The sequence below is a fragment of the Zavarzinia marina genome (assembly GCF_021568905.1).
GTDB lineage: Bacteria > Pseudomonadota > Alphaproteobacteria > Zavarziniales > Zavarziniaceae > Zavarzinia > Zavarzinia marina.
Genome location: NZ_JAKGSB010000004.1, coordinates 219274 through 441033, shown reverse-complemented (window position 1 = coordinate 441033; position 221760 = coordinate 219274). Strand labels below are relative to the sequence as shown.

Sequence of the window (221760 nt, the reverse complement as noted above, 5' to 3'; positions counted from 1 at the left end):
GCTAACAGTGGTAGAGTTACTATGCAAGAATGATGTTAGGAACGCTCGCCGGCGGCTCACGAAAGCGCGGAGCGGTAGGGTGCAGAACGAGCTGGCGCCTGCCTGCTAAGTGCTGCCGCGACCGTCTCCGTACGGAAACTACGGAAAATCGTGGAGCACTCTAGCGTACCCTTGACGGCTTAAGAATCGCTCACTACATTCACTTCACACTAGTGAGGATAATGAGTTGCGGCATCAACTGCTCAACATGATGGATGGGCGCAGCGTTTTCTCCGGCGGCATACCCGGGCGGAAATTGCAAACGGCGTTGATCGCCGCAACTCCGTCCGTCGACGTGCCGACAGCTACTTTCCTCGACTTCAAAGGTGTGGCAGTGGCGACGAGCTCCTTCCTGCGCGAGGCGGTCATCGGCTTCCGCGACTATGCGCGCTTGTCCCTCGTCAACGTCTACCCAGTCGCTGCCAACTTGGAGCCCGCGGTCCTCGAAGAGCTCGAGTTCTTCTTGCGCAGCCGCAACGACGTGATCTGGGCCTGCGACCTCGACGAAACTGAACGAGTGAACGGCGCGCGGTTGCTGGGGGGCCTTGATCCGGCTCAGCGGATGACGTTCGACGCAGTCCGCGAACTCGGGGCTGTCACCGCGCCTGAACTCGCCGCGCGCTTCCCGGATCAGAGCATTGGCCCGACCGCCTGGAACAACCGCCTCTCCGGCCTCACCGCGAAGGGGCTCCTGGTTGAGCGAAGGATCGGGAAAACCAAGTCGTTCAGCCTCCTTCTGGAGAATGCGTAATGGGTCTCGACTACGTCCGCGCCCAAACGGGCAAGCCGTGGAAGAAGCGTTGGAACGGCGGATTGAACCGCCTTAAGCAACCGACCCTGCTCGATCTCACAATGTCAGAGGCCGCGCGCATCGTAACGGTCGAGCTTCAACCTGGTGTATCGCCGAAGGCGGGCGAACCCCTCATCGTCGAAAGCGGCCCCGCCGGTATCACAGTTAGTGACGGGCTGCGCTCCATCGGCCGCGTCCCCAATCCCTCCACCGACCTCGCGGCCGCCCTCGCCAGCGGCGGCGGCTACGCGGAGGGGACACTTCAGCGTATCGGCCTGTTCGGCGACACAGCAGAGGTCAGCATCCGATGAACGAGCGTCCGCCGAACGAGCCCTCTCGTCGCTTCCCACAGCCGCAGCGGCTGTGGGACTATCCCACACGCCACGCGCCTTCGCTCGGCTGCCCCACGTGTCTCGAGTTCAGCCGCTGTGGTGGTGTCCACACCGACGCCGGCGTTCTCGACTGTCGCGACCTATGCTCGTGCCGCGACAAGAGCCGTTGCGACATGGTCTGCCGCTTCAATCCTCGTGTCTTTGTGGCACGTATGCGCGAAGTCGGCGGGCTCTCGTTCGAGACCGCGCCGCGCGTCCCCGTCTGCGGCGTGCCCGACCTGCCGCGCGTCGTTCCCTTCGTGGACCATCGCTACGGGCGCGCCTCAACGTTGAACGAGCCAGTTGTCGCCTTGTCGCTCTACGAGGTCGTCAACATGGCAACCGGAGCCCTGCACGTTACGTCGCGCCAGGCGCTCGGAGACCGTTTCCTTATCCCACCCAATGCCACGGTCGTCCTGAGCGGCGTTGACAAAGATGGCCCGATCGAACGCTGGTGGGAGCTTCCGAACCGTCAAGAGATCCTCGCCGGGCTTGCGCGCCTAGGCGTCGCGGTTGTTACCACGCCCAACTATAGCGTGCTCACCGACGTCCCGAGGACGGACAACCTCCATGCCATGAAGCGCATCTTGCTCGCTTGGACGGAGATGGCAGCAGCCGGCTTCCCGGCCGCGCTTCACATCAATGCCCGCACCGACCACGACTATCGCCGCTGGGGCGAGCTGGTCGCCAAGCGGCCGGAGATCGAGATTCTCGCATTCGAGTTCGCGACGGGCGGCGGGCGCGGCGAACGCATTGACTGGCACGTCGAGCAGCTCTGCAATCTCGCGGACCGAGTCGGCAGACCGCTTACGCTCATGATCCGCGGCGGAGGCCGAAAGGCCGCGCTGCTGCGCCGTCACTTCGCCCACGTCACCCTGATCGAGACTGAGGCCTTCGCGCGGGCAATCCGCCGCCGACGCGCGGTGCTCACCGAATCTGGCCGCCTCAGATGGGCGTCCTCGCCGACCCTGAAGGGTGCCCCCATCGACGATCTCGTCGCTCATAACGTCAAAGTCGTCCGCTTGGCGCACGAGCGCGGCGTCGAGCCGGCGCCGCGGTCACGTCTCGCCGCGACGCCGCGACGTGCATCTAACCGTAATGATCAGCCCGTCCAGCTGAGCCTTCTGGGCGACCTCGTACTGGCCGCTGAGGCTGGGAGCGTCGCCCCAGAGCCGCAGCACGTGATCGCCGCTGCGAAAGCGTAGCTCAGCCGAGTCATGCGCCAGAGCCCGGAACAATTGCCCGATCCCGTAGCCCCGCCCGCTGGCACTGCCGTGGCGCGAGGCGCCGTCCGAGACAGCGACCCGCAGCGCATCGCCGGAGTCGGCGATCTGCGCGAATTCGAGATTCTCGCGCAGGCTTGCAAGAACCCCCACACCGGCGTCGGCGACGACGAACTCGAACGTTCCGTTCACCGCGGCGTAGGCCACCAGGCCGGTCTCCGGATGGCCGCTGTGCTGGCAAACATTTTCCTGCAGTTCGCCCAGCGCACCCATCAGTCCGCTGACAAGACCGCGCGCCAACCCGGACGCCACCGCTGCGTTCTCGGCGTGGCTCATCCATTGATGCCACTGACTATCGTCACCCGCCGGGTCGAGCTGAGCCAAGGGAAAGACGCCTGCAATATCACGGGCGCCGTTTCCACTAATACGGCCGGCGACCAAACCATCCAGAACCAGATCAAAGAATGGCGGCGTGACTGTGATCGCGGTGTAGGCCGTCGCGGCCGCCCGAGCGGCGAACGCCAGTTCGACCAACGGGCCGATCTGTCCCGACCGTCCGACAGTGATCGCGCCGCGACTGGCCAACCGGCCAGCCTCAGCCTGCCAAAGAAGATCGTCGGCAACATCAAAGGTCGCCGCGAGTGCGCCAGACCTTTCGTTGCCCAACTTCGCCCCCGCCGCTGGTCGCACATTTCTTCCGCCAGCGCGACTACACAACGTAGAGTAGAGATCGCCTGCGGTCGATATCAAACCTTTGATTTCTACAACAAATCAGGCCGGCCGGCCGCGACAATTCGCATCGCGCTGATCTCCGGCTCATCCCAACATCTGAATTGCCGAGATAGATCGCGCATCAGTTTTATCTATACGATCACTACGGGGGGAAGATGCACAAGCACGATCTGATTCGTCATCTGAGCTTTGTCCAGCAGGCTCTTTCACAGAGTCGGAAGCCGATCGGCTTTTTCATCGGGGCTGGGTGCCCGCTCTCCGTCCGCGTCAATGAACGCATTGAGGGCGGCAACAGGATGACGGATCCATTGATTTGGGACGTTACCGGCCTGACTATAGTTATTGCCTCACAATTGGACGCCCAACAAAAGGCAACGTGGGACAAGGTGGTCACCGTCGTAACCGCTGATGGCGGGGACGGCGCCAATATCGAATTGCTGCTGAGCCGGATTCGCACGTTTGCGAGCGTCGCCGGCTCGGGCGAAGTCCGCGGACTGACATCCGCAGAACTCTCCGCCCTCGACACGGCGATCTGCGCCATCATTTCCAAGGAGGTGACGCGCGAACTGCCGAACAAGGACACACCTTACCACAATCTCGCGGTCTGGAGCCGTTCGATCCGACGGGAAAGGCCGGTCCATATCTTCACTACCAATTACGATTTGTTGCTCGAACAAGCGCTAGAGGAAAGTTCGGCTCCTTATTTCGATGGGTTTGTCGGCACTCGTAAGGCCTTCTTCGACCTTGGTGCGGTGGAAGATGAAGGATTGCTGCCGCCGCGCTGGACTCGACTCTGGAAAATCCATGGTTCACTCAACTGGCGCCTTGAAAGGAATCAGTCGGTTGTACGCAGCGACCAGAAAAGCGCTGAACAGGGCTACCTGATCTATCCTTCGCATCTCAAATACGATCAGAGCCGTAAGATGCCTTATCTCGCCATGCTCGATCGACTCAAGGCCTTTCTGCTTGCGCCATCGGCGCTCCTGTTCGTGTGTGGCTATTCGTTCGCCGACGAGCACATCAATGACGTAATCTGTCGCAGCCTAGAGTCCAATCCTAGCGCCCAGATGTTCGGTGCGCTCTTCGGCAAGATCGATGATCCGCGCTACGCGTTGGCGCGCCAATGCGCGCTCGAGACCCCTAATCTCAGTCTGTTCGGTTTTGATGGTGCTATCATCGGTCGAAATAAAGGCGTCTGGGCGTCAGATGACCCGGACGCGATTCCCTTTCCGGCAGGCCTCATCGAGAAAGACGGCGATAACATATCCTTCCGATTGGGCGACTTCGCCGCCCTCGGCGCACTCCTTCGCAACTTGGCGGTCGGGGAAACGAGCCACGATGGTGTCTGAATTGCGCGGTGGGGCGACCGTCATCGGGACGGTCCAAGATGTCAGCGGCACAACGGTCAGCGTGACGCTTAACGCAGACCGCTTTTCTGCGCTGAGTTTCATCAACGGCCAAGGGTACAAAATTGGCCAAATCGGCAGCTTTGTCAAAATACCGGTGGGCTATGTTGATCTGTACGGCGTCGTCTCGCAGGTCGGGGCGAGCGCGGTGCCTGAAAATGCGCAGACGGTAATGCCCAATGGTCTTCGCTGGATGACCATCCAACTGATTGGCGAAGGTTATCGTTCGGGGCGTTTCCAGCGTGGTATTTCGCAATATCCAACCTTCGACGACGAGGTGCACATCGTCTCTGAAGGCGACCTCCAGGCGATCTACGGACGGCTCGACAAGCAGAATCATCTCGTCCGGGTCGGTCATGTCGCTGGAAGCGAATCAATCGATGCTCTGATTGACATCAACAAGCTCGTCACCCGTCACTCAGCCGTCGTGGGTACGACCGGGTCGGGGAAATCGACGACCGTCGCAGGCCTGCTCAACGTGCTTTCCGACGAAACCCGCTTCCCCTCCGCCAGGATCCTCGTTCTTGATCTCCACGGCGAATATGCGCGCGCGCTTGGCGATCGAGCGCATATTTTTAAGATCAGTCCGGACGAACGCAAACCCAACGAGCACAGGCTTTGCATTCCCTTCTGGGCTTTGAGCTTTGACGAGCTCGTTCGTGTCACATTTGGCTCGCTCCCCAGCGACGGCAAGGCCCGAAACATCATCCTCGAACGCGTCCAGGCGGCGAAGATCGCAAGCCTCGCGGCGCAGCCGATCGTTGGGGTCGACCCTATTGATGTGACCGCCGACAGCCCAATCCCGTTTTCGCTAAACAAGCTATGGCATGATCTCTATTGCACTGAGTTTGGCACCTATTTCAGCGCCGGAGGCGCCAATTCGGGCGACCCAGCGACCTGGGCGTATGAGAAGGACGCTACCAACGCGAAGCTCGTGGGAGATGCTCAGGCGGGCGTCCCACCGCGCTTCCGCAAGGTGAAGAACGTTCAGGCTGATCCGGAGAAAATCAACTATCTTCCCGATCCGCTCAACATCAGGCCGCAATTGGAGGCACTCGGCGCGAGGTTGCGCGTATCGCGCTATGATTTTCTCCTCAAGGCCGGCGACTGGCACCCGGACCTCAGTGGCGCTGTTACGAAAACGCTTTCGGACCTGATCAGCCAATGGATTGGAAACGATCGCCCGATCACTATCCTCGACTTGTCCGGTATTCCGTCAACAGTGACCAACGACATTATCGGCAACGTGCTGCGCGTGTTGTATGATGCATTGTTTTGGGCACGCAATCTGTCGGAGGGCGGGCGCGAGCGGCCGTTGCTGATCGTGATGGAGGAGGCGCATACCTATCTCAACGACGATTGCGAGAGTGCCGCGTCGATCGCGACGCAGCGGATCGTGAAAGAAGGACGCAAATACGGCATCGGCGCAATGATCGTCAGTCAACGCCCCTCGGAGATCAACTCCACAATTCTTTCGCAATGCGGCACATTCTTCGCGATGCGGCTCAGTAATGCGACCGATCGCTCTCATGTAACTGGCGCGCTTTCGGACAACCTGGAGGGGCTGACGAGCATGCTTCCGGTTCTGCGAACCGGCGAGGCGATTATTCTTGGCGAGGCTGTTGGCCTTCCCATGCGAACGATGATTCAGGCCCCGCCCAAAGATCGGCGTCCTGACAGCCAGGATCCCCTGGTGTGCGACGAGTCGCCACCCGACGAGTCGATGACGCCGGGCGGATGGAACCTGAAGAACCATCTCGCACCGGATTACGGATATTTCGTCCGAACCTGGTTGCAACAAAATCCGACACCCCCCTCACCCGAGAAAGGATAAGCTGTGGCCTGGCAAGAATTTGCACCATTTACGTCGTCGAACATTGCAGCCATAAGATACGATGCCGAACAGCTCCTGCTCGAGGTCGAATTCCATAATGGTGGTCGCTATCATTATTACGATGTGCCGGACCAAGTGGCGCGGTCATTCGAGCAGGCAGAATCGAAAGGGCAATACTTGGCCGCCTATATCAAGGGCCATTATCGTTACAGCCGAGCCTGACGAATGCCGATCATTAGCTTAGATCAGCAGACCGGTCGCGTTAAAGTAAACGCTTTCGAGATCGATAACAGAATCCTATTCGATTACTTCAACAAATTAGGCGCGACTGAACGCGACGATCAATTTCATCGGGCATTGTACATCGGCGTACTCGCCCTAATGGAAGATCGGCTATCGAGTTTCCTATCGAAAACGAGCAACGATCTTGGAACGGAACTCGAGAGTCTGAAACTCATCTTCGATATGAAGAAGGAGCTTTTCTATCGATCGGCCGTCAAGGGGGGCCTAGCCGAGGAGGACATTGCCGAGTTCCTCATCGAATTTTTTGAAAAGCAAAAGCTGACTGATCGCGTTGAGCTCACGGGCGAGCGCGCCGGAAACATCCGCCGAAACAAGACCGGGGATATCGTTTGTCACTTAGGCGCGGATGGGAGCAAGCGGATCGCGATCGAATGTAAGTTCGACAAGAGCATTCGACTCGGTGATATCCGCTCCAAGGATATCTTCACTAAGAAGAGCGACACAGCTTGGAGCCAATTGCTTGAGGCGCAGGCCAATAGGGACGGTATCGTCGGCATTATCGTGTTCGACGTGTCGCTCGTCGACAACGGTGTGCTTAATACGGTTCAGGATGTGCGCTTCATTCCGGGCATCGGTCTCATTGCGATCATCGATTCGCAAAAAGGCGATTATCATAATCTCGGGATCGCGTACATGCTGGCACGCGACATCGCGATGAATACGCAGGCCGTGGATCTCGATCAAAACGTGTTGAAAGTCATTGTCAATCGCCTGATTAAGGATGCGCGAGACATGGCAGCGGTCAAACACCTCGTCCTCAACAGTGTCGACAATTTCCGGCAAATCCTCGCCCAGATTGAAAAGAGCATTTTGCTGGCAGAATTTAATCAAAGATATCTGCTCAAATTCCTGGCCGACGGTACGCTGTCCAAACAAGACCTCCTCGATTTCTACTCTGGCGAAGAGGTCAAGGACCGATTCCGGATTGTTGAGCGTGAGATATTAGAACTCTGTACATAGATCTCCAGCAGTTCGGCTGGCCACTCGAAATTGCCACCAGAACGAGAAAATTCCTCCGCTTCTAGACGGAAAAGGGATGCAGCCGCCTATCAGGTGCTGTTAGGTCGATCGTCTGCTTCCTCAGGGGATTGGCAAAAGCGACTTGGCAGCTGATGCGCCCCAAGCCCTTAGAGTGGATGGAAAGCGTAGCGACGACATTCTCACACCAATCTCGCAACGCCTGGCGACGACAGCTCCTGAATCCGTTCGCGTTCGAAGGCGCACCCAACGAACTGACCCGCCTCGTGGCTGAGCAAAGCTAGAGCGTGACGTCTCCTTCGATCTCGGCGTCGAGGTCGACCTCCATGCCTTGCGTCAGCATCGCCGCCCGATCCAATAAAGCAGCGGGCATGGCGACGATGGACTGCTCGGGACGTTAGCCAAAGTCCTCATCATAACGTGTGAGAATCCGTTCCTCGAACGAGAGGGGCTCGGCGGGCGTCCGGTCCCGGGTCTGCTCAAGCGCCTCGACGTCCTCGTTGGTCAGGCCGATGCGGCGGCTCTGTTCGACCAGCATGCTGCCAAGGCGCCGGCGTGTTTCAGAACGAGAGTGTCGATTCTGAGTCATGCCGCCAAATCCTCCTCAGCTATCAGACCATCGTCTAGTGAGCTGCTCATCTTCTTTAAGAACCGAGCTAAAGTGGCCTTCCTGGCGCCGCGGTCAAGTGCATAGGACGTCTGCTTAAATTCCACACCGTCTAGAAGTCCTTCAATGTAGCCGGAGATCGTATCGGCCGCCATGATCAACGCGGCGTCCAAGGTATGAATATATTTGCTTGTGACGGTGCCCCGGGAGTGCCCGATTAACGCTGCGATCGTGGTCTCCGTAAAGCCCAGGTCATTAGCCACGCTCGCAAAACTATGACGAAGGACATGCGGCGTGACATCTGCTAAGGCCGTACTCCGGAAAATCTTCTCCCAATGATTGGGGAAGCTGCCGAAGAGGTTGTCCTCCCCGCCGCCGGGGAACACGTAGGTCTTCGAAACTTTCGATCTACGCTCCTCAAGGTATTCCATCACGGACAAACCAATCGGCCGGACGGATGCTCCCTCCTTGCTGTCGGCGAGGCGCAAACAGCTTGATTCAACGTCAACGTCTTCCCAGCGAAGCACCACCATCTCAGATCGACGGCAGCCAGTGAGTACGAGTTGCCTAATGATATCTACGGTCATCCGGTACTTGTCGTTCTTGCTAGCTGCCTGGAGGATAGAGCCGAGCGTTCGGTACTCGACATCGCTGAGGCGTCGGGTTCGCACGTTATCTTTTGGTCGTCGAACTCCATGCGCGGGATTGACTTCTATGATTCCTGCCTCGACGGCGTAAGTCAGTATTCCGCTGAGGAGTCCCACCGTGCGCGACGCTGCTCCCATGCCGCCTCGTACGATGGTTTTGCCGCGCAGCTTTCCCGTCTTGAAGTTGCAGTTGGTTTTGCCAGCGATCACATCTTTCAGGACCTTATTGATATCTGCCTTAGTGAGATCCTTCACCCGCCGCGTCCCGACCAACGGGATGATGTGGCGACGGATTCGACCGATGTCGCTGAGGATGGTTGTCGGCCTCTTCGGCCGTCCGCCTTTGCCCATGATCAAGCCGGCGTTCAGATCTTCAAGATAGAGTTCGCAAAGCTCCTTGACCGTGATGGCCTGATGATTGAGCTGCCGCTGTTCAGACGGATCTTCACCACTCGCTATCTTGCCGAAGGGGACCCTTGCCTCCTGTCGCGCAAGCTCGGGCGTCCAGAACCCATGTAGTCCGATCGTGAATCGGCGAGAGCGACCGGCGAACCTGTAGTGAATGACATAGCTACGCTTGCCTGAGGTATAGACCCGGAGCCCCAAGCCAGGCAGATCGTTGTCCCAAATGAAGTAGTCGTTCTCCCGCGCTTTGGCGGAATCCGCGGTACGTTTTGTAAGTTTTGGCATGTGTTGTGACCGGCTTTTCCTTGGCGAACGCGCCGAGGAAGCGCCGGAACGAGGAGCGGCAATGAGCGACTCGCTGGTCTGATCTACTTGGCGGGATTCGTATTTAGTTTCAGCATTTTAGACGAGGTGGCGCGACTGCGCCAACCCATGTCGCTGACTACATCCCTCCGAAGGCAGAGGTCACAGGTTCGAATCCTGTCGGGTGCGCCAATGATTTCAAGTGGTTAGCTGTTAGGCGCTTACCTCGAAAATGCTCCGGGCAGCACTGGGGTAGCGCGCTGTATCGGTCGACTCCTGCTGAGGTTTTCCACAGCTTCGGCCTATGGCGATGCCTCTGACGATATCCCATAGAGAGTTAGAGATAGAGCGTGAGGGTAGTTCGCTTTCCACGGCCCGCTCTCGCGCTCTTCAAATAGCGCTGTAGAGAGCGGGCGGTGAGAAGGGAACGGGCGACAGATCATCAATGTACGGCTTGCGCTTAGGCAAGGGCATTAAACGAAATGTGCCACGCTCACCGGCCTCCGGGAATCTTTAGCGATATGGCCCCATCGTAGGAGAGGCGCAGTTGGACGGAAGCCCCCTCCATGATTGCAGGCGTACCGCGCTCCTTGGTGATCCACGTAAAACGCTCGTCGCGCGTCACCAGCCACGTTCCGGGCGATCCGCCCGCATCAGCAATCTGAACTGGTCCATCGGGAAGAGCGACCTGTACTGGAAAGCGAAGCGAACGGTCCACAGCTGAATATGAGCCGAAGCCTAGGTTCTTTTCTAGGACGGTTAGTGTCCCATCCCATTCAATGGCTTCCGTTCCTTCGTTCGTTCGGAACAGGGAAACCACACCGAACTGGATGCTGTGCGCCGCTAGTGAGGTTTCCCACACAGGATCGCGCCGGTTGGCGATCACCACGACGCTGCGGGGTACATGCTCGACCAGCGTACGTGCTTGGGAGTGACCAATTCCCAGCTCGCGCTCTAGGATTCTGGCGCAATCTGGCTGGGGTGCGCCATAGCGGAAGGCCACAACCTGTGGCAGCACATGACCAGACAATGAGTGGGAAACCAGCTCTACCTCGATTATGAACCAATGAGAATAGTCTCGTGCGACCAGCGCTAGATCGGGCCTCGAGACACGGCCCTCGTATTCAAACCCACCACCAAAAACGATGCAATGATAGGCTGGATAAAGGCATGACAGCACCTTGATAACCGCAGCCTCGATCTCGTTCTCATAAGGAGCGTCAGGGTCTTTTAGTCGATAGACCCGATCCGGCGCGCAAGCCCCGATCACCAGCGTCTTCACACATGCACCCACGACGCTTCCGCGACGCCTTCAAGTTCGACTTCCTCCGCTCGGAGTCGGTCGATCTCGGGCTTGGTGGCTAGCAGCGTATAGATTGTCGCGCCGTCCTTGCCGGCGGCCGGACGGAGTACACGGCCGAGCCGCTGGATGCGTTGACGCCGTGTCGCTGTGCTTGCGGCGATGATTCCGATTTCAGTTTCGGGCACGTTAAAGCCTTCATCGAGTGCCCGGCAGGTGACCAGAACTTCGATGTTGCCGGTGCGGTAGTCGGTCAGCATCTGGGCTCGCTCCCGCATACTCATTTTCGAATGGTAGATGCCCGCCTTCACGCCGTTCTCGATAAGGACTTCGTGGATCAGAATGCAGGCTTCGACGCTCTCGTGAAAGATCAGGATGCGCTGGCCCCGGTGACGCGCAACTAACCGCAAAGCTAGGCGAACGCGCGCCATGCTCAAGTTTAGCACCCGTGCCCGCCGCAGCATAAGCGCGACCGATTCCGGGGCCTCGGGACCGAGCCGGTCGATGGACCGTGCAATCGCCCGCGTCAGCTTGTCGTATTCACGTTGGCCGTCCGGTTCGAGTTCAAAGATTATGTTCTTTAGGTAGAACGGGACGATCACCCCATCCGCCAGAGCTTCGCGGTAGGTGTAGCGATACAGGATCGGGCCTAGCGCGGGGACCAATACCTCTTCAAGGCCTTCGTCATAAGGGCGTTCTGGCGTCGCAGATAGGCCAAGCGCTGCATGCTTGGGTAGCTCCAGCACAGCGCGCAGCTTGGGACTCGCGGCCTTGTGGCACTCATCCACGATCAGGAAGAGGTTGCTTGAAACGGGCGGAATCTTGGTCGCGGTGTTCATCACTGCAAGATTGATTGTCCCAGCGCGCATGCGAGGCCGTCCACGGATGACGTTGATGTCGTCAAGACGCACGTTAAAGAACGCTGCAGCCTCATCCCACCACTGCTCTAGCAGCGCCATCGTCGGTACGACAATCAACGTGGTTTCGATCTTGACGCGCTCAATAGCGCTCAGCGCGAAGAAAGTCTTGCCGCCTCCGGTGACGGCCCCGACGATTCCCTTGCGGCCATTCTGCTCCCACACCTCGAGGGCCTGGCTTTGCCAGCGACGTAACGGGACGCCGGCCACAGATCTAGCTCGCAGCGGCCGGCTTGGCCCCTACGGGAGGGTCGCCGGCCTGAAGTTCGGCGGCAACATTCTCGACGCGAACGGCCTTCACCCGCAGGAGGTCGTTCTTGATGCGCCGTACGCTGTTCGGATTAATGCGGCCGGTCAGCTTTCCCACTCGATACTCGGCAATTGCATCGTATATGTATTGTCGAATGCACTCATCAATGGCCTCAGTCGCTTCGAGGTCCATATAATACGGATGCAGACCGTTTATTACGATGTGCACAGTGCCTGGCGTGGCGCTGGCTGCAATCGACAGATACGGCTCGTACTCACTGATCTCCTTCAGGGAAACGATCACCGTCAAATCGCTGCCGACTTGGAAAGTGGCAAGCCGATCCTCCTCAGTGACTGAAGCGGCTTGGCTCTCCTCGTTCTGCAACAGCGTCTCAATAGGCGGCAGTAGCGAGGTTTCGAGCACGTCCCCCATCTCGGGGTTCGCGAACTCTTTGCGCATCTCTTCGACGAGATCGCGGATTTTCTCGCGGTTCCACGGCTGCGTCCGTGTACCCCGGCGCTTGGTCGCGTACTTGCGGTAATCATCCGAGATGGCGGCGAGAAACTCTTCCAACTCCTCTTCCTCATCGCCCTGAAACAGGATCGCATCTTTGGTGTGCGAGACATGGAAGCCGTCGAGATTGATGACACCAGTCAGACGTTGCGAAACGAGGTTGTTCGCGCCTTCGTCATCGACGCCGCCGAAGATGCGGCGGGGCTTCCATGCATTCGGGAAGCCTTGAATCTGCCGCTCATTCTGGAATAGCGAGGAGCCGCCGAACTTTCGCCCACCCTTGCGGAGCACTCCAATCCAGCCCGTGACCTTCTTGCCACCGATGATTCTCTGCGGAAGTTCCATCCGCATGGTACGGCCTTCAGGATCGGTGTCGAAATCGTACTCGTCAGGAGCCGGGATTTCTTCGCCGTTGTAAAGAAGCTTCAGCGTCCCGCGGCGGATGTCGAACTGGTACATGGAGCCCAGATAGCCCCGGATTGTCTCCTCAGTGCGTTGCTGAATGTTACGATGAAGGTCGCTGATGATGATATGTGTATAGTGGTTGTCCGTGTCGACCTTGCGCGACGTAAGTGGCACTCGTGCACCTCGGAAGGCAATGGCTTGGACATCCACTTCGGCCGTCCATTCCTCGCCGCTGCCCCACTCGCAGGTAACAACCTTCCAGTTGCTGCCAATCCAGCAGGCGGCTGTTTTCATCCCCATCCCGAACTTGGATCGGCCGATACTATCCGCAGTCGGCATCGCGATGCGCAGCGCTGCTTCCAACTTGTTGCGCGTCATGCCGATAGAATTATCCTTGATCGTGATCTTTCGCTGAATACGGTCATGCACGATCTCGACAATGAGCGGCGCACCCTCTTCCTCAAGCACTTGGTCGATGATCCCGCCATGGTTCAGACGGGATTGAGTAGAATTGTCGATAAACTCTCCCAGCGCATGCCACATTGTGTAGCTCATGCGGCTGTAGTTCACGATGGCCTGGGGACCGATTTCAAAGTCCGTCGCTAGAGGTTCGGTTTCGGACATTACCGCTCCTGTCGCTGATAGCGTTCGACCTTCTCGAAGCGGCCGACCGACCCTTCGACGTATTTCGGGTCAGCCTCGACAGCGATCCACTTGCGGCGCATCGCTTCCGCGACGGCTCCCGTTGTGTTTGACCCGCCGAATGGGTCGAGCACGAGGTTGCCCTTGTCAGTTAGGAACTCTAGGAAGAACGCAACAAGGTCGGTCTGCATCCGCGCCGGATGCAGATCAAGCTTGTTTTCCTCGCAATAGGCCCGGTATTTCGCATCCCACGCCGTGTTCGCGTACTTTAGCAGGGCGCTTGGCACATGCTGCGCACTTTCAAGGTCAATAACGTTGGACGAAATGGCCCCTCCATGATTGCTGAGGAAGCCAGTTTCGGAAATCACATGTCCTGAAGGTCGCTTACCCGCATTGTAGCGCTTGGATTTCAGCAGCGACTTCATGTCCTTGCCATAGGGCAGCAGTACCTTACGATTATCTGCCTTAGGGTTTGGTGTCTTCGAGAGCCACCATACGTGAGTGTAGGAATCCTTCAGCCGCAATCGTTTCACCGTCACCCAAGCTGCCGGTCCTGGTAGGCGTGCGGGATTGTGGCAGATCACGTGCTGGCAGAGGTGGAGATTCGCTGCCTTTTTAAAGGCCAATAGCGCTTCAAGAGGTAGCGTAGACATTTCCGGGCGTCCGGCCTCCCACGCATTACCTATCTCGATGACGATTGACCCATCGTCGGCCAGCAGCGTGGCCAGTTTCGGAGCAAGGCCTTCCAGCCACCGTAGGTACTCTTCGCCCGTCGAGTTTCCGTATTGCTTTTTGCGGACAAGCGGGAACGGCGGCGACGTGATGATGAGGTTCACCTTGCCCTCAACACCGCGCAGCGTGGAGGTGTCCAAAGCATTCTCAATATTCCCGACAAGCATCTTGCCGAGTTTTGTGCGGTAAGTTTTTACCACCTTCTCAGGTAGCGGCTGTGTCCTCTGCTGAGGTTGCATGCCCTTGTACCCAGCCCCCTACCTCTGCCTCATCATGACGATGTGAACAGATGATTCGAAATCCATGTCAACAATTCTGACGTTGAACAGCGTTTATCCGACCCATATTGCAGCTTGGCCATATATTCTACCAAATAGTTGTTCGCTCCGCCTAACTGCGCGAGAGACTAGGCGCTGTTGACAAAGGATGGAAGCCATAGCTTCGCGGCGGCGAGATGGAGGAAGCCGAGGAAGGATTGGCGGTCTTGTCGTATCGCGTGGCAATCCGGCGGAACTGCTTCCGCCGGTTGAACATGCGTTCGATGTGGTTTCGATCCCTGTAGCGGCGAAAGTCGCAGTCGATCGTTTCCGACCGGTTCGAGCGGGGCGGGATGACCGGCAGGATACCCTGAAGAAGCAGAGCCTGACGGACGGCGTCGCCGTCGTAACCCTTGTCCGCCAGCAGCGCGCAAGGCTTGCTCACGGGCAGGGTCATCAGGGGCTCGACACCGAGGTAACCCGAGACCTCTCCACCCGTCAGGGCAAAGCCGAGAGGGCGCCCCTGACCGCCAGCACGGGCGTGGATCTTGCTCGTAAAGCCGCCGCGGCTTCGACCAAAGCCCTCCTTATGAGTCCCCCTTTTGCGCCGGCGGCCTGACTGTGGCCCCGGACCGTGGTGCTGTCGATCATGTGTTGCCAGTCGTCGGTCAGGCCCAGATCAACCAGCGTCTCCAGCAAGGCATCCCATACGCCTTGCTCGGCCCAGCGGCGGAAACGGACGTGGACCGAGTTCCATTTGCCATAACGTTCATGCATGTCACGCCATGGGCAGCCGACCCGCAGCACGTAGAGCATGCCGTTGAGGAAGCGCCGATTGTCTTGCGCAGGCCGCGACCAACGCCCTCGCTCGGGCGGCAGCAAGCCCCCGATGATCGCCCATTCCTCGTCCGTCAGGTCGCCACGCATGACACTGGTCTCCGCAAAGACCTGTGTTGGATCACGCCTCAGCTCGCCTGGGAATCCCTTTTGTCAGCAGCGCCTAGGATGACGATGAAGGATTTGCTGCCGGTCGCGCGCACGCTGCATCCGAAACCGGGCAGCTTTCCGCACCAGGCGACATAGTCTTTCGCCTGAGGGAGAAGCGCGTCTACGACTTTTTTGTCAGTTTCTCATTCGCCATCTCTTGATCGCTCCGGGTAGCACCGGGGCGGTAATCTCGGGGGATCGCCACACCGCCATTCAATCAAGAGAAACAGAAATATGACAAATAAACCAACTATTTAGGTATAGTTGAACGAGCACTGGAAATCTCGCGAAAACACAAGAAGTCACGCTCCGAAGGCAGAGGTCACAGGTTCGAATCCTGTCGGGTGCGCCAATCTAGCGAAAAATTCAATCTTTCCGGGTGTCAGGGCGCCGGGGTAGAATGATCGCAGGCAAGGGCCGCTTTTCGTCCGATGCCGGTGCGACACTATTCGTGGCGAGGTTCGTATGGCGAACTGGCGGAAAGTCGTCTTCCTGCATGTGGGCTGGGCGGGTAGCTATGACGGCTCGGAGGCCCCGGAAGGTGGCCACGCCTATCTGAAAAATGAAATCGGTGTGGAGAACCAGAATTTCCGAGCGTTCGATGGTTGGTGCTTCGGTTACGCCCCTGTCGCCCGTACCGCGAAGGCGCGCGGATTGGCGAAAATCCCCGTGGCAATGAGAACCCTCAATATTACAAAACTGGGCGCGCTTCCACATGAGAACGAAGTCTCAGACATCACGGTCGTTTGGACGGCGAAGCGGCCTTATTCGGGTCCCGTTGTCGTCGGCCTTTACGATAGGGCGACAGTTCTTCGTTATATGCCGCCCTTTGATGGCACTAAGCGGGTCTATATAGCAAAGGCGCGTGCTGAAGACTGCCGTCTCGTCCCGAAGCATGATCGGATATTTTCCGTCATACACAAGCAGAAGGGATTTCCGGGTATGGCCGCGGCTTGGTTTCCCGGTGAGCACGACAATGGTCCGGCGCATGATTTCCTGGAAAATCTTGCTGAATACCTTCCGGTCATCCGAAAACTTGCCCCCGTTTCGGCCTCTTGACCGGAAGCAATCGTTTCGTCGTCACTATACGAAGAGCTTCGCTCGATTGCTCACTGGGGCTGACGACCATTGGTGATGTCCCATTCGTCAGATGCTCCTCTCTTCGCCCCCAACACCGTGACAAGACAATCCGATCATGGCACCCTTTGGCCCGCATGGCTGAGCCGTGTGCATCTGTATCTGCCAGGAGGAGAACCGGCATGGTTTCGCTTGGACTTCGGTCGTCGCACCAGGCTTTGGCGCGGGCTGTTTTCGGTGGCGTGTTGGCGCTGGGGCTCGTCGGCGTGACGGTCGGGGCGCAGGCCGATGCGGTTTCCGAGAAGCGCGAGGCGGCGATGAAGCAGGCGGGCGGCGCGCTGAAGGCGCTGGGCGGGGCGGCGCAGGCCGGCACCGTCGGGACGGCCGAGGTGGCGAAGGCCGAGGAACTGGCGGCTTTCGCGGCCATGCTGCCGGAACTGTTCCCCGAGGGCTCCCTCTCGGACGAGAGCCGGGCGCTGCCCGAGATCTGGACCGACGCGGAAGGCTGGCAGGCCAAGGTGGCCGATTTCACCGCCGCCGCCGATGCCGTCGTCGCTGCCGCCAAGGCGGGCGACGCCGCGGCGCTGGGTGAAGCCGTCGGAGCCACCGGGCCCACCTGCGGCGGCTGCCACAAGGTCTTCCGCGGCCCGCCGAAGAGCTGAGGCCGCGCCCCTTGATCCGGATTCTGGCGGCCACCCTGGCGGTGGCCGCATTCATGACGGGAAACGCCATCGCCGAGGACGCCGATGCCGTCGCGCCCGATATGATTGCAAGGGGCGCCTATCTGGTGCGCGCGGGCGGCTGCATCGCCTGCCATACCGCGCCCGGGGGCGAGACCCTGGCGGGCGGGCGTGCCATGGAGACACCCTTCGGCACATTCCACACGCCCAACATCACACCCGATGCGGCAACCGGTATCGGCGCCTGGAGCGACGCGGATTTCCTGCGCGCCCTGCAGGAGGGCGTCTCGCCGACGGGCGAGCATTATTATCCGGTGTTCCCCTATACGTCCTATACCAAGGCGAGGGCCGAAGACCTGCTGGCGATCAAGGCCTATCTGTTTTCCCTGCCGCCGGTCGCGGCCCCGGCGAAGCCCCATGAAATCGGCTTTCCCTTCTCGATCCGCGCCCTGCAGGCGGGTTGGAAGCTGCTGTTCTTCCGGCCCGGCGAATTCCGTCCCCGCGCCTCCATGCCCGACGCGATCAATCGCGGCGCCTATCTGGTGCAGGCGCTCGGCCATTGCGGGGAATGCCATACGCCGCGCAATCCGGCCGGCGGCGCGCTGATCGGCCTGTCGCTCGCCGGAACGCGCGACGGGCCCGACGGCGAAATGGTGCCCAACATCACGCCCGACACCGAGACCGGCATCGGCAATTGGTCCGTGGACGAGATCGCGGAACTGCTGTCGAGCGGCATGAAACCCGATTTCGACAACATCCAGGGTTCCATGGCCGAAGTGGTCGACGACGGCACCGGCCATCTGACCGACGAGGACCGGACCGCCATCGCCGCCTATCTGCTGTCCCAGGCCCCGGTGCGCCACGGTCCCGCCCTCACGGATTGACGCCCCGCGCCCATTGAATTGGGCCGGGGGCCTGATAAGGTCGGGCGGGGCTTGGCCATCGTCATAGGGGCGTCATGCAGGAAGATCGGGCTGAGGAGGGGCTGGGCCGCCGCGCCGCCGTCGGGGGCGCCGTTGCGCTCGGTGTTCTGCTGCTGATCGGTGCCCTGCTGATTCTGGGTGGCGAACCGCAGGCGCCGGCGCCTGCGGGCGGGACGCCGGCCGCCGAAGCGTCGCCGGGCGCCGACCCGGCGACGGGACATGCGCCCGATACGGCCGCCGCCACCCCCGCCACGCCGACACCGGCGATGCCGCCGCCCGCCGCCGATGCCGCGACGGCGTCGCGGGCGGAAGAGAACGTCGCGCCGCCGACCTTCGACGTCGCCCGCATCGCGGCGGAAGGTACCGCCGTGCTTGCCGGCCGGGCGCCCGCCGGCAGCACGGTCGAGGTCGTCGGCAATGGCGATCTCATCGGCACCACCGACGCTCAGCGCGGCGACGGCGCCTGGGTGCTGGTGATTCAGGATCCGCTGCCGGAAGGCACGCTCGAACTGTCCCTGGTCGCGGTGCTGGCGGACGGCAATCGGGTACCGTCGCAAGAAGTGGTGCTGGTCGACGTGCCGCTGCGCCGCAAGCCCGGCGTGCCGGTCGCCGAAGGCGATATCGCGGACAAGCCCGCCGAGGCGCCGGTCGCCGTCGTCACCGGGCGGTCGCCGGGCGCGGATGCCGGGCCGACCCGCATCCTCCAGGGGCCGGACGGCGCACCGCCCGCCGGCAAGGACAAGGCCGGCGTCGGCCTCGATCTCGTGGAATATGGTCCCGACGGCGCACCCGTGCTGTCGGGCCGGGGGCCGGCGGGGGCCGTGGTCCGGCTCTATCTGGACGACGTGGCGCTAGCCGAGACCGGAGTCGGCGACGACGGCACATGGCGCGTAACGCCGGAAATCCCTGTCGCGCCTGGCCGCTACCGCCTGCGTCTCGATGCCGTCGATGCCGGCGGCAAGGTGATCGCCCGGCGCGAAGTGCCCTTCGAGCGCGCCCGACCCGAAGCGGTGGCCGGCGGCGCCGGCGGCGGCGAGGGCCAGACGGCATCGGCATCCAATTTCACCGTCCAGCCGGGCAACAGCCTGTGGCGTATCGCCCGCGACCGCTTCGGCGACGGTTTTCGCTACATCGACATCTATCGCGCGAACGAAGGCCAGATCCGCGACCCGGACCTGATCTATCCCGGACAGGTGCTGGAACTGCCGCCGCCCCGATGACCTAACGCGGCGGGGCGGCCAGGGGACCGTCCGGCCCGATGCCGGTGAGGGCCGGCAGGGGGGCGTCGGGCGTCTCCTCCGGAACCGTGTCGAAGGCGGCATAGGGTTCGTAGGAGAAGGTGAGCGTGCCGTCGTCGCGGCGCGCCAGCACGGCCCGGGCCCAGGGATCCTCCAGATCACCCCAGCCGAGCGTCCAGGTCAGGGACAGGCGCCCGCCCAGCGGCACCCCCAGGGTTCCATCGAAAAAACGGGCATAGGCTGCGAACTGGCCGGGCGTTCCCTCTGCCGGGCTTCCGTCCGGGGTGCGCGGGCGCAGGCCGGGTTCCAGTCGATAGACGGTCTCCTGATCGAGACGGACGGCGAAGGCGAGGGCATCGCCTTCAGGCGTCGCCGCCAGGGTGGCGACGGGCCAGTCGTGATCGTCGCGCGCCGCCTCGATCCGCTCGCCGAGCCAGGGGGCCAGGGGCACGGCGGGCCAGCGCGCCTTGCCGCTGGCGGCATCGACGGCGCGAAGCTCGGTGCCGCCCGCGACCAATGCCACGGTGTCTTCGCCGAGGAAGGTCAGGGCGTGGATGGGCACGCCCATGTCGTGGTCGGCGCTGCGCACGAAACCGGACCCGGTCCGGGTGAAGACGAAGAGGCGGCGCGCGCCGTCGGTGGTGGCGAAGAGCCGGCCGGAGGGCGAGAAGGCGCCGAGGCGCATTTCGGCGGTCTCCGGCAGGCCGTCGATCGGCGCTTCGGCCAGATCGGCGGTGAAGAGCGAGAGGCCGTGGCGCCCGGTCAGGCCGTAACCCCAGGCGGCGACGGCGGAACAATAGGGCGCCACGGTCCAGCCCTTCACGACGCCGATGAAATCATGTTCGGCGCAGGTGGGCGTGTCGCCGTCCAGGGCGCAGAGGGCGATGCTGCCGCCCGAATTACCGACGGAACTGTAACCGGCGGCATGGCGCTGGCCGTCGCAGGCGAAGATACGCTCGATCCAGGTCGGATAGGGCAGGGGCGGCAGATCCTCGTCCACCGCGCGGGCCAGCAGCGCGTGCTCGATCCCGGCCTGTTCGGTGGACGGCAGCAGGGGCGGGGGCTGGATGAAATCCGACGGGGCCCACATCCGGCCCTCCGGGCGAAGGCGCGGCCAGTCGAAGGGGCGGACCACGCGGTCGAGGCGGGTGAAGCGCCCGGTGACGGCGCCGGGCGTCTCGTCGCCGGTGCAGACCGTTTGGCCGATCCGGGCCATGCCGCCGCGTTCCATCGCCCCGGTCGCGGGATCGAGCCAGGCCTTGAAGCCATAGCTGGCGCCCACGGTCATGCCGATATATTCGCCTTCGAGATAGAGGCGCCGGCCGTCGTCGTCGGACCAGAGGCCGCACAGGCGTTCGCCCTCTTCGAGATCGACATGCCAGGCGGGTTTCAGGGTGACTTTGTCCACGGCCTCCAGCCGGCCGGGCCGGGCCAGCAGGATGCGGTCGCCGAGATCGGCGAAATTCAGGGCTTCCGCGAGCGCGGTCAAACCGTCGCCGCGCTTCAGCCAGGCCTGGCCGCGCCAGGAGACGACGGTGTCGTCGTCCAGTTCCGCCACCGCCGCGGAATAGGGGGTGAGGCGGGCGGTCAGGGCGCGGGCCAGGCGGCGCTGGGCCGGCGTCGCATCGTCGCCCAGGTCCCGGGCTGCGGTCACGAAGCGATCCGTGCCCGCGAAAGTGTCGCCACCGCGCAATTCGGCGAGGCCGCGCGCCGCCTGCGCCTCGAGCGCGCGGTGATGATCCGCCTTGATCCAGAAATGAGCGCCGAGGGCGGCCGCGATGGCGACGCCCGCCGCGCCCGCGCCCAGGGCCAGGCGGCGCTGGCGTTGGCGCCGCGCCTCGCGCCGGACGAGATCATCGAGATCGACGCCCAGCAACCCGGCCAGGATCTTCAGGGTGCCGAGGCGCCAGCCGTCCTTGCCGGGGCGGAAGTCGGCGGCGATCGGCTCCGTCGGTTCGTCGCTCAGGCTGCCGTCTGGGCCGAGGCGAAAGCGCAGCGCCCGCGGGAAGCAGACGTCCGGCTCGTCGCTCAGGATGGCGGCGATGATGCGGCCTTCGCCATGGCGGCGCTTGAATTCCAGGATTTCCTGATCGACCCAGATGGAGCCCGCCGCGCGGGGCGAGCACAATACGATCAGATAGCGCGAGCCCTCGAGCGCCTGGCGGATGGCGCCGCCGAGATCGGCGGAGGTCGGCAATTCCTCGCGGTCGCGGAACACGGGGAAGAGCCGGGCCGGCACTTCGCCGTCGCGGCCTCGCGCGCCGACGAGGCGCCGTGGCGTGCGCCAGGTCTCGATACGGCGGTGGAGCCTTGCGGCAAAGGTCTCGTCGGCGTGGCTGTAGCTGATGAAGGCGGCGTAACGGCGGGGGCTCATGGTGCTGGAATGGGCCGAAAGCGCCGGCCCGTCAATGCACTGGTTCACATCAGCGGCCGAGTTCGCCGAGCCGGGCGGGATCGATCAGGATCACCGCGCCATAGCGCCGCTCGATCAGGCCCGCGCCCTCCAGGCGCTTCAGGGCCTTGTTCACGCTCTGGCGCGACAGGCCGGCGGTGGCGGCCAGATGGTCCTGGTTGACGGTGACGACGGCGCCGGCCACCGGGTCACGGTCGCTTTCGCCGGCGGCCATCATCAGAAGCAGGCGGGCGATCCTGATGTGGCTCGCCTCCGGCGCCACTTCCTCGAGGAAGCGCATGGCGGTGCGCAGGTGGTTCGACAGGATCAGCGCGAAATTGCGCCAGAAGCGCGGTTCCGCCTCGACGATCGCGAAGAAGGCGGGGCTGGGCAGATGCAGCACGCGGGAGCGTTCGACCGCGATGACGCTCTGCAGCCGGGGCTTGCCGTCGAACATGGACACTTCGCCGAACCAGTCGATCGGTTCCGTCAGCCAGGTGCCGACCTCGCGGCCGCTGGTCAGAAAGTTGACGAACTTGAGCCGGCCGGCCACCAGGGCGTAGAGTCCATCGGGTGGATCGCCCATGGCGTAGACATATTCCCCCGGCTGACGCTCGATGAGGCGGGCGCCGGCCAGGACCAGGCGGCGGAAGTCTTCGGGCTGTTCCGCCAGCCAGCCGCGACCGGCCGCCAGGCGGGCGGCGCGTTCCGGGTCCGGCCTGTCGATCTCAGGCCGATCGTGTTTCGGCCGATCGAATTCGGGCCGATCGAATTCGGGCCGGTCGGGTTTGACCATGGGGCCTCGTCCCGCCACTGGATTGTCAACTTGATGACATTCCGCCGCGTGCTTCTCGCGTACAAGGGAAAACGATCACCAACGAAGGTGGGAGGAGAGAAAACATGTCGACCGTGGCTTTGAAGACGTCCGGCCGTTCGATCCGCGAACAGGTCAGCCCCGAGGAATGGCAGACGCGCGTCGATCTCGCCGCCGCCTATCGCCTGGTGGCGCTGCACGGCTGGGACGACCTGATCTTCACCCATATCTCGGCCCGGGTGCCGAATTCGGACCACCACTTCCTGATCAATCCCTACGGCTATCTGTTCGAGGAGATCACGGCGTCGAGCCTGGTGAAGGTGGATCTCGACGGCAACATCTTGATGGAGACGGAAAGCTTCATCAATCCGGCCGGCTATACCATCCATTCCGCCGTCCATGCGGCGCGCGAGGATGCGGGCTGCGTGCTCCATCTCCACACCGATGCCGGCGTCGGCGTGTCCTGCCATGCCCAGGGCCTGATGCCGATCACCCAGAACGCCCTGACGGTGATCGAGGACGTCGCCTATCACGCCTATGAGGGGATCGCCCTCAATCTCGACGAGCGGGAACGGCTCCAGCACGATCTCGGCACCAGGAACATGATGATCCTGCGCAACCACGGCACCATGGCCGTTGGCATGTCGGTCGCCGAGGCCTGGCTGCGCATCTTCACCCTGGAGCGTGCCTGCGCCCAGCAGGTCGCCGCACTCGCGGCGGACAATGTGGTGGAGCCGCCCGAAAGCGTGAAGCAGACGACGATGGAGCAGGGCCGCAACCTCGGCATGCTGGCCCATCTCGCCTGGGGCGCCCTGCTGCGCAAGCTGGATCGCATCGATCCCAGCTTCCGCGACTGACCGGGAAGGACCTGCACCATGCCACATGACGGCGGCACCGAGATCCCCACCGCCCGCTTCCACAGCATGGAAGACGGCACGATGGAGGATTGGGCCAAGATCATCACCTGCGAACTGCCGTTCCAGGCCCAGCAGGCCGACCGCCTGCTCGATCATCTGAAGTTGCTGGACAATGAGGTCGGCGGCTTCGCCGTCGACCGGCTGACCCACAGCCTGCAGTCGGCGACCCGCGCCCATCAGGCGGGCCGGGACGAGGAATATGTCGTCTGCGCCCTGTTCCACGACATGGGCGACATCCTGGGCAGCTACAATCACGCCGACATCGCGGCGGCGGTCCTCAAGCCCTTCGTCTCGGAGCGGAACCACTGGATGGTGGAGAAGCACGGGATCTTCCAGGGGTACTATTTCTTCCACTTCCTCGGTCTCGACCGGGACATGCGGGAGAAGTACCGGGGCCATCCCAACTTCGAATATACGGCGGAATTCTGCGAGAAATTCGACCAGAACTGTTTCGATCCGAATTTCGAATCCATGCCGCTGGAAGCCTTTCGGCCCATGGTGCGGCGGGTAATCTCGCGCCCGCGCAACAGCATCTACATGAAAGGCGAATGAGATCCCGCCCCGGCCGAGGCCGGGGCGGCGGATTTCACGCCGGGATCGCGTCGCCGGCCACCATGGACAGCGGCACGACCCCGGCGAAGACCGGCCAGTCCAGGTCTTCGGCATCGTCGACCGGCGGGCCGGAGCGGGTCTTGGCCACCGCTTCAAGAAGCGGCAGTTCCAGCACCGTGGTCGCCGCCACTTCCTTGGCGGTGACGGGACGCAGCGCATCCCAGCGGCCGGGCGTCAGGCGCTCGGTCAGGGCGCGCAGGGCGGCTTCCTTCTCGTTTGCGCCGGTCACCAGCCGGGCGTGCCCGAAGACCGTGACCGAGCGATAATTCATCGAATGATGGAAGGCGGATTTCGCCAGCACCAGACCGTCCAGCAGGGTGACGGTCAGGCACAGCGGCACGCCCTCGGCCAGGGTCTTCATCAGACGCCCGACCACGGAACCGTGGAGGATCACCACATCGCCGCGCCGGGCGAAGGCGGTCGGCAGCACCACGGGCTGGCCGGCGCTGCCGATGAAGCCGACATGGGCGACCAGGGCTTCGTCCAGGATCGCATGGACCGCGGCATGGTCGTAGGACCCGCGCCTGGGCAGGCGCCGCAGGCGCGTGTTCTCGGTGACGGGAAAAGTCTCGCTATGGGTCATGGCTTGCCTCCTGCCGTCAATCTGTGCCCAACTTGGCCCTGCCGGAAGAGCCATGTTGCCGAATGGGATGGGGCCAAGATGCTGGATGCAATCGCGCGCGGGTTGGACCGGGACGGGGGCCGCCCGCTGGCCGCCCAACTTTATGAAGGCCTGCGGGCGGCGATCCTGGAGGGACGATTGCGCCCCGGCCAGCGCCTGCCGGCCAGCCGCGCGCTCGCCGCCGATCTCGGCCTCGGCCGCAATACGGTGACGGCGGCCCTGGAACGGCTGGCGGCGGACGGCTTCGTCGTGGCGCGGGGCGCGGCCGGAACGCGGGTGGCGGCGCTGGATGCCGCCCTGCTGCGGCCCGCGCCGGTGGCGCCGGCCGGCCGCCTGTCGGACCGGGGGGCCGCGCTTGCCGGTATCGAACGGGGCGCCGGGCGGGCGGATGGCGCCTTCGTGCCCGGCCTGCCCGCGCTCGACGTCTTTCCCGGCGCCCTCTGGTCGCGGCTGATGGCGCGGCGCCTGCGCCAGTCGAGCCGGGCCCTGCTCGGCTTCGAGCATGCGGCGGGCTGGCCGCCGCTGCGCGAGGCGATCGCGCGCCATGTCGCCGCCAGCCGGGGCATCGCCATCGAGCCGGAACGGGTGCTGGTGACGACCGGATCGCAGGGCGCGCTCGACTTCCTCGCCCGGCTGCTGGCGGATGCGGGAGAGCAGGTCTGGATCGAGGATCCGGGCTATCTCGGCGCGCGCGGCGCCTTCACCGCCGCCGGTCTCGACCTCGTGCCGGTGCCCGTGGACGGCGAAGGGATCGTGGTCGCCGCCGGCCTTGCGCGGGCGCCGTCGCCCCGCCTCGTCTATGTCACGCCGTCGCATCAATATCCGACCGGCGTCGCCATGAGCCTGCCGCGCCGGCTGGAACTGCTGCGCGCGGCGGAGGCGGCGGACGCCTGGGTGATCGAGGATGATTACGACGGCGAATTCCGCTTCGAGGGGCCGCCGCTGGCGCCCCTGCACGGTCTCGCGCCGCGCGGGCGTGTGATCCATGTCGGCACCTTCGGCAAGTCCTTCGCGCCGGCGCTGCGGATCGGCTATGCCCTGCTGCCGCCCATGCTGGTCGAACCGGCGGCGATCGCCATCCGCCATACCGGTCAGGTGCCGCCCCTGCTGTTGCAGGCGACCCTGGCGGATTTCATGATGGAAGGGCATTTCGCCGCCCATCTCGGGCGCCTCTCCAGTCTCTATCGCGAACGCCGCGCCGCCCTGATCGCGGCTTGCGAACGGGATCTGTCGGATTACGGCAGCCTGCTGCCGGCGGAGGTCGGCATCCAGCTCGCGTTCCGGCTGGCGGGGATGGACGACGCGGCGGCGGCGCGTGCGGCGCTTCGTGCCGGCATCGTCGCGCCCGCCCTGTCCCGGACGGCACTGGAGACGCGGGACGTTTCGGGGCTGCAACTCGGCTTCGCGGCGGTCGAGGCGGCGGCGATCGGGCCGGCGGTCGCCCGTCTCGCCAGGGCGCTGGCCGATCCCGCGCTCAGGTCACGGGGTTGAGGGCGATGCCGTCCCGGTTCAGGACGGCGTCCAGATTGTCGATGGCGCACATGCCCATGGCGGTCCTCGTCTCGAGGGTGGCGCTGCCGATATGGGGCAGGGCATAGACATTGGGCAGCTCGCGGTAACGCGCGTCGATCCGGGGCTCGCCCCTGAACACGTCGAGCCCGGCGGCGAACAGGCGGCCGCCTTGCAGGGCCTCGATCAGGGCATCGTCGTCGACCAGGTCGCCGCGCGCGCTGTTGACCAGGATCGCGCCTTTTGGCAGCAGGGCCAGGGTCCGGGCGTTGATGATGCCGCGCGTCGCATCGGTCGAGGCGGCGTTCAGGCTCAGGACGTCGGAAACCGCCAGCAGATCCTCGAGCCGCGGGTGATAGCGGGCATCGGCCTCGATCTCGGGCGGGGCCCTTCGGCGGCCGTGGTAGTGGATCTCCATGCCGAAGGCGCGCGCCCGCCGCGCCACCGCCGCCCCGATCCGCCCGAGACCGAGAATGCCGAGCCGGCGCCCGCCGAGATCGAGGCCGAGCAGCCCGGTGGGCGACCAGGGGCCCCAGCGGTCCTCGGCGATCAGGGCCGCCGCCTCCTTCGCCCGGCGGGCGGCGCCCAGCATCAGGAGAAGGGTGAGATCCGCCGTCGCCTCGGTCAGGACGCCGGGGGTATTGGTCACGGCGATGCCGCGCGTCCGCGCGGCTTCCACGTCGATGTGATCGAAGCCGACGGACATGGTGGCGATGACGCGGACACCCGCCGGCAGGGCGGCGAGGGCGGCGCGGTCCAGCTTTTCGGTCAGGGTGACCAGAAGGCCGTCGCAGCCTTCCGCCCGGGCCAGCAGTTCGGGCAGGGGATGGGGTCCGTCACCGGGCGGGCGCCGCGTCGAGAACAGTGCATCCAGCCGCGCCTCGCAGGCGGCGGGCAGGGGGCGGGCGATCAGAACGGTGGCGGAACGGGACATGGTGGTGGCAGTCTGGCAACAGTGCGGATGCGAGAGCAAGTCCAACTGTGGCCGCATTCTTGTCGTGGCATGAAGCATGTCATATTTGCAGGACACCCGATTCGGGTGGGAGGTAACGAGCCGATGTTACGGCGGGCACTGGTCCTGACGACCGCTCTGGTCGCGATTTTCTTCCTGGCACGATGGGCATTCTTCGGGGGCGGCGAGGATGCCGCCGCCGTCGACGCCGCCGCGGGCGGGGAGGTGCCGGCTCTCGTCGAAACCGTGCCCGAGTCCGGCACGCCCCCGTCGGACGGAACGGCGGCCGCAGGAGCCGTCGACGAGCCGGCGGAATCCGATGTCGCGGTGAACGAGGTGCCGGCCGCCGCCGTGGCGCCGAAGCCGGCGCCCGAATCGCCGCCGGCCGCGGAGGCCGCGCCCGAACCCGCGACCGACATCCGCCTTGCCGGCCATCGCGCCGTCTATGATCTCGTCCTCGGGCGCAATCGGCCGGGTTCCGGCGTCGCCGTGGCCGAGGGGCGCATGGTGATCGAATTCGCCGACGTCTGCGACGGCTACACCCTGACCCAGCAGTTGCGCATGCGTCTCGGCGATGGCGAAGGTTCCTATTCGACCACCGATTTCCGGGTCGTGAACTGGGAATCCATGGACGGCAAGCGCTTTCGCTTCTCGACCCGCCACAGTGTCAACGGCGAGGAGGATGAAGCCTATGAAGGCACCGCCGAACTGAAGGACGGCGGTGGCGTGGTGCGTTACACCAGGCCGGAGGAGACGACGGCGAACCTGATCCCCGGCACCGTCTTCCCGACCATGCATACGGTCGACCTGCTGCGCGCGGCGCGGAACGACGAGCGTTTCGTGACCCGCACCCTGTTCGACGGATCGGACGACACCATCGCCAGTCACGTGGTCGGCGTCATCGGCGGTTCCGCCGTCGCCGATCCGCCGCGCCTCGCGGAGGGCAAGGCGGGCGAGATGCTGCGCGGCAGACCGTCCTGGCCCGTGCGCCTCGCCTTCTTCGGCATCGACGACAACGAGGAACTGCCGGAGTATGAGGTCGGTTTCCGCCTCTACGACAACGGCGTCTCGGGCGACATGGAGATGGCCTACGGCGACTTCTCGATCGACGCCCTGCTGACCCGGATCGAGGCCATGCCCCGCCCCGATTGCTGAGGCTTCGGCTCAGGTCGAGGGCCACAGCCAGGCGGCACCGCGGACACCAGACGAATCGCCGAAACGCGCGCGCCGGATCGGCGTGTCGCATCGGTCGGAGAAGACGTGGCGGCCGATCCGCGCCGGCACGGCGTCATGGATCGCATCGATGTTGGACATGCCGCCGCCCAGCACGATCACGTCCGGGTCCAGTACGTTGACCACCGTCGCCAGCGACCGGGCGAGACGCGCGGCGTATCGCGACAGACTTTCCCGCGCCGCCGGTTCCCCGCCCTCGGCCGCCGTCACGATCTCCCGCGTGGTCATGTCGGCGCCGGTCCGCCCGCGATGATCGAGACGGAAGCCGGGCCCCGAAAGGAAAGTCTCGATGCAGCCGTGCTTGCCGCAATAGCAGGCGGGGCCGGGGCGTTCGTCGTCGGCCGGCCAGGGCAGGGGATTGTGGCCCCATTCCCCGGCGATCGCGTTGGGCCCGGACAGCAGGCGCCCATCGACGGCGATGCCGCCGCCGACGCCGGTGCCGAGAATGACGCCGAAGACCGTGCGAAAGCCGGCGCCGGCGCCGTCCGTCGCCTCCGACAGGGTGAAACAATCGGCGTCATTGGCGAGACGGACGGGCCGGCCCAGGACCGTCGCCAGGTCGCCGCGCAGGTCTTCCCCGATCAGTTCCGTGGTATTGGCATTCTTCACCAGGCCGGTCGCGGGCGAGATCGCGCCCGGAATGCCGACGCCGACATGGCCGGCGGCCCCGACGGCTTCGTCCGCCGCCGCGACCAGACCGGCGATGGCGTGAACGAGGGCACGATAGTCGCCGCGCGCCGTCGGCACGCGGCGCCGGAACACTTCGCGGCCGCCGTCGTCCAGGGTGACGATCTCGGTCTTGGTGCCGCCGAGGTCGACACCGTGACGAAAGCCGCTCATCTCACCACCCGATGTCGGCCAGTTCCCGTTCGATCAGGCGCCGCACTTCCGCCCAGTCGTCGACCCGGTGGTGGCAATGCTCGGCCGGGCCGATCAGCCGCGCCAGGCGCGGATCGGCGATGAAATGGACGCGCTGCACGTCGGGCGCCGCCTGGGCGACAGAGGTGTGATTGTGGGGAATGTCGTCCAGGAAGAACACGGGCGCGCGCACGCGGTCCGCCATGTGGCGCACGGCCGGACCCTTCAGGCCGGTATTGGCGACGATCGGATAGGGCATGCCGGCCAGCGCCAGCGCCTTCTCCCGCGCCCCGCGCGACGAATCCGGCAGGTTCGAGAGGACCACCACCTGGGCCCGCTCGGCCAGGGCGGCCAGGGCTTCGGCGGCGCCGGGCACCGGGGTCATGGTCTCGGTGCGTTCGCGGAAGAAGCCGTCGAGAAGGGCCTTCGCCTCTTCGACCGGGGCCATGTCCTCGGTGTCGGCGCGGCGGATGTTGCCGACCAGGGCGAAGGACGACAGATCGAGATAGAAGCCGTTGTCCTCGAGATAGGCCTCGAAACCCTGGACGAAGAGGAACAGCACCTCGTCCGCGTCGGTGATGACCAGGGGCCGGCCCTCCAGAAGCTCGAGCGCGTCGAGCTGGGGCATGACGGCGTCGTGGATGCGCGGCGTCTCGCTGCTCATTGGATCGTCCCGCGCCCTTCGACATAGGCGCCCGACAGGGTCAGGCGGGCCCGCATCGGCTCTTCCGGGTCGAGACCGGCGGCGGCGGCGAAATCCAGCACGCGCGCCTCGTCGCCCAGGATGAAGTCCAGAATCCCGCCCAATTGCGCGGGATCGGCGGCTGAAATTCGCAGCTCGGTTGAATCCATGCCCGAGTCCGCCATGAAGCGATGCAGCAGGTCCTCGTCACCCGCGATATGGGCAAGAGCAAGCAGGGCGATGGTTTCCGCCCGGTCTGTTTTCATGGCCATTTACCTCTTTTACACCCCTGATCGGACTTCGCTTCACGGCGGATTCATTGTAGTGCTATGGAGCCCTGCGGAGGGGTGACGGATGGTCCCGAAAGCGGGATGTCGGTGTCAACATGATGGGCGGCCGGCCCCCGGGTCAACGCCGAGTTTTAGGAGCGCGTGTTCGGTGTCGCGTTTCTTCGAATGGCCCGGCTCGGCTGGGCAGCCTACGGGGCGGGGATGACAGCCAAAGTACTCGTGGTCGACGACGTCCATGTCATCCGGAAAGTGCTCGAGGCCAAGCTCGTCGCGGAATTCTTCGAAGTCGCCCTGGCCGGCAGCGGACAGGAAGCCCTGGAAAAGGCCCGGACCGAAAATCCCGACATCATCCTGCTCGACGTCATGATGCCGGACATCGACGGCTTCGAGGTCTGCCGCCGTCTCAAGGCCGACCCTCTGACCAGTCACATTCCGGTGGTGATGATCACCGGCCTCGACCACCCGTCGGACCGGATCGCCGGGCTCAAGGCCGGCGCCGACGATTTCCTGACCAAGCCGACGAACGACGTCGCGCTCTTCGCCCGCGTGCGCAATCTCGTGCGGCTGAAGACCATGTTCGACGAATTGCGCCTGCGCGAGGTGACGGGTCTGTCCCTCGGCCTCGTCTCGCTGTCCGATCAGGCGCGGGACGCGGCGGCGATCGCCGGTGCCCCGATCCTGGTGGTCGAGGATGACCCGGCCTCCGTCGACGCGCTCAAGCCGATCCTGTCGAACCATTCGGGGCTGCGCGTCGTCGGCGACGAGGCGGCGGCCCGTCAGGCGGTCACCGAGGCGGATTGGGATCTGGTCGTCGTCAGCCTGGCCCTGCCGGGTCAGCAGGGGCTGCGCCTCTGCGCCTTTCTGCGCGCCTCCGAACGGCTGCGACAGGTGCCGGTGCTGGTTCTGTCGAAGGGCGGCGACGACCGCTCGCTGTTGCGCGCCCTCGATCTCGGTGTGAACGACTATGTCACGAAGCCGATCGACAAGGCGGAACTGCAGGCGCGGGTGAATTCCCAGCTGCGCCGCAAGATCTATCAGGACCGCTTGCGCGCGACCATGCAGAAGACCGCCGAAATGGCGCTGATCGACCCGCTGACCGGGCTCTACAACCGGCGTTATCTCGAGAACCATCTGTCGGCGCGCATGGATCAGGACCGGGGCGGCGAGCGTCGCAGCACCGTCCTCATGCTGCTCGACCTCGATCACTTCAAGTCGATCAACGACACCTATGGCCATGCCGCCGGCGATGCCGTGCTGAAGCAGTTCGCCCATCGCATCCGGATGAACGTGCGCGGCGTCGATCTGGCGGCGCGCTACGGCGGCGAGGAATTCATCGTCGTCATGCCCGAGACCATGGCCGACGAGGCACGCATGATCGCGGATCGCCTGGTGCGCGTGACGGCGCAGGAGCCCTTCCACATCGGCGACGGGCGGGAAATTTCGGTCACGGTCTCCGCGGGCGTCGCCCAGATCGCCGAGGGCGAGCGCCCCGGGGAGGTCATCCGGCGGGCCGACGAGGCGCTCTACCGCTCGAAGGCGGAGGGGCGCAACCGGGTCACCATGACATGACGGGCGTCGCCCCATGACCAGCTCGCGGAAGACCGGCGATGCGGTTTTCCCGGTCGAGGTTCCGGGCCTCGACGCCCAGGGCATCGAGGACGTGCGGCGTCTGCTCGACCTTCTCGACGTCATCGCCGTAGAGCGTCAGCGCCTGCATGGCGGCGACGAACAGGGCGCCGTGATGCGCCTTCTCGTCCGGCAACTGCTGGACGGTGATGCGTCGGGCATGCCCTTGCTGCGCCTCTCGCGCCTGACCGGCATCCCGCGCGAGACCCTGCGGCGCAAGATCGGCACCTTGCTGAACCGGGGCTATCTGGTCCAGGACGAGGCCGGGCGCTATCACGCCGGCGCCGCCTATTTCAGGGACAGTGTCGCCGCGCGCCAGCGCACCGCCTTCGCCATCCGCTCCCTGCTGTCCGACGATCCGACCTGAGACCCCCTCCCGGATCTGGCCTCCCGGATCTGGCCTCCCGGATCTGGCCTCCCGGATCTGGCCTCCCGGCCTCGGCCCCTGCCCGGATCGGGCATTGCCGCCGCGTCCGGCGCCGTGAAATCCTGCCGCGACCAAGGATCCCCGGCATGAACCGGGGCGGCGGGAGGAAAAGGATGAAGGGCATGCTGAGAAGGATCGGCTGCGGTCTGGCCGCGACCGTGCTGTGGTCGGCGGGGGCGATGGGCGAGGGCGGGGGCCCGGCGGGCGGCGCCACGGCACCGAAACCCGCGACGGAAAGCACCGTCGCCGCCAATGCGGCCGTGGCCGCCACCCTGCCCGTCGACGACAGGCGCGACGAGGATTTCGCCGGCCGGGGCTTCATCGCCACCATGTCCGACCCCGTGATCAAGAGCGCGGACGGCCGCGTGGTCTGGGATTTCAGCGCCTACGACTTCCTGAAGCAGCCGGCGCCGCCGACGGTGAATCCCAGCCTGTGGCGCACCGCCGCGATCCTGGCGCGCCACGGCCTGTTCAAGGTCGCCGACCACATCTACCAGGTGCGCGGCTTCGACATTTCCAACATCACCTTCATCGAGGGCGAGACCGGCTGGATCGTCATCGACCCCCTGCTGTCGACCGAAATGGCCTCGGCCGCCTATGACCTGGTCTCGTCGAAGCTGGGCCTGAAGCCGATCCACGCCGTCATCTATACCCACAGCCATGCCGATCACTACGGCGGCGTGCGCGGCGTCGTCGAACAGGCGGACGTCGATTCCGGCAAGGTGAAGATCATCGCACCCGAGGGCTTCACCGAGCATGCGGTCAGCGAGAACGTCATCGCGGGCAACGCCATGGGCCGGCGCGCCACCTTCATGTTCGGCACCCTGCTGCCCAAGGGGCCTGAAGGGCAGCTTTCGACCGGCATCGGCCCGGCGCTCTCGGCCGGCACGGTCACCCTGATTCCGCCGACCGACAGTATCACCGAGACCGGCCAGACCATGGTGATCGACGGCGTCACCCTGGAATTCCAGATGACGCCGGGCACCGAGGCCCCGGCGGAGATGAACATCTTCCTGCCACAGTGGAACGCGCTCTGCCTCGCCGAGAACGCCAACGGCTCCATGCACAACGTGCTGACGCTCCGCGGCGCCCTGGTGCGCGATGCCAAGGCCTGGGCCGACTATCTGGGCGAATCCGCGCGTCTCTTCGCCGACCGCACGGACGTGATGTTCACCAGCCATTTCTGGCCGCGCTGGGGCCGCGACGAGATCAAGGACTACATCACCAAGCACCGCGACGCCTATCGTTATCTCCACAACGAGACGGTGCGCCTGATGAACGAAGGCTATACCGGCGAGGAGATCGCGGAGCGCATCGCCCTGCCGCCGGTGCTGGCTCGCGAATGGTACAACAAGGGTTACTACGGGACCATGAGCCACAATTCGAAGGCGGTCTATCAGCGCTACATGGGCTGGTACGACGGCAATCCGTCGTCGCTCAATCCCCTGCCGCCCGAGGAGGCGGCGAAACACTACGTCGAAGCCTTCGGCGGCGCCGATGCCGTCGTGGAGAAGGCGCGCGTCGCCTTCGCCGCCGGCGACTACCGCTGGGTGGCGGAAATCCTGAAGCATGTCGTCTTCGCCGAGCCGGAACACGCGGCCGCGCGCGAACTGCTGGCCGATGCCTACGAGCAGATGGGCTATCAGGCGGAAAGCGCGCCCTGGCGCAACATCTATCTCTCGGGGGCGGCGGAACTCCGCTCGGGCCAGCGCATACCGCTGCCGCGTTCGGTCGCCATCGACACGGTGCGCGCCATGGACACGGCCCTGCTGTTCGACCTGATGGCGGTGATGGTCGATCCCGCGAAGGCCGCGGACAAGGCGCTGACCGTCAATCTCGTCTTCCCGGACCGGGACGAGGCTTTCGCCCTGACGCTGGCCAACAGCGTGCTCGGCCATGAGACGGGCACGAAGGACGGGGCGGCCGCGACCCTGACGGCGAACCGCGCGGCTTTCCTCATGGTGATGTCGGGCATGGCGAAGATGCCGGACATGATCGCCGCGGAAGCGATCAAGATCGAGGGCGATCCCCAGGCGGTCGCGGCGATCTTCGGCGCCCTGAAGCGCCCGTCGGCCGATTTCGCGATCGTGACGCCGTAAATCAGACGATGGCCTGGATCAGCGGATGCTGATCCAGGTCGACTTCAGTTGCGTGTATTTCTCCATGGCGTGGAGCGAGCGGTCGCGCCCGAAGCCCGACTGCTTGAAGCCGCCGAACGGCATGGTGATATCGTCCTCGTCCCAGCCGTTGACCCAGACGAGGCCGGAGCGCAGCGCCCTGGCGGCACCCATGGCCTTGTCGATGTCCTTGGTCCAGATCGCGGCGGCCAGGCCGTAGATCGTGTCGTTGCCGATCCGGATCGCCTCGTCGAGGCCGTTGAAGGTGAGGGTCGAGAGCACCGGGCCGAAGATCTCCTCCTGGGCGATCCTCGCGTGGGGCCGGACCTTGTCGAAGATCGTCGGCTCGACATAGAAGCCGCCGCTGTTGAGGCGCGCGCGCTGGCCGCCCAGGATCACTTCGCCGCCGTCGTCCTTGCCGGTCTCGATATAGGACAGCACCCGTTCCATCTGCTGCTCGTCGACCATGGCGCCCATCTTGGTCGCGGGATCGAGCGGGTTGCCCGGCTGGATGCCGGCCGCGACCTTGGCCAGCTTCTCGAGGAATTCCTCCTTGATCGGTTCCTCGACCAGGAGGCGGGAGCCGGCGGTGCAGACTTCGCCCTGATTGTAGAAGATGCCCCAGGCCGCCTTGGTCGCGGCGAGGTCGAGGTCGGCGCAGTCGGCCATGACGATGTGGGGCGACTTGCCGCCGCACTCCAGGCTGACCGCCTTCATGTTCGAGCGCCCGGAATATTCCAGGAAATATTTCCCGACCTGGGTCGAGCCGGTGAAGGTGAGGGCGTCGACGTCCATGTGAAGGCCGATCGCGGCCCCCGCCGTCTCGCCGAAGCCCGGCACCACATTGAGGACGCCGGCGGGCAGGCCGGCCTCGATGGCGAGTTCCGCGAGGCGGAGCGCGGTCAGCGGGCTCTGTTCCGCCGGCTTCAGGACGACGGAATTGCCGGTGGCGAGCGCGGGGCCCAGCTTCCAGCAGGTCATCAGCAGGGGAAAGTTCCAGGGCACCACGGCGCCGACGACGCCGACCGGCTCGCGGGTAATCAGGCCGATCGCATTGTGGGCGGTCGGCGCGATCTCGTCATAGACCTTGTCGATCGCCTCGGCGTACCACTGGATCGTATTGGCGGAACCGGGCACGTCCACGCCCAGGGAATCGCCGATGGGCTTGCCCATGTCGAGGGTCTCGAGCAGCGCCAGTTCCTCGGCGTGGCGGCGCATCAGCTCGGCGAATTTCAGCAGGATTTTCTTCCGCCCGCGCGGCGCCATGCGCGACCAGGCGCCGGAGTCGAACACGCGGCGCGCCGAGGCCACGGCGACATCGACGTCGTCCGCCTCGCAGGCGGCGACATGGGTCAGCACACGGCCGTCGGTCGGCGAGATGCAGGGGAAGGTCTTGCCCGAGACGGCGGGCACGAAGCGGCCGTCGATGAAGGCGAGATGGCGGAAGTCGAGCGCGCCGGCGCGGGCTTCCCATTGATCGAGGGTCTGGGGACCGCGAGATTGGGAGGCAGCCATCCGCATTTCTCCGTTCGAAACAGCAATGGCGGCACCTTAAGGGCCGCCATTGGCGCGAACAAGCAGGCTGGCTGCGGATCAGATGCGCGAAATGCGCCTTACTTGATCTTGGCTTCCTTGAACTCGACGTGCTTGCGCACGACCGGGTCGTACTTCTTGAACGACAGCTTCTCGGTCTTGGTGCGCGGGTTCTTCTTGGTGACGTAGAAGTACCCGGTCTCCGCGGTGCTGACGAGCTTGATCTTCAGCGTGGTCGGCTTTGCCATGACAGACTCCAACAGGCGCGGCAGGCGCGCCTCGAAAAAATGAACCGCGAACATACTCGGGCGCGGCCGCTTGTCAAGTTCGGCTTAGGCGGGCAGGCGGCGCAAAAACGTATGAGGACCGCGATAGGACAGGGTCAGCACGCCGTCCGGCCCGCCGGCCCGCCGCGTCAGCGCCTCGTCCAGCATGATTTCGGTGACGTCCATCAGGGGCAGGGCGCGGGCGCGGGCCAGCGGCAGCCAGTGCAATTCGGTGAATTCGCCATTGGTGACCAGCGGCGCCCCGCGCAATGCATCGCCGGCATGGGCGATGAAGAAACGGGCGTCGAAGCGGATCGGGCTGTTGCTCGGCGTGATCGCCCGGCCGAGCGGGCTGAGCCGGTCGGCCGGCACCGTCAGCCCCGTCTCCTCGAAGGTTTCGCGCACGGCGGCGGCGCGGAAACAGCAGGCGTGGCGGCCGTCGCCGGCATCGACCCTGCCGCCGGGAAAGACCCAGGCGTCGGGGGCGAAGCGGCTGCGCGGCGGGCGCCGGCCCATCAGTACGCTGTCGTCCGGCCCGATCAGGATCAGGCTGGCGGCCGGGCGGGCGCGGACGCGCGGCGCCTTGGGCTCAACCGTCATAATCGACGATCCGGCGGCCGTGGCGGTACGAAAAGGCGGGGATGCGCCGGTCGGCGCCGGACAGGCGCTGTTCGATCACGCCGAGCACGACGCCGGTGATGCGCGGCAGGTCCAGGCGCCGGGCGTCGGCCAGGGGCACCCAGGCGACTTCGGTCAGCTCGGGAGAGGGGCGGGCCTCGCCCAGGGCCGCCTCGGCCGGCGCCAGGAAGAAGCGCGCATTGAAGCGCATCGGGCGATAGGGCGGGGTGACGGCGCGGGCGACGAATTCCAATACGTCCAGTGCCGGTACCAGTCCCGCCGCGCCGAAGGCGTCGAGCGGCCCGCCGGCGAGACGCGGCGCCCTCGGATCGGCCGCGCCGATCATCAGCCCCGTCTCCTCGAAGGTTTCGCGCACGGCGGCGACGCCGAGACCATGGGCCCGGCGCGGCGGCGCGGCCCGGCCGAGCGCGGCGGCGACCGCCGGCGAAAGTGGCGTCGCCGGTGCATGGAGATCGCCCCGGTCCAGGCGACCGCCCGGGAAGACCCATTGGCCGGGCATGAAGCGATGACCTTCATGGCGCCGTCCCATCAACAGCTCGACGCCGCCCGGGCCGGCGCGGTGCAGGATCAGGGTGGCGGCATCGCGGGGGCGGACGGCGCGGGACAGGCCCTTCCGTTCGCCCGGGGTCGGGTCATTGAAGGTCGCGGACTCGGACGGGGGGACGGCATCGGACATGGCGCCATCCTGCCCCGCGGCGCGGGCGCCGCAAAGCCCCGAGAGCGGTGCCCGCGTCGCAAAGGCCCGAGACGACACGCTGCCACCGGGTCTCCTTTCTCAACCCCTGCGATGCCAGGGGGTGAAGAAAACATCAAACAGGACTAGGGTTAACTTCCCGGGAAGAAAATTCCCGCAAAAAAATTGGGCCGAAGAGGGAGGAAACAATGACGAGGAATACACGCACTTCCGATCTCGTCGCGCCCAATTTCAATTTGTCGACTTTGAACAATTCACTGTTCGACTATCAATGGCATTTCGGAGCGCCGGACCAATATGGCGTCGTCAATCCGTGGTCGGTGCCACTGGTCGATGTCTGGCAGGAATACACGGGGGCCGGGGTGGTCGTCGGGATCATCGACGAGGGCTTCGATACCGGCCACGTCGATCTGGCGGGTCGTTTCGACCTCGACCTTTCCTATGATCCGCGCGACGGCGCGGGGAGCCGGGACATCAATCCGGACGATGCCGGCGACCTGCACGGGACCTGGGTTTCCGGGGTGATCGGCGCCGGCCAGTCGGGCGATACGGGGCTGGTCGGCGGCGCGCCCGAATCGACCATGGCCGGCTTCTACATCCGCTTCGGCGGCGACGGCTCGACGCTCGGCGAAATCGCCGACCTGCTGGCGCGCCAGGCTTCGGTCGACGTCAGCAACAGCAGCTGGGGCCTGGTCACGCCCTTCGGCGACAATTTCCGTGCCTCCTGGTTCGACGGTGTCGAGAGCGCGTTCGAGACCGCCCTGACCGAAGGGCGCGGCGGTCTCGGCACGGTCTTCGTCTTCTCGGCGGGCAACGACCGTCAATATGTCGAAGGCGACGCCAGCCTGGATGGCGACAACACCAATTACCACAGCTTCAGCAACCAGCGCGGCACCATCACGGTGGCGGCCAGCGACAAGCAGGGCCATGTCGCCAGTTTCTCGACACCCGGCGCCAGCATCCTGGTCGCCGCCCCGGGCACCTCGATCGCGACGACCCATGCCGACACCACGCAGCCGAACGCGCCGTCGGCCGATTATGTCTATGTCTCGGGCACGTCGTTCGCCGCGCCCATCGTCTCCAGCGTCGTCGCCCTGATGCTGGAGGCCAATCCGGACCTCGGCTATCGCGACGTCCAGGCCATCCTGGCGGCCAGCGCCAAGGGCATCGACCTGGACGGCGGCAGCTGGGAACGGAACGGCGCCACCACCTGGAACGGCGGCGGCTATCACGTCAGCCACGATTTCGGCTTCGGCCTGGTCGATGCCGTCGCCGCCGTCCGCCTGGCCGAGACCTGGACGCCCGACGGCGACCGGGCGTCGGAAGACATGCTGACCGTGCCCGTCGACGTCGGCGCCGCCGCCATTCCCGACCTGGGCGATCTGACCCTGACCGCGACGGTGGGGGCGGAGGCCGCGGGGGCCTTCACCATCGAATGGGTGGAGGTCGACCTGATCACGGATCATGATTTCGTCGGCGATCTCGTGGTCCATCTGATCTCGCCCGACGGCACGGACAGCGTGCTGGTCGATCGGCCGGGCGACGGCACGCTGGCGCAGTCGGGCCTGAACTTCACCTTTTCCACCAATCACCATTGGGGCGAAGCCCCGGCCGGCACCTGGAGCCTGGTGGTCGAGGACCAGGGCACCGGGGGCACGGGCTCGGTCCAGGCCTGGGCGCTGCATTTCTACGGCACCACGACGGGCGACGACGGTCTCTATGTCTTCACCGACGAATTCGCCGATTATGGCGCCAGCGCGCCGCCGCTCGCCGACGACGGCGGCACCGATACGCTGAACGTCGCCGCGCTCAGCGATGCGGTCACCGTCGACCTTCGGGACGGCCGCAGCAGCACCCTGGCAGGCCAGTCGCTCGCGCTGGCCGCGGGCACGGTGATCGAGAATGTCGTCGGCACCCATGGCGACGATCGCGTCATCGGCAATGGCGCCGACAACGGCTTCGAGGGCGGCCGGGGGCGCGACGTGCTCTATGGCTTCGGCGGCGACGACCATATCGCCGGCGGTCCCGGCGACGACCGGATTTCCGGCGGCGGCGGGGCCGACGCGATGGAGGGCGGCGAGGGCGCCGACCGCTTCTATGGCGGTGCCGGGAACGATTCGGCGACGGGCGGCGCGGGCCGGGACATCATCTACGGCGACGAGGACGACGATACGCTGTTCGGCGACGGCGAGCTCGACCGGCTCTACGGCGGCGACGGCAACGACATGCTCGACGGCGGCGACGACGTCGACCACCTCTATGGCGAAACGGGCGACGACCTGATCGTCGGCGGTCTCGGCGACGATCTGATCTATGGCGGCGACGGCGCCGATCGTCTGGAGGGCGGCGAAGGCCGCGACCGCCTCTATGGCGAGGCGGGGGGCGACGTCTTCGTCTATGAGGTGGGCGGGGGTATCGACCGGATCTTCGACTTCTCCGCCGCCGAGGGCGATACCATCGAATTCGCGGGCTTCGATTTCGCCGACGGGGAAACGATCCTCGATTTCGTCCGGGTGCGCGACGACGGTATCGTCATCGACCTGGGCGACGGCGACCGCCTGCTGGTGCAGGGCGAGATCGCGGCGGACCTCGGCCTCGTGTCGGACGTGACCGACCTGCTGGGGGTGGACGACTGGCTGCTGCTCGCCTGACCGCCGTCTGGTGGGCAGGCGCCGCGTCAGTCCGACGTGCCGGCGACGGCGGTCGCGGCCAGGGTCGGCGGCATCTTCAGGGCAATGCAGGAAACCGACTTCTGGCGCAGTTCGAGGCAGGTGCTGCGGGCGCCGTTCTCGGTCAGGCCGACGAAGCGCGCGCGGTAGATCGTGCCCTTGTCGTCGGTGCCCTGATGGATCGCCATGCGGACCTCGTCGAGCACGCCGGGCGCCAGACGGCTGGCGGTGCGCAGATGGTCCATGGCCGCGTCCTGGCGCCGGAAGGCACCGATCTGCACGCCCCATGTCTCGCCGGCGGCGGCGCGGGCGCGCGCTTCCATCAGTTGCGCGTCGAGCGTATTGGCCGCCACGGCCGCGGGCGCCGAGGTGCCTTGCGGGTCGGGGCGCGGCGTCGGCAGGACCGGCGCATCGGCAAGGGCCACGGTGGCGATCGCCGGTGGGGCCGGCGCGGGCGTTTCGGCGTAATCGGCCTCGGCCTCGTCTTCCTCGCCGCGGCTGATCTCGGCGATCTTGGCGTCGAGGGCGCCGACGGCGAGCGCGATGTCGGCCGGGGCCGGCTTCTGGGTGGGCAGGACCTCGGGCTCGACCGGCGCCAGGGCGACGGTGACGCGCGGCGTGCCGACGGAATCGGGCAGGATCACGCGGGCCTTGGCCACCAGTTCAGGCTTGGTCTCCAGCCGGACGAAGGCGGCGTCGAGAAGCTGGATCATGCGGTCGTCCCGCGACCGTGCCGAAGTGCCGCCGAAGATGGCGCCGACCAGATGGCGCCCGTTGCGCTCCACCGAGACCACGAGATTGAAGCCGGAGGCGCGGATATAGCCGGTCTTGATGCCGTTGGTGCCCTTGTAGCGGCCCAGCATGCGGTTGTGGTTGGTGATCACCTTGCCGCCGAAGCGCCACTTCTGGGTCGAGAACAGGTCGTAATAATCCGGATGGTCGCGCATCAGCGCGAGGCCGAGGCGGGCCATGTCGTAGGCCGTGGTCACCTGGGCCGGGTCCGGCAGGCCGTTGGCGTTGCGGAACAGCGTGTCGGTCATGCCGAGCTGATGGGCGCGGGCGGTCATGCGGGCGGCGAAGGCGTCCTCGCTGCCGGCGATCGCCTCGGCCAGGACGACGGACATGTCGTTGGCGGAAAGCGTGATCAGCGACATGATCGCGTTCTTCACGGTGATCGTCTGGCCCGGGCGCAGGCCCAGCTTCGTCGGCTCCCGCGAGGCGGCATTGGCGGAGACGGTCAGGCGCTGGTCCATGGTGAGGGCGCCCGCCTTGACCGCGTCGAGCGCCATGTAGATGGTCATCATCTTGGTCAGGGACGCCGGGTGGCGCTTGGCCGACGGGCTGTCTGACAGGATGACGTGGCCCGTCGTGGCGTCGATGACGACGGCGGAATAGGGAGCGCGGGCGAGGGCGGGACCGGCGGTGGCGGCGAGAGCGGCGGCCATGGCGGCCGCGAGCACGAGCAGCGGCGGCCGCGCGGAGCGGCGCCGGCCGCGATCACGCTGATTGTCACCATTCGACGTCATACGGGCCAAAGCCGACCAGACCCGTGAAAGCGCACCCCGCATCGGTTCGCCCCCGTTTCGTAATTGCCCGCCCCGACGATAAGGGCCGAGGCCGGGAATGTCCATGGAATCCGAAGGTTGTGGGATATTTTTGAGGATTGGACTCAAAGGGTGACGCCAAGTCGCCCTAATTTCGCCCGCTTGGCGTCGGAAAGCAGTCGGCGCATGCTCGCCACCGGTCGCGGGTATGACGGGGTCGAAGCGACGTCTTCGGGAATCTGGGAGTGCATCGAATGGCGAAATTTCGTGCCCGCGCCTGGCGCGCGGCCGTCCTCAGCACCGGTTTCGCGCTCGCCGGCTGCATGCCGAACGGGCCCGTTTCCGGGACCATGGCGCGGCTGCCGACCTGGTACCGCTATCTGTCGGGCGACGACGTCAGGCAGGCCTGCGCGGCGGGGGCGTCCGACCGCGTCCGTTTCGTCTACAATGCGGTCTGGCGCGAACAGGTGCGCGCCTATGAAGTCGCCTTCACGGACTATGGCGCCCGCATCGATCAATATGCCTGGGGGCCGGCCAGCATCCTGGCGTTCAGCCCGGAGGGGCCGCTGGTCGCGGCGGAGACGGCGAGCGTCGGCATCGATGCCGCCCGCACGGCCCGGCTGGAACGCGCCATGGACGCGTCGGACGTTGCGGGGCCGGCGCCGACCGGCACTTTCCTGCGTTCCGACAATTTCTACTGGATCGTCGCCGCCTGCCGGAACGGGCAGTTTCACTACAATGCCTTCCAGCAGGGCGACGGCCGGTTCGAGGCGTTGAGCTTTCCGCGCGAATTGTTCGACGCCGACCGGACCGGGGTCGCGGTGAACATGCCGCGCGGTCTCGACCTCCGGCCGGTCGCCCTCATAAAGCCCGGCGACGACAAGCCTTTCGTCGTGCAGGTGGGCGCGAACGGCCTGAACGTGGCGCGTTGGAACTGACGGTCGGCGGGAACGGGAAACGGCTGGGCGTCACGGCAATTTAGTCTTTCGTCTAATTTTTGCTGCGTTGCAACAATTCCCCTTGACTTTGTGTGGGTTCGGATCGACGCTGCCCTCATACCGCGTTGCAGCAACTTCGGTTGGCTCTGGACGGTGCCGGAGGTACCCGGCTCGGCGCCCCGCCGCATCCTTGGGGGCCGGGCCTGTCGGGGGGCCGGCCGGGGGATCCGGGACACGACGATGCCGCGATGCTGTTGCAAAACGCGATGCACTTTCGCATCGCCACGGCGGGCCGGCAGTCCGTTTGGCCGACCTGACCCATGAAGCACCCGCGAACGAGGGATCGACATGGCCACCAAAGCAAAGACCGCCAAACCGGAGACCACCGAAGTGACCGATACCGCTACCGAAACCATCAAGGCGACCACCGAACAGGTGAAGGGCAAGATCGACCAGGCCCTGAAGGCCTTCGAGGACGCCGGTTCCGTGTCGAAGGACACCTACGAGGCTTTCGTCTCGTCCTTCAACATCACCGCCAAGGGCATCGAAGGCGTGACCGCCGAATCGACCGCCTACGCCAAGAAGTCCTTCGAGGACCTGGTGGGCGTTTCCAAGGCCGTCGTCGGCGCCAAGAGCCTGCGCGAAGTCGTCGACCTGCAGAACGACTACACCAAGGCCGCCTTCGACGCCTTCCTCGCCTACACCAACAAGGTCGGCGAGATGACCGTTCAGTTCACCCAGGAGGCGATCGAGCCGGTTTCCGCCCAGCTCGGCACCGTCTTCAAGAAGTTTGCCCAGCCGGTCGCCTGATCGGCTGCTCGGCGAAGCGCCGGCTTGCGTATCATGGCCGGCGCAGTACCGTTGCGTATTTCGCGTTGACGTATTTCGAGTACCGATGCCGGCGCGGCCCTTCCGCGCCGGCATTCGTTTTTGCTTCGATCCCTTTTGGCATTCGCATTGCGGGACCCTGGGTTCCGGCGGGCGGCCGCAGGGAATACTTGTCAAGCGCCCGATTTGGCGCAGAATCATGACAGCGGATCCGCGGGACCGAACCGCCCTCTGATGAGCGGTTGGAAATCGTGGCGCGGCATCCCATCTCTTCGGCAACAAGATCGACCCGTAGCCTCGCGAATATGTGCAGCATGTCCGATTTCCGAATGACTCCGCCGATGGCCATGGCCGACGAAGACGACCACAACACGGGGCTTCTGACCGCGACGCGGCCGAAGACGGCGCGTCCCTCGATGTATCGCGTGCTGTTGCTGAACGACGACTACACCCCCATGGAATTCGTCATCCACGTGCTCGAGCGCTTTTTCCACAAGAATCGGGAAGAGGCGACACAGATCATGCTCCACGTCCATCAGAAGGGTATCGGCGTATGCGGTGTCTTCACCTATGAGGTGGCGGAGACGAAAGTGACCCAGGTGGTTGATTTCGCCCGTCGACACCAGCATCCCCTTCAATGCACCATGGAGAAGGAATAGGCGCGTCGGGCCTTCCGCCAGCTTGCGCGCCTTCCGGCCCCTCCGACGAGGGTCCGGGCCTCGTGACCGCCCGTTTGGCGGTCGGCGCAAAGTGGGAGGTGTGCCTTGCCGTCTTTTTCGCGCAGCCTCGAAAAGTCCCTGCACCGGGCCTTGGCGATCGCCAACGAGCGAAGCCACGAATTTGCGACCCTCGAACATCTTCTGCTGGCGCTCATCGACGATAGCGATGCCGCCAGCGTGATGCGGGCGTGCAATGTCGATCTCGACCTCTTGCGCCGCCAGCTCACCGGCTACATCGAGACCGAACTGGAAGGTCTCGTGGTCGAGGACGACGAGGACGCGAAACCCACCACCGGCTTCCAGCGCGTCATCCAGCGCGCGGTGATCCATGTCCAATCCTCCGGGCGCGATCAGGTGACCGGGGCCAATGTGCTCGTCGCCATCTTCGGCGAGCGCGAATCCCACGCCGCCTATTTCCTGCAGGAGCAGGACATGACCCGTCTGGACGCGGTCAGTTACATCAGCCACGGCGTCGCCAAGCGCCCGGGCATGGGCGAGACCCGCGCCGTGCGCGGCGCCGACGAGGAGGGCGGCGACAGCGGCGCCCAGCGCCGCCAGGGCGATGCCTCGGCCCCGCGGAAGGGCGAGGCGCTGGCGACCTATGCCGTCAACCTGAACCGCAAGGCGGCGGAAGGGCGGATCGATCCGGTCATCGGCCGCGAAGCCGAGATCGAGCGCACGGTGCAGATCCTGTGCCGGCGCCAGAAGAACAATCCCCTGCTGGTCGGCGATCCCGGCGTCGGCAAGACCGCGATTGCCGAGGGCCTCGCTCTCAAGATCGTCGAGGGCGACGTGCCCGAGGTCCTGCTGAATTCGGTGATCTATTCCCTCGACATGGGCACGCTGCTGGCGGGGACCCGCTATCGCGGCGATTTCGAGGAACGGCTGAAGGCGGTGATCGGCGAGATCGAGCAGACGCCGGGCGCCATCCTCTTCATCGACGAGATCCACACGGTGATCGGCGCCGGCGCCACCTCCGGCGGTTCGATGGATGCCTCCAACCTGCTGAAGCCGGCACTGGCGCAGGGCTCGCTGCGCTGCATCGGCTCGACCACCTACAAGGAGTTCCGCGCCTATTTCGAGAAGGATCGCGCCCTGCTGCGCCGGTTCCAGAAGATCGACGTGAACGAGCCGTCGCTGTCGGACGCGGTGAAGATCCTCAAGGGTCTCAAGCCCTATTTCGAGGAGCACCACCAGGTGCGTTACACCAATGACGCGATCAAGGCGGCGGTGGAGCTGGCGGCGAAATACATCAACGACCGCAAGCTGCCCGACAAGGCGATCGACGTGATCGACGAATCGGGGGCGGCCCAGATGCTGGTGCCGCCGGCGCGCCGGCGCAAGACCATCGGCGTGAAGGAGATCGAGGCGGTGGTGGCCAAGATCGCCCGCATCCCGCCGAAGTCGGTCTCCAAGGACGACAAGGCCCTGCTCGCCAACATGGAGCCGGAACTGCGCCGCGTGGTCTATGGCCAGGACGCGGCGATCACCGCGCTCTCGGCCTCGATCAAGCTGGCCCGCGCCGGCCTTCGCGAAGGGGAGAAGCCGATCGGCGCCTATCTCTTCTCGGGCCCGACCGGCGTCGGCAAGACCGAGGTGGCGCGCCAGCTCGCCAAGATCATGGGCGTCGAGCTGATCCGCTTCGACATGTCGGAATATATGGAACGCCACACGGTGTCGCGCCTGATCGGTGCCCCGCCGGGTTACGTAGGCTTCGACCAGGGCGGGCTGCTGACCGACGCCATCGACCAGCATCCCCATTGCGTGCTGCTGCTCGACGAGATCGAGAAGGCCCATCCGGACCTGTTCAACATCCTGTTGCAGGTGATGGACCACGGCAAGCTGACGGACCACAACGGCAAGAAGATCGACTTCCGCAACGTCGTCCTGATCATGACCACCAACGCCGGCGCGGCCGAGGCGGCGAAACCCGCCATCGGTTTCGGCAGGAGCCTGAACGAGGGCGCGGACGAGGATGCGATCAAGCGCATGTTCACGCCCGAGTTCCGCAACCGGCTGGACGCGGTGGTGCCCTTCTCGGGCCTGACGCCGGAGATCATCGGCAAGGTCGTCGACAAGTTCATCGCCGAGCTGGAATTCCAGCTCGCCGATCGCGGGGTGGAGATCACGGTCTCCCAGGCCGCGCGCAGCCATCTGGCCGAAACCGGCTTCGACGCCGCCTTTGGTGCCCGCCCGCTCGCCCGGGTGATCGCCGAGCGGATCAAGAAGCCGCTGGCGGACGATCTGCTGTTCGGCAAGCTGACCCGGGGCGGTTCGGTCCATGTCGACTTCAAGGACGGCCAGCTGGTCTTCGAAATCGAAGCCAACAAGCCGTCGCCGGCGGTCTCCGAGGACGACGGCGACGAGGAGCGCACGCCCGAACTGACCCATTGACCGGGGTAACCCACTGATCGGCCGTAAAAAGAGGGGCCGCCGCCGCCGGATTTGATCCAGATCAATTCCGGCGGCGGCGGCCCTTCGCATGATCGAAACCTGTCTTTCGGGAAGAACCTGTCATGCCTCACCTGCCGCTCTACTGGATCATGCTGGCCGACGCGCATGGCGCCCGCCTGCTTCAGGGGACCCGGCCCTTCACCGAACTCGAGGCCGTCGACGGCGGCTTCGTGCCGCCGCCTCGGAACCATCATTTCAGCCGCGAGATCGGCACAGACCAGCCCGGCCGCGCCTATTCGACCGCCGACGGCCGCCGCGCGGCGATCGAGCCGGCGGAGGATCCGCTGCGCGCCGAGGAACGCGCCTTCGCCGAGGATCTTGCGAAACAGCTCAACGATGCCGCCCGAGCCGGGCGCTACGACCGGCTGATCATCGCCGCCCCGCCCACCATGCTGGGCGACATCCGCAATGTCCTCGGCGCCAGCGCAAGGGCCCGGCTCAACGCCACCCTGAACAAGGATCTGGTGCAGGTGCCGACGGAAGAACTTTCGCCCCGCCTGCTCGCCGCCATCGGCTTCTGACCCCTCACGCCGTTTCCTCGGCGATCGTCGCCCCGGCCTCGATCCTGAGGTCGAAACTCGTGGCGCCCGCCCGCGTCAGGCGGCGCGCCAGATCGGCGCTGTGGGTGATGACCCAGACCTGCGAGAAGCGCGAGGCGGCCAGCACCAGGCCGGCCAGCGGCGCCATGAGATCGGGGTGCAGGCTCTGGTCCGGCTCGTTCAGGATCAGCAAGGGGCTCGGACGCGGGGACAGCAGGGCCGCGACCAGGCACAGATAGCGCAACGTCCCGTCCGACAGTTCCCGGGCCGAGAAGGCACGCTTGAACCCGGCCTGATGCAGGAAGAGGGCGAATTGCCCGTCCTGGATGTCGAGCGCCAGGCGCGCCCCGGGAAAAGCCTGGTCGATCGCCTGGGCCAGGGCGGCGGGATCGCCGATCTCGCGGATCGTCTGCAGGGCGGCGGCGAGGTCGCGGCCGTCCGCCGCCAGGACCGGCGTCCGTGTGCCGACCTGCGGAAGGCGCAGGGGCGAACCGCCATCGGTCCGGAAATGATGATAGAAGCGCCACCGCGCCAACACCGCCTGGGCCACGGCGACATCGGGATAGAGATGCGGTTCGCGCAATTGCGACAGGGCGGCTTCCTGCGGCTCCAGTTCGGCGGGATAGGTGGTGCGGCTTCGGGCGCCCCGTGCCGTCATCCAGGCCGTGGGCCCCTTCCGTTCGAGGAGCAGGTGGCCGCCGGCATCGCATAGGCGCTCCATCTTCACGTGCGGGTCGAGTTCGAAGGCGCCCTGGGGCGGCGGCGGCAGGCCGCAGGCGAGCGAAAAGGACCAATCGTCCGTCTCCACCTCGACCTCGAGGCGGCGGCGCTCGTCGCGCTTCCATGCGCCGGCCCAGAGCACGGAGGGCATGCCGCCCTCCTCGACGATGGTGGCGGCCATGGTGCCGCGCGCCGCCGCCGCGGCCAGGGTGAGGGCGCGGTAGAGGTTGGACTTGCCGGCGCCGTTCGCCCCCGTCACCACCGTCAACGCGCCGGGCGCGATCTCGACGTCGCGCAGCGAGCGGTAGTTCCGGATGCGAAAGCGCCGGATCAAGGCACTCACATGTCGGCGAGCGCGCCGCGCAACGCCTCGGCCTCGCGGGCCAGCATGGCGTGGTCGCCGGCCCGCTTGCCGTGTTCGGTGGAAAGCACACCATCGCCGGTCCGGCGCGGCAGGATATGCATGTGGAAATGAAACACGGTCTGGCCGGCGGCGACGCCGTTGGCCTGGAACAGATTCATGCCGTCCGGTCCCTGGCTCTTGGCGACCGCCAGCGCGACCCGGCGGGTGGCTGCCATCACCGGCCCCAGCAGGTCGTCCGGCATGGCCAGCAGGTCGGGATGATGATCCTTGGGGATCACCAGGACATGGCCGGGGCTGGCCGGGAAGATGTCCATGAAGGCGATGGTGTGTTCGTCCTCGTGGACCTTGTGGCAGGGCAATTCGCCCGCGACGATCTTGCAGAAGATGCATTCCGCATCGCGCGGCGGCAGCGGGCTCTTGGCCATGGATCAGCGACTCCCTTCGACGGCGGGGCCAGCCTAGCCAGCGCGCCGCGCCGGATCAATCGCGCGCCTCAACGGCCTTCTTCGTGGCGGTAGGGGGCGTGTTCGGAAAGCCAGTCCGACTCGTCCTCCACCGCCGCGCGTTCGCGTTCCAGATAGTCGGCGACGGCGCGGCGAAAGCCGGGATCGGCGATCCAATGCAGGGAATGGGTGGCGCGGGGGACATAGCCGCGCGCCAGCTTGTGCTCGCCCTGGGCGCCGGCCTCGACCCGCTTCAGGCCGCGCGCGATGGCGAATTCGATCGCCTGGTAATAGCAGACCTCGAAATGCAGGCAGGGGTGATCCTCGATGCAGCCCCAGTTGCGGCCGTAGAGCGTGTCCCGCCCGATCAGGTTCAGGGCGCCGGCGATCCAGCGCCCGTTCCGCCGCGCCATGACCAGAAGCACGCGGTCGCGCATGGTCTCGTGCAGACGCAGGAAGAAGTCGCGGTTCAGATAGGGCCTGCCCCATTTCATCGCGCCGGTCGAAAGATAGCAGCGCTCGAAGGCATGCCAGTGCTCGGGCGCCAGCGCGTCGCCGGTCAGGGCGTGGATCTCGATCGCGCCGTCGGCCAGCGCCTGGCGCCGTTCCTTGCGGATCTGCTTTCGCTTCCGCGACGAGAGCGCGGTGAGGAACGCCTCGAAGTCCGCGTAATCCGCATTGTCCCAATGGAACTGGCGGTCGGTGCGCTGCAGGAAGTCCTCGTCGGCCAGACGCCGCCATTCGCCCTCGGTCGCGAAGGTGACATGCAGGGACGAGAGCCCGTTGGAGCGTGCGAGATCGATGGCGGTCCTGGCCAGCAGCCGTTCCACCACGTCGCGCCCGGCGCCGGGCGCCACCAGGAAGCGGGGCCCGGTGACGGGGGTGAAGGGGACGCTGGCCTGGAGCTTCGGGTAATAGCGCCCGCCCGCGCGCTCATAGGCCTGGGCCCAGCCCTGGTCGAAGACATATTCGCCCTGGGAATGGCTCTTCAGATAGAGCGGCATGATGCCCATCACGTCGCCCGCGCCATCCCGAAGCACGAGGTGATGGGGCGCCCAGCCGGTCTCCCGCGAGGCGCAGCCCGAGTCCTCGAGGCAGGAGAAGAAGGCGTGGCAGACGAAGGGATTGTCGCCGCCGGCGCAGGCATCCCAGGCGGATGCCGGCACCAGATGGGCGCCCTGGGCGATCTCGATCCGAAGACCGTCGCCGTCCTCTTGCTTGCCGTTACGCTCGACCATGGGCAGAGGGTGACGTCACGGGGCCCGCTTGCCAAGGGCGATGGTGGGCATTTCCACGGCCGCGCGCGGCCCATGACGCAGCACCACCAGCGCAACGAGCACGATCGTGCCCAGTGCCAGCCACAATGCCGCTCGGAAGGCTTCGCCGAAGGCCGCGCGCCCCGCCTCGGCCAGGGCCTCGCCGGCGGTGCCGCCCAGGGCTTCGGCGGCGGCGAGCGTGGCGCCGATCGAGGCGCCCAGTTCCGTCGGCCCCTGGAAGGCGACGAGATAGGCGACGCCGAGCACGGACCCGAAGATCGCGACCCCGAGGCCGGTGCCGACCTCATAGGAGACCGATTCGATCGCCGCCGCCGCCCCCGCCCGGTCGGCCGGGGCCGCACTCATCATCGACGTGGTGGCCATGGACATGATGGCGCCATGGCCAAGGCCCAGCAGCACCATGGCGGCGCCGACACCGGCCATGCCGAAGCCGAGCAGCAGGGCATAGCCGAGACCGGCCAGGGCCAGCGCGCCGACTCCGAGCGCCCGAATGCCGAGACGCGTCAGCAGATAGCCGGAGGCCGGGCCGGCGACGGCGGCGGCGACATCGAGCGGCACGATGACCAGGCCGGCCGCCAGCGGCGACAGCCCGTCGACGAACTGCATCTGCTGCACGATCGCCAGCGCGAAGCCGATCAGGACCATGACCGGCCCGATCGCCATCAAGACGCCGATCGAGAAGCGGCGCAGGCGGAACAGGCGCAGGTCCAGCATAGGGGCGGGCGACCTCAACTGCCGGCGCACGAAGACGCCGAGCAGCACGACGCCGAGAGCGCCGGCCGCGCCGGTGAGGGCGGGGTCGCCGCCGCCCCGCGCGATCTCCTTGATCGCATAGACGACGCCGATCAGGCCCAATATGCCGGCAAGGGCGGTGAGGGGCTGCAGCGGCACGCTTTCGGGCTGCGGTTCGTTGCGCACCATGGGCGCGATGACGGCGATCGCGAAGAGGGTGATCGGCACATTCACCAGAAAGGCCGCGCCCCACCAGAAATGTTCCAGCAACAGGCCGCCGACGACCGGCCCCAGGGCGGAGCCGGCGGAGGCGACCGCACTCCAGACTCCGATGGCGATGCCGCGCTCGCGCGGGTCGGTGAAGATGCGGCGCACCAGGGCGAGGGTCGAGGGGATGATCATGCAGCCCCCGAGCGCCAGCCCGATGCGCGCGGCGATCAGCAGCGCGGGCGTCGGCGCGAAGGCGGCGAAGCCGGAGGCCGCTCCGAACAGGGCGAGCCCGGTCAGCAGCAGGTTGCGCTGACCGAAGCGATCGCCCATGGGCCCCGAAACCAGCACCAGCCCCGCCATGGTCAGGGGATAGATGTCCATGATCCACAGGATCTCCGTCGCGGTCGCGCCGAGATCGAGGGTCAGGGCGGGAATGGCGAGATAGAGCACCGTCGAATCGAGGGTCACAGGCAGGAAGGACAGGGTGACGGTGGCGAGGATCAGCCAGCGGCGGGGATCGGCGGTCATGGCCGGGTCTCCAGGGGGGCGAGGGCGCGCAGCGACAAGGCGATGAAGGCATCGGTGGCGCGGGCGAGATCGAATTCGGGCTCGATCGCCATGCGCCCGACGGCGCCGTCGAGAAGCGCGATGAGCCAGACCACGGTGGCATCGAGATCGAGATCGGCGCGCATGCCGCCCTCGGCGATGCCGCGCCGAAGGACGGCGAGGAAGCCGGCCTTGACCGCCGCGTCGTCCGCCTCGACCGCTCGGCGGACCTCCGGGTTGCGCGCGGTCTCCACCAGGATCTCGAGCCAGAGGCGGCCCTGATCCGGATCGCCCGCCTCGGCCCTGATGAAATGGGTGAGGAGACGGGCGAGGGCGCTTCGCGCGTCCGGTGCCGCCTGGGCGTCGGTGACGGCGCGCGCCACCTGCTCGCGCTGGGCGTCGGCGATGGCGCAGACGATGGCCGATTTCGACGGGAAATAGCGATAGAGATTGGCCGGCGTCACACCCGACCGCGCCGCGATCTCCGCCATGCCGGCGGCATGAAAGCCCCGTTCGGCGAAAAGGCTTCTGGCCGCCGCCAGGATGGCCTGGCGCCGCTCTTCCCGATTGTCTTCACGCTTGCCCATGATTGCACAAAAGAAAGTGAACGATCACCTTCGTTTTTAGCATGAAAAAAGGCGCCGGGGAAGAACCCCCCGGCGCCGGCCTCCGTCCCGAATTCAGGCCGCTTTGGCGCTGGGCAGGGAATGGCGGGCGATGGCCCAGGTGGTGGTGCCGAACTGGCGCGCCAGGGAGCCGCTGTTGTAGGGCAGGCCGTAGCGGTCGCACAGCGCGCGCACGCGGGGCGCCACTTGCGGGTAGCGGTTGCTGGGCATGTCGGGGAACAGGTGGTGTTCGATCTGGTGGCTCAGGTTGCCGGACAGAACGTGGAACAGCGGCCCGCCCTCGATGTTGCAGGAGCCGAGGAGCTGGCGCAGATACCAGCGCGCGCGCGTCTCGCCCTCGACGTCCGTTTCCGTGAAGACCTGGGAGCCTTCGGGGAAATGGCCGCAGAAGATGATGGCATAGGACCAGAGATTGCGGATCAGGTTGGCGACGGCATTGGCACCCGCGACATAGAGGAAGAAGGGCCCGGCCAGCAGCGGCCACAGGATGTAATCCTTGGCGCCCTGACGCGCGATCTTGCGCAGAATGCCGCGCATCAGGGGCATCGCTTCAGAGAGTTTCTTGTCGCCGGTGACGATGCGGTCGAATTCGACGTCGTGCAGCGCCACACCCCATTCGAAGAACACGGCCAGCAGCATGTTGTAGAGCATCTGCGGCACATATTTCGGGTGCCAGGGCTGGGCCGCGTTGACCCGCAGGATGCCGTAGCCGACGTCGCGGTCGCGCCCGATCACATTGGTCCAGGTGTGATGCATCACGTTGTGGGAATGCTTCCACTGGTCCGAAGGGCAGACCGAATCCCATTCCCACGAGCCGGAGTTGATCTCGGGATCGCGCAGCCAGTCCCACTGGGCGTGCATGACGTTGTGGCCGATCTCCATATTCTCCAGGATCTTGGCGAGGCCGAGCGAGAGGACGCCGAAGGCCATGGCCGCGCCGAAGGCCCACCAGGAGGCGAGCGCATGGCCCCATTCGGGCAGCAGGGCGAGGCTGGCGAAGATGCCGACGCGGCCGACCGCGGCCAGCCAGCGCTGGGTCTTGATGACGCGGCGGATGTAGCGGGCGTCGGCCTCGCCACGGTCGTTCATGACCTCTTCGTAGATGTCGTCGAGCTCGCGGCCGAAATCCTCGATCTCGCGGTCGGTCAGATGGACGGGCAGGGACATGTCGTGTTCCTCGGCGAAGATGGGGTCAGAGGGCGAGGGTGCAGTCGCCGGCGGCGGCGCAGACGCAGACCTGGATCTTCTCGCCCGGCTCGTCGAGCAGGGCGCCGGTGCGCAGGTCGCGCACGCAGCCGGAAACCAGTGTGGCGTCGCAGCCGTGGCAGATGCCCATGCGACAGCCGTGGGCGGGGTTGAGGCCCGCGTCCTCGGCGACGCGAAGCAGGGGGGTGGCGCCGTCCGCCGTGGCCGAACCGCCGCTGGTCGAGAAGGCGACGGTGCCGCCCCGCGCATCCGGGTCGGCCGGTGCCAGGGCGGCGCGGAAGCGTTCGACATGCAGGCGCCGCGCAAGGCCGGCGGCCTGCCAATGGGCCTCGACCGCGTCGAGCAGGCCGGCGGGGCCGCAACACCAGACGTCGCGCTCCCGCCAGTCGGGGCACAGCGCGTCGAGCTGGGCCGCGCCGAAATGGCGTTCGGCGCTGTCGGCGACGTCGCGGGTGTGGACTTCGTTCAGGCGATAGTGGGGGTACGTCGACGCCAGCTTCCGCATTTCATGGCCGAAGATCACGTCGTGGGCATGGGGAGCGTAATGGATGTGGACCACATCGGGCATGCGCTCACGCAGGGCCGCCGAGCGCAGCATGGCCATCACCGGCGTGATGCCGCTGCCCGCCGTGATGAACAGGGGGCGCGTGGGCATGGCGTCGGGCATGATGAAGTCGCCCTGGGGCAGGCCGACGGGCAGGAAGTCGCCGGGCCGTGCGTCGCGCACCAGATGGCGCGAGACGCGGCCGCCGGGGATCGCCTTCACCGTCACCGTGATGCAGCCGTCCGCCCGCTCCGGCGCCGAGCTGATGGAATAGGTGCGGGTGTGGCGCAGGCCGCCGCTCTCCACCCCCAGGCGGATGTATTGGCCGGCGCGATGGCTGCGCCAGCCGGCGCCGGGACGCAGCGTCAGGGTGCGGCTGTCCGCCGTCTCGTCCCAGACCGCCTCGATCCGCGCCTGCAGGCGGTGGGTGGTCCACAGCGGGTTCACCAGTTCGAGGTAATGGGACGCCTTCAGCGGCGTGAAGAACAGGCCGAGGACATCGTTCACGCGGGTCATCATTGGGGTGGCGGTCCGGGGCATGGCGCGTTTCCGTGAATGTGTTCGTCATTAAGTGAACATGTGTACACTTTACTTGGAATGATCCGCATGTCAACATGTGTTCACAAAAATTGGAGTGTGAGCATGGCTCGGCTTAGACGGCGCGACCGCGATGACGGCGCCGACACCCCCTCGGAAGCGCCCACGGAAAAGGGTCAGCGCACGCGGCGTGCCCTGGCGGATGCGGCCCTGTCCCTGTTGTCGGACGGGCGCGGCTTCGAAGCCCTCAGTCTTCGCGAGGTGACGCGCCGCGCCGGCGTGGTGCCGGCGGCCTTCTATCGCCATTTCAAGGATATGGAGGATCTGGGCCTGACGATCGTCGACGATTGCGGCCGGCTCCTGCGCGAGATGCTGCGCGAGGTGCGCCAGGCACGCCTGCCGACGGACGACACGGTGCGCCAGTCGGTGATGGTGTTCTGGATGTATGTCCGCGCCAACCCGCAGTATTTCCGCATCGCCGCCAATCGCTACGGCCGCAATTCGGCCATGGGGCGCGCCATCCGAGGGGAGGTGGACCTTTTCGTCGACGAGATGGCCAAGGACGTCCGGGCGCAGGGAACCGTCGACCATCTCTCGGAAGCGACGCTGCGCAACGTCTGTTCCCTCGTGGTCCACACCATGCTGAACGCCGCCGTCGACATCCTTGAAGCGACCGAGGCCGATCCCGCCGCCGCCCGCCGCCTGGTCGAGGATTTCGTGCAGCAGGTTCAGATCATCTTCATCGGCGCCAATGCCTGGCGCGATGCGATGCCGGAAGAGACGCCGGCCCCTTGATAACCCAGGGTGCGCCTTATCTCAGGGTGCGCCCTACCTCAGGGCGCGACCGGCCTTGGCCAGCAGCCGCATCGACAGGATCAGGTTGCGGCGGTCGACGGTGGCGCCGCCGGGCAGGAACGCCAGTTCTTCCTGGGGGCGGCCGTCGAAGGCGGCGACGATGGCCCGGGCGAGCGCGATTTCGTCCTCGGTCGGGGTGAATATGTCGCGCACGGCGGCGGCATCCTCGAGGGAGGTGACGATCTTGGCGTCGAAGCCCATGGCGCGGGCGCGGCGAAAGGCGTCCTGACGGGCATCGCCGATCAGGTCGCGGGCGACCGGGCCGTCGACCGCGAAGAGCCCATGACTTCGTGCCGCCATCAGTGCCATGGCGCGCGCATGGACGACCGGCGGGGCATCGTCGTCGCGCCGGCAGCCGAGCGCGCGGGAAAGATCGAACGGCCCCATGGTGAAACCGGCGAGCGGCACGGCGGCGCCGGTGATGCCGGCGAGATCGGTGAAGGCGGGCGGCGATTCCAGCACCGCGACCAGCGGCAGGGAGCGGTTCGCCGCCCGCGCCGCCGCATGGGCGGTTTCCAGTTCGGCCCCGGATTCGACCTTGGGCACCACCACCGCATCGACCCGGGGCAGGCCGGTGATCACCCGCATATCGTCGGCGAACCAGGGCGCGCGCACCGAATTGGTGCGGATGAAGACGGTGATCCGCGACGGCAGGGCGGCGATCCGGGGCGCGAGCAGGGCCCGGGCCGCATCCTTGTTCGCGGGCACGACCTCGTCCTCCAGATCCAGGATGACGGCATCGACCACATCCGCTCCGACCCTGGCCAGCAGGCTCTCGTTCTCGACGCTGGCGAAGAGGACGTTGCGCGGCGCGATCCGCGCCGAAGGCGCATGCTGTTCCATGGTCGTTTCCCCGTGCTTCTTCATGTCGGTGGCGGCGGGGCCGCGAGGTTCAGGGGCGAAAACCCTCGAAGATGATGTTGTCGGCATTGGCCGCGGCGCGCTTCCGGTCGGCGGGCGTGCGCACGGTCCAGGTCAGGGCGGGCAGGCCGGCGGCGCGGGCCCGGGCGACGGCGCGCTGGGGCAGGGCACGGACGTCATAGGCGATGAAATGGGGCCGGGTCAGGCGGTTGAACAGCATATGGGTCAGGAACCAGGCCTGCCAGGGTTTCACGCCGCCCTCGTCGTCCATCCGGTAGTCCATGGAGATCTGGCCCCGGGCGACCCGGGGGGCGTGGCGCCTGAACCAGCCGATCGACTGCGGATTGAAGGACTGCACGGCGAAGCGCCCGCGATAATTCTCGAGGACGGCGGCGGTCGCGGCTTCGAGGGGGCCGACCTTGCCGCGCGCCGCCTTCACCTCGATCAGAAGGGGTACCTTGCCATTGATGAGGCGCAGCACCTCGGCCAGGGTCGGGATGGTCTCAGCCGTGCCGGCCAGTTGCAGGTCGCGCAGATCGCCGCAGCGCCAGGTGTCGACCCGGCCGCTTTCGGGCGTCATGCGGTCCAGGGTGTCGTCGTGGAACACCATGGGCACGCCGTCGGCCGAGACCTGGATGTCGAATTCGATGGCATAGCCGGCGGCGGCCGCCGCCGCGAAGGCGGCACGGGAATTTTCGGGCACGCCGGCCGCCGCGTCGTGCAGCCCGCGATGAGCGACCGGCAGGTCGCGCAGCCACGCCATGGAATTCAAGATGTTCCCCCGCTTCGCGGCTCAGGCGATTTCGTAGATGGCTTCGACTTCGACCGCGGCGCCCAGCGGCAGGGCATTGGTGCCCACCGCCGAACGGGCGTGACGGCCCGCGTCCCCGAAGACCTTGACGAAGAGGTCGGAGGCGCCGTTGGCGACCTTCGGCTGATCGGCGAAATCATCGGCGCAGGCGATGAAGGCGACCAGTTTGACGACCCGCTTCACCCGGGAAAGATCGCCGCCCAGCGCGATCCTGGCCTGGGCGATCAGGTTGATGGCGCAGAGACGGGCCGCAGCCGCACCCTCGGCCGCATCCATGGTCACGCCCAGCTTGCCCTTGACCAGACCGTCGGCCCCAATGGGCAATTGGCCGGAAATGAACAGCATGTTGCCGGTGACGACGAAGGGCACGTAATTGGCGACCGGCGCGGCGGGCACCGGCAGGGTGATGCCCAGGCTTTCCAATCTGGCGTCGATGGCGTTGCTCATGTCGTCTTCCTCGTTACGGATCAGCCGGGACGGCCGATCGGCTGCTGCTGGGTGATGCAATGGACGTTGCCGCCGCCGAGCAGGATTTCGCGGCCCGGCACCGGGATCACCCGGCGGGTGGGGAACAGGCGCGCCACGATCTCCACCGCCGCCGCGTCGGTCTTCGGGTCGAGCAGGGGCAGCACGACGACGCCGTTTCCGATGTAGAAATTGGCGTAGGAGCCGGCGAGACGGTGTCCGCCGCCGCGTTCCATGCCGCCCTCGTCGTCGAGACCGCCGAAGTCGACGCTGGCGGCTTCCTCGGCGGTCGCGAACAGGGGGCCGGGGGCGGGCAGTTTCACCACTTCGATGCCGCGACCCTTGGCATCGCGGGCGTGCGACAGGCGGTCCAGGGCATCGCGGGAGATTTCATATTGCGGGTCGTCCCGGTCCTCGGTCCAGGTCAGGGCGACGACGCCGGGCTTAACATAGCACGCCAGATTGTCGATATGGCCGTCGGTCTCGTCCTCGAAGACGCCGGGGCCGAGCCAGATCACTGTCTCGACATTCAGATAGTCGCGCAGATGGCCCTCGATCTCGGCGCGGGAGAGATGGGGGTTGCGATTGGGGTTCAGCAGGCATTCCTCGGTGGTCAGCACCGTGCCCTCGCCGTCGACATGGATGGAGCCGCCTTCGAGGATCAGGGGGGCGCGATAGCGCGGCACCCGCTCCACCTCCAGGATCTTGGCGGCGACAAGATCGTCGAGGTCCGAGGGCGAATAGAGCCCGCCCCAGGCGTTGAAGCCCCAGTCGACACCGCGCAGCCGGCCCTTGTCGTCGGTAACGAATGTCGGGCCGGTGTCGCGGCACCATGAGTCATTGCTGCTCGCCTCGATTACGCGGATGTGGCGGGGCAATTGGCGCCTGGCGTTGACGAATTGCCGGCCCGACGCCAGCACGGTCACCGGCTCCCCTTCGGCGATGGCGCTCGCGACCGCGGCGAAGGCGTCCTGCGCCGGCTTCGCGCCGTCGCGCCAATTGTCCGGACGTTCGGGCCAGACCATCCAGCAGCCTTGATGGGGCTCGAATTCCCCCGGCATGCGGAAACCGTCGGCGCGGGGAGTCGAAGTCAGGGTCTCGGACATGAGGCACTCCAGGGCGGGCCCACATCCTGCCGTGCGATCAGCCGACCTTCAAGGTTCGCCCGTCTTCAACTTGCAAGGTGGATTTGGCAGACTGCGGCTTCGACCAAGGGAGTGCGAAGATGCGCAACGTGACGGTGGCCGCGACTCAGATGGCCTGCGACTGGGACCTGAAGGGCAATATCGCCCGGGCCGAGGCGCTGGTGCGCGAGGCGGCGGGCAGGGGCGCCCGGATCATCCTGATCCAGGAATTGTTCGAGACGCCCTATTTCTGCCAGGACCAGATCCACGATTATTTCGATCTGGCGCAGCCCTTCGCCGACAATCCGCTGATCGCCCATTTCGCCCGGCTGGCGGCGGAACTCGAGGTCGTGCTGCCCGTCTCCTATTTCGAGAAGGCGGGTCAGGCCTTCTTCAATTCCCTCGCCGTCGTGGATGCCGATGGCTCGGTGCTCGGCAATTACCGCAAGAGCCATATTCCGGACGGGCCGGGCTATACCGAGAAATTCTATTTCTCCCCCGGCGATACCGGGTTCCGGGTCTGGGATACGCGCTTTGCCCGGATCGGCGTCGGCATCTGCTGGGATCAATGGTTCCCGGAGACGGCGCGCGCCATGGCCCTGATGGGGGCGGAAGTGCTGTTCTACCCGACCGCCATCGGCACCGAACCCCACGACAAGTCCCTCGATTCGTCGGGCCATTGGCAGCGGGTGATGCAGGGCCATGCGGGCGCCAATGTCACGCCGCTGGTCGCCTCCAACCGGATCGGCACGGAGCCCGGCAAGCACGGGACGGAGATCACCTTCTACGGCTCCTCCTTCATCGCCGATCCGACCGGCGCCAAGATTGCCGAGGCGGACCGCAAGACCGAGACGGTGCTGACCGCCACCTTCGATCTCGATGCGGTGGCGCATCAAAGACGGTCCTGGGGCGTGTTCCGCGACCGCCGGCCGGAACTCTACGATCCGTTGCTGTCATTGGACGGCGAGAACCCGCATATCGCCAGCGGTTACTGAGCCCTCTCTTAAGCGTCATCCCGGCGCAGGCCGGGACCTCGTGACGAGAAGGCGCTGTTCCGGTGGAAGGCCCCGGCCTTCGCCGGGGCGACGAGATTTATGTCTTGGGCAGATGCTCGGCCATCCAGGCGCTGGACGGCAGGTTGACGAGGCGGGCGACGATTTCCGTCGCAACCGGGAAATTGCCGGTACGCGGCGTGTCGCGGAAGGCGGGCAGGTCGTGCATGGGGATCCAGGCCGGGCGGGTGTCGATGCCCGCTTCGTTGGTTTCCTCCAGCACCCGGTCGCGCATGCGCTCGTCCGTCACCAGGGCGGCGTTCAGCCAGAAGATGCTGCGGTCGCCCGCGGGCTCGTCGACGAAGCGGACACCCCTGAGGCCCGACAGGCGTTCGCGGTAGAAGTCGGCGAGGCGGCGCTTGCCCTCGATCATTTCGTCCAGGCGTTCGAGCTGGGCGAGGCCGAGCGCCGCGTTCAGGTTGGGCAGGCGATAGTTGAAGCCCACTTCGTCATGCATGAACTGCCAGGCATGGCGCAACCGCGCCGTGGTGGTCAGATGCTTCAGGCGCTGCGCCAGGGGTTCGTCGTCGGTCACGATCATGCCGCCGCCGCCGCAGGTGACGATCTTGTTGCCGTTGAAGGAGAAGGTGCCGATCAGCCCGACACCGCCGCAGGGCCGGCCCCGGTGCAACGTGCCTAGCGCCTCGCTCGCATCCTCCACCATGGGCAGGCCGTGGTCGGCGGCGACCTCCCCGAGGGCGGTCAGGTCGGCGGCATGGCCGAACAGATGAACCGGCAGGATCGCCGCCACCCGGCGGTCGTCGAGATAGACCCCGCCCGCGCGGCGCACGGTGCGCTTCGCCAGGAAATTGGCGAGGCCGGCGGCATCGAGGCCGAGGGTCTCCGCCTCGCTGTCGGCGAGCAGCGGGCTCGCGCCGCAATAGGCGATCGCGTTGGCGGAAGCGACGAAGGTCAGCGTCGGGCAGACCACGAGATCGCCCGGGCCGACGCCGAGGGCATGGAGACTGGCGTGCAGGGCCGCCGTGCCGTTCACCGTGGCGACGGCGAAGCGGGTGCCGGCGCGGGCCGCCATGGCCGCCTCGAAGGCATCGACATAGGAGCCGACGGAAGAGACCCAGCCGGTATCCAGGCAATCCTTCACGTAATCCCATTCGCGGCCCTGGAACACGGGGCTATGCAGCGGGACATGGCCTTCGAGCTTCAGATCCTCGCGGATGATCTCGCCGAGCCGCCGGCTCAAGGGATGCATGGGGTGCCTCAGATGTTGTATTGGCCGGTCTTGTAGCGGCCGAGGTTGGCGGGATCGCGGAACCATTCGACCGTGCGCGCCAGACCTTCGCGTAAAGTCACCTGCGGCCCCCAGCCGAGCAGGCGGCGCGCCTTGTCGTTGGACGCCCACAGCCGTTCGACCTCCGAGAGGGCGGGGCGGAAGCGCTGGTCGTCGGACTGGATTTCGATCTCGGTGCCGATCACCTCGGCGATCAGGCGCGCGGTATCGCCGATGGAGATTTCGGCGTCGCTGCCGAAATTCACCACCTCGCCCGAAATCCCGCTGTCGGCGAGCGCGATGAAGCCCGCGACCGTGTCGCCGACATAGTTGAAATCCCGGGTCGGATGGGTGGCGCCCAGCTTGATCCGGCGCTGGCCGGCCAGGACCTGGGTGATGATGGTCGGGATCACGGCACGGGCCGACTGGCGAGGGCCATAAGTATTGAAGGGGCGTGCCACCGCGACCGGCAGGCCGAAACTGGCATGGAACGAAAGGGCGAGTTGGTCGGCGCCGATCTTGGTCGCCGAATAGGGCGACTGGCCCTGAAGCGGATGGTCCTCGGTGATCGGCACGAAGCGCGCGGTGCCATAGACTTCGCTGGTCGAGGTATGGACGATGCGCCGGACGCCGAGGTCGCGGGCGGCCTGAAGCACGTTCAGGGTGCCGGTGATATTGGTGTCCACATAGGCGCCGGGGGAATGATAGCTGAAGGGAATGGCGATCAGGGCCGCGAGGTGCAGGACCGTGTCGACTCCCTTCATCGCCTCGCGCACGCCGTGGCCGTCGCGGATGTCACCGGCGAAGACGTCGAATTTTCCGGCGACGTCGGGTGCCGCCTGATCCAGCCAGCCCCAGGAATTGAAGGAATTGTAGAAGACGAAGGCGCGGACATCGCGGCCTTGACGGACCAGGGTCTCAACCAGATGGGAGCCGATGAAGCCGTCGGCGCCGGTGACCAGTATCTTGCCCGTCATGGTGGTTCGTCTCCTTGTCGGCGCCATGATTCCACGGGATCGTTAAGGAAACATTCAGCCTGTTCGCAGAACGTCGGAACCATGATCGAGAACAAGCGCGTGCTGGCGCTCATCCCCGCCCGGGGGGGCTCGCGCCGTCTGCCGGGTAAGAACGTGATGCCCTTCAAGGGCCGGCCGCTGATCGCCTGGAGCGTGGCGGCCGCCCTCGGCGCGCCCGGCGTCGACCGTGTCGTGGTCTCGACCGACGACGAGGACATCGCGAATGCGGCCCGTACCGCCGGCGCCGAAGTCCCCTTCATGCGCCCCGCCGCCCTGTCCGACGATGCCGCGACTTCGGTCGACGTCGCGCTCCATGCCCTCGATACCTTGGGCGAGGGGGCGGATGTCCTCCTTCTCCTGCAGCCGACCTCGCCGCTCAGGACGGCGGCCGACATCGAGGCGGGCTTGCGCCTGATGGTCGGGCGCGGCGCCCCGGCCGTGGTCGGGGTGACGGCACCGTTCAAGCCGCTGCGCTTCCATGTCCGGCTGGCGGCGGATGGCACGGCCGTCCCGTTCGATCCGGGCGACGAAGCTGGCGTCCGTCTGCTCAACGGTGCCTTCTATGCCGTCGCGACCGACGTACTGCGACAGGCGCGGACTTTCGATCCGCCCGGCACACTTGCCTTCGAGATGCCGCAGGACCGTTCTATCGACATCGACACCGCCTTCGACTGGCGCCTGGCGGAAGCCTTGGCGCCATGAACAAGAGACGCATCGCCATCGTCACCACGACACGGGCCGAATACGGCCTGCTGGTGCCCCTGATCCGGGCGCTCGGCGATAGCGACAGCCTCGAACCCCTGCTGGTGATCAGCGGCACCCATCTCGATGCCGGCGGCACGGCGGCGGAGATCGAGGCGGATGGTGTCGCCATCGCCGCCCGGGTCGCCATGCCGATCGGCGAGGCAACGGACGATGAAGGGCGCGTGGCGGCGCTGGCACAGGGCCTGGCCGGTTTCGGCACCGCCTTTACCCGGCTGCGGCCCGATGCGGTGGTCGTGCTGGGCGATCGCTATGAAATGCTGGCGGTGGCGACGGCGACCGTCGCCATGCGCCTGCCGTTGATCCACCTCGAAGGCGGCCATGTCACCGAGGGGGCGCTGGACGATGCCGTGCGCCATGCCCTGACCAAGCTTGCCGTGCTGCATTTCACCGCCCATCCCGCCTATGCCGCCCGCATCCGCCGCATGGGGGAGGAGGCGTGGCGGGTTCACTGCGTCGGCTCGCTCGCCGTCGACAACATCCGGGCGGAGCCGCGGCTCTCCCTCGCGGACCTGTCGGCGCGGGCGGGGCTGGCGCTGGACGGCGGCTTCGTGCTGCTGACCTATCACCCGGCGACCCTGGCGGGGGACGCGGCCAGCCTCGGCGAACTCGACGCCCTGCTCCAGGCCCTCGACGGCCGGCCGGATCTGAAGGTTCTGGCGACGGCGCCCAATGCCGATCCCGGCGGCCTGGCGGTGCGGGCCCGGCTCGACGCCTTCGTCGCGGCGCGGCCCGGGCGGGCGGTGCTGGTGCCGTCCCTCGGGCGGCGCGCCTATCTCTCGGCGGTGGCGCTGGCGGCGGCGGTGGTCGGCAATTCGTCGTCCGGCCTCATCGAGGCGCCCAGCCTCGGCACGCCCTGCCTCAACATCGGGGAACGGCAGGCGGGGCGCCTGCGGCCCGCCGGCGTCCTCGACTGCCCGGGCGAGCCGGCGGCGGTGGCAGCGGCCCTGGCGCGCGTGACCGCGCCCGAATTTCGCGGCCTCGTGGATCGCGACGCCTTCGGCGACGGCACGGCGGCCGCGCGCATCCGCAAGGTGCTGGAGCAGGTCCCGTTCACCGATATTTTACGCAAACGGTTCCAGGATGAGGCCCTCGGAGAGGAGGACCCGCGCCCATGACCGAAAGCGAGAAACTCAACCAGGTGGAAGAATCCGCCTTCCCCTTCCTGCAGAGCGCCGTGCTCCTGGACCAGGCGCGCATGGCGCTGGCCACCCTGGACAAGGCCCTGGGCGTCAATGCCGAAATGTGGCTGCGCCTCAGCGACGAGGCGGCGGCAAGGGGCCTGCCGGTGGAAACCGTGGATTTCGTCAACCGCACCACCACTTTCGTCGCCAAGGTGGCGGCGGCACTGCGCGCGGACGTCGACGACCAGCTCATCCAGAAGCTGATCGACCTGAACCTCAATATGTCCGAACGGATCCTCGAGTCCGGCAAGGCGGCATGATCGGGGGCATCAGCCCCCGTAGGCGCTGCCCATGATCTCGAATACGCTCTGATTGGTCACCGGGTCTTCGGCGATCATCACGCCGATCACCTCGCGCTGGGCCTGGGCGGCGAAGGCGAGATTGCCGAGCGCCATGTCGTAGCGGACCTGGATCGCCTTCTTCTCGGCCGCCAGCGCGTCGGATTCCGTATCGTTCAGGGCCAGCGCCTCGTCCCCCAGGGATTCGAGACGGTTCTTGAGGACGGTGACGCCGACGTCGCCCTGCAGGGAGGCGTCCTGCAGGTTGGCCAGGGCCTTGGTCACGATCTTGATCGAATCGCCGACGTCCGAAATCGCCAGGGTCTGGCCGTCGCCGGTCAGCCCGCCATAAGTCCAGGCGGACGAGACGGACAGGCCGCCGCGCTGGAGATCCGCGGTCCAGGTATCGGTGCCGTCGGTGAAGGTCAGCGTGTCGTCTTCGCGCGAGACCAGGGAAAGATCCGAGGTCGCGATCTGCCGCCCGTCGATGACGAGGGTCTGATCGTAGAAATTGGTGTCGATCCGCTGGCCGGTGCCTTGTTCCGTCAGCAGGAAACGGCTGCCCAGGGACCGGAGCTGGACCATGACCTGGGTCGCGCCGGCGTCGACGAAACGGGTGCCGGCACCGGTCTGACCCGGCAGCACGTTGCCGATCAGATTCTCGAATTCACTGTCCCGGCTGCCCACCATGATGTTGATCTGGGTCAGCGCCGCGTCGAAGGCGCCGGCATTGCCTTCGGCCGCCGCCGCATGCATGGCGTTCAGTTTTTCGAGCACGTTCTGCGCCGTATCCGCCGCCGACTTGATGGTCGAGACCGCGTCGTCCGCCGCCGACTTCGTGGCGGAGAGCGAGTCCATCCGCGCCTGGAGTTCCGGCAGCCTGGATTCGGATGAATATTTGGCGGTGACGCGGGCCAGTTCCTTGGCCTTCTGCACTTCCATCCCCTGCTTGATCAGGAGATAGGTGCGATCCATCGCATCGCTGACCGCCTGGCGCTGGGCGGCGGCGGACATGCCGAGATAGAAGCTCATGCCTCCCTCCCGCCGGCGCGGGCGCGCGACTCTTCCAGCCCCTCTTCGAGGCGGGACAGGAGATCGAGCGTGCCGTCGCGCATGAAGACCACCGTTTCACGATAGGCCGAGAAAAAGAACGTCACCATTTTGGCACGTTTTTCCTCGTCGGTCACGCGGTGTGCGAAATACATGCCGATCTTCGGCATCGACCGGATGGAACCGATGGCGATGCTGTAGGTCGCGGCATAGCGCCCCTCGGACTCGCGCATGAAGGGCGACAGGCGGCGCCAGAAGCCGACCAGATCGTCGCCCGCCGCGACCGACCGGTCGACCAGGGCGAGGAGATCGTCGAAATAGATCCGGGCTTCGGCCAGCAGCAGGCCGCGCGGCCAGGCGGCCAGGAATTCTCCGGGCTCGTAGGGGGCGGTGATGCGGTCGATGTCGGCGGCGAGGCGGGTGCGGTCCGGCACGGGCGTCAGGGCGCGAATGGCGGCCGAAAGGCGGGGCTTGGCGCCCTGGATGCGGGCACCGTCCGACGTGTTCAGCATGTTCAGTTTGAACACGGTGGCGGCGTCGCCGATCATGCGGTTGCAGAGCGCCAGGATCCAGTCGCAGGCGACGGCGCCGCCGAAATTGCCCGGCAGGGTCTGGTTGTAGCTGATGCGCCTGTCGACCGCCTTGAACTTGTCGTCGGTGCCGTAGATCGAATCCCGGGCGTGCTTGGTCTCGCCCAGTTTCGAGCCGCAGTCGGTGCCGAACATCACGAAATTGGTGAAGCCGAGGGCGGTCGCGATTCGCGTCGCCGTATTGACGCAGGTCGGTGCCACGCCGCGCAACTCATGGCGTTCCGGGGCCAGGATGCGGGTCGAGCTGACGCTGTCGCGAAAGAAGAACAGCACCTTGTCGAACAGGGTGGCGACGCGCGGATCGACGGTCAGCGAGGCGATCAGGGTGATGCCCGAAAGATCGAATTCCTTCGACAGTTTCTCCAGCACCTCGAAGGTCAGGGGGCCGTTCTCGAGTTCGCTGTGGAAATCGGGACGGATGCCGTTCCGCAGGCAGACGCGCAGGCTGGTGCCGGCGCTGAAGACGACGCCCTGGGGCGCGAGACGCTTCAGGTCTGCCATCGACTTGTCGATCGAGGGGCCGGAGCCGACGACGATCGCGGTCTCGCGCCGGGCCAGCTTCGGCTTGGCGTCCACCAGGCGGAAGGCATGGCGCTGCATGTTGGCGACCGCATTGGTCATCATCAGGCGTTCGTCTTCGTAGAACCCCTTGGAGATGAAGATCTGGTCGACCACCTGCTGCAGGCGGTCGCGCGCCTCGGTCAGGACCCAGGACGGATAGTGCAGATAGACATAGGCGCCGTCGATCATGGGCTCGCCCACCTGGCCGATCAGAACCTTCACCGCCTCGATGATGCCGGCGGGCGTGTCGGCGGCGCAGAAGCGGACGTCGATGCCGCGCGCCTCGGCGATGGCGAAGAGGCCGGCCCAGTCGACTTCGTCCCGCGCATGGGCGATGAATTCGGCGATCGGCTCGCACAGAAGGACGGTGCGGGCCGCCGTGGTCTCGAACAGCGGCCTCAGATGATGGCCGAGGCCGATTCCGAGAACGACCAGGAATGTGCCCTCGTATTCGGGCTTGTTGGTCAGGGTTTCGATGCCGAGTTCCGCCATCTGCGCCATCATGCGCTCGTAGAGCCGAGCGGAGACGGCGCTGCCGATGTTGGTGCCCGCCAGATTGGCGGTGAAGAAGCGCAACGGTTTTTCGTTGTAGCGCGCGACCTGATCGGCCGCGAGCGCGCGGGCGTCGCCGTTGTAGAGACGGCCTTCGCCGAGGTCGATGTCGATCGCGGCACCATCCCCGTCACGCACCACCCGGGTCTGCCGGGCGACGGCGGCGGCAAGCGTCGGGAAGCGCTCGACGAGTGTCTCGGCGCGCGCCGTCATGGCCTGAGCGCGTCCAGCAGGCCGGCGGCGAAGGCGGCGGGCTTGAAGGCCGGCGCGCGCTCGATCGCGGCGGCGGTCGCGGCGCGCGCCGCCGCCCGGTCCGCCAGCAGGCGGGCGGCGATGGCGGCAAGATCGGCCGGCGCTTCGCCGACGCGGTCGCCGAGGCCGAGGGCGGCGAGGGCATCTGCACCCTGGCGGTTCCAGGGCGTCCGGCCCCTCAGCGCGACGCCGGGGGTGGCGAAGCCGGCGGCCGTGATCACGTCCTGGCCGCTGATCGCGGCGAAGGGCGCGACCATCAGATCGAGACCGGCGGCGAAGGTCGGGGCGTCGGCGTCGACCACCTCGATCCGGTCGGCGATGCCGAGGGCGGTGAAGCGCTCGATCAGGCTGCCGACCATGTCCGGGTGGCTGAGTTCGCGGTCGCGCAGCAGCAGGCGGGCGTCGGGCACGGCGCGCAGCATGGCGGCGAAAGTCGCCAGCAGGTCGTTGTGCAACTGGCCGGCCTGGACGTCGGCGCCGATCAGCGGCACGTCGTCGAAAGGCGCGAGACGGGGGGCCGCGTCGAAGCGCGCGAGAATGCCGCTGGCGGGCGGTGCCGCGCCCAGGGCCCGGTCGATGCCGGCGAGTCCCGCGGAAAAGGGCAGGTTCAGCCAGCCGGCGACGCGTGGCGCCGGATGATGCGCGAGAGCCGCGAGATGCAGCGGCGCGGCGACGCCGCCGGCATCGAGCAGGAGATCCAGATCCTCCCCCGCGATCGTATGGGCCAGCGTCAGGGGATCGAATTCCGCGGCGTCGATGTGGCGGCCGATACGGCCCTGGAAGGCGCGGTTGTGGCCTGCGCCGAGGGCGCCGGCGCCGAACAGCACGGTTTCCCCGCCCAATTCGCGCAGTCCCTGGGCGAGAACGGCGACGGTCTCGAGATCGGCCTCGTCGGCGAGGGCGGTCGCGAGAATGCCGACGCGGGGGCGGTCCGGCAGGGGGGCCGACGCGGTGCCGACCAGGGCGTCGCGGGTCGCGACATGGGGTGGGGTGAAGCCCTTCAGCTCGGGCGCCAGCGCCGTCAGATAGAGGGCGGCGGCGGCGATCTCGGCCTCCGCGTCCTCGTCGCGATAGGTCGCGGCCTCGCCGATCACGCCGCGCGCGGCATCGCTCTCGCCGCAGTCGGCGAGGCAGCGGGCGAGACGCGCCATGTCGCAGCCGTCGGCGGCGCCGTTGGCGGCGAAGCGGGCCAGAATGTCGCCGGCCTGGCGCGGCCTGCCGGCGGCGACCAGGGCATCGGCCAGCGCGCGCTGGGTCTCGCCGTGATTGGGACTGAAAGCAGCCTGGGCTTCGAGCAGCACGAGGGCGCTCTGAAGATCGCCCGCCGCGAGGGCGGCGAGGCCGCGGGTCAGATAGGGATGCTCGCGGATCGCGGCGAACAGCGTGGTGAGGGCGGGCCAATGCGCCGGGCGGAGGCCGGGTGTCGTCTCGTCGAGACCGTTGGCGACCGCGAGCTTGGCATAGAAGGTCGCCTCCGGCACCTCGCCGGCGAGGGCGAAGAGAATGGCGAGGGAATCCGCGACCACGGCGCTGCGCGGTGCCGCGTCGAGCGCCTGGCGAAGCGCGTCCAGCGCCAGCACCACCCGGTCGGTGGCGAAGGCGGTATAGGCGAGCGCGGTCAGGGCCGCGCCATCGCCCGGGCTTTCGGACAATCGGGCTTCCGCCCTGGCGATCAGGCTGTCGCTATCGCCCGCGTCGAGGAGGGCGACCGCCTCGCACAGGAAGGGGGCCATTTCGGCGTCGCCGATGGTGATGTCGGGGCCATGCGCGGTCGAGGCGGACGAAGACGCGGTCACGGATCACACCGAATGATTGATCCCGCCCGAGGACGAGGGCGCGGGAGCCGTCGGCGCCGTTTCGGCGCCGGGGGCATTGGCCAGGAGACCGGCGGCGATTTCGCGGTTGATGCGGATCAGGATGTCCAGCTTCTCGGGCTGCGGGTCGGCCAGGACGCCGACGGTGTGGCGGTCGATGAAGTTCGACAGCGACAGCACATTGGCGCGCAATTCGGTCGGCAGCTCGGAGTCCGGCGAGGTGATGCCGGCCTGGAAGATGGTCCAGAGCCGCCAGTTGCGGCGGACGGCATCGAGAAAGGCGGTCTTGTCGTCGGGCGCGCGCTGGGCTTCCGCCATGCGGCGCGCGGCCTCGGTCAGCGCCCAGCCCTCGGTGCGCCGGGGATCGCCCTGGGGCGGGGCCTTGCTATAGGCCGGACGACGCTGTGTCGGATACATGGGAGAGGACCTCCTTTTCATGCGCGAGCAGTTTGCGGGCGCCGCGCAGGGCCTGATAGGTGTTGTCGCCGGCGAGGTGCCGGCTGATGGTGGCGACGATGGCGGCGCCGCTGGGGGCGGCGGCGGCATAGTCGGCCAGGAAGCTTTCGGCGGCACGGCGGTAGTCGGCGGCGCGGTCGGGGAACAGATACAGGCACTGCAGGACGTAATAGACGCGGGTCGCCGGGGTATTGGCCTCGGCTTCGGTCATGATGTCCTTGCCCCGCAGGATATGGGCCTGATTGAGCACGGTCAGGGTCGCGGGGCCGCCGGCATTGGCCAGGACGGCGCCGTTGACGATGATCTTCTCTTCCGGCGCAAGCGTGATCTTCAGGGGCACGCGGATCTCTCCGAGTCTGGTTGACGCCCCGAGATTGTGCCCGGTTTCCTTAATTCGAGGTAAAGCCAAAACGAAAAGGGGCGGCCCCGGCGGGGCCGCCCCTCGTTCAGATGCTGTCGGTCAGCTGGTGTCGATCGCGTCTTACGAGAAGAGCGACAGGACGCTCTGCTCGCTCTGGCCGGCGAAGGACAGGGCGCGAAGCGCGAGCTGCTGACGGGTCTGCAGGGCCACCAGGTTGGCGCCTTCCTCGTTCAGGTCGGCCAGGGTCAGCTTGTCCGAGCCTTCGGTCAGGGCGTTGACGTAGTCGGTGGTGAAATCCGAACGGGTCTGCAGCAGGGTCACGTTCGAACCGAGGTTCGAGGCCGTGGCACGGACCGACGAGATGGCACCGTCGATCGCGTCGGTGATGTCGTTGATCGTGGTGACCAGTTCCGAGGTCGCGATGGCGGTGAACGACGAGCCGCCGATCAGCGCGGCCGCGACGACCGAGCCGGCATCGGAAGCGTTCAGCGCGGTGCTCAGGATGGCGCCGGCGCGCAGGTCGCGGCTGGCGACGGTGAGCTCGGCGGTGGTCACTTCCGAGAAGCGAACGGTCAGGCTCTGCGTGGTGCTGTTGATCAGGTTGGTGCCCTGATAGGAAGCATCGCCCAGCAGGCTGTTCAGCTGGTCGACCAGATCGGCGAACTGGGCGCCCAGGTCGGCCTTGGTGGCATCGTCGGCGGTCTTGGCCGAGATGGCGACACCCTTGAGCTGCTTCAGGATCTTGTCGGCCGACTCGGTGGCGCCGAGCGCGGTCTTCAGCGAGGAGATGCCCTGGTCGATCTCGTCCTTGCGGGCGGTGAAGTCCGACGCGCGGTCGGACAGGCTCTTCGCGGCGAAATAGGCGGTCGCGTCGTCGATCGCGCTGCCGACCTTGAGGCCGGTCGCCAGACGGCTCTGGGTCCGGTTGGCGAGGTCGGTGGTCTGATTCAGGGTGAGCAGATTGGCGCGCGAGGTCGAGGTGAGCTTGATGTCAGCCATGGTCTTGGTCCTTCTGGTCCGATGTCGCGAAGCCCTTCTGGGCCTCGCCCTTTTCTATGCAGTCCCCGTGCCAATTTCACGGATGTGCCCATTTTGGCGGTTTTCCGCCCAATTCTGACTTGGGTCCGACGGCAATTAGGCAATTTTTGCCGAATGAAATAGGCAATTTTTGCCGCCTAGGCAGGTTTGACCCGGCAAATCCTGCCTAGACGGAGGCGTGGAAGGCCATGGCGGCCGGGGCCGCGCTGGCGGTGCGCAATGCGGCGCCCGGGCCGTAGCCGAGCACGGGCCGGGCCTTGGCGGCGACCGTGTCGGCGACGCTGCGCACCAGGCGGTCGGCCACGGTGCGGGCGGCGGCGACCTGGACGGTGTGGAGCGCCATCGCCTCGCGCAGGCGGCGCGTCGGCGCCTGAAGGCGCGGGCGGGCCGCCGGGTCGGCGGCGACCACGGCCGGGCCGCCCATCCGCGCCAGATGCGACTCATAGGCCTTCACCACCTGGATCTTGGCCTCGATCAGGGGCTGCAGGCGGTTGAGGCGGCGTTCGGCCATGACCGCGCATTCCGCCTCGATCGCGGCGGCCAGGCGGTCGGACAGCACGGCGAGGGTTTCGATGTCGGCGGCCGAAAGGGCCTTCGGGTGGTCATTGGCCATGGGGGGCTTCCTCCGTGACGAGCAGGGAACGGATCATCATGTCGGACAGGCCGATGCCGCCGCGGGCGGCGATGGCCTTGCCGTATTCGTCGATCAGGAAGGTGCGGAAGGCGGCCTCGCCGGCACCGCCGCCGAAGGGGCCGTCGGTCTTGATGCCTTCGAACATGGGCACGAGCATCTGACTGACCACCATGGCCTCGAAATCCTCGGCCGAGTCCTTAAGGCGCTGCGGGACCTGGGGCAGGGGGCGGTCCGTGGGCCAGGCATAGCGGGTGACCTGGGTGACTTGGGTGGCGTCGGTCATCACATCACCTCGATGTCGGCCTGGAGCGCGCCGGCGGCCTTGATCGCCTCGAGGATCGGGATCATGTCGCGCGGGCCGAGGCCCAGCCCGTTCAGGCCGTTGACCAGATCCTGCAGGCTGACCCCCGCCTCCATGACGACGACGCGCTTCTCGCCGCCCTCGTCGACCTGGACGTCGGAGCGCGGCACCACGGTGGTCTGCCCGCCCGAGAAGGGTGCCGGCTGGGACACCTGGGGCGTTTCGGTGATGCGCACCGTCAGGTTGCCCTGGGCGATGGCCACGGTCGAGACGCGGACGTCGGCGCCGATGACGATGGTGCCCGAGGCTTCGTCGATGACGATCCGGGCGCGCTGGTCCGGCGTCACCATCAACTGCTCGATGCGGGTGATATAGGCGACGATGTCGCCGCGATATTGCGCCGGGATCAGGATCTCGACCGTCGAGGGATCGAGGGCGCGGGCGGCGCCCTTGAACTGGCCGTTCACCGCCTGGGCGACGCGGCGCGCGGTGGTGAAGTCGGGATTGCGCAGCGCGAGGCGCAGCGTCGGCTCGGAACCGAAGGCATAGGCGACCTCCTTTTCGACGACGGCGCCATTGGCGATCCGGCCGGAGGTGGGCACGCCCTTGGTGACCGTGGTGCCGGCGCCCTGGGCCTTGAAGCCGCTGATCGAGACCTGGCCCTGCGCGACGGCATAGACTTCGCCGTCGGCGCCCAGCAGCGGCGTCACCAGAAGCGTGCCGCCGGCGAGGCTCTTGGCATCGCCGAGCGTGGAAATGGTGACGTCGAGGCGCGAGCCGGCGCGACCGAAGGGCGGCAGTTCGGCGGTGACCATGACGGCGGCGACATTCTTGGTCTTCATGTCGCTGTCGCGGGTATTGACGCCGAGCCGCTCCAGCATCGCTTCCAGGCTCTGCTTGGTGAAGGGCGCGTTGCGCAGCGAATCGCCCGATCCGTCGAGACCGACGACCAGGCCGTAACCCACCAGCATGTTGTCGCGCACGCCCTGGACGGCGGCGATGTCCTTGATGCGCGACTGCGCCGCCATCACGCCCGAGAACGGGGTGACGAGGACGGCGCAGAGGGCGAGCGCGGCGCAAAGGGGCTTCAGCATGATTTCTACCTCGGTCATCGGCGGGTTCTCCGCCCGCAAGACCAGTTGCGAAACCCGTGCCAAAGAAAAACTATTGTTTTTCAGATAGTTGGCGCGGCGCTGGACGGCGCGGCAAGCCGTCCCGGGCAGAATTTGCCGGTCAGATCGGCCATTTCGACCGGGCGGAGCGCGGATGCCGAATTGCCGTCGCGGCCCCGCCAGCACCCGGAAACTGCGGCCGCCCGATCATCCGAAGCGAGGTTTTCGGTGATCGGTGGCGGCGAAATTTATGACGGCGCATATACCGCTGCGTTCAATTATGCTGTGGAGGCAGGGGCGTTGCGACGCCGGTCCCATTCCGATCGCAAAAGGATCAACTATTGGGCCAAGAGGCTGACTTCGGATCAGATCTATTGCTTTGGAAATTTAGTCATCTTTTGCGGATAGGGGAGAAAGATGGGCGCTACAATTTTTCCCCGTAGCAAAAGCAAGCTTGAAAAGCGGTTCCGGGGCCGCGCAGCTTGTCTCACCCTATCGAGCTTATTCATTGGGCTTGTATTGTGTAGGGCGCCGAGCTTGGCGGCGAACGGCGAAGCGGAGATCCGCGAAGTTGTCGTTACGGCTGCACCCTTTTTTTCGGTTTATCATAATGAGAATTTCGTTCGGAAGCGGAATTTCAAGATTCCAATGGTAATGGATGAAGCGTCTGAAACAGGTTTCAAAATCCCCAAAAATATAGATGAATTTGACGAATTTCTAAGAATTTCATTGGGGAGTGCGTATTTTATTTATGTGCAGCGATTTTCAGAATTTTATTGTAATAAAATAGATTATAAGGATGTTAGTAAATTTGTTCGTTTTTTTGACTATGTAAATTTATTGAATATCGCCTGGAAAATAAATGATGACAATTTCTTCGCGTCGACAATGCAATTGCCGCCATATCATTTTTTTGAAAATCCGTATGAATTTGACAGAGTTGTGACTCTCATAGCAATGATATACGACGAAAAATACAGTAAAAATAAATCAATGATACGAGAGCCGTATTATTGCACTGGGTACTATGAAGAATATAGATAGAGGCGGCGGCGATTTTCATATCGTCCTTGAGGGCCCGGTAAGGTAGGCCCGGCCGGGTTCTTCTTTCCATCAGGCGCGATCCCAGGCTGCAACCAGTCTCTCAGGCCGGCGATTTGGTCCGGGCGATCAGGGGGCCGACCGCCAGGGTCGCGAGGATGGAGAGGCCGGTCGCCAGCATGAACAGGCCGTCATAGCCGAAGCCGTCCGCGATCATGCCCGACAGGAAGGAGCCGGCCAGATAGACCACCAGTTGGGCGCAGGCCAGGATGGTGAAGTCGGTGCCCGGCTGATCGCTGGAGGTGACGGCCATGAACAGGCTGTAGAGGGCGACGATCTCCATGTAGCGGATCAGGGTCTGGAAGGCGGCGGCGCCGAACAGCAGGGGCAGGCCCTCGATGATGCCGAGGGCATGGATGGTGAAGGTCAGGAAGCACAGGCTGCGCATCAGGCCGAGCAGGATCAGCACCCGCCCGACCCCGAGGCGGAGCGAGAGCACGGCCGCGACGGCGGAGCCGAGCAGCCCGGCGGTCGCCGCCGCCCCGCCCGAGAGATAGCCGATGGTGTCGAGCGCGACGCCGCTGTCGACCAGATAGGGCCCCTCCATCGCCTTCACGAGCCCCTCGCTGGCCCGATAGATCAGGGCGATGGCCAGGATCAGCCGGGTGTCCGGCCGCGCCAGGAAGCGCCGGATCGAGGGGCGCGAACCGGTGCCGGCGCTCGACGCGGGATCGTCCTCGCGCATGAAGAAGGCGGCGGCCAGCGGGATCAGGGAGAGGGCGGCGACGGTCGCGATCATCGTCGTCCAGCCCGCGTGATGATAGACGACGAGGCCGAGGGTGCCGCCCAGCACGACGCCGATCGCCGTCGCCCCGCCCTGGATGGCATTGCCGATCGGCCGGTCGCGCGGATCGAGATATTTGGCGGCATAGCCGTCCGTCGCGATGTCCTGGGTCGAGAGCAGCACCGCCAGCGCGAAGCCGATGATCAGGAAGGCGGTGACGTCGGTCGGGGCGATCAGGCTGAGCGTCGCGAGGCAGAGGATGATCGCGCCCTGGGTCAGCAGCACCCAGCCGGAACGATGGCGCCGCGCGAGCGGGCGGAAGCGGTCGACCTGGGGCGCCCACAGGAATTTGAGGACGAGGGGCAGCATCAGGGCGCTGATCATGCCGATGTCGCTGCGGCTGACACCCTGTTCGCGCATGATCGGCGGGATCGCCGCGACGATCAGATAGGACGGGATCGACTGCGCGAGATAGAGCCCGCACAGGATGGCGAAGAGACGCAGGCGTCCCCGCCGGTCGCTGCCCGCCGCCGCCACGGTCATGACGTCGCCAGGAAGGGGGCTAGGAAGCGGCGTGCCGCGCCCTCGTCGTCGGTGGTGGTCAGGGGGATGCGCCACAGTTTGCCGAAGACTTCCGACATGCGCGGCGTCACCTGCGGCCGGACCATGGCCAGTGCCCGGCAGCAGGCCTCGATGTGATTTCGGCTGCGCTTGAACCACAGCGCCTGGGCCCGCTCGCCGTCGCGCGACAGGCCGGGCCCGCCGCCGAGCACGACCATAAGGGCGAAGGGATCGGCCAGGGCCGAGATCCGCTCCAGCGCCGCCAGATAGCCGCCCTCGTCATCTGGCCCGTAAGGCGGGCCGAAGCGCAGCACCAGGAGCCCGCCGGGCTCCGCCTCCAGGCTGATCACGGTCGGTGTCTCAGAACGACCGCGCATAGCCGAGCGTGACGGTGCGGCCCCAGGCCGGCACCGCCAGATTGCGCGTCGCGGTCGCCGTCGGATTGTCATAGGCCGTGTCGAAGACATTGTTCACCGAGAGCGAAAGATCGCCACCGAGCAGCGGCTGGTCCACGGCGACGTTCAGCAGCATGGTCGATTCCGTCTCGTGATCCACGGTGCCGTCGAAGGCGTGGCGTCCGGTCATGAATTCGGTTTCGAGGCGCAGCCCCGTGCCGGCCTCGAAGCGGTATTCGCCCCAGAGCGTGCCGTGGAAGGGCGTGGCGATCCGGTTGTTCGGCAGTTCGCGGTCGAGCTTGCCGTCGCCGTCCGAATCGAAGCGGCCCTCGCGCCAGGCGGCGACCGCGCCGAGGGTCAGGCTTTCGGTCACGTCGACTTCAGCCGTCGCCTCGATGCCGATGATCTCTTCCTTCTGCTGGCTGATGGTGTTGGTGGCGGGATCGAAGTTCACGCCCTCGTCGGACCGGCTGAGGAAGCCCGCGAGGGAGAGGCGATAATCGGCGCCGGCGCTGCGGATGCCGATTTCGTAATTGTCGACGATCTGCGCCTCGGGCCCGATCGCGGCATAGGAGACGCTGGTCCCCGGCGGCAGGGCGCAATTGGTATTGGGGGCGGGGCAGGCGAAGGCGAAGCCGACACCGGCGCGGCGCGTGAAGGCGCCGACATCCGGCAGGCCGAAGCCCTGGTTGAAGCCGGCATAGACCTCGGTGCCGGCGTCGAAGGCATAGACGGCCCCCAGGTTGAAGGTCAGGGCGTCATAGTCGAAGTCGCCGCCGGTGACCGGCAGGGCCGGCAGGACATAGCCGAACAGCGGCGCGGTCGAGAAACCGTAATAGGCGGCCGGGCGGATGTAGTCGTCGACCGAAAGCTCGAGATATTCGTAGCGCAGCCCGCCCCGAAGGGTCAGGCCGTCCAGCACCTGGAACTGGAGATCGGCGAAACCGGCATAGGACATCTGGTCGAGGGGGGTGAACAGATCCTCGCCGCTGACCAGTTCCTGCCAGGTCTCGTCATGGGTGACGTCGGTGCCCCAGGTCAGGGACAGGCCGGGCAGGAGACTGTCGAGATCGCTGTCGATGGTGACATTCACGCCGAGGCGCTCGGAAAACAGCACGGACTGGTTGCTGGGCGAGGTGGGATCGGTGACGTCGCCCGAGAAATAGACGATCGAATTGGCGGGAATCGAGAGCGTGGAGAAGCTGAAACGCTTCTCCACGTCGTTGTAGAAACCGGTGACGTTCAAGCCGCCGAGTACGAAATCATCGTCCGTGAAGCGGGCGGAGAAGGACTTGGTGTCCTCGCGCAGGCTCTCGCCCGGATAGGGCGTGGCGAAATCGGGGGCGGCGAAGGCGCCCGAATAGTCGGTCAGGGCGTCCGGATCCTGGTCGAGATAGAAATAGCTGCCCGACAGTTCCAGCCGCCGCGCGGCGTCGAAATCATGGCCGAGACGGGCGGAGAGATTGCCTTCGGCATAGCGGTCGCCGCCGCCCTGGCCCAGCATGGCGTCGGATGCCAGCTCTCGCCCCCAGCCGTCATAGGTGCGGTCGGCGAAACGCCCGGTCGCCGTTGCCGAATAGTCGATGCTGTCGCTTCGGCCGTGCACCGTGGCCGAGACCTCGGGCGCCAGCGAATTGCCGAAATCGCGGGTGAAGGCGCGCAGCCGGGTCGAGACGTCGACGCCGATGCTATCCTCGCCCGCCGCGCGGGTGATGAAATTGACCGTGCCGCCGGTCGCCCCGCTGCCCCATGTGCTGCTGGCGCCCGCCACCAGTTCCACCCGCTCGACCGTGTTCAGGTCGATGAGCGAGAGAATGCGCGAGACGTCACGCAGCGGCGTGTTCAGGGGCACACCGTCGATCATCACGAGGAGGTTCCGCCCGCGGAAGGTTTCGGAGGCGCTGGAGACCGTCTGATTGCCGACGGAATAGCCGGGCACGAATTTGGACAGAAGCGCGCCGGCGCTGTTCGCCTGGCGCAACTGGCGCTCGATCGTCGCGCGGTCGATCACCTGCAGGGTTTGCGGCACTTCGGCCAGGCTGCGGTCGGCGCGGGTCGCGGTGACCGTCACCATGTCCAGGATCACCGTCTCACCCGACCCCTGCTGGGCCAGGGCGATGGCGCAGGGCGCGACGCTGGCCGCCACGAGTGATAGGAAAAACCTAGAATACATGAAGAGACCTCCGCGCCGACAATAATTCAGTGCCGGAGGAATAGTGGCTTTCTTCTTCCTGTGTCTTGGACTGGACGGAACAGGAATACGGACTGAAGCGAACTGTTCCTCGGGCGTTTGCGGCGTGTCGGAACAGGCGGGGACAATGGGCAGTTTGGCGGAATTCCGGAGCTCGGCCGGGCCGGCGGGAGGCGCGGTCGTGCCCATGCGCTTCCTGACCGACGACCTGCCGGAGGCGGAACGCCTGGAACGCTGCGCCGAAGTCGTGCGCGACACCCTCGGCCACTTCGATTTCGAGCCGGTCGCGGGCGAACCCTTCCGGGCGGAGGTGCTGGCCTTCGACCTGCCCGGCATCGGCCTTGCCACCTGTTTCCTGTCGCGCTCGCGCTCCTGCCTCAGGGCGGCCCATTGCAGGGGCGATGCCTGCGACCGGATCCTGTTGTTGCGCCCGGTGAACGGCGCCATGACCGTGGCGCAGGACGGGCGCGAGTTGCGGGTGGCGGCGGGGGACGGCGTGCTCGTCTCCCTGTCCCGGCCGCTGGTCTGCGATTTCGCCGATGCCGGCCGGGTCGACTGTCTGCGCCTGTCGCGCCGCGCCCTCGGCTATCTGCTGCCCGATGTCGATGCCGCGCTGATGCGCCCGGTGTCGAGCGACCTCGCGGCGCTGCAACTCCTCGTCTATTACGGCGGTGCCCTGCTGCGCGGCATGCTGCCCCTGCCGTCGCCGGAACATGCGCGCCTCGCGGTCGGCCACATGCAGGATCTCGTCGGCCTGATGTTCCGGGCCGAGGCCCGGGCGGCGCACGGCGGGCGGGCGGCGCGGCTCGCCGCGATCAAGGCCGACGTCGAGGACCGCATCGGCCGCCAGGGCGTTTCGGCCGGTGAAATCGCGGCGCGCCACGGCGTCTCGCCGCGCTATGTCCAGAAATTGTTCGAGGCCGAGGGCACGACCTTTTCCGCCTATGTCCTCGATCGCCGGCTGGAGCGCGCGCGCCGCCTGCTGGACCGGGCCGACGGCCGGCCGATCAGCGCCATCGCCTATGACGTCGGCTTCGGCGACCTGTCCTATTTCAATCGCACCTTCCGGCGCCGTTTCGGCGTCGCGCCGTCGCGGCTGCGCGCGAGACCCTGACCGCGTTCAGGACTTGTTAAGCCTGCAGCCTGCACCATGCAGGCTGTTACAGGGTGACGACGAACGCATGAAGATCGACGGCAGCGGCAGGATCAACGGCCCCGGCGCCCCCGGTTCGCGTCGGCAGGCGCGGGGCGGCGAGGGCGGCTTTTCGCTCGACGGCCCGGCTGAGAACGGGCCCGCGCGCGGTCCCGCCGGCGCCGGCGCCGTCGGCGGTGTCGCCGCGCTCTTCGCGCTTCAGGAGGTCGATGTCGACGGCGAGCGCAAGCGTGCCGCCAAGCGCGGCAACGACATTCTCGACCGGCTCGAGGAATTGCGCATGGGCCTGCTGTTCGGCCATGTGCCGCGCGAGCGGCTCCAGGATCTGCTCGCCATGGTGCGCGGCCGCCAGGAGACCGTCAGCGATCCGCGACTCGCGGCTGTCCTTCAGGACATCGAATTGCGCGCCGAAGTCGAACTGGCCAAGCTCGGCTTTTGACCATTCTGACAAACTCGGCGCTAAATCCCTGTAATGTCTGATCTTTCCGACCAAAGGCGAGGCTTGATCAAGGATCGCTCGCTGTTATACTCCGCGCGCCTCGCGGCAGAAGCATCGTGCATGAGGGATGGCATGGGAGCAGAGTTGCCGCCGGATTATCATCCGAGCGAAGACGAAGAGTTCATGAACCCGCGCCAGCGTGAGTATTTCCGGCGCAAACTCGTGGCTTGGCGTGAAGATATCCTGCGAGAAAGTCAGGAAACCCTGATGCATCTCCAGGAGGATACGGTGGCCGAACCCGATCTGGCGGATCGTGCCTCGGCCGAGTCGGAGCGGGCGCTCGAATTGCGCACGCGCGATCGCCAGCGCAAGCTGATCGGCAAGATCGACGCGGCGCTGCGCCGGATCGAGAACGGCGAATACGGCTATTGCGAAGAGACGGGCGACCCGATCAGCCTGCGCCGCCTGGACGCAAGGCCGATCGCCACCCTGTCGATCGAGGCGCAGGAACGTCACGAACGGCGCGAGCGCACCTATCGCGACGACTGAACCGCGTCGCATCCTGACGACCGACGGGCCGGGAAGCGATTCCCGGCCCGTCGTCGTCGTGGGACATCTGGAGGTTGGAATTGATGCCGGTCAGAAAATCTTCACCAATCGGTGGCCATAAGGGGGGAATCGCCCAACAGCAAGGGAGGGCGGCATAGCGGCCGACAGAGCCGCAAGGGCATGCCGTCATTTCGCCATGCGTAGATTCGTTCTTTTGATCGCCGCCGCCGGCCTCGGGGCCTGCGCCGAACTTTCCGAACTGCAGTTCGAAACGGCCGGCGTCCGCGACGTCGCCGCGCCGAAAACCCTGAAGCCGCTGGCACCGCCGGCCGTTCTCCATGCCGAGACGGCTCCCAATACCGTGGTCGAAACCGGTCCGCGCCGCCGCCTCGGCCAGGCGCCGGGCCTCTTCGGCGATCGGGTCGAAACCCCGGTCACGCCCGAGGCACCGCGCATGGCCGCCCTCGACGCGCTGAAATCGACGGGCGAGCAGGCGGGTATCCATGTCTTCGCCAGCACCGTGGCGGCCGCATCGGCTTCCGCCCGTCTGGTCGTCGATCTTCCCGCCGGTCCGCGGCCGGCCGACGAACTGGTGGCGGACATCTGTGTCGATGCCGGCTTCTTCTGCTTCTACGCGGGCGAGCTGGCCGCGCTCTCGGTCTACGATCTCTCGGAATTCCGGGCCGGCGCCAAACCGCTGCGGACCGCCCAGACCCTCGCCGAATAGAGCCGCCGGCGACACGAAGGACCGGGACGGCGGTCGCCGTCCCGGTCCGGGCTTCGCGGCGTGTGCGATCAGAAGGGCATGATCGCTTCGAGCACCTGCTGGCCGTAGCGCGGCTGCTGGACGTCGGTGAGCTGGCCCCGGCCGCCGTAGGAGATGCGCGCCTCGGCGATCTGGGTGTGCTTGATCGTATTGCTGGCGGTGATGTCCGAGGGGCGCACGATGCCGGCGATCAGCAACTCGCGCACTTCATAGTTCACGCGCACTTCCTGCCGGCCCTGGATCACCAGATTGCCGTTGGGCAGGACCTGGGTGACGACGGCGGCGACGGTCATCTTCACGGCTTCCGACCGCGCGACCGAACCGGAACCGCTGGTCACCGTGTCGGACGACAGGTCGACGGCGCCCGAGGGCGAATAGCCGGCGGGCAGGGCCTGGCCGACGACGCTGGTCTCGAGGCCGAACAGGGCGCCGAGGCCGAGATTCTCGCTCGAGCCGCGAGAACGATCGGTCTTGTTCTGCAGGTCGGCTTCCTCGTCGATGTCGATGGCGACGGTCAGGATGTCGCCGACGCGGGCCGCGCGATTGTCCTTGAAGAAGGCCCGCGAGCCCTGCTGCCACAGGCTAGCCGAGGTGAGGGGCGCGCTCGGTGCGTCGTTCGGCATGGGCAGGCTGACCGGGGTATAGCCCGGCGTCGCCGTCGGATTCTGGATCGGCGTCAGATCCGGGGCGCGGCCGATACGGTCGAGCCGCTCGGCCATGCCGGAGCAGGCGCCGAGGCTGGCCGCGGCCAGAAGCACGAAGGCGAGGCGCCGAAGGGGGGGGTGCTTGCGGTTCTCGGTGGACATGGCGTTGGCCTTTCTGGCGACGTCTGGGGGTTCGGGATCAATGGATGGACGGTTGCGCCGCGACCGGGACCTCGGCGGTGCCATAGCCGGTGACGACGGCCTGGACCGAGCGCATGGAGGACATGTTCATGACGCGGATGACTTCGCCGAGCGCGCCCTGTTCCATGGACTTGGCCATGGTGGTGAGCTCGATCCCGGGCAGGGAGACGCGAAGGGTGACGAGACTGCCCTTGGGCACCAGCACCGGCTCGCGCACCTCGGAATAGGCGATGGTGCTGCCGGCGCGCAGGGGCTTGCGCGCCTCCATGCCGACGATCGCATCGGCGTCGGTCATGACGTTGCCCCCGACATGGCCGCTGACCGGCTTGTCGATCAGGTCGCCGTATTCGATCACGTCGCCGCGCTCGATGTCGCGGATCGGCACGGGGATCGTGGCGGTGTTCTCGGCCCGGACCGGCGTGGCGAGACCGAAGGCGAGGGCGATGAGCGACAGGCCGGCGAAGAGGCGGATGGCGAAGGTGGGGATCATGACGGCCTCCATCAGCGCAGTTGGGTGATCGTCTGCAGCATGTCGTCCGATGCCGTGATCACCTTCGAATTGAGTTCATAGGCCCGCTGGGCGGAGATCAGATTGGTGATCTCCTGCACCGGGTTGACGTTGGAGACCTCGACATAGCCCTGCAGCAGGGTGCCGAAGCCGGCGTCGCCCGGGATGCCGATGGTCGGCGCGCCCGAGGCGGGGGTTTCGAGGAAGAGATTGTCGCCCGTCGCCTCCAGGCCCGCCGGATTGACGAAGGTGGCGAGGTCGAGCTGTCCGACGACCTGGGGCGCGACCTGGCCGGTCAGGGTGACCGCGACCTCGCCCGTCGCCGAGATCGAGACCGACACCGCATTCTCCGGGATCACGATGCCGGGCTGGATCGTATAGCCGTCCTGGGTGACGAGCTGGCCGTCGCCGTTGAGCTGGAAGGCGCCGGCACGGGTGAAGGCTTCGTCGCCCGACGGCAGCTCGACCCGGAAATAACCCCGGCCCTGGATGCCGAGATCATAGGTGTTCTCGGTCATGGTCATGTTGCCCTGGCCCATGATCCGATAGACCGAGCCGGTCTTGACGCCGGTGCCGAGCTGGATGCCCGAGGGGATCACCGTGCCCGCGTCGGAAGACGAGGTGCCCATGCGCTTGATGTTCTCGTAGAGGAGATCCTGGAATTCGGCGCGCTGGCGCTTGAAGCCGGTCGTCGACATGTTGGCCAGATTGTTCGAGATCACCTCGACATTGAGCTGCTGGGCCAGCATGCCGGTGGCGCCGATGGAAAGGCTGCGCATCTTCGTCTCTCCCTTTAGCCCTGCGAGACCTTGCCCAGGCGCTGGATCGCCGTGCGCTGCAGCTCGTCTTCGCTGGTGATGAGGTTCTGCGTCGTCTGGTAACGGCGCTGGAGTTCGATCATCCGGGTCATCTCGACCACCGGCTGAACGTTGGAGGATTCGAGCATGCCCTGGACGAGGCGGGTGTCGGCCTCGGCCGGCTGGGCGGTCGCGCCGTCGCCGGCCTCGAACAGGCTGTCGCCCACGGCGCGCAGCGCCTGCTCGTTCTCGAAGGTGAACATGCCGACGCGGCCGATGATGGTCTCGCCCTGGGCGACGGTGCCGTCGGCACTGATCACCGGGGTGCCCAGGGTCGGATCGTCGACGATGATCTCGCCGCCGCCGTCGTCCATCAGGGCATAGCCTTCGCGGGTGACGACGCGGCCGTCCGGATCCAGGGTGAAATGGCCGTTGCGGGTATAGCGGACACCGTCCGGCGTCTCGACCGACAGGAAGCCCTCGCCGTTCAGGGCCAGGTCGAAGGGATTGTCGGTCGGGGTCATGACGCCGCCGCGGCTGTCCCGCGCGATGCCGTAGTCGAGCACGAAGGAGACCGGATTGGCGGGGCCGGCATCCATCATGAATTCCTGGAACACGGGCCGCTGGGCGCGATAGGCCGTGGTGTTCATGTTCGCGATGTTGTTGGCGACCATGTCCATCTGGCGTTCCAGCACCATCTGCTGCGACAGACCGACGTAAAGCGCGTTTTCCATCTTTTCCGTATCTCCATCTTCGGCTTTCCGCGATTCCGCATCGGCCGACGGCTTTGCCCGAAATGGAGTGCATGGCCCGTGCCAAATGGCATGGCATTGATTTTATTGGGGATTTTGTGGAAGGAGGGGCCGCCGGAGCTTGCCGGGAGGCGCGGATGACCCGGCAGAAGCTGCCCAGCGGACCGCCGGATCACAACCGCTTGTTAACGAAGATCGCCGTAAATAGGCCCTGTCGAACACAGAAACCGGGCAGTGCAGATGGCGGCATCAGAACAGGATCTGGACTCTCTGGTCTCCGGACTCGCCGAGGGCGGGGAAGGCGGCGAGGGGGCCGGCGGCAAGAAGGGCGGCAAGAAGAAGCTGATCCTGATCATCCTGCCGCTCGTCCTGCTGCTGGCGGCGGGCGGGGCCTGGTTCGCCGGTCTGCTCGATCCCCTGCTGGGCGGGACCGAGGAAGTCGCCGAAGGGGCCGACGGCCATGGCGCGGCGGCCGGCCACGGCGACGCCGATGAGGAGGCGGCGGAACACGCCGATCCGATCTTCTTCGATCTGCCGGACATGCTGGTCAATCTGCACACCACGGGCAATCGCGCCGCCTATCTGAAGATCAAGCTGGCGCTGCAATTCACCGATCACGAGGTGACGGCGGTCCTGACCAAGGTGCAGCCGCGCCTGATCGACACGTTCCAGATCTATCTGCGCGAACTGCGGCTGGAGGATCTGGAGGGTTCGGCCGGGCTGATGCGGCTGAAGGAGGAATTGCTGGCGAGGGCCAATCAACTGATGGCGCCGGCCAGGATCGACGACGTCCTGTTCAAGGAAATGCTGGTGCAGTGATGGCGAACGACGAGGAACAGGCCGGCACGCCGGTCGACGAAGACGCGCTCGCCGCCGAATGGGCCGCCATGGCCGGCGGTGACGACGAGTCCGAATCCGGGGCCGAGGCCGCGACCGACGGTGTCGACGGCGAAGGGGCTGCGGGGGAAGGGGCCGAGGGCGAGGACGGCGATGCGCTGGCGGGCCAGGCGGGCCGCGCCCTCAGCCAGGACGAGATCGACAGCCTGCTGGGCTTCGATGCCGTCGACAGTCAGACCGGCAGCCAGACCGGCATCCGCTCGATCATCAATTCCTCGCTGGTCTCCTACGGCCGGCTGCCGATGCTGGAGATCGTCTTCGACCGGCTGGTGCGCCTGCTCTCGACCTCGATGCGCAATTTCACCTCGGACAATGTCGAGGTGACCCTGGACAACATCACTTCGATCCGGTTCGGCGAATATCTGAACTCGATCCCGCTGCCGGCGATCCTGGCGGTGTTCCGGGCCGAGCAATGGGACAATTACGGCCTGCTGACCGTCGAATCCAACCTGATCTATTCGATCGTCGACGTGCTCTTGGGCGGGCGCAAGGGCACCACGCCCATGCGCATCGAGGGCCGGCCCTATACGACGATCGAGCGCAATCTGGTCGAACGCATGGTCCACGTCGTCCTGAAGGACATGAAGACCGCCTTCGATCCGCTGACCCCGGTCGACTTCAACTTCGACCGGCTGGAGGTCAATCCGCGCTTCGCCACCATCGCCCGCGACGCCAATGCGGCGATTCTGGTGCGGCTTCGCGTCGACATGGAGGATCGGGGCGGGCGCATCGAACTGGTGCTGCCCTATGCGACGATCGAGCCGGTGCGCGAACTGCTGCTGCAGATGTTCATGGGCGAGAAATTCGGCCGCGACACCATCTGGGAAAGCCATCTGGCGACCGAACTCTGGGCGACCGAGGTGCAGATCGACGCCGTCCTCGACGAACAGATGATGGACCTGGGTGACGTCATGAACTTCAAGGTCGGGCAGACCATCATGCTGAACTGCACACCGGACTCGCCGATCGATCTGAAATGCGGCGGCATGCCCATGCTGCGCGGCCGCATGGGGCGCATGGGCAATACGGTTGCCGTGAAGGTCGAGAAGTCGCTGATGAAGGCGAAGCAGGAGGGGGGCAAGGAATGACGGATACAATCGGCCTCGTCATGGATCTGGTGCTCGGCGGCCTGCTGATCGCGACCATCGTCCTCGCCGTCCGGCTGCACCGCAAGCTCCAGGGCCTGAGGGGCGGTCACGACGAATTGCGCCTGCTGGTCGAAGGCCTGAACGAGGCGACGCGCCGCGCCCAGGCCGGCATCATCGAATTGCGCATGGCGGCCGAAGCCTCGACCGCCCGTCTCGGCAATCAGGTGGAGACGGCGCGCAAGGCGACGGACGAACTCTCGCTCCTGGTCGCCTCGGCCGACAATCTGGCGGACCGCCTGTCCAAGGCCGGTTCCGCCAAACGCGAGGCGGAAGCCGCGCCGCGCGCCGCCGCCCCGGCCGGCGATCCCGGCTTCCTCCGGGCCCTGAAGGACATAAGATGAGCGCGAAGAAACCATCCGCGCGCCGCATGGCGCTGCTGCCGGTGGTGGCGGGGGTCGCCGCCGCCGCCTTCGTCCTGCGCCTGCCCCAGGCGATCGACGCCGTCGACCGGGCGCTGCCGCGCGCCAATATCGCCATGGCCGCGGAAACCCCGGCCCCGGCCGAGGTTCCGGCCGAAATGCCCGCCGAAAGCCATGACGCGGCAACCGGAACCGCGCCCGAACCCGCCACCGAGACGGCGGCGGCACCGGCGACGCGCACGCCCGCCTTCGATCCCGATTCGCTGACGCCGGGCGAAATCGACGTGCTGCAGAACCTGTCGCGGCGCCGCGCCGAGATCGAGGCGCGGGCGCGCGAACTCGACAGCCGCGAAGCCCTGATCGCCGCCGCCGAGGCCCGTGTCGACGAGAAACTGGCTGAAATCAAGGCGATCGAGGAACAGATCGGCGAGGCCCGCGAGGCCCGCAGCGCGGAGGAGGACGCGCGCCTGACCCGCCTCGTCAACGTCTACGAGACGATGAAGCCGGTCGACGCGGCGACGATTTTCAATACCCTCGACTTTCCCGTGCTGATCGAGGTGATGAGCCGGATGAAGGAACGGAAGGTCGCGCCGGTGCTGGCCGCCATGGATCCCGAAGTCGCAAAGGCGCTCACGGTGGCGCTGGCGACGCGCAAGGACGATCCGCAGGCGGCGGCGCCGATGATGGGCAGCGGGGGCTAGGACGGATGATGAACGGGATTTCCGCGACGGCTTTCGAGGAACGGCTGGCCGCGCTCGCCGCCGAGACCGGCGGCACGGTCTCCGTCCGCGAGATCGGCCGCATCGTCGCCAGCCTGCTCGACAGCTTCGAGGGCAGCCCCCTCGTCGGGACCGGATCGGCCGGGCCCGACGCCGACACCACGCGCGAACTGGAAGGCATGCTGGCCTATATCCACCAGACCCAGACCGAGATCGAGGCGCTCGGCCCGGCGGAACTGACGACCGAGCGCATTCCCCACGCCAACGATCAACTCCGCTCCGTCGTCGACGCGACCGAGGCGGCGACCGGCGTCTTCCTCGACATCGCCGAGGAACTCCAGGCCCTGGCGGAGACTTTCGGCGGCGCCGGGGCGCAGGAGATCAGCGATATCGTCACCCGCATCTACGAGGCCTCGAACTTCCAGGACATCACCGGCCAGCGCATCTCGAAGGTGACCGACACCCTGCGCGTGATCGAGCAGCGTCTCGCCCGGCTGGTTTCCGTCGGCGGGCGCGGGGCGGGCCAGGCGCTCCGGGAACGCGCCACCGCTCCCGACCGGCCGCCGCCCGAGGCCCCGCCCGCCGCCGGCGACAGCCACCTGCTGAACGGGCCGCAATTGCCCGACGCGGCGGTGACCCAGGACGACATCGACCGCCTCTTCGCTTCCCTCTGAGAACGGGCCGGGGTCTTGCGCGCCATCCTGCCGACGCTACTTTTCATCATCGGCTGTTTCTCCGCCGGGCCGGCCGTGGCGCAGGACGCGCCCGCCGCCGCTCCCGCCGCCGCCATGTCGTCGTCAGCGCCTCAGGTCGGGGTGCGCGGCTGGGACCATGGCGCCTATGGCCGTCTCGTCTTCGACCTCGCCCCCGGCGTCGACGCCTCGGCGGCTCTCGACGGCACCACTCTGACCGCGCGTTTCTCCGCGCCGGTCCGTCTCGACACGGCGTCGGCCATGCGCCGCCTGAGCCGGTACGCCACGGGCGCCGCGCTTTCACCCGACGGCCGCCGTCTCGTCGTCACCCTGGGCGGGCCGGCGGCGCTGAAGGTGGAACGCTATGCCGACAAGCTCGTCCTCGATCTGACGCCCGCCCCGCCGGCGGCCCCCGCAACCGAAACGCCCACGCCGGGGACGACAGCGCCAGGTACGACCGCGCCAGGGACGCTCGCACCGGAAACCGCAACTCCCGCGGGGCCGCCCAAAGCCGAAGCGCCGGCGCCATCGCCGCCCAGGATCGCCGAACCGGCACCGGACGAACCTCAACCCGCCGAACCGAAGCCGGCACCTGCGCCGGCACCCGCGCCGGAGGCAGCCGCGGCGGTTCCGCCGGCGCCGGCCCAGAAGCCGCGCGCGCCCGAGGTCGAGACGCCATCCGTTCCGCCGGTGGAGGCCCCGGATGCCCATGACGCGGCCCGGTCCCCGGCCCCCGCGCCGGTGCCGCCACCCGCCCCGGCGCCCGTCGAAACCGTTGCCGAGGCATTGCCCGCGCCCGTGGCGGGGGCCGCCAAGGTGACCCGGCGGCGCGGGCCGTCGGGGGTCGAGGTCGAAATGGACTTCGGGGCGCCGGTGGCGGCGGCCGTCTTCGGGCGCGGCGAATCCCTCTGGTTCGTCTTCGATGCGCCGGGCGGTGCCGCTTCCGGCGCGCTTGCCGAGGCACTCGACGGCCTCGGCGCGGTAGCCCCGCTCGAGGTGCCGGGCGGTTCCGGCTTCCGGCTTATGGGCCGGCGCCTGCCGCCCCGGGCGACGGCGGTCGAGAACGGCTGGAAATTCCTCTTCGGCGCCGAGGCGCGTCCGCCTCTCCGGCCCCTGGTGGCCAGCCCGCGCGCGGACGCGACGGGTCACATGCGTCTCTCCGTCGCCGCGCCGGGCGCCCATGCGGCGCTCGAGGTGCCGGATCCCGACATCGGCGGCCGCGTCCTGGTGGTGCCTCTGACCGAGGGCGGGGCGGGCGTCGTCGTCGGCGGCCGCCTGCCCGATCTCGAAATCCTGCCGACGGTCCAGGGCCTCGCCTTCGTGCCGCTGGCGGACGGGCTGCGCGCCCGGGTCGAGGGCGAGGACGTGGTGATCGGCCGTGATGGCGCGGGTCTCACCCTGTCCGACGCCACCCTGGCGCCGGCGGTCGCGGCGCCGGGCCTCGGCCAGCGCGCCGAAAGCGAATTGGACGTCGGGCGCTGGCGCCTGCCGGGTCCTGTGCCGGAAACCCGGGCGGGCCTGGAACGCGCGGCGGCCCTCGCCAAGGACGATGCCGCCAGGGCGGAGAGCCGGCTGCGCCTCGCGCGCTATCTGGTCGCGACCGGTTTCGGCGCGGAGGCGATCGGCGCCGCCAGCCTGATCGAGGAGGCGGACCCGGAAATCGTCTCGACCCCCGAATTTCGCCTGCTGCGCGGCATCGCGCGGGCCATGCAGGAACGCCCGGCGGATGCGCTGGCGGATCTCGGCATGCCGGCGCTGGAATTCAACCCCGATGCCGCCCTCTGGCGCGGCTATGCGCTGGCCGCCGCCGGAAAGCCGGTCGAGGCGCATCGCGCCTTCTCCGGCGTGCTCGGCGCGATCGAGCATTTTCCGCCGCGCTATCAGGAACGGCTGCTGGCGGCGGCGGGCGAGGCGGCACTGGCGGCGGACGACATCCGCGCGGCCGGCGACGTCGCCGCCAATCTGGCGTCGCGCGCGAAGACGGCGGCCGGCAAGGCGCGGGCCCTGGTGCTGGAAGGAAGGGTCGCGGTGCGCCGTTCCGATGCCGTCGCGGCCCGGACGGCCTTCGAAAAGGCCCTGGCGAGCGGCGAGCGGGTGGCCCGAGTCGATGCCGAACTCGGCCTGATCGAACTCGGCCTCGCCGACGGCAGCGTCGACCGGGAGGAGGCGATCGCCCGCCTCGACCGGCTGCGCTATGCCTGGCGCGGCGACGCCCGGGAACTGGCGGTGCTGCGCCGTCTCGCCGACCTGCAACTGGCCGAGGGCCATTGGCGCGAGGGCTTCGAGACGCTCCGCCTCGCGATCAAGCTGTTCCCGAAGGACCCCGGCGCGCCGGCGCTGAAGGAGACCCTGTCCACCGCCTTCCGCCGCCTGTTCCTCGGCGGCGCGGCGGATGCCATGCCGCCGGTTCAGGCGGTCGCGCTCTATTTCGACTATCGCGACCTGACCCCGCTCGGCAACGACGGCGACGAGATGATCCGCCGCCTCGCCGACCGGCTGGTGCAGGTCGACCTGCTGGATCAGGCGAAGGCCCTGCTGAGCCATCAGGTGAACTATCGCCTGCAGGGCATCCCCAAGGCGCGGGTGGCGGCAAGGCTCGCCCTGCTGCACCTGATGGATCACGAACCGGCGGAGGCGCTGTCGGTCCTGAACACTTCGGAACAGCCGGTGCTGGCCGAGGCGACGGCCCGCCTGCGCCGCCTGCTGCGCGCCCGCGCGCTTGCCGATCTCGGCCGTCCGGGCGAGGCCAGCGCCCTGCTGGCGGGCGATGCCAGCGCCGATGCGGCGACGCTGGCCGCGGAGATCACCTGGCAGGCCCGCGACTGGCCGGCCGCCGCCGCCGCCCTCGGCCGGCTGCTGGCCGATCACGCGCCGCCCGACCACGGCGCCCCGCCCGAGGTGGTGCAATCCCTCGTGTTGCGTCAGGCGGTGGCGCTGACGCTGTCGGGCGACATCGCCGGCCAGAAGCGCCTGGCCGCCGCCTGGGGCCCAGCAATGGCCGAGACCAAGAGCGCCGACGCCTTCACCATGATGACCGGCGGCGGCGATCCCGAAGCCCTCTCGACCCGCAATCTGGCCCAGACCATGGCCAATGTCGGCGGCGCCGGCAGCTTCCTCGAGGAATTGCGCCGGCGCCTGATCGCGGGCGAATTGGGGCGGGACGAGTAACGCCCTGCGCTCGTGGACCAAAGGTTCGCGGTTCGACCACTAGGGCGCGTAGCTCTGCACCAGGCTGGCGACGGTCAGGTGCCAGCCGTCGACCAGCACGAAGAAGATCAGCTTGAAGGGCAGGGAGATGATGACCGGCGGCAGCATCATCATGCCCATGCCCATCAGGATCGAGGCGACGACCATGTCGATCACCAGGAAGGGCACGAACAGCAGGAAGCCGATCTCGAAGGCGCGCCGCAGTTCCGAGATCATGAAGGCGGGCACCAGGCTGGTCAGGGGCACGGCCTCGGGCGTATCGGGGCGCGGGCCGTCGGCCATGTCGAGGAAGAGGCCGAGGTCGGCTTCCCGCGTGTGGGCCAGCATGAAGGTGCGGAAGGGGGCGGCGGTCGCGTCGAAGGCGGCGCGTTCGTCCAATTGGCCTTCGATATAGGGATTGATGCCGTCCTCCCAGGCGCGGTCGAAGGTCGGCGCCATGATGAAGGCGGTCAGGAACAGGGCGAGACCGATCAGGATCGTGTTGGGCGGCGTCTGCTGCGCGCCGATCGCGGTCCGGAGCAGGGACAGCACGACGACGAGACGCCCGAAGCAGGTGACGACGACGAGCAGCGACGGCGCCAGCGTCAGCACCGTGATCAGCACGATCATCTGCACGATGACCGTGGTGGTGCCGCCCTGATCGCCGAAGTCGAGATTGATGGACTGGGCCTGGGCGGCGCCCGCGACGAGCAGGGCGAGGGCGCCGAGGCCGAGCGGGGCGAGGCGTTTTGTCATCATGTCTTCCCCGGCTCCCGTTCCGCCGTCGTGTCTTCGTCCGCGGCCGTCGTCTCCTCGGCCGGCGCCGCGCGCGCGGCACCGACGACGATGTCCCCCGCCGGCCCGAGCAGGAGGAGATGTTCCTCGCCGTCGCGGCGCACCAGGACGAGGCGGCGGCGCGGGTCGAGCGCCAGGCTCTCGATCACGGCGAGGCGCTTTCCCATCCGCCGCACGCCCGTGTTGCCGAAGCGCCGCAAGGCCCAGCCGAGCGCCAGGATCAGCAGGATGACGATACCGAGAGCGAAACCGGCCCGCAGCAGATCGGGCATCATCGGGTCGTTTCCGCCGGCGTGTCGCGGGCCGGCGCCGTCTGGTCGAAACTCACCTCGCCCGCCTCGCGCATCCGGTTGTTGGCCATATAGACATGAGCGAGAATTTCCGCGACCGCGACGAAGGCTTCAAGGGGAATGGTCTCGTCGAGGTCGATCCGCTCCAGGATTTCGACCAGATCGCCATCCTCGCGCAGCTTGACGTCATGGGCGAGCGCCATGGCGATGATGCGTTCCGCCACCTCGCCCCTGCCGCTGGCGACGACGCGCGGCGCCGGATCCTCGCCCCGCTTGTAATTGAGGGCGACGGCCTTCGACGTTGGCTTGCGGTCGATGTCCTTCATCGGGTCATGGTGGTCGACGATGGTTAAGGAAGCCTTTGCAATGCCGGGGGCGAAGCAGGGCGGCGTTTACGGGATGTTAATCGCACCGGGACCAGCATGCGATACCACGCAAAGGCTGGCAGAGGCATGGCCCGATGGACCTGAACAATATTCCGCTGATCGGCATGCTGGTGCGCCGCATGGATTTCCTCGGCACCCGGCAGCGCGTCATCGCCCAGAACGTGGCGAATGCGGATACCCCCGGCTATGTGCCGCACGACCTGTCGGAGGAGAGCTTCGCCCGGCAGATGCAGCGCGAGTTCGGCTCCGGCGGCCCCGGCCATGCCGAGCGCAACCAATTGGCGGCGACGGCGGCGGGCCATATGGCCGGCACCACCTCGGGCCGCGCCGGCGAGAAGCGCTCGCCCATCTCCAAGCACTACGAGGAGAGCCCGTCGGGCAATGCCGTGGTGCTGGAGGAAGAGATGGCGCGCCTGTCGGAGAACCAGATGGATTATGACACGATCACCAGCATCTACCGGAAACAGGTGCAGATGCTGAAATCGGCGCTTCGCGGGCCGAGCAGCTGAGGGCGGAGGACGGAATGGACGACCTGAACCGGACACTCCTGATCTCGGCCAGCGGCATGCGGGCGCAGAGCGTGCGCATGCGCGTGATTGCCGAGAATCTCGCCAATGCCGACACGGTGGGCCTGAAGCCGGGCGACGAACCCTATCGCCGCAAGGTGGTGACCTTCGCCAACGAGCTCGACCGCGCCACCGGCGCCGAGACCGTCGACGTGAAGGAGATCGGCAAGGACCCGACCGCCTTCGGCCGGCGCTACGATCCCGGCCATCCGGCGGCCGACGCGGGCGGCTACGTCCAGACCCCGAACGTGAACATGCTGGTCGAGGTGAGCGACATGCGCCAAGCCCAGCGCACCTATGAAGCCAATCTGAACGTCATCGATTCGGCGCGCACCATGCTGATGCGCACCATCGACCTGCTGCGTTCGTGACCGAAGGACGAGGATAGACCATGGACCCGATCGCGAGCCGGGCGCTTGGCGCCTATAACGAAGCCCTTCGTCGCGGCGCGGGGGCCGGCGGTGCCGGCGATACCCCGGCGCCGCTCTCGAACGAGACGGCGGGGCGCCCGGACGACAGTTTCGGCGCCGTGCTCGGCCGCGCCATGGACGATGCGGTGCAGACCGCCGCCGCGGCGGACCAGGCTTCCATGGCCGCCGCCGTCGGCAAGGCCGACGTCACCCAGGTGGTGACCGCCCTGACCAATGCCGAGGTCACGCTTCAGGCCGTGGTTGCGGTACGCGACAAGGTCGTGTCAGCCTATCAGGAAATCATGCGCATGCCGATCTGACGCACCCCGGGCCTGGCACAGGCCGGCGCGTCGGTCCCGATCGGTCACGCAATACCCGGGCGCCGGCCCTTCCGGCGTCGTCGGGATGGGGAAAGCATTGACCGCCGGTGAAGCCCTGGATATCGCCCGCGAGGCCCTGTTCACCATCCTGGTCGTTTCGGCGCCGGTGATGCTGATCGCGCTCGGCGTCGGGCTGGTGATCTCGCTGCTCCAGGCCCTGACCCAGATTCAGGAGGCGACCCTCAGTTTCGTGCCGAAGATCCTGGCGATCTTCGCCGTCCTGCTGATCGCCCTGCCGTTCATGGGCGAACAGCTCGGCGCCTTCACCCTGCAGATCATGGCCCGGGTCGGCGACCGGGGCCAGGCACCGGTACAGTCCGGTCCGCTGCCGGCCGGGCCCGGGCCCCTGGATGGCGAGGCGCCCCAGGGCGGCGGCGCGCCACCCGGGGGCTGATCATGCTGGACCAGATCCTGCCGGGGGCGGTGTTCTCCTTCGCGCTGGTCTTCGCCCGCATCGGCGCCATGGTCATGGTGCTGCCCGTCTTCGGCGAGCAATATGTCCAGGTCCGGCTTCGCCTCGCGCTCGCGATCCTGCTGTCGATCGTGGTGGCGCCCCGGGCGGGCGACCTGCCGGCACTGCCGACGGCGCCCATGATGCTGCTGCCGCTGATCGGCGGGCAGGTGCTGATCGGTCTCGCCATCGCCGGCATCGCCCGTCTCACGGTGACCGCGCTCCATGTCGCCGGCACCATCATCGCCGTGCAGTCGGGCCTCGCCGTCGCCCAGAACGTCGATCCGACCCAGGGCACGCAATCGGCGATCTCGTCGAATTTCCTGGTCCTGCTGGGGACGACGATCATCGTCATCACCGACATGCACCACCTGCTGATCGCCGCCCTGGTGGAGAGTTACAGCCTGTTTCCGGTGCAGGGCGCCGTGCCGGTCGGCGATCTGGCGCGGCTGGCGACCGGGGTGGTTGCCGACACTTTCGCCCTCGGCCTGCAGATGGCGGCGCCGTTCCTCGCCTTCGGGGTGGTGTTCAACGTGCTGCTCGGCCTGATGAACCGGCTGATGCCGGTAATGCAGGTGTTCTTCATCGCCATGCCGCTGCAATTGCCCCTGGCCTTCCTGCTGTTCGGCCTGACCATCGGTTTCGCCATCACCATCTTCCTCGATGGTTTCGTCGCCGCCCTCGGCCCCCTGATCCCCTAGGAGACAGACATGTCGGAAGATCAGGACGAATCCTCCAAAACGGAAGAGCCGACCGCGAAACGGCTCCAGGATGCGGAGAAGCGCGGCGACGTCCTCAAGAGCAACGAGGTCGGTCACTGGTTCGGCCTCGCCGCCGGGCTGGGCGCCATCGTGATCATCGCCACGGTGACCGGCCCCGCCATGGGCGAGCGACTGGCCGGGCTGATCGACCATGGCTGGCGCATCTCCATGGACGGGCGCGCCGGCGTCGACCTGCTGTTCGAGGTCGGGACCGACATGATGGTCGGCCTCGGCCTGCCCCTGCTGCTGCTCGTCTTCGCCGCGATCGCCAGCCACGCGCTCCAGCACAAGATCGTCTTCACCGCCGAGAAGATGAAGCCCGACCTCTCCAAGCTTTCACCCATCAAGGGCCTGGGGCGCATCTTCTCGCGCCAGGGCCTGATGGAATTCGTGAAGGGCATTCTGAAGATCGTCGCGGTCGGCGCCGGTGCCACCATCGCCGCCTGGCCCTCCTTCGATCTGCTCGTCACCGCGCCGCTGCATGATTTCTCGGACCTCGCGGGTCTCATCCTGTTCGCCGTGATCCGTCTCTTCGGCGGGGCGCTGGCCGTGCTGGCGGTGATCGCCGGGGCCGACTATCTGTTCCAGCGCTTCGAGCGTATCCGCCGCCTGCGCATGACCAAGCAGGAGGTCAAGGACGAGCACAAGCAGCAGGAGGGCGATCCCCAGATCAAGGGCCGCCAGCGCCAGCTGGCGCGCGCGCGCATCCGCCGGCGCATGATGGCGGCGGTGCCGACGGCGGATGTGGTGGTGACCAACCCGACCCATTTCGCCGTCGCCCTGAAATACGAGGCGGCGACCATGGGCGCGCCCATGGTGGTGGCGAAGGGTGCCGATTCGCTCGCCGCGCGCATCCGCGCCGTCGCCGAGGAGGCGTCGGTGCCGCTGGTCGAGAACCCGCCGCTCGCCCGCGCGCTCTATGCCGCGGTCGAGGTGGACGAGGAAGTGCCGCCCGAACACTACAGGGCGGTCGCCGAGGTGATCGGCTTCGTCCTGCGCCGGCGCGGCGGGCAGGCACGGCGCAGTTGAGGGGCGACGGCGCAATCCCTTTGCCTTGCGCCCGGCTTCGGTGGCAAACAGGACCGATGCGGTGCGATCCGGGGGGATGCTTGCGTAAATGACCACGACGCCCGAGTCGGAAATCCAGAAGACGAAGCGGCGGCCGCGCAAGGGGCGTTCCATCCTGCCCTTCCTGCGCGGCACCCTGGCCGGGGCCGGCGGGGCGCTGATCGGCGTCGGCATCGCGACCGGCGATGTCCTGATGGGGATCGTCGGGATCATCGCCGTCGCCATTCCGATGGCGGCGATCACCATTCGCACCCGTCTGGCCGACCGCCGCCGGCGCCAGTCGGTCGAGGCCATGATCGACGAGATCGGCCCCGCCATGGCGCTCTCCGCCGTGGCGCGCGCGATCGTCGGGCCCGAGGGCCTGGTGATCCAGCACAATATGCCCTGGCAGAGCCTGGGCCTGCCCCTCGACGGCGTGCCCGACCCCTGGGTGGACACCGCGGAGCAGGGGCGCGAGCGCGTTTTCGCCCTGGGCGACGGCGGCCGCCAGGTGGAGGTTTCGGGACGCGGCCTCGGCACGCTGGCCAGCTATTACGTGATCACGGCGCGCGAGGTTTCCGAGCCGGCGCGGGTCGATCCCGGAATCTTCGAGCACGCCGATCTCGGCTGGTTCGAGATCGGCGCCGGGGGCGCGATCGCGGCGGTCAACGCGACCCTCGCCAGCTGGCTGAACCGCCAGGTGGAGGATTTCACCGATGGCGCCATCGCCATTTTCGACGTGTTCCGCCCGGTCGACTATCCGGACGTCGGCGACGACCGCTATCGCGCCGATCTCCTGCCGGTGGGGGAAGAACCCTTTCCGGTCGAGGTCGTGCTGCAGTCGGGCGGCGATGGCGGGCCCAAGGGCGGCCTCGTCATCGACCTGCGCGAGATCGTGCGCTCGGTCGAGGCGCTGGCGGAATCCGCCGAGCGTTTCGGGCGCTTCATCGACGACGCGCCGGTCGGCATCGCCGCGCTCTCGTCGGACGGGCTGGTCGAGGAGGCCAATCCGGTCTTCGCCGAACTGGTGACGGGGGCCGCGGAACCCGGCCGCGTGCTCGGCCAGGATCTGCACAAGCTGGTCGACTGGCCGTCAGACGACACCAAGGCGGCGGTCGATTTCGCCCAGGTGCTGGCCGGGACCGAGGGGGCGAGCGCGGAACTCCGCTTCAAGGCGACGCCGGGGCTGACGCTGCGGCTGTTCGCGACGCGCGAGAGCCGCTTTCAGGCGGGCGGCGACCAGCCCACCCGCATCGTCTACATGCTCGACGTCTCGGCCCAGAAGGCGCTCGAGGAACAATTCGTGCAGTCCCAGAAGATGCAGGCGGTGGGCCAGCTCGCCGGCGGCATCGCCCACGACTTCAACAATCTGCTGACCGCGATCATCGGTTTCTGCGACCTGCTGCTGACCCGCCACGGGCCCGAGGACGAGTCCTTTCCCGACGTCATGCAGATCAAGCAGAACGCCAATCGCGCGGCCAATCTGACGCGCCAGCTCCTCGCCTTCTCGCGCCGCCAGACGCTGCGGCCGAAGGTGATCGACATCCGCGACACGCTGAACGATCTCTCGACCCTGCTGCGGCGCCTGATCGGCGCCAACATCCGCCTCGAACTGGAACACGACCAGAAGCTCGGCCTGGTGCGGGTCGATCCGTCCCAGTTCGATCAGGTGATCATCAATCTGGTGGTCAACGCGCGCGACGCCATGGCCGAGGGCGGCCGCATCCTGATCCGCACCCGCAACCTGCCCCGGCGCGAGGCGCGGACCATCGCCGCGATGCAGCTTCCGCCCGGCGATTACGTGCTGATCGAGGTGCGGGACAGCGGCCACGGCATACCGCGCGACGTGCTGCCCAAGATCTTCGAGCCCTTCTTCACGACGAAGGAAGTGGGCGCGGGCACCGGCCTCGGCCTGTCCACGGTCTACGGCATCGTGCAGCAGACCGGCGGCTCCATCGTGGTCGAGAGCGAGATCGGCCACGGCACCACCTTCCGCATCGCCCTGCCGCGCTATCTGGCGGAGGCGGAGGTGGCGACCGCCGACACCCATGAACCCGCCGACAAGGGCAAGGACGAGGCGCCGGGCCACGAGACCATCCTGATGGTCGAGGACGAGGACGCGGTACGCAATTTCGCCGTCCGCGCGCTGCGCCGGCAGGGCTATCAGGTGCTCGACGCCCCGACGGGGGAGGAGGCGATCGAGATCATGGACGGCCACGACGGGCGAATCGACCTTCTCGTCTCGGACGTGGTCATGCCCTCCATGGACGGGCCGACGCTTGCCAGGCAGGCGATCGAGAAGCGTCCGGACCTGAAGGTGATCATGATTTCCGGCTATGCCGAGGAACAGTTCCGCAAGAGTCTGGACCCCGGCCTCGATTTCACCTTCCTGGCCAAGCCCTTCACCCTGAAGCAGCTGGCCGCCCTGGTGCGCGAGGTGCTGGACCACCATCCTTGAGCGGGCCGCGGCGGGCCGTGCGGGGAAGAGAACAAAAGGTGATTGTAAAAGAGAACGAATGAAGTACATTCGTTGCGGGTTGCAACCCGCCCGGGGCTTTGAAATAAGGAGGTCCAGCTCATGTCGTCGCCAGCTCTACGCCTCGTCGGATCGGAAAACATGGACAAGCAGAAGGCCCTGGAGGCCGCCCTCGGGCAGATTGAACGGGCCTTCGGCAAGGGCTCGGTGATGAAACTCGGTGCCCGGGAAAGCGTCGTCGAGGCGGAGGCGATTTCGACCGGCTCCCTCGGGCTCGACATCGCGCTCGGCATCGGCGGCCTGCCGCGCGGCCGCATCGTCGAGATCTATGGGCCGGAATCCTCGGGCAAGACGACGCTGGCGCTCCAGGTGGTGGCCAATGCCCAGCGCAAGGGCGGCATCTGCGCCTTCGTCGACGCGGAGCACGCGCTCGATCCGATCTATGCCCGGAAGCTCGGCGTCGACGTCGACGAACTGCTGATCTCCCAGCCCGACACCGGCGAACAGGCGCTCGAGATCGCCGATACGCTGGTGCGCTCCGGCGCGGTCGAGGTCCTGGTGATCGACTCGGTGGCGGCGCTGACGCCCCGCGCCGAACTCGAGGGCGAGATGGGCGATTCCCATGTCGGCCTGCAGGCGCGCCTGATGTCCCAGGCGCTGCGCAAGCTCACGGGCTCGATCTCCAAGACCAACTGCATGGTGATCTTCATCAACCAGATCCGCCAGAAGATCGGTGTGATGTTCGGCAGCCCCGAAACCACCACCGGCGGCAACGCCCTGAAGTTCTATTCCTCCGTCCGCCTCGACATCCGCCGCATCGGCGCGATCAAGGACAAGGACGAGGTGGTGGGCAACCAGACCAAGGTGAAGGTGGTCAAGAACAAGATGGCGCCGCCGTTCAAGGAATCGCTGTTCGACATCATGTACGGCTGCGGCACCTCGAAGGCGGGCGAACTCATCGATCTCGGCATCAAGGCGGGCATCGTCGACAAGTCGGGCTCCTGGTTCTCCTACGACAGCCAGCGCATCGGCCAGGGCCGGGAGAACGCCAAGACCTTCCTCGACGAACATCCCGAAATGGCCGACGAGATCGAGCGCAAGATCCGCGCGAACGCCGGCATCGTCTCCGCCGCCATGACCGGCGCGCCAGAGGCGGACGCCGAAGGCAGTGAATCCGACGCCTGACGTCGGACCGAGGATCGGCCTGCGGGCCCGCGACCTTTCCTTCGGGACGGCGCGGGCCTTCGGCACGAAGGAGGGAACGGCATGAGCGACGGCGTGATTCTCTACACCAACCCCATGTCGCGCGGCCGCATCGCGCGCTGGATGCTCGAAGAGACGGGCATTCCGTACGAAACCCGCGTGCTCGGTTATGCCGGCGCGATGAAGACGCCGGACTATCTGGCGATCAATCCCATGGGCAAGGTGCCGGCGCTGGTCCATGGGGCCGTGGTCGTGACCGAATGCGCCGCCATCTGCGCCTATCTGGCCGACGCCTTTCCGGCCGCCGGCCTCGCGCCCGATCCACGGGATCCCCTGCGCGGCGCCTACTACCGATGGCTCTTCTTCGGCGCCGGCCCCGTCGAACAGGCGGTGACGGATCGCGCGCTGGGGCTACAGGTGCCGGCGGACAAGCGTGTCATGGTCGGTTACGGCAGTTACGACGCCATGCTCGACGGCCTCGAAGGCGCGGTATCGGCCGGGGCCTATCTGCTGGGCGATCGCTTCAGCGCCGCCGACGTCTACCTCGGGTCCCAGATCGGCTGGGGCCTGCAATTCGGCACGCTCGAGAAGCGCCCGGCCTTCGAGACCTATTGGGCGCGCCTCGCCGCGCGGCCGGCCCATGTCCGCGCCACCGAATTGGACGATGCGGACATGGCGGCGGCTTCGTGAGCCTGCCGCCGCTCTCCGTCCTCGACCAGTCGCCGATCCGGTTCGGCGGCACGGCGGCCGACGCCGTGGCCGAGACCGTCGAACTCGCACGCCGGGCGGAGCAATGGGGCTATCGGCGCTTCTGGTGCGCGGAGCATCATTCCTCCGCCGCCTTCGCGGGCTCGGTGCCCGAGGTGCTGATCGGCCATCTGGCGGACCGCACCGATCATATCCGCCTCGGCACCGGCGGCGTCATGCTGTCCCATTATTCGCCGCTCAAGGTGGCGGAGAGTTTCCGCATGCTGGAGACCCTGCACCCCGGGCGCATCGACCTCGGCCTCGGGCGCGCGCCGGGCGGCGATCAATTGTCGACGGCGGCGCTGCGCACCGGGCCGACCGCCTACGGCCCGGAGGTCTTTCCCGAACAATTGGTCGATCTTCTCGCCTATCTGCGGGGCGACATGGCGGCGGAACACCCGTTCTCCAAGGTCAAGGCCCAGCCCCAGGGGACGGGCGTGCCGGATCTCTGGCTGCTCGGCTCCGGCGGCGACTCGGCGGCCTACGCAGGTGCCCTGGGGGCCGGTTTCGCCTATGCCCATTTCATCAATCCGGACAATCTGGTGCAGGCGGTCGACGTCTATCGCCGCAGCTTCCGCCCCGGCCTGACGCCCGAACCGCGCGTCATGCCGGCCGTCTTCGCGCTCGCCGCCGATACGGACGAGGAGGCCCGCTATCTGGCGCGCACGCGGGACGTCTGGGTGCTCAACCTGCTCTCCGGCCGGGACATTCCCTTCCCGGCGCCCGACGCCGTCGATTTCGACGCCCTGCCCGAGCCGGCGCGCCGGCGCCTGGACATGGTCGCGGCGCGCGGCGTCGCCGGCGACGTGGCGACGGTAAGGGCGCGGCTCCAGGATCTTTCCGACAGCGTCCGGGCCGACGAACTGATGATCGTCACCATCACCCATGATTTCGCGGCGCGGCTCCGCTCCTACGAATTGCTCGCGCCGGGCTGATGTTCCCGCCCGGCCCGTCGCCCCGGCGAAGGGCGGGATCCTTGCCGGGACAGCGCGCTTTCCCGTCGCCGGACCCCGGCCTCAGGGCCGGGGCGGCGGTGGCGGGCCTTCGAGGGGCGGGCCCTCCCGGTCTCTATCCCGATCCCGATCCCGATCCCGATCGCGGTCGGGGCGGGGCGGGCGGCCGGGCTTGAAGTGCTGGCGGTCTTCGAGCGACATCCGCGAGACCGCTTCGGTGAAGGCCTGCTGCATGCGGTGTTCGACCGTGTCGCCGAGGGCGGTCATCTTCGCCGTCGCCGCCTCGAAGGCCGCGCGGTCGAAGGGATCGGCCACCATCAGGCGGCGCAACTCGCGGCGCGCCCCGTGCAGGTCGCGGAACGTCTCCTTCAGGTCGCGCCGCGCGGCGCGCAGGCTGTCGCGGAGCGCATCGCGCCCTTCGGGCGAGAGATCCTCGAACAGGCCTTCGACCATATAGGGATTGGCCAGGCTGACGGGCGGCGGCGGGCGATCGCCGAACCAGTGGGAGGCGACGACGCCGGCGACGAGCAGATTGCCCGCCAGCGAGACGGTGAGGGCGACCACCAGGCCGATGATCCAGCGCCGTTCAGCTGTCATAATTGTCTCCCGCCATCAGGGCCTGGAATTCATAGGTGGGGTCGTCGTCCACCGCCTGAGTACCGAAGGGATCGGTGCCGAAGGGATCGGTGATCAGGCCGCTCCAGCCGGCGAAGACGCCGAACAGCAGCGAGGCGGCGAGGGCGAAGGCGGCCGGCGCCACCACGCGCCGGGTCGGGAAGGGCACCACAACATTGTCCCTGATCGCCTGGCCGGAGGCCCGCGCCGCCGCCATGATCCGCGCCTTCAGGTCGGAAACATCGGGTGCCGGGCGGGCCAGCAGGGCGGCCATGCGCCGGGCCGCCCCATGCATCGCCCGAGCCTCGGCGGAAGTGTCGAGCAGCAGGCGCGCCGCCGCCGCGCGGTCCGGATCCCATGCCGCGAGATCGGGGCCGCGGCGGTCGAGTTCGGCCTGGAACTGGTCTGGTGTCATCGTCCTGGTCATGTCAGTGCACCTTTCCGGCAAGGGATCGGGCAGGGTCGTGGTCGGAAAGCGCGGCCCGAAGGCTGCGCCGCGCCCGCACGAGAAGGGATTCGAGCGCGCCCTCGCTCACGTCGAGAAGGGCGCTCGCCTCGGCCTGGCTGAAACCGTCGGCGAGGCAGAGCCGCACCGCCTGGGCCTGACGTTCCGGCAGGCCCGCCAGCGCCGCTTCGAGGGCGCGGCCGAGTTCGAGCCTGGTCGCCGCTTCCTCCGGATCCTCGCCGGGGTCGACCGGTTCGGGCACGTCGTCGAGGGCGGCGGGGCGGTGCTTGCGCATATGATCGAGAGACAGATTCATCACGATTCGCCAGAGCCAGGTTGAAACCCGCGCCGTGGGCTGCCAGCGGCCGGCGCCGGTCCAGACCCGCAGGAAGGCTTCCTGCGCGATCTCGTCCGCCACCGCCCGATTGCGCGTCACGCGCTGCGCCAGCGCCACGGCCCGCGACAGATGGCGGTCCATCAGTTCGCCGAAAGCCGCCTCGCCGCCGCGCGCGATGGCCGCCATCAGGTCTTCGTCGTCCGCGTCCATCAGGTCGGCGCCTGTGGAAACGTCCTTCGCTTGCGCCATTCGGGCCTTGCCGTCCACGTCGTCAGTTCCGTTGCGTCACCTCGATGTAACGCCCGTCCCGCAAATTTCCTGCGTGCCGCCTAGACGCTTTACCCAAGGGGGCAAGCTTCGCTAGCTTCGGCCCGGCTGGCTGGGGTTTGCGAGGGTATCATGGTCGAAGCGCTTTCGCGCGAGCCGGTCGAGGACAAATCCGTCGGCCTGGACGCGCAAATTCGCGCCGAAGTGCTCGCCGCCCTGGAGGACGGCGATCGCGACCGGCTGCGCGCGCTGCTCGGCGATATCCATGTCGCCGATTTCGCCGACCTGTTCGAACAGCTTTCCCACGACCAGCGCCGCGACGTGATCGAGGCGCTGGGCAGCGATCTCGACCCCGAGCTTCTGTCGGAACTCCACGGCCCCGTGCTGGCCGAGGTGCTGGACCTGATCGGCCCGCGCGAGGCGGCGGCGGCGCTGACCCAACTCGACACCGACGACGCCGTCTATGTCCTCAACGAATTCGACGAGGACCAGCAGCGCGAGGTGCTGGCGGAAATGGAGGCGGACGACCGCCTCCTCCTCCAGAGCGGGCTTGCCTATCCCGAGGATTCGGCCGGCCGCCTGATGGATCGCGACGTGGTCGCGGTGCCGGACTTCTGGAGCATCGGCCGCATTCTTCAGTATCTGCGCAGCGAGGCGGAACTGCCGGACCGCTTCTTCGAGATCGTGGTGATCGACGGCGAGCGAAGGCCGGTCGGCACCGTGCCCCTGGACCGCATGCTGCGCACCAATGCCGATCTGCCCGTCGGCATGATCATGGAGGCGGCCGGCCACCTGGTGCCTGTCGACATGGACCAGGAGGAAGTCGCCTTCCTGTTCCAGCAGTATCACCTGGTCAACGCCGTGGTGGTGGACCGCGACGGGCGCCTGGCCGGCGTCATCACCGGCGACGACATCGCCGACGTCATCGAGCAGGAGGTCGAGGAAGACGCCATGCTGCTGGGCGGTGTCGCCGAGACCGACATTCAGGAATCGGTCTGGACCACCACGCGCTCGCGCTTCGCCTGGCTCTTCGTCAACCTGGGCACGGCCTTTCTGGCGTCGGCCGTCATCGGCCTGTTCGATGGCGCGATCGAGAAGATCGTGGCGCTGGCCGTGCTCATGCCCATCGTCGCCTCCATGGGCGGCAATGCCGCGACCCAGACCCTGACCGTCGCCGTCCGCACCATCGCGACCCGCGAGCTGACCACGGCCAACGCCCGGCGCGTCGTCACCAAGGAGGCGCTGGTCGGCGCCATCAACGGCGCGGTCTTCGCCCTGATCGTCGGCGCCATCGGCTTTGCCTGGTTCGGCGATTGGGAATTGGGCGCGGTCTTTGCCGTCGCCATGGTCATCAACATGGTGGCGGCGGCCCTGGCCGGGGTTCTCGTTCCCATCACCCTCGATCGCTTCGGGGTCGATCCCGCCATCGCCTCGGGCGTCTTCGTCACCACGGTGACCGACATCGTCGGCTTCCTCGCCTTCCTCGGGCTCGCGGCGCTGCTCTTGCTGTGACGGGTGACAAACGGCGGTCAAAGGGCTAGACCCATGGCCGAGATTTTCGGAAAGCCGGGTCATGGATCTGAGTATTGTCATCCCCGTCCTGAACGAGGCCGAGAATGTGGGGCCGCTCCTGGACGAGGTTCTCGCCGCGCTTCGCCCCGTCGGCATCGCCTTCGAGGTGATCTTCGTCAATGACGGTTCGAACGACGAGACCGCATCGCGCCTTGCCGCCCGCGCGGCGGATGCGCCCGAACTCCGCGTCGTCCATCATGCCCGGCGCTATGGCCAGAGCATGGGGGTGCGCAGCGGCGTCCTGGCGGCGCGCGGCACCTGGGTCGGCACCATGGACGGCGACCGCCAGAACGATCCCGCCGATCTGCCGCGCATGTGGGCCGCCGCCAACGGCCCGGAACAGCCCGGCCTGATCGCCGGCGAGCGCGTCAAGCGCAACGACAATTGGCAGAAGCGCTATGCCTCGCGCTTCGCCAACTGGCTGCGCCAGAAGATGCTGAAGGACGGGGTGAAGGATACCGGCTGCGGCCTGAAGATGTTCCGCCGCGACCTTTTTCTGGAATTTCCGCATTTCGATCACATGCACCGCTATCTGCCGGCGCTGGCCCGGCGCCACGGCGCCAAGGTGCTGCCGGTTCCCGTGGGGCACCGCGCGCGCGAGGCGGGCACTTCCAAATACGGCACCCTCGACCGGGCGCTGGTCGGCATCACCGACCTGTTCGGCGTCTGGTGGCTGATCCGCCGGTCCAACTTCCCGATCCGGCTGCGCGATGACGGCGGCGCGAGCTGACGGCCCCCACACGGCCCCCCACCGTGGGGGGCTGGCGCGGCTGGCGGTCCTGGCGCTTCTCTGTCTCGCCATGTTCCTGCCCGGCCTCGCCGCCCTGCCACCGACCGACCGTGACGAATCCCGCTTCGCCCAGGCTTCGCGCCAGATGGTGGAGAGCGGCGATTATGTCGACATCCGCTTTCAGGACGTGCCCCGCCACAAGAAGCCGATCGGCATCTACTGGCTCCAGGCGGCCGCCGTCGAGCTGACGGGCGAGGGGGCTTCGGCGCCCATCTGGGTCTATCGCCTGCCCTCCATGCTCGGCATCCTGGGGGCGGTCCTCCTCCTCCATGGCATCGGGCGGCGCTTCGCGGGCGAGGATGTCGCCTTCGGCGCGGCCGCCCTGCTCGCCGCCGCCCTGGTGTGCAACATCGAGGCGCGGCTGGCCAAGACCGACGCCATGCTGCTGTTCGCCACCCTGGGCGCCCTGATCGCCTTTGGCCGGATCTATCTGGCGGCGGTGGCCGGGCGCCTGTCGGGCTGGGGCATGTCCCTGCTGGCCTGGGCCTTCGTCGGTCTCGGCGTCTTGATCAAGGGGCCGATCACGCCGCTGGTCGGCGCCCTTGCCGTCGTCACCCTGCTGATCGCCGACCGGGGGCAGGGCCACAACCGCCTGTTCCTCCGCGCGCTGCGCATCCTGCCCGGCCTCGGTCTCGTCGTCCTGATGGCGGCGCCCTGGCTGATCGCCATCACGCTGCGCACCCAGGGGGCCTTCTTCTCCGACTCGGTCGGGGGCGATCTGGTGCCGAAACTCCTCGGCGGGGAGGAGAGCCACGGCGCGCCGCCCGGCTATTACTTCCTGACCATGACGGGGATGCTGTGGCCCGGCGCGGTGCTGGTCGGGCTGGGCCTGCCGTGGGCCTTCGCGATGCGGCGCCGACCCTGGGTGCGCTTCTGCCTCGCCTGGGCGGTGCCCGGTTTCCTGCTCTTCGAACTGGTGCCGACCAAGCTGCCCCATTACACGATGCCCTATTTCCCGGCCCTGCTGCTGATCGGCGTCGGCGCCGCGCTCGACGGTTTCCGGCCGGAAAGCCGGCTGGGGCGGATCTGGCGCCTGTTGGTCCTCGTCGCTTTCGGGGCGGTCGGGGCCGTGCTGTCCCTCGGCCTGGCCGGGCTCGAATGGCATTTCGCGGGCGGGCCCGGCGTCGCCGGGATCGCGGTCGCGATCGCCGGGCTGGCGGCGACGGCGGCGGCCCTGGTGCTGCTGACCCGGGGCGCCACGGCGCGGGCGATCATGGTCATGGTGGTCGGCGCGCTGGCGCTTTATGGCACCGCCTTCTCGGCCATCCTGCCGGGGGCGAGCGCGCTCTGGCCCGGGCGGGCCCTTGCCGCCGAGATGGAGCGAGCGGGCGTGATGGATGCCCCCGCGCTCGCCGTCGTCGGCTATGCCGAACCCAGCCTCGTCTTCCTGACGCGGACCGACATGAACAGCGTCGGCGCCGCCGAGGCCGCGTCCCTGATCCGTGACGTGCGGGGCGCCGTGGTTCTGGTCGAGGAGCGGGAGCGCGAAGGCTTCGATGCCGCAATCGGCGCCGTCGCGGTCGAGGAACTGGGGCGGGTGACCGGCTTCAATGTCTCGCGCGGCAAGCCGGTCGATATCGCGATCCTGCGCAGGGCCCCATGAGTGGGGGGGCCACGGTACGGTTGGTCTGGGCGCTGGCGCAGGAGAGCCTGACCGGCAGCGCCGATCTGATCCGGCGCCATTGGCCCTATTACCTCCTGCTGGCGCTGGTTGTCGTCGCCCTGATGCTCACGGTCGACCGGCCGCTCGCGCTCTGGCTCTACGGTCTGCCGGCGGCGGACAAGGCGTTCTTCGCCGCGATCAACGAGGTCGGGCGCTCTGGCTGGATGTTCGCGGCGGCGGCCGTCGTCCTCATCGCCGGGCTGGTCCTGCATCGCCGGGGCCTCGTGTTGCGCGGCGCCTATGTCATCGGCGCCATCGCCATGGGCGGCTGGGCGATCAATGTCGTCAAGGTGGTGGCGGCGCGGGCAAGGCCGCGCCTCCTGGTCGGCGACGGCACCTATGGCTTTCAGGGCTTCGCCATTGATGCCGACTGGAATTCCTTCCCCTCCGGCCACAGTCAGGCGATCGCCGGGCTGGCCGGGGCGCTGTCCTGCATCTGGCCGCGCTTCGCGCCGCTGTTCCTGGCGCTCGCCGTGCTGCCGGCCGTGGCCCGCGCGGTCATGCTGAACCATTTCGCATCCGACGTTCTGGCCGGCTATGCCGCCGGCCTCACCGTCGCCATCGCCCTTGCCCGCGCCATGACGGCGCGCGGACTTGTGGTTCGACATTTTGAAACGGATGGGAACTATCCGTCTCAAAAGGTCGGTCCACCGGGGCCCAGAATGAAGAGGGAGATACGATGAACATTGGCCCCATGCCCGATTTCGACGACGATCTCGGCGAGGACATCCGCATGCTGCGCCAGTCGGTGGCCAGCTTCACGGCCAACGAAATCACGCCGCGCGCCGGCGACATCGATCGCGACAACGAATTCCCGCCCGACCTCTGGCCGAAGCTCGGCGATCTCGGCGTGCTGGGCATCACGGTCGAGGAGGAGTATGGCGGCACCGGTCTCGGCTATCTCGCCCATGTCGTCGCGATGGAAGAGATCAGCCGGGGGTCGGCCTCGGTCGGGCTGTCCTATGGCGCCCATTCCAACCTCTGCGTCAATCAGATCCGCCTCAATGGCAATGACGAGCAGAAGAGCCGCTTCCTGCCCGGCCTCGTCGCCGGCACCAGCATCGGCGCGCTCGCCATGTCCGAGGCGGGCTCGGGCTCCGACGTCGTCTCCATGCGCCTGAAGGCCGAGAAGAAGGGCGACCGCTACATCCTGAACGGCACCAAGTTCTGGATCACCAATGGTCCCAACGCGGACGTCCTGGTGGTCTATGCCAAGACCGATCCCGAGGCGGGGCCCAGGGGCATCACCGCCTTCCTGATCGAGAAGGGCATGAAGGGCTTCTCGGTCGGGCCGAAGCTCGACAAGCTCGGCATGCGCGGCTCCAACACCGGCGAGCTGATCTTCGAGGATTGCGAGGTGCCGGAAGAAAACGTGCTGGGCCGGATCGGCGGCGGCGTGCGCGTTCTCATGTCGGGCCTCGATTACGAGCGTGCCGTGCTCTCGGCCGGGCCGCTCGGCATCATGCAGGCCTGTCTCGACGTGGTCATTCCCTATGTCCACGAGCGCAAGCAATTCGGCCAGGCGATCGGCGAATTCCAGCTCATGCAGGGCAAGCTGGCGGACATGTATGTGACGCTGGGCGCGGCACGGGCCTATGTCTATGCCGTCGCGCGCGCCTGCGACCGGGGCAAGGTGACCCGCAAGGACGCGGCCGGCGCCATCCTCTACGCGGCGGAGGCCGCGACCAAGCTCTCGCTCGAGGCGATCCAGACCCTGGGCGGCAATGGTTACATCAACGACTATCCGACGGGCCGCCTGCTGCGCGATGCCAAGCTCTATGAGATCGGCGCCGGTACCAGCGAGATCCGCCGCATGCTGATCGGCCGCGAACTCTTCGCCGAGACGGCCTGATCCGCTTGACTCTCGTCGCCCCGGCGAAGGCCGGGGCCTCGTGACCAGAAGGCGCCCCTTCCCGGGCAGGCTTCCGGCCTGCACCGGGACGACGCTTTCGATCAGGATCAGATCTGCTGCATCGGATCGTCCAGATCGTCGGCATCGAAACCCTTGGTGCCGGCGCGCCGCGTGTTGGGGTCGATGAAGGAAATGGTCATCGCCAGCGCCAGTAGCCCGGCGCCGATGAAATAGGGAAGGGCCGGGTCGATCTGGTAGGCCGGCATGGCGATGAAGGGCATGACCAGGAAGCCGGCGGCATTGGTCGCGTTGGAGAGCCCGGCGACGGCGCCCTGTTCGTCGCGACGCACCACCAGGGAGGCGACGGCGGCATTGCCCGGCCGGGCCATGCCCTGGCCGAGGCCGATCATGGTCAGGGCGAAGACCAGCGGCCCGATCTGATCGGCGAAAGCGAGCAGCAGGAAGGCCGCCGCCGAGATCCCGAGGCCGCCGCGCTCCAGCGCCGGCGCGGTCATGCGGAACCGGTGCACGATCACCAACTGGCTGAACAGGGTGGCCATGGAGGCGGCCATCAGTCCGATCCCGGCATATTGCGCGGCATCGTCCAGCGGCAGCACCAGGCGATCCATCATGTAGAAGGCGACGGTCTGGATCATCACCGCCTGGGCGGCGGAGATGAGCCCGCCGTTGGCGAGGTTGAGCACGATGCGCCGGTCGAAGATGCGCATGCGCTTCTTCTCGCGGCTGGGGACCGGGCGTTCCGTCTCGGGCAGGAAGAACCAGATCAGGGCCGCGCTGAGAAGCCCCAGCAGGACGCAGAAGTAGAACGGCGCAAGAATGTCGACGATGACCAGGCTGGCGGAAAGGCCGGGCCCCACGGTGGCGCCGAGACCATAGGCGGCAGCGATGGTGGCGACGGCCCTCGTCCGCTCATCGCGCGTGCTCCGGTCGGCGACATAGGCCTGGGCGGCGGGATTGGCGGCCGAGACGATCAGGCCGTAGAGCGAGCGGGTGACGATCAGGATCGGAAAGCCGACGGCGATGGAGATCCAGGCCGCCTTCGCCGCCTCCAGCGTGAAGGTGAAGAGCAGCATGGAAAGGGAGAAGCCGAGCAGGCCGATGAGCACCGTCGTCTTCCGCCCCAGCCGGTCGGAGCGCCGGCCCCACCACGGCGTGGTGATCAGCCAGAACAGCGACGACAGCACGAAGATGGAGCCGACCTGAAGCTCGGACAGGCCCAATTCGCGGGCGATCGGCGGCAGGATGGCATAGACAACGGCCTGGCTGAAGCCGGTGCACATGAGCCCGAGCGTGAGCACCAGGAAGGCCCGGCGCCTTGCCCCCGGATCCATGGGAAAGGTCGCCCTGTCGCCTGTCGCCGCCTTCTGCCGGGCGGTCTCCGTATCGATCTGATTCATGTTTCCGCCGGTCGGGCTTAGTCGGATCAAAGTCTCTCGCGATTCTGACATCAACGATCAGATCTGCCGAAACTTGTTTCCCTTCATCTGGATTTCGAACATGGCACCTCCGCTCACGAGCGGCACCTGCTTTTCCATCGTTTCCCACATTGCCATCAACCGTTCCATTTTCTTCATGACGGACGATTTCTGCAGTCCCGGCGCAAAAATGAAGGCGATGAGTTTCGAGGAACGGAAGACTTGCTGTTCGGCCTTGTTCTTCGCAATCCGACGGTCGGCCGACAGGACGACCCAGCCGCCCTCGCGGTTGAGTTCCGAGATCCATCGGACATCGCTGACCGCGGCCTCGAAGCGATCGCGCAGATGGACGACCTGGTGCTTGTCGACGAAGAGGGCCGCCAAGGCTCTCGCCAGCGCCGGCGGCAAATTCTCGTCGACCATCACCTTCAAGTGGATGCCAACTCCTCGTGGAAACGGACGGCGTCCTGTACGACGGCGCGATCCACTTCATAAAGGGCGGCCACGCGGGCAAGAGACTCTTCGACCTTCACGGCGTCCGAAAGAACAATGGTCGGGACACCGGAGGCCGCAGCGATGGGCTGGCCGAACGCGCGTGCGGGATCGACAACGATACTTCCCTTGCCGTGATATGGCCGCCACCGGGTCACGGTGTCGTCTTCGACGTCGAGATCCTTGAAGGTCTGCGCGACGACATCACCGAACACGAATTGCTTGCGGCGAAGATCGAGCAGCTTCGGGTCGTCGCTGTCGTTGAGGCTCTGGAGAAATATGGTTCTTCCGTCGGTCCTGAACCGGCCCGTGGAGAATGGCCGGTCGGAATCGATGCATTCGCGCGCCTGTGCCAGACAGGCGCGGACCGCCTTCAGGCCGATGCCCGCATTCACGAAGGCCCTTACGAAGCGCAGTTCCATCAGATCGCGGAAGCTGAGTTCGGTCGTTCCGTTGATCGAGTGCAGATCGGGTTGCCACAACGGCTCTACATGGTGGCATTCGCCGTCTTCGACGTAGTCGTAGCCCATCATCCACCGACGGATGGTTCGTGGCGGTGCTTTTATCAGCCGGGCGACCTCGCCGACATCGTACAGCCCGACGCCGACGAACTCGTGAAGGGGCGAAAACATGTTCATAGGTGTTTTTTTGAGCCCTCTACCGTGCCAAAGCAACAGAAAGCATGGCTATGGGCTGGCGGCGCCGGGCCTTAAACCCCGGCGCCCAGGCTTGGCGACAGACGGCTCAGCGCCAGCCGGCGCGGTCGAGCAGGCGGACGGCGGCGGCGTTGTTCTGGCCGAGTTCCGCGATGGGCAGCGTGTCGCGCTTGAACGGGCCGAAACCCTGCACCACCGAGGAAGGCGCGATGCCGTCCAGGATGGGGAATTCATTGTTGGCGCCGGCGAAGATTTCCTGGGCTTCGGGGCTCGCCAGATATTCGAGGAACTTGATCGCGGCGTCCTTGTTCGGCGCGTGCGCCGCGACACCGGCGCCGGAAACGTTGATATGGGTGCCGAAGCTGTCCTGATCCGGGAAGAACAGGCCGACCTTCGCCACGACGTCCTGATCCTCCGGCTTGTCGGAGGCGACGAGGCGGGCGAAGTAATAGTGGTTCACGATCGCCACATCGGCTTCGCCCACGGCGACGGCGCGGATCTGGTCGGTATCGCCGCCCTTGGGCGCGCGGGCGAAATTGGCGACCACGCCCTTGGCCCAGGCCTCGGTCCTTTCCTCGCCCAGATGGGCGATCAGGCCGGCGACCATGGACTGGACATATTCGTTGTTGGAGGAGCGGGACAGTACGCGACCCTTCCATTTCGGGTCCGCCAGATCCTCATAGGTCGAGAGCTCTTCCGGCTTCACGGCGTCCTTGTTGTAGACGAGGACGCGGGCGCGGGTGGCGAAGGCGTACCAGAGGCCGCTCGGCTCGTGGAACTGATCGGGGACCGCTTCCTCGAGCTCGGGCGAGGTGACGGGCTGGAACAGATCCGCCGCCTGGGCGCGCCACAGGTTGGCGGCGTCGGTGGTGATGAAGACGTCGGCCGGGCTGTTGGCGCCTTCGAGCTTCATGCGCTGCACCAGTTCGGCCGCCTTGCCCTGGATCAGATTCACGGTGATCCCGGTTTCTTCCTTGAACTTGCCGAAGAGGATTTCGTCGGACGGATAATGCCGCGAGGAATAGACATTCAGCTCCTCGGCCTGTGCCGTGGCCGCGGTGAGGCCGAGCCCCAGGGCGAGGGTGACGAAAAGGCGACGCATGTCCTGTCCTCCGGTGTTAATGCGAATGTTTCGCAATTGCGGGGCAATATGGGAGGCGGGCGCCGACAATTCAAGGCCCGCCATTGCGACCCTTTGGACGCTGGGCTACAAGGGCGGTCAATCCACGTCAGCATGTAAAGCGAACAGAGGGCAGGGCCGATGGCTTCCTACCAATACGTCTATGTGATGAAGGATCTGTCCAAGACCTATCCGGGTGGGAAGACGGTTCTGAAGAATGTCTGGCTGTCGTTCTTGCCGGGCGCCAAGATCGGCGTCCTCGGCGGCAACGGCGCCGGTAAGTCGACCCTGATGAAGATCATGGCCGGCATCGACACGGAATTTAACGGCGAGGCCTGGGCGGCGGACGGCGTCAAGGTCGGCTATCTGCCCCAGGAACCCCCGCTGGATCCGAAGCTCGACGTCCTCGGCAACGTCATGCTGGGCGTCGGCGAGGTGAAGGCCCTGCTCGACGAATTCGAGGAAGTCTCGATGAAGTTCGGCGAGGAGATGACGGACGACGAGATGAACGATCTCATCGCCCGTCAGGCCGAACTGCAGGAACAGATCGACGCCAAGGACGCCTGGGACCTCCAGCGCCATGTCGAGATCGCCATGGACGCACTGCGCTGCCCGCCGGGCGAAGCCGACGTGACGACGCTTTCGGGCGGCGAGCGGCGCCGCGTTGCGCTGTGCCGTCTGCTGCTTGAAAAACCCGACATGCTGCTGCTCGACGAACCGACCAACCACCTGGACGCGGAATCGATCGCCTGGCTGGAGAAGTTCCTCGAGAAGTACGAGGGCACGGTCGTGGCGGTCACCCACGATCGCTACTTCCTCGACAATGTCGCCGGCTGGATCCTCGAAATGGACCGTGGCCAGTGCCTGCCCTTCGAGGGCAATTACTCGGGCTGGATGGAAGCCAAGCGCAAGCGACAGGAAATCGAGAAGAACCAGGAAGAATCGCGCCAGAAGGCGATCGAGCGCGAATTGGAATGGATCAGGGCTTCACCCCGGGCCCGCCAGTCCAAGTCCAAGGCGCGTATCGCGGCCTTCGACGATCTGGTGGCGAAACAGGGCGAGCGCGAGATCGGCCGCTCCACCATCGTCATTCCGCCGGGCCCGCGCCTGGGCGGTCTCGTCGTGGAGGCCAAGGGCGTCACCAAGGCCTTCGGCGACCGCCTGCTGATCGACGACCTGTCGTTCAACCTGCCGCCGGGCGGCATCTGCGGCATCATCGGCCCGAACGGCGCCGGCAAGACCACCCTGTTCAAGATGATCACGGGCAAGGAGACGCCGGATTCGGGCGAGATCCGCATCGGCGACACCGTCGTGATGGGCTATGTCGACCAGTCGCGCGATGCCCTCGATCCCAACAAGACGGTCTGGGAAGAGGTCTCGGGCGGTCACGAGATGCTGACCATCGGCAAGCGCGAGATCCAGAGCCGCGCCTACCTCGGCTCCTTCAACTTTAGGGGCGCCGATCAGCAGAAGAAGGTCGGCCAGCTCTCGGGCGGCGAGCGCAACCGTGTCCATCTCGCCAAGATGCTGAAGTCGCAGTCGAACTTCCTCCTGCTCGACGAACCGACCAACGATCTCGACGTCGACACGCTCCGCGCGCTCGAGGAGGCGCTGCTCGATTTCGCCGGCTCGGTCATGGTGATCTCCCACGATCGCTATTTCCTCGATCGTATCTCCAGCCACATCATGGCCTTCGAGGGCGACAGCCACGTCGAATGGTTCGAGGGCAACTACCAGGACTACGAGGAAGACCGCCACCGCCGCCTGGGCACCGACGCCGACCAACCCCACCGCATCAAGTACAAGCCGCTGACGCGGGGCTGATCCTGCGCCCGCCGTTCCTCACGGGGCGGCGGGCGTATCGCCGGTTGGCGCCTGAAACCTGTCATGCAATCCTCGCGCGATTTGGAATCGCAGGGAAAATGGCATGGACGGCTGGATCGGCAAACTCGTGGATCTGGCGCTCGGCGGAATGCCGGGTGTCGCGGCCGGCATGGTGCCTGAGAACCTGAAACGGCAATGGCTGGAACGGCTTTCCGGCCACGATCCCTTCAAGACCATTGCATCCAACGAGGATCTCGTCCGCGCGACGAGGCTTGCCTGGATCGAGGCGGCGCAGGATGTGCTGGCGGCCGTTCGGCGCGCGGCGAATAACCCGGAATGGACAGGTGAGCGCGCCCTGATCGAGGTGTTCCAGCCGCTGGTCGAGGATTGTCTCGCGGCCATGCGGGACCATGCCCTCGACCGGCAGCAGCATCCGGGCGAAACGCCCGTCGACCGCCACCTGCATGACATCATGCGGGGCAGTGTCGAAGCGACGGCGCCGGGGGACGATCCGAACATCGGCGCATCCGTCCCCCATGATTTCGCGGCCGTCCTGGCTGATCTGACTGGTTGGTCGACCACGGAAATCCCCGCCGTCTACGATCATCTGGCGCGTGCCTTCGATGAACTGGCCTTTGCCGCCTTTGCCGAACTGCTGAAAGATCCGGGCAAATATCCACAGGCCCGGGATGCCTTCCGCATCACCATGGATCATGTGACCCGTGACATCGCGTCAGCGACGTTCGGGGCTGTGCAGGGCCTGGATATCCGTTTGGACCAACTCGTTGCGACATTGGACGGACCGTCCGTGTTCCAGGTGGGGGCCGCCCGCTTTCTGGACCACGCGCCGCAGCTCGCCCGCGACACGGCGGAAACCCGCGTCGATGTCGCCGAAGTCTTGCGTATGGTTTCCCAGGACGAAAGCGTACCGCTAGACACCCTCCGCGCGATCCTGAGCGGAATGGGCGAGAGTGCGGACGACTTCGATACTGACGAGATCGGCTGGCGGCTTGCTGACAAGGCGCAGGCATTCAAGACCCTGATCAATCGCCTGCATCACGTCTTGAACGACGATCCGGTTGTACGGGATCTTCGCGGCCAGGCGGTCGAAGCGCTGCGGCGCGGCCAATTCTCCCAGGCCGACGCACATCTCGCGGCGGCGGAGGCAAGAGACCTGGACGGTCTCGACAATGTGGACGCAGTGGAGCGGCAAAGACGCCTCTCCGCCGCCGACAACCGGGCGGAGCGCGGCGCCGTTGCCCGAATGCGCGCCAATCCGGACGCTTACCGCGAAGCCGCCGCCCACTATAGCAAGGCGGCCGACCTCGCCCGTCCGGCGGACGACAAGGCCGCCTTTACCTATGACATGCGAAATGCATCGGTGCTCAGGGATCTGAGTGATGAATTTGGTGACGATGGCGCATTGCTGGAAGCCTGCGAAATCTTGAAGCGGCTACGCAGTCAATCCCTAAGGGATCGTGCGCCGCAAGACTGGGCCGGCGTACAGAATAATTTGGGCAATGCGCTCGCTATTCTCGGGGAGCGGGAGAGCGGGACCGTGCGTCTTGAACAAGCGGTGGTGGCCTATCGGGCGGCGCTGGAGGAGACGGCGCAGGACAATGCGCCGATGGACTGGTCCCAGACGCAATACAATCTGGGTCATGCCTTGCAGGCGCTCGGGGAACGGGAGAGCGGGACTGCGCACCTGGAAGAAGCGGTGGTGGCTTTTCATTCGGTGCTGCAGGAACGGACGCGGGACCGTGAGCCTCTGGAGTGGGCCGCAGTGCAGAACAATCTGGGCAATGTGCTCGCGATTCTCGGGGGGCGGGCGAGCGGGACCGCGCACCTGGAGGAAGCGGTGGCGGCCTATCGTTCGGCGCTGGAGGAATGGACGCGGGATCTTGTGCCGTTGGACTGGGCCATGGCGCAGAGCAACCTGGGGGCTGCAATGCAGGCGCTTGGGGAGCGGGAGAGTGGGACCGTGCGCCTGGAGGACGCGGTGAAGGCCTATCGTTTGGCGCTGGAGGAAAATACGAGGGACCGTGCTGCGCCAGAGTGGGCCGCAACACAGAACAATCTGGGCAATGTGCTCGCGATTCTCGGGGCGAGGGAGAGCGGGACCGCGCACCTGGAGGAAGCGGTGGCGGCCTATCGTTCCGTGTTGGAAGCGTGGACGCGGGATTGCGTGCCGCTGGACTGGGCCATGGCGCAGAACAATCTGGGCAACGCGTTGTTGACGCTTGGGGAGCGCGAAAGTGGGACTGCGCGTTTGGAGGAAGCGGTGGTGGCCTTTCGTTCGGCGCTGGAGGAACGGACGCGGGACCGCATGCCGCTGGACTGGGCCATGACGCAGAACAATCTGGGCAATGCGTTGCAGGCGCTCGGGGAGCAGGAGAGCAGGACCGAGCACCTTGAGGAAGCGGTGCTGGCTTATCGTTCGGCGCTGGAGGAGCGGGCGCGGGACTGTGTGCCGCTGGATTGGGCCTTGACGCAGAACAATCTGGGTAATGCGTTGAGGGCACTCGGAGAGGAGGAGGGCGGGACCGCGCGCCTGGAGGAGGCGGTGCTGGCCTTTCGTTCTGCGCTGGAGGAACGGACGCGGGACCGAGTGCCGCTGGACTGGGCCATGACCCAGAACAATATGGGTAATGCGCTGTTGATGCTAGGAGAGCGGGAGAGCGGGACCGTACGCTTGAGGGAATCGGTTGCGGCCTATCGATCGGCGCTGGAGGAACGGACGCGTGACCATGTGCCGCTGTCCTGGGCCATGACGCAGTATAATTTAGGCAATGCGCTTTCGATCCTCGGGGAGCGAGAGGGCTGCATTTCTCATTTGGAGGATGCCCTTGCGGGGTTTCTATCGGCCCTGGAGGAATGGACGCCGGAGCGATTCCCTCATTATCGGACGCAAATGCAGGAGAAGATCGCCGCCTGCCGCGCGCTCATCGACGAGATGCAGGGCAGGGCGGGGTGACATTTTTCGGCAGGCATGGTCGTCTCAGCCCGCGCCGGCCTTCACCGCCGGCGCCGACGCGCTGCCGCCCACCAGATCGACTTCCTCGCCGATGAAGATCGGGGAGTTCTGGTAGTCGATGAAATTGATGTGGTCGAGGAAGAGTTCCGAGGCGGCGCGGCCGCCTTCCGGGGAACCGAGGTGGTTCAGCATGTCCTCGATCGAATCCCAATAGAGCGAATCGATACCGTCATAGGCGACCGGCGTGCCCCGCGTGGCGGCCAGCGCCGCCGAGATTTCCTCGTGCACGGTGACGTTCTGGATGTAGCGGCTGATGCCCAGCGCCTTCGCCCGCTCGACCGCCATCGGACCATGAACCTCGCGCCAGTAGTGTTGGAACCGCTCGCGCGACATGCCCGGCTGGCGGCGCATGCAGACCATCAGTTTGATCATGATTTCTCGGCTTTCCCGCACATTGTTCTTCTTCTTGTCATCAAGCTTCGGTCTACTCTGTCTCCATGACAATGCTCGAAAACCGTACGTTTGACGAGATCGTGGTCGGTGAATCCACCACCCTCGAGCGCCGCCTCAATCGCGAGGACATCGCCACCCTGTCATCCCTGACCGGCGACCTCAATCCCTACTTGGTCGATCCGGCCTTCGCCTCCACCCATAAATACGGTGAGCCGGTGGCCCCGGCGCCCTGGGCGCTGGCGCTGGTGTCGGCCATGGTGGGCACGATCCTGCCCGGGCCGGGCACCATCATCCTGGCCCAGAGCATCGATTTCCTGCGCCCGGTCGGTCTGGACGACACCCTGAAGCTGACCGTCTCGGTCGCCGAAAAGGGCCCGGACCGTCATCTGAAGCTGACCTTCGCCGGCCAGAATCAGGCGTTGCGCGAGGTGCTGCGCGGCACGGTCGACGTGCTGGCGCCGACCGAGAAGATCAAGATCGCGGCCGTCGGCCTGCCGGAGATCCGCCTGCTGCGGAAGGGGGCCCGTCTCGGCGAACTGATCCAGCGCGCGGTCGCCTTCCCGTCGCTGAAGGTGGCGGTGGTGCATCCTTGCGACGAAGCCTCGCTGGGCGGCGCGCTCGATGCCCGCGACCTCGACCTGGTCGAGCCGGTCATGGTCGGGCCCGAGATGCGCATCCGTGGCGTCGCCGAAAAGCTGGGGCGTTCGCTGGAGGGCATCCGCATCGTCGACGCCGAGCACAGCCATGCCGCCGCCGACCGCGCGGTCGAACTGGCCCAGGCGGGCGAGGTCGAGGCCCTGATGAAGGGCAGTCTGCATACCGACGAGGTGCTGGGCGCCGTGCTCGGCCACAAGGGGGGGCTGCGCACGGACCGCCGCCTGTCCCACGTCTTCGTCATGGATGTGCCGAGTTACGAGAAGCTGCTGCTGATCACCGACGCGGCGGTGAACATCGCCCCGACGCTGGAGGAAAAGCGCGACATCGCGCAGAACGCCATCGATCTCGCCCGGGCGCTGGCGATCAAGACGCCGAAGGTGGCGGTCCTCTCGGCGGTCGAGGTGGTAACCTCGAAGATCCCGTCGACGGTCGATGCGGCGGCGCTCTCGAAGATGGCGGACCGGGGCCAGATCACCGGCGGCATCGTCGACGGCCCGCTCGCCTTCGACAATGCGATCTCGGCCGATGCGGCCAAGACGAAACATATCGCATCCCCCGTCTCGGGCACGCCCGACATCCTGCTCTGCCCCAATCTGGAAGCGGGCAACATGGTGGCGAAACAGCTCGGCTATCTGGCCGACGGCGAGGCTTCGGGCATCGTGCTCGGCGCCAAGGTGCCGATCATGCTGACCAGCCGGGCCGACGGGCCGGCGGCGCGCGCCGCCTCCGCCGCGCTGGCGGTGCTGCGCGTGCGCTGTGCCCCGGGCAAGGAGGCGTGAGCGTGGGGGTGGATCCGAACGGCATCGTGCTGACCATCAATGCCGGCTCCTCCAGCGTGAAGTTCCGGATCGCCGATATTGCCGGCCGTACCCTTTTCGACGGGATGATCGGCGGCATCGGGGTGCGCCCGGAGTTCAAGCTGCGGGACGGGACCGGTGCCGCCATCCCCCTCGATCTCCGGCCCGACCAGATGGACGAGCAGGAAGACGCGCTCGACCTTTTGCTGCAGATCTCGGCCGAGCGCCTGCCGGGGCGGCCGATCCTGGCGGTCGGCCACCGGGTCGTCCATGGCGGTATCGATTTCGACCGGTCGGTCCTGATCGCGCCCGACGTCATCGGAAAGCTACGGGCCCTGGTGCCGCTGGCCCCCCTGCATCAGCCCCACAATCTGGCGGCGATCGAGGTTCTGGCACGGCTGCGCCCGGACCTGCCCCAGGTGGCCTGTTTCGATACCGCCTTCCATGTCGGCCAGAACCGCCTGGCGCGCCTGTTCGGCCTGCCGCGCGACCTGATCGACGAGGGCGTGATCCGCTACGGCTTCCACGGCCTCTCCTATCAGGCGATCGCCCAGCGCATGCCGCCGATCATGGGCGATCTGGCCGACGGCAAGGTCATCGTCGCCCACCTCGGCAATGGTTCCAGCCTGTGCGCCATGGCGGGGCGGAAATCCGTTGCCACCACCATGGGCTTCACCGCCCTGGACGGCCTGATGATGGGCACCCGCGCCGGCGCCATCGATCCGGGCATCGTGCTCTATCTGCTCGATCAGAAGGGCTGCTCGGTGACGCAGGTGACCGACATTCTCTACAAGAAGTCGGGCCTGCTCGGCGTTTCCGGCATCTCCAGCGACATGCGCGACCTTCTTGCCTCGGATGCGCCCGAGGCCGGCGAGGCGGTCGCCCTCTTCGTGCACCGCATCCTGCGGGAGATCGGCTCCCTGACCATGGTGCTGGGCGGGCTGGATGCCGTCGTCTTCACGGCCGGCATCGGCGAGAACGCCGCGCCGATTCGCGCCATGGTGCTGGACGGCCTGCGCTTCATGGGGCTGGTGCCCGACGTGGCGGCCAATGCGGCCGGCGGGCCGCGCCTGACCGCGCCGGACAGTGCCATCGCCGGCTTCGTCGTCCCGACCGACGAGGAAGCGGTGATCGTCCAGGAAACCGTCGCCCTGCTGGGCTGAGCCCCAAATCCCCCTAAAACCCGAGCGCGCGGCGGAATTCCGCCACGCGGCGGGACCGTTCGGCCGGGTCGGCGGGCTGGCGCGGGGAATGGCCCCAGACCGGCCCGGGCCAGGCCGGATCGCCTTCGTGCCGGGCGATGACGTGGATATGCAGCTGGCGCACGATATTCCCGAGCGCGCCGACGTTGATTTTTGTTCCCATGCCCGTCATCGCGGCGCAACATTGGTGCAATTCGCCCCAGAGCACGGGAGCCTCCTCGGCCGAAAGGTCGGTCAGCTCCACGAGGCCGGGACGTCGCGGTACCAGGACGAGCCACGGATAGCGCCCTTCGTCCATCAGGAGCACGCGCGACAGGGGGAGATCGCCAAGCAGGAGAGTGTCTTCGGCAAGTCGTGGGTCGAGGGCGAAGTCTGCGGGCATGTTGACGTCGGGTCCTTGGGACATGGAGTGCTGATACCATGGTCGAAGCGGATAGAACATCTGGCGCTGGCGTCGACTTTCGCCTTGTGGCTATGCTGGCCTCAGCATGACCATCATTCGCACCCTGGATACGGCCGAAGTCTGGGCCGCCATCCCCGCCCTCGCCGACCTGCTGGTCGAAGCGGTGGACGCCGGGGCCTCGGTCGATTTTCTGGCGCCCCTCGACTATGGCGATGCCGTCGCCTTCTGGACCCAGGTCGCGGGCAGCGTCGGTAACGGCGATTGCGTGCTGATCGTCGCGGAACAGGCCAAGCGCCTGATCGGCACGGTCTGCGTCAATTTCGTGCGCACGCCCAACCAGCGCCATCGCGCCGAGATCGACAAGCTGATCGTCGCCCTGGAAATCCGCCGCAACGGCCTCGGCCGGCGGCTGATGATGGTCGCCGAAAAGGCCGCCGCCGCCGCCGGGCGCACCCTGTTGACGCTGCAGACCCGCGCGGGCGACAAGCCGGAGCGGCTGTACCGTGCCATGGGCTGGACCGAGGTCGGCCGCGTGCCGCGCTTCGCCCGCGCCGCCACCGGGCGGATGGAGGATACGGTGTTCTTCTACAAGGAACTCGAGTCCGCCAAGGAAATGGCGGCGGAATAGGGTTCCACCGTGGCCACCGGGCATCCCAACGCGGCGCTGATCGGGCGCCAGGGCGGCAGGCGCGATCTGGCGACGCCGGCGCTGGTGCTCGACATAAGGGCCTTCGAGCACAATCTGGCGACCATGGCGGCGCGCACCCGGGCCGCCGGCCTGGCGCTCCGGCCCCATGCCAAGACCCATAAATGCCGCGCGATCGCCGCCCGCCAGCTGGCGGCGGGGGCGGTCGGCATCTGTACCGCCAAACTGGGCGAGGCGGAGGCGCTGGCGGCGACGCCCGGGCTCGAAAGCCTGCTGATCACCTCGCCCGTCCTGGGCGCCCTGGCACCGCCGCGTCTGGCGGCACTGGCGGGACGCCTGCCCGAACTGCTGGTGGCGGTCGATTCCGAGGCCGGCCTCGCCCTGCTGGCCGAGGCGGCGGCGCTGGCCGGCACGGCGATCGGCGCCGTGGTCGACATCGATCCCGGCATCCATCGCACGGGGGTCGCCGACGCCGGGGCCGCCGTCGCCCTGGCCCGCCGCGCGGCCGCGACGCCGGGGATCGCCTTCGCCGGGCTGCAATGCTATGCCGGCCATGCCCAGCACATCGAGGATCACGGGCTTCGCCGCGACATCGCGGCCATGGCGCTGGCGCCCATGGCGGAAGCGGCGGCGGAATTGCGCGCCCTGGGGCTGCCGCCCCGTCTGATGACCGGCGGCGGCACCGGCACCTCGGACCTCGAAGCCGGGCTCGGCGTCCTGAACGAACTCCAGGCCGGGTCCTATGTCTTCATGGACGTCGAATATGATGCGATCGCCCTGACCGCCGAAGGGGCGGGGCCGTTCCGGCCCGCGCTCTTCGTCGATGCGCGGGTGATCAGCGCCAATGCCGCGGATTTCGTCACCGTCGACGCCGGCTTCAAGGCTTTCGCGACCGACGGCCCGAAGCCGAAAGCGCCCGGCGGCGCCGACTATGCCTTCATGGGGGACGAGCATGGCGCGGTCTTCGCGCCCCTCGCGCTCGGCGAGACCGTGGCCCTGCAGGTGCCGCATTGCGACCCGACCGTGAACCTGCACGACGTCATCCATGTCGTCGACGGCGATACGCTGGTCGACATCTGGCCCGTCGAGGGGCGCGGCCGGGGCTATTGACGGGGGCTATCGCCGGCGCCGGAGGCGGAGCACGACCCCGGCGATCGCCATGGCGGCGGCGGCACAGGCGAGCGGCAGCAGGTAGTAGATCACCCGGAACAGGATCAGCGAGCCGAGCAGGGCGGGTCCCGCCTCGGTCCCGAGACCCGAGACCAGGGTCGCCTCGAAGACACCGATGCCGCCGGGCGCATGGGAGATGATCCCGAGGGTCAGCGCCGAGACGAAGACCACCGTGAACGTGCCGATGGCGGGCTGCGCCGCTTCCGGCAGCAGGACGTAGAGGGCGGCGCCCGCGCCGATGAAATCGACCGCGCCGGCCGCCAATTGGCCGATCACCGTGTGCCGGTCGGGCATGTTCAGATGGAAGCGGCGCACCGCGACACGGCGATCGCCGGTCGAGACCCAGGCGACGAACAGGAGGACGAGGCCGACCACGGTGATGCCCAGCAGGCGCGCCACCGGCGGCGGCATGTCGAGGAGGGCGGCGATACTGTGGGGCTCGATCGCGACGAAGGCGCCGATCACCAGCCCGCAGCCGAACCAGAACGAGACCCAGGTCATGGTCACGACACGGGTGATGTCGACGACACGAAGCCCGGAGACGGAATAGATCCGATAGCGCACCCAGACGCCGGTCATGACCGGAAAGCCGAGCGCGTTGGAAAAGGCATAGCCGGCGGCGCCGGCGAACGCGGCGGTACGAAACGGCACCTTGCTGCGGACGGCGGCGCGCACCGCCAGCACGTCATAGGCGGCGAGCGCGCCGAAGCTGATGGCCGTGAACAGGATCGACAGCAGAATGGCGCCGTCGGGCGTCGCCAGCATGGCGGCGCGGACGTCGGCGAAACTCATGTGGCCCGCCATGCGGTCCAGCACCGTGAAGGCGATGACCAGCATGACGCCGACCAGGATCGGGCCGATCAGGCGCCGCCAGAGCGGTCTTTGGCCCGACCGGGCGATCGGCATCGGCGTTTCGGAATTCATTCGGCGGGATTCGATCGTTCTTCTTGCGGCGCATCGGCGCCGATGGGCGTTCGGGCGAGGGAAAGGCCCCTTGCCGTCAGGCGATAGCCCCCCGCGTCGCCCATGACAAGTCCCATGTCCGCCAGAAGGCGCATCGCCTTCCGCGCCTCGGCCGGCGAAAACGCCAGCGCCGCCGCGATTTCGCCGGCGGCGGGGGCGGGGCTGGCGTCGATCAGCCGCAGCGCCGCCCGCGTCCAGGGCCGGCCCAGGACACGGTCGTGGCGATCGAGACGCCGCCCCAGGGCCTTTTCGGCGGCGGCGGGATCCGCCGGCTCGGCGAGGCGAAGGCGGGCGCGGTGGACCGCCGGCCCCGAAGCCCCCAGCCAGGCGAGAAGGGCGGCGAGATCGGGAAAGCCGGCAGCCACCGCCTCATCCGCCGTGATGACGGCGGGATCGACCACCTCGATCGCCTCGACCAGAACCGTGCCGGCGGCGGTCTTCATGGTGCCGAGGCGCAGCGCCGGCGTCTTCCAGCGCCCGAAGACGAAGCCGATCCGGCCCGCGGCGAGGGCATCGAGGAGTTTCTGGCGCAACAACATGATGGATTCCGTCCCTTGGCCGTCCGTCATAGCAGATCGACGGCGGCTTCGGTTGAACCCTGATCTTCCCGCCGCTAGTCTCCGGCGCGAAACCGGGGCGGCGGTACCGTCCCGGGCCCGAGGTTTTCGACGTGCGCTATATCTCCACCCGCGGGGCCGCCCCCGCGCTCGATTTCGAAGGTGTCCTGCTGGCCGGTCTCGCCCGCGACGGGGGGCTCTATGTGCCCGAAAGCTGGCCCGCCATCGCCGACAAGCTGAAGGGCTGGCGCGGCCTGCCCTATCAGGCGGTGGCCTTCGAGATGCTGGCGCCCTTCGTCGGCGACAGCCTGTCGCCCGCGACGCTGGCCGAACTGATCGACGGCGCCTATGGCAGCTTCGATCACGCCGCCGTCTGCCCCCTGGTGCAGGTCGGGCCGAACGACTTCCTGCTGGAGCTGTTCCACGGGCCGACGCTGGCCTTCAAGGACGTCGCCATGCAATTGCTGGGGCGCCTGTTCAACACCGTGCTGACCCGCCGGGGCGAGCAGGTGACCGTGCTGGGCGCGACTTCCGGCGATACCGGTTCGGCGGCGATCGAGGCGCTGCGCGGCCTGCCGGCGGTACAGGTCGTCATGCTGCATCCCAAGGGCCGAGTGTCCGAGGTGCAGCGCCGCCAGATGACCACGGTGCTGGACGACAACATCCACAACATCGCCATCGAAGGCACGTTCGACGATTGCCAGGCCCTGGTGAAGGCGCTGTTCAACCGCCTGGAATTCCGCGACAAGGCGCGGCTTTCGGCGGTGAATTCGATCAACTGGGCGCGCATCGTCGCCCAGACGGTCTATTACGTCACTTCGGCACTGTCCCTCGGCGCGCCCGATCGCGCGGTTTCCTTCAGCGTGCCGACGGGCAATTTCGGCGATATCTACGCCGGCTATGTCGCGCGCCAGATGGGCCTGCCGGTCGAACGCCTGGTGGTCGCCACCAACCGGAACGACATTCTGGCCCGCGCCCTCAATGCCGGCGACTATTCGACCGGCACGGTGCAGCCGACCATCAGCCCCTCCATGGACATCCAGGTCTCGAGCAATTTCGAGCGCCTGCTGTTCGATCTCTACGGCCGTGACGGCGCCGTCACGGCGAAGGCGATGGCGGGCTTCCAGGAGAGCGGGCGCCTCGCGCTCGGCGCCAATGTGCTGGATCAGGCACGTGCGCTGTTCGCCGCCGTCTCGGTGAACGAGGAGATGACGCGCGAGACCATGGCCATGATGCTGCGCGCCACCGGCCTCGTCGTCGATCCCCATTCGGCGGTCGGTCTCGCCGGGGCCGCGGGCGCGCGCGGCGACCGTTCGGTGCCCATGGTGACGCTGGCGACGGCGCATCCGGCGAAATTCCCGGCGGCGGTCGAAGCGGCGACCGGGATCGCCCCGGGCCTGCCGCCGCGCATGGCCGACCTCTATGAACGCGATGAGAGATATGCTGTTCTGGCCAATGACGCCGACGCCCTTCAGGCCCATATGACGGCGATCATCGGCTGAGACAGAGAGACTTCATGAAGGTTCGAACGAGCACATTGGACAACGGCCTGGGCGTATTGACGGTGCCCATGCCCGAACTCGGCTCCGTCGCGCTGGGCGTCTGGGTCGACGTCGGGGCGCGCCACGAGACCAAGGCGCTGAACGGCGTCTCCCACATGCTCGAACACATGGCCTTCAAGGGCACGGAAAAGCGGAGCGCGCGGCGCATCGCCGAGGAGATCGAGGCGGTGGGCGGCATCCTGAACGCCTTCACCAGCCGCGAGCAGACCGCCTATTACGCCCGCGTCCTGAAGGACGACGTGGAACTGGGGGCGGACATCCTGGCCGACATCCTGACCCGCTCGACCTTTCAGCCGGACGAGCTGGAGCGCGAGCGCCAGGTCATCATCCAGGAGATAGGCCAGGCCCAGGACACGCCCGACGACCTGATCTTCGACATGCTGCAGGAAGCGACCTATCCCGATCAGGCCATCGGCCGCCCGATCCTCGGCAGCGCGGAGAATGTCGCGCGCCTGACCCGGGACGAGATTGCCGGCTACATGGCCGACCACTATCGCGCCCCGGCCATGACCATGGTGGCGGCGGGCGCCGTCGATCACGACCAGATGCGCGATCTGGCGGCGCGGCACTTCGCCGGGCTCGGCCCCCGGGGCGAGACGCGGGCGGAGACAGCCCGTTTCGTCGCCGGCGACTGGCGTGACGACCGCGATCTCGAACAGGTCCATCTGGCCATGGCGTTTCCGGGCGTCGCCTATGACGATGCGGATTACTACACCGCCCAGGTCTATGCCACGGTGCTGGGCGGCGGCATGTCGTCCCGTCTGTTCCAGGAGATCCGCGAGGTGCGCGGACTCGCCTATTCCGTCTTCGCCTATTCGGGCTCCAGCGTCGACAGCGGCACCATCGGCCTCTATGCCGGGACGTCCGAGGACGATGCCGGGCAATTGGTGCCGGTGATCGCCGAGGAAATGGCGAAACTGGCGGTCGACGCCACCGAGGAAGAGGTGGCGCGCGCCCGGGCGCAGCTTCGCGCCGGCTACCTGATGGGGCTGGAGAGCCCGTCGTCGGTGATCGAGACCGTGGGCCGGCAATGGCTGATGCACGGCCGCGTGATCCCGACCGAGGAAGTGCTGGGCGAACTGGCGAAGGTCGACGCGGCGGCGGTGCGCCGCTTCGCCGAGACCGTGGCCAAGGGCAAGCCGGCCGTGGCCGCCCTCGGCCCTCATGGCGCGATCGAACCGCACGCGCGGATCGCGGCGCGTTTCGGCTGACGCGGCGGCGCGGGGGAGATCGGGGTGGCGCTGATTCGCACCTTCCGGCTCGATCCCCTGCCGGTGATCACGACGGACCGCCTGGAACTGCGCCCGCCCGTCGCCGGCGATTTCGAGCAATGGACGGCACTGCGCGCCGACAGCCGCGATTTCCTGACGCCGTGGGAACCGCTCTGGGCCGCCGACGACCTGACCCGCAACGCCTTTCGCCATCGCCTGCGCCGCTATGCCCGCGAGGCGCGCGAGGACAGCGGCCACACCTTCTTCCTGTTCAGCCGGGGCGAGGGGGTGCTGCTCGGCGGGATTTCGCTCAGCAACATACGCCGGGGGGTGACGCAGAGCTGTTCCCTGGGCTATTGGATGGGCCAGCGCCATGCCGGCCGCGGCCTGATGACCGAGGCGGTGCGCGCCACCGTCGTTCACGTCTTCGAAACCCTGCGCCTGCATCGTATCGAAGCGGCCTGCCTGCCGTCCAACGAGGCGTCGAAGGCGGTGCTGCGGCGCGCGGGCTTCAGCCCCGAGGGCAGGGCGCGCCAGTATCTGCGTATCAACGGCCAATGGCAGGACCACCTGCTGTTCGCCATGCTCGTGACCGATCCCCGGCCTTGAGACTGAGCCAGCGCGCCGGGGAGCGCCGATTCCGGAGATTTCAGTGACGAACGAACAGGACTACCCGGAGGCCGAATGGCCCTCGTCGGCGGAGACCGCGACTCCCTATTTCCAGGGCCCGGCGCCGGCGAAACGTTCCTTTCTGGCGCTGCTGCCGCTGATCGCCGGGATCGTGATGTGCGTGCTGGTGGTGCTCTCCGTCGCGATGATCGCCAATGTCTTCTACAATTACGCGCTGGCCGGCATCCTGGTCCTGATCGGTCTCGTGGCACTGGCCGGGGCGATCGGCTTCGGCATCACCCTGATCCCGCTGGGCCCGCCCGAGGTTCGGCGCCGCTTCCGCCTGCTCGCGATCGGCATCGTGCCCTTCATCGCTCTCTGGGTCGTCTTCGCCGGGCCGTATGGTGACATCCAGGCCCAGCGCGAGACCTATGCCGCGGTCACCGGCGCCAAGGACGTCGCGGAGGTGCGCAGCCGGCTCGAGGCGCTGGCGCCCGACAACGCCTACGCCGACTTCCTGCTCTACGTCAGCCGCCGCACGGCCGAGACCAAGACCGCGATGCGCAACGTCTTCGATCAGGTCAAGGCCAGCGAGATCGACTGGAACCTGACCTTCGATCCGGCGGACAAGGATGCGCTGCTCGCCATGCGCAGCCGCCTTCTCGACATCGACGTGCTGCTCAGCGGCGTGCCGGACCAGGTGAAGGCGCTCTACCGCCGCGAAGCCGAGGACATGCGCGCCAAGGCCGAGGAAGCGGATCTGGCCGCCGATTTCCGCCGCTCGATGGACGAGAGCATGGCCCAGCGCCACAAGGAATATGTCGCCTTCTACGTCGGCTTCGCGGCCGCGACCCGCGAGGCCGCCCGCCTGCTCGGCGAAATCGCCGGCGCCCTGATCGACGGCAAGGCCAAGCGCGGCGAGGACGGTAAATTCGTCTATGGCGACGACAAGACCAAGCAAGCGGTGGAGCCCTTGCTGGCCGACCTCACCAAGGTCCGTCAGGCCGTCGGCAAGCTGGCCGAGATCGCCAAGAAGCTGGACGAGAAATACGAGGGCGCCTGGCACTGATCCGCATCGGGCCCTGATTCGGGATCGGGTCCTGATCGGGATCGGGCACCGATCCGGCCACGCTCAGGCGCGGCCGGCGGTGCCCGAAAGCTGGGCGATGTCGAAGCCCAGCTTGGCGATGGCCTTGCCCCATTTGCGCTCGAAATCGGCAGAGAACAGAAGATCCGGGTCGGCATCGACGTGGAGCCAGCCGTTGGCCTGGATCTCGGCGTCGAGCTGGCCGGGGCCCCAGCCGGCATAGCCGAGCGCGAACAGGCATTGGCGCGGGCCGTGGCCGGTGGCGATGGCGCGCAGGATGTCGACGGTCGCCGTCAGGGCGACGCGCTCGCCCACTTCCATGGTGGTCGCCTGGGTGTAGTCGTCGGAATGGAGGACGAAACCGCGTCCCGCTTCGACCGGGCCGCCGGACAGCACCTTGATGTCCTCGACGTCCGTGCCCGCATCCGCCTCTATGCCGAGCTGACCGAGGAGTTCGGGAAAGCTGATGTGGTCCGCCGGGCGGTTCACCACCAGGCCCATGGCGCCTTCCGGGGAATGGGCGCACATGTAGATCACGGTCCGCTCGAACCGTGGATCGCCCATGGTCGGCATGGCCACCAGCAGCTTGCCTTCGAGGCTGGGGGCTTCAGTCTCCGTAACGCTCGTCATGACTATAGATTGGGGCCGGCCGGCCAAGCCCGCAAGAGGCAAGCGCGCGACGATCCGCGCCTGCCTCCCCTCCCTGTTCCCGCTATCGGCGGCGGCGTCAGAACAGCTTGCGGGCCATGTCCATCATGCCCGAAAGGCCGCCGCCGGCCTCGAGCAGGGAGCCGCCCTTGCTGAAACGATCGACGATCTGGGGCAGGACATCCGCGAGGCCGCCCGCCGCCTCGTCGCGGCCGACGCCGATGCGGTCGGCGAAGGTCGAGACCTTGTCGCCGCCGAAGAGGGACAGGACGGTCGAGGGATCGATCGACATATTGGGCCCGTCGCCCAGCCAGGAGCCCAGCATCGACTGCAGGCCGCCGCCCTGCGCCGACAGCCTGCCCACCAGGGCGCCGAGGTCGATCTTGCCGCCGTCGCCGAGCAGGCCGGCCAGCGCCCCGCCCAGGGCCCCCGCATCGACCTTGTCGCCGAAATAGCGCTTCAGAAGGTCGACACCCAATTGCAACACGTCCATCGCTTCTCTCCTCTTCGCGGCGGAGCGGCATCTTCGCAGACCGAACGGGCAAGCGGCGAAGAAAATCCCGCTTTTCGGGAAAAAGCGGGGCGGCGATCAAAAAAATCCCGCCTTCCTGAGGAAGGCGGGAAAGGTAGTGCAGGGTTGGCGCCTCGGGTGCGAGGCAGGGGAAAGGTGTCACGACCGCGGCCGGGGCGCTGTGCCCTGCGTCACAGAAATCGTCGAATCGCCTGCCAACGGATGATTGACGTGCGGTTCCGGTCGGCTAACCTTCCCGCCATGTCCACCGGTAGCCAGCTTGCCCAGATCGCGCTCTTCGAGGGCCTGTCCGACGATGTCCTGACCGATCTCGCACGGGTCGCGCGCTGGCACCGTTTCGAGGAAGGCGAGGTCATCTTCGACCGCCAGAGCGATTGCCGCGGCGTCTATCTCGTCGTCGAAGGCGAGGTGGACGTGGTGAATTTCTCGAAGCAGGGGCGCGAGATCGCCTATGCCCGGGTGAAGGCCGGCGATTTCTTCGGCGAGTTGTCGGCGATCGACGGCCTGCCGCGGTCGGCCAATATCGTCGCCCAGGCCAATTGCCGGATCGCCGAACTGCCGCGCGAGGTCTTCATCGATCTCCTGAAGGAGAGACCGCCGGTCGCGTTCCGGGTGCTGCAGAAGATGATCGGCATCATCCGCACGGCGGACGAGCGGATCATGGACCTGGCCACCCTGGGCGCCCATCAGCGGGTCTGCGTCGAGCTGCTGCGCCTCGCCAAGCCCGACCCGGTGAAGCCCGATTCCTGGATGATCTATCCCCTGCCGACCCAGGCGGAAATCGCGGCGCTGGCCTCGACCACGCGCGAGACGGTGGCCCGCGTGATGGGCCAGCTCATAGACGACGGCTATATCCGCAAGGTCCACAAGACCGTCTATATCGATTCGCGCGACACGCTGGCCGAACTGGCGCAGAAGCTGAACCCGCGCCGGGAAGACACGCCGGCGCGCTGAGGTGCCGCGAACCTGTCAGCGATAGGGCGCGATCACCACCGCGCCGTCCATCGTCGCCGGAATCCAGAGCGTGCCGGTCGCCGCGTCGTAGTCGAAGTCGGCGGGCCCGTGCAGCGGCGCGTCGAGGCACACGACGGCCGGCGTGCCGCCGTCGGCCGGAAGCCGCCACAGCCGCCCCTGCACGGGTTCGCCGAGCGCGACCCAGTCCGACACCAGCGCATCGCCGCCGGGCAGCAGCACGAGACCGTCCAGAATGCCGAGCGGGCCCCGGGTGAGCGCGGTCGCCGTGCCGTCGCCGGTGATCGCGAAGAGATCGCCGCCGCCGAAATCCGCGCCGAGGCCGGCGACCATGGTGCGATCCGCGATCGGATCATGGGCCAGCCCGTTGGCCCCGGGGACGCCGGCGGCCCAGGGTGTGAAGCCCCCGGTCGCGAGGTCGAGACGGAACACGAGACCGCGCAGCGTGTCCGAGACCAGCAGCGTCGCATCCCCCAGGACCGCGAGGTCGTTGGCGAAGACGGCGTCTCCTTCCGGCAGGGCCGCTTCGAACACGCGCCGCCGGCTGTCGATGTCGAAGCCGACGACCCGGTCGATATCGGTGACGTAGAGCGTGCCGCCGACCACGGCCATGCCTTTCGGCGCATTCAGCGCGTCGCCCGCGCCGGGAAGGGCACGGCGCTCGACCAGGGTACCGTCCGCCGCCATTTCGCTGATGAAGCCGTCGCCGTCCCTGGCGAGCGGGGCGAGTTCGGCGCCGATGTTGGAGACGAAGCGCCGGTCGCCGTCGATCACCACGCTTTCGGGATGGGCGAAACCGGTCACGACGCGGGGCGCCGGCTCGGCGGCGGCCGGGTCCGGCAGCAGGGCGGCGGTCAAGGCCATCAGCGCGGCGCGGGGCAGGGTGGCCAGGGTTCGGGCGGGGGCGGGCTGTCCGGTCATGATCGTTCCTCCTTCAGGTCAGGGCAGGCTAGGGGCGGGGAACGCGGGCCGCGTATCGGTTTCAGCCTGAAATGTTCCCGTTCCGGTCAAGGCGGCCTTCGGGCGCGGGCTGGGGTGCGGTATCGTGTCGGGCATGGAAGCGCCCCCTCGAATCCCCGGTCCATCCGAGCGTTTGCTGGCCGAGCGTTTGCTGGCCGAGCGTTTGCTGGCCGACCGCTTGCTGGCCGACCGCTTGCTGGCAGGTCTGGCCTCCTTCCGTCGGGATCACACCGCCGGCACCGTGCCCCATGGCGAGAACCTGTTTTCCTATTGCGCGCTGGCGCGGGAGCGGTTGGCGGCCATTCGTCTCGACCTCCCGGTTCTCGGGGTCGTGCTGTCCGGCGCCAAGGAAATCTGGCGCGGTGACGCGGCGACGGTCTTGCGGGAAGGCTCCGCCTTCGTCCTGCCGGCCAAGATCGCCATGGACGTGCTGAACCTGCCGAGCGAGCGCAACGGCGTCTATCAGTCCCTGATCGTCGAGGTCGCGCCCGATGCTCTGCCCGACGGCTCCGAGGGGGCCCGCACGGCGTGGGCTCGGGCATCGGGGGCTCGGGCATCGGGGGCTCGGGCGGTGGGGGCCGGAGCGCCGGTCGAACTCTGCCTGACGCCGCATCTGGTCGATACGCTGATCCATGCCGCATCGAAGATCGCCGCGGGCCCGGCTGGGCCGACGGTGCGGCGCTCGCGCCTTGCGGAAGTCCTGGCACTGCTCGAAGCCGATCCCGCCGCGCGGCCCCTGTTCGATCGTTCGGTGGGCGAGCGGGTGGTGCAATTGGTGCGCGGCGATCTGGCCGCGCCCTGGACGGCGCCCTTGGTGGCGCGGGCCTTGGCGATGTCGGAATCGACGCTTCGCCGTCGTCTGAGCGAAGAGGGGCTGGCCTTCGGCGATCTGCTGCGCCGGGAGAGGATGCGCTCGGCCCGCGATCTTCTGGCATCGGGCGCCAGCGCCGAACGGGCGGCGACGGCCGTCGGCTATCTGTCGCGCGGGCATTTCACCCGCCATTTTCGCGATGCCTTCGGTCTCACGCCCGGGCGGGCCCGGGCGCGCGCTCAGCCGTTCAGGTAGCGCGTCTCGAGGTGGGCCTTGAAGGCGGCGGTGCCGAGCGGCATGCCGGTGGCCGCCGTCAGGATCTCGTCGGTCGAAAGACGCGAGCCCTGTTCGTGGACATGGGGCCGCAGCCAGGCCAGCAGGGGGCCGAAGTCGCCCTCGGCGATGCCGGGCAGGATGGCCTCGTCGGCCGCCGTCGCCGCCGAAAAGAGCTGGGCCGCCGCCAGCGCGCCGAGGGTATAAGTCGGGAAATAGCCGAAGGCGCCGCCGGGCCAGTGGATGTCCTGCATGCAACCGTCGGCGTCGTTCGGCGGCGTGATGCCCAGCACCTCCGCCATGCCCTCGTTCCAGGCGCCCGGCAGGTCGGCGATGGCGAGATCGCCGGCGATCATCGCCCTCTCCAGGCGATAGCGCAGGATGACATGGGACGGGTAGCAGACTTCGTCGGCATCGACCCGGATCAGCCCGGGCTGTACCCGGTGATAGATCCGGCGCAGGTTGGCGGGCTCGTAGGCGGCGCCGGAGCGATGGAACGTCTCGCGCGCCAGGGGGGCGAGGAAGGCGATGAATTCGGGCGTGCGGCACGCCTGCATCTCGAGCAGCAGGGACTGGCTCTCGTGCATCACCATGCCCCGGGCATTGCCCACCGGCTGGCCGCGCCAGGCGACGGGCAGGCCGCGTTCGTATTGGGCGTGGCCGGTCTCATGGATCACGCCCATGAGGGAACGGGTGAAATCCTCGGTCGCGTAACGGGTGGTGATGCGCACATCGTCGGGCACGCCGCCGGTGAAGGGGTGGTGGCTGACGTCGAGACGGCCGTGGTTGCGATCGAAGCGCAGCACGTCCAGCACCTTGTCCGCCAGCGCGCGCTGAGCCTCGACCGGGAAGGGGCCGGTCAGGGGCATGGCGTCCGGCAGGGCCGCCTGGCGCTCGATCACGCGGGCGCGCAGGTCCGGCAGGAAGCCCCCCAATTCGTCGAACAGGGCGTCGATCCGGGCCGCCCGGCCGCCGGGCTCGTATTCGTCGAGCAGGGCGTCATAGGGCGAGAGGCCGAAAGCCTCGGCCTTGGCCGCCGCCACTTGCCGGACGAGGCCGAGGAGGGCGTCGAGCCGGGGGGCGAGATCGGGGAAATCATTGGCCGCGCGGGCGGTGCGCCAGGCCAGCTCGGTCTCGTGCGACTGGCGCGCCAGGGCTTCGACCAGATCGGGGGCGACGGCCGTGGCGTGGCGCCAGTTGCGCGCCATCTCGGCCAGATTGGCCGCCTGCCAGGGCGAAAGCTCCAGATCGGCGGCGGCGCCCAGCAGGTCGCCCATGTCGGGCGCGGTGATCATCTCGTGGGCGATGACCGAGAGGGCGGCGATCTGTTCGCCCCGCGCCTCGGCGCCACCGGGCGGCATCACCGCCGAACTGTCCCAATGCAGCACCGACAAGGCGCCCTGCACCGCCGAGAGACGGCGGAAACGCTCTTCCAGGCGGGCATAGGCATTGGCGGTCATGTATCAGGCCTTCGGCGCGTCTTCGGGGCGGAAATGATAGAGGAAATAGACCGTGAAGATGCCGACCGCCAGCGCATACCAGGTGATGGCATATTCGAGATGGTCGTTGCGCAGGTTGACCACGCTCTGCCCGCCGATGGGCAGGCCGCCCGGATTGGGCGTCTTGTCCGCCTCGACGAAGAGGGGCAGGGCATCGGGGGCATGGGCGGCCTTCGCCATGGCCGGCAGGTCGCCCCAGAACCAGGTATTGGTCTCGGGCGAATTGTCGGGCACGAAGAAATTCTGCGGCCAGCCGGGCCGGGCCATGCCGGTCACCGTGACCACGCCCGCAACCAGGCTTTCGGGCCGCGTTTCGGGCTCGCGGTTCTCGGTCGGAATCCAGCCGCGGTTCACGAGGACGGTGCTGCCGTCGGCCCGCACCATGGGGGTGACGATCTGATAGCCCTGCTTCGAGGCGGCGGAATAGGCGATGATGTGGATCTCGTCCGCGTGGCGGAAGGTGCCGGTCACGGTGACGTTGCGATAGCGCCAGGCCTCCGGATCCTCGATCGTGGTCGGCAGTTCCACCGGCGGCAGGGCGCGATGGGCCTCGAGCGCGTCGATCAGGCCCTGCTTCCATTCACGGCGCTGGAGCTGCCACGTGCCGAGGGCGAGCAGGGACGCCAGCACGACGAGGGTGACGATGGTGGGCCAGAGCGTCGGACGGAAACGCCGGCGCCCAGGATTGGCCGAAGCGGTGGGGGCCATGGGGGCCTCTTGTTCAGGAATTACCAGCCGAGCTTGCGGTATTGCTGGTGGATCAGCGACGCCTTGATCCGCCGCAGCATGACGATGGAGAGCCCGAGGATCAAGGGCATCCAGATCACCAGATGGACCCAGATGGGCGGCTCGTAATTCAGTTCGAGCCAGAGGGCGCCGCCGGTGACGATGGCGCCCAGGATCAGGATGACGAAGACGGCGGGGCCGTCCCCGGTGTCGATCTCGCTGTAGTCGAGATCGCAGGCGGGGCATTTGTCGCGGACGGCCAGGAGCCCCGTGAACAGGGGGCCCTGACCGCAGCGCGGACAGCGTGCCTTTGCCAATGTCTGCGCCTCGCCGTCTCGATCAGTGGTGGGCGCCGCCGGCGCCGGCACCCCAGACGTAGATCGAGGCGAAGAGGAAGATCCACACCACGTCGACGAAATGCCAGTACCAGGCCGCCGCCTCGAAGCCGAAATGGCTGGTCGGGGTGAAATGGCCCTTGTAGGCGCGGATCAGGCAGACCAGCAGGAAGATGGTGCCGACGAAGACGTGGAAGCCGTGGAAGCCGGTCGCCATGAAGAAGGTGCCGGCGTAGAAGTTGGCGCCCGCCTCGTTGCCGCCGAAGGAGAAGGCGGCGTGGGAGTATTCGTAGGCCTGCACGCAGGAGAAGAAGACGCCCAGGATCACCGTCAGGGTCAGGCCCTGGATCAGGCCCTTGCGGTCGTCCTCGATCAGGGCGTGGTGGGCCCAGGTCACGGTCGTGCCCGACAGCAGCAGGATCACCGTGTTCATGAACGGCAGATGCCAGGGGTCGAAGGTCTCGACGCCCTGGGGCGGCCAGACATGGCCCATGGCCTCGGTCGGGAACAGGGCGCCGTAGAAATAGGCCCAGAACCAGGCGACGAAGAACATCACCTCGGACGCGATGAACAGGACCATGCCATAGCGCAGGCCCAGCTTGATCACCGGGGTGTGTTCCTTCTTGTGCACCGACTCGTCGACCACGTCGCGCCACCACGCCAGCATGGTGTAGAGCACGCCGGCGAGGCCGATCCAGAACAGGGTCGACTTGGTCGGCACGAAGGCGAGGAACGACTCGGGATGCAGCCAGTGAATGGCGCCCAGCGCCATGACGCCGGCCGAGAAGGAGCCGAGAAGCGGCCACGGGCTCGGATTGAGCAGGTGGTAGTCGTGATTGGGATGGTCTGCTTGCGCCATGGCTGTCGTTCCCTCGAACCGGCTCCGGTCAGTTGGTCGTCGTCGCCCGGGAGGCGTGCGCGGCGGCGTCCGCCGTGTCGTCGCGATCCCGGTAGAAGGTGTAGGAAAGGGTGATGGTCTTCACTTCGTCGAGATTGCGGTCGTCCGAGATCGCGGGATCGACGTAGAAGAGGACCGGCATGTCCACGCTCTGCCCCGGCTGGAGCGTCTGCTCGTCGAAGCAGAAGCAGGCGATCTTCACGAAATACTGGCCCGACTTCAGCGGCGTCACGTTGAAGGTGGCGCGGCCGGTCACGGGGGTCTTGGCGTCGTTCGCGGCCTTGAAGAAGACCAGCTTCTGCTCGCCCGCCTTCACGGTCACCTGGCGCTGCTCCGGCTTGAAGGTCCAGGGCAGGGTGCTGGCGGTCTGGGCGTCGAAACGCACGGTGAATTCCCGGTCCGAGACGGCGGCGGCGGCCACCCGGGCCTCGTCGTCGGTGGCGCGCTGGGTCGTGCCGCCGAGGCCGGTGACGGCGCAGAACAGGTAGTAGAGCGGGACCGAGGCATAGGTCAGCCCGATCATGCCCGCGACCACGCCGGCCAGCACCAGGGCGGTCCGCCCGTGGCGCGGCGGACGATAGCCTTCGGGCAGCGGCTGCCTGCTCATTGCCCCGAGACCTTCACGAGACTGACCAGGAAGATCACCACCACCCAGGCGGCGAGCGCCAGCCCGAGGGCGATGTTGCGGCCCCGCCGGCGGCGGTGCATGTCGGATTCGGTCATGATCGCCCCTCCCATCAGGCGAGGCCCGCCAGCCGTTCGACCAGGAGAAGGGCGAACAGCAGGAAGAGATAGAGGATCGAGAAGCCGAAGAGCTGCATGGCCGCCCTGTCGGTGCGGACCCTATGGAGCCGGACGGCGAGCGCCACGAAGACGAGGCCGAGGGCGGCGGCGGCGATGCCGTAGGTCATGCCGGCGAAGCCGAGCAGCGCGGGCGCCACGCCGAGGGGCGCGAGCAGCACGGCATAGGCCAGGATCTGGCGACGGGTCGATTCGGGGCCCGCGACATTCGGCATCATGGGCACGCCGACGGCGCCGTAGTCCTTGGCCTTGACCAGGGACAGGGCCCAGAAGTGCGGCGGCGTCCAGAAGAAGATCAGGGCGCAGAGCGCGAGCGACTCGATTGTGACGGTGCCGGTCACGGCGGCCCAGCCGATGACCGGGGGCAGGGCCCCCGAAAGGCCGCCGATGACGATGTTCTGGGGCGTGCGCCGCTTCAGATACATCGTGTAGACGACGACATAGAAGAAGATCGTGAAGGCGAGCAGGGCCGCCGACAGGACGTTGACCAGCAGGCCCATGGAGAGGACCGAGGCAACGGAAAGGACGAGGCCGAAGGCGAGCGCGTCGTCGGGCGTCAACCGGCCCATGGGAATGGGGCGGGACTGCGTCCGCGACATGCGCGCGTCGATGTCGGCGTCGTACCACATGTTCAAGGCGCCCGAGGCGCCGGCGCCGACGGCGATGCACAGCAGCGCGGCAAAACCGATGATCGGATGGATGTCGCCCGGCGCCAGCACGATGCCGGCCAGCCCGGTGAAGACCACGAGCGACATCACCCGCGGCTTGAGCAGTGCGAAGAAGTCCGACGCACGGGCGTCGAGACCCGCCTCCGAAGAGGCGGGCCCGGCGTCCTGTGCGACGGAGAGACGGTTGTCGGTGACGATGGTCACTTAGGCTTTCTCCGGCCGGCTGATCAGTGGTGCGCCGTCGGCTTGATCACCGGCAGATCGTTGAACTGATGGAACGGAGGCGGCGACGGCAGGGTCCATTCCAGCGTATCCGCGCCTTCGCCCCAGGGGTTCGCGGCGGCGCGCTTGCCGGCCAGGAAGGCGTGCAGCACGACGAAGAGGAAGAAGATCGTGCTGGCACCGGCGATATAGGCGCCGAAGGAGGCGATCCGGTTCCAGTCCGCCATGGCGTCCGGATAGTCCGGCACGCGGCGCGGCATGCCGGCGAGACCCAGGAAGTGCATCGGGAAGAACAGCAGGTTCACGCCGACGAACATCGTCCAGAAGTGGATCTTGCCCAGCACCTCGGAATACATGCGGCCCGACATCTTGGGGAACCAGTAGTAGAAGCCCGCGAAGATCGAGAACACGGCGCCGAGCGACAGCACGTAGTGGAAGTGGGCCACGACGTAATAGGTGTTGTGGAGCGCGGTGTCGATGCCGGCATTGGCCAGCACCACGCCGGTCACGCCGCCGACGGTGAACAGGAAGATGAAACCGATCGCCCAGATCATCGGCGTGGTGAAGCGGATGGAGCCGCCCCACATGGTCGCGATCCAGGAGAAGATCTTGATGCCGGTCGGCACCGCGATGACCATGGTCGCCGCGGTGAAATAGGCGCGCGTATCGACGGCGAGGCCGGTCGTATACATGTGGTGCGCCCAGACGATGAAGCCGACGACACCGATCGCGACCATGGCATAGGCCATGCCGAGATAGCCGAACACGGGCTTGCGGCTGAAGGTCGAGATGATGTGGCTGATGATGCCGAAGCCCGGCAGGATCATGATGTAGACTTCGGGGTGGCCGAAGAACCAGAACAGATGCTGGAACAGGATCGGGTCGCCGCCGCCGGCCGGATCGAAGAAGGCGGTGCCGAAGTTGCGGTCCGTCAGCAGCATGGTGATGGCGCCGGCCAGAACGGGCAGCGACAGCAGCAGCAGGAAGGCGGTGACCAGGATCGACCACGCGAACAGCGGCATGCGGTGCAGGGTCATGCCCGGTGCCCGCATGTTGAAGATCGTGGTGATGAAGTTGATCGCGCCCAGGATCGACGAGGCACCGGACAGGTGCAGCGACAGGATCGCGAGATCGACCGCCGGCCCGTCGTGGGTGACGACGCCCGGCACGCTCGACGAGAGCGGGGTATAGATCGTCCAGCCCGTGCCGACGCCCGTATCGGAGCCGATGCCCGGCACGAAGACCGAGATCAGCAGCAGCGAGAAGGACGGCACCATCAGCCAGAACGAGATGTTGTTCATGCGCGGGAACGCCATGTCCGGCGCGCCGATCATCAGGGGCACGAACCAGTTGCCGAAACCGCCGATCACGGCCGGCATGATCACGAAGAACACCATGATCAGGCCGTGGCCCGTCACCAGCACGTTGAAGACGTGGTGGTTGGTGATGAACTGGGTGCCCGTCTCCTGCAGCTCGAGGCGCATGAGCATGGACATGGCGCCGCCGATCAGACCCGCGACGACCGCGAAGATCAGATAGAGGGTGCCGATGTCCTTGTGGTTGGTCGAAAACAGCCAGCGACGAAGACCCGTGGGGGTGTGATGATCGTCGTGACCATGCGCCACAGCAGTGCTTGCCATGAGCCTGTCCTCCTGGGGGGTCAGTTCGCGGGCGCGGCCGGCAGGGCCGACGCGACGGTGGTTTCGGGGGTGATGCCGGCCTCGGCCTGACGGGCCTTCACCCAGTCGGCGTATTCGGCCTTGGACACGACCTTGACCTCGATCGGCATGAAGCCGTGGTCGGAGCCGCAGATCTGCTGGCACATGCCGTAATAGGTGCCGGTCTTCGTGACCTCGAACCAGCTTTCGTTGGCATGGCCGGGATTGGCGTATTTCTGCACGCCGAAGGCGGGCACGGCCCAGGAATGGATCACGTTGTCGGAGGTGATGATCACGCGGACCACGGTGTCGACCGGCACCACCATCGGATTGTCGGTCGAAAGCAGGCGGATCTTGCCGTCGACCGCTTCCGCCTCGGTGCGGGCGGCGATGCGCGACTCGATCTCGAAATCACCCGAGTCGGGATATTCATAGGCCCAGTACCACTGGTAGCCCTTGACGTTCACGGTCATCTCCGCGTCCGCCGCCTTGTCCGAATAATAGAGCAGGCGGAAGGAGGGGATGGCGATCACGACCAGGATCATGATCGGCGCCACCGTCCACAAGACCTCGATCAGGGTGTTGTGGGACGTCTTCGACGGGTTCGGGTTCTTGGCCGCCCGAAAGCGGAACATCACATAGACGAGAAGCGCCGCCACCAGGACGGTGATGGCGATGATGATGACCAGCAGCAGGTCATGGAATTCATGCATCTTCTCGGCGACGGGCGTCGCCGCGGGCTGCATGTTCAATTCCCAAGGTTCCGGCTGGGCCGCCAGCGCCGGGCCGGCAAGGGCCGCGCCGGCGAGCACGGAAAGAAGGCCAGTGGTGGCCCGGTTGAGCTTGTAGCCCATGGGTCGATTCAACTCCCGCTTGCTAAGCCTGGCCGAGACACAGTGATGCACCCCGACCACCCCTCAGATATCGCGCGCCGTCCGGCGGAAACCTTCCGGCCTGACCGGACTCGTACATTCGATCAGGCCGGATCGCCAGCCCGAATAACAGGTTGAGCCTATCACCGGCGACTTTGCCGACACAGATTTTGCGACAGCGGACCTATATTGTCCAAGGCTCCAAGGCCATGGGCGCGCGCATTCTTGCGACGTTATGCCGCAAACCACAATTGATGTTCGTCAATTAGCGCGGGCAACGATGCGGGATGTCGATTCCGTGACGCCCGCCAAGCACGGGGGCGGTGACGAATGCCGATCGCGCCCCCATATTAACGGGACGCAGCGCGAAGGAGCCTCTTTCATGTCCGATTCCGACCGTCTCGTCCCCGATGCCCTGTTCTTCGAACGCGCCGGACTCGATTCCGCCCGCGTCGAGCGGCTGGTGGACGATGCCCTCCAGGGCGCGGACGACGGTGAACTCTTCCTCGAATATTCCCAGTCCGAGTCCTTCGCCTTCGACGACGGCCGCCTGAAGGCCGCCACCTTCGATACCGGGCAGGGCTTCGGCCTGCGGTCTGTCGCCGGCGAGTCGACGGGCTATGCCCATGCCGCCGAACTGTCGGAAGAGGCGATCGAGCGTGCCGCGCGCACCGTCCGCGCGGTTTCGTCGGGCCATGGCGGCGTCATGGCGGCACCGCCGCCGGGCACCAATGCCAAGCTCTATGTCGAGGACAATCCCCTGTCCGAGGTGCCGTTCGAGGCGAAGACCAGGCTTCTGGCCGAGATCGACGCCTATGCCAGGGCGAAGGATCCCCGGGTGCGCCAGGTCTCGGCCTCCTTGTCCGGGTCGTGGCAGGTGGTGGAGATCGTGCGCGCCTCCGGGCTTCGGGTGCGTGACGTCCGGCCCCTGGTCCGGCTCAACGTCTCGGTCGTCGTGCAGGACGGCGACAAACAGGAGAGCGGGTCCTACGGCGCGGGCGAGCGCGGCTTCTACACCAAATACATGGACCCCGGCCATTGGCAGCCGGCGGTCGACGAGGCGCTGCGCCAGGCCCTGGTGAACATCGACGCCGTCGCCGCCCCGGCGGGCGAAATGCCCGTGGTGCTGGGCGCCGGCTGGCCCGGCATCCTCCTGCACGAAGCGATCGGCCACGGCCTCGAAGGCGACTTCAATCGCAAGAAGACTTCCGCCTTCGCCGGCCTGATGGGCAAGCAGGTGGCGGCCAGGGGCGTGACCGTGGTCGACGACGGCACCATCGCCGGGCGCCGCGGCTCCCTGACCGTGGACGACGAGGGCACGCCGACCAACCGCACCACCCTGATCGAGGACGGCATCCTGGTCGGCTATCTCCAGGATCGCCTGAACGCCCGGCTGATGGGCATGAAGCCGACCGGCAACGGCAGGCGCCAGTCCTATGCCCATATGCCCATGCCGCGCATGACCAACACCATCATGCTGGGCGGCGACGCCACGCGGGAAGAGATCATCGCCTCGGTGCCGAAGGGGCTCTATGCCGTCAACTTCGGCGGCGGCCAGGTCGACATCACGTCCGGCAAATTCGTCTTCTCCTGCACCGAGGCCTATCTGATCGAGAACGGCAGGATCGGGCCAGCGGTCAAGGGCGCCACCCTGATCGGCAACGGCCCGGACTGCCTGACCCAGGTGCGCGCCATCGCCAACGACCTGGAACTCGATCCCGGCATCGGCACCTGCGGCAAGTCCGGCCAGGGCGTGCCCGTCGGCGTCGGCCAGCCCAGCCTTCTGATCGACGGCCTGACGGTGGGCGGCACGGCGGCCTGAGCCGGGCGCCGGTGTCCGCCAAGATCCCTCTCGTGACCTTCGGGGCCGGGCTCTTGCTCGGCCTCGTCCTTCATGCCCTGTCCGGCGAGATGATCGTCGGTCCCGGCATCGCCGATTGTGAGACGACCTTGCTGGCGGAGATCCCGTCGCCCGATCGCCATCATAAAGTCGCGGCCACCACGCGCGGCTGTGGCGCGACGGCGCCGAACACGACGCGGCTGGCCGTGATGCCGGCTGGTCGCGATACCGACGCGACCGGGGTCGAGCCCTTCTATATCCAGTACGACGAAGCGGTCCTTCGTGTCTCCTGGGCTGCCGAGGATCGCATCATCGTCCGTGAAGCGGGGGCGAGGGTGATCCGCCGCGCAACCATTTGGAATGGAACGACGATCGAATATCGATCTGCGGATGAAGGACGGGCTTCTTCGGGGGATTGATCCCCCCCGTTTGGCAGGCTGGTAGGAAGAACGAGGCGTGGCATGATCCCCGCGGACCGGCGCGTATGAAGGCCGGCAGCGGAGGAGAGATCATGAACGCCCTTTCACCCGAGGCGCGCCGCCTCGCCGGCCATGGTGCCCTGGTCCTGATCGCCGGCCTGCTGGCCGGTTTCGCGATCGGCTTCGTCGCCCTCGGCGGCTTCATCCTGGATCCCCTGCCGAGCGCGCGGTTCGATTTTCCGGGCACCGAGCGCGGCTGGCGCGCCATGCATGTGGGCAGCCTGCTGAACGGCATCATGGCGCTGGCCGTCGCCGCCGTGATCGACCGGGTGGTGGCGACCGAGGGGCGGCGCAAGGTGATCTGCGGCATCCTCGCCTTCGCGGTCTGGGCCAATACGGTCTTCTATCTGTTCGCCAATTTCGCGGCCAATCGCGGCCTCTCGCCCTGGGACAATGCGGCGGGCGCCGGCAATTGGGCGGGCGCGGTCGCCTTCATTCCCGCCGCCGTCGCGGCCTTCATCACCATCGTCGCCGCCGCCATGTTCGCGCGCTCCGCCTTCGGCGGGCGCTGACGGCCTCCTTTCGGGGCGTCGCCCCGGCGAAGGCCGGGGCGTTTCGTCGGATGGGCGTCTTCCCGTCGAAAGATCGCGGTCTTCGCCGGGAAGGCGCATTTGCTATGATCTCCCCGTCGAACGACGGGGAGGCACGGCGATGGGGCGTCCGGTTCATGTCGTCACGGGGGCGACCTCGGGCATGGGGCTGTTTCTGGCGTCGGCGCTGGCGGAGGGCGGTGCTTTGGTCGTCGCCGGGGCGCGGCGGCCCGAGGCGGCCGATGCGCTGCGGGCGCGGGTGCCGCTGGGACGATTGGCCGTGCTGCCTCTCGACCTGCTCGATCCCGCCTCGGTGGCGGCTTTCGCCGGGGCGGTGCGGACGTTGCCGGGCGCGGCATCGGGAATCGATGCCCTGGTCTGCAATGCCGGGCTTCAGGTGCCGGGCGCACCGGTGCTGACGCCGGACGGCATGGACGAGACCTTTGCCGCCAACGTCTTCGGCCATGTGCTGCTGGTCGGTCTGCTGATGCCGGCCCTGGCACCGGGGGCGGCCGTGGTCACATTGGGCAGCGGCACTCATGATCCGCGCAACCGGCTGGCGCGCCTGTTCGGCTTTCGCGGCGGCGCCTTCGCGTCGGTCGAGGCTCTGGCCACGGGTTCCGGCATGGCGAAGGGGTCCGACCGCTACGCCGCCGCGAAACTCTGCTGCATTCTCTATGCCCACGCCATGGCGCGCCGGCACGAAGGGGAATGCCTGCGGTTCCATGCCTTCGATCCGGGCCTGATGCCGGGCACCGGCCTGGCGCGGGAACGCCCGGCGCCCGTTCGCTTCGCCTGGCATTACATATTGCCGGCGATGCGGGCGCTGGTGCCGGGCGTGAGTTCACCGGAAAAATCGGCGCGGGCGCTGGCCGGTCATCTGCTGTCGGGCTGGGGCGGGCGGCCGTCCGGCGCCTATGTCGAATTCACCGGCCGCCCGGCGCCCGCCGCCGCGCTGGCGACGGACGATGCGCGGGCCGATGCGATGATGGCCGGTCTCGGCCGTCTGGCGGCGGCGCGCGGCTGGTCGCTGGCGACGAACGGCGCTGCGACACCGGCCGGCTGAAACGGGCCCGACGGATCAATCTAGGCTTTCGCGTCGCGCCCGCCCGCCGCCCCCATCTTTTCGAGGAAGGCGGCGCGGGCTTTGTCCGTCGAGTTCCGGACGGGGGCGAAGACGCTGCGGCGCACGGGACCGATGCCGCAGAATTTCAGCACGGTCTGGGTCATCATGCGGTGGCCGGGGGCGCCATAGACCAGCCAGTTGAACCAGCCGGGCGTGTCCATGGTGACGATCAGGCGGCCGCTCCGGCCCTTCAGCAGCCTGTCGGGCAGGGGCCGGCCTTCGCGATAGGCGAAGGCGAAACCGGGCAGGAACACCCGGTCCAGGAAACCCTTGAGGAGTGCCGGGACCGAGCCCCACCAGATCGGATAGACGAAGACGACGTGTTCCGCCCAGGTGACGGCGGCACGGGCATCCTCCAGATCCGGCTCGAGAGGCTGGCGGCTGCGATAGCCTTCGCGGAGGATGGGATCGAAGGCGATCTCGCCGAGGCGAAGCTGCCGGATCTCGGCTCCGGCCGATGCCGCGCCTTCGGCATAGCGGCTCGCGGCGGCGGCGCAGAAGCTCCCGCCCGAGGGATGGCCGAGGACGATCAGGATGCGCCGCCCGGCCATGGCGCCCTCAATAGGCGTATTCGGCGAAGAGACGGGTGATGTCGCCGTGCCAGCGCCCCTCGTAGGCGGCGAGCAACTCGTCCGCCGGGCTCTGGCCCGTCTCCACCGTCTTCTTCAGGACCTGGAGGAACATGGTCTCGTCCCCGCCCATGCCGTTGCCGGCGGCGCGGCGGCGCAGGCCCTGATCGGCGATCTCGACCATGCGGCGCGCGATGTCGAGGACGGTGCCGCCCCGGAACGGCGCGCGGAGGCCCTGGCGCGGCACGGCGGCGCGAAGGGCCTCGCGTTCTTCCGCCGTCCAGTCGCGGATCAGGTCGAGGCAGGCGGCAAGGGACTCGTCGCAATAGACCAGGCCGACCCAGAGCGCGGGCAGGGCGCAGAGCCGCTTCCACGGCCCGCCGTCGGCCCCGCGCATCTCGATGTAGCGCTTCACCCGGGCTTCGGGGAACAGGGTGGTCAGATGGGCCGACCAGTCGCCCAGATGGGGTTTCTCGCCCGGCAGCGCCGGCAGCTTTCCATCGAGGAAGGCGCGGAACGACTGGCCCGAGACGTCGATGTAGCGCCCGTCGCGGTAGACGAAATACATGGGCACGTCGAGCGCCCAGTCGACATAGCGCTCGAAGCCGAAACCGTCCTCGAAGACGAAGGGCAGCAGGCCGGTGCGGTCGGGATCGGTATCGGACCAGATATGGGCGCGATAGGACTGGAAGCCGTTCGGCCGGCCCTCGGTGAAGGGCGAATTGGCGAAGAGCGCGGTCGCCACCGGCTGCAGCGCCAGGGCGACGCGCATCTTGGCCGCCATGTCGGCCTCGGAGGCGAAGTCGAGGTTCACCTGCACCGTCGAGGTGCGCAGCATCATGTCGAGGCCCAGACTGCCCTTCTTCGGCATATAGGCGCGCATGATGTCGTAGCGGCCCTTGGGCATGACCGGCACGTCCTCGCGCTTCCAGGTCGGGGCGAAGCCGAGGCCGATGAAGCCGAGGCCGAGCTCGCGGGCCACGGTCTGCACCTGTTCGAGATGGGTGTTCACCTCGCCGCAGGTCTGATGGATGGTTTCGAGCGGGGCGCCCGACAGCTCGAACTGGCCGCCGGGTTCGAGGCTGATGGAGGCGCCGTCCATCTCGAGAGCGATGATGTTCTCGCCTTCCAGCACCGGCTGCCAGCCGAAGCGTCGCAGGCCCTCGAGCATGGCGCGGATGCCGTTGTCGCCCGCATAGGGAACGGGGCCGAGACCGTCGAGCCGGAAGCCGAATTTCTCGTGCTCGGTGCCGATCCGCCAATCGGCCTTGTCGGGCTTGGCGCCGGCGGCCATCCATTCGACCAGTTGGCGCCGGTCCTCGATCGGCGCCCCGGCCGCCTGTACACCCGACATGCTCAACCTCCCATCAAGCTGTCAGGTTGACTAGCCGAAAGCCGATCACCCTGTCCAGCCACCCGGATCGCAGGGTAGTCATGCGCAACAGGGCACGGCGTCAGGCTTCGGCGAGGATCGCGGCGACGCGCGCCAGCACCTCGGGCGCGAAGCCCATGCCGCAATGGCTGGTGGCGATCTCCTCGTGGCGGACCATGGGCTCGTCCGGGCTGAGGCAGGCCCGCCAGCCGACGATGCCGTCGCGCCGGCTGTAGAGCGCCGTCACCGGGACGGTCAGCGGCACGGTTTCGCGGGCCGCGATCCGGCTCTCGATCCGGTCGAGGTCGAGGCCGCGCGCCCGATAGACCGGGGCGAAGACCGTGTATTTCGGGCCGCCCCTGACCGGCGTGCCCAGGGTCACCACCCGCTCGACGAGATCGGGGCGGTTGCGCGCGACTTCCCGCGCGATATAGCCGCCGAGGCTCCAGCCGACCAGGGCATAGGGCCGGCCCGCCGCCGCCACGCGAAACGACAGCCGCTCGGTGAAGCGGATCACGGCACCGACCACGTCCCCGGAATTGCGCCCCAGGTGCCAGCCCTCCGCCCTGAAGCCGCGATGGGCGAGATGGCGGCGCAGCACCGATGTCGAGAGATCGTCCGCCCCGAAACCGGGCAAGACCGCGACGCGCCGGCCCTGTCCGAGGTCGGCGAGCGTCGCCCCGCCGAACGGCAGCACCATCCGCCGCGTGCTGTCGGCGACACCGCGCAGAAGATCGAGCCCGGCGCCGATCTCGCGCAGCGAATCGAGCCGCCGGGGCGGCCGTGGCGCCTTGGGGGGTGGTGTCATGGGCGTTTCTCCTCGGTCCTCAGCAGAACCGATGGGGGAAGCCCCTGGCAAGCGGGAATGCGATCGGCGGCGGCCGATCAGGGCGGGCAGCCGAACTCCGCGCGGAACGCCGTGACGAATCGGCCCGTGCCGTCCCAGCCCGGCGGCGCCTTGGCCCTCATCTCCGCCGGCGCCGCCGAGAACTTCTCGCTGGCGTCGAGGCTGCGGTGCAGGGTGGCGCAGGCGGCGGGGATATCGCCCATCCTGTAGCGGATGCGCGCCTCGCCCAGGCTGGTGCCGGCCAGAATGTCGTAGCGCCCGGCGCTTTCCGCGAGGCGAGACGCCTCGCGCATCTCGGCCAGGGCCTTGGCCAGGCGCTCGGGCGGGACGGGCGGCTGTTCGGCGGCCGTGTTGACGATGATGGCATCCGAACCGGGCGTCGCCAGGAACATGGCGAATTCCCGATGGGCCTCCGCCTGGCCGGCGGTGTCGCCCGACCGCTGGAAGGCGGCCATGGCATCGTGGATCAGGGGTTCCGCCTGCGCCGGTCGCCCCGCTTCGAGATAGAGGTAGCGGGCCTGCCGCAACTTCGTCATGGGATCGTCCGAGGCGACGATTCCGGTTGCGCCGCAGCCGGCGAGGAATGTGGTCAGGAACAGGGCGGTGACCATCCGGTGCATGGCGTTTCCCAACCGATATCTTCGAATCCGCGCGCCAGTCCGATTGCCGATCCACGCGCTTTTGCATTTTTTGATTGCATCGGCCGCGTGTCAACGACCAAGCGGGGTTCGCCATTCTCCCAAAAGATGATATTCGGACGGTACTTTCAGGCTGAGCATTTCATGATATCCAGAATGAATCCGTGTCGATACGCGTTCGGGGCCGGAAGGGCATGACGTCTGAAGAATTGCGCGTCGACGGCACGCAACCGGGGCGCGATGCCGTTCCCGGGCTGCGGGCGGCCCTGGCGGCGGACGACGGGCTGGTCTTTCTCGATTTCGACTATGCGCTGTTCGGCTCCTCCAGCACCGAGGAATACCTGCGCAGGGCCTGGCCGGGGCCGCTGGTCAGCATCGTGCTGGCGCTGGTCCGGGACTTCATGCCCTGGGGGCTGCTGCTCGGGCGCTACGGCTATCGGGTGCGCGACTATATCGCGATCATGCTGGTCACCGTGCTGGCGCCCTGGAACATCCTGTTGTGGCGGTGGCGGGCGCCGGCGCTGTTCGCGCGCCATGCCGGCCATCCGCTTGCCGCGCTGATGCGCGGCGTTGCGCCCGAACGGGTGGTGATCGTCTCCTTCGGGCTGGATTTCATCGTCGCGCCGCTCCTGAAGGGCTCGCCGTTCGCGGCGTGCCGGCGGGTCTGCGTGCCAGCGCTGACTTCCTTCGCCGCGCTGCGCCGGGGCAAGCTGTCCGGCCTGAGCCCGATCTTCGGCGCGGACCGGATCGCCGGGGCGGTCGCCATCACCGATTCCGAAGACGACCGCGATCTTCTGGATGCCGTGCGCGCGCCTTTCCTGATCGCGCCGACCGGCCCCCGGGTGGTGGCGGAGGAAGGGCTCTATTTCCCCATGCGCTATACGGCGCGGGCGAAATACGGCCGCTTCTACGTCCTCTACAACAGCCTGCTGCGCGAATTGCCCATGCTGGCCCTCGCCACCTGGCCGGAACGCGGGCCGTCCCCGCTCTGGGCGGTCGCCGTCGCGCTGCTCTATGCCTCCATGCTGGCGATCTACGAGATCGGCTATTTCGAGAATGACTTCGTCGCCGCCAAGCATGAGGCAAGGCCCGTGGTGCAGCCGGAATCGAGCCGCTTCGAGGGCTTCTCGCTGGAGCCCCGGGCCTGGGCCTGGGGCGGTGTTCTCGGCCTGCTCGGCTGTCTTGCAGCCGTCGCGGACCGCGACGTCTTCGACGGGCTGGGCCTGGCGCTGGCCGCCGGCATCTGGCTGGCCGTGCTGGTCGTGACGCGCCTGCTGTTCCATGCCTACAACACCCTGCCGGTGCAGCGCCGGGTCCTGCTCTATCCGGTGATGCAGGCGGCGAAACTGTTCGGGATGCTGCTGGTCCTGCCCGGCCACGTCTTCGGCGCCGCCCTGCTGCTGGCCCAGGTGGTCGCCATGTGGATCACCTATGCGATCTATCGCACCGGCGGCGATAAGAGCGCCGTCCCGCGCGATTACGCGCGGCCGGTGCTGTTCGCGATCTTCGCGCTCGCCCTCGCCCTGGTGCTGCCGGTGGAGGATCTGGCCGCCCATGCCCCGGCCCTGACCGGGATCCTGGTCTGGTTCGGGCTGTTCCTCGGCCTGCGCGGGGCCTTCATGCGGGTCCGGGACCGCCGTCCGGCCTAAGCGCCGGTTTCCCCTCGACCCGTGTGTCCTCGGCCCGTGTGGCTTCGACTCGGGCCGCTTCGATCAGGGCAAGCGCGGCGATGGCCGCCGTCTCGGCGCGCAGGATGCGCCGGCCGAGACCGACCGGGCGGACGAAGGAGAGGCGCCGCAGGAGAGCGCGCTCGTGATCGTCGAAGCCGCCTTCGGGCCCGATCAGCACGCCGGCCGGGCCCTCGCCCAGGCCGAGGGCGGCGGCGTGAAGGGGCGGCGCGTCGCCCGCCTCGTCACAGAAGAAGAGGGGGACGGCCGGATCCCAGCCGCCCAGGACGCGGTCGAGTTTCCGGATCTCCTCGATCGCGGGGATGCTCGAGCGGCCGCATTGCTCCGCCGCCTCGATCGCGTTGGCCCGCATGCGGGCGGGGTTCGCCTTGTCGATCACGGTGCGCCGGGTCAGCGTCGGGATAAGGCGCGTGGCGCCGAGTTCCGTCGCCTTCTCGGCGACGAATTCCACCTTGGCGCCCCGGATCGGCGCGAAGGCGAGGATGGTTTCGGCCTCCAACGGCTGGGGCGCCAGAAGTTCCGACGGAATCAGGGCGCCGCCGCGCTTGCCCTGGCGGGCGAAACCGGCGCGCCATTCGCCGTCGCGGCCGTTGAAGGCGCAGACCTCGTCGCCATCGGCCATGCGCAAAACATTGGCCAGATAGTGGGCCTGGCCGTCGGCGAGCGGCACGGCGAGCGAGGGGGCGATGTCGGCGTCGACGAAGAGACGGTGGCGGGGACGCGCGCGCATGGCGGGGAGGCATTCCGGTTCTTGAGGCGATATCCGTTTCCGGTTAGCACGTTTCCGGTCAGCATTGGGGAATGAACATGCCCACCACGCCATATGCCGCCGAACCCGGTGCCGCCGAGATCAGGCCGGCCGATGCCGCGCCCTCGACCTGGGTCGACCGCATGCCGCCCGCCCTGCGCCCCTATCTGCGGCTGGCGCGGGCGGACCGGCCCATCGGCATCTGGCTCCTGATGCTGCCCTGCTGGTGGTCGACGGCGCTGGCGGCGCCGGCGGGCGGGCTGCCGGACTTCTGGCTGCTGCTGCTCTTCTTCGTCGGTTCCGCCGTAATGCGCGGGGCGGGCTGCACCCTGAACGACATCGCCGACCGCGACATCGACGCCCGCGTCGCGCGGACGCGGGGGCGGCCGCTGCCGTCGGGCGCGATCGGGGTTAAGGCGGCCTTCGCCTTTCTGGCGCTTCAGGCGCTGGCCGGGCTCGGCGTCCTGCTGTCGCTGAACAGCTTCACCATCTGGCTCGGCATTGCCTCCCTGCTGCCGGTCGCGGTCTATCCCTTCATGAAGCGGATCACCCACTGGCCCCAGGCCATGCTGGGCATCGCCTTCAACTGGGGCGCGCTGGTCGGCTGGTCGGCGGTGCGCGGCGATCTCGGCTGGCCGGCGGTGCTGCTCTATGGCGCCGGCATCCTGTGGACGCTGGGTTACGACACGATCTATGCCCATCAGGACAAGGAGGACGACGCCATCGTCGGCGTGAAATCCTCGGCGCTCCGTCTCGGCGACCGGACGCGGCCGTTCCTCTTCGCGGTCTACGGCGGGATGGTGGTGCTGGTCGGGCTGGCCGGCGGCATGGTCGGGCTGGCGTGGCCGTTCTGGCTCGGCCTCGGGCTGGCGGCGCTGCATCTGATGCATCAGGCGGCGTCGACGGATTTCGACGACGGGGCGCAATGCCTGACGCGCTTCAAGTCCAATGCCCGTCTCGGTTTCCTGCTGTTTCTCGCCATCGTTGTCGGGCAGTGGGCGGCATGACGCCGCCCAGGTGGGGCAATGGGCGGCATAACGCCGCCCAGGGGGGCAGCAGGCGGCGTGACCGTGATCAGCGGGCCCCGCTGTAGCGTTCGTAGGTTTCCTCGACCACGGTGATATGGCCGCGCATGGCGGCTTCGGCGGCGGTCTTTTCGCCGCGCAGGATGGCGGTCACCACCCGGTCGTGTTCGGCGTGGGACAGCGACAGGCGGCCGAGCGTCCTGAACTGGGCCCGGCGGAAGGGCGACAGGCGCGCCCGCGTCGCCAGGGTGATCTCGGTCAGATAGTCGTTGTGGCTGCCGTGATAGATGGCGCTGTGGAAGTTCTCGTTCACCTCGTGATAGCGCTGGGGATCGCCCTGGCGCACCAGTTCGCCCAGCGTCTCGTGCAGGGCTTCGAGGTTGCGGCGTTCGGCGCCGGTCATGTTGACGGCGGCGAGGCCGGCGCAGATCGCCTCCAGCTCCGCCATCACCTCGAACATGCCGCGCAGGCGATCGAGCGAGGGCAGGGCGACCAGGGCGCTGCGGTGCGGCCGGGTTTCCACGAGGCCCGATGCGGCGAGTTCGCGGATCGCCTCGCGCACGGGGGTGCGGGAAACGCCGAAGCGCCGTGCCACTTCCAATTCCTCCAGCGGGGTGCCGGGGCTGAGGCGGCCCTGCACGATCTCGTCGGCGATGACGAGGCGCAGTTCCTCGCTGCGGGTCGCGGATTTGCGCGGCCCTGTTTTCCGCCGGGTCTTGTCGGCGCTATCGGTAACTGTGGTCGTGGACACGATCTGGACTGCTCTGCTGACGAACTTGGAAGCCTAGGGGGCGGGCCGCCCCGCGACAAGTGGCGCTAACGGGTGAAATCGAGACGGGACATCCCGCCGTCAAGATGCAAACACGTTTCGACCTTCGGGGTTGCGGCGATGACGCGACCCCGGCGCACGACGAAGAGACGCGGTGCGCGAAGCCGCAGGGCCTCGATCGGGTCGCGCGCTTGCAACAGCACGAGATCGCCGAAGGCACCGGGCACGAGACCATAGCCGTCGAGCCCGAGGGTACGGGCGCCGTTCCCGGTGACCGAGGCGAACATGGCGCGCATCTCGTCGACGCCGGTCATCTGTCCGACATGGAGGCCCATATGGGCGACGTCGAGCATGTCGTGACTGCCGAGGGGATACCAGGGATCCATGACGCAGTCGTGACCGCAGGCGACATTGAGGCCGGCGGCCATGAGTTCCTTCACCCGGGTCATGCCCCGGCGCTTGGGATAGCCGTCGTGGCGGCCCTGGAGCGTGATGTTGATCAGCGGATTGGCGACGACGTTCAGCGCCGCCTCGCGCATCAGGGGGATCAGCTTGGAGACGTAGTAATCGTCCATGGAATGCATGGAGGTGAGGTGGGAGCCGGTGACCCGGCCCTGAAGGCCGAGGCGCGTGGTCTCCGCCGCCAGGCTCTCGACATGGCGGGACAGGGGATCGTCCGACTCGTCGCAATGCATGTCGACCATCAGGCCGCGATCCGCCGCGATCTCGCAGAGCGCCCGGACCGAGGCGGCGCCGTCGGCCATGGTGCGCTCGAAATGGGGAATGCCGCCGACCACGTCGACGCCCTTGTCGAGGGCCCGCGCGAGGTTCTCGGCCGAACGGGCGTAGCGGAAATAGCCGTCCTGCGGGAAGGCGACCAATTGCAGGTCGAGCCAGGGCTTCATCTCGTCGCGGACCTCGAGCAGGGCATCGACCGCCAGCAGCCGGTCGTCGCAGATGTCGACATGGCTGCGGATGGCGAGCGTGCCGCGCGCGATCGCCAGGCGGCAGAAATCGAGGGCGCGGCTCTTGATCGCTTCCACGGTCAGATGGGGTTTCAGCTCGCCCCAGAGCGCGATCCCCTCGAGCAGCGTGCCCGAGAGATTGAGGCGCGGCATGCCGAGGGAGAGCGTCGAGTCCATGTGGAAATGGCTGTCGACGAAGGGCGGCGCGGCCAGGAAACCCTCGCCGTCGATCACCCGGCCCGCCTCGGCCGCGATCGCCGGCTCGACCGCCTGGATGCGGCCGCCGGCGATGGCGATATCCATGTTCGCCCGGCCGTCGGGCAGGGTGACGTTGCGGACCAGGAGATCGAAAAGCATCTCGCTACCTCGGACAGACGATAGACGACGGGCGGGCGACAGACGGGCGACGGCCCGATGGTGCGGGCGGCGCGGGGCCGCTTCAAGTGCGAAGCGCGGCGACCACCGCCTGCGCCAGGGACAGGCAGGCGGTGAGCCCCGGGCTTTCGATGCCGAACAGATTGACGAGGCCGGACAGGCCGTGCTCGGCCGGACCCTGGATCATGAAATCCGCCGGCGCCCGCCCTTTCCCCGTCAGTTTCGGGCGGATGCCGGCATAGTCGGGGTGCAGCCGGTCCGCATCCAGCCCCGGCCAATAGCGCCGGATGCCGGCGGCGAAGAGGGCGGCACGGGCCGGGTCCACCCCATAGTCGGGCATGGTCGTGCCGGGCAGGGTGCCGCCGTCCGGCCATTCGACGTCGGGGCCGAAGCGCATGCGGCCCGCGAGATCGAGGGTGACATGGATGCCGAGACCGCCGTCCACCGGGGCCGGATAGATCAGGCGCGTGAAGGCGGCGCGCCCGGCATAGGTGAAATAGCTGCCCTTCACCGGCACCAGGGGCGGCACCAGCAAGGGATCGAGGCCGTGGGTCGCCCCGGCCAGGGCCTGCGCGCCGAGGCCGGCGGCATTGACCACCAGGTCGGCATCGATCGTGCCGGGATCGGCGCCGGCGAAATGGACGCGCCAGCGCCCGCCCGCGCGCTCCAGCCGGGTGACGGACGTATTGGCGGCGAAGGCGCCGCCCGCATCCTCCACCTCACCGAGGAGGGAGAGCATCAGGCCATGGGCGTCTACGATGCCGGTCTCGGGCGAGAGGAGGGCGGCGGCGCAGGCAAGCGCGGGTTCGAGGCGCCGGGCTTCGGCGCCGTCGATCAGGCCCAGCCCTTCCACCCCATTGGCGGTGCCGAGGGCGTGGATCGCCTCGATCCGTGGGATTTCCGCCGGGTCGGTCGCGACCACCAGCTTGCCGGTGCGCCGATGGGCGATGCCGCGCTCGCGGCAATGGGCGTAGAGCAGGCGCCGGCCTTCGACGCAGTGGCGCTGGCGCAGGCTGCCGGTCGGGTAGTAGAGGCCGGCATGGACGACTTCGCTGTTGCGCGCGGAAATGCCGGTGCCGATGGCGGAGGCCGCGTCGGCGACCACCACCTCGTGTCCGGCACGGGCGAGGGCGCGGGCGGCGGCAAGGCCGATGACGCCCGCGCCGACGATCAGCGCGAGAGCCATTCGGGCACGGCCGCCGTGATGTGGCGTGCGCTGATCGGGCGCATGGGGGGCATCCGGGTTTCTCTCGCCTATGGTTCCGAAAGCCGCATTATGCCAATAGAGGCTGTAGTTTCCATCGAGGACGGGTCGGGGCCAACATGAGCGAGATGCATCATCAACCGGTACAGGTCGGCGAAAGCGGCAATGGCAAATACGGGCAGTTCGTCACCGTCGGTCGTCATGTCATGGGCGCGGACGAGCCCCCGGCCATGGGCGGCGCCGATACCGGGCCGACGCCCTTCGAACTGGTGATGGCCGGCCTCGGCGCCTGCACCACCATGACGCTGCGCATGTATGCCGAGCGCAAGGGCTGGCCGCTCGAACATGTCTCGGTCGTCGTCAGCCTGCGCCGGGTGGCGAGCGCCGACGGCAAGAGCCTGAGCGACCGCTACGACCGCGCCATCACCCTGAAGGGACCGCTGGACGCCGAACAGCGCGCGGCCCTGATCGCCGTCGCCGACCGTTGCCCGGTCAGCCGCCAGCTCAGCGCCGGCGTCGCCATCACGGCCGCCGAGGCGGGCTGATGCCGACGGCGCTGGACATCGGCGCGGGGCTGGGCCCCGATCACCCGCTGCACCAGTGCCTGTCCGACGAGATGCATGCGCGGCCGACCCTGCCGGTGACGGCACCGGCCCGCGTTCTCCATGTCGCGCGCCACGGCGCCGCCGACGCGGAAGCCGATCACGCCCATATCGCCGCCGTCTGCGCCGATCTCGGGATCGACGCGCCGCCCCCCGGTGCCCGCCAGTTCCGCTTCGCGCTCGACGGCGCATCGGTGAAATGGGAGCGCTATACCGAAAGCTGCGGCTGGACCGTCGTCGTTCCGGGCGCTGCCGTGGCGCCCGTGCCGGAGGCGGTGCGCGGCATCGTCGCCGGCGCGCCCGGCCGCAACCTCGCCGTCGTCGACATGGAAGTCCATGCCGGCGCCACCCCGGCGGAGGCGGCGGCGCTCGGCCTGTTCGATCCCTCGATGCTGGTCGCCGCCAGCCTGGGCGACGGGCGGGCGGAAGTGTGGTCCGATTTCCGCCTCGGGCCGTCGGGCGAGGTGAAGCTGATCCTGGGCCTGCGCGAGGATCTGGCGCCGCGCACCATCGGCAATCTGGTGCAGCGTTTCCTCGACATCGAGACCTACCGCATGATGGCGCTGCTGGCCCTGCCCGTGGCGCGAAAGGTCAACCAGCGGACAACCGTGCTCGACCGCCGGCTGGCGGAATTGACCGCGGCCTTCACGGCGGCCGGCACGACCCCCACGGACGAACAGGCCCTGCTCGCCGAACTGGGCGCGATCGCGGCCGAGGTCGAGGCCCTGGTCGCCGAGAGTACCTGGCGCTTCGGCGCCGCCAAGGCCTATCACGCCCTGGTCGAGGATCGCATCGCCGAGAACCGGGAGACGCCGATCGGCGGTTTCGAGACCATCGGCTATTTCATGCACCGCCGCCTGACTCCCGCCATGCGCACCTGCGAATCCGCCGCCGCCCGGCAGGAGAGCCTGTCGCAGCGCGTGGCGCGGTCGAGCCAGATCCTGCGCGCCCGGGTCGAGATCGCGCTCCAGGCCCAGAACCAGTCCCTGCTGCGCTCCATGGAACAGCGCGCCGGCCTGCAGCTTCGCCTGCAGGAGACGGTGGAGGGCCTGTCGGTCGTGGTGATCAGCTATTACGTCGTCGGCCTGATCGCCTACGTTCTGAAAGGCGCCGAAAAACTGGCGCCGGACCTCGCCCCCGCGACCCTGGCGGTGGCGGGCGTGGTGCCCCTGGTGCTGGGCGCCGTCTATGTCGCGCTGCGCCGCATGCGCCGGCGCCTGCACCTGCACCGCGAGCATGGGGCGGAGGGGTAGGCTCCCTCCCGCTGTCGTCGTCCCGGCGAAGGCCGTGACCTTCATCAGAAAAGGGCGCCTCTCTCGTCGCGAGATCCCGGCCTTCGCCGGGACGACGAGCTATTCCTTTTTACGCCCCCAGCACTTTCCAGACCGAATTGGCGGTGGCGACCAGGCGTGGGCCGATGGTGATTTCGCCGCGGACGAAGATCACCGAGCGGGCCTTGCGGGTGACCGTGGGGCGGCACACCAGGAGGTCACCGGGGCGCGCCGGCGAGAGGAATTCCGAGGTCAGGGACAGGGTCACCGCCGGGCTGCGGTCGACCGCGTCCCAGGCGGCGGAGCCGAGAGAAGCGTCGAAGAAGGTCATGATGGCGCCGCCGTGGACGATGCCGAGGCCGTTGGCATGGCGCGGTTCCGGCCGGAAGGCGAAGATGCGTTTGCCGTCTTCCCGGCGGTCGTAGAAGGCGAAGGTGACGGTGCCGCCTTCCGCTCCCGGTCCGTGATCGCCGAAGACGTCCTTCTCGAACGGATCATGGGTGGTGATCGGGGCCCAGCCGTCCGGCGCGGGCGGGATGGCGTCGGCGGTCATGCGCCCAGAATCCTTCATGCGCCCAAGACCTTCCAGATGCCGTTGGCCTGAAGGACGACATTGCCGTTACAGGTGAGCATGCCGTTGACGAAGATGAGGGAGCGGGTCTTGCGGGTGACCCGCGCTTCCCCCTCCACCACGTCGCCGGCCTTGGCGGCGGTGGCGAAATCGCAGTTCAGGGTGACGGTCGAACAGGGCCGGCGCTCGATCGCCTCCCACACCACCATGCCGAGGACGTGATCGGCGAAGGTCATCAGCATGCCGCCGTGACAGACCCCGCCCGGGTTCAGGTGCTGTTCGCCGACGGTGAAGGAGAAGGTCCAGCGGCCGTCGTCCTCGAGGTCGGTCTTCACCGGGCCGACGAGATTGAGGAAACCGGGGAGCGAAAGGATGGGATGGGGCTCGGCCATGGGTCTCCTCGAACGAAACTGACAGTTTGGTCATTTTTCTAGATCACCGGAGAGCGGCCTGGGAACTGACATTTTCGCATTGGCGCATGTGGCGGCGGGGCTGCCCTTCGCAAAAACCTGTTTCGGCGGCTTTTCGAGCGCGCTATCAAGACGCGCGCATCCAAGGGCCCGAAAGACGGCCGCCAATGTGAGGAGAGTGGAGAGCCATGAGAGAAGCCGTAATCGTCTCGACCGCCCGTACCCCGATCGCCAAGGCGTTCCGTGGTGCCTTCAACAACACCCATGGCGCGACCCTGGGCGGCCATGTCATCCAGCACGCCGTCGCCCGCGCCGGCATCGAGGGTGGCGAGATCGACGACGTCTATATGGGCGTCGGCCTGCCGGAAGGCGCCGCCGGCCACAATGTCGCGCGCAATGCCGCGATCCGCGCCGGCCTGCCGGTCACCGTCTCGGGCGCCACCCTGAACCGTTTCTGCTCCTCGGGCCTGAATGCCATTGCCCTCGCCGCCCAGCAGATCATCGCCGGCAATGCCGACATCATGGTCGGCGGCGGCCTCGAGTCCATTTCGCTGGTCCAGAACAACCTGAACGTCAACCATTTCACCGAGGAATGGCTGATGGAGCACAAGCCGTCGCTCTGGATGCCGATGCTCGACACCGCCGATCTGGTCGGCGAGCGCTACAACGTCTCGCGCGAGGTCCAGGACGAATACGCCCTGTCGTCGCAGCAGCGCACCGCCGCCGCCCAGGCCGCCGGCGCCTTCGACGCCGAGATCGTGCCGCTCAAGACCGTCATGAAGGTGATGGACAAGGCGACCGGCGCGATTTCCGACGTCGAGACCGAACTGGCCAAGGACGAGGGCAACCGCCCGTCGACCACCCTCGAGGCCCTGCAGGCGCTGCAGCCGGTGAAGGGCGGCGTGGTCACCGCCGGCAACGCCTCCCAGCTTTCCGACGGTGCCTCCGCCGCCGTGCTGATGGAAGCCAAGGAAGCCGAAAAGCGCGGTCTGGCGCCCCTCGGTATCTTCCGCGGCTTCGCCGTCGCCGGCTGCGAGCCGGACGAGATGGGCATCGGTCCCGTCTTCGCCGTGCCGAAGCTGCTGGCCCGTCACGGCCTGAAGGTCGAGGACATCGACCTCTGGGAGCTGAACGAAGCCTTCGCCGTGCAGGTCGTCTATTGCCGTGACCGTCTGGGCATCCCGATGGAGAAGCTGAACGTCTCGGGCGGCGCCATCTCGATCGGCCACCCCTACGGCATGTCGGGTGCGCGCATGACCGGCCACCTGCTGATCGAGGGCAAGCGCCGGGGCGCCAAATACGGCGTCGTCACCATGTGCGTGGGCGGTGGCATGGGCGCCGCCGGCCTGTTCGAGATCGTCTGATCCGGTCGGGGGCGGTTTCGGCCGCCCCCGTTTCGTTCGAAGGGAAGGGGCGCATGGCGGCAAGACGCGTCGGCGAAGGCTGCACGGCCCTGGTGACGGGCGCCTCCGCCGGTCTCGGCGCGGCCTTTGCCCGTTCCCTCGCCAAGCGTGGTTTCGGCCTGATCCTGACCGCGCGCCGGGCGGAGCGGCTGGAAGCCCTGGCCGGCGAGATCCGCCGTGATTTTGGTTCGGCGGTCACCGTGCTGCCGGCCGATCTGGCCGATCCCGAGGCCCCGGCGATACTGGTCGCCGCGATCGAGGCCCAGGGGCTTTCGGTCGACATGCTGGTGAACAACGCCGGTTACGGCATCCCCGAGATTTTCGAGCGCACCGACTGGGCGGCGCAGCGCGATCTGATCCAGGTGATGGTGACGTCGGTCGCCGAACTGTGCCACCGCCTGCTGCCGGCGATGCTGGCGCGGAAGCGCGGCTGGATCGTCAATGTCGCCTCCCTCGCCGTCTTCGCGCCGCCGGTGCCGGGCTCCACCCTCTATGCCGGGGTGAAGGCGTTCGACGTCCGTTTTTCCGAGTTCCTGGCGGCAGAGGTCGCGGGACGCGGCGTTCATGTGCTCGCAACCTGTCCCGGCTTCACCCGGACCGAATTCCACCAGGCCGCCGGCATGACCCAGGCGACCGACACCATCCCCGGCTGGCAATGGCAGCAGGCGGACGTGGTGGCGGAAGAGGCGGTGGCGGCGGTGCTGGCCGGGCGCGGGCCGGTCCTGGTCAACGGCACCGTCAATCGGGCGGGTGCCCTTCTCCTGAAATATCTGCCGGGCTTCGTGATCCGCGCCCTCGCCGAGCGGCACCCGCTGGCGAAACGCGCGCGTTTCGACGCCGTCGAGAAATGAGGCCGACATGCTGATGAGCGTTCCCCTGCTGGATGCGCGGGGCGATGGGCTGGACATGATGCGCTATGCGCTGTTCGTCGTCTCCCTGGTCAGTTCCGTGATCTATCTGGGGCGCACGGGCGGCGCCTGGTATCCGCTGATGCCGTGGCTGAAGGCACTGCCGGTCGGGGCGCTCGCGCTGCTGACGGCGGTCTCCCTGCCCGGCGGTTCGCTGATCGGCCTGCTGCTGGTGGCGGCGCTGGCCTTCTCCACCCTGGGCGACATCTTCCTGGCGCTGCGCGACGAGAAGAAGTGGTTCGTCTTCGGGCTGGGCGCCTTCCTGATCGCCCATCTCGCCTATATCGCCATCTTCGCCTATGTGCTGAGCCATTTCGGCCTCCGCCTCGACATGGCGCGGCTGATCGGCGTGGCCGTGGTGATCGGTGCCGCCGGCATGCTGCACGGCCAGCTCAAGGGCGGCTTCGGCGAGATGGCGGGGCCGGTCGCGCTCTATATGACGGTGATCGTGGTCATGGTCGTGGGCGCGCTTCTCCTGCCGCCGCCCTCCATGCTGGTCGTCATCGGCGCACTGCTGTTCATGGGCTCGGACGCGATGATCGCGGTGGCCAAATTCGGCAAACCCTTCGGCGGCGTGCATCACCTGATCTGGGGCACCTATTACGCCGCCCAATATCTCCTCATGGCCGGGATCCTGCAGGGCTGAGCATCAGCCCCGCCGCCAGCCGGAAGGCGAGCAGGGAGAGGCCGGCGGCGACCAGCGCCAGCAGGCCATAGGCGGCGGCCAGCGCCCTTGCGCCGCCGCTCTGGCGCGACAGGCGGACGTCGGCCGGATGGTCCGGGTCGAAATAGAGCAGCACCGTGGGGCGGCGGCCTTCGCCGGCGCTCTCGCGCAGGATCGCCAGGCGTTCCTCGCCGATCACGTCGGCCGTCGTCGTGGTGACGCTGACCGGGCCGGGGGCCATGAAACGCAGTTCGAGACGGTAGCGCCCATCCTCGTCCGCCGCGCTCTCGCGGAGCACGTCGGTCACTTCCGCCGTGGCGGCGGGCCAGTCGGGCTGGCGCCAGAGGTCGCTGGCCGCGCGCATGCCCGCCGCCGTGGCCCAGGCGGCCGCCAGGGCGAAGATCGTGACGATGAGGATTCGGGTCAGACGGCCGCGCGCAAACATGACCGCATGATCCACCCACCGCGCATCGCGGGCAACACGGGATGGCCCCGGAGGGCGCCATCCCGTGATGCCGATGGCGGATCAGAGTTTGGCGATGAAGTCTTCCACCGCCTTTCGCGCGGCGGCCGAGGCTTCCTTGCCCTCGGCGATCTCCTCCTGAAGAGTCTCGATCGCGGTTTCCTGATCGTCCAGCTTGTCGAGGTAGCGGCGGTAGATGTCGCTGTCGCGCGGCACGGCCTGGAGATTGTCGCGCAGGCGGCGCTGCTCGTCGTTCAGGTCGCGCATGCGGCCGGTCAGATCGCCGACCTTGCGGTCGGCCTCGACCTGGACCGCCTTCAGCTTGGCCAATTGCTCGAACGCCTCCCTGGTCTTGGCATCGACCGCCTCGGACGCGGCGTAATAGGCGAGCTGGCTGTCACTCAGGCCGCCGATGGCGATCGTACTGTCGACGGTGCGCTGGGCGACGATTTCGACCGTCCTGGTCTTGCCGGCCTCGAGCGCGACGGGGATGCGCCAGTAGCGGTCCGTCTCCTCGACGCCTTCGGTCGGCTGGACCAGGTCGTAGCCAGACAGTTTCGGCAGTTCGAGGACCATGCTGCGGTCCTCGCGCGGGGGCGCCGCGATCTTATAGGTGAAGACCTGCTTCTGGACGCGCGAGTAGTTGAAGACACCGCGCGCGATGCTGCCGGATTGCAGGACGGCGTCGCTGCTTTCCGAGCGATCGAGGCGGATCTTCTGGTCGAGGGCGTAGGAGATCATGCGGTCGTCGCCCGCCGGCAGCACCGACAGCCGGGCGTCGCCGACATAGCCGAAGCCGCGCTCGTCCCGCTCGTAGAGGGTGAGAATGCCGGGCGGCAGGCCCGTGTCGCCGTCATTGGTGAGGCGGACGCTGGCGAGAGGGTGCTGGGCGTGGACGCCCGGCTGATAGAGCGCGAGGCGGGATGCCATCACGTCGCGATCGACGATGGGCACCGAGAGCGAGCGCCCGGAGCTGACCGAGACCGGCTGTTCGAGGCGGAACACGACCTGGGTCAGGGCTTCGGTCGAGGCTACGGTGCCGCTGCCGCCAGCCACGATCGTTGACTCTACGTCCTTATAGGCGGCTTCCGGCATGGGGGCCGGGGCGGCCAGCACCGGCGGCGGGGGCGGCGGCACGTCGCCGAGGGCGCCGGCGGCGAGCGTGCGGGCCCGGTCGGGCCGCGAACGGTCGGCGGCACCATCCCCAAGGGCGGCACCTTCGGCCGCGACCTCATAGGCGCTGGCGCCGGTGTCGACATTGGGCAGGATCCGGCCGACGACCTCGACCGGGATTTCCTGGCGGTCGATGTAATAGGCGGTATAGAGCGCCTGGCGGAAGGTGACCGGGCTGCCGGAGACCAGGGTGAGTTCGACGTCCTTCCAGTCCTGGCCGCTCATGTTCTCGATCACGGCCCAGCCTTGGAGACGGGCGCTTTCGGCATCCGCCGCCGCCGGCATGGTCAGGCGATAGGAGGTCTTCCACAGCGGCGCCTCGGTGACATAGGCGACGCGCAGCTTGCGGCTGCCGGTGCCGTTCGTGGTGATGGTCAGGCTGCGGCGGTCGCGGGCATGGGATTCCGCCAGGATACGCAGCGCCTTGTCGACCTGGGCCTGGAGTGCCGGATCGGCGAATTTCACGGCCTCGGCATTCTCCAGCACCAGTTGCTGCAGACCTTCCGTCGTCAGCAGGGTCAGGCGATGGCGGGTGATGGTGCCGCCGCCGTTGGGCAGGGTCTGGACTTCCGGCTCGACGTTCAGGAGGCGCCCGGTCAGGATGCGGGCGCCGGTCGCGATCACGTCGCTGCCCTGAAGCGCATTGAGCAGGGCGACGGGCGACGACAGCGCCTCCGGCCCGAAGGGCAGGTCGCGGAACAATTGGTCCATGGGCTGCCGGCCCGGCAGTTCGACCCCGCCGATACCGCCCTTGTCGTCGAACACGACGAGGCTCTTCAGGATGTCGTCGACCTGATCGAGCGGCACGTCGAGGGTCAGGCTGGCGTCGCCCGCGACGGTCGCTTCATATTCGAAATAGCCGACGCCGCCGGTCGACAGCATGACCCGTTCGAGCTGCAGGTCGGCGGCAAGGGCCAGATGGCTGACGCCGAGGCCGAGGCCGACGACGGCCAGCCCGACGGCGAGGCGATTCCGCATTATTGTCTCCCCCCAAAGGATTCAGATCGGGATGTTTGACAGGTGACGCATGATTCGGCCGGAATCGGGCCGGTCCGGATCCCGGCCATCCCGACTCAGGCCATCCCGACTCAGGCCGGCCCGCCATGGTTGGTTCGGGCCATGGCCAAATCAGGACCGAACGATGACCGTCCGGTGATGATGATGCAACGGGAAGGAGGCGGCGGCTGTGAGCAGGCTCACTGATTTCCAGGCCGGGCGCGCGCCGGACGGCGCCGGGCGCATGATCGGCGAGATCCGCCGCCAGGATCCGCGCTGGCTGGAAGCCCGCCACGACTTCATCCAATGGCTGTTTCCCGTGCCCGAGACGAGCCGCGCCAATGACGACGCCCCCCTTCTGACGCCGGCGGACGCGGCCGAGATCGGGGCCGACGAGGCGCTGCGGGGCTCGCTCCTCGCCTCTCTCGACACGATGATGGGGTTCTACGGCATCGCGCGGCGCGGTACCGTCTTTCGGCGCGGCGACGGCTTTCCCGGCGCTTTCGACGGCTGGCTCGGGGCCGCCGACCACAACCACCTGCGCCTGACCCGGATCCTGCGCTGCCTGTCGCTGTGCGGCCTCGAAGCGGAGGCGGCGGGGCTGCGCGCCCTGCTGTTCGAGATCGCCGGAGCGGAGGCGCGGGGCCAGTGGGATATCTGCCTGAGGTTCTGGCGCGATGCGGGGTCGCGGCCAGGCGGATGGCAAGACGGTGCTTGATCTGGCGTACGGTGGTGTCATAATCGACTTATCAACTATCGGTAGGTATTGGAATGCCCGACAGCCCCGGCGGCGCCTGGAATGGGACGGAAGACGATCCGGCGTTCGCGCGCTTCCGCGCCGCCGCGGATTGTGTCGCCAATGCCTTCGGCGACGGCGCGCTCCGTCACCTGCTGGAGGAGGAGTGGCGCCAGGCGACCCAGCGGGGCGGCAACCGCCGGCCGTTGCCGATCGCCGATCTCGAAGCCATGCTGATCTTCATCGTGGAACGCATCCGCCGCGATCATGGCGTTTCGGCCCTCAATCGACTCTTGGATGACGCGCGGGTACTTGGCGAAATCCGCGAAGCGGTGGACAATCGGCGCGGGCATTGAACGCGCGGGGCAGGGTTTGAACCGTTTCCTCGACATGGTCGACAGCATCGGCGCGGCCGAGACCGCCGAAAGCTGCTTCGACGTGGTGACACGTTTCGCCACGGACCATGGCTTCGTTCATGGCGCCTGCATGGAGGTGCCGCGCGGCACCCAGATGCCGGACCAGGCCCTGATGATGGTGCGCATGCCCGAAGCCTGGGTGGAGCATTACATCGCCAACGACTTCGCCCTGGTCGATCCCGTGTTCCGCCGTGCCGCGACCGAATTGAACCCCTTCACCTGGGCCAATGCGGCGCGCGGCGTGCGCCCCGCCGGGCGCCGCGTGATGCAGGAGGCGCGGGCCTTCGGCCTGCACACCGGCCTGACCATTCCGATCCACGGCCCCAAGGGTTATCGGGCGGAAGTGACCTTCGCCGGCGGCCAGGTGGACGACGATCCCCGCCTCATCCACAAGCTGCGCTATCTGGGGCTCGGGCTGCACGACAGGCTCCTCGCGCTTTCGGGGCGCGGCCTCGGGGAAGAAGTGCCGAAACTGACCCCGCGCGAGCACGAATGCCTGCACTGGGTCGCCGCCGGCAAGTCGGACTGGGCGATCAGCCAGATCCTGAGCATCAGCGAGACCACGGTCCATTGGCATGTGGAAGGCGCCAAGCGCAAGTTCAGCGCCTCCACACGCATGCAACTGGTGGTGACGGCGATCCGCCTCGGCCTGATCCAGCCCTGAGGCGGCGTTCCCTCAGGCGGCTCTGGCGCCGGCGAAGCGCAGCGACAGTACCGGGTCCGGCACCCCGCGCTGGAGACGCACCGTATCGAGCGCGTGCGTGTCGATGGGCATGGTCACGGCGACCACGCCGCCACCGGCGATCCGCCGCTCCGGCCCCAGCGGATTCAGGTGCCAGTCGGCGACGCGCGCCATGTCCACCATGCGCCGGTCCATGACGGCGGTGATGAAGTCCAGTTCGCGCAGCATGGCGTATTCGATCATGCCGCAGGTCAGCGCGCCCCAGATCATGCCGTTCGGATCCTTGCGCCGGGCCTTCCGCGAGATGCAGGAGCGGCTGCTCTCGAAGATCGCCGGGCCGCGCGGCACCGGCCCGCTGCACAATTCGGGAAAGACGTCGCCCAGCACATGGGGCAGGACCGACGGGATGAGGCGCATGGACCCCGCGACCGCCCCGTCCTCGTCGCGGTAGACCAGATAGATCGTGCGGGCGGTATCGAATTGATCCGTCTCGCGGCCGTTGCGGGCCAGCGGCAGGTCCCAGCCCATCTCCTCGACGAAGACCTGATGACGCAGGCGGAACATGGCCTCGAGCGTGTCCTGGTGATGCATACGGTTCCAGGGACCGATGACGTCGATCATTATCGCCTCCATGGTTGTGGCGATAAATTGAACAACGTTTGGTTATCTCATGGCGCCTGTCTGATCAGAGGGGATTGTGTAAAAAATGGCATCTCAACTGTTGAGGCGGCGCCCGGCGCCATAGCCGGCGATGGCTTCGACGAGGTCGGCCACGGCATGGCGGGTCGCGGTGGAGGGCACGCCGCCGAAGGCCGCGACGATGCGGCTGGCGAGTTGCGACAATTGGTTGGTCTCGTCGATCGAATTGGCGGCCGCCCCGACGGTGAGGGCGAATTCGACCAGGCGGCCCAGCAATTCGGGATCGATCGCGGCAAGCAGGCGCGCCATTTCCCGGAGATCGGCGGTCGCGCCGCCGCTTTCGATCGCCTCGACGCGGGTCGGACAGATGTCGGCGCCGTCGGCGAGCGCGCTCAGCGAGAGACCGCGCACGACCCGCAGGCCGCGCAGCCAGGCCCCGATTTCCCGATCGAGGGAAGGCGCCGAAATCGAGCTGTTCACGGTCATTTTTCGAGCGCTCCCGTCGCTTCAGTCCTGTCTTTCGATGCTGACGGCAGGGGCGGATCAGGGCACCCCTCTGACCAGAGGGGGTTTTGTCGAACTGCGCCCGGGGTGCGCCCGGATTTGCGAGTAGTTCTGCGTCGAATTCCATAAAACCGAAGCGCAAATCCCGGAAATCCGCCCGTTTCGGACCCCGGATCGGGCGCCACCGGCAAAGCCGAACACGAATTCACAACCCGTCCGGGCTTCTGCACCCTTGGTTCAGAAAAAGCGCGGCGGGGCGCGGGGCGAAGAGGAAGGCCCCTCCCGCCGCCGAAAAACAGGGGGGAAACGGATGCGTGCGGCAGCGGCTGCCTTCATCGGCGTCATTTCGTGTCTGACCGCGACGGCGGCGACGGCCAAGGTCACACCGGAACAGGCGGCGCGCCTGGACGGCGACCTGACCCCCATGGGGGCCGAACGCGCGGGCAATGCGGCGGGCACCATCCCGCCCTGGGAGGGCGGCGTGACCAGGCCGCCGGCGACCTATCGCCCGGGCATGCACTATCCGACGCCGTTTCCCGAGGACAAGCCGCTGTTCACCATCACCGGCCAGAACGCGGCGCAATATCAGGCGAACCTGACCCCGGGCCAGATGGCCTTGCTGAAGCTCTATCCGACCTATGTCCTGCCGGTCTACCAGAGCCGGCGGAGCTGCGCCCTGCCGGAACGGCTCTACGAAGGCAACCGCAGGAACGCCCTGACGGCGACCATGACCGAGGATCAGAACGGGCTGAACGACGCCCTTCTCGGCAATCCGTTCCCCATTCCCAATTCCGGCGTCGAGGCGATCTGGAATCATCGGCTGCGCTATCGCGGCTTCAAGGTGAAGCGCTATTTCGCGGCGGCGCTGGTCGCGCGCGACGGCTCCTACGAACTGGTGCGCGGCCACGACCAGGGCATCGCCCATTACAACGGCCCCGGCATCAATCAGATCGGCGACGTCAGCGACATCGGGCAATTGAACAACATCGCCATCTCCTATCTGAACTTCATCACCTATCCGCCGAAGTCGGCGGGCACCATCGTCCTCGTGCTCGACACGATCAACGCCAAGGAACTGCCGCGCCAGGCCTGGGTCTACAACCCCGGCACGCGGCGCCTGCTGCGCGCGCCCGAGATCGCCTATGACAATCCGGCGCCGCAGACCGACGGCCTCGCCCCCGCCGATACGTTCGACATGTACAACGGCGCCACCGACCGCTACCGCTTCGAGCTGCAGGGCAAGCGCGAGATCTACATGGGTTACAACAATTATGAGATCGCGGACGAGAAATATTCCTACAAGGACATTCTGACCCCGAACCACATGCGCCAGGACTTGATGCGTTACGAGCTGCACCGGGCCTGGGTGGTCGATTCGAAGCTGAAGGAAGGCTCGCGCCACGTCTACGGCCGCCGCACCTTCTATCTCGACGAGGACAGCTGGAACATCACCCTGGTCGACGTCTACGATACGCGCGGCGTCCTGTGGCGGGTGCAGGACGGGCCGCTGTCGAACGCCTATGACGTGCCGCTCTGCTCCTCGGTGGCGGAAATCGCCCACGACCTGCAATCCGGCAAATATCTGACCTTCGGCATGAAGAACGAAGAGAAGATGTTCGAGTTCGACGCCGATCTCGACGCTTCCGAATTCACGCCGCAGGCCGTGCGCCGCATGGGCTCGCAGTAGCGAAAGGGGACGGGCAATGGCGGCGAAATTTCGCGGGCCGGCGGCTTATGGCGCCGGCGCCGTCCTCCTCATGGCGACTTCGGCCGCGGCCTATGATTTCGAGATCGGCGACGAGGTCACGGGTTCGGTCATCACCACGCTCGCGGTCGGTGCCCAGATGCGCATGGCCGACCGCGATCCCCGTAACGTCGGCTATTACAACGGCGGGGTCTATACGCCGGCCGACGCGGACGACGGCAACCTGAATTTCGACAAATACGACATCGTCAGCCAGATCACCTCGGTGCGCAGCGAATTGCGCCTGCGCTGGCGGGACTGGTTCGCCACGGTGAGCGGCGAAGCCTTCGTCGACAGCGTCGCGCTCGACAATCATCTGGCGGAGAACGGCCCGGCGGAACGGCCCTATCGCGGGCGCTATTCCCCCTCGGCCCAGGATGCGGCGGCCTGGGACGCGCAATTCCGGGAATATTACGTCGGCACCAATGTCGATCTGTTCGACAACAATCTCAGCATCAAGATCGGCAATCAGATCCTGAACTGGGGCGAGGCGCTGTTCACCCTGAACGGCATTTCCGTGATCAATCCGATCGACGTGAACAAGATCCTGACGCCGGGGGCCGAACTGAAGGACGCGCTGATCCCGGTGCCGCTGATCAAGCTCGGCTACGAGCTGATGGACGGGCCGTCGTTCGAGGTCTTCTATCAGTTCGACTTCGAGCCCCTGCTGCTGCCGGTCTGCGGCTCCTTCCTCGCCTTCAACGACAATGTCTGCCAGGGCGCCAAGGGCACCTCGGTGTTCACCGATTACGGCGACACGCGCTCCTATACGGTCGGGCGGGACGATGCGGCCGATTACGACAATCCGCCGCCGCCCTGGGGCACCGGACCGCAGGCGCTGTCGACCTCCATTCCGCTGCATCAGATCGACGATCCGGACGGCGGCGACTGGGGCGCCTCGATCCGCTATTTCTCGCCCGACCTGAACAATACGGAGTTCCAGTTCTATTACGTGAATTACCGCAGCCGGCTGCCCTCGATCTATTTCCAGGCGCCCGAAACCTATGCGGCGGGGACCGGCCAGGCGGACCTGACGACGGCGGCGCCCGGGGCGCTCGGCTCCGCCGTGGCCCTGCTCGGGCTCGAGGACCAGCAGGCGCTGACCTCCCTGGTGCAGGGCCTCGTGCCGGGGGTGCAATTCGGCGGCGATCTGGTCTCCGATCTCATCGGGGCCCCGGTCGGGGGCGCCCTGTCGGCCCTGATCCAGCCGCCCCTCGGCACCCTGCCGCGCAGCACCGTGTTCGAGAACATGGACGACAGCGCCTTCTATCAATATTACCCGGACGACATCCAGATGCTGGGCTTCGCCTTCAGCACGACGGAAAACTGGTCGGGCATCGCCATCAACGGCGAGATTTCGTGGAAGCACGACGTGCCCGTGCTGATGTCGGCGCCGGCCTTCTTCGCCAAGGCGATCAACCAGATGGGCGGCATTCCGATCGACCAGGGCGCCTACGGCGCCAACCTGCCGATCGGGCCGGCCAGCATCGGTGGTCAGCAGATCACGCCCGAGCCGATCTACGTGAAGAACTTCGGCATCGCCCCCATCGCCGACGGCCCGGCGGGCGAGACCTTCGACGACCAATATGGCCCGGGCCGGGTGATCCGGGCCGACCGCCGCCACGACGTCTGGCAGGCGGCACTGCGCCTGACCAAGATCTTCGGTGGCACCGATCTGCCCAGCATGCTGACCGGTGCCACCTCCGTGATTGCACTGGTCGAATTCGGCGCCCTGCACGTCGATCTGGAGAAGGGCTATCCCTATGGCGCCTACGGGCAGAACGGCTTCAGCGAATTCTACAGCCGGTCGCTCGGCTTCGGCGGCGCCGTGCAGATCTCGCCGCCGGAGCCGGTGACGGCGCTGGGCGATCCGTTCTGGGAAACCGGCAAGACGCCGACCCAATGGTCCGGCGGCGTGCAGGGCCTGTTCATCCTCGACTATCCGGATCTCATCCCGGGGGTGAAGCTGACGCCTTCCGTGGCATTCCAGACCGGTCTCTTCGGCATCACGCCGGCGCCGCTGCCGGGCTTCACCAAGGGCATGACGTCGCTGCTGTTCGGGGTTCGGGCGGATTTCACCCAGCAATTCGCCGTGACGGTGAACTACTTCAAGTCCTTCGGGGCGGGCGGCGGGCCCAACGGCTCGCGCAATCCCTTCATCGACCGTGACTTCATCGGTATCGCCGCCACCTATCAGTTCTAGGCGGCGGCGGGGGCGGCGGTCTCGTTGCCGAGCAGGATACGGGCGATGAAATCGGCGATGGTACGTTCCACGTCCCGCCGGTCGAGATGGGGCGGGCAGTGGAGCACGGATTCGATGATCGAGGCGCGCGACATCACCATCAGGACATAGGAGGCCGCCGCCGGCCGCGCGAAATGCAGCCGGTCGCGGAACGACGCCTGGGATTGCGCCGCCATCAGCACCAATTGCTGCGGCAGGACGGCGACCGCCGGGATCTGGAAGGCATAGGGGATGACTTCGAGGATGAGGCGAACCTTGACCCGGTTGCGGTCCACCACCTCGAACAGGGCCTTGACCATGGATAGCGCCGCTTCCGACAGCTCGAGGCGGGCGGTGCCGGCCAGCAGTTCGGCCACTTCCGCCACCATGGTCTCGACCCATTGGGTGACGACACGGGCGACGATCGATTCCTTGTTGGGGAAATACTGGTAGAGCGAACCGATGCCGACCCCCGCCCGTTCGGCGATCCGATTGGTGGTGACGCTTTCATAAGGCAGCGCGCACAGCAATTCGTCCGCCGCGGTCACCATGGCATCCACCGTCACCTGCGCGCGGCGCTGGCGCGGCTGCTTCTTCATCGCGATGTCGACACCCCGGCTCATTCTCCCCTCCCGCCCTTATATGTGAGCATTTCCGAGATTATGTTCACTTTTGGCGATTGAGGGAAGGGGAAAGCGGGATGTCAGGCCGCCTCGGCCTTGATCGAAAGTTTCAGCGCCTTCAGCACGCCGAGCAGGGTGGAGAGCTTCGGATCGCCTTCGGGGCTCAGGGCCCGGTAGAGCGCTTCCCGGGAAATGCCGGCTTCCTTGGCGACTTTCGTCATGCCGCGCGCGCGCGCAATCGTACCGAGGGCAGCGGCGACATAGCGGGGATCGCCGCTCTCGAAGGCATCGTTCACGAGTTCCGCCTGCGCCTCGGCCGTGCCGAGGTATGGGGCTGCATCGAAGGGTATCGTTTCGATCGCCATCTCAGGTCTCCAGTTCGGTGGCCATCCTGATCGCCCTGGCGATGTCCTTCTTCTGCGTGCGCTTGTCGCCGCCACAGAGCAGGATCACCAGAACCTTGCCGCGCTGTACGAAGTAGACCCGGTAGCCGGGACCGTGGTCGATGCGGAGTTCGCCGATGCCGTCGAAGAACTTGGCGTCCCCCAACAATCCGGCGCCGAGGCGCAGGATCCGTTGCGCGATACGCGCCTGCGCACGCTCGTCCTTCAGACCGTCCAGCCAGTCACGAAAGACCAAAGTCTGCCGTACCTCGAACATTCGTAACTTATAGGTTACGAATATGCGCGTCGCAACCAGAGTCGTAACCGGCAGGTCACGGCAGTCGTATGACGAACTGCTCCGGGCAAGCCGCCCAGGCCCCAATGGACATTCGGATTTTCGAAAGGGGGATGGTGCTGCTGGACAGGATTGAACTGTCGACCTCTCCCTTACCAAGGGAGTGCTCTACCACTGAGCTACAGCAGCGTGATTCCGTTCAGGGCGCGGAAACTGCCACAGGGGCGGGCGATGCGCAAGGGGCGTGACGCTCTTTTTCAAGGTGGCGCGGCAGGGCTCATTTCACCGGTTTCATGCCGGGCGGGGCCTGCAGGAAGCCGGGGGCGGTGGAGCGGAGGCGGGGCTTGGCGGCGCCGGCGGGTTCCGGGGCGGTGTGGGCTTGCGGCCGCTGGTCGATGGTGCCGCCCTCGGTCGATTGATCCATGGAATAGGGGGTGCCGGGCAGGGCCGCGCCGCCGGCCGAGGGCATCCCGCCCGATGCGGCGGTGCCGGCCGGGGCCGCTGCGCCATTGTCGGGGATCGTGGTGTCGGGCCGGGCTGTGATGATTCGGCTCTCCCCGGCGGCGAGCGACTCGGGCGGGCGCTTCGTCCATTGGCCGACGGCGACGATCGCCGCCGCGCCGACCAGAAAGGCGATGGTGATCAGGCCGAGGCCCCAATCCATGCCCTGGCGCGGCGCGGCGCTGGCCATCGGGCGCGGCGCCACGGGCTCGACGCCGCCGATCGCGCCGGGGCGCGGGGCGGGCGGGGCGAGCCCGCGCATGACGGGGGGATCTTCGGTCGCGCGACGTACCATGGCGGCACCAGACTTCATCTTTGTGGCGGCAAGATGGTGCAGATTAAGGACCGCCGATGCCGCTGTCGACGGGTCGCGCATTCGGCATGGCGTCCCGCGCGGAAGGGGGGGAGACAGGGGGCGGGCCTTGGCGCAGGATCGGCGCGCTCCCCAAGGGTCGGTCCCACCAAGGATTGTCGCGTGTCCGTTCTTCATCGTATCGAGATCCCCGCCACCCAGGGCCATTTCTCCGGCCTGGCCGGCGGGCCGCCGCTCGGCCAGGCCCCGCTGATCCACTTCGCCCATGCGACCGGCATGAATGCCGAAACCTACCGCCCGCTGCTGGAGAGCCTGTGCGGCCGCTATACGGTCCGGGCCCTCGACCTGCGCGGCCATGGCCTTTCGACGGTGCCGGCGGAAGCGTCGCGGCTCCGCTCCTGGTCGCGCTATGCCCAGGATCTCGCCGCCGTCCTCGGGCAATGGGGGCAGAAGGCGATCCTGGTCGGCCATTCCATGGGCGGCGCGATCAGCGCCGACGTCGCGGCCCGCCATCCGGAGCTCGCCGCCGCGCTCCTCCTGATCGATCCCGCCGTGGTGCCGGCCGTGGCGGCGCCCGCTTTCTACTTCGCGCGGCTGACCGGGCTGACCGGGCGCATCCCCCTGGCGGAACGCGCATCGAAGCGACAGGCCGTCTGGCCCTCGCGCGAGGTGATGGTCAAGGCCTATTCCGGGCGCGGCGCCTTCAAGACCTGGCGTCCCGGTTTTCTCGAGGCCTATGTCGCGGGCGGCACCAGGGACAATCCCGACGGCACCGTCAGCCTGACCTGCGCCCCGGAATGGGAGGCGAAGACCTTCTCGACCATCGGTCTCACCTTCTGGCGCGGCATGGCGCGGGTGCGCTGCCCGGTCGCCGCGCTCTATGCCGAGACGGAGTCGACACTGCGCGCCCAGGGTGCCCAGAGCCTGGCGGCAATCCGCCCGGGCAGCGCCGTCACCCAGGTACCGGGCTCGACCCATTTCATTCCGATGGAATTTCCGGATGTCGTGGTCGACGCGATCGATACCCTGGTCGCGCGAATTTGAGTACAGAATTCCCTTGACGTCTGGGCGCATTGTGTACATTATGGGTACATAATCGACATGTTTCCGAAATGGGCAACGCCATGGACCAACCGCGGGACAAGGGCGATGCCGTGGATTGGCCGGGCATCGAGCGCGAATATCGCCTGGGCCAGCTCTATCTGAGCGAAATCGCCGAAACCTTCGGCATCAGCGAGTCGGCGCTGCGGCGCCGCGCCCGGTCGGAAGGCTGGGGGCGCGGCGAGGGCGGCGACGATGATTTCGCCGCGCGCCGCGGGCTGGAGGTGGCGCGCGCCCATCGCCGTCTGCTGTCGGATCTTCGGGAGACCCTGGGGCTGGTGCAATCGTCGCTGCGCGACCATCTGGCGGCGCCGACCGGCTTGCCGGAGGACGGACCCTTCGCGGGCAAGGCGGAGACGGTGGCCGGCCTCGTCCGGTCGCTGGGCACCACGGCGGAACGGTTGATCCGGTTGGAACGTCAGGCTTTCGGCCTCGATACCGCGAAGGACGGGGAAGAGCATGACGACAGTGCCGCCGCCGCCGACCTCAGGCAGCGACTTCAGGGCCGACTGGCTCGCCTCGCTGTCGGGGGAGACGCGGGCGGCCTTCCTGCGGAGCCTGAGCCGGGCTGAGGCGGAGGCGCTTTACTACGACTGGCCGTTTTGGGCCCGACCGGCGCAATTGCCGCCGCCGGGCCTCGACTGGCACGGCTGGCTGGTGCTGGCCGGGCGCGGCTTCGGCAAGACCAGGGCCGGCGCCGAATGGGTGCGCATGGAGGTGGAGGCGGGCAGGGCCCGGCGCATCGCCCTGGTGGGCGCCACGGCGGCGGACGCGCGCCAGGTGATGATCGAGGGTGAATCCGGCCTTCTCGCCATTTCGCCGCCCGGATCGCGGCCAAGGTGGGAGCCGTCGAAACGCCTGCTGACCTGGCCCAACGGCGCCGTCGCGGCGGCTTTTTCGGCCGAGCGGCCGGGGCAGATGCGCGGGCCGCAGCACGACCTTGCCTGGGCCGACGAATTGTGCAAATGGCGCGATGCCGACGCCTGGGACCAATTGCTGCTGGGGCTGCGGTTGGGGGCCGCGCCGCGTTTCCTGGCGACCACGACGCCGAAGCCGAGCGCGCTGATCAAGGGCTTGGTGAGCGATCCCGGGGTGCGGGTGACGCGCGGCTCCACCTTCGACAATTGGGCCAATCTGGCCCCGACCTTCCTGGCGGAAGTGGTGCGGCGCTATCAGGGCACGCGCCTCGGCCGGCAGGAGCTGCACGCCGAACTGGTGGACGACGTGCCCGGCGCCCTCTGGTCCCGCGATCTGCTGGACCGGCAGCGCGATGCCCGCCTGCCGGGGGAGATGCTGCGCATCGTCGTCGGGGTCGATCCGGCGGTCGGCGCCACGGGCGAGGACGAGGGGGCGGAGACCGGCATCATCGTGGCCGGGCTGCGGCCCGACGGCGGCTTCCTGGTGCTGGAGGACCTGTCGGGCCGCCTGCCGCCGACCGCCTGGGCGCGCGTGGCGATCGACGCCTTTCACCGCCATCAGGCAGACCGCCTGGTGGCGGAAGTCAATCAGGGCGGCGACCTGGTCGAATCCCTGGTCCGCACCCTCGATCCCGCCGTCGCCTATCGTGCCGTGCGCGCGGCGCGCGGCAAGGCGGTCCGGGCGGAGCCGATCGCCGCCCTTTATGAACAGGGCCGGGTGTTCCATCGCCCCGGCCTCGGCACCCTGGAAGACCAGATGTGCCGCTTCACCGCGATGGGGCCCGAGGGCCTGTGCGACCGGGTGGATGCCCTGGTCTGGGTACTGACCGACCTGATGTCCGGCCCGCGCCCGATCGTTCCGAGACTGCGGAGACTCTGATCCATGGCTGAAAGCAAGAACGGGCCGGCGGCCGCGCCGGGCCTGATGGCACGGCTGCGCCGTCTGATCCGCCCGGTGCCCGAAACGCGGGCGCGCGGCCGGGCCCTGATCGGCTGGCACGAGACCGGCGTGCGCTGGACCGCAAGGCGTTACGCGGCGCTTGCCGACGAGGGCTATGCCCGGAACGTGGTCGTGCACCGGGCCGTCGGCCTCGTCGCGCGCGGCGTCGCGGCGATCCCGTGGATCGCGCGGGATGCCGGCGGCCGCGAGATCGCGGTCGCCGCCTTCGACGTCCTGCTGCGCCGGCCCAACCCGCGCGACGAGGGCACGGCCTTCCTGGAAGCCCTGACCGCCCATCTGCTGATCGCCGGCAATGCCTATGTCGAGGCCGTGGGGCCCGGCACGCGGCCGCGCGAATGGCACCTGCTGCGCCCGGACCGGGTGACGGTGCGCCCCGGACCGGGCGGCGTGCCCGCCGGCTTCGAGCACCGCGAGGGCGAGGAGACGCGCTTCATTCCGGTCGACGGGCTGACCGGGCGTTCCCCCGTGCTGCATCTGAAGACCTTCCATCCCCTGGACGACTGGCACGGCCTGCCGGCGCTGGAGGCGGCGGCCCAGGCGATCGACCAGCACAATGCGGCGGGGGCCTGGAACAAGGCCTTGCTGGACAATGCGGCGCGGCCCTCCGGCGCCCTGGTCTATCAGCCGAAGGAAGGCCCGGCCAGCCTGGCCGACGATCAGTTCGATCGCCTGAAGAGCGAGATCGCGGAACAGTTCGAGGGCGCGCGCAACGCTGGCCGTCCCCTGCTGCTGGACGGCGGGCTGGACTGGCGGGCGCTGAGCCTGACGCCGGCCGAAATGGACTGGATCGAGGGGCGGAATGCCGCCGCGCGGGAAATCGCCCTGGCCTTCGGGGTGCCGCCGCAACTGGTCGGCGTGCCGGACGCCCAGACCTACGCCAATTACGCCGAGGCCCGACTCGCTCTCTACGAGGACACGGTGGTGCCGCTGGCCCAGAGCATCGCGCGCGCCTTCGCCCGGGCCTTCGGGGCGGGCTTCGGCATCGCGACGCTGGAACCCGATCTGGACGAGGTGCCGGCGCTCGAACCGCGCCGGGCGGAACGCTGGGTCAAGGTACGCGGCGCCGCAGACCTCACGCGGGACGAACGGCGTGCGGCGCTCGGCTACGGCCCCATTGGCAAGGACGAGGTGTAATCCATGACATCCATCGAGATCGGCCGGCCCGTCGCCTGGCGCGTGAAGGCGATCGCGCCGGACGGCGCCTTCGCCGGCTATGCCAGCGTTTTCGGGCGCACGGATAGCGAGGGCGACCGGGTCGTGCCGGGTGCTTTCCGCGCCAGCCTGGCGCGCTGGCGTGATGCCGGGCGCCTGCCGCCCTTCCTGTGGCAGCACGACATGGCCCAGCCCATCGGGCGCTTCGATCGCGTGATCGAGGACGAGACCGGGCTGCGGGTCGAGGGCCGCCTGGCGCTGGAGACCGCACGGGGGCGGGAGGCACTCTCCCTCCTTCGCCTCGGCGCGCTGGACGGGCTTTCCATCGGCTATTCGACCGTCGGCGCCGCGATCGCCGCCGATGGCGCGCGCCTTTTGCAGGCGATCGAACTGCATGAAATCAGTCTCGTCACGCTGCCCGCGAATGACGCGGCCCGCGTTTCCTGGGTGAAGGCCGCCCCGGGCGAGGCGGGACTGACCACGGCCATCATCGCCAATCTCCGCCGCGCGGCGGATGCCTTCTCGCTTCGAAAGGACCACGAATGACCGAGCTTGCCACCATGCAGCGCGCGACCGACGAGTTGGCGCGCAGCTTCACCGCCTTTCGGGTGGAGAACGACCGGCGCATCGCCGAGATCGAGACCAAGGGGCGGGCCGACGTGCTGACCGTCGAGACGGTCGAGCGCCTGAATGCCGAGGTCGGCCGCCTGAACGACACGGTGACGGCGATGCAGACCGCGCTGGCCCGTCCCGGCAACGGCACCAAGACCCGGAGTGCCGCCGAGACCGCCCATGCCGCCGCTTTCGCCGGCTTCCTGCGAAAGGGTGTCGACGGCGATCTCGCCACCCTCGAGAAGAAGGCGATGAGCGTCGCCAGCGATCCCGATGGCGGCTACCTGGTGGCGGCGGAAATGTCGTCGCGCATCGTCGCCCGCCTGCAGGAGACGAGCCCGATGCGCGCCATCGCCTCGGTCATCAGCGTCACGGCCGACGCGGTCGAGGGCATGCTGGACCTCGGCGAGCCGGCCGCCGGCTGGGTCGCGGAAGTCGAGGCGCGGTCCGAGACGGCGAGCCCCCAAGTCGGCCTGTGGCGCATCCCGGTCCATGAACTCTATGCCGAACCCCGCGTCTCCCAGAAGCTGCTGGACGACGCCAATTTCGACGTCGAGGCCTGGCTGGCCCAGAAGGTGGCGGAGAAATTCGCCCGGGCCGAAAGTGCCGCCTTCGTCTCGGGCTCGGGTGTCGGCATGCCGCGCGGCTTCGCCACCTATCCGACCGCCGCGACGGGGGACGCGGGCCGGCCCTGGGGCACGCTTCAGCATGTCGCCACCGGCGTGAACGGCGAATTCGCCGCCTCCGATCCGGCGGACCATCTGATCGAGCTGACCTATGCCCTGAAGGCGGGTTACCGGATGGGTGCCACCTGGGTCATGGCAAGGGCGACGGCGGCGGAGGTGCGCAAGCTGAAGGACGAGACCTCGGGCCAGTACCTGTGGCAGCCGGGGCTCGCCGCCGGCAGCCCGGCCAGCCTGCTCGGCTATCCGGTCGCGGAGGCGGAGGACATGCCGGCGCTGGATGACGGCAGCCTGTCGATCGCCTTCGGCAATTTCCGCGAGGGCTATGCCATCGCCGACCGCCTGGGCATCCGCCTGCTGCGCGATCCCTATACCGCCAAGCCGCAGGTGAAATTCTACACCACCAAGCGCGTGGGCGGCGACGTGCTCGATTTCGACGCCATCAAGCTGCTGAAGTTCGGCGCGTAATCACCTCCATCCCGTCGTCCCGGCGAAGGCCGGGAGCTTCCGACGAGAAAGCCCTTTTCGGCACGAGATCCCGGCCTGCGCCGGGATGACGAACTCACCTTTGGAGCAAACCCATGACCATTCGCGACTTGAAGAGCCATCTGGCGCCGGCGCATTCGCTGGCGCCGGCGGTGCGCACCGGCAATGCGACCGGCAGCGCCGTCGACCTGCGGGGCTATGATTCCGCGACGGTGCTGGTCCATTTCGGGGCCTATACCGACGGCAGCCATACCCCGTCCCTCGAAGCCTCGGTCGACGACGACACCTATGAGCCGGTGACCGCGGCGGATCTGACCGGCGACTTCGTGGCCGTGACCGCCGTCGGCGGGGCGAACAGCGTGCAGCAGGTCGGCTATCGCGGCCCGGCCCGCTACCTGCGCGCCAAGATGACGGTGACCGGCGCCAGCAATGGTGCCGCCTCCGCCGTTTCGGTGCTGCGCGGCCACGGCGCGCGCCGGGGCGCCTGATCATGGCGGGTCTGGAGCGCGTGACGCCGCCGGCGGTCGAGCCGCTGTCGCTCGCGGAGGCGCGGTTGCATCTGCGTCTCGACGATACGGCGGAGGATACGATCGTCGCCGCCCTGATCGTCGCGGCGCGGCAGATGGCGGAGCAGCACCTGCGCCGGGCCCTGATCACGCAAGGCTTCCGCCTGTGGCTCGACGCCTGGCCGCTCGGCCGCCGCGCCCTGGACCTGCCGCGTCCGCCGCTGGCGGCGGTCTCCGCCGTCGCCACCTATGACGAGGACGGGGATGCCAGCGTGCTCGATCCGGCGTCATGGCTGGCGGACGTCGTGGCGGTGCCGGGGCGCCTCGTGCTGCGCGCCGGCGCCGCCACGCCCTTCGGCGCGCGGGCGGCCAATGCCATCGCCATCGACTATGAGGCGGGCTATGGCCCGGCCGCGACCGACGTGCCGGAACCCATTCGCCGGGGCATGGCGCTGCTGCTCGGCCATCTGTTCGAGAGCCGGGAAGCGGGGGGCGAGGGGCTGCGGCCCCTGCCGCTGGGGGTGGAGGCGCTGTGGGCACCCTATCGCGTGGTGCGATTGTGAGCGGGCGTGTCGCCATCGGCCGCCTGCGCGAGCGGATCGCCTTCGAGCGCCCGGAAATCGACACCGACGGCGCGGGCGGCGGAACCCTGGCCTGGATCCCGGTGGCGGACGTCTTCGCCGCCGTCGAGGCGGAAACGGGCCACGAGCCGGTCGAGGCCGACGCTCGAGAAGCCCAGGTGACCTGGCGCATCACGATCCGCGCGCGGAGCGATCTTTCGGCCGACTGGCGCGTCGTGTGGCGCGGCCAGCCTCTGGACATTCTGGCGATCCTGCCCGATCCGCGCCGCGCCCATGTGACCATCCTGGCCCGCGGCGGAGGTGGGCAATGAGCGGTTTCGAAGATGTAGCGGAGGCGCTGGCCGGGCGCATCGAGACGGCGCTGGATGCGGCGGCGGCGGCGCTGGGCGAGCATCTGCCCGGGCCGGTGACGGTCGACGCCGGGCCGGGACGCCGCCGGGTCGCGATGGCGGACGAGGCGGCGGCGCGGGAATTCGGCGCCGGGGGCCGCCCGGCCGAACCCTTCGTCACGCGCAAGGTCCGCGACAGCCGGGACGATTTCGCGGCGGCGATGACGGAGGCCCTGCGCCATGACCCCTGACGCCTCGCTCGCCGTGCAGCAGGCGGTCTATGCAAGGCTCGCCGCCGACACGGATCTCGCCGCGCTGATCGGCACAAGGCTTCACGACCGAAGGCCCGAGGGCGGTCTCTTTCCCCATGTCGTGCTGGGCGAGGCGGAGGTCTTTCCCGACGACAGCGCGACCCGGACCGGCCAGCTCCATGTCCTGACCCTGCATGTCTGGTCGCGCTATCGCGGCCGGGCGGAGGTGAAGCAGATCCTCGCCGTGCTCGCCGCCGCCTTTCACCGGCTGCCCCTCGACCTGGGTGCCGATCTTCGCTGTGTCGCGCTTCGTGTCGCCCATGCGGGCGTGCTCGACGACGGCGACGGTGTGACCAGCCACGGCATCCTGCGCCTTCGCGCCGTCACCGAGACGGCGCTTCCCCATACATCCTGAATTCGAGGAGACGAGCATGGCCAAGCAACGCGGCGACCTCTTCCTGCTGAAGGTCGACACCAGCGGCACCGGCACTTTCGCCACCATCGCCGGCCTGCGGTCGACCGGGCTGCGCGCCCGCCTGAAGGTGGTCGAGACCACCAACAAGGATTCGGGCGGCCAGCGCGAATTGCTGGAAGGGGCGGGGGTGCAGTCCTTCACCTTCACCGGTGCCGGCGTCTTCGACAGCGGCACGGCGCACGAGACGGCGCGCGGCCTGTTCATGGCACGCACCAAACGCGACTGGCGCATCGCACGCGGCGACGGCACCACGCTGACCGCGCCCTGCCTGATCACCGCCCTCGACTATGCCGGCGAGCACGACGGGGAGGAAACCTTCACCCTGACCCTCGAATCCGCCGGCACCGTCACCTTCGCCTGAGGAGGAGATCATGAGTGTTCCAAGCACGGCGCGGGGCGAGGTGCGGGTGCATCTGGCCGGGCGCGACTTCCTGCTGCGGCCGAGTTTCGCCGCCCTCGCCGAGACCGAGACCATGGCGGGCTGCGGCCTCGTCCCCCTGGCACGGCGTTTCGTCGACGGCGGCTATGGCCTGCGCGATGTCGTCGCCGTCCTGCTGCCCGCCCTGAAGGCCGGCGGTACGGTGCCGGCCGGTGACGTCGGCGATCTCGTCCTCGATCGCGGCCTGCTGGCGGTGGCGCCCGCCTGCGCCGCGCTGCTCGCCGCCGCCCTCGGTCCGGGGGAGGCGGCGGCAAACCCTTTATGATCGCCGGGGTGGCGGGGGCCGCCGGCCTTGCCATGGCGCTGCTCGGCTGGGCGCCGGGCGCGACCTGGGACGCCACCCCGCGCGATCTCCTGCTGGCGCTCGACGGGCGGATCGCCGTCCGCCGCGCCCTGGCCCCGCCGGCCGCCGGCCGCGCCGATCTCGAAGACCTGAAGACCCGCATCGGCGGGTGACGAGGAATCCATCATGGCTGTCGTCGATCGCCTGACCGTCGAACTGGCGGCGGATGTCGCACCCCTGCGCGATGCCTTCGCCGAGGCGGACAAGCTCGGCGCCGAGGCGCTCGCCGGTCTCGCCGCCGCCTTCGCGGAGGAGAGTGCCGGCAAAGGCGCTTTCGACGGTCTGGCGCGCGGTGTCGAACGGGCGGGGCGGGACATCCGCCATGCCCTGATCGACGCCATCACCGGCGCCGAGGTCGAATGGGACCAGGTGCTGGCGCGGATGGCGCTGCGCGTCTCCGACCTGCTGCTCGACGACGCCTTGGCCAACGCCCTGTCGGCGCTGACCGGTGGCGGCGGGGGTGGGGGCGGGTTGGGCGATCTGGTCTCGGCCCTGTTCGGCGGCTTCCGCGCTTCCGGCGGGCCGGTCCGGCCGGACCGGGCCTATGTCGTCGGCGAGAACGGGCCGGAACTCTTCGTGCCCGATGGTTCGGGCGAGGTGGTGCCGGGCACCGCTTCGGCGGCACAGGTCATGCCGCGCGTGACCGTCAACATCACCACCCCCGACGCCGACAGCTTCCGCCGCAGCCAGGGCCAGGTCACCGCCGCCATGGCGCGGGCGCTGGCGGCGGCGCGGCGCTATTCGTGAGGAAGAGATGAGCTTTCACGACGTGCGCTTCCCCCTCGACATCGCCTTCGGCTCCAGCGGCGGGCCGGGCTGGCGGGTGGAGGTGGTGACCCTGGCCAGCGGCCACGAGGAACGCAATGCGCTCTGGGCCAATCCGCGCCACCGCTACGACGTCGGCCTGGGGTTGCGTTCGGACGACGACCTCCATGCCGTGCTCGCCTTCTTCAAGGCGCGCGGCGGCCGCCTCCACGCCTTTCGCTTTCGCGACTGGCAGGACTGGAAGAGCTGCGCGCCCCTCGGCACGCCGGCCATGACCGATCAGGCGCTCGGCATCGGCGATGGCGTGACGCAACAGTTCCAGCTGGCGAAGACCTATGACTCCGGGGGCTATGCGCAACGTCGCGCCATCACCCGGCCGGTCGCGGGCACGGTGCTGGTCGCGGTCGACGGGGGGGCGGTGACGGGCATCGATGTCGCGATCGACCATGATGCCGGCATGGTGGCGCTGGCGGATGCGCCGGCACCGGGCGCGGTGGTCACCGCCGGCTTTGCCTTCGACGTGCCGGTCCGTTTCGACATCGACCAGCTCTCCGTTTCCATCGCCGATTTCCGGGCGGGGCAGGTGCCCTCCATTCCCTTGATCGAGGTGCTGTCGTGAAGGATCTGCCGGAAGATCTGGCCGCCCATCTGGCCGGCGGCGTCACCACACTGGCGCGCTGCTTGCGCGTGATCCGGCGCGACGGTGTCGTGCTGGGTTTCACCGACCACGACCGCGATCTTGCCTTCGACGGTGTCGTCCATCGGGCCGACAGCGGCTTCACCGCCTCCGCGATCGAGAGTGTGGCGGGGCTTTCCGTTTCCAACGTCGACGTCGAGGGCGCGCTGTCGGCCGATGCGGTGACCGAGGCGGATCTCGCCGCCGGGCGCTACGACGATGCCGAGGTGCTGATCCATCTGGTCAACTGGCGGGACGTCGCCCAGCGCGTCCTGCTGCGCCGGGGACATATCGGCCAGGTGACGCGCGGGCGAAGCGGTTTCACCGCCGAGCTGCGCGGCCTTGCCCATCGCCTGGACCAGGTGACGGGGCGCCTGTTCGAGCGCCGCTGTGCCTGGAACCTCGGCGATGCCCGCTGTGGCATCGACCTCTCGCTGCCCGCCCACCGCGCGACCGCGACGGTCATGGCCGTCGAGGGCCGGATGACCCTGGTCATGGACGGCCTGGATGGGCATGACGGCGGCGATTTCGCCTTCGGAACCTTGACCTGGACGGGCGGCGCCAATGCCGGCACGGGTTTCGAGATCGCCCGCCAGCACGGCGCGCGCATCACCTTGCTGCTGCCGCCGCCCATGGCGCCGGCGCCGGGCGATACGGCCCTGTTGACCGCCGGTTGCGACCGCCGCTTCGAGACCTGCCGCGAGCGTTTCGCCAATACCGTCGCCTTCGGCGGCTTTCCCCATATGCCCGGCACGGATTTCGCCCTGTCCTATCCAAGCCAGGGAGACGGCAATGACGGCTCCAGTCTCGTCTGAGCGCGTGGTCGCGGCGGCCCGGCGCTGGCTCGGCACGCCCTATCGCCATCAGGCGTCCCTGATCGGTGTCGGCTGCGACTGCCTGGGTCTCGTGCGCGGGGTCTACCGCGATCTCCACGGCACGGAGCCCGAGGTGCCGCCGCCCTATACCCCCGACTGGGCGGAGGCGCGACGGGCCGAGACCCTGGCGGCGGCGGCCCGGCGCCATCTGGTCGAGATCGCACCCACGGCGGCGCTGGCGGGCGACGTGCTGCTCTTCGCCTTCGCGCCGCGCAGCCCGGCGAAACATTGCGCGATCCAGACGGCACCGGGGCGGATGATCCACGCCTATGACCCGCATCCGGTGGCGGAGGTTTCGATCGTGCCGTGGTGGCGCGCGCGGCTTCGCTTCGCCTTCCGCTTTCCGGGGACCGACTGACCATGGCGACTCTCGTCCTGACCGCGGCCGCGACGGCGCTCACCGCTTCCAGTTCGCTGTGGGTGGCGGCGATCGCCACCGCCGCCGCGACCGCCGTCGGAGCCTATGTCGACCGCCAGCTCTTTTCCGAGACGGTGCATCGCGAAGGCAATCGCCTTTCGGATCTCCAGGTCCAGAGTTCGACCGAAGGCGCGCCGGTGCCGGAATTCGCCGGGCGCGCGCGGCTTGCCGGGCAGATCATCTGGGCCACCCGCTTCCGCGAGGTGCCGACCACCGAAAGCTCGGGCGGCGGCAAGGGCGGCAGCGGCGGCGGCAGTTCCGTCACCACCTACAGCTATTACGCCAGTTTCGCGGTCGCCTTGTGCGAAGGCCCGGTGGACCGGCTGTGGCGCGTCTGGGCCGACGGCAAGCCGCTGGACCTGACCGGCGTCACCTGGCGCTTCCATCCCGGCGACTTCGAACAGGATCCCGATCCCCTGATCGAAGGCGTCGAGGGCACGGGGCAGGTGCCGGCCTATCGCGGCACCGCCTATGTCGTCTTCGAAAATCTGGCGCTGGAAAAATTCGGCAACCGCCTGCCGCAGCTGACCTTCGAGGTGTTCCGCCGGGTGCCGCCGCCGGGCGGCATCGGGCTGGAGGATCGGATCGGCGCGGTCAGCCTGATCCCGGGCGGCGGGGAATTCGTCTATGATACGCGGGTGATCACGGCCGGCAGTGCCGGCGGCGCCGAGGGCGCGCAGACGCCGCAGAACCGGAGCGCGGGAGACGCGAGAGCGGACCTGATGCCCGCGCTCGACGATCTCGCCGCCAGCCTGCCGGCGGTGCGCCGGGTCTTCGTCGTCGTCGGCTGGTTCGGCGACGATCTGCGTGCCGGCCACTGCACCATCCGGCCCCGGGCCGAGATCGCGGCGAAGCACACATTCGACGGGCGCAATGCCGTGACCTGGACGGTCCACGGCCAGAACCGCGCGGGCGTGCCCGTCATCTCGATCAATCCGGCCAACGGCCACAATGCCTATGGCGGCACCCCGTCCGATGAATCCCTGGTGCGCGCCATTCGCGAGCTGAAGGCCAGGGGTTATGCCGTCGGCCTCTATCCCTTCCTGTTCATGGATATTCCGGCGGACAATGCGCTGCCCGATCCCTACAGCGACCATGGCGCCGGTGTCGGCCAGGCGGCGCATCCCTGGCGCGGGCGGATCACCGCCGCCGTCGCCCCCGGTTACGCCGGCAGCGACGACGGCACGGCCGGGGCCGGGGCGCAGGTCGACGCCTTCGCCGGCACCGTCGCACCGGCCGATGTCTCGGTCGCGGTCGACGGCGGCACCAATGCCGTCTCGGTCGGCTATGGCGGACCGGCCGAATGGTCCTATCGCCGCTTCATCCTGCACTACGCCCGCCTGGTGGCGGCGGTGAATGCCGTCGATCCGGGCGCGGTCGACGCCTTTCTGATCGGGTCGGAACTGCGCGGCCTGACGACGCTGCGGAATGCGTCCGGCGATTATCCCTTCGTCGGCCACCTGCGCGCGATCGCGGCCGACTGCCGCGCGGTCATGGGCGCGGGGGTGGCGCTCACCTATGGCGCCGACTGGTCGGAATATTTCGGCCACCAGCCGGCGGACGGCAGCGGCGACATCCGCTATCACCTGGATCCCCTGTGGGCGGACGGGAATATCGACGCCGTCGGCATCGACAACTACCTGCCCCTGACCGACTGGCGCGACGGCGCCGGCCATCTCGATCATGTGGCGGGGTTCGCCGGGCCTCACGACCCCGCCTATCTGCGCGCCGGGATCGAGGGCGGGGAGCAATACGATTGGTATTACGCCAGCGAGGCGGACCGCGCCGGCCAGATCCGCAGCCCGATCACCGACGGTGCGCACGGCAAGCCCTGGGTGTTCCGGCCGAAGGACATCCGGTCCTGGTGGTCCAACCCTCACCACGAACGCGACGGCGGCGTGGAACGCCCGATGCCGACCGCCTGGGTGCCCGAGGGCAAGCCGATCTGGTTCACCGAACTGGGCATTCCCGGCATCGATCGGGGCACCAATCAGCCGAATGTCTTCTTCGATCCCAAATCCTCCGAATCCGCGCTGCCCCATTTCTCCGCCGGCACGCGGGACGATCTGGTGCAGCGCGCCGGGCTCGACGCCTGGCTCGACCATTTCGGGCCGGATGCCGCGACCAATCCGGTCTCCGCCGTCTATGGCGGCCGCATGGTGGGCGAAATCGCGGTCTGGACCTGGGATGCGCGGCCGTTTCCGGCCTGGCCGGCGCGCAGCGACCTCTGGGGCGACTGCGATCTCTGGACCGTCGGCCATTGGCTGAACGGCAAGGTCGCGGGCGGCGATCTGGCGGGGCTGGTGCGCGGCCTCTGCGCCCGGGTCGGTCTCGGCGACGGCATGATCGACGTCTCGCGCCTTGCCGGCATCGTCACCGGCTATCTGCGCGATCGCCCGGCGGCACCGCGCGGCGAGATCGAGGCCCTGATGGCCGCCTTCGACTTCGACGCGGTGGAGGTGGGCGGGCGCCTGCGCTTCCTGCCGCGCGGCGGGGAGGCGGTGGCGAGCCTGACCCCCGACGATCTGGTCGCGGCCGAGAGCGGCGCCGACTATGCCCTGATCCGCGCCCAGGAGACGGATCTGCCGGCGGAAATCGCCATCGCCTTCACCGATGTCGCCCGCGACTATCGACAGGGCACGGCGGTCAGCCGCCGCCTGGTGGGCGGGGCCGCGGGGCGCAGCCAGATGGGCCTGCCCCTGGCGATGGACGAGGGGCAGGCCCGGCGCACCGCCGAGCGCCTGCTGGCCGCCGCCTGGATCGGCCGTGATGGCGCCCGCCTGACCCTGCCGCCTTCGCGCCTGGCGCTCGATCCGGGGGACGTGGTCCGCCTCTCGACGCCGGGCGGCGACCTGCTGCTGCGTCTCGGCCGGATCACCGACGGGCCGGGGCGGGCGGTAGAGGCGGTGGCGGTCGAACCGTCGATCCACGGCCCGGTCCTGGCCGAGGGCCGGCCCGCCACGATCTCCCGCCTGCCGGCGCCGGTCGGCCTCGGCCTTCGCCTGCTCGACCTGCCCGTCCTGTCGGAAGACGATGCCGGTCACCGTCCCTGGGCCGCCGCCGCGACCAGCCCGGCGGTGACCGTGGCGGTGGAGGCGACGGCGACGGGCGCGGGCTTCGGCCGTGTCGCCCTGCTGCCGCTCTCCGCCACCATGGGGGTTACCACCTATCCGCTCTATGACGGTCCGGCGGACTTCTGGGACGAGGGTAACGTGCTCGGCGTCGAGCTGCAGACCGGCGTGCTGGCCGGGCGCGCGCGCGACGACCTGCTGGCGGGCGACGTCAATGCGCTCGCGATCGGCAATGCGGACGGCGAATGGGAAATCCTGCAGTTCGCCGAGGCGGCGACCGTCGGCACCCGCCGTTTCGATCTGCGCGGCCTGTTGCGCGGCCGTCTCGGCACCGAGCATGCCATGCGCGCCCCGCTCGCCGCCGGGGCGCCGGTGGTCCTGCTGAACGGCGCGCTGCGCCAGGTGGATCTGCCGTTGTCCGCACGGGGGGTGGCCCGGGACTATCGTTTCGGCCCCGCAACGCTGCCGGCGGACGATCCCGCCTGGGGCACGACGGTCTTCACCGCCGAGGGGCGGGGCCTTCGCCCCTATGCCCCGGTCCATGTCACGGGCCGGCGCGACGGTGCCGGCAACCTGCGCATCGCCTGGATCCGGCGGACCCGCTTCGGCGGGGTCTGGGCCGACGGCGTCGACGTCGCCCTGAACGAGGAGGCGGAGCGCTACGAGATCGACGTCCTCGACGGCGCCGGGCCGGCGGTGAAGCGGACGATCGCCGTGACCGAAGCCTTCGCGGACTATGACGCGGCGGCGCAGACGGCGGATTTCGGCTGGCTGCCCTCGGCCGTCGTCATCCGCGTGCATCAGGTCTCGGCCGTCTTCGGCCGGGGCATCGGGGCCGTCGCGACGGTCTGAATCCATTCATTTCCGGAGGTGACCCATGGCGACCCCGCGTCTGGCCATGCCCTATATCGTGCAATCCCAGGCCCAGAAGGAAGTAACCCACAACGAGGCCTTGAACGGTCTCGACCTGCTGGTCCAGGCCGTGGTCCTGGATCGCGACCGGACGGCACCGCCGGAAGCCCCTGCCGCCGGCCAATGCCATATCGTCGGTCCCGGCGCCACCGGTGCCTGGGCCGGGCGCGACGGCCAACTCGCCGGATGGTACGGCACGGCGTGGCGCTTTCATGCCGCCTTCGCGGGGATGATCGTCCATGTCGCGGCCGAGGGCCTCACCCTGGTGCGGGGCATCGCCGGCTGGGCGCCGATCGGTGTTTCGGCCGGTATCGCCATCGCCGATGTCGCCGGGCTCGACGCCGCCCTCGACGGCAAGCTCGACGATGGCGACGCGGCCCTCTTCGCGACGGCATCCGAAGGGGCACTGGCGACCAGCGCCCTGCAACCCGCCGCCGTCGGCACGACGGTGCAGGCTCATGCCGGCAGGCTCGACGCCGTCGCCGCCGCGACCTGGGCGGCGGATCGGGGCCTGGTGCTGACCGGTGCCGATACGATCGACAGTTTCGCCTTCACGCCCTTCATGCGCGGCCTGATGGCGAGCGCGGCCGGGGGCGATCTCCTGGCGGCGGCGGGTGCCCTGCCGCTCGCCGGCGGCGTCGCGATGGGCGGCAGCTTCAATGCGGATAGCACGGGCTCGCTCGCCTATTCCTGGTCGGGGGGCAGCGTCGCGGTCAATCTCTCGGCCTATTCGGACAATGCCATCGGGCCGATCCTGAAGATGCAGAAGGCGCGCGGCACCGGCGCCGCGCCGGTGGCGGTGCAGAAGAACGATCTCCTGTTCCGCCTTTCCGCCACCGCCTATGACGGTTCGAGTTACCCGCTGGTTGGCGAAGAAGTGATCCAGGTAATCTCGCCGGTGCCGGCGAGCGGCGACATGGCGACGCGCTGGCGCCTGCGCCTGTGCCCGCTCGGTTCCGCCAGCCTGATGGAAGTGGCGCGCTTCGAAGGCGACAGCGGGCTCTCCCTGTTCGGCGCCAATTGCGTGATCTCCGCCGATCGCCTGCATCGCCTCAGGGTACTGACCGTCGCGACCCTGTCGTCCGTGACGCCGGCCCAGGGCGATCTCGCCTTCGTCGCCGATCTCGGCGGCGGCGGCGGCGTCGTCCGGCATGACGGTGCCCATTGGGCGCGCCTGAAGGAAGGCGGCTGCGCCGTATGGACGGGCGACGCCGACTTCAGCCTCGCCGCCCTCGTCGATGCGCCGGTGATCCGCCATACGGCCACCCTGACCGCGGGCCGCGGCATCACCCTTTCGACCCTCAACGCCGCCGCCGGCACGCGCTTTCACATCGTGCGGACGGGCGGCGGCGCCTTCCCGCTCGACGTCGGCGGCTTGCGCGCGCTGGCCACCGGCACCTGGTGCGCCGTCGAATTCGACGGCGCGGCCTGGCGTCTCCTTTCCTATGGGAGTTTGTAACGATGCAGATTGCGATCAGATCCTTTCTCTGGGTGCCGTCGGCCTATGGCGAACCGGGCGTGCCGGCCTTTCAGGTCGATGTCGTCGAAACCGCCGAGACCATGGAGGAGGCGGCGGCGATCGGCGGTCTGACGCGCCTGCGCCAGGCCCTGAACGTCGCCCAGGCGGCCGACCTCGGCATCACCATCGAGACGATCGGCGCCGCCTTTTCGACCGATCTCGCCGCCGCCCTCGATCGCGCGCTGGCGGCGCGCGACGCGGCGCTGGCGCAACTCGCCGCGCTCGACGGCTGAAGGGGAGAAGACGGATGGACGGTTCCGATCCGACACGTCGCGCGAGCGCCCTGGAACGCCAGGCGGCGCTTGCGATCGGCGCCCTGCTGACGGCGGGGGTGGTCTGGATGGCGAATGGCGTCGCCGAGACGACGGCGAGCGTCGCGGCCCTTCGCGTGCAGATCGAGGCCTTGCGCGAACAGATCGCCGAATTGAAGGAAGGCGGGCGCTTCACCTTTCCGGCGGCGGAGGCGCGGCGCGAATTCGGCCGGGTCGACGGCCGCCTCGCCGATCTCGAGCTCCGGCTTCGCCAGATGGAGCTGCGTGTGCCGGAGGGGCGGGAATGAGCGCGCCCCAGCCACCCTTCGCCGCGCGCCTGGCGGATCTGCCGCCGCCGGGCGAGGCGGATCGCGACACGCTGGCCCGCACCCTCTGGGGCGAGGCGCGGGGCGAGGGCGTGCCGGGCATGGCCGCCGTCGCCGCCGTCATCGTCAACCGCATGCGTGCCAGCGGGCGCCGCGTCGCGCTCGGCCAGAAGCCGCTGTGGTGGGGCGGGCCCGACGCGGTCTCGGTCTGCCGCGCGCCCTGGCAGTTCTCGTGCTGGAACCGGGACGACCCGAACCGCGCGAGGCTTCTCGCCATGGTGCCCGACGACGCGGCGCTGCGGCCGGCCCGGCTGATCGCCGATGCCGCCCTCGACGGCCGCGCGGGCGATCCGACCGCCGGCGCCGATCACTATCACGCCCGGGGCGTGCGGCCCGCCTGGGCCCGGGGGCGGCGCCCCCTGGTCGCCATCGGTCGCCATCACTTCTATCGCATCGGCCCCTGAGGAGGTTTCCATGATCGACTATATCGTCCGCAACGGCGACGCCCTGCTGAGCGTCGCCACCACGGTGGTGGCCGCCGCCTCCGCCATCGCCGCCCTGACCCCCAGCCCGAAGGACGACGGCATCGTCAGGGTGCTGCGCCGCCTGATCGAACTGCTGGCGCTCAACGTCGGCAATGCCCGGTCCGATCGCTGACTTGGCATGGTCTTCGCAGGATAGGGGGCGTGGCACCGCGCCAGCCCCCGAAATCCGGCGCGGCGCCATGGCAACCCGGCAATTTTCGCCGGGCAGCCGGGACCGGATTGCCGGGGAGGACCTTGGAATGAGCCTGATCTTGCCGACCGAACTGACCAGCGTGGCGACCGATCGCACCTATGCCGGTATCCGCGCCGACGTGGTGCAGGGCATCCAGTCCGCATCCTGCAAGACCGGCGTCGACTTCAAATACTTGCTCGCCCAGGCCAAGATCGAATCCGGCTTCGATCCGGAAGCCAAGGCGCGCACCTCTTCCGCCCGGGGGCTCTATCAGTTCATCGAACAGACCTGGCTCCAGATGGTGAAGGACCATGGGGCGGAACATGGTCTGGGCGATCTGGCGGATTCGATCGAGCGTTGCTCCAACGGGCGGCTCAAGGTGGCGGACAAGGGCTTGCGCAAGGAGATCCTGGACCTGCGCGACAATCCGGCGGTGGCGGCGGCGATGGGGGCCGAATTCGCCAGCGACAACAAGGATTACCTCGAAGGCAAACTGACGCGCCCGGTGAATTCGACCGACCTCTATATGGCGCATTTCCTCGGTGCCGGCGGGGCGTCGCGCTTCCTGCGCACCATGGAGAAGGCGCCACAGGCGTCCGGCGCCGACCTGCTGCCGGCCGCCGCCGCCGCCAACCGCAACATCTTCTACGACAAATCCGGCAAGCCGCGATCGGTCAGCGCGATCTATGATCATTTCGCCAAGAAGATCGAAAGCGCCGGCGCCAAGGCCGCCGACGTGGTGGTGGCCCAGGTCGATACCGCCGCCGACACGGTGGGCAGCATCGGCCGACAGATCGGGCGCGGCCTCGCCAGCGCGGTCGACAGTATCGCCAGCGTCTTCGGACCCCGCCTCTCGACCGACGCGGTTCTCACCCTGGCGACCCTGCCCATGCCGGGCGAGGAGGAGAAGGCGGCGAAGTCGGCGAAGGCCGCCTGACGCCGTTCAAACCACCGGCGCCCAGAGCACGTCCTCGATTCGCGCCGCCCCCGTCGCCAGCATGACGAGGCGATCGACGCCCAGCGCGATGCCGGCACATTCGGGCAGACCCCATTCCAAGGCCGCGAGGAAATCCGCGTCGATCGGATAGGAGAAGCCGTAGAGCTTCTCCTTCAAGGCGCAGTCGGCTTCGAAGCGCCGGCGCTGTTCCGCCGCATCGGTCAGTTCGCCGAAGGCGTTCGCCAGTTCCACACCCCCGACATAGAGCTCGAAACGTTCCGCCACCCGGGAATCGTCCGGGTTCGGGCGCGACAGGGCGGCCATGGAGATCGGCCAGTCGGTCAGGAAGGTCGGTTTCGTCTCGCCCAGATGGGGTTCGATCCGGTCGAGGGCGATCTTGAAGAAGATATCTTCCCAGCGATCCTCGTCGCTGGTCGAAATGCCGATCTCCTCCGCCGCTTCGCGGAGACGCCCGGGGCTCGGGTCGCGGTCATCGTCGATCGTGGCGAACAGGTCGACGCCCGCATGCAGGAAGAAGGCTTCCTCGATCGACAGGCGCTCGAAATCCTCGTCCAGGGGAATGGCCTTGCCGGCGACCAGCAGGTGATCGCGACCGCATGCGCTGGCGGCGGCGCGCAGCAGGGCTTCGCAATCGGCCATCAGATCGTCCAGCCCGGCGCCCGTCCGATACCATTCCAGCATGGTGAATTCCGGGTGATGGGTGTCGGAGCGTTCCCGGTTCCGCCACACCCGCGCCATCTGGAAGATCCGGCTTTCGCCCGCGACCAGCAGTTTCTTCATGGCGAATTCGGGCGAGGTGTGCAGGTGCCGGCGCAAGCCCGGCCCGCCGTCCGCCGGTTCCAGATCGGTCGAAAAGGCCATCAGATGCGGTTCGATCCCCGGGCTGACCTGGAGCGCCGGCGTCTCCACCTCGATGAAATCGCGGGCGTCGAAGGCGGCGCGGATCGCCTTCGTCACGGCGGCGCGGGCATGAAGCGCGTCGCGCCGGGCGGCGAAAACGTCGGGGCGCCACCAGGGCGCGCTTTGGGGCGGGTTCGATCCGGTCATGATGCAGGGGCCGTAGCAGGCGCCGTGGCGGTTGTCCATCGCGGGCGCGTCTGATAGGGTCCGCCGCCATCCAGACAGGCCATTTAGAGTCAATCCCCATGCCCAAGGTAAACGCGAATACGATCCGCGTCGGCAATGTCGTCGAAATCAACGGCAAGCTGTTCGCAGTTCTGAAGACCCAGATGGTGCAGCCCGGCAAGGGCGGCGCCTTCGCCCAGCTCGAACTGCGCGGCATCCGCGACGGCGTGAAGACGCAGGAACGCTACCGCTCGTCCGAGCAGGTGGAGCGCGTCAGCCTCGAAGACCGGGACTATCAGTACCTCTATCCGGAAGGCGAGAATTTCGCCTTCATGGATGTCGAGACCTTCGATCAGATCCTGGTCTCGCGCGATGTGATCGGCGAGCCGGCGGTGTGGCTGCAGGAAGGCATGGTCTGCAACATCCGCACCTTCGAGGGCGATCCGGTCTCGGCCGAACTGCCCCAGACCGTGACCCTGCAGATCGTCGAGGCCGATCCGGTGGTGAAGGGCCAGACCGCGTCGTCGTCCTTCAAGCCCGCCATGCTGGAGAACGGCCAGAAGGTCCTGGTCCCGCCCCACATCGAATCCGGCACCCGCGTCGTCGTCGCCACCGCCGACGGCTCCTACATGGAACGCGCCAAGGACTGATCGGTCCTGCCGGGGCCCGGTTTCGGCGGGCCCCGGAAATTCGATCCTCGCCCGGTTGAACCGGGCGGGCATTCCGCGCACACTCCCGCCGCCCATCAGACAGCCGCCGGGAGAAGAAGCCGATGAATGCCGCCGAAGCCTGCCAGTTCGATCCCGACCGCCTCGCGCGCCTGCCGGCCGCGATCCTGGCCGATGTCGAGGCGGCGCGGATCGACGGCGCCGAGGTGCTGGTGGCGCGCGGCGGCCGTATCGTGCTGCATCAGGCGATCGGCTATGCCCATCGTGAGAGCGAGCGCCGGATGGACATCGGCGACGTCTTCATGTCGATGTCGGTCTCCAAGCAGTTCACCAATATGGCCGTGCTGCAATGCGTCGAGCGCGGCGACCTCGCCATCGACACGCCGGTGGCGGCGGTGATCCCGGAATTCGCGGAACACGGCAAATCCGGCATCACCATCGGCCATCTGATCACCCATACCAGCGGCCTGCCCCCGGTGATCGTGGGCGACAAGAGCCTGAACGCCGCCGACATCGGCTCGGTCACCGCCGCGCTCTCGCGCGCCACGCCCCTCTGCCCGCCGGGCGAGCGATTCATGTACAGCCCTGTGCTGGCCCACGGCCTGCTGGCGGAAATCGTGCGCCGGCTGGATCGCCACGATAGGCGCTTCGCCCGCATCCTGGCGGACGATGTCTTCGAGCCGCTGGGCATGACCGACACCGTGCTCGGCATTCCGGCGGAAGTCCGGCCGCGCTATGTGCCGGTCGTCGTCCGCGACAGGACGCCGGGCCTGTTTCCCCCCGGCGTCCTCGAATCCTCCGACCGGCTGAAGCCCGACAGCGAGATGCCGGGCGGCGGCTGCGTCACGACGGCGAGCGACGTCTTCCGCTTCGCCGAATGCTGGCGCCAGAAGGGGCGGGGCCCCGGCGGTTCGCTGCTGGCGCCGGCGCTGGTGCGCTTCGCCCTGGAGGACCGGACGGGCAAGCTGCCCAATTCCCTCTATGCCCATGCCGTGGAGCGCGGCTGGGGCGACGTGCCCTCCCACATGTCCTATGGCTTCTGGCTGCGGGGCACCGGGGTCCATCCGGCCCCCTTCGGGCATCTGGCCAGCCCGGGCACCTTCGGCGGGCTGGGCGCCGGCTCCCATGCGTTCTGGGTGGATCCGGTCAGCGACGTCACTTTCGTGCTTCTCTCGGCGGGGCTTCTGGAAGACAGTGCCTCGATCGAGCGGTTCCGCCGCCTGTCCGATCTCGTCCACTGCGCCCTGGAAGGCTGAACCTTCGGGCTTTTCCGGGGCCCTGGCCCGCCTTCGATGTCCGAACCCCTGCGCCGGCGCTGGCCGGTGGCCGTCCGCATGGCCTTCTTCTATGCGGTCTCCTTCTCGGGGCTCGGCGTCGTCGTGCCCTTCCTGCCGGCCTGGATGGCCCATCGCGGGTTGGCGCCGACGGATATCGCCATCGTGCTGGCCCTCGGCCAGATCATCCGCATCGTCGGCAACACCGGCTTCGGGCGTCTCGCCGATCTGCTGGCGGATCGCCGCCGCATCCTCATGGGCCTTACGGTGGCGAGCCTCGCGTCCTTCGCCCTGCTGGCGCCGGCGCAAGGCTTCTGGGCCGTGCTGGGCGCCTATCTGGTGGCCAATCTGTTCTATCCCGCCCAGGTCGCCCTGACCGAGAATCTGGGCGTCATCGCCGCCTATCAGCGCGGCTATGATTATGGCCGCGTGCGGCTCTGGGGTTCCATCACCTTCATCCTGGGCACGCTGGTCATGGGCTGGGTGATGCCGGTGACGGGCAGGGAGGGGATCCTGTGGCTGACCCTCGCGCTTCTCGCCCTCACGGCATCGACCGCCTGGCTGCTGCCGGTGATCGAGATCGAGCGCCGGCCGCGCTTTCCCGGCGCCATCCGCGCCTTCCTGCGCCAGCCCGTGTTCCTGCTCTTCCTCGGCGCCAATGCCTTCGTGCAGTCCAGCCACGCCGCCTATTACACCTTCGCCACCATCCATTGGCAGAACGCCGGCCTCAGCGATGCCACCATCGGCCTGATCTGGTCGGAAGGCGTGGTGGCGGAGATCCTGCTCTTCGCCTTCTCGTCACTTTTCGTCGACCGGCTGCGCCCGACCCTGCTGATCCTGATCGGGGCGATCGGCGGCATCCTGCGCTGGGCCGTGCTGGCGGCGACGACCGATCCCGCGTTTCTCCTGGCCGTCAACTGGCTGCACGCCTGTTCCTTCGCTTTCGCCCATCTGGGCGCCATGCATTTCATCGCCCGCGCCATCCGCCCCGGCCTGACCGCGACCGCCCAGGGGCTCTATGCCTCCTTCGGGATTTCGGTGGCGGTTTCGGCCGCGACCCTGATCATCGGACCGCTGTTCGAATGGGGCGGCGGCGTGGTGTTCGCCCTGATGGCGGTGTTTTGCGCCATCGCGACGGCTTTCGCCTTCCGTCTCGACCGGCGCTGGGACGGCGGCGAACTGGCGATGGAGGAGGGGGGCCGCGCCAGTCCGGGACAAAGTTGACGCCTTGTTCACTATTGCCCGGCGGGGCGGTCGCGGACTAGGGTTCTTCCACCCGAACGATAAGAAAATCGGGGGGGAGGAAAACGTGTCGAAGATCACCCGTCCGGGCGTCCGCCTTGCCGCGCTTGCCGCTCTCTGTCTCTGGTCCGCGACCGCAACCGCAACCGCCGAGGGCCCGGCGGCGGTCGACGGTGCCCGCATCATCGGTGCCGACAGCGAGCCGGGAAACTGGATGTCCCACGGCCGCACCTATTCGGAACAGCGTTTCAGCCCGCTGAAGGCCGTGAACACCGAAAACGTGAAGCAATTGGGTCTTGCCTGGCATTACGAGACCGGCGGCGTGCGCGGTCACCATGCGACCCCCATCGTGGTCGATGGCGTCATGTATGTGACCCAGCCCTGGTCCATGGTCGATGCGCTGGATGCGAAGACCGGCAAGCCGCTCTGGTCCTTCGATCCGGAAGTGCCGCGCGCATGGGGCAAGTTCGCCTGTTGCGACGTGGTCAACCGGGGTGTCGCGGTCTGGCAGGGCAAGGTCTTCGTCGGCACGCTGGACGGCCGCCTCGTCGCCCTCGATGCCTCGACCGGCGAGAAACTCTGGGACGTCGACACCAAGGAAGGCCCCTGGCCCTATACGATCACCGGCGCGCCGCGCGTGGTGAAGGGCAAGGTGATCATCGGCAATGGCGGCGCCGAATATGGCGTTCGGGGTTACGTCACGGCCTATGACGCCGATACCGGCAAGCAGGCGTGGCGCTTCTACACCGTGCCCGGCGATCCCTCGAAACCCTTCGAGCACCCTGAACTGGCGGAAGCCGCCAAGACCTGGACCGGCGAATGGTGGACGATGGGCGGCGGCGGCACGATCTGGGATTCCATGGCCTATGATCCGGACCTCGACCTTCTCTATGTCGGCACCGGCAACGGCGCGCCCTGGGCCCGCCACATCCGCAGCCCCGAGGGCGGCGACAACCTCTATCTCTCCTCGATCCTGGCGCTCGATCCCGATACGGGACGCCTGAAGTGGCATTATCAGGTCACGCCGGGCGATACCTGGGACTATACCGCGACCCAGCATCTGATCCTGGCGGAACTGGCGATCGACGGCACGCCGCGCAAGGTGATCATGCAGGCGCCGAAGAACGGCTTCTTCTACGTCCTCGACCGCGAGACCGGGGAACTGATCTCGGCCAAACCCTATGTCACCGTCACCTGGGCGAGCGGGATCGACATGGAAACCGGGCGCCCGATCGAAACCCCGGGCGCGCGCTGGGCGGACGAGCCGGCGGTGGTGATGCCGTCGCCCATCGGCGGCCACAACTGGCAGCCCATGTCCTTCGATCCGGAGACCGGCCTCGTCTATATCCCGACCCAGGAAATCCCCGGCCTCTACGCCCCGGACAAGAAATTCGCCTATAACCGCAAGCAGTGGAACACGGGGACGGACAACAGCCCGATCGCCGACATCGACCCCGACATCGTCTCCGGCGCCCTGATCGCCTGGGATCCGGTGAAGCAGCAGGAAGCCTGGCGCGCCAAGCTGTGGGGCCCGTGGAACGGCGGCGTGCTTTCAACCGCCGGCGGCCTGGTGTTCCAGGGCACCAGCGACGGCAAGTTCATCGCCTATGACGCGAGGACGGGCGAACGCCTGTGGTACACGCCGGCCCAGACCGGCATCCAGGCCGCCCCCATCACCTATGAGATCGACGGCGTGCAATATGTCACGGTCGTCGCCGGTTACGGCGGCGCCTATGCGCTGGCCTATGGCCGCGCCGCCCATACGATGGACATGCCCAATATCGGCCGCGTGCTGACCTTCAGGATCGGCGGTACCGACACACTGCCGCCGCCGGACCTGAGCGCCGCCTTCCCCGAACCGCCGGCCAATACCGCGCCCGAGGAGATGGTCGCCAAGGGATCCGCGCTCTATGCCCAATATTGCATGGTGTGCCACGGCATTGGCGCCGTCTCCGGCGGCGTGCTGCCGGATCTTCGCCATTCGGGCCCGGTGATCCACGAAGCCTGGAAGGACATCGTGCTGGGCGGCATGCTGAAGGACAATGGCATGGTCGCTTTCGACGACGTCCTCGACGAAGCGGGCGCCGACGCCATCCACGCCTATGTCATCCAGCGCGCCAACGAGGGCGTGGTGCCGGGCACGCCAAAGGAATAGAAGCGCAGCACAGGCGCGAAAAAGGGGGGACGCATCGCGCCCCCCCTTCGTCGTCTGCTGCGGGATCAGGCGCCGATCAGGCCGCCGCCCTTCTTGGTGACCACCACCACCGCCGGGCGGGGCGGCATGTCGTCCTTGAAGTCGGGCCAGCGGGTCGAGGGCGCGTCATACATCGAATCCTCGGCCGGGTGCTGGATCGAGAGGAAGATCGCCGTATCGTCGGAATTGAAGGCGCCGCCGCACATTTCAGCGCCCTTCGGCACGGCGAAGAAATGCTTGGTCTGACCACGCGCGGGACCTTCGGTGTCGCAGCACCACAGGCCGTCGGCGACGTCGAAATCCGGGAAGCCGTCGGTCAGGACCCAGAGACGGCCCTGGCTGTCGAAGACGAAATTGTCCGGATTGGCGAACCAGCCGTCGGGGGACGTACCCGGGCCGAACTTGGCGCCGGCCGACTTGCTGCCCGGATTGCCGCCCCGGATGAAGATGTCCCAGGCGTAGGTGTCGGCGCCGTGGTCGACCTTGCCGTCGACGGTCGGCGGGACCATTTCGATGATGTGGCCGAAGACGTTGTTGAAGCGCTGGTTGGCGGCATCGACCTGATCCGGCGTGCGGCGGTCGTTCTTGGTCAGCGCGATATAGACCTTGCCCGTCACCGGGTTGGTCTCGACGTCCTCCGGACGGTCCATCGGCGTCGGCTTCAGCAGGTCGGCGGCGCGGCGCGTCTCGAGGAGCACGTCGGCCTGGGAGTTGAAGCCGTTCTCCGCCGTCAGCGGGCCTTCGCCGAACACCAGCGGCATCCAGGTGACCGTGCCGTCGGCGTCGAAGCGCGCGACATAGAGGGTGCCTTCGTCGAGGAGATCCGCATTGGCCTTGCGGTCCTCCATGTTCACCTTGCCCTTGGTGACGAAGCGGTAGACGTATTCGAAACGCTCGTCGTCGCCCGAATAGACCGCGAGGCGGCCGTCGGCGGTGAGCGCCGAGGTCGCGTTCTCATGCTTGAAGTGGCCGAGGGCGGTGCGCTTCTTCGGCGTCGCCTCCGGGTCGTAGGGATCGACCTCGAGAACCCAGCCATAGCGGTTCGGCTCGTTCGGCTCCTTGGTCACGTCGAAGCGATCGACATGGGCACCCCAGGACGGATATTCCGGCTTGCCCTTCACGCCGTAGCGGGTGTGGATCGGGGCGTCGGTCGCGCCGCTGAAGTACTGGTGGAAATTCTCCTCGCCCGACAGATAGGTGCCCCAGGGGGTCCAGCCGCCGGCGCAATTGTTGATCGTGCCGATCACCTTGGTGCCGCTCGGATCGGCCGAGGTCTTCACCTTGTCGTTGCCGGCGACGGGGCCGGACAGCAGGGTCTCGCTGTTCAGGAGGTTGATGCGCCGGGCATATTTGCTGTCCGGCACCACGCTCCAGGCGTCGCCCTCGCGCTTCACCTCGATGACCGAGATGCCATGGGCGGCCAGCTCGACCTCGACCTGTTCCTTGGTCGTGTCCTTATAGGCCGCCTTCTCGTCGGCGAAGCCCGGGAACATGATGTGCGGATCGGTATATTCGTGGTTGATCGCCAGCAGGCCGTGGTCCGCCGTCTTGCTGCCGTAGGGCAGGGGGAACCAGGCGATCATGTCGTTGTTGTAGCCGAACTGCTTGGCCTGGGCCTCGGCGGTCTGCTTCAGCGGATCGAAGGCGGGCGCGCCGGGCAGCACCGCGTCGCCCCAGCGGATCAGCACCTGCGCCTCGTAACCTTCCGGCGCATGCATCGTCTCGTCGAGGAGATGGGGCACTTCCTTGAAGGTCAGGCTGGAGGCCGGAATTTCCGCTTCGGCGGCGGCGGCGGTCCGCGCGCGGAAGCCGCCGAACACGCCGAGGGCGGTGGCGGCGACGCCGAGGCCCAGCATCCCGCGGCGGGACAGGCGTTCCTCGAGGACGGCGGCGAAGGGGGTGGCGGTCGATTCGTTGGACGGCAGGTCGTCGGTATCGCCGACGATCATGTCCGCCGGCACGCGTTCGCGAGACAGCATCGCTGGGCTCCCTGAAATAGGATTTGGCGATTGCTGTTCTAAACAAGGTCGATGACCTGGGCGTGACAATGGCGCGATCGGTGCCGGCCGGATCCGGGCCGGATCAGATGCGTGACAGGGCCCGCGTCACGCAGCCGACGCCGAGCGCATGGACACGGTCCTGCCAGCCCGGGTCCTCGGGGGCGAAGGCGTCCTTCAGGCGGGCCTTGATCGCCGGGGCCAGGGGGCCGCCGGCATTGCCCCGCATGTGCAGCCAATTGTCGTCGCGCAGCGCCGCGATCACGGTCTGGCCGTCCCGCGTGCCGACCTCGAGGGCGACGAAGGTCAGATCGGCCGGCCCGACCAGTTCCGCCATGCCCTCGTCCAGCGACCCCATGAGATGGGCGGAGACCGAATTGCCGGCGAGGGTCGAGGTCACGCCGGGCCCGAAGACATGTTCCGCCCGGACGAAGTCGGCGCTGTCGGGGGCGGCGATCGAAATCAGCTCGCCCTTGCCGTGGCCGCCGAGGCCGGTATGGCAATCGACCACCGCGACATGGCCGGGCCCGGCCAGATGGCGCGCCGCGATCTCGGCCATGCGCCGGCGCGACCAGGTCGGGCCGCGCCCGCCGAAATAGAGGCCGTCGTCCCATTGGTACTGGCCGCGCGTGATCGCTTCCTGCAGGGCGAAGAAGCCGCGCTCGCGGGCGAAGCGCTGAAGGCGGCCGTCGGATCGGGCCAGGGTCGGGGGCTCGAGGTCGGCGGGCAGCAGGGCGTCGGCGATCGCGGCATAGTCCGGCGCGTCGGGCCGTGGGCGGCCGAAATCCACCCAATTGCGGTTGAGGTCGACATTGTCTTCCGTCACCCGACGGGTCCAGGCGAAACCGTAAGGGTTGAGGCCGTGAATCAGAACGACGGCGCAATCGGGCGGCAGCGCGCGCAGATGGCCGTCGGCGATCAGCCCGTGGATGACGGCGGCGCCGAAATAGCCTTCCACGCCGTGGGTGCCGGCGACCACCGCCAGGCGCCTGCGCGCCGACATCGGCCCGACGCGGACGACGTCGGTGGCGAGGGTGCCGCCATCGGGGCCGCGCAGGGGATGGCGATGGCTTTCCAGGGCGAAACCCGCCTCGGCACAGGCCGCGATCAGGCGGCGCCGCGCCGTCGCGTAATCGGCGCTGAAGTGCCAATGGCCCGGATGTGCTTGGCCTGGACGGTCGCCGTGCGTCATCCCCACAGATCCCCTTCCGCCGGTCGGATCACTGCCCCTTCGTAGCGAAGTCCGGGCACCCTGTCTCGCGCCAGCAGCAGCGGACCGTCCAGATCGACGAAATCGGCCGCGCCGGCGAGGAGGAGGGCGGGCGCCATGGCCAGCGAGGTCCCGACCATGCAGCCGACCATGACCCCGAGACCCAGGTCCCTTGCCGCCCGCGTCAGGGCGATCGCCTCGGTCAGGCCGCCGGTCTTGTCGAGTTTCACGCTGACGTGGCTGTAGAGCCGGGCGAGGCGCGGCAGATCGGCGCTGCTGTGGCAGGATTCGTCGGCACACAGCGGGACGGGGCTGTCGATCCCTGCCAGCGCCGCGTCCGCCGCCGCCGGCAGGGGCTGTTCGATCAGCGCGACGCCGAGGCCGGCCATGGCCGGCCCCTGGTCGAGCAGAAGGGCCGGCGTCCAGGCTTCGTTGGCGTCGACGATCAGGCGGGAGTCGGGGCAGGCGCCATGGACCGCCGCCACCCGTTCGAGATCGAGACCGTCGCCGCCGAGCTTCAGCTTGAGAAGGGGCTTCCGCGCGGCGACGGCCGCCGCCGCCATGGCCGCCGGCGCCTCGAGACTGAGGGTATAGGCGGTGGTCACCGGCCCGGGCGCGGGCAGGCCCGCCAGTTCGGCGGCGCTGCGGCCCGACGTCTTGGCCGCGAAATCCCAGAAGGCGCAGTCGAGCGCGTTGCGCGCGGCCCCGGGGGGCAGGCGATCCTGCAGCGCCGCGCGGTCGAGGCCGGCGGCGACGGCGGGCGCGAGGGCCCTCAGGCTGGCCGCAACCCCCTCGACCGTCTCGCCATAGCGGGCATAGGGCACGCATTCGCCGCGCCCGACATGGGTGCCGTCCGACAGGCGGGCGGTGACGACGGCGGCTTCGGTCTTGGCGCCCCGCGCGATGCGGAAGGTTCCGGCGATCGGCCAGCGTTCGATCGCGACGGTGAGTTCCATCGATGACTCCGAGCCCTGCTGCGTGCAGGGCCCGTGCCCCGACGGGGCCGCAGCTTAACCGGGCCGGCGGCGAAGCGCGAAAGCCTATTTCGTCGCTTCTTCCAGGTAGGCGATCAGGTCCGCGCGCTCGTCTTCCTTCTTCACGCCGACGAAGGCCATCTTGTTCCCGGGCACCATGGCCTTCGGGCTGGCGACATATTCGGCGATGGTCTCGGCGGTCCAGGTGATGCCGCTGGCGGCCATGGCCTTCGAATAGGTGAAGCCCTCGGCGGTGCCCGCCGCCCGGCCGAAGACGCCGTGCAGATTGGGGCCGACGCGGTTGGGGCCGCCCGCGTCCAGGGTGTGGCAGGTCGCGCAACGCTTGAAGATGATCGCGCCCTTCTTGGTGTCGGCGGCCTGCGCGGACGCGGCCGTGACCAATGCGAGGGCCAGCGGTGCCATACGGGCCAGAAGGCGTTTCATGTGCATGATGTCGAAATCCAGTCGCGATTTGATGGCAATGTCGGCCCTGTGGTCGCATTTTTTGATCACATTGGTCCTTGTCGTCCATGCGGCATCGCGCCACCGTGCTATGGTAGGACCGTCCAATAAGGGTGCTGCCGGCTTGGCGAGGGGGTCCGTGGCGAGGACCTCCGCCGCGAGGCGACAAGAGGCGAAGGCCGCGAGAAGCAAAGGCCGCAGGAAGAGGTGAAGGTGTCCGAGCCCGTCATGACGCGACTGGATCTGCAGGCTCTGCTGACCGATCCGTCCCCCGACCGTCAGGCCGAGGCGACGCGACTGGTGGCCGCCGCTTGGCGCGACGGCACCCTGGATCCCAAGGCGCGGCTGGCGGCGGAGGCCCTGTTCCGGACCATCGCGAAGAAGGCGACGGTGGCGGTGCGCGCCGCCCTCTCGGCCACCATGAAGGACGCCGACGACCTGCCCCACGACATCGCCGTCAAACTGGCCAGCGACGTCGATCACGTGGCGCTGCCGGTGCTCGAGGCTTCTTCCGTGCTGACGGACGAGGACCTGCTCGGCCTCGTTCTCGCCACGTCGTCCGCCGGGCTTTCGGCGATCGCCGGACGCGCCAGCATTTCCGCCAATCTTTCCGAAGCTCTGATCGAGCGCGGCGACATCGGCGCGGTCGCGCGGCTGGTGGGCAATCCGGGGGCCGCGATTTCCGACGCCTCCCTCGACCGGGTGGCCGATCGCTATGGCGCCATCAGCCGCGTCGCCGAACCGCTGGCCGGGCGTGGCGGCCTGCCGGTCCGGGTGGCGGCCAAGCTGATGGCGATGGTGTCGGAGCAGCTTCACCGTCACCTGTCGGGGCGGGGCGCCCTCGATCCCGACATGCTCGCCGATCTCACCCTGCAGAGCCGGGAACGCGCCACCCTGATGCTGCCCCACGGCATCGGTCAGGATCTGGAAAGCTTCATCGCCGACCTGCACCGTTCGGGCCGCCTGACGCCGACGCTGATCATGCGCGCCCTGCTGATGGGCGACTATCTGTTCTTCGAGACGGCGCTGGCGCTCCGCGCCGGGATTGCCGCCGACAATGCGGCGTCCCTGATCCGCGATCCGGGCGGTACCGGCGTCGCGCGCCTGTTCTCCGTCGCGGGCATGCCCGAGGCGCAACTGCCCCTGGCCCGGGTCGCCCTGATCGCGGCCGAGGAGACGGAGCTGCGCGACGCTCCCGGCGCCCGCGAACACTACCGCGAATTGGTGATCGAGCGGATTCTGACCGGCTTCGGCGACAGGGTCGACACCGAGAGCGTCGACTATATGATCACCAAGATCGGCCGGGGGCCCGCCCCGGCGGCCAACACCCTCTGATCGGCCGCGATTTGAGCAGCCCTGCATTTCATCGTCTTCATTGGTTTCGGATTTTCCCGCATGTCAGCGACTAGAGTGGATGCTTCCGGCCTGCTGCGCCTCGTCGACCGCCAGGGCGGGCTGCGGGCGGAATTGTCGGGGCGCTGGGTCGTCGCCAATGTCGCCGGCCTCGAACGCGCGCTGACCGCGCTGCCGGGCGAATCGCGAAAGGGCGGGGGCCCCGTCGGCGGCCGCGCCCTCGAAATCGACCTCTCGGCGGTCGAGGCGATCGACACGGTCGGCGCATGGCTGGTGCACCGGACCGCCGCGCGCTGGCAGCGCGCGGGCGGCGAACCCCTGATCACCGGGGTGAACGAGGACTACGAGGTCCTGCTCGGCCAGGTCGCCAAGGCCGACCGCCCGGTGCCGGAAAAGCCGCGCGGCCACGGCCGGATCGCCCGCATGATCGACGGTTTCGGGCGCTCCGTCAGTCTGGCGGGCAAGGAATCGCTCAGCCTGATCTCCTTCCTCGGCGAGACCATCGCGGCCCTGTTCCGCCTCGTGTTCCTGCATCCGGGGCGCTTCCGCCTGACCTCGACCTTCGCCCAGGCGCAGAAGGCGGGGCTGGAGGCCATGCCGATCGTCGGCCTGATCTCCTTCCTCATCGGCATCGTCATCGCCTATCAGGGCGTCGACCAGTTGGCGATGTTCGGGGCGCAGATCTTCGTCGTCAATCTGGTCGCCATCTCGGTGCTGCGCGAACTCGGCATTCTGCTGGCCGCGATCGTCATCGCCGGGCGCTCCGGCTCGTCCTTCACGGCGCAGATCGGCTCGATGAAGCTGAACGAGGAAGTGGACGCCATGCGCACCCTGGGGCTCGATCCGATCGAGGTCCTGGTGGTTCCGCGCGTCCTCGCCCTCATGATCATGCTGCCGTGCCTCGCCTTCTTCGCCGACATGATGGGCCTGACCGGCGGCATGCTGATGTCCTGGGGCGTGCTCGGCATTCCGCCCGACGTGTTCATGAACCGGCTGGCCGATTCCGTCTCCTGGAAGACTTTCGCCGTCGGCATCGTCAAGGCGCCCTTCTTCGCCGTCACCATCGCCGTCGTCGGCTGCCTCGAGGGGCTGCGGGTCGAGGGCAGTTCGGAATCCGTCGGCCAGCGCACCACACAGTCGGTGGTGAAGGGTATCTTCCTGGTGATCGTGCTCGACGCCGCCTTCTCCATCTTCTTCGCGACGGTCGGGATCTGACATGGCGGACAACGGCAGCCCGGCCGAAAGGGGCCAGCCCATCATCCGCCTGCGCGGCATCCGCAACGCCTTCGGGCGGCAGGTCGTCCACGACAAGCTGGACCTCGACGTCCGGCGGGGCGAGATCATCGCCCTGGTCGGCGGCTCGGGCACCGGCAAGTCGGTCCTGCTGCGCACTATCGTCGGGCTGAACCGGCCCGCCGCCGGCTCGATCGAGGTCTTCGGCAAGCAGATCCTCGGCATGCCCGCCGTCGAGCGGCGCAAGGTCGAACAGCGCTGGGGCATCCTGTTCCAGAACGGCGCCCTGTTCTCCTCGCTTACCGTCGCCCAGAACATCCAGGTGCCGCTGAAGGAGCATCTGGGCCTGAAGGGCCCGATCCTGGACGAGATCGCGGCCCTGAAGATCGCGCTCGCCGGCCTGCCGCCGGAAGCCGGCGACAAATATCCCTCGGAACTCTCGGGCGGCATGAAGAAGCGCGCCGGGCTCGCCCGCGCGCTCGCCCTCGATCCCGAGATCGTGTTCCTGGACGAGCCGACGGCGGGCCTCGATCCGATCGGTGCCGCCGCCTTCGATCAATTGATCGCCGATCTGCGGGATTCCATCGGTTTCACGGTCTTCCTCGTCACCCACGACCTCGATACGCTCGCCACCGTCTGCGACCGCATCGCCGTTCTCGGCGAAAAACGTGTTATGGTCGTCGGCACGATGGAAGAGATGTTGCAACAGACCCACCCCTGGATCGTCGAGTATTTCCACGGGCCCCGGGGCCGCGCGGCCCTGGACGCCAAGGCACGCAACGAAGCGCGCCTCGAGGGCTGAAGAAAGCGACACGCAGATGGAAACCCGCGCAAATTATCTCTTCATCGGCTCCCTGACGCTCGCCCTGCTGATCGGCGGCTTCGTCTTCGCGCTGTGGCTGGCGGGGGCGGGACGGGCGCCGGCCTTCGATCGTTACATCATCTATTTCTCGGGCGCCGTCGACGGCCTGGGCGCGGGCTCGGACGTGCGCTACAACGGTATCAAGGTCGGTTCCGTCGGCAAGATCACCCTGGACCGCGACGATCCCAGCCGGGTGAAGGTGGAGATCGACGTCGCCACCGGCACGCCGGTGCGCGAGGACACGGTGGCCAAGCTCGAGTCCCAGGGCATCACCGGCATCGCCTACGTCCAGATGACCGCCGGCACCGGGCAGAGCCCCCTGCTGAACCCCCATGCCGAAGGCGGCCCGCCGGTCATTCCAAGCCGGACCGGCGGCCTCGCCCAGGTGATCGCGACCCTGCCCGAGGTGCTGCGCCACAGCGCGGAACTGCTGGAGGAGGCGAAGCAGTTCGTCGGCCCGGAGAACCAGGAATCGGTCGCCCGCACGCTCGCCAACATCGAGACCGTGACCGGTGCCATCGCGGCGAAATCGGGCGAGATCCAGGAGATCATCGACAACGTCAACGTGGTCTCGAATTCGATCGCCGATGCCGCCCGCGCCATCTCCTCGATCACCGAGGACGGGCGCAAGGCCATGGCCTCGATCGAGAATTTCGCCCGCACCCTCAGCGACCTGGTGGTCAGCAACCGGCGCTCCATCGACGAATTCGCGGCCGAGGGCCTGACTCAATTCGCCAAGTTCATCACCGAGGCGCGACGTCTCGTCGGCACCCTGGAACGGGTGGCGGAACGCCTCGAGAGCGATCCGTCCCGCTTCCTCCTCGGCACCCAGCGACCGGAGTATGCGCCCCGATGATCGACGTTCGAGTTCCGACCACCCGCCGCGGCCTGCTGAGAAGGGCATCGCTGACCGGGGCCTCGATGGCCGGTATCGCCGTCTCGCTCGGCGGCTGCGGCAGCCTGTTCCGGGCCGCGACCTCGACCCCGCGCCTGTTCACCCTGACGTCGGCCAAGGACATCGGCCCCGGCGTCAACACGCAGTGGCAGCTCGTCGTCGAGGAACCGCTGGCATCGCGCGCCATCGACACCGATTTCATCGCCCTGATGCCGTCCTCGACCGAGGTGAAGTATTTCGACAGCGCGCGCTGGGCCGAGCGGGCGCCGCGCATGGTGCAGACCCTGCTGGTCGAATCCTTCGAGAATTCCAACCGCATCGTCGCCGTCGGCCGCCAGGCCGTGGGGCTGCGCGCCGATTTCCAGCTCACCTCGGAACTGCGGGAGTTCCAGGCGGAATACCGCGACGGCCTGCGCTCGCCGCCGGTGATCCGCGTCCGCCTCAGCGCCAAGATGATCCTGCAGCCCCAGCAGATCATCGTCGCCTCGCAATCCTTCGACCGCGAAGCCCAGCTCGACGCCAACGACATCGACACCATCATCCGCGGCTTCGACAGCGTCCTCGGCGCCACCATGAAGGCCGTCGTGGAATGGGCCCTCTCCCAGCGCAACCCGAACGAGGGCAAGCTGCTGTGATCCCGCCTATTCGCAAGGCGGCATCATCGCACGGGTAACCGATCGGGCGCGGGCCTGGATGCGGCCGGCGTAGCCGCTGACATAGGCGGAGGGTTTCGCCGCCGAGCGCTCGCGCGGGTTCGGCAGCACGGCGGCGAGGAGGGCGGCCTGGCGGGGCGAGAGGTCGGCGGCGGCGACGCCGAAATGATGGCGCGCCGCCGCCTCGACGCCGTAGACGCCGGGGCCGAATTCGACCGAGTTCAGATAAATCTCCAGGATCCGGCGCTTGGGCCAGGCGGCTTCGATCAGCACCGTGAAGCCGGCTTCGAGACCCTTGCGCAGCCACGAGCGGTCGGGCCAGAGGAAGACGTTCTTCGCCGTCTGCTGGCTGATCGTGGAGCCGCCGCGCAGGCGCCCGCCGTCTTCCGCCGATTCGAGGGCGTCGCCGATGGCGTCCCAGTCGAAGCCCTGGTGGCTGCAGAATTTGGCGTCCTCCGCCGCGATCACCGAACGCACCATGACCGGGGCGATCCGGTCGTAGGCGACCCAGTCGTGGTCCAACCCCTCGCCCTCGAACAGGCGGATCACCATCAGGGGCGTCACGGGGACCGGCACCACCCGATAGATCAGGGTGGTGGCGATCGGCAACAGCACCAGGATCCCGAAGGCGGTGAGCACCAGATGGCGGCGCAGGCGCTTCAGGAAGCCGCGCATGGCGTGTGCCGCCTAGTGTTCCCGCCCCAGCGCCCCCGCCAGCAGGCGGTGCAGCTTGCCGATGTCGGACGAGCGCAGCGTCGCGGTCAGCACGTCCTCGTCGTCCACTTCCGACGACAGGCGCATCAATTCGTCGAACTGGCGCATGAAGCGGTCGACATAGGTGCGGAATTCGCCGTCCTCGCGGTATTTGGCGGCAATGGTGTCGTGGCCGTCGCGGCTTCGCGCGCCCAGCAGGCGGCGGGTGAAGACGCCCTTCTCGCCGCCCAGGTAACGGCGCCAGACGTCTTCCGGCACGTCCTCGTCCAGGGTGCGGGCCAGGTCGACGGACAGGCCGTTCAGCCCCTCGATCACGGCGGCCGAGGCCTTCACCGCCTGCTGGCGGCGCTGGACCCGGTCGGTCTCGTCGATGTTGCGCCGGCGCAGCTCGATCTCGCCCGCCGTCTCGCCCAGCGACTCGACCTCGGCCCGCATGGCGCCGACCAGATCGCCCATCAGGCGGCGGGCCTCGTCGGCGCGGCCCGACAGGGTCTGGGTCTCGGTCGAGAGATTGCGCGCGATCTGGCCCAGCGCCATGGCGGTCTCGTCCGCCAGGGCCTTCAGTTCGGCGCCGCGCTTGGTCGCCATGACGATGGCGGTCTCAAGCTCGTCGCGGCTCTTGGCCGAGGATTCGACCAGGGCCTGGCGTTCCGAGGCGATGGTGGTGCCCATCTCGCGCAGTTTCGAGATGGCGTCCTTGGCCTGCACCGCCAGATTGCCATCGTCGCGCTCCATGGTCTCGATCAGCAGGTTCAGATTGCCCACCGTGTCCTGGGTCGCGGCGTCGAGGCGGGCGGCGAAGGTGCCCAATTGGCGTTCCGCCTCGGCGACATGGGCGCGCGCGGCGGCGATCCGCTCGTCGACGGCGATGCCGATCTCGTCCAGGCTCTCGCCCGCCTTGCCCGTCTCGTGGGTGGCGCGGTCGGCGATCGCGGTGATGATGTCGCCCTGGCGCTGCATGGCGCCGACGGCGGCATCGATGCGGGCGCTGGCGCGCTCGGCCGCACTCTCCAGGTCGCGGCCCCGGCGCTCGATCATGTCGGCGGCCTGTTCCACCCGGCCGCCGGCGGTATCGGCGGTGATCACCAGTTCGCGGGCGCGGCCGTCCAGGGCCTGGGTGCTCTCGTTCAGGCGCCGTTCGGCGGTGGTGGCGCTTTCGGCCAGGGCATCGGCGCGCTGGCGGAAGCCGGTGACCACGGTCGCCAGACGCTGGACCGCGTTGTCGGCGGCGGCGATCACGTCCGTGCCCTGGCGTGCCAGGGTCTTCACCGCATTGTCGACGGTGCCGACGGCGCGCACCGTCTCTTCCTCGAGATTGGCCGATTGGGCGTCGAAGCGCCGGCCCGCTTCCTCGATCGAGCCGGCGGCGCGCCCGGCGGCGGTCTCGAGGGTGCGGGCATGCTCGTCGATGGAAGCTTCCATGCCGCGCAATTCGTCCTTCAGCTTCTCGCCCGCGCGGGCCAGTTCGCGCGCCGTCTCGGCGGCGATGCGGCTGGCTTCGCCGCCGCGCGCCTGGGCATCGTCGACCGCCGTGCGCAGCCGCGTCGCCAGCGCGTCGAAGCCCTGGCCGACGTCGCCGATCTTGTCGAGGGCGGCATCGGAATTGGTGGACAGCGCCGATGCGCTGATGCGCAGCGCGTCGGCCGCGGCATGGGAGCGCGAGGCGGCTTCGTTGCCGGCGGCCGCGATCTCCTCCGCCACCCGGCGCAGCTGGTCGCGGGCGATGGTCGCCTTCTGGGTCGCGGCATTGGTGATTTCGCTGTGTTCCGTGGCGCTCCGGCGCAGCGTCTCGCCCAATTGCGCGAAATCGGTCACGGCGCGGCCCAGCTCGCTCTGGGTCGCGGTGACGAGACCGCGCAGGTTGCGCTCGGTCTGTTGCAGCTTGGCGAGCGCGGTGTCGGTCGCCTCGTTCACGGTCTGGCCGGCGCGCGAGGTCGAACCGGCGGCCATGGTGATGGCCGCCTGGCTGGCCTCGGCCAGATCCTTCAGGCGCTCGCTCTCGGTCGCCAGGGCATCGGTCGCGGTCGACAGGCGGCGCGCGATGCCGCCGGCCGAATCCTCCAGCCCCAGCATGCCGTTCCTCGCGTTGGCGATGCTCTCGTCCAGGCTGGCGTTCACCTCGCCGATCCGGGCCAGCGAATTGTCGACGGCGTCGATGCGCGCGGTCTGGGCGGTGAAGGCTTCTTCCGCCGCCGTGGTCAGACGGTTGGCGGCGGTTTCGAGATCGGTGCCGATCTGGCGCAGGCGCGCCGTCGCGCCGTCGGCCTTCTCGGCCGCGGCATCGCCCGCCGCCAGCATGGAATCCGCCTGTCGCTGCAGGTCGGCGGAGGCGGCGGCGGCGGCCGAGGCGGCGGAGCGCGCGCTGTCGGTCAGGCGCGACAGGCGCTGGTCCAGCTGCTGCTCGATCGCGGTCAGTGCCCCCGCCAGCGTGTCGGAGGTGGAGCGCGTGGCGCTGGACAGCGCGTCGAGGGCGCCGCCGATCATGCTGCGGGCTTCGCGCGCCTCCTGCATCACCTTGCGCAGATCCTCGGTGCGGGCGGCGACGATGGTGACCAGATCGCGCGTCGCCTCCCGCGCCTCGAGGGTGGCGAGGCGGATGTTGTCGACCTCCGCCTTCAGGTGCTTGCCGGTGTCGGCGGCACCGATGCCGGCGAGGGGGGCGGCGGCGCTCTCGGCCCGGCGGGGCACGGCCGGCCCGCTCAGGGCGCGCAGCACGCGGGCGCGCTGATCCAGCATCAGGGCGACCAGCCACATCAGGGCGATGGGCCCGAAGACGCCGGTCAGCACCGCCGCCAATTCGTGGGGCGCGAGGCCGCCGAGGGCGGAAAAGCCGACGATGTCGCCCAGATAGGTGGCGACGGCGGCCAGCCAGCCGACCGAGACGGCGAAGACGAAGGCCCAGCCGATCAGGCCGCTCAGGGAGGCTTCGTTCAGGGGCGGCGGGCTCGCCGTGGCTTCCCGCACCTCGGTCGGCACGGGCAGGAGGCTGTCGCGCGGCTTCGCCATGGCTTCCTCGTCGGACGAATCAGGCAGGTCAATGGTCGCGGGAGTCTAGCATTACCGGGCGCACCGTGCCCCAGGCGACCTCAACGCCGAAAGACCGGCCCCCCTTCGCCCAGATGCCAATGGGTGAGGGTGCGGTCCATATGGCCCATGCGCCACGACAGCATGCGCCCGGCATAGCGCGCCAGGGTCGCGGCATGGGCGGGATCGGCGGCGAGATCGGTGAATTCGCCGGGATCGGCCGCGCGGTCGAAGAGCAGGGGATCGAGCCCGGCGAAATGGACGTATTTGAACGCCTCGTCCGCGATGACCGCGAGATTGCTGGTCTCCAGCGAAAGCTCCAGATCCGTCTCGGGGGCCGCCGAGCGCACGTCGCGGAAGTCGTATTCCCAGTGGACCGCGTCGCGCCAGATCGGCATGGGCCTGCCGCGCAGGAACGGCACCAGGCTGCGGCCGTCGCAGGTCAGCGGCACCTCGAGCCCCAGCCAGTCCAGGATGGTCGGCGTGACGTCGACGGATTCGGTGAAGCGATCGACCACCGCGCCGCGCGCCGCGTCGGCCGCGCGGGCCGGGTCGCGCACGATCAGGGGGATGTGGAAGCTCTGGTCGAAATAGCCGGATTTGCCCATCAGCCAATGGTCGCCCATCTGCTCGCCATGGTCGGAGGTGAAGACGATCAGGGTGCGCTCGTATTGCCCGTTCGCCTTCAGCCAGTCGACGATCCGGCCCAATTGGTCGTCCACCTCGCTCATCAGGCCATAGTAGGTGGCCTTGAACTGGCGGAGCGCGAGGTCGTCGTCCGGCGCGCGAAAGCCCGGCCGGGCGCCCTGGAAGGCGAGCCAGGGATGCTGCCGCCCCTCGGTCTCGCGGGTGTCGCGGCGGATGAAGCCGGGCACGGCATCGGCGTCATAGAGGGTGTTGTAGGGCTCGGGCGCCACCCAGGGCGGATGCGGGCGCAGCCACGACAGATGGACGAACCAGGGCTTGTCGTCGCCCCATGCCGTCAGATGGTCCAGCACCTCGCCCGCCAGGAAGGCGGTGTTCGACTGTTCGGCGCCATAGATCGGCGGCGGATAGCTGGGGCCCTTGCCCTCGGCGCCCGGATAGCCGTCGATCGGCAGATAGACGTCCAGATCATCGTCCGGCACGGGCACGCCCTGCTTGCGCAGCCAATGAGTCCAGGCCTTCGGATCCTCCGGCAGCCAGCACACGGGATCGAAGCCCGGCAGCACGCTCTCGTAGGTCGCGAGGGCGGGATCGTCGAGCGGGCGGGTGCGCGGGTCATGGGAGGTGTCGGTATAGCCGAAGAGGGCGGGGGCATAGCCGATCCGCCGCGCCTCCAGGGCGACATTGGTGAAGCGGGCGTCGAGCGGCGTGCCGTTGGTGCCCGAGCGGTGGTTCATCAGATACATGCCGGTCAGCAGGCAGGCCCGGCTCGGCCCGCAGGGCGTCGCGCTGGCGAAATGGCGCCGGAACAGCACGCCGTCGGCCGCCAGCCAGTCCAGATTGGGCGTGCGCACCATATGCCCCAGCGCGCCGAGGCATTCGCCCCGCCACTGGTCGGCCGTGATCAGGAGGACGTTGGGTTTCTCGACGGACATGGGGCACCACGCTGGGGGACTACTGGGGCGTTCCCCCCTTTTAGGGCGTGACGGCTGTCGGGCAAAGAGTGCTCGGCAAAGGGCGCGTGGCAAAGAGTGTCATCCCGGCCTTCGCCGGGACGACGCGCTTGGGTTACTTCTCGACGAAGGCCTTCTCGATGGCGTAGTGGCCGGCCTTGGAGAAGCTGGCTTCGTCGTAGCCCTCTTCGGTCAGCAGGTTCACCATGTCCGTCAGCATCTCGGGGCTGCCGCAGATCATGAAGCGATCGTCCGCCTTCGACATGGGCGGCAGGCCGACGTCGGAGAACAGCTTGCCCGACTTGATGAGATCGGTCAGGCGGCCCTGGTTGCGGAACGGCTCGCGCGTCACCGTCGGGTAATAGATCAGCTTGTCACGGACCATCTCGCCGAAGAACTCGTTGTCCGGCAGGTCCTTCTCGATCAGCGCCTGATAGGCGAGTTCGGCGACCTGGCGCACACCGTGGACCAGGACCACCTTCTCGTATTTCTCGTAGACCTCGGGATCCTTGATGATCGACATGAAGGGCGCGAGGCCGGTGCCGGTCGACAGCAGATAGAGGTGCCGGGCCGGCAGCAGATTGTCGGCGATCAGGGTGCCCGTGGGCTTTCGCCCGACCAGGATCGTGTCGCCCACCTGGATATGCTGGAGGCGCGACGTCAGGGGGCCGTCCGGCACCTTGATCGACAGGAACTCCAGATGCTCCTCGTAATTGGCGGAGACGACGCTATAGGCGCGCAGCAGGGGCTTTCCGTTCACTTCCAGCCCGATCATCGTGAACTGGCCGTTCACGAAGCGCAGCGACATGTCGCGCGTGGTGGTGAAGGAGAACAGACGGTCGGTCCAGTGATGAACGCTGAGCACCCGCTCTCGGTTCAGATTGCTCATGACTTGTCTCTCGAACGGGCGGCCGAACGCTGCCGCCGAAACGCGGTGAGATGGCATAGCCATATAAGGCCCGGGCCGCAACCTCTCCCCGGGGGCGGCTGATTGCCGCGTCAATTCATGATTGTTCCGGAAAATTCGGTATTGAACGAAAAAAATTCCTTTATAAATTAAATATAACGGAAAAATTGCCGCATTATCCTCCATATGGGGGAACCATTGTTTTGCGGTAATTTTTTGTTATTGAAAAAATTTTTCATGAAAGTAGTGAAAATATGATGGACCCCGTGGATCGGGCGATAATTGCGCGGCTGCAGGTCGACGGCCGCATGGGCATCGTCGAGCTGGGCCAGGCGGTCGGGCTTTCGACCTCCGCCGTCAACGAACGCGTGCGCAAGCTCGCCGCGCGCGGCGTCATCCGGGGCACGGTGGCGCTGGCCGATCCGCTGGCGCTCGGCCTCGGCATCGCCGCCTTCGTCACCGTCACCCTGCTGCCGGGCGCGGACGAGGCGGCCTTCGTCGCCCATGTCGCGGGCGACGACGCCGTGCTCGAGGCGCATCACGTCACGGGTGCCGCCAATTACCTCCTCAAGGTCCGGGTCGCGGACGTCGCTGGCCTCGAAGCCCTTCTGAAGCGCCTGAAGGCGACGGGCACCATCGCCCGCAGCGAAACCCAGCTCGCGCTCTCCACCGTGAAGGAGACGACAGCCCTGCCGGTGGGGAACGCGGCGGGGGATGCGCCGTGAGCGACCTGCCCGTCGGCCTTCTGGCCAGTGCCTTCACCCTCGGCTTCTTCATCGCCATGCCGGTCGGGCCGATCTCCCTCCTCATCCTGCGTCGCACGGTCGGGGGCGGGCTCGCGGTCGGTCTCGCCACCGGCTTCGGCGCCGCTGCCGCCGATTCGATCTATGCGGCGCTGGCCGCCTTCGGGCTTTCGGCGGTCACCGCCGTGCTGGTCGATCAGGCGCGCTGGCTCGGCATCATCGGCGGCGGGATCCTGATTTGGCTCGGAATCGGGGGCTTTCGCGCGGCGGGCCGGCGCGCAGCCCTGCCCCAGGCGACCGGTGAGACGGCGACCGGTGAGACGGCGCCCGGTGAGATGGCGCCCGGCGAAACCGGGCCGGCCGCGCGGGCGCATGTGCTGCCGGCCTTCGTCTCCGCCCTCGGCCTGACCCTGACCAACCCGCTGACGGTGATTTCCTTCGCCGGCGCCTTTGCCGGCATCGGGCTGGCGGCCGCGGCCGGTCCCGCCGCCGCGACCGCGACGGTGATCGGTCTCGGCCTCGGCTCGCTGACCTGGCAATGGACCATCGTCGCGGCGGCGGGCGGGGCCCGGCGCTGGCTCCGCCCTGCGGTGCTGGGCTGGATCGACCGGCTTTCGGGCGTGGTGCTGGTGGTCTTCGGCCTCTCCGCCCTGTGGCAGGGTCTCGCCCGCTGAGGGGGCAATGGGGCTTGAGTAGCGCCGTGCCCTGAGTCTTCATCCTGGCAGGGAGATTCGTCCCGGTCGGGGGAAGACGATGAAGCGCGTGGTGGTTCTGCTGGCGGTCCTGGCGGTCGCGGTGCCCGTGGTGGTGCTGGGCGTCCTGCCGGCCGTGCTGCTCGCGGCCTACCGCAATCCGGTGCCGCCGCCGCCCGCCGACCTGCCGCTGGCCGAGGTCCGTTTCGAAAGCGCCGACGGCGTGCCCCTGGTCGCCTGGTCCGCCGAGGCGGCGGCGCCCAAGGCGACGGTCGTGCTGGTCCATGGCGCGACCGGCACGCGGGGCGACGAATACGTCGGCTTCTACGGCATGATGCGCGACCTCCTCGGCCGGGACTATTCCGTCCTCGCCCTCGATCTTCGCAATCACGGCGAGTCCGGCGCCGGTCCCCGGCCGCCCAGCTTCGGCCCGGACGAGGGCAGGGACGTGGTCGCCGCCGTCGACTGGATCAAGGCCCGCCACCCCGGGCGCCGGGTCGCGGTCCTCGGCGTCTCTATGGGCGGCAATGCAGCGATCTATGCCGCTGCCGCCGATCCCCGCATCGAAGCCCTGATCACCATGGACACCTATGCCGTGGCGGCCCCGGTCACGGCGCGCGGCGTCGCGGCCGAAAGCGGCCTGCCCGCGCCCGTGGTCGATGCCGTGCTGTGGGGGGCGCGCAACCTCTGGGGCTTCGCGGACAAGGCGGGGCGGGCGATCGACGTCGTCGCCGGTCTCGGCGCGCGGCCCTATCTGATCATCCATTCCCTGGGCGATCCCATCGTGCCCTTCGCCGATGCCGAGGCGCTGGCCGCCGCCGATCCAGCCGCCGCCCTCTGGGCGACGCCGGCGCCGGCGGTCCATGACCCGCTGATCGTCGAAGCGGGGCCCTGGGGGGCCCACGCCCTGTCCTACCGCCTCCTGCGCGAGCAATGGGTGGACCAGGTGACGGCTTTCCTTGACCGCACCTTCAAGACCATGTTCGGTTGATCCATGCCCGCGTCCGCCGCCGTTTCCACCGCCGCCCACCTGCGCCTCACCACCGGCTTCGACAGCCGGATCACCGAGGTCGACCCGGCCTTCTCCCGCGTCACCGGCTGGCCGGCGGAAGAGGCCGTGGGCCAGACCGTCGCCATTCTCTTCGGGCCGTGGAGCGATCGCTCGACCGTCGACCGCATCACCCGCGCGGTCGAACAGGGCAACGAACAGGAACCGCTGCCGGTCCGCGTCTACGGCTATTCGGGCAATGTCTTCGATGCCCTGGTCTCGGTCGAGCCGGACGGCGAGGGCGGCGTGCGCTGCGTGGTGGGCGAAGCGTCGGGTTTCATCGCATCCTCGCCGGTCGCGGTCGGCGGCGGCGCCACCACCGTGGTTCCACCCGCGCCCGAACGCCTGCTGCCCATCCTGATGGACGCGCTCCACGACGGGGTCGCCGTCCTGGACGAGGAGCAACGCATCGTCACGGCCAATGCCGCCTTCGCCCGCATGACCGGCATCGACGCCGACGAGATCGTCGGCACCCCGGTGGACAAGGTGATGGAGCTGCGCTTTCCCCCCGGCGAGCGCGAGCCCATGGGCGCCGCGACCTTCATCGGCGCCGCTGCCAACGCCCGGTCCGCCGCGGTGCGCATGTCGCGGGGCATCGACCATCGCGGCCGGCCGTTCCGCGTGATGGCGTTGCGCGCGTCCGCCGCCAACGGCCCGCGCCCGCCCGACAGTCCGGTCGGCACGCGCATGGAGATCTTCGAACAGACGCTTCTGAAGAAGGTGGAGCGCGACCGCATGCCGGTCGCCATCGGTCTTCTCGAGATCGTCGCGGACGACGAGATGGCGCGCAACCTCGGCTCCATCTGGCGCGATACCCTGGAACGTGCGCGCCTTGCCGCCGTCGGCGCGCTGTCGGGCGAACTGCGCCCGGGCGAACTCTTCGCCGCCGTGCGCAGCGATACCGTGGTCGTCCTGCTGCTCACCTCCGGCACGGCGGAGGATGCGCTGACGCGCATGCATACGATCGCCCAGATCGCGCGCCACCGCCTGATCGGCGAGGGCGGCGCGGTCGCCGCGCTCGAAGCCTTCGGCGCCGCCATCATGGTCGATGCCGACGACGAGGCCGTGACCGCGCCGCGCGGCAATGCGCCGGGCGTCGTCGTCGAACGCCTGGTGGAACTGATCCGGGGCCATCAGGACGGCGAGCATCAGATCGACACCATCATCGCCGACATCCTGGACGAGGGAACGGCGGCGTTCCGGCCGGTGCGCGGGCGCGACCTGGGGCCGGCGCGCCAGGCCGTCGCCAGTTTCGACGATCGGTCCGAACGCTGGATCGCCTGGATCCAGAAACGTCACCTGCTGTCGCCGTCGCTGAAGCGCGAATTCGACGTCGCCCTCCTCGGCCGGGTGGTCGAGCAATTGCTCTCGGGCGAGAACCTCAGCCTCTCGATCCTGGTGCCGGTCGGCTACGACAGTCTTCTCCACACCTCCACCGCCGACCGCCTGTCGGCGCTGGCCTCGTCCCTGCCGCCCGCCGCGCGGATCCGGCTCTTCGCCATCGTCGGCGACCTGCCGCCGGAGATTTCCGGCGAACGCCTGCAATCCATGCTGCGCCGGATCAAGGCCTTCTGCCGGGGCGCCTGGATCACGCTCAACGATCTCGACGCGCGGGGCGTCACCGGCCGTCAGGAAGGGCTGGCGGGCTTCGTTCTCGAATCCCAGCGTCTCGGCAAGCTGATCGAGCGCGATCCCCTGATCGTCCGCCAGTTCATCGAGCGCCTGCGCGCCACCAACAACCCGGTGCTGGTCAGCGGCGTCGAATCGACCGAACAGGCCCGGCTCTACTTCAATTCCATGGGGGCGACGCTCGCCATCGGGCCGGGGGTCGAACGCCTCGCCGCAAATCCCGGTCAGGCCAACCTCGAAATCTGAGCCGGCCTCGCCCGCCCCTCAGGCGGGCATGCGCAGGCAGGCGGTGGTGCCCTGGCCGGGGCCGGGGCTGGCGAAGTCGACCGTGCCCTTCAGCTGCAGCGCCAGACCCCGGATCAGGCGCATGCCGAGGCTGCGGGCCTTCTCGCTCGGCGCCGTCTCTTCCGTGAAGCCGGCGCCGTCGTCGGCCACCACCAGTTCGATGCCGCTCTCGGTCCGGCGCAGCGCGATGCGGATGCGGCCGCCGCGCCCTTCGGCGAAACCGTGCTTCAGGGCATTGGTCAGCAGTTCGTTGGCGATCAGGGCGAGGGGGACGGCGCGATCCATCGGCAGGCTCACGCTTTCGAGATCGAGATCGAGGTCGATCCGGCCCCGGCTGGCGCCCTCGCCGGTCAGGCTCTCGCCGATCGAGCGCAGGAAGGCGCCGCAGTCGACCGCCGTGATCTCGCCGCCCTGGTACAATTGCTCGTGAAGCTGGGCCATGGCGCGGATGCGGTTCACCGTGTCGGTGAAGCCCTGGCGCAGCGAGGGATCGCCGTATTGGCCCGCCTGCAGCGACAGCAGGCTGGAGACGATCTGGAGATTGTTCTTGGTCCGGTGATGCATCTCCTTGAACAGGAGCGTGCGCGAGGCCAGCGCCTCCTCGAGTTCGACGGTGCGCGCGGCCAGATTGTCCCGGGTCGCCTCCTCGCGGTCGATGGCCCGCAGCCCGAACAGGGTCAGGCCGCCGATCAGCCCGCCGGCCAGCAGGATGAAGACCAGGCCGGCGGCGGTGTCGGCGCGCCAGTCGGCGAAGGCCGCCTCGCGGTCGATCGTCGCGAGCGTGACCAGGGGCAGGCCCTTGATGCGCCGATAGGCGATGATCGAGGGCGCATCGCCGACGATGGCCGGTGCTTCCACCGCGCCCGCCTCGACGTCCGCCGCCAGGTGATCGCGGAAGAACGGCGTCTCCAGAAAATCGCGCCCGACCATGTCGTCGTTGATCGGCCAGCGCACGACGAGCCGCCCGTCGGTGCGGAACAATTCGAGGGCGGTGGTCGAGGGCACGCGAAGGCCGCCGTGGAAAGCCGCGAAATAGCGCATGTCGATGGCGGCGAGAACGACGCCGGCGAAACGCCCGCCGCGCATCAGGCGCCGACTGACGCTGAAATAGACCGTATCGGTCAGGCGGCTGCGGTTGGCCGGGGTGATGAAGAAATCGGCGCCGTTCTGATGCGCCTTGAAGAAGTCGCGGTCGGCGAAATCGGCCGGCGGCGTGCGCCCCTGACTGGTCGAATAGACCACGCGGCCGCGGTCGTCGAAGAACCAGAGCGAACCGATCTGGGGCAGCAGCCGGGCCATGGAGATGAGGCGCAGGCGCTTGGTCTCGGTCGCGAAGAGACTGTCCAGCCCGTCGTCCGCGACCATTTCGACCGCCTGGCGCAGCACCAGGTCCGAGCCCTTGATGGTCCACTGGAAATGTTCGTCGACGACGCGCGAAAGAAGGCGGGCCTCGTCCCGCGCCTGGCTGAGGGCGCGGTCGTGGCCCGCCCAGGTCAGGGAGGCCCAGGTGAAGATGCCGGCGCCGAACAGCAGCACGATGATCGACAGCAGGATGGTGCGCGGTTTGCGTCCCGCCCGCGCGATACCGTCGACCAGCGCGTGGCCGCGCTCCACCACGCCGTGAGGCTCGTGTTTCCCGTTTGCCGCCGGCCGGGGGGGCGCAGACTCGCCGGGGGCCTTTGGGGATGCGCTCAAGCTTTCGATCCCACAACCACGATTGAACCGCGCGGGCGCGCTCAGCCGATCACGATGCGCGGCGCCGCGCGCTCACTATCGCCCTTCGCCTCCAATCTGGCCAGCACCCCGCGCGCCACCGCCATATAGGCCTCGGCCTCGGCGGTTTCGGGGGCGACGGCGACGATGGGGCGGCCCTCGTCGGCATGTTCGCGAATGGCGATATGGAGCGGGATCTCGCCCAGGAAATCGACGCCCAGCGCCGTCGCGGTCCGGTGGGCGCCGCCATGGGCGAAGATGTCCGAGCGCTCGCCGCAATGGGGGCACGTGAAATAGCTCATGTTCTCGACGATGCCGAGCACCGGCACCTCGACCTTCTGGAACATGGCGAGGCCCTTCCGCGCGTCGATCAGGGCGATGTCCTGGGGCGTCGAGACGATGACGGCGCCCGAGAGCGGCGCGCGCTGGCACAGCGTCAGCTGGGCATCGCCCGTGCCCGGCGGCAGGTCGATGACGAGGATGTCGAGCGGTCCCCAGGCGACGTCCGACAGCAACTGCCCGATGGCGCTCATGACCATGGGGCCGCGCCAGATGACCGCCTGGTCCTCCGGCACCAGAAGGCCGATCGACATCGCCTTCAGGCCGAAGGCTTCGAGCGGGATCAGTTTCTTGTCGGCATTGGTGCGGGGCTTCTGGTCGAGGCCCAGCATGCGCGGGATCGAGGGGCCGTAGATGTCGGCGTCGAGCAGCCCGACCGAAAGCCCGAGCCGTTTCAGGCCCAGCGCCAGATTGACCGCCGTCGTCGATTTGCCGACGCCGCCCTTGCCGCTGGCGACGGCCAGGATCCGCTTCACCCCCGGCACCGCGATCGAGGCGGCGGCGCGGGGCTGTTGCGGCGGCGGGGGCGGCGGGGCGTCGCGATGGGCGGTCAGCACGGCGGTGACCGAGACGACGCCCTCCATGGCCATCACCGCCTTCTCGCAGGCGGCGCGCAGCGGCTCGGCTTCGGCCGCGCGTGCGGGCTCGACGGCGATCGAGAAGGCGACGTGGCCGTCCTTCAGCATCAGGCCGGTGACGCGCCCGGACGAGACCATGTCGCCGCCGCCCTGCGGGTCGGGAATCCCGCCAAGGGTGGCCAGAACGTCGTCGCGGGTCGGGAATGTCATTGCCTTCGTCCTTGAATTACCCGGCATTTCGCCCACATTGCGAAGGGCGTGGAACGGGGGCGCCGGAATCGCGGGTCTTCACCTTCGCCGATCCGCCGTCGCCCCCCGCAAGAATCAGGGGTATAGCGCATCGTGGTCCGGCGCCCAACTGTCGGCCCGGCGCGCAACGACAAGCTGGGAGAACTCGACAGCATGCCATGGCAGAACAATGGCGGCCCTTGGGGCGGCGGTGGCGGCGGCAATCGCGGTCCTTGGGGCCAGGGCCCGCGCGGGCCGGGAGGGCAGCCGCCCAATCTCGAGGACCTTCTGCGGCGCGGTCAGGATCGTTTCAAGGAAATGGTGCCGGGTGGCGGCTGGGGCAAGAGGGGCATCGCCCTCGCGGCCCTCGTGCTCGTCGGCCTCTGGGCCTCGACCGGCTTCTATCGGGTCGATCCCGACCAGCTCGGCATCGTCACCCGCTTCGGCGAATGGGTGGAGACCACGGATCCGGGCCTGCACTATCACCTGCCGGCCCCGATCGAACGGGTGCAGACCCCGTCCGTCACGACCCAGAACCGGGTCGATGTCGGCCTTCCGCTCAGCGACAGCATCCGCTCGGTGCGGCGCGAATCCGCGAACGAGAGCCTGATCCTGACCGGTGACGAGAACATCGCCGACGTCGCCTTCTCGGTCTTCTGGGTGATCGACGACGCGGGCAAATATCT

General features: G+C 67.8%; 223 protein-coding genes, 1 tRNA gene and 1 pseudogene (1 of these 225 only partly in view). 122 read left to right on the top strand and 103 right to left on the bottom strand.

Going from position 1 to position 221760, the window contains the following annotated elements; genetic code table 11:
• Positions 1–226 precede the first annotated feature (226 nt).
• From L2U69_RS13470 to L2U69_RS13440, 7 genes are all read left to right on the top strand, one after another.
• Positions 227–790 carry a hypothetical protein gene (locus L2U69_RS13470; RefSeq protein WP_236107628.1) on the top strand — a complete coding sequence of 188 codons (564 nt, stop codon included), beginning with the start codon at positions 227–229 and terminating at the stop codon, positions 788–790.
• Positions 790–1140, top strand: coding sequence for a hypothetical protein (locus L2U69_RS13465; protein WP_236107627.1), 351 nt, complete (start codon positions 790–792; stop codon positions 1138–1140). The genes L2U69_RS13470 and L2U69_RS13465 overlap by 1 nt, the downstream gene beginning before the upstream one ends.
• Positions 1137–2405: a hypothetical protein gene (locus L2U69_RS13460; RefSeq protein WP_236107626.1), complete on the top strand. Its 1269-nt coding sequence runs from the start codon at positions 1137–1139 to the stop codon at positions 2403–2405. Before L2U69_RS13465 ends, L2U69_RS13460 begins: the two co-directional genes overlap by 4 nt.
• A 905-nt stretch (positions 2406–3310) precedes the next feature.
• Entirely contained in the window at positions 3311–4504 is a 1194-nt protein-coding gene (locus L2U69_RS13455) for an SIR2 family NAD-dependent protein deacylase (RefSeq protein ID WP_236107625.1), read from the top strand.
• A complete protein-coding gene (locus tag L2U69_RS13450; RefSeq protein WP_236107624.1) occupies positions 4494–6395 on the top strand; it encodes an ATP-binding protein in 1902 nt (633 codons plus the stop codon). Before L2U69_RS13455 ends, L2U69_RS13450 begins: the two co-directional genes overlap by 11 nt.
• A gap of 3 nt (positions 6396–6398) precedes the next feature.
• Positions 6399–6617, top strand: coding sequence for a KTSC domain-containing protein (locus L2U69_RS13445; RefSeq protein WP_236107623.1), 219 nt, complete (start codon positions 6399–6401; stop codon positions 6615–6617).
• A gap of 3 nt (positions 6618–6620) precedes the next feature.
• Positions 6621–7658 (top strand): hypothetical protein, encoded by a 1038-nt coding sequence (locus tag L2U69_RS13440; RefSeq protein ID WP_236107622.1) that lies wholly within the window; start codon positions 6621–6623, stop codon positions 7656–7658.
• Positions 7659–8073: 415 nt separating this feature from the next.
• On the opposite strand, the gene L2U69_RS13435 is transcribed toward L2U69_RS13440, so the two are convergent.
• From L2U69_RS13435 to L2U69_RS13405, 7 genes and pseudogenes are all read right to left on the bottom strand, one after another.
• Positions 8074–8214 (bottom strand): hypothetical protein, encoded by a 141-nt coding sequence (locus tag L2U69_RS13435; RefSeq protein ID WP_236107621.1) that lies wholly within the window; start codon positions 8212–8214, stop codon positions 8074–8076.
• A 47-nt stretch (positions 8215–8261) separates the two neighbouring features.
• Positions 8262–9620, bottom strand: coding sequence for a tyrosine-type recombinase/integrase (locus L2U69_RS13430; RefSeq protein ID WP_236107620.1), 1359 nt, complete (start codon positions 9618–9620; stop codon positions 8262–8264).
• A gap of 511 nt (positions 9621–10131) precedes the next feature.
• On the bottom strand, positions 10132–10920 hold the full coding sequence (locus L2U69_RS13425) for a hypothetical protein (RefSeq protein ID WP_236107619.1): 789 nt from the start codon (positions 10918–10920) through the stop codon (positions 10132–10134).
• Entirely contained in the window at positions 10917–12065 is a 1149-nt protein-coding gene (locus tag L2U69_RS13420) for a DEAD/DEAH box helicase (RefSeq protein ID WP_236107618.1), read from the bottom strand. Before L2U69_RS13420 ends, L2U69_RS13425 begins: the two co-directional genes overlap by 4 nt.
• 4 nt (positions 12066–12069) lie before the next feature.
• A complete protein-coding gene (locus L2U69_RS13415; protein WP_236107617.1) occupies positions 12070–13647 on the bottom strand; it encodes an ATP-binding protein in 1578 nt (525 codons plus the stop codon).
• Positions 13647–14636, bottom strand: a complete 990-nt coding sequence (locus L2U69_RS13410) for a DNA-methyltransferase (protein WP_236107616.1) — start codon at positions 14634–14636, stop codon at positions 13647–13649. Before L2U69_RS13410 ends, L2U69_RS13415 begins: the two co-directional genes overlap by 1 nt.
• 244 nt (positions 14637–14880) lie before the next feature.
• A pseudogene (locus L2U69_RS13405) lies at positions 14881–15581 on the bottom strand (IS5 family transposase); the annotation flags it as partial.
• Between the two features lie 525 nt (positions 15582–16106).
• On the opposite strand from L2U69_RS13405, the gene L2U69_RS13400 reads away from it, so the two are divergent.
• The 4 genes from L2U69_RS13400 to L2U69_RS13385 all read left to right on the top strand — a co-directional run bounded on the left by L2U69_RS13400 (position 16107) and on the right by L2U69_RS13385 (position 19541).
• Positions 16107–16700, top strand: coding sequence for a hypothetical protein (locus tag L2U69_RS13400; protein ID WP_236107615.1), 594 nt, complete (start codon positions 16107–16109; stop codon positions 16698–16700).
• A gap of 200 nt (positions 16701–16900) precedes the next feature.
• Positions 16901–17380 (top strand): c-type cytochrome, encoded by a 480-nt coding sequence (locus tag L2U69_RS13395; protein WP_236107614.1) that lies wholly within the window; start codon positions 16901–16903, stop codon positions 17378–17380.
• A 53-nt stretch (positions 17381–17433) separates the two neighbouring features.
• The gene (locus L2U69_RS13390; RefSeq protein ID WP_236107613.1) at positions 17434–18282 is read left to right on the top strand and encodes a c-type cytochrome; all 849 of its coding nucleotides are present in this window, start codon (positions 17434–17436) and stop codon (positions 18280–18282) included.
• A gap of 74 nt (positions 18283–18356) precedes the next feature.
• A complete protein-coding gene (locus L2U69_RS13385; protein WP_236107612.1) occupies positions 18357–19541 on the top strand; it encodes a LysM peptidoglycan-binding domain-containing protein in 1185 nt (394 codons plus the stop codon).
• A 1-nt stretch (position 19542) separates the two neighbouring features.
• Here the strand turns inward: L2U69_RS13385 and L2U69_RS13380 are convergent, their stop codons facing one another.
• Positions 19543–21981 carry a toll/interleukin-1 receptor domain-containing protein gene (locus L2U69_RS13380; protein ID WP_236107611.1) on the bottom strand — a complete coding sequence of 813 codons (2439 nt, stop codon included), beginning with the start codon at positions 21979–21981 and terminating at the stop codon, positions 19543–19545.
• Position 21982: 1 nt separating this feature from the next.
• Positions 21983–22747, bottom strand: coding sequence for a Crp/Fnr family transcriptional regulator (locus L2U69_RS13375; protein ID WP_236107610.1), 765 nt, complete (start codon positions 22745–22747; stop codon positions 21983–21985).
• A 104-nt stretch (positions 22748–22851) separates the two neighbouring features.
• On the opposite strand from L2U69_RS13375, the gene L2U69_RS13370 reads away from it, so the two are divergent.
• Entirely contained in the window at positions 22852–23622 is a 771-nt protein-coding gene (locus tag L2U69_RS13370; protein WP_236107609.1) for a class II aldolase/adducin family protein, read from the top strand.
• 18 nt (positions 23623–23640) lie between these two features.
• Entirely contained in the window at positions 23641–24234 is a 594-nt protein-coding gene (locus tag L2U69_RS13365; protein WP_236107608.1) for an HD domain-containing protein, read from the top strand.
• A 34-nt stretch (positions 24235–24268) separates the two neighbouring features.
• Here L2U69_RS13365 and L2U69_RS13360 read toward each other — a convergent pair whose 3' ends face one another.
• The gene (locus L2U69_RS13360) at positions 24269–24877 is read right to left on the bottom strand and encodes a pyridoxamine 5'-phosphate oxidase family protein (RefSeq protein ID WP_236107607.1); all 609 of its coding nucleotides are present in this window, start codon (positions 24875–24877) and stop codon (positions 24269–24271) included.
• A 78-nt stretch (positions 24878–24955) separates the two neighbouring features.
• Here L2U69_RS13360 and pdxR point away from each other — a divergent pair, with 78 nt between their 5' ends.
• The gene (gene pdxR / locus L2U69_RS13355) at positions 24956–26407 is read left to right on the top strand and encodes a MocR-like pyridoxine biosynthesis transcription factor PdxR (RefSeq protein ID WP_236107606.1); all 1452 of its coding nucleotides are present in this window, start codon (positions 24956–24958) and stop codon (positions 26405–26407) included.
• On the opposite strand, the gene L2U69_RS13350 is transcribed toward pdxR, so the two are convergent.
• The gene (locus tag L2U69_RS13350; RefSeq protein ID WP_236107605.1) at positions 26391–27359 is read right to left on the bottom strand and encodes a 2-hydroxyacid dehydrogenase; all 969 of its coding nucleotides are present in this window, start codon (positions 27357–27359) and stop codon (positions 26391–26393) included. The genes pdxR and L2U69_RS13350 overlap by 17 nt on opposite strands.
• A 123-nt stretch (positions 27360–27482) precedes the next feature.
• Between L2U69_RS13350 and L2U69_RS13345 the strand changes: the two genes are divergently transcribed.
• A complete protein-coding gene (locus L2U69_RS13345; protein WP_236107604.1) occupies positions 27483–28532 on the top strand; it encodes a cell envelope integrity EipB family protein in 1050 nt (349 codons plus the stop codon).
• A 9-nt stretch (positions 28533–28541) separates the two neighbouring features.
• On the opposite strand, the gene L2U69_RS13340 is transcribed toward L2U69_RS13345, so the two are convergent.
• From L2U69_RS13340 to L2U69_RS13330, 3 genes are read right to left on the bottom strand one after another with little or no spacing between them, the layout of a single operon-like run.
• Positions 28542–29450: an ROK family protein gene (locus tag L2U69_RS13340; RefSeq protein ID WP_236107603.1), complete on the bottom strand. Its 909-nt coding sequence runs from the start codon at positions 29448–29450 to the stop codon at positions 28542–28544.
• 1 nt (position 29451) lies between these two features.
• Positions 29452–30132, bottom strand: a complete 681-nt coding sequence (locus L2U69_RS13335; RefSeq protein WP_236107602.1) for a hypothetical protein — start codon at positions 30130–30132, stop codon at positions 29452–29454.
• Positions 30129–30422 carry a DUF3572 domain-containing protein gene (locus tag L2U69_RS13330; protein ID WP_236107601.1) on the bottom strand — a complete coding sequence of 98 codons (294 nt, stop codon included), beginning with the start codon at positions 30420–30422 and terminating at the stop codon, positions 30129–30131. Before L2U69_RS13330 ends, L2U69_RS13335 begins: the two co-directional genes overlap by 4 nt.
• Before the next feature lie 219 nt (positions 30423–30641).
• Here L2U69_RS13330 and L2U69_RS13325 point away from each other — a divergent pair, with 219 nt between their 5' ends.
• The 3 genes from L2U69_RS13325 (at position 30642) to L2U69_RS13315 (ending at position 34592) form a co-directional block, all read left to right on the top strand.
• On the top strand, positions 30642–32009 hold the full coding sequence (locus L2U69_RS13325) for a PleD family two-component system response regulator (RefSeq protein WP_236107600.1): 1368 nt from the start codon (positions 30642–30644) through the stop codon (positions 32007–32009).
• A gap of 13 nt (positions 32010–32022) precedes the next feature.
• Entirely contained in the window at positions 32023–32433 is a 411-nt protein-coding gene (locus tag L2U69_RS13320; protein WP_236107599.1) for a helix-turn-helix domain-containing protein, read from the top strand.
• A 182-nt stretch (positions 32434–32615) separates the two neighbouring features.
• On the top strand, positions 32616–34592 hold the full coding sequence (locus L2U69_RS13315; RefSeq protein ID WP_236107598.1) for an alkyl/aryl-sulfatase: 1977 nt from the start codon (positions 32616–32618) through the stop codon (positions 34590–34592).
• An 18-nt stretch (positions 34593–34610) separates the two neighbouring features.
• On the opposite strand, the gene L2U69_RS13310 is transcribed toward L2U69_RS13315, so the two are convergent.
• The 4 genes from L2U69_RS13310 to L2U69_RS13295 form a co-directional block, all read right to left on the bottom strand.
• Positions 34611–36125 (bottom strand): aldehyde dehydrogenase, encoded by a 1515-nt coding sequence (locus tag L2U69_RS13310; RefSeq protein ID WP_236107597.1) that lies wholly within the window; start codon positions 36123–36125, stop codon positions 34611–34613.
• A gap of 98 nt (positions 36126–36223) precedes the next feature.
• Complete coding sequence (rpmG, locus tag L2U69_RS13305) at positions 36224–36391, bottom strand: 50S ribosomal protein L33 (protein ID WP_236107596.1); 168 nt, start codon at positions 36389–36391, stop codon at positions 36224–36226.
• A gap of 84 nt (positions 36392–36475) precedes the next feature.
• The gene (locus tag L2U69_RS13300; RefSeq protein ID WP_236107595.1) at positions 36476–37009 is read right to left on the bottom strand and encodes an NUDIX hydrolase; all 534 of its coding nucleotides are present in this window, start codon (positions 37007–37009) and stop codon (positions 36476–36478) included.
• Positions 36999–37724 carry an NUDIX hydrolase gene (locus L2U69_RS13295; RefSeq protein ID WP_236107594.1) on the bottom strand — a complete coding sequence of 242 codons (726 nt, stop codon included), beginning with the start codon at positions 37722–37724 and terminating at the stop codon, positions 36999–37001. Before L2U69_RS13295 ends, L2U69_RS13300 begins: the two co-directional genes overlap by 11 nt.
• Before the next feature lie 206 nt (positions 37725–37930).
• Between L2U69_RS13295 and L2U69_RS13290 the strand changes: the two genes are divergently transcribed.
• The gene (locus L2U69_RS13290) at positions 37931–40393 is read left to right on the top strand and encodes a S8 family serine peptidase (RefSeq protein ID WP_236107593.1); all 2463 of its coding nucleotides are present in this window, start codon (positions 37931–37933) and stop codon (positions 40391–40393) included.
• Between the two features lie 26 nt (positions 40394–40419).
• Here L2U69_RS13290 and L2U69_RS13285 read toward each other — a convergent pair whose 3' ends face one another.
• The gene (locus L2U69_RS13285) at positions 40420–41937 is read right to left on the bottom strand and encodes a D-alanyl-D-alanine carboxypeptidase family protein (protein WP_236107592.1); all 1518 of its coding nucleotides are present in this window, start codon (positions 41935–41937) and stop codon (positions 40420–40422) included.
• Between the two features lie 272 nt (positions 41938–42209).
• On the opposite strand from L2U69_RS13285, the gene L2U69_RS13280 reads away from it, so the two are divergent.
• The 5 genes from L2U69_RS13280 to L2U69_RS13260 all read left to right on the top strand — a co-directional run bounded on the left by L2U69_RS13280 (position 42210) and on the right by L2U69_RS13260 (position 47415).
• Positions 42210–42893 (top strand): hypothetical protein, encoded by a 684-nt coding sequence (locus L2U69_RS13280; RefSeq protein ID WP_236107591.1) that lies wholly within the window; start codon positions 42210–42212, stop codon positions 42891–42893.
• Positions 42894–43241: 348 nt separating this feature from the next.
• Positions 43242–43703, top strand: a complete 462-nt coding sequence (locus tag L2U69_RS13275) for a phasin family protein (protein WP_236107590.1) — start codon at positions 43242–43244, stop codon at positions 43701–43703.
• Between the two features lie 359 nt (positions 43704–44062).
• Positions 44063–44380 (top strand): ATP-dependent Clp protease adapter ClpS, encoded by a 318-nt coding sequence (gene clpS / locus L2U69_RS13270; RefSeq protein ID WP_408065816.1) that lies wholly within the window; start codon positions 44063–44065, stop codon positions 44378–44380.
• A 105-nt stretch (positions 44381–44485) separates the two neighbouring features.
• Complete coding sequence (gene clpA, locus L2U69_RS13265) at positions 44486–46834, top strand: ATP-dependent Clp protease ATP-binding subunit ClpA (RefSeq protein ID WP_236107588.1); 2349 nt, start codon at positions 44486–44488, stop codon at positions 46832–46834.
• Positions 46835–46956: 122 nt separating this feature from the next.
• Positions 46957–47415: a host attachment protein gene (locus tag L2U69_RS13260; protein ID WP_236107587.1), complete on the top strand. Its 459-nt coding sequence runs from the start codon at positions 46957–46959 to the stop codon at positions 47413–47415.
• 4 nt (positions 47416–47419) lie between these two features.
• Here L2U69_RS13260 and L2U69_RS13255 read toward each other — a convergent pair whose 3' ends face one another.
• The 7 genes from L2U69_RS13255 to L2U69_RS13225 form a co-directional block, all read right to left on the bottom strand.
• Positions 47420–48487: an AAA family ATPase gene (locus L2U69_RS13255; RefSeq protein WP_236107586.1), complete on the bottom strand. Its 1068-nt coding sequence runs from the start codon at positions 48485–48487 to the stop codon at positions 47420–47422.
• A gap of 5 nt (positions 48488–48492) precedes the next feature.
• On the bottom strand, positions 48493–48942 hold the full coding sequence (locus L2U69_RS13250) for an HIT family protein (RefSeq protein ID WP_236107585.1): 450 nt from the start codon (positions 48940–48942) through the stop codon (positions 48493–48495).
• A gap of 68 nt (positions 48943–49010) precedes the next feature.
• Positions 49011–50198, bottom strand: a complete 1188-nt coding sequence (locus L2U69_RS13245; protein WP_236107584.1) for a GNAT family N-acetyltransferase — start codon at positions 50196–50198, stop codon at positions 49011–49013.
• Positions 50199–50213: 15 nt separating this feature from the next.
• Positions 50214–51707 carry an MFS transporter gene (locus tag L2U69_RS13240; protein ID WP_236107583.1) on the bottom strand — a complete coding sequence of 498 codons (1494 nt, stop codon included), beginning with the start codon at positions 51705–51707 and terminating at the stop codon, positions 50214–50216.
• The gene (locus L2U69_RS13235; RefSeq protein WP_236107582.1) at positions 51704–52312 is read right to left on the bottom strand and encodes a TetR/AcrR family transcriptional regulator; all 609 of its coding nucleotides are present in this window, start codon (positions 52310–52312) and stop codon (positions 51704–51706) included. Before L2U69_RS13235 ends, L2U69_RS13240 begins: the two co-directional genes overlap by 4 nt.
• 93 nt (positions 52313–52405) lie before the next feature.
• Positions 52406–53518, bottom strand: coding sequence for a fatty acid desaturase family protein (locus tag L2U69_RS13230; protein ID WP_236107581.1), 1113 nt, complete (start codon positions 53516–53518; stop codon positions 52406–52408).
• A 25-nt stretch (positions 53519–53543) separates the two neighbouring features.
• Positions 53544–54641: a ferredoxin reductase gene (locus L2U69_RS13225; protein WP_236107580.1), complete on the bottom strand. Its 1098-nt coding sequence runs from the start codon at positions 54639–54641 to the stop codon at positions 53544–53546.
• A 102-nt stretch (positions 54642–54743) separates the two neighbouring features.
• Here L2U69_RS13225 and L2U69_RS13220 point away from each other — a divergent pair, with 102 nt between their 5' ends.
• Positions 54744–55433 carry a TetR family transcriptional regulator gene (locus L2U69_RS13220; RefSeq protein WP_236107579.1) on the top strand — a complete coding sequence of 230 codons (690 nt, stop codon included), beginning with the start codon at positions 54744–54746 and terminating at the stop codon, positions 55431–55433.
• 33 nt (positions 55434–55466) lie between these two features.
• Here the strand turns inward: L2U69_RS13220 and L2U69_RS13215 are convergent, their stop codons facing one another.
• From L2U69_RS13215 to aguA, 4 genes are read right to left on the bottom strand one after another with little or no spacing between them, the layout of a single operon-like run.
• Entirely contained in the window at positions 55467–56336 is an 870-nt protein-coding gene (locus L2U69_RS13215; RefSeq protein WP_236107578.1) for an HpcH/HpaI aldolase/citrate lyase family protein, read from the bottom strand.
• Between the two features lie 49 nt (positions 56337–56385).
• Positions 56386–57117, bottom strand: coding sequence for a glycerophosphodiester phosphodiesterase family protein (locus tag L2U69_RS13210; protein WP_236107664.1), 732 nt, complete (start codon positions 57115–57117; stop codon positions 56386–56388).
• A 30-nt stretch (positions 57118–57147) separates the two neighbouring features.
• Positions 57148–57612 (bottom strand): RidA family protein, encoded by a 465-nt coding sequence (locus L2U69_RS13205; protein WP_236107577.1) that lies wholly within the window; start codon positions 57610–57612, stop codon positions 57148–57150.
• A 20-nt stretch (positions 57613–57632) separates the two neighbouring features.
• Positions 57633–58736, bottom strand: coding sequence for an agmatine deiminase (gene aguA, locus L2U69_RS13200; RefSeq protein WP_236107576.1), 1104 nt, complete (start codon positions 58734–58736; stop codon positions 57633–57635).
• A gap of 119 nt (positions 58737–58855) precedes the next feature.
• Between aguA and aguB the strand changes: the two genes are divergently transcribed.
• Entirely contained in the window at positions 58856–59749 is an 894-nt protein-coding gene (gene aguB, locus L2U69_RS13195; protein WP_236107575.1) for an N-carbamoylputrescine amidase, read from the top strand.
• Positions 59750–59846: 97 nt separating this feature from the next.
• Here the strand turns inward: aguB and L2U69_RS13190 are convergent, their stop codons facing one another.
• Both L2U69_RS13190 and L2U69_RS13185 read right to left on the bottom strand, forming a co-directional pair.
• Positions 59847–61016: a LegC family aminotransferase gene (locus L2U69_RS13190; protein WP_236107574.1), complete on the bottom strand. Its 1170-nt coding sequence runs from the start codon at positions 61014–61016 to the stop codon at positions 59847–59849.
• Positions 61017–61024: 8 nt separating this feature from the next.
• A complete protein-coding gene (locus L2U69_RS13185; protein ID WP_236107573.1) occupies positions 61025–62011 on the bottom strand; it encodes an NAD-dependent 4,6-dehydratase LegB in 987 nt (328 codons plus the stop codon).
• Positions 62012–62092: 81 nt separating this feature from the next.
• Here L2U69_RS13185 and L2U69_RS13180 point away from each other — a divergent pair, with 81 nt between their 5' ends.
• Genes L2U69_RS13180 through L2U69_RS13170 form a run of 3 tightly spaced genes read left to right on the top strand, consistent with a single transcriptional unit; the run spans position 62093 to position 64256 of the window.
• Complete coding sequence (locus L2U69_RS13180) at positions 62093–62752, top strand: acylneuraminate cytidylyltransferase family protein (RefSeq protein WP_236107572.1); 660 nt, start codon at positions 62093–62095, stop codon at positions 62750–62752.
• Complete coding sequence (neuC, locus tag L2U69_RS13175; RefSeq protein ID WP_236107571.1) at positions 62749–63930, top strand: UDP-N-acetylglucosamine 2-epimerase; 1182 nt, start codon at positions 62749–62751, stop codon at positions 63928–63930. Before L2U69_RS13180 ends, neuC begins: the two co-directional genes overlap by 4 nt.
• On the top strand, positions 63927–64256 hold the full coding sequence (locus tag L2U69_RS13170) for a hypothetical protein (RefSeq protein ID WP_236107570.1): 330 nt from the start codon (positions 63927–63929) through the stop codon (positions 64254–64256). Before neuC ends, L2U69_RS13170 begins: the two co-directional genes overlap by 4 nt.
• A gap of 9 nt (positions 64257–64265) precedes the next feature.
• Here L2U69_RS13170 and L2U69_RS13165 read toward each other — a convergent pair whose 3' ends face one another.
• The 9 genes from L2U69_RS13165 to L2U69_RS13125 all read right to left on the bottom strand — a co-directional run bounded on the left by L2U69_RS13165 (position 64266) and on the right by L2U69_RS13125 (position 72995).
• Entirely contained in the window at positions 64266–65306 is a 1041-nt protein-coding gene (locus L2U69_RS13165) for a hypothetical protein (RefSeq protein ID WP_236107569.1), read from the bottom strand.
• The gene (locus L2U69_RS13160; RefSeq protein ID WP_236107568.1) at positions 65303–67240 is read right to left on the bottom strand and encodes a motility associated factor glycosyltransferase family protein; all 1938 of its coding nucleotides are present in this window, start codon (positions 67238–67240) and stop codon (positions 65303–65305) included. Before L2U69_RS13160 ends, L2U69_RS13165 begins: the two co-directional genes overlap by 4 nt.
• On the bottom strand, positions 67237–69075 hold the full coding sequence (locus tag L2U69_RS13155) for a tetratricopeptide repeat protein (RefSeq protein ID WP_236107567.1): 1839 nt from the start codon (positions 69073–69075) through the stop codon (positions 67237–67239). Before L2U69_RS13155 ends, L2U69_RS13160 begins: the two co-directional genes overlap by 4 nt.
• Positions 69076–69078: 3 nt before the next feature.
• Positions 69079–69510: a flagellar biosynthesis regulator FlaF gene (gene flaF, locus L2U69_RS13150; RefSeq protein WP_236107566.1), complete on the bottom strand. Its 432-nt coding sequence runs from the start codon at positions 69508–69510 to the stop codon at positions 69079–69081.
• Entirely contained in the window at positions 69479–69889 is a 411-nt protein-coding gene (locus L2U69_RS13145) for a flagellar biosynthesis repressor FlbT (RefSeq protein ID WP_236107565.1), read from the bottom strand. The genes flaF and L2U69_RS13145 overlap by 32 nt, the downstream gene beginning before the upstream one ends.
• Before the next feature lie 141 nt (positions 69890–70030).
• Positions 70031–70909: a flagellin gene (locus tag L2U69_RS13140; protein WP_236107564.1), complete on the bottom strand. Its 879-nt coding sequence runs from the start codon at positions 70907–70909 to the stop codon at positions 70031–70033.
• Between the two features lie 205 nt (positions 70910–71114).
• Complete coding sequence (locus tag L2U69_RS13135; RefSeq protein WP_236107563.1) at positions 71115–71561, bottom strand: hypothetical protein; 447 nt, start codon at positions 71559–71561, stop codon at positions 71115–71117.
• Entirely contained in the window at positions 71551–71865 is a 315-nt protein-coding gene (locus L2U69_RS13130; RefSeq protein ID WP_236107562.1) for a rod-binding protein, read from the bottom strand. The genes L2U69_RS13135 and L2U69_RS13130 overlap by 11 nt, the downstream gene beginning before the upstream one ends.
• Complete coding sequence (locus L2U69_RS13125; protein ID WP_236107561.1) at positions 71865–72995, bottom strand: flagellar basal body P-ring protein FlgI; 1131 nt, start codon at positions 72993–72995, stop codon at positions 71865–71867. The genes L2U69_RS13130 and L2U69_RS13125 overlap by 1 nt, the downstream gene beginning before the upstream one ends.
• Before the next feature lie 417 nt (positions 72996–73412).
• Here L2U69_RS13125 and L2U69_RS13120 point away from each other — a divergent pair, with 417 nt between their 5' ends.
• Entirely contained in the window at positions 73413–74039 is a 627-nt protein-coding gene (locus tag L2U69_RS13120) for a hypothetical protein (RefSeq protein ID WP_236107560.1), read from the top strand.
• 100 nt (positions 74040–74139) lie between these two features.
• Here L2U69_RS13120 and L2U69_RS13115 read toward each other — a convergent pair whose 3' ends face one another.
• From L2U69_RS13115 to L2U69_RS13105, 3 genes are read right to left on the bottom strand one after another with little or no spacing between them, the layout of a single operon-like run.
• Entirely contained in the window at positions 74140–75363 is a 1224-nt protein-coding gene (locus L2U69_RS13115) for an MFS transporter (RefSeq protein WP_236107559.1), read from the bottom strand.
• On the bottom strand, positions 75360–75731 hold the full coding sequence (locus L2U69_RS13110; RefSeq protein WP_236107558.1) for a hypothetical protein: 372 nt from the start codon (positions 75729–75731) through the stop codon (positions 75360–75362). The genes L2U69_RS13115 and L2U69_RS13110 overlap by 4 nt, the downstream gene beginning before the upstream one ends.
• 10 nt (positions 75732–75741) lie before the next feature.
• Positions 75742–77949, bottom strand: a complete 2208-nt coding sequence (locus L2U69_RS13105) for a TonB-dependent receptor (RefSeq protein ID WP_236107557.1) — start codon at positions 77947–77949, stop codon at positions 75742–75744.
• Positions 77950–78154: 205 nt separating this feature from the next.
• Here L2U69_RS13105 and L2U69_RS13100 point away from each other — a divergent pair, with 205 nt between their 5' ends.
• The 4 genes from L2U69_RS13100 to L2U69_RS13085 all read left to right on the top strand — a co-directional run bounded on the left by L2U69_RS13100 (position 78155) and on the right by L2U69_RS13085 (position 80835).
• Positions 78155–79081, top strand: coding sequence for a helix-turn-helix domain-containing protein (locus tag L2U69_RS13100; RefSeq protein ID WP_236107663.1), 927 nt, complete (start codon positions 78155–78157; stop codon positions 79079–79081).
• Between the two features lie 67 nt (positions 79082–79148).
• Positions 79149–79559, top strand: coding sequence for a flagellar assembly protein FliX (locus tag L2U69_RS13095; protein ID WP_236107556.1), 411 nt, complete (start codon positions 79149–79151; stop codon positions 79557–79559).
• 132 nt (positions 79560–79691) lie between these two features.
• Positions 79692–80108, top strand: coding sequence for an RNA polymerase-binding protein DksA (gene dksA, locus L2U69_RS13090; protein ID WP_236107662.1), 417 nt, complete (start codon positions 79692–79694; stop codon positions 80106–80108).
• A gap of 196 nt (positions 80109–80304) precedes the next feature.
• A complete protein-coding gene (locus L2U69_RS13085) occupies positions 80305–80835 on the top strand; it encodes a hypothetical protein (RefSeq protein ID WP_236107554.1) in 531 nt (176 codons plus the stop codon).
• 68 nt (positions 80836–80903) lie between these two features.
• Here L2U69_RS13085 and flgH read toward each other — a convergent pair whose 3' ends face one another.
• Genes flgH through flgF form a run of 4 tightly spaced genes read right to left on the bottom strand, consistent with a single transcriptional unit; the run spans position 80904 to position 83758 of the window.
• Positions 80904–81680, bottom strand: coding sequence for a flagellar basal body L-ring protein FlgH (gene flgH, locus L2U69_RS13080; RefSeq protein WP_236107552.1), 777 nt, complete (start codon positions 81678–81680; stop codon positions 80904–80906).
• A gap of 37 nt (positions 81681–81717) precedes the next feature.
• Entirely contained in the window at positions 81718–82209 is a 492-nt protein-coding gene (gene flgA / locus L2U69_RS13075; RefSeq protein ID WP_236107551.1) for a flagellar basal body P-ring formation chaperone FlgA, read from the bottom strand.
• A gap of 11 nt (positions 82210–82220) precedes the next feature.
• Positions 82221–83006: a flagellar basal-body rod protein FlgG gene (flgG, locus tag L2U69_RS13070; protein ID WP_236107550.1), complete on the bottom strand. Its 786-nt coding sequence runs from the start codon at positions 83004–83006 to the stop codon at positions 82221–82223.
• A 14-nt stretch (positions 83007–83020) separates the two neighbouring features.
• On the bottom strand, positions 83021–83758 hold the full coding sequence (gene flgF / locus L2U69_RS13065) for a flagellar basal-body rod protein FlgF (protein WP_236107549.1): 738 nt from the start codon (positions 83756–83758) through the stop codon (positions 83021–83023).
• Between the two features lie 258 nt (positions 83759–84016).
• Between flgF and L2U69_RS13060 the strand changes: the two genes are divergently transcribed.
• The 6 genes from L2U69_RS13060 to L2U69_RS13035 are packed head-to-tail and all read left to right on the top strand — an operon-like array spanning position 84017 to position 90759.
• Entirely contained in the window at positions 84017–84595 is a 579-nt protein-coding gene (locus L2U69_RS13060; RefSeq protein WP_236107548.1) for a flagellar basal body-associated FliL family protein, read from the top strand.
• Positions 84595–85761, top strand: coding sequence for a flagellar motor switch protein FliM (gene fliM, locus L2U69_RS13055; protein ID WP_236107547.1), 1167 nt, complete (start codon positions 84595–84597; stop codon positions 85759–85761). Before L2U69_RS13060 ends, fliM begins: the two co-directional genes overlap by 1 nt.
• Positions 85758–86162 (top strand): DUF6468 domain-containing protein, encoded by a 405-nt coding sequence (locus L2U69_RS13050; protein WP_236107546.1) that lies wholly within the window; start codon positions 85758–85760, stop codon positions 86160–86162. Before fliM ends, L2U69_RS13050 begins: the two co-directional genes overlap by 4 nt.
• Positions 86159–86881, top strand: coding sequence for a MotE family protein (locus L2U69_RS13045; protein ID WP_236107545.1), 723 nt, complete (start codon positions 86159–86161; stop codon positions 86879–86881). Before L2U69_RS13050 ends, L2U69_RS13045 begins: the two co-directional genes overlap by 4 nt.
• A gap of 8 nt (positions 86882–86889) precedes the next feature.
• The gene (locus L2U69_RS13040; protein WP_236107544.1) at positions 86890–87573 is read left to right on the top strand and encodes a protein phosphatase CheZ; all 684 of its coding nucleotides are present in this window, start codon (positions 86890–86892) and stop codon (positions 87571–87573) included.
• A gap of 15 nt (positions 87574–87588) precedes the next feature.
• Positions 87589–90759, top strand: coding sequence for a tetratricopeptide repeat protein (locus L2U69_RS13035; RefSeq protein WP_236107542.1), 3171 nt, complete (start codon positions 87589–87591; stop codon positions 90757–90759).
• A gap of 39 nt (positions 90760–90798) precedes the next feature.
• Here L2U69_RS13035 and fliP read toward each other — a convergent pair whose 3' ends face one another.
• Genes fliP through L2U69_RS13020 form a run of 3 tightly spaced genes read right to left on the bottom strand, consistent with a single transcriptional unit; the run spans position 90799 to position 92188 of the window.
• Entirely contained in the window at positions 90799–91533 is a 735-nt protein-coding gene (gene fliP, locus L2U69_RS13030; protein ID WP_236107661.1) for a flagellar type III secretion system pore protein FliP, read from the bottom strand.
• The gene (locus tag L2U69_RS13025) at positions 91533–91847 is read right to left on the bottom strand and encodes a flagellar biosynthetic protein FliO (protein WP_236107540.1); all 315 of its coding nucleotides are present in this window, start codon (positions 91845–91847) and stop codon (positions 91533–91535) included. The genes fliP and L2U69_RS13025 overlap by 1 nt, the downstream gene beginning before the upstream one ends.
• A complete protein-coding gene (locus L2U69_RS13020) occupies positions 91844–92188 on the bottom strand; it encodes an EscU/YscU/HrcU family type III secretion system export apparatus switch protein (RefSeq protein ID WP_236107537.1) in 345 nt (114 codons plus the stop codon). Before L2U69_RS13020 ends, L2U69_RS13025 begins: the two co-directional genes overlap by 4 nt.
• A 134-nt stretch (positions 92189–92322) precedes the next feature.
• Here L2U69_RS13020 and flgB point away from each other — a divergent pair, with 134 nt between their 5' ends.
• The 10 genes from flgB (at position 92323) to L2U69_RS12970 (ending at position 101224) form a co-directional block, all read left to right on the top strand.
• Positions 92323–92757 (top strand): flagellar basal body rod protein FlgB, encoded by a 435-nt coding sequence (gene flgB, locus L2U69_RS13015; RefSeq protein WP_236107535.1) that lies wholly within the window; start codon positions 92323–92325, stop codon positions 92755–92757.
• Between the two features lie 14 nt (positions 92758–92771).
• The gene (flgC, locus tag L2U69_RS13010; RefSeq protein ID WP_236107533.1) at positions 92772–93185 is read left to right on the top strand and encodes a flagellar basal body rod protein FlgC; all 414 of its coding nucleotides are present in this window, start codon (positions 92772–92774) and stop codon (positions 93183–93185) included.
• 20 nt (positions 93186–93205) lie between these two features.
• A complete protein-coding gene (gene fliE, locus L2U69_RS13005) occupies positions 93206–93544 on the top strand; it encodes a flagellar hook-basal body complex protein FliE (protein WP_236107531.1) in 339 nt (112 codons plus the stop codon).
• 97 nt (positions 93545–93641) lie between these two features.
• Positions 93642–93998: a flagellar biosynthesis protein FliQ gene (gene fliQ, locus L2U69_RS13000; RefSeq protein ID WP_329605402.1), complete on the top strand. Its 357-nt coding sequence runs from the start codon at positions 93642–93644 to the stop codon at positions 93996–93998.
• A gap of 2 nt (positions 93999–94000) precedes the next feature.
• Positions 94001–94756, top strand: coding sequence for a flagellar biosynthetic protein FliR (gene fliR, locus L2U69_RS12995; RefSeq protein WP_236107529.1), 756 nt, complete (start codon positions 94001–94003; stop codon positions 94754–94756).
• A gap of 9 nt (positions 94757–94765) precedes the next feature.
• Entirely contained in the window at positions 94766–95845 is a 1080-nt protein-coding gene (gene flhB, locus L2U69_RS12990) for a flagellar biosynthesis protein FlhB (RefSeq protein ID WP_236107527.1), read from the top strand.
• A gap of 88 nt (positions 95846–95933) precedes the next feature.
• On the top strand, positions 95934–98321 hold the full coding sequence (locus tag L2U69_RS12985; protein WP_236107525.1) for a hybrid sensor histidine kinase/response regulator: 2388 nt from the start codon (positions 95934–95936) through the stop codon (positions 98319–98321).
• A 120-nt stretch (positions 98322–98441) separates the two neighbouring features.
• Complete coding sequence (recA, locus tag L2U69_RS12980) at positions 98442–99524, top strand: recombinase RecA (RefSeq protein WP_236107523.1); 1083 nt, start codon at positions 98442–98444, stop codon at positions 99522–99524.
• A gap of 81 nt (positions 99525–99605) precedes the next feature.
• Positions 99606–100232 carry a glutathione S-transferase family protein gene (locus L2U69_RS12975; protein WP_236107522.1) on the top strand — a complete coding sequence of 209 codons (627 nt, stop codon included), beginning with the start codon at positions 99606–99608 and terminating at the stop codon, positions 100230–100232.
• The gene (locus L2U69_RS12970; protein ID WP_236107521.1) at positions 100229–101224 is read left to right on the top strand and encodes an LLM class flavin-dependent oxidoreductase; all 996 of its coding nucleotides are present in this window, start codon (positions 100229–100231) and stop codon (positions 101222–101224) included. Before L2U69_RS12975 ends, L2U69_RS12970 begins: the two co-directional genes overlap by 4 nt.
• Positions 101225–101305: 81 nt before the next feature.
• On the opposite strand, the gene L2U69_RS12965 is transcribed toward L2U69_RS12970, so the two are convergent.
• From L2U69_RS12965 to L2U69_RS12955, 3 genes are read right to left on the bottom strand one after another with little or no spacing between them, the layout of a single operon-like run.
• Complete coding sequence (locus L2U69_RS12965) at positions 101306–101839, bottom strand: periplasmic heavy metal sensor (RefSeq protein ID WP_236107520.1); 534 nt, start codon at positions 101837–101839, stop codon at positions 101306–101308.
• Positions 101829–102284, bottom strand: coding sequence for a hypothetical protein (locus L2U69_RS12960; RefSeq protein WP_236107519.1), 456 nt, complete (start codon positions 102282–102284; stop codon positions 101829–101831). The genes L2U69_RS12965 and L2U69_RS12960 overlap by 11 nt, the downstream gene beginning before the upstream one ends.
• Position 102285: 1 nt before the next feature.
• Positions 102286–102888 (bottom strand): sigma-70 family RNA polymerase sigma factor, encoded by a 603-nt coding sequence (locus L2U69_RS12955; protein ID WP_236107518.1) that lies wholly within the window; start codon positions 102886–102888, stop codon positions 102286–102288.
• Positions 102889–103038: 150 nt separating this feature from the next.
• Between L2U69_RS12955 and mgtE the strand changes: the two genes are divergently transcribed.
• The 5 genes from mgtE to L2U69_RS12930 all read left to right on the top strand — a co-directional run bounded on the left by mgtE (position 103039) and on the right by L2U69_RS12930 (position 108783).
• Positions 103039–104418: a magnesium transporter gene (gene mgtE, locus L2U69_RS12950; RefSeq protein WP_236107517.1), complete on the top strand. Its 1380-nt coding sequence runs from the start codon at positions 103039–103041 to the stop codon at positions 104416–104418.
• A gap of 61 nt (positions 104419–104479) precedes the next feature.
• Positions 104480–105208, top strand: a complete 729-nt coding sequence (locus L2U69_RS12945) for a glycosyltransferase family 2 protein (protein WP_236107516.1) — start codon at positions 104480–104482, stop codon at positions 105206–105208.
• Positions 105189–106871 (top strand): ArnT family glycosyltransferase, encoded by a 1683-nt coding sequence (locus tag L2U69_RS12940; RefSeq protein ID WP_236107515.1) that lies wholly within the window; start codon positions 105189–105191, stop codon positions 106869–106871. Before L2U69_RS12945 ends, L2U69_RS12940 begins: the two co-directional genes overlap by 20 nt.
• Positions 106868–107614 carry a phosphatase PAP2 family protein gene (locus tag L2U69_RS12935; RefSeq protein ID WP_236107513.1) on the top strand — a complete coding sequence of 249 codons (747 nt, stop codon included), beginning with the start codon at positions 106868–106870 and terminating at the stop codon, positions 107612–107614. Before L2U69_RS12940 ends, L2U69_RS12935 begins: the two co-directional genes overlap by 4 nt.
• Positions 107611–108783, top strand: coding sequence for an isovaleryl-CoA dehydrogenase (locus L2U69_RS12930; RefSeq protein WP_329605401.1), 1173 nt, complete (start codon positions 107611–107613; stop codon positions 108781–108783). Before L2U69_RS12935 ends, L2U69_RS12930 begins: the two co-directional genes overlap by 4 nt.
• A 107-nt stretch (positions 108784–108890) precedes the next feature.
• On the opposite strand, the gene L2U69_RS12925 is transcribed toward L2U69_RS12930, so the two are convergent.
• From L2U69_RS12925 to L2U69_RS12910, 4 genes are all read right to left on the bottom strand, one after another.
• The gene (locus tag L2U69_RS12925; RefSeq protein ID WP_268967373.1) at positions 108891–110252 is read right to left on the bottom strand and encodes an MFS transporter; all 1362 of its coding nucleotides are present in this window, start codon (positions 110250–110252) and stop codon (positions 108891–108893) included.
• Between the two features lie 6 nt (positions 110253–110258).
• Positions 110259–110642, bottom strand: coding sequence for a PIN-like domain-containing protein (locus L2U69_RS12920; RefSeq protein WP_236107659.1), 384 nt, complete (start codon positions 110640–110642; stop codon positions 110259–110261).
• A gap of 5 nt (positions 110643–110647) precedes the next feature.
• A complete protein-coding gene (locus L2U69_RS12915) occupies positions 110648–111349 on the bottom strand; it encodes a hypothetical protein (RefSeq protein ID WP_236107509.1) in 702 nt (233 codons plus the stop codon).
• Between the two features lie 106 nt (positions 111350–111455).
• Positions 111456–112469, bottom strand: coding sequence for a Fe(3+) ABC transporter substrate-binding protein (locus L2U69_RS12910; RefSeq protein WP_236107507.1), 1014 nt, complete (start codon positions 112467–112469; stop codon positions 111456–111458).
• Positions 112470–112628: 159 nt separating this feature from the next.
• Here L2U69_RS12910 and ettA point away from each other — a divergent pair, with 159 nt between their 5' ends.
• Entirely contained in the window at positions 112629–114311 is a 1683-nt protein-coding gene (gene ettA / locus L2U69_RS12905; RefSeq protein WP_236107505.1) for an energy-dependent translational throttle protein EttA, read from the top strand.
• A gap of 103 nt (positions 114312–114414) precedes the next feature.
• A complete protein-coding gene (locus tag L2U69_RS12900) occupies positions 114415–117285 on the top strand; it encodes a tetratricopeptide repeat protein (protein ID WP_236107503.1) in 2871 nt (956 codons plus the stop codon).
• A 24-nt stretch (positions 117286–117309) separates the two neighbouring features.
• On the opposite strand, the gene L2U69_RS12895 is transcribed toward L2U69_RS12900, so the two are convergent.
• Positions 117310–117717 carry an EthD domain-containing protein gene (locus tag L2U69_RS12895; protein ID WP_236107501.1) on the bottom strand — a complete coding sequence of 136 codons (408 nt, stop codon included), beginning with the start codon at positions 117715–117717 and terminating at the stop codon, positions 117310–117312.
• Positions 117718–117782: 65 nt separating this feature from the next.
• Here L2U69_RS12895 and L2U69_RS12890 point away from each other — a divergent pair, with 65 nt between their 5' ends.
• Positions 117783–119174, top strand: coding sequence for a bifunctional enoyl-CoA hydratase/phosphate acetyltransferase (locus L2U69_RS12890; protein WP_329605400.1), 1392 nt, complete (start codon positions 117783–117785; stop codon positions 119172–119174).
• Positions 119175–119176: 2 nt separating this feature from the next.
• The gene (locus tag L2U69_RS12885; protein ID WP_236107499.1) at positions 119177–120355 is read left to right on the top strand and encodes an acetate/propionate family kinase; all 1179 of its coding nucleotides are present in this window, start codon (positions 119177–119179) and stop codon (positions 120353–120355) included.
• A gap of 13 nt (positions 120356–120368) precedes the next feature.
• Here the strand turns inward: L2U69_RS12885 and L2U69_RS12880 are convergent, their stop codons facing one another.
• Positions 120369–120836, bottom strand: coding sequence for an HIT domain-containing protein (locus L2U69_RS12880; protein ID WP_236107497.1), 468 nt, complete (start codon positions 120834–120836; stop codon positions 120369–120371).
• A 46-nt stretch (positions 120837–120882) separates the two neighbouring features.
• Here L2U69_RS12880 and L2U69_RS12875 point away from each other — a divergent pair, with 46 nt between their 5' ends.
• On the top strand, positions 120883–121425 hold the full coding sequence (locus tag L2U69_RS12875; RefSeq protein ID WP_236107495.1) for a GNAT family N-acetyltransferase: 543 nt from the start codon (positions 120883–120885) through the stop codon (positions 121423–121425).
• A gap of 9 nt (positions 121426–121434) precedes the next feature.
• Complete coding sequence (locus L2U69_RS12870) at positions 121435–122553, top strand: alanine racemase (protein WP_236107493.1); 1119 nt, start codon at positions 121435–121437, stop codon at positions 122551–122553.
• Positions 122554–122559: 6 nt separating this feature from the next.
• Here the strand turns inward: L2U69_RS12870 and L2U69_RS12865 are convergent, their stop codons facing one another.
• Both L2U69_RS12865 and L2U69_RS12860 read right to left on the bottom strand, forming a co-directional pair.
• Complete coding sequence (locus tag L2U69_RS12865; RefSeq protein ID WP_236107491.1) at positions 122560–123537, bottom strand: putative bifunctional lysylphosphatidylglycerol flippase/synthetase; 978 nt, start codon at positions 123535–123537, stop codon at positions 122560–122562.
• Positions 123534–124115: a hypothetical protein gene (locus tag L2U69_RS12860; RefSeq protein ID WP_236107489.1), complete on the bottom strand. Its 582-nt coding sequence runs from the start codon at positions 124113–124115 to the stop codon at positions 123534–123536. Before L2U69_RS12860 ends, L2U69_RS12865 begins: the two co-directional genes overlap by 4 nt.
• A gap of 131 nt (positions 124116–124246) precedes the next feature.
• Here L2U69_RS12860 and thrC point away from each other — a divergent pair, with 131 nt between their 5' ends.
• Genes thrC through L2U69_RS12840 form a run of 4 tightly spaced genes read left to right on the top strand, consistent with a single transcriptional unit; the run spans position 124247 to position 128584 of the window.
• The gene (gene thrC, locus L2U69_RS12855) at positions 124247–125635 is read left to right on the top strand and encodes a threonine synthase (protein WP_236107487.1); all 1389 of its coding nucleotides are present in this window, start codon (positions 124247–124249) and stop codon (positions 125633–125635) included.
• 14 nt (positions 125636–125649) lie between these two features.
• Positions 125650–126906 carry a M16 family metallopeptidase gene (locus tag L2U69_RS12850; protein WP_236107485.1) on the top strand — a complete coding sequence of 419 codons (1257 nt, stop codon included), beginning with the start codon at positions 125650–125652 and terminating at the stop codon, positions 126904–126906.
• A gap of 24 nt (positions 126907–126930) precedes the next feature.
• The gene (locus L2U69_RS12845; RefSeq protein ID WP_236107483.1) at positions 126931–127515 is read left to right on the top strand and encodes a GNAT family N-acetyltransferase; all 585 of its coding nucleotides are present in this window, start codon (positions 126931–126933) and stop codon (positions 127513–127515) included.
• 43 nt (positions 127516–127558) lie between these two features.
• Complete coding sequence (locus tag L2U69_RS12840) at positions 127559–128584, top strand: hypothetical protein (protein ID WP_236107481.1); 1026 nt, start codon at positions 127559–127561, stop codon at positions 128582–128584.
• Between the two features lie 63 nt (positions 128585–128647).
• Here L2U69_RS12840 and L2U69_RS12835 read toward each other — a convergent pair whose 3' ends face one another.
• Both L2U69_RS12835 and L2U69_RS12830 read right to left on the bottom strand, forming a co-directional pair.
• Entirely contained in the window at positions 128648–129232 is a 585-nt protein-coding gene (locus tag L2U69_RS12835) for a YqgE/AlgH family protein (RefSeq protein WP_236107479.1), read from the bottom strand.
• Positions 129233–129329: 97 nt separating this feature from the next.
• Positions 129330–129743, bottom strand: coding sequence for a YidB family protein (locus L2U69_RS12830; RefSeq protein WP_236107477.1), 414 nt, complete (start codon positions 129741–129743; stop codon positions 129330–129332).
• A gap of 279 nt (positions 129744–130022) precedes the next feature.
• On the opposite strand from L2U69_RS12830, the gene L2U69_RS12825 reads away from it, so the two are divergent.
• Complete coding sequence (locus L2U69_RS12825; protein ID WP_236107475.1) at positions 130023–130736, top strand: Crp/Fnr family transcriptional regulator; 714 nt, start codon at positions 130023–130025, stop codon at positions 130734–130736.
• A 15-nt stretch (positions 130737–130751) separates the two neighbouring features.
• Here the strand turns inward: L2U69_RS12825 and L2U69_RS12820 are convergent, their stop codons facing one another.
• Positions 130752–131675 carry an SMP-30/gluconolactonase/LRE family protein gene (locus L2U69_RS12820; protein WP_236107473.1) on the bottom strand — a complete coding sequence of 308 codons (924 nt, stop codon included), beginning with the start codon at positions 131673–131675 and terminating at the stop codon, positions 130752–130754.
• A gap of 172 nt (positions 131676–131847) precedes the next feature.
• Here L2U69_RS12820 and L2U69_RS12815 point away from each other — a divergent pair, with 172 nt between their 5' ends.
• Complete coding sequence (locus L2U69_RS12815; protein WP_236107471.1) at positions 131848–132780, top strand: helix-turn-helix transcriptional regulator; 933 nt, start codon at positions 131848–131850, stop codon at positions 132778–132780.
• Here the strand turns inward: L2U69_RS12815 and L2U69_RS12810 are convergent.
• From L2U69_RS12810 to coxB, 8 genes are all read right to left on the bottom strand, one after another.
• Complete coding sequence (locus tag L2U69_RS12810) at positions 132765–134258, bottom strand: carboxypeptidase M32 (protein ID WP_236107469.1); 1494 nt, start codon at positions 134256–134258, stop codon at positions 132765–132767. The two genes, L2U69_RS12815 and L2U69_RS12810, sit on opposite strands and share 16 nt — an antisense overlap.
• Before the next feature lie 3 nt (positions 134259–134261).
• The gene (locus L2U69_RS12805; RefSeq protein ID WP_236107467.1) at positions 134262–135005 is read right to left on the bottom strand and encodes an SURF1 family protein; all 744 of its coding nucleotides are present in this window, start codon (positions 135003–135005) and stop codon (positions 134262–134264) included.
• Between the two features lie 20 nt (positions 135006–135025).
• Complete coding sequence (locus L2U69_RS12800; RefSeq protein WP_236107465.1) at positions 135026–135340, bottom strand: DUF983 domain-containing protein; 315 nt, start codon at positions 135338–135340, stop codon at positions 135026–135028.
• Positions 135341–135362: 22 nt separating this feature from the next.
• Entirely contained in the window at positions 135363–136217 is an 855-nt protein-coding gene (locus L2U69_RS12795; RefSeq protein ID WP_236107463.1) for a cytochrome c oxidase subunit 3, read from the bottom strand.
• 28 nt (positions 136218–136245) lie between these two features.
• Positions 136246–136863, bottom strand: a complete 618-nt coding sequence (locus L2U69_RS12790) for a cytochrome c oxidase assembly protein (protein ID WP_236107461.1) — start codon at positions 136861–136863, stop codon at positions 136246–136248.
• A 130-nt stretch (positions 136864–136993) separates the two neighbouring features.
• Complete coding sequence (locus L2U69_RS12785) at positions 136994–137929, bottom strand: heme o synthase (protein ID WP_329605399.1); 936 nt, start codon at positions 137927–137929, stop codon at positions 136994–136996.
• 23 nt (positions 137930–137952) lie between these two features.
• Positions 137953–139587 (bottom strand): cytochrome c oxidase subunit I, encoded by a 1635-nt coding sequence (gene ctaD / locus L2U69_RS12780; protein ID WP_236107459.1) that lies wholly within the window; start codon positions 139585–139587, stop codon positions 137953–137955.
• A gap of 20 nt (positions 139588–139607) precedes the next feature.
• Positions 139608–140459 carry a cytochrome c oxidase subunit II gene (gene coxB / locus L2U69_RS12775; RefSeq protein WP_236107457.1) on the bottom strand — a complete coding sequence of 284 codons (852 nt, stop codon included), beginning with the start codon at positions 140457–140459 and terminating at the stop codon, positions 139608–139610.
• A 400-nt stretch (positions 140460–140859) separates the two neighbouring features.
• Here coxB and tldD point away from each other — a divergent pair, with 400 nt between their 5' ends.
• The 4 genes from tldD (at position 140860) to L2U69_RS12755 (ending at position 144392) form a co-directional block, all read left to right on the top strand.
• The gene (gene tldD / locus L2U69_RS12770) at positions 140860–142299 is read left to right on the top strand and encodes a metalloprotease TldD (RefSeq protein WP_236107455.1); all 1440 of its coding nucleotides are present in this window, start codon (positions 140860–140862) and stop codon (positions 142297–142299) included.
• 11 nt (positions 142300–142310) lie between these two features.
• Positions 142311–142736 carry a hypothetical protein gene (locus L2U69_RS12765; RefSeq protein ID WP_236107454.1) on the top strand — a complete coding sequence of 142 codons (426 nt, stop codon included), beginning with the start codon at positions 142311–142313 and terminating at the stop codon, positions 142734–142736.
• 92 nt (positions 142737–142828) lie between these two features.
• Entirely contained in the window at positions 142829–143308 is a 480-nt protein-coding gene (locus L2U69_RS12760; RefSeq protein ID WP_236107453.1) for a hypothetical protein, read from the top strand.
• A 139-nt stretch (positions 143309–143447) separates the two neighbouring features.
• Positions 143448–144392 carry an SDR family NAD(P)-dependent oxidoreductase gene (locus L2U69_RS12755; RefSeq protein ID WP_236107452.1) on the top strand — a complete coding sequence of 315 codons (945 nt, stop codon included), beginning with the start codon at positions 143448–143450 and terminating at the stop codon, positions 144390–144392.
• Between the two features lie 20 nt (positions 144393–144412).
• Here L2U69_RS12755 and L2U69_RS12750 read toward each other — a convergent pair whose 3' ends face one another.
• From L2U69_RS12750 to L2U69_RS12735, 4 genes are all read right to left on the bottom strand, one after another.
• Positions 144413–145003, bottom strand: a complete 591-nt coding sequence (locus L2U69_RS12750) for an NAD(P)H-dependent oxidoreductase (protein WP_236107451.1) — start codon at positions 145001–145003, stop codon at positions 144413–144415.
• Between the two features lie 7 nt (positions 145004–145010).
• Positions 145011–146375 carry a glutamate--cysteine ligase gene (locus L2U69_RS12745; RefSeq protein WP_236107450.1) on the bottom strand — a complete coding sequence of 455 codons (1365 nt, stop codon included), beginning with the start codon at positions 146373–146375 and terminating at the stop codon, positions 145011–145013.
• Positions 146376–146475: 100 nt separating this feature from the next.
• Positions 146476–147201: an alpha/beta fold hydrolase gene (locus L2U69_RS12740; protein WP_236107449.1), complete on the bottom strand. Its 726-nt coding sequence runs from the start codon at positions 147199–147201 to the stop codon at positions 146476–146478.
• A gap of 77 nt (positions 147202–147278) precedes the next feature.
• Complete coding sequence (locus L2U69_RS12735; protein ID WP_236107448.1) at positions 147279–147860, bottom strand: hypothetical protein; 582 nt, start codon at positions 147858–147860, stop codon at positions 147279–147281.
• Positions 147861–148072: 212 nt separating this feature from the next.
• Here L2U69_RS12735 and L2U69_RS12730 point away from each other — a divergent pair, with 212 nt between their 5' ends.
• Positions 148073–149527 carry a hypothetical protein gene (locus L2U69_RS12730; protein WP_236107446.1) on the top strand — a complete coding sequence of 485 codons (1455 nt, stop codon included), beginning with the start codon at positions 148073–148075 and terminating at the stop codon, positions 149525–149527.
• Here L2U69_RS12730 and L2U69_RS12725 read toward each other — a convergent pair.
• On the bottom strand, positions 149496–150296 hold the full coding sequence (locus L2U69_RS12725) for a 16S rRNA (uracil(1498)-N(3))-methyltransferase (protein ID WP_236107444.1): 801 nt from the start codon (positions 150294–150296) through the stop codon (positions 149496–149498). The genes L2U69_RS12730 and L2U69_RS12725 overlap by 32 nt on opposite strands.
• Positions 150297–150373: 77 nt before the next feature.
• On the opposite strand from L2U69_RS12725, the gene ubiA reads away from it, so the two are divergent.
• Positions 150374–151321: a 4-hydroxybenzoate octaprenyltransferase gene (gene ubiA / locus L2U69_RS12720; protein ID WP_236107442.1), complete on the top strand. Its 948-nt coding sequence runs from the start codon at positions 150374–150376 to the stop codon at positions 151319–151321.
• Between the two features lie 67 nt (positions 151322–151388).
• Here ubiA and L2U69_RS12715 read toward each other — a convergent pair whose 3' ends face one another.
• The 3 genes from L2U69_RS12715 to L2U69_RS12705 all read right to left on the bottom strand — a co-directional run bounded on the left by L2U69_RS12715 (position 151389) and on the right by L2U69_RS12705 (position 154634).
• A complete protein-coding gene (locus L2U69_RS12715; RefSeq protein WP_236107440.1) occupies positions 151389–152090 on the bottom strand; it encodes a GntR family transcriptional regulator in 702 nt (233 codons plus the stop codon).
• 65 nt (positions 152091–152155) lie between these two features.
• Positions 152156–153430 (bottom strand): amidohydrolase family protein, encoded by a 1275-nt coding sequence (locus tag L2U69_RS12710; RefSeq protein WP_236107439.1) that lies wholly within the window; start codon positions 153428–153430, stop codon positions 152156–152158.
• Positions 153431–153512: 82 nt separating this feature from the next.
• Positions 153513–154634, bottom strand: a complete 1122-nt coding sequence (locus L2U69_RS12705) for an NAD(P)/FAD-dependent oxidoreductase (protein WP_236107437.1) — start codon at positions 154632–154634, stop codon at positions 153513–153515.
• A 137-nt stretch (positions 154635–154771) separates the two neighbouring features.
• On the opposite strand from L2U69_RS12705, the gene L2U69_RS12700 reads away from it, so the two are divergent.
• Both L2U69_RS12700 and L2U69_RS12695 read left to right on the top strand, forming a co-directional pair.
• A complete protein-coding gene (locus L2U69_RS12700) occupies positions 154772–155197 on the top strand; it encodes an OsmC family protein (RefSeq protein ID WP_236107435.1) in 426 nt (141 codons plus the stop codon).
• Positions 155197–156507, top strand: a complete 1311-nt coding sequence (locus L2U69_RS12695; RefSeq protein WP_236107433.1) for a DUF3422 domain-containing protein — start codon at positions 155197–155199, stop codon at positions 156505–156507. Before L2U69_RS12700 ends, L2U69_RS12695 begins: the two co-directional genes overlap by 1 nt.
• A gap of 109 nt (positions 156508–156616) precedes the next feature.
• On the opposite strand, the gene L2U69_RS12690 is transcribed toward L2U69_RS12695, so the two are convergent.
• A complete protein-coding gene (locus L2U69_RS12690; RefSeq protein ID WP_236107431.1) occupies positions 156617–157078 on the bottom strand; it encodes a PaaI family thioesterase in 462 nt (153 codons plus the stop codon).
• Positions 157079–157092: 14 nt separating this feature from the next.
• Positions 157093–157488 (bottom strand): PaaI family thioesterase, encoded by a 396-nt coding sequence (locus L2U69_RS12685; RefSeq protein ID WP_236107430.1) that lies wholly within the window; start codon positions 157486–157488, stop codon positions 157093–157095.
• Positions 157489–157694: 206 nt separating this feature from the next.
• Here L2U69_RS12685 and L2U69_RS12680 point away from each other — a divergent pair, with 206 nt between their 5' ends.
• Genes L2U69_RS12680 through L2U69_RS12670 form a run of 3 tightly spaced genes read left to right on the top strand, consistent with a single transcriptional unit; the run spans position 157695 to position 160463 of the window.
• Positions 157695–158870, top strand: a complete 1176-nt coding sequence (locus tag L2U69_RS12680; RefSeq protein WP_236107429.1) for an acetyl-CoA C-acyltransferase — start codon at positions 157695–157697, stop codon at positions 158868–158870.
• A gap of 53 nt (positions 158871–158923) precedes the next feature.
• Positions 158924–159760 carry an SDR family NAD(P)-dependent oxidoreductase gene (locus L2U69_RS12675; RefSeq protein WP_236107428.1) on the top strand — a complete coding sequence of 279 codons (837 nt, stop codon included), beginning with the start codon at positions 158924–158926 and terminating at the stop codon, positions 159758–159760.
• 7 nt (positions 159761–159767) lie between these two features.
• Positions 159768–160463: a lysoplasmalogenase gene (locus tag L2U69_RS12670; RefSeq protein ID WP_236107427.1), complete on the top strand. Its 696-nt coding sequence runs from the start codon at positions 159768–159770 to the stop codon at positions 160461–160463.
• On the opposite strand, the gene L2U69_RS12665 is transcribed toward L2U69_RS12670, so the two are convergent.
• Entirely contained in the window at positions 160438–160926 is a 489-nt protein-coding gene (locus L2U69_RS12665; RefSeq protein ID WP_236107426.1) for a DUF3592 domain-containing protein, read from the bottom strand. The two genes, L2U69_RS12670 and L2U69_RS12665, sit on opposite strands and share 26 nt — an antisense overlap.
• An 81-nt stretch (positions 160927–161007) precedes the next feature.
• On the bottom strand, positions 161008–163095 hold the full coding sequence (locus L2U69_RS12660) for a DUF4139 domain-containing protein (protein WP_236107425.1): 2088 nt from the start codon (positions 163093–163095) through the stop codon (positions 161008–161010).
• A gap of 208 nt (positions 163096–163303) precedes the next feature.
• Between L2U69_RS12660 and L2U69_RS12655 the strand changes: the two genes are divergently transcribed.
• Genes L2U69_RS12655 through L2U69_RS12645 form a run of 3 tightly spaced genes read left to right on the top strand, consistent with a single transcriptional unit; the run spans position 163304 to position 164929 of the window.
• On the top strand, positions 163304–163831 hold the full coding sequence (locus L2U69_RS12655) for an opioid growth factor receptor-related protein (protein WP_236107424.1): 528 nt from the start codon (positions 163304–163306) through the stop codon (positions 163829–163831).
• Positions 163832–163884: 53 nt separating this feature from the next.
• Entirely contained in the window at positions 163885–164205 is a 321-nt protein-coding gene (locus tag L2U69_RS12650; RefSeq protein WP_236107423.1) for a hypothetical protein, read from the top strand.
• A gap of 16 nt (positions 164206–164221) precedes the next feature.
• Positions 164222–164929, top strand: coding sequence for a helix-turn-helix transcriptional regulator (locus tag L2U69_RS12645; protein WP_236107422.1), 708 nt, complete (start codon positions 164222–164224; stop codon positions 164927–164929).
• 12 nt (positions 164930–164941) lie between these two features.
• On the opposite strand, the gene L2U69_RS12640 is transcribed toward L2U69_RS12645, so the two are convergent.
• Positions 164942–165568: an acyl-homoserine-lactone synthase gene (locus L2U69_RS12640; RefSeq protein ID WP_236107420.1), complete on the bottom strand. Its 627-nt coding sequence runs from the start codon at positions 165566–165568 to the stop codon at positions 164942–164944.
• A gap of 93 nt (positions 165569–165661) precedes the next feature.
• Positions 165662–166072, bottom strand: a complete 411-nt coding sequence (locus L2U69_RS12635) for a helix-turn-helix domain-containing protein (RefSeq protein WP_236107418.1) — start codon at positions 166070–166072, stop codon at positions 165662–165664.
• A gap of 328 nt (positions 166073–166400) precedes the next feature.
• Between L2U69_RS12635 and L2U69_RS12630 the strand changes: the two genes are divergently transcribed.
• Positions 166401–167777, top strand: coding sequence for a DUF1329 domain-containing protein (locus tag L2U69_RS12630; RefSeq protein WP_236107416.1), 1377 nt, complete (start codon positions 166401–166403; stop codon positions 167775–167777).
• 16 nt (positions 167778–167793) lie between these two features.
• Positions 167794–170037, top strand: a complete 2244-nt coding sequence (locus L2U69_RS12625) for a DUF1302 domain-containing protein (protein ID WP_236107414.1) — start codon at positions 167794–167796, stop codon at positions 170035–170037.
• Here L2U69_RS12625 and L2U69_RS12620 read toward each other — a convergent pair.
• The 5 genes from L2U69_RS12620 to L2U69_RS12600 form a co-directional block, all read right to left on the bottom strand.
• Positions 170034–170678 (bottom strand): TetR/AcrR family transcriptional regulator, encoded by a 645-nt coding sequence (locus tag L2U69_RS12620; protein WP_236107412.1) that lies wholly within the window; start codon positions 170676–170678, stop codon positions 170034–170036. The genes L2U69_RS12625 and L2U69_RS12620 overlap by 4 nt on opposite strands.
• 80 nt (positions 170679–170758) lie before the next feature.
• Entirely contained in the window at positions 170759–171043 is a 285-nt protein-coding gene (locus L2U69_RS12615; protein ID WP_236107410.1) for an addiction module antidote protein, read from the bottom strand.
• 1 nt (position 171044) lies between these two features.
• Complete coding sequence (locus L2U69_RS12610; protein WP_236107408.1) at positions 171045–171338, bottom strand: type II toxin-antitoxin system RelE/ParE family toxin; 294 nt, start codon at positions 171336–171338, stop codon at positions 171045–171047.
• A 132-nt stretch (positions 171339–171470) separates the two neighbouring features.
• Positions 171471–171545: transfer RNA gene (locus L2U69_RS12605), tRNA-Thr, on the bottom strand.
• A gap of 88 nt (positions 171546–171633) precedes the next feature.
• Positions 171634–172119 (bottom strand): hypothetical protein, encoded by a 486-nt coding sequence (locus L2U69_RS12600; RefSeq protein ID WP_236107665.1) that lies wholly within the window; start codon positions 172117–172119, stop codon positions 171634–171636.
• A gap of 213 nt (positions 172120–172332) precedes the next feature.
• Between L2U69_RS12600 and L2U69_RS12595 the strand changes: the two genes are divergently transcribed.
• From L2U69_RS12595 to L2U69_RS12475, 25 genes are all read left to right on the top strand, one after another.
• Positions 172333–173214, top strand: coding sequence for an alpha/beta fold hydrolase (locus tag L2U69_RS12595; protein ID WP_236107406.1), 882 nt, complete (start codon positions 172333–172335; stop codon positions 173212–173214).
• A gap of 80 nt (positions 173215–173294) precedes the next feature.
• Positions 173295–173843: a hypothetical protein gene (locus L2U69_RS12590; RefSeq protein WP_236107404.1), complete on the top strand. Its 549-nt coding sequence runs from the start codon at positions 173295–173297 to the stop codon at positions 173841–173843.
• Positions 173731–175068, top strand: a complete 1338-nt coding sequence (locus L2U69_RS12585) for a DNA-packaging protein (RefSeq protein ID WP_236107401.1) — start codon at positions 173731–173733, stop codon at positions 175066–175068. The genes L2U69_RS12590 and L2U69_RS12585 overlap by 113 nt, the downstream gene beginning before the upstream one ends.
• A 3-nt stretch (positions 175069–175071) precedes the next feature.
• Complete coding sequence (locus L2U69_RS12580) at positions 175072–176283, top strand: phage portal protein (protein ID WP_236107399.1); 1212 nt, start codon at positions 175072–175074, stop codon at positions 176281–176283.
• 3 nt (positions 176284–176286) lie between these two features.
• Positions 176287–176847, top strand: a complete 561-nt coding sequence (locus L2U69_RS12575; protein ID WP_236107398.1) for an HK97 family phage prohead protease — start codon at positions 176287–176289, stop codon at positions 176845–176847.
• The gene (locus tag L2U69_RS12570) at positions 176844–178064 is read left to right on the top strand and encodes a phage major capsid protein (RefSeq protein WP_236107396.1); all 1221 of its coding nucleotides are present in this window, start codon (positions 176844–176846) and stop codon (positions 178062–178064) included. The genes L2U69_RS12575 and L2U69_RS12570 overlap by 4 nt, the downstream gene beginning before the upstream one ends.
• A gap of 113 nt (positions 178065–178177) precedes the next feature.
• A complete protein-coding gene (locus L2U69_RS12565; RefSeq protein WP_236107394.1) occupies positions 178178–178570 on the top strand; it encodes a hypothetical protein in 393 nt (130 codons plus the stop codon).
• Between the two features lie 2 nt (positions 178571–178572).
• On the top strand, positions 178573–179151 hold the full coding sequence (locus L2U69_RS12560) for a head-tail connector protein (RefSeq protein WP_236107392.1): 579 nt from the start codon (positions 178573–178575) through the stop codon (positions 179149–179151).
• Complete coding sequence (locus tag L2U69_RS12555; RefSeq protein ID WP_236107390.1) at positions 179148–179480, top strand: phage head closure protein; 333 nt, start codon at positions 179148–179150, stop codon at positions 179478–179480. Before L2U69_RS12560 ends, L2U69_RS12555 begins: the two co-directional genes overlap by 4 nt.
• Positions 179477–179749, top strand: a complete 273-nt coding sequence (locus tag L2U69_RS12550) for a hypothetical protein (RefSeq protein ID WP_236107388.1) — start codon at positions 179477–179479, stop codon at positions 179747–179749. Before L2U69_RS12555 ends, L2U69_RS12550 begins: the two co-directional genes overlap by 4 nt.
• On the top strand, positions 179739–180164 hold the full coding sequence (locus L2U69_RS12545; RefSeq protein ID WP_236107386.1) for a DUF3168 domain-containing protein: 426 nt from the start codon (positions 179739–179741) through the stop codon (positions 180162–180164). The genes L2U69_RS12550 and L2U69_RS12545 overlap by 11 nt, the downstream gene beginning before the upstream one ends.
• Before the next feature lie 16 nt (positions 180165–180180).
• Positions 180181–180585 (top strand): phage major tail protein, TP901-1 family, encoded by a 405-nt coding sequence (locus L2U69_RS12540; RefSeq protein ID WP_236107384.1) that lies wholly within the window; start codon positions 180181–180183, stop codon positions 180583–180585.
• Between the two features lie 10 nt (positions 180586–180595).
• Positions 180596–180928, top strand: a complete 333-nt coding sequence (locus L2U69_RS12535) for a GTA-gp10 family protein (protein WP_236107382.1) — start codon at positions 180596–180598, stop codon at positions 180926–180928.
• Positions 180925–181119: a phage tail assembly chaperone gene (locus tag L2U69_RS12530; protein WP_236107380.1), complete on the top strand. Its 195-nt coding sequence runs from the start codon at positions 180925–180927 to the stop codon at positions 181117–181119. The genes L2U69_RS12535 and L2U69_RS12530 overlap by 4 nt, the downstream gene beginning before the upstream one ends.
• A 13-nt stretch (positions 181120–181132) precedes the next feature.
• A complete protein-coding gene (locus tag L2U69_RS12525; protein WP_236107378.1) occupies positions 181133–181753 on the top strand; it encodes a hypothetical protein in 621 nt (206 codons plus the stop codon).
• A gap of 7 nt (positions 181754–181760) precedes the next feature.
• Positions 181761–182390, top strand: a complete 630-nt coding sequence (locus L2U69_RS12520) for a DUF2460 domain-containing protein (RefSeq protein WP_236107376.1) — start codon at positions 181761–181763, stop codon at positions 182388–182390.
• Entirely contained in the window at positions 182387–183262 is an 876-nt protein-coding gene (locus L2U69_RS12515) for a DUF2163 domain-containing protein (protein WP_236107374.1), read from the top strand. The genes L2U69_RS12520 and L2U69_RS12515 overlap by 4 nt, the downstream gene beginning before the upstream one ends.
• Entirely contained in the window at positions 183240–183680 is a 441-nt protein-coding gene (locus L2U69_RS12510; RefSeq protein WP_236107372.1) for an NlpC/P60 family protein, read from the top strand. The genes L2U69_RS12515 and L2U69_RS12510 overlap by 23 nt, the downstream gene beginning before the upstream one ends.
• Positions 183681–183682: 2 nt before the next feature.
• Positions 183683–187663: a baseplate multidomain protein megatron gene (locus L2U69_RS12505; RefSeq protein WP_236107370.1), complete on the top strand. Its 3981-nt coding sequence runs from the start codon at positions 183683–183685 to the stop codon at positions 187661–187663.
• A 25-nt stretch (positions 187664–187688) separates the two neighbouring features.
• Positions 187689–189182, top strand: coding sequence for a DUF2793 domain-containing protein (locus L2U69_RS12500; protein WP_236107368.1), 1494 nt, complete (start codon positions 187689–187691; stop codon positions 189180–189182).
• 2 nt (positions 189183–189184) lie between these two features.
• Entirely contained in the window at positions 189185–189475 is a 291-nt protein-coding gene (locus L2U69_RS12495) for a hypothetical protein (protein WP_236107366.1), read from the top strand.
• A 14-nt stretch (positions 189476–189489) separates the two neighbouring features.
• Positions 189490–189801: a hypothetical protein gene (locus tag L2U69_RS12490; protein ID WP_236107364.1), complete on the top strand. Its 312-nt coding sequence runs from the start codon at positions 189490–189492 to the stop codon at positions 189799–189801.
• Positions 189798–190283, top strand: a complete 486-nt coding sequence (locus tag L2U69_RS12485; protein ID WP_236107362.1) for a cell wall hydrolase — start codon at positions 189798–189800, stop codon at positions 190281–190283. Before L2U69_RS12490 ends, L2U69_RS12485 begins: the two co-directional genes overlap by 4 nt.
• Positions 190284–190293: 10 nt before the next feature.
• Positions 190294–190476: a hypothetical protein gene (locus L2U69_RS12480; RefSeq protein WP_236107360.1), complete on the top strand. Its 183-nt coding sequence runs from the start codon at positions 190294–190296 to the stop codon at positions 190474–190476.
• A gap of 127 nt (positions 190477–190603) precedes the next feature.
• Positions 190604–191473, top strand: coding sequence for a transglycosylase SLT domain-containing protein (locus L2U69_RS12475; protein WP_236107357.1), 870 nt, complete (start codon positions 190604–190606; stop codon positions 191471–191473).
• A 6-nt stretch (positions 191474–191479) separates the two neighbouring features.
• On the opposite strand, the gene epmA is transcribed toward L2U69_RS12475, so the two are convergent.
• Positions 191480–192580 (bottom strand): EF-P lysine aminoacylase EpmA, encoded by a 1101-nt coding sequence (gene epmA, locus L2U69_RS12470; protein WP_236107355.1) that lies wholly within the window; start codon positions 192578–192580, stop codon positions 191480–191482.
• A gap of 59 nt (positions 192581–192639) precedes the next feature.
• On the opposite strand from epmA, the gene efp reads away from it, so the two are divergent.
• The 4 genes from efp (at position 192640) to L2U69_RS12450 (ending at position 197898) form a co-directional block, all read left to right on the top strand.
• Positions 192640–193209, top strand: a complete 570-nt coding sequence (gene efp / locus L2U69_RS12465; protein ID WP_236107353.1) for an elongation factor P — start codon at positions 192640–192642, stop codon at positions 193207–193209.
• Positions 193210–193331: 122 nt separating this feature from the next.
• Positions 193332–194483, top strand: a complete 1152-nt coding sequence (locus L2U69_RS12460; RefSeq protein ID WP_236107351.1) for a serine hydrolase domain-containing protein — start codon at positions 193332–193334, stop codon at positions 194481–194483.
• A 36-nt stretch (positions 194484–194519) separates the two neighbouring features.
• Positions 194520–195725 carry an MFS transporter gene (locus tag L2U69_RS12455; RefSeq protein ID WP_236107349.1) on the top strand — a complete coding sequence of 402 codons (1206 nt, stop codon included), beginning with the start codon at positions 194520–194522 and terminating at the stop codon, positions 195723–195725.
• 85 nt (positions 195726–195810) lie between these two features.
• Positions 195811–197898: a PQQ-dependent dehydrogenase, methanol/ethanol family gene (locus tag L2U69_RS12450; protein ID WP_236107347.1), complete on the top strand. Its 2088-nt coding sequence runs from the start codon at positions 195811–195813 to the stop codon at positions 197896–197898.
• Between the two features lie 65 nt (positions 197899–197963).
• Here the strand turns inward: L2U69_RS12450 and L2U69_RS12445 are convergent, their stop codons facing one another.
• The 4 genes from L2U69_RS12445 to L2U69_RS12430 form a co-directional block, all read right to left on the bottom strand.
• Positions 197964–199916 carry a PhoX family protein gene (locus tag L2U69_RS12445; protein WP_236107345.1) on the bottom strand — a complete coding sequence of 651 codons (1953 nt, stop codon included), beginning with the start codon at positions 199914–199916 and terminating at the stop codon, positions 197964–197966.
• Between the two features lie 103 nt (positions 199917–200019).
• Positions 200020–201126: a M14 family metallopeptidase gene (locus L2U69_RS12440; protein ID WP_236107343.1), complete on the bottom strand. Its 1107-nt coding sequence runs from the start codon at positions 201124–201126 to the stop codon at positions 200020–200022.
• Entirely contained in the window at positions 201123–202100 is a 978-nt protein-coding gene (dgcA, locus tag L2U69_RS12435) for an N-acetyl-D-Glu racemase DgcA (RefSeq protein ID WP_236107341.1), read from the bottom strand. The genes L2U69_RS12440 and dgcA overlap by 4 nt, the downstream gene beginning before the upstream one ends.
• A gap of 84 nt (positions 202101–202184) precedes the next feature.
• The gene (locus L2U69_RS12430; protein WP_329605398.1) at positions 202185–202568 is read right to left on the bottom strand and encodes a c-type cytochrome; all 384 of its coding nucleotides are present in this window, start codon (positions 202566–202568) and stop codon (positions 202185–202187) included.
• A gap of 240 nt (positions 202569–202808) precedes the next feature.
• On the opposite strand from L2U69_RS12430, the gene L2U69_RS12425 reads away from it, so the two are divergent.
• Genes L2U69_RS12425 through L2U69_RS12405 form a run of 5 tightly spaced genes read left to right on the top strand, consistent with a single transcriptional unit; the run spans position 202809 to position 207558 of the window.
• On the top strand, positions 202809–203915 hold the full coding sequence (locus L2U69_RS12425) for a DUF2336 domain-containing protein (RefSeq protein WP_236107339.1): 1107 nt from the start codon (positions 202809–202811) through the stop codon (positions 203913–203915).
• 60 nt (positions 203916–203975) lie between these two features.
• Positions 203976–205148: an ABC transporter permease gene (locus tag L2U69_RS12420; protein WP_236107337.1), complete on the top strand. Its 1173-nt coding sequence runs from the start codon at positions 203976–203978 to the stop codon at positions 205146–205148.
• A 1-nt stretch (position 205149) separates the two neighbouring features.
• Positions 205150–205968 carry an ABC transporter ATP-binding protein gene (locus tag L2U69_RS12415; RefSeq protein ID WP_236107335.1) on the top strand — a complete coding sequence of 273 codons (819 nt, stop codon included), beginning with the start codon at positions 205150–205152 and terminating at the stop codon, positions 205966–205968.
• Between the two features lie 16 nt (positions 205969–205984).
• The gene (locus L2U69_RS12410; protein WP_236107333.1) at positions 205985–206884 is read left to right on the top strand and encodes an MlaD family protein; all 900 of its coding nucleotides are present in this window, start codon (positions 205985–205987) and stop codon (positions 206882–206884) included.
• Positions 206881–207558, top strand: coding sequence for an ABC-type transport auxiliary lipoprotein family protein (locus tag L2U69_RS12405; protein WP_236107331.1), 678 nt, complete (start codon positions 206881–206883; stop codon positions 207556–207558). Before L2U69_RS12410 ends, L2U69_RS12405 begins: the two co-directional genes overlap by 4 nt.
• Before the next feature lie 6 nt (positions 207559–207564).
• Here the strand turns inward: L2U69_RS12405 and mtgA are convergent, their stop codons facing one another.
• From mtgA to L2U69_RS12385, 4 genes are all read right to left on the bottom strand, one after another.
• Positions 207565–208251 (bottom strand): monofunctional biosynthetic peptidoglycan transglycosylase, encoded by a 687-nt coding sequence (gene mtgA, locus L2U69_RS12400; protein ID WP_236107329.1) that lies wholly within the window; start codon positions 208249–208251, stop codon positions 207565–207567.
• Between the two features lie 12 nt (positions 208252–208263).
• The gene (locus L2U69_RS12395) at positions 208264–211296 is read right to left on the bottom strand and encodes a coiled-coil domain-containing protein (RefSeq protein ID WP_236107327.1); all 3033 of its coding nucleotides are present in this window, start codon (positions 211294–211296) and stop codon (positions 208264–208266) included.
• An 80-nt stretch (positions 211297–211376) separates the two neighbouring features.
• Complete coding sequence (locus L2U69_RS12390) at positions 211377–212894, bottom strand: alkaline phosphatase family protein (protein ID WP_236107326.1); 1518 nt, start codon at positions 212892–212894, stop codon at positions 211377–211379.
• 133 nt (positions 212895–213027) lie between these two features.
• Positions 213028–213801, bottom strand: a complete 774-nt coding sequence (locus tag L2U69_RS12385) for a ferredoxin--NADP reductase (protein WP_236107324.1) — start codon at positions 213799–213801, stop codon at positions 213028–213030.
• A gap of 275 nt (positions 213802–214076) precedes the next feature.
• On the opposite strand from L2U69_RS12385, the gene L2U69_RS12380 reads away from it, so the two are divergent.
• The 4 genes from L2U69_RS12380 (at position 214077) to L2U69_RS12365 (ending at position 218177) form a co-directional block, all read left to right on the top strand.
• Positions 214077–214544, top strand: coding sequence for an Lrp/AsnC family transcriptional regulator (locus L2U69_RS12380; RefSeq protein WP_236107322.1), 468 nt, complete (start codon positions 214077–214079; stop codon positions 214542–214544).
• Complete coding sequence (locus L2U69_RS12375; protein WP_236107320.1) at positions 214541–215236, top strand: LysE family transporter; 696 nt, start codon at positions 214541–214543, stop codon at positions 215234–215236. Before L2U69_RS12380 ends, L2U69_RS12375 begins: the two co-directional genes overlap by 4 nt.
• Positions 215237–215315: 79 nt before the next feature.
• Positions 215316–216245, top strand: a complete 930-nt coding sequence (locus L2U69_RS12370; RefSeq protein ID WP_236107318.1) for an alpha/beta hydrolase — start codon at positions 215316–215318, stop codon at positions 216243–216245.
• Between the two features lie 3 nt (positions 216246–216248).
• Positions 216249–218177 carry a bifunctional diguanylate cyclase/phosphodiesterase gene (locus tag L2U69_RS12365; RefSeq protein ID WP_236107316.1) on the top strand — a complete coding sequence of 643 codons (1929 nt, stop codon included), beginning with the start codon at positions 216249–216251 and terminating at the stop codon, positions 218175–218177.
• Positions 218178–218195: 18 nt separating this feature from the next.
• On the opposite strand, the gene L2U69_RS12360 is transcribed toward L2U69_RS12365, so the two are convergent.
• On the bottom strand, positions 218196–219833 hold the full coding sequence (locus L2U69_RS12360) for a sensor histidine kinase (RefSeq protein ID WP_236107314.1): 1638 nt from the start codon (positions 219831–219833) through the stop codon (positions 218196–218198).
• Positions 219834–219952: 119 nt separating this feature from the next.
• Positions 219953–221056 (bottom strand): Mrp/NBP35 family ATP-binding protein, encoded by a 1104-nt coding sequence (locus L2U69_RS12355; RefSeq protein ID WP_236107312.1) that lies wholly within the window; start codon positions 221054–221056, stop codon positions 219953–219955.
• Positions 221057–221248: 192 nt separating this feature from the next.
• On the opposite strand from L2U69_RS12355, the gene hflK reads away from it, so the two are divergent.
• Positions 221249–221760 carry the start of an FtsH protease activity modulator HflK gene (hflK, locus tag L2U69_RS12350; protein ID WP_236107311.1) on the top strand. 598 nt of this gene lie beyond the right edge of the window, so only the first 512 of its 1110 coding nucleotides appear in the window; its start codon is at positions 221249–221251; its stop codon lies off the right edge, out of view.

Excerpts from the sequence above, each read along its gene's own strand:
- L2U69_RS13465 (WP_236107627.1), top strand. The coding sequence starts at position 790 with ATGGGTCTCGACTACGTCCGCGCCCAAACGGGCAAGCCGTGGAAGAAG.
- L2U69_RS13460 (WP_236107626.1), top strand. The coding sequence starts at position 1,137 with ATGAACGAGCGTCCGCCGAACGAGCCCTCTCGTCGCTTCCCACAGCCG.
- L2U69_RS13455 (WP_236107625.1), top strand. The coding sequence starts at position 3,311 with ATGCACAAGCACGATCTGATTCGTCATCTGAGCTTTGTCCAGCAGGCT.
- L2U69_RS13450 (WP_236107624.1), top strand. The coding sequence starts at position 4,494 with ATGGTGTCTGAATTGCGCGGTGGGGCGACCGTCATCGGGACGGTCCAA.
- L2U69_RS13440 (WP_236107622.1), top strand. The coding sequence starts at position 6,621 with ATGCCGATCATTAGCTTAGATCAGCAGACCGGTCGCGTTAAAGTAAAC.
- L2U69_RS13435 (WP_236107621.1), bottom strand. The coding sequence starts at position 8,214 with ATGCTGGTCGAACAGAGCCGCCGCATCGGCCTGACCAACGAGGACGTC.
- L2U69_RS13430 (WP_236107620.1), bottom strand. The coding sequence starts at position 9,620 with ATGCCAAAACTTACAAAACGTACCGCGGATTCCGCCAAAGCGCGGGAG.
- L2U69_RS13415 (WP_236107617.1), bottom strand. The coding sequence starts at position 13,647 with ATGTCCGAAACCGAACCTCTAGCGACGGACTTTGAAATCGGTCCCCAG.
- L2U69_RS13410 (WP_236107616.1), bottom strand. The coding sequence starts at position 14,636 with ATGCAACCTCAGCAGAGGACACAGCCGCTACCTGAGAAGGTGGTAAAA.
- L2U69_RS13400 (WP_236107615.1), top strand. The coding sequence starts at position 16,107 with ATGGCGAACTGGCGGAAAGTCGTCTTCCTGCATGTGGGCTGGGCGGGT.
- L2U69_RS13395 (WP_236107614.1), top strand. The coding sequence starts at position 16,901 with ATGGTTTCGCTTGGACTTCGGTCGTCGCACCAGGCTTTGGCGCGGGCT.
- L2U69_RS13390 (WP_236107613.1), top strand. The coding sequence starts at position 17,434 with ATGACGGGAAACGCCATCGCCGAGGACGCCGATGCCGTCGCGCCCGAT.
- L2U69_RS13385 (WP_236107612.1), top strand. The coding sequence starts at position 18,357 with ATGCAGGAAGATCGGGCTGAGGAGGGGCTGGGCCGCCGCGCCGCCGTC.
- L2U69_RS13375 (WP_236107610.1), bottom strand. The coding sequence starts at position 22,747 with ATGGTCAAACCCGACCGGCCCGAATTCGATCGGCCCGAATTCGATCGG.
- L2U69_RS13370 (WP_236107609.1), top strand. The coding sequence starts at position 22,852 with ATGTCGACCGTGGCTTTGAAGACGTCCGGCCGTTCGATCCGCGAACAG.
- L2U69_RS13365 (WP_236107608.1), top strand. The coding sequence starts at position 23,641 with ATGCCACATGACGGCGGCACCGAGATCCCCACCGCCCGCTTCCACAGC.
- L2U69_RS13360 (WP_236107607.1), bottom strand. The coding sequence starts at position 24,877 with ATGACCCATAGCGAGACTTTTCCCGTCACCGAGAACACGCGCCTGCGG.
- pdxR (WP_236107606.1), top strand. The coding sequence starts at position 24,956 with ATGCTGGATGCAATCGCGCGCGGGTTGGACCGGGACGGGGGCCGCCCG.
- L2U69_RS13350 (WP_236107605.1), bottom strand. The coding sequence starts at position 27,359 with ATGTCCCGTTCCGCCACCGTTCTGATCGCCCGCCCCCTGCCCGCCGCC.
- L2U69_RS13345 (WP_236107604.1), top strand. The coding sequence starts at position 27,483 with ATGTTACGGCGGGCACTGGTCCTGACGACCGCTCTGGTCGCGATTTTC.
- L2U69_RS13340 (WP_236107603.1), bottom strand. The coding sequence starts at position 29,450 with ATGAGCGGCTTTCGTCACGGTGTCGACCTCGGCGGCACCAAGACCGAG.
- L2U69_RS13335 (WP_236107602.1), bottom strand. The coding sequence starts at position 30,132 with ATGAGCAGCGAGACGCCGCGCATCCACGACGCCGTCATGCCCCAGCTC.
- L2U69_RS13330 (WP_236107601.1), bottom strand. The coding sequence starts at position 30,422 with ATGGCCATGAAAACAGACCGGGCGGAAACCATCGCCCTGCTTGCTCTT.
- L2U69_RS13325 (WP_236107600.1), top strand. The coding sequence starts at position 30,642 with ATGACAGCCAAAGTACTCGTGGTCGACGACGTCCATGTCATCCGGAAA.
- L2U69_RS13320 (WP_236107599.1), top strand. The coding sequence starts at position 32,023 with ATGACCAGCTCGCGGAAGACCGGCGATGCGGTTTTCCCGGTCGAGGTT.
- L2U69_RS13315 (WP_236107598.1), top strand. The coding sequence starts at position 32,616 with ATGCTGAGAAGGATCGGCTGCGGTCTGGCCGCGACCGTGCTGTGGTCG.
- L2U69_RS13310 (WP_236107597.1), bottom strand. The coding sequence starts at position 36,125 with ATGGCTGCCTCCCAATCTCGCGGTCCCCAGACCCTCGATCAATGGGAA.
- rpmG (WP_236107596.1), bottom strand. The coding sequence starts at position 36,391 with ATGGCAAAGCCGACCACGCTGAAGATCAAGCTCGTCAGCACCGCGGAG.
- L2U69_RS13300 (WP_236107595.1), bottom strand. The coding sequence starts at position 37,009 with ATGACGGTTGAGCCCAAGGCGCCGCGCGTCCGCGCCCGCCCGGCCGCC.
- L2U69_RS13295 (WP_236107594.1), bottom strand. The coding sequence starts at position 37,724 with ATGTCCGATGCCGTCCCCCCGTCCGAGTCCGCGACCTTCAATGACCCG.
- L2U69_RS13290 (WP_236107593.1), top strand. The coding sequence starts at position 37,931 with ATGACGAGGAATACACGCACTTCCGATCTCGTCGCGCCCAATTTCAAT.
- L2U69_RS13285 (WP_236107592.1), bottom strand. The coding sequence starts at position 41,937 with ATGACGTCGAATGGTGACAATCAGCGTGATCGCGGCCGGCGCCGCTCC.
- L2U69_RS13280 (WP_236107591.1), top strand. The coding sequence starts at position 42,210 with ATGGCGAAATTTCGTGCCCGCGCCTGGCGCGCGGCCGTCCTCAGCACC.
- L2U69_RS13275 (WP_236107590.1), top strand. The coding sequence starts at position 43,242 with ATGGCCACCAAAGCAAAGACCGCCAAACCGGAGACCACCGAAGTGACC.
- clpS (WP_408065816.1), top strand. The coding sequence starts at position 44,063 with ATGGCCATGGCCGACGAAGACGACCACAACACGGGGCTTCTGACCGCG.
- L2U69_RS13260 (WP_236107587.1), top strand. The coding sequence starts at position 46,957 with ATGCCTCACCTGCCGCTCTACTGGATCATGCTGGCCGACGCGCATGGC.
- L2U69_RS13250 (WP_236107585.1), bottom strand. The coding sequence starts at position 48,942 with ATGGCCAAGAGCCCGCTGCCGCCGCGCGATGCGGAATGCATCTTCTGC.
- L2U69_RS13245 (WP_236107584.1), bottom strand. The coding sequence starts at position 50,198 with ATGGTCGAGCGTAACGGCAAGCAAGAGGACGGCGACGGTCTTCGGATC.
- L2U69_RS13240 (WP_236107583.1), bottom strand. The coding sequence starts at position 51,707 with ATGACCGCCGATCCCCGCCGCTGGCTGATCCTCGCCACCGTCACCCTG.
- L2U69_RS13235 (WP_236107582.1), bottom strand. The coding sequence starts at position 52,312 with ATGGGCAAGCGTGAAGACAATCGGGAAGAGCGGCGCCAGGCCATCCTG.
- L2U69_RS13230 (WP_236107581.1), bottom strand. The coding sequence starts at position 53,518 with ATGTCCCTGCCCGTCCATCTGACCGACCGCGAGATCGAGGATTTCGGC.
- L2U69_RS13225 (WP_236107580.1), bottom strand. The coding sequence starts at position 54,641 with ATGCCCCGGACCGCCACCCCAATGATGACCCGCGTGAACGATGTCCTC.
- L2U69_RS13220 (WP_236107579.1), top strand. The coding sequence starts at position 54,744 with ATGGCTCGGCTTAGACGGCGCGACCGCGATGACGGCGCCGACACCCCC.
- L2U69_RS13215 (WP_236107578.1), bottom strand. The coding sequence starts at position 56,336 with ATGGAACAGCATGCGCCTTCGGCGCGGATCGCGCCGCGCAACGTCCTC.
- L2U69_RS13210 (WP_236107664.1), bottom strand. The coding sequence starts at position 57,117 with ATGGCGTGGCTGCGCGACCTGCCGGTCGCTCATCGCGGGCTGCACGAC.
- L2U69_RS13205 (WP_236107577.1), bottom strand. The coding sequence starts at position 57,612 with ATGAGCAACGCCATCGACGCCAGATTGGAAAGCCTGGGCATCACCCTG.
- aguA (WP_236107576.1), bottom strand. The coding sequence starts at position 58,736 with ATGTCCGAGACCCTGACTTCGACTCCCCGCGCCGACGGTTTCCGCATG.
- aguB (WP_236107575.1), top strand. The coding sequence starts at position 58,856 with ATGCGCAACGTGACGGTGGCCGCGACTCAGATGGCCTGCGACTGGGAC.
- L2U69_RS13190 (WP_236107574.1), bottom strand. The coding sequence starts at position 61,016 with ATGCATCCCTTGAGCCGGCGGCTCGGCGAGATCATCCGCGAGGATCTG.
- L2U69_RS13185 (WP_236107573.1), bottom strand. The coding sequence starts at position 62,011 with ATGACGGGCAAGATACTGGTCACCGGCGCCGACGGCTTCATCGGCTCC.
- L2U69_RS13180 (WP_236107572.1), top strand. The coding sequence starts at position 62,093 with ATGATCGAGAACAAGCGCGTGCTGGCGCTCATCCCCGCCCGGGGGGGC.
- neuC (WP_236107571.1), top strand. The coding sequence starts at position 62,749 with ATGAACAAGAGACGCATCGCCATCGTCACCACGACACGGGCCGAATAC.
- L2U69_RS13170 (WP_236107570.1), top strand. The coding sequence starts at position 63,927 with ATGACCGAAAGCGAGAAACTCAACCAGGTGGAAGAATCCGCCTTCCCC.
- L2U69_RS13165 (WP_236107569.1), bottom strand. The coding sequence starts at position 65,306 with ATGAGCTTCTATCTCGGCATGTCCGCCGCCGCCCAGCGCCAGGCGGTC.
- L2U69_RS13160 (WP_236107568.1), bottom strand. The coding sequence starts at position 67,240 with ATGACGGCGCGCGCCGAGACACTCGTCGAGCGCTTCCCGACGCTTGCC.
- flaF (WP_236107566.1), bottom strand. The coding sequence starts at position 69,510 with ATGTATCCGACACAGCGTCGTCCGGCCTATAGCAAGGCCCCGCCCCAG.
- L2U69_RS13140 (WP_236107564.1), bottom strand. The coding sequence starts at position 70,909 with ATGGCTGACATCAAGCTCACCTCGACCTCGCGCGCCAATCTGCTCACC.
- L2U69_RS13135 (WP_236107563.1), bottom strand. The coding sequence starts at position 71,561 with ATGGCCAATGACCACCCGAAGGCCCTTTCGGCCGCCGACATCGAAACC.
- L2U69_RS13130 (WP_236107562.1), bottom strand. The coding sequence starts at position 71,865 with ATGACCGACGCCACCCAAGTCACCCAGGTCACCCGCTATGCCTGGCCC.
- L2U69_RS13125 (WP_236107561.1), bottom strand. The coding sequence starts at position 72,995 with ATGACCGAGGTAGAAATCATGCTGAAGCCCCTTTGCGCCGCGCTCGCC.
- L2U69_RS13120 (WP_236107560.1), top strand. The coding sequence starts at position 73,413 with ATGGGCGCTACAATTTTTCCCCGTAGCAAAAGCAAGCTTGAAAAGCGG.
- L2U69_RS13115 (WP_236107559.1), bottom strand. The coding sequence starts at position 75,363 with ATGACCGTGGCGGCGGCGGGCAGCGACCGGCGGGGACGCCTGCGTCTC.
- L2U69_RS13105 (WP_236107557.1), bottom strand. The coding sequence starts at position 77,949 with ATGTATTCTAGGTTTTTCCTATCACTCGTGGCGGCCAGCGTCGCGCCC.
- L2U69_RS13100 (WP_236107663.1), top strand. The coding sequence starts at position 78,155 with ATGCGCTTCCTGACCGACGACCTGCCGGAGGCGGAACGCCTGGAACGC.
- L2U69_RS13095 (WP_236107556.1), top strand. The coding sequence starts at position 79,149 with ATGAAGATCGACGGCAGCGGCAGGATCAACGGCCCCGGCGCCCCCGGT.
- dksA (WP_236107662.1), top strand. The coding sequence starts at position 79,692 with ATGGGAGCAGAGTTGCCGCCGGATTATCATCCGAGCGAAGACGAAGAG.
- L2U69_RS13085 (WP_236107554.1), top strand. The coding sequence starts at position 80,305 with ATGCGTAGATTCGTTCTTTTGATCGCCGCCGCCGGCCTCGGGGCCTGC.
- flgH (WP_236107552.1), bottom strand. The coding sequence starts at position 81,680 with ATGTCCACCGAGAACCGCAAGCACCCCCCCCTTCGGCGCCTCGCCTTC.
- flgA (WP_236107551.1), bottom strand. The coding sequence starts at position 82,209 with ATGATCCCCACCTTCGCCATCCGCCTCTTCGCCGGCCTGTCGCTCATC.
- flgG (WP_236107550.1), bottom strand. The coding sequence starts at position 83,006 with ATGCGCAGCCTTTCCATCGGCGCCACCGGCATGCTGGCCCAGCAGCTC.
- flgF (WP_236107549.1), bottom strand. The coding sequence starts at position 83,758 with ATGGAAAACGCGCTTTACGTCGGTCTGTCGCAGCAGATGGTGCTGGAA.
- L2U69_RS13060 (WP_236107548.1), top strand. The coding sequence starts at position 84,017 with ATGGCGGCATCAGAACAGGATCTGGACTCTCTGGTCTCCGGACTCGCC.
- fliM (WP_236107547.1), top strand. The coding sequence starts at position 84,595 with ATGGCGAACGACGAGGAACAGGCCGGCACGCCGGTCGACGAAGACGCG.
- L2U69_RS13050 (WP_236107546.1), top strand. The coding sequence starts at position 85,758 with ATGACGGATACAATCGGCCTCGTCATGGATCTGGTGCTCGGCGGCCTG.
- L2U69_RS13045 (WP_236107545.1), top strand. The coding sequence starts at position 86,159 with ATGAGCGCGAAGAAACCATCCGCGCGCCGCATGGCGCTGCTGCCGGTG.
- L2U69_RS13040 (WP_236107544.1), top strand. The coding sequence starts at position 86,890 with ATGAACGGGATTTCCGCGACGGCTTTCGAGGAACGGCTGGCCGCGCTC.
- fliP (WP_236107661.1), bottom strand. The coding sequence starts at position 91,533 with ATGACAAAACGCCTCGCCCCGCTCGGCCTCGGCGCCCTCGCCCTGCTC.
- L2U69_RS13025 (WP_236107540.1), bottom strand. The coding sequence starts at position 91,847 with ATGATGCCCGATCTGCTGCGGGCCGGTTTCGCTCTCGGTATCGTCATC.
- L2U69_RS13020 (WP_236107537.1), bottom strand. The coding sequence starts at position 92,188 with ATGAAGGACATCGACCGCAAGCCAACGTCGAAGGCCGTCGCCCTCAAT.
- flgB (WP_236107535.1), top strand. The coding sequence starts at position 92,323 with ATGGACCTGAACAATATTCCGCTGATCGGCATGCTGGTGCGCCGCATG.
- flgC (WP_236107533.1), top strand. The coding sequence starts at position 92,772 with ATGGACGACCTGAACCGGACACTCCTGATCTCGGCCAGCGGCATGCGG.
- fliE (WP_236107531.1), top strand. The coding sequence starts at position 93,206 with ATGGACCCGATCGCGAGCCGGGCGCTTGGCGCCTATAACGAAGCCCTT.
- fliR (WP_236107529.1), top strand. The coding sequence starts at position 94,001 with ATGCTGGACCAGATCCTGCCGGGGGCGGTGTTCTCCTTCGCGCTGGTC.
- flhB (WP_236107527.1), top strand. The coding sequence starts at position 94,766 with ATGTCGGAAGATCAGGACGAATCCTCCAAAACGGAAGAGCCGACCGCG.
- L2U69_RS12985 (WP_236107525.1), top strand. The coding sequence starts at position 95,934 with ATGACCACGACGCCCGAGTCGGAAATCCAGAAGACGAAGCGGCGGCCG.
- recA (WP_236107523.1), top strand. The coding sequence starts at position 98,442 with ATGTCGTCGCCAGCTCTACGCCTCGTCGGATCGGAAAACATGGACAAG.
- L2U69_RS12975 (WP_236107522.1), top strand. The coding sequence starts at position 99,606 with ATGAGCGACGGCGTGATTCTCTACACCAACCCCATGTCGCGCGGCCGC.
- L2U69_RS12965 (WP_236107520.1), bottom strand. The coding sequence starts at position 101,839 with ATGACAGCTGAACGGCGCTGGATCATCGGCCTGGTGGTCGCCCTCACC.
- L2U69_RS12960 (WP_236107519.1), bottom strand. The coding sequence starts at position 102,284 with ATGACCAGGACGATGACACCAGACCAGTTCCAGGCCGAACTCGACCGC.
- L2U69_RS12955 (WP_236107518.1), bottom strand. The coding sequence starts at position 102,888 with ATGGCGCAAGCGAAGGACGTTTCCACAGGCGCCGACCTGATGGACGCG.
- mgtE (WP_236107517.1), top strand. The coding sequence starts at position 103,039 with ATGGTCGAAGCGCTTTCGCGCGAGCCGGTCGAGGACAAATCCGTCGGC.
- L2U69_RS12945 (WP_236107516.1), top strand. The coding sequence starts at position 104,480 with ATGGATCTGAGTATTGTCATCCCCGTCCTGAACGAGGCCGAGAATGTG.
- L2U69_RS12940 (WP_236107515.1), top strand. The coding sequence starts at position 105,189 with ATGACGGCGGCGCGAGCTGACGGCCCCCACACGGCCCCCCACCGTGGG.
- L2U69_RS12935 (WP_236107513.1), top strand. The coding sequence starts at position 106,868 with ATGAGTGGGGGGGCCACGGTACGGTTGGTCTGGGCGCTGGCGCAGGAG.
- L2U69_RS12930 (WP_329605401.1), top strand. The coding sequence starts at position 107,611 with ATGAACATTGGCCCCATGCCCGATTTCGACGACGATCTCGGCGAGGAC.
- L2U69_RS12925 (WP_268967373.1), bottom strand. The coding sequence starts at position 110,252 with ATGTCAGAATCGCGAGAGACTTTGATCCGACTAAGCCCGACCGGCGGA.
- L2U69_RS12920 (WP_236107659.1), bottom strand. The coding sequence starts at position 110,642 with ATGGTCGACGAGAATTTGCCGCCGGCGCTGGCGAGAGCCTTGGCGGCC.
- L2U69_RS12915 (WP_236107509.1), bottom strand. The coding sequence starts at position 111,349 with ATGAACATGTTTTCGCCCCTTCACGAGTTCGTCGGCGTCGGGCTGTAC.
- L2U69_RS12910 (WP_236107507.1), bottom strand. The coding sequence starts at position 112,469 with ATGCGTCGCCTTTTCGTCACCCTCGCCCTGGGGCTCGGCCTCACCGCG.
- ettA (WP_236107505.1), top strand. The coding sequence starts at position 112,629 with ATGGCTTCCTACCAATACGTCTATGTGATGAAGGATCTGTCCAAGACC.
- L2U69_RS12900 (WP_236107503.1), top strand. The coding sequence starts at position 114,415 with ATGGACGGCTGGATCGGCAAACTCGTGGATCTGGCGCTCGGCGGAATG.
- L2U69_RS12895 (WP_236107501.1), bottom strand. The coding sequence starts at position 117,717 with ATGATCAAACTGATGGTCTGCATGCGCCGCCAGCCGGGCATGTCGCGC.
- L2U69_RS12890 (WP_329605400.1), top strand. The coding sequence starts at position 117,783 with ATGACAATGCTCGAAAACCGTACGTTTGACGAGATCGTGGTCGGTGAA.
- L2U69_RS12880 (WP_236107497.1), bottom strand. The coding sequence starts at position 120,836 with ATGTTCTATCCGCTTCGACCATGGTATCAGCACTCCATGTCCCAAGGA.
- L2U69_RS12875 (WP_236107495.1), top strand. The coding sequence starts at position 120,883 with ATGACCATCATTCGCACCCTGGATACGGCCGAAGTCTGGGCCGCCATC.
- L2U69_RS12865 (WP_236107491.1), bottom strand. The coding sequence starts at position 123,537 with ATGAATTCCGAAACGCCGATGCCGATCGCCCGGTCGGGCCAAAGACCG.
- L2U69_RS12860 (WP_236107489.1), bottom strand. The coding sequence starts at position 124,115 with ATGTTGTTGCGCCAGAAACTCCTCGATGCCCTCGCCGCGGGCCGGATC.
- L2U69_RS12850 (WP_236107485.1), top strand. The coding sequence starts at position 125,650 with ATGAAGGTTCGAACGAGCACATTGGACAACGGCCTGGGCGTATTGACG.
- L2U69_RS12835 (WP_236107479.1), bottom strand. The coding sequence starts at position 129,232 with ATGACGAGCGTTACGGAGACTGAAGCCCCCAGCCTCGAAGGCAAGCTG.
- L2U69_RS12830 (WP_236107477.1), bottom strand. The coding sequence starts at position 129,743 with ATGGACGTGTTGCAATTGGGTGTCGACCTTCTGAAGCGCTATTTCGGC.
- L2U69_RS12825 (WP_236107475.1), top strand. The coding sequence starts at position 130,023 with ATGTCCACCGGTAGCCAGCTTGCCCAGATCGCGCTCTTCGAGGGCCTG.
- L2U69_RS12820 (WP_236107473.1), bottom strand. The coding sequence starts at position 131,675 with ATGACCGGACAGCCCGCCCCCGCCCGAACCCTGGCCACCCTGCCCCGC.
- L2U69_RS12810 (WP_236107469.1), bottom strand. The coding sequence starts at position 134,258 with ATGACCGCCAATGCCTATGCCCGCCTGGAAGAGCGTTTCCGCCGTCTC.
- L2U69_RS12805 (WP_236107467.1), bottom strand. The coding sequence starts at position 135,005 with ATGGCCCCCACCGCTTCGGCCAATCCTGGGCGCCGGCGTTTCCGTCCG.
- L2U69_RS12795 (WP_236107463.1), bottom strand. The coding sequence starts at position 136,217 with ATGGCGCAAGCAGACCATCCCAATCACGACTACCACCTGCTCAATCCG.
- L2U69_RS12790 (WP_236107461.1), bottom strand. The coding sequence starts at position 136,863 with ATGAGCAGGCAGCCGCTGCCCGAAGGCTATCGTCCGCCGCGCCACGGG.
- ctaD (WP_236107459.1), bottom strand. The coding sequence starts at position 139,587 with ATGGCAAGCACTGCTGTGGCGCATGGTCACGACGATCATCACACCCCC.
- coxB (WP_236107457.1), bottom strand. The coding sequence starts at position 140,459 with ATGGGCTACAAGCTCAACCGGGCCACCACTGGCCTTCTTTCCGTGCTC.
- tldD (WP_236107455.1), top strand. The coding sequence starts at position 140,860 with ATGTCCGATTCCGACCGTCTCGTCCCCGATGCCCTGTTCTTCGAACGC.
- L2U69_RS12760 (WP_236107453.1), top strand. The coding sequence starts at position 142,829 with ATGAACGCCCTTTCACCCGAGGCGCGCCGCCTCGCCGGCCATGGTGCC.
- L2U69_RS12755 (WP_236107452.1), top strand. The coding sequence starts at position 143,448 with ATGGGGCGTCCGGTTCATGTCGTCACGGGGGCGACCTCGGGCATGGGG.
- L2U69_RS12750 (WP_236107451.1), bottom strand. The coding sequence starts at position 145,003 with ATGGCCGGGCGGCGCATCCTGATCGTCCTCGGCCATCCCTCGGGCGGG.
- L2U69_RS12745 (WP_236107450.1), bottom strand. The coding sequence starts at position 146,375 with ATGTCGGGTGTACAGGCGGCCGGGGCGCCGATCGAGGACCGGCGCCAA.
- L2U69_RS12740 (WP_236107449.1), bottom strand. The coding sequence starts at position 147,201 with ATGACACCACCCCCCAAGGCGCCACGGCCGCCCCGGCGGCTCGATTCG.
- L2U69_RS12735 (WP_236107448.1), bottom strand. The coding sequence starts at position 147,860 with ATGCACCGGATGGTCACCGCCCTGTTCCTGACCACATTCCTCGCCGGC.
- L2U69_RS12730 (WP_236107446.1), top strand. The coding sequence starts at position 148,073 with ATGACGTCTGAAGAATTGCGCGTCGACGGCACGCAACCGGGGCGCGAT.
- L2U69_RS12725 (WP_236107444.1), bottom strand. The coding sequence starts at position 150,296 with ATGCGCGCGCGTCCCCGCCACCGTCTCTTCGTCGACGCCGACATCGCC.
- ubiA (WP_236107442.1), top strand. The coding sequence starts at position 150,374 with ATGCCCACCACGCCATATGCCGCCGAACCCGGTGCCGCCGAGATCAGG.
- L2U69_RS12710 (WP_236107439.1), bottom strand. The coding sequence starts at position 153,430 with ATGCTTTTCGATCTCCTGGTCCGCAACGTCACCCTGCCCGACGGCCGG.
- L2U69_RS12705 (WP_236107437.1), bottom strand. The coding sequence starts at position 154,634 with ATGGCTCTCGCGCTGATCGTCGGCGCGGGCGTCATCGGCCTTGCCGCC.
- L2U69_RS12700 (WP_236107435.1), top strand. The coding sequence starts at position 154,772 with ATGAGCGAGATGCATCATCAACCGGTACAGGTCGGCGAAAGCGGCAAT.
- L2U69_RS12695 (WP_236107433.1), top strand. The coding sequence starts at position 155,197 with ATGCCGACGGCGCTGGACATCGGCGCGGGGCTGGGCCCCGATCACCCG.
- L2U69_RS12690 (WP_236107431.1), bottom strand. The coding sequence starts at position 157,078 with ATGACCGCCGACGCCATCCCGCCCGCGCCGGACGGCTGGGCCCCGATC.
- L2U69_RS12685 (WP_236107430.1), bottom strand. The coding sequence starts at position 157,488 with ATGGCCGAGCCCCATCCCATCCTTTCGCTCCCCGGTTTCCTCAATCTC.
- L2U69_RS12680 (WP_236107429.1), top strand. The coding sequence starts at position 157,695 with ATGAGAGAAGCCGTAATCGTCTCGACCGCCCGTACCCCGATCGCCAAG.
- L2U69_RS12675 (WP_236107428.1), top strand. The coding sequence starts at position 158,924 with ATGGCGGCAAGACGCGTCGGCGAAGGCTGCACGGCCCTGGTGACGGGC.
- L2U69_RS12670 (WP_236107427.1), top strand. The coding sequence starts at position 159,768 with ATGCTGATGAGCGTTCCCCTGCTGGATGCGCGGGGCGATGGGCTGGAC.
- L2U69_RS12665 (WP_236107426.1), bottom strand. The coding sequence starts at position 160,926 with ATGTTTGCGCGCGGCCGTCTGACCCGAATCCTCATCGTCACGATCTTC.
- L2U69_RS12660 (WP_236107425.1), bottom strand. The coding sequence starts at position 163,095 with ATGCGGAATCGCCTCGCCGTCGGGCTGGCCGTCGTCGGCCTCGGCCTC.
- L2U69_RS12650 (WP_236107423.1), top strand. The coding sequence starts at position 163,885 with ATGCCCGACAGCCCCGGCGGCGCCTGGAATGGGACGGAAGACGATCCG.
- L2U69_RS12640 (WP_236107420.1), bottom strand. The coding sequence starts at position 165,568 with ATGATCGACGTCATCGGTCCCTGGAACCGTATGCATCACCAGGACACG.
- L2U69_RS12635 (WP_236107418.1), bottom strand. The coding sequence starts at position 166,072 with ATGACCGTGAACAGCTCGATTTCGGCGCCTTCCCTCGATCGGGAAATC.
- L2U69_RS12630 (WP_236107416.1), top strand. The coding sequence starts at position 166,401 with ATGCGTGCGGCAGCGGCTGCCTTCATCGGCGTCATTTCGTGTCTGACC.
- L2U69_RS12625 (WP_236107414.1), top strand. The coding sequence starts at position 167,794 with ATGGCGGCGAAATTTCGCGGGCCGGCGGCTTATGGCGCCGGCGCCGTC.
- L2U69_RS12620 (WP_236107412.1), bottom strand. The coding sequence starts at position 170,678 with ATGAGCCGGGGTGTCGACATCGCGATGAAGAAGCAGCCGCGCCAGCGC.
- L2U69_RS12615 (WP_236107410.1), bottom strand. The coding sequence starts at position 171,043 with ATGGCGATCGAAACGATACCCTTCGATGCAGCCCCATACCTCGGCACG.
- L2U69_RS12610 (WP_236107408.1), bottom strand. The coding sequence starts at position 171,338 with ATGTTCGAGGTACGGCAGACTTTGGTCTTTCGTGACTGGCTGGACGGT.
- L2U69_RS12600 (WP_236107665.1), bottom strand. The coding sequence starts at position 172,119 with ATGCGCGGGCTCGCCCCGCCCGCCCCGCGCCCCGGCGCGATCGGCGGC.
- L2U69_RS12590 (WP_236107404.1), top strand. The coding sequence starts at position 173,295 with ATGGACCAACCGCGGGACAAGGGCGATGCCGTGGATTGGCCGGGCATC.
- L2U69_RS12585 (WP_236107401.1), top strand. The coding sequence starts at position 173,731 with ATGACGACAGTGCCGCCGCCGCCGACCTCAGGCAGCGACTTCAGGGCC.
- L2U69_RS12580 (WP_236107399.1), top strand. The coding sequence starts at position 175,072 with ATGGCTGAAAGCAAGAACGGGCCGGCGGCCGCGCCGGGCCTGATGGCA.
- L2U69_RS12575 (WP_236107398.1), top strand. The coding sequence starts at position 176,287 with ATGACATCCATCGAGATCGGCCGGCCCGTCGCCTGGCGCGTGAAGGCG.
- L2U69_RS12570 (WP_236107396.1), top strand. The coding sequence starts at position 176,844 with ATGACCGAGCTTGCCACCATGCAGCGCGCGACCGACGAGTTGGCGCGC.
- L2U69_RS12565 (WP_236107394.1), top strand. The coding sequence starts at position 178,178 with ATGACCATTCGCGACTTGAAGAGCCATCTGGCGCCGGCGCATTCGCTG.
- L2U69_RS12560 (WP_236107392.1), top strand. The coding sequence starts at position 178,573 with ATGGCGGGTCTGGAGCGCGTGACGCCGCCGGCGGTCGAGCCGCTGTCG.
- L2U69_RS12550 (WP_236107388.1), top strand. The coding sequence starts at position 179,477 with ATGAGCGGTTTCGAAGATGTAGCGGAGGCGCTGGCCGGGCGCATCGAG.
- L2U69_RS12545 (WP_236107386.1), top strand. The coding sequence starts at position 179,739 with ATGACCCCTGACGCCTCGCTCGCCGTGCAGCAGGCGGTCTATGCAAGG.
- L2U69_RS12540 (WP_236107384.1), top strand. The coding sequence starts at position 180,181 with ATGGCCAAGCAACGCGGCGACCTCTTCCTGCTGAAGGTCGACACCAGC.
- L2U69_RS12535 (WP_236107382.1), top strand. The coding sequence starts at position 180,596 with ATGAGTGTTCCAAGCACGGCGCGGGGCGAGGTGCGGGTGCATCTGGCC.
- L2U69_RS12530 (WP_236107380.1), top strand. The coding sequence starts at position 180,925 with ATGATCGCCGGGGTGGCGGGGGCCGCCGGCCTTGCCATGGCGCTGCTC.
- L2U69_RS12525 (WP_236107378.1), top strand. The coding sequence starts at position 181,133 with ATGGCTGTCGTCGATCGCCTGACCGTCGAACTGGCGGCGGATGTCGCA.
- L2U69_RS12520 (WP_236107376.1), top strand. The coding sequence starts at position 181,761 with ATGAGCTTTCACGACGTGCGCTTCCCCCTCGACATCGCCTTCGGCTCC.
- L2U69_RS12510 (WP_236107372.1), top strand. The coding sequence starts at position 183,240 with ATGACGGCTCCAGTCTCGTCTGAGCGCGTGGTCGCGGCGGCCCGGCGC.
- L2U69_RS12505 (WP_236107370.1), top strand. The coding sequence starts at position 183,683 with ATGGCGACTCTCGTCCTGACCGCGGCCGCGACGGCGCTCACCGCTTCC.
- L2U69_RS12500 (WP_236107368.1), top strand. The coding sequence starts at position 187,689 with ATGGCGACCCCGCGTCTGGCCATGCCCTATATCGTGCAATCCCAGGCC.
- L2U69_RS12495 (WP_236107366.1), top strand. The coding sequence starts at position 189,185 with ATGCAGATTGCGATCAGATCCTTTCTCTGGGTGCCGTCGGCCTATGGC.
- L2U69_RS12490 (WP_236107364.1), top strand. The coding sequence starts at position 189,490 with ATGGACGGTTCCGATCCGACACGTCGCGCGAGCGCCCTGGAACGCCAG.
- L2U69_RS12485 (WP_236107362.1), top strand. The coding sequence starts at position 189,798 with ATGAGCGCGCCCCAGCCACCCTTCGCCGCGCGCCTGGCGGATCTGCCG.
- L2U69_RS12480 (WP_236107360.1), top strand. The coding sequence starts at position 190,294 with ATGATCGACTATATCGTCCGCAACGGCGACGCCCTGCTGAGCGTCGCC.
- L2U69_RS12475 (WP_236107357.1), top strand. The coding sequence starts at position 190,604 with ATGAGCCTGATCTTGCCGACCGAACTGACCAGCGTGGCGACCGATCGC.
- epmA (WP_236107355.1), bottom strand. The coding sequence starts at position 192,580 with ATGGACAACCGCCACGGCGCCTGCTACGGCCCCTGCATCATGACCGGA.
- efp (WP_236107353.1), top strand. The coding sequence starts at position 192,640 with ATGCCCAAGGTAAACGCGAATACGATCCGCGTCGGCAATGTCGTCGAA.
- L2U69_RS12460 (WP_236107351.1), top strand. The coding sequence starts at position 193,332 with ATGAATGCCGCCGAAGCCTGCCAGTTCGATCCCGACCGCCTCGCGCGC.
- L2U69_RS12455 (WP_236107349.1), top strand. The coding sequence starts at position 194,520 with ATGTCCGAACCCCTGCGCCGGCGCTGGCCGGTGGCCGTCCGCATGGCC.
- L2U69_RS12445 (WP_236107345.1), bottom strand. The coding sequence starts at position 199,916 with ATGCTGTCTCGCGAACGCGTGCCGGCGGACATGATCGTCGGCGATACC.
- L2U69_RS12440 (WP_236107343.1), bottom strand. The coding sequence starts at position 201,126 with ATGACGCACGGCGACCGTCCAGGCCAAGCACATCCGGGCCATTGGCAC.
- dgcA (WP_236107341.1), bottom strand. The coding sequence starts at position 202,100 with ATGGAACTCACCGTCGCGATCGAACGCTGGCCGATCGCCGGAACCTTC.
- L2U69_RS12430 (WP_329605398.1), bottom strand. The coding sequence starts at position 202,568 with ATGCACATGAAACGCCTTCTGGCCCGTATGGCACCGCTGGCCCTCGCA.
- L2U69_RS12425 (WP_236107339.1), top strand. The coding sequence starts at position 202,809 with ATGACGCGACTGGATCTGCAGGCTCTGCTGACCGATCCGTCCCCCGAC.
- L2U69_RS12420 (WP_236107337.1), top strand. The coding sequence starts at position 203,976 with ATGTCAGCGACTAGAGTGGATGCTTCCGGCCTGCTGCGCCTCGTCGAC.
- L2U69_RS12415 (WP_236107335.1), top strand. The coding sequence starts at position 205,150 with ATGGCGGACAACGGCAGCCCGGCCGAAAGGGGCCAGCCCATCATCCGC.
- L2U69_RS12410 (WP_236107333.1), top strand. The coding sequence starts at position 205,985 with ATGGAAACCCGCGCAAATTATCTCTTCATCGGCTCCCTGACGCTCGCC.
- L2U69_RS12405 (WP_236107331.1), top strand. The coding sequence starts at position 206,881 with ATGATCGACGTTCGAGTTCCGACCACCCGCCGCGGCCTGCTGAGAAGG.
- mtgA (WP_236107329.1), bottom strand. The coding sequence starts at position 208,251 with ATGCGCGGCTTCCTGAAGCGCCTGCGCCGCCATCTGGTGCTCACCGCC.
- L2U69_RS12395 (WP_236107327.1), bottom strand. The coding sequence starts at position 211,296 with ATGGCGAAGCCGCGCGACAGCCTCCTGCCCGTGCCGACCGAGGTGCGG.
- L2U69_RS12390 (WP_236107326.1), bottom strand. The coding sequence starts at position 212,894 with ATGTCCGTCGAGAAACCCAACGTCCTCCTGATCACGGCCGACCAGTGG.
- L2U69_RS12385 (WP_236107324.1), bottom strand. The coding sequence starts at position 213,801 with ATGAGCAATCTGAACCGAGAGCGGGTGCTCAGCGTTCATCACTGGACC.
- L2U69_RS12380 (WP_236107322.1), top strand. The coding sequence starts at position 214,077 with ATGGACCCCGTGGATCGGGCGATAATTGCGCGGCTGCAGGTCGACGGC.
- L2U69_RS12370 (WP_236107318.1), top strand. The coding sequence starts at position 215,316 with ATGAAGCGCGTGGTGGTTCTGCTGGCGGTCCTGGCGGTCGCGGTGCCC.
- L2U69_RS12365 (WP_236107316.1), top strand. The coding sequence starts at position 216,249 with ATGCCCGCGTCCGCCGCCGTTTCCACCGCCGCCCACCTGCGCCTCACC.
- L2U69_RS12355 (WP_236107312.1), bottom strand. The coding sequence starts at position 221,056 with ATGACATTCCCGACCCGCGACGACGTTCTGGCCACCCTTGGCGGGATT.